Source organism: Streptomyces sp. NPDC005722 (assembly GCF_040630935.1).
Lineage (GTDB): Bacteria > Actinomycetota > Actinomycetes > Streptomycetales > Streptomycetaceae > Actinacidiphila.
The window spans coordinates 280,322-452,294 of the sequence record NZ_JBEXYN010000001.1 but is presented as its reverse complement, the minus strand read 5'-3'; the positions used below and the strand labels follow the sequence as shown (position 1 = coordinate 452,294).

At 73.4% G+C, this 171,973-nt stretch carries 162 protein-coding genes, 2 tRNA genes, 1 pseudogene and 1 riboswitch (1 of these 166 only partly in view); of the genes and pseudogenes, 80 read left to right on the top strand and 85 right to left on the bottom strand.

What is annotated here, in order from left to right; translation table 11 throughout:
• Positions 1 to 39: 39 nt before the first annotated feature.
• Positions 40 to 1,026 (bottom strand): alpha/beta fold hydrolase, encoded by a 987-nt coding sequence (locus ABZ479_RS02115; protein ID WP_500459377.1) that lies wholly within the window; start codon positions 1,024 to 1,026, stop codon positions 40 to 42.
• A gap of 294 nt (positions 1,027 to 1,320) precedes the next feature.
• On the opposite strand from ABZ479_RS02115, the gene ABZ479_RS02110 reads away from it, so the two are divergent.
• Positions 1,321 to 2,382: an ATP-grasp domain-containing protein gene (locus tag ABZ479_RS02110; RefSeq protein WP_500459375.1), complete on the top strand. Its 1,062-nt coding sequence runs from the start codon at positions 1,321 to 1,323 to the stop codon at positions 2,380 to 2,382.
• A gap of 173 nt (positions 2,383 to 2,555) precedes the next feature.
• A complete protein-coding gene (locus tag ABZ479_RS02105; RefSeq protein ID WP_500459374.1) occupies positions 2,556 to 2,996 on the top strand; it encodes an SRPBCC family protein in 441 nt (146 codons plus the stop codon).
• A gap of 81 nt (positions 2,997 to 3,077) precedes the next feature.
• Here ABZ479_RS02105 and ABZ479_RS02100 read toward each other — a convergent pair whose 3' ends face one another.
• The 3 genes from ABZ479_RS02100 to ABZ479_RS02090 all read right to left on the bottom strand — a co-directional run bounded on the left by ABZ479_RS02100 (position 3,078) and on the right by ABZ479_RS02090 (position 5,755).
• Positions 3,078 to 4,277 (bottom strand): transglycosylase family protein, encoded by a 1,200-nt coding sequence (locus ABZ479_RS02100; RefSeq protein WP_500459372.1) that lies wholly within the window; start codon positions 4,275 to 4,277, stop codon positions 3,078 to 3,080.
• A gap of 135 nt (positions 4,278 to 4,412) precedes the next feature.
• The gene (locus ABZ479_RS02095) at positions 4,413 to 5,000 is read right to left on the bottom strand and encodes a pyridoxamine 5'-phosphate oxidase family protein (protein WP_499602652.1); all 588 of its coding nucleotides are present in this window, start codon (positions 4,998 to 5,000) and stop codon (positions 4,413 to 4,415) included.
• A 59-nt stretch (positions 5,001 to 5,059) separates the two neighbouring features.
• Positions 5,060 to 5,755, bottom strand: a complete 696-nt coding sequence (locus ABZ479_RS02090) for a pentapeptide repeat-containing protein (protein WP_500459371.1) — start codon at positions 5,753 to 5,755, stop codon at positions 5,060 to 5,062.
• Between the two features lie 87 nt (positions 5,756 to 5,842).
• Here ABZ479_RS02090 and ABZ479_RS02085 point away from each other — a divergent pair, with 87 nt between their 5' ends.
• Both ABZ479_RS02085 and ABZ479_RS02080 read left to right on the top strand, forming a co-directional pair.
• Complete coding sequence (locus ABZ479_RS02085; protein WP_500459370.1) at positions 5,843 to 7,255, top strand: FtsW/RodA/SpoVE family cell cycle protein; 1,413 nt, start codon at positions 5,843 to 5,845, stop codon at positions 7,253 to 7,255.
• Positions 7,252 to 8,715, top strand: coding sequence for a penicillin-binding transpeptidase domain-containing protein (locus ABZ479_RS02080; protein WP_500459368.1), 1,464 nt, complete (start codon positions 7,252 to 7,254; stop codon positions 8,713 to 8,715). The genes ABZ479_RS02085 and ABZ479_RS02080 overlap by 4 nt, the downstream gene beginning before the upstream one ends.
• Before the next feature lie 19 nt (positions 8,716 to 8,734).
• Here the strand turns inward: ABZ479_RS02080 and ABZ479_RS02075 are convergent, their stop codons facing one another.
• Positions 8,735 to 9,817, bottom strand: a complete 1,083-nt coding sequence (locus tag ABZ479_RS02075) for a ferritin-like domain-containing protein (protein ID WP_500459367.1) — start codon at positions 9,815 to 9,817, stop codon at positions 8,735 to 8,737.
• Positions 9,818 to 9,869: 52 nt separating this feature from the next.
• On the opposite strand from ABZ479_RS02075, the gene ABZ479_RS02070 reads away from it, so the two are divergent.
• The 7 genes from ABZ479_RS02070 (at position 9,870) to ABZ479_RS02040 (ending at position 16,688) form a co-directional block, all read left to right on the top strand.
• Positions 9,870 to 10,772: an AurF N-oxygenase family protein gene (locus ABZ479_RS02070; RefSeq protein ID WP_500459366.1), complete on the top strand. Its 903-nt coding sequence runs from the start codon at positions 9,870 to 9,872 to the stop codon at positions 10,770 to 10,772.
• A 30-nt stretch (positions 10,773 to 10,802) separates the two neighbouring features.
• Positions 10,803 to 11,555, top strand: a complete 753-nt coding sequence (locus ABZ479_RS02065) for a TetR/AcrR family transcriptional regulator (protein WP_499602664.1) — start codon at positions 10,803 to 10,805, stop codon at positions 11,553 to 11,555.
• Positions 11,556 to 11,589: 34 nt separating this feature from the next.
• The gene (locus tag ABZ479_RS02060; RefSeq protein WP_500459365.1) at positions 11,590 to 11,856 is read left to right on the top strand and encodes a DUF8847 domain-containing protein; all 267 of its coding nucleotides are present in this window, start codon (positions 11,590 to 11,592) and stop codon (positions 11,854 to 11,856) included.
• Positions 11,857 to 12,010: 154 nt separating this feature from the next.
• Positions 12,011 to 13,597, top strand: a complete 1,587-nt coding sequence (locus tag ABZ479_RS02055; protein ID WP_500459364.1) for a chitinase — start codon at positions 12,011 to 12,013, stop codon at positions 13,595 to 13,597.
• A gap of 125 nt (positions 13,598 to 13,722) precedes the next feature.
• On the top strand, positions 13,723 to 14,865 hold the full coding sequence (locus ABZ479_RS02050) for a C40 family peptidase (protein ID WP_500459363.1): 1,143 nt from the start codon (positions 13,723 to 13,725) through the stop codon (positions 14,863 to 14,865).
• Positions 14,866 to 14,998: 133 nt separating this feature from the next.
• A complete protein-coding gene (locus tag ABZ479_RS02045) occupies positions 14,999 to 15,583 on the top strand; it encodes a TetR/AcrR family transcriptional regulator (RefSeq protein WP_500459362.1) in 585 nt (194 codons plus the stop codon).
• An 85-nt stretch (positions 15,584 to 15,668) separates the two neighbouring features.
• Positions 15,669 to 16,688, top strand: a complete 1,020-nt coding sequence (locus ABZ479_RS02040; RefSeq protein ID WP_500459361.1) for a zinc-dependent alcohol dehydrogenase family protein — start codon at positions 15,669 to 15,671, stop codon at positions 16,686 to 16,688.
• Between the two features lie 13 nt (positions 16,689 to 16,701).
• On the opposite strand, the gene ABZ479_RS02035 is transcribed toward ABZ479_RS02040, so the two are convergent.
• Positions 16,702 to 18,126 carry a selenium-binding protein SBP56-related protein gene (locus ABZ479_RS02035; RefSeq protein ID WP_500459360.1) on the bottom strand — a complete coding sequence of 475 codons (1,425 nt, stop codon included), beginning with the start codon at positions 18,124 to 18,126 and terminating at the stop codon, positions 16,702 to 16,704.
• A gap of 255 nt (positions 18,127 to 18,381) precedes the next feature.
• On the opposite strand from ABZ479_RS02035, the gene ABZ479_RS02030 reads away from it, so the two are divergent.
• Positions 18,382 to 18,918 (top strand): DUF4328 domain-containing protein, encoded by a 537-nt coding sequence (locus tag ABZ479_RS02030; RefSeq protein WP_500459358.1) that lies wholly within the window; start codon positions 18,382 to 18,384, stop codon positions 18,916 to 18,918.
• Here the strand turns inward: ABZ479_RS02030 and ABZ479_RS02025 are convergent.
• The 5 genes from ABZ479_RS02025 to ABZ479_RS02005 form a co-directional block, all read right to left on the bottom strand.
• Positions 18,905 to 20,140 carry a styrene monooxygenase/indole monooxygenase family protein gene (locus ABZ479_RS02025; protein ID WP_500459356.1) on the bottom strand — a complete coding sequence of 412 codons (1,236 nt, stop codon included), beginning with the start codon at positions 20,138 to 20,140 and terminating at the stop codon, positions 18,905 to 18,907. The genes ABZ479_RS02030 and ABZ479_RS02025 overlap by 14 nt on opposite strands.
• Before the next feature lie 89 nt (positions 20,141 to 20,229).
• Positions 20,230 to 20,823, bottom strand: coding sequence for a GTP-binding protein (locus ABZ479_RS02020; protein ID WP_499602677.1), 594 nt, complete (start codon positions 20,821 to 20,823; stop codon positions 20,230 to 20,232).
• 1 nt (position 20,824) lies between these two features.
• Entirely contained in the window at positions 20,825 to 21,250 is a 426-nt protein-coding gene (locus tag ABZ479_RS02015) for a DUF742 domain-containing protein (protein ID WP_499602678.1), read from the bottom strand.
• Complete coding sequence (locus tag ABZ479_RS02010; RefSeq protein ID WP_500459355.1) at positions 21,250 to 21,774, bottom strand: roadblock/LC7 domain-containing protein; 525 nt, start codon at positions 21,772 to 21,774, stop codon at positions 21,250 to 21,252. The genes ABZ479_RS02015 and ABZ479_RS02010 overlap by 1 nt, the downstream gene beginning before the upstream one ends.
• Positions 21,774 to 24,404, bottom strand: coding sequence for a sensor histidine kinase (locus tag ABZ479_RS02005; RefSeq protein WP_500459354.1), 2,631 nt, complete (start codon positions 24,402 to 24,404; stop codon positions 21,774 to 21,776). The genes ABZ479_RS02010 and ABZ479_RS02005 overlap by 1 nt, the downstream gene beginning before the upstream one ends.
• Positions 24,405 to 24,761: 357 nt before the next feature.
• On the opposite strand from ABZ479_RS02005, the gene ABZ479_RS02000 reads away from it, so the two are divergent.
• Complete coding sequence (locus tag ABZ479_RS02000; RefSeq protein WP_500459353.1) at positions 24,762 to 25,607, top strand: hypothetical protein; 846 nt, start codon at positions 24,762 to 24,764, stop codon at positions 25,605 to 25,607.
• A gap of 79 nt (positions 25,608 to 25,686) precedes the next feature.
• Here the strand turns inward: ABZ479_RS02000 and ABZ479_RS01995 are convergent, their stop codons facing one another.
• A complete protein-coding gene (locus ABZ479_RS01995; RefSeq protein WP_499602762.1) occupies positions 25,687 to 26,103 on the bottom strand; it encodes a MarR family winged helix-turn-helix transcriptional regulator in 417 nt (138 codons plus the stop codon).
• A 247-nt stretch (positions 26,104 to 26,350) separates the two neighbouring features.
• Positions 26,351 to 28,819, bottom strand: a complete 2,469-nt coding sequence (gene lon, locus ABZ479_RS01990; protein ID WP_500459352.1) for an endopeptidase La — start codon at positions 28,817 to 28,819, stop codon at positions 26,351 to 26,353.
• A 421-nt stretch (positions 28,820 to 29,240) separates the two neighbouring features.
• Between lon and ABZ479_RS01985 the strand changes: the two genes are divergently transcribed.
• From ABZ479_RS01985 to ABZ479_RS01940, 10 genes are all read left to right on the top strand, one after another.
• Positions 29,241 to 29,813 carry an RNA polymerase sigma factor gene (locus tag ABZ479_RS01985; RefSeq protein ID WP_500459350.1) on the top strand — a complete coding sequence of 191 codons (573 nt, stop codon included), beginning with the start codon at positions 29,241 to 29,243 and terminating at the stop codon, positions 29,811 to 29,813.
• Positions 29,807 to 30,655 (top strand): zf-HC2 domain-containing protein, encoded by an 849-nt coding sequence (locus tag ABZ479_RS01980; RefSeq protein WP_500459348.1) that lies wholly within the window; start codon positions 29,807 to 29,809, stop codon positions 30,653 to 30,655. The genes ABZ479_RS01985 and ABZ479_RS01980 overlap by 7 nt, the downstream gene beginning before the upstream one ends.
• Positions 30,652 to 31,437, top strand: a complete 786-nt coding sequence (locus tag ABZ479_RS01975) for an ABC transporter ATP-binding protein (RefSeq protein ID WP_500459347.1) — start codon at positions 30,652 to 30,654, stop codon at positions 31,435 to 31,437. The genes ABZ479_RS01980 and ABZ479_RS01975 overlap by 4 nt, the downstream gene beginning before the upstream one ends.
• On the top strand, positions 31,434 to 32,753 hold the full coding sequence (locus tag ABZ479_RS01970) for a hypothetical protein (RefSeq protein ID WP_500459346.1): 1,320 nt from the start codon (positions 31,434 to 31,436) through the stop codon (positions 32,751 to 32,753). The genes ABZ479_RS01975 and ABZ479_RS01970 overlap by 4 nt, the downstream gene beginning before the upstream one ends.
• A gap of 32 nt (positions 32,754 to 32,785) precedes the next feature.
• The gene (locus tag ABZ479_RS01965) at positions 32,786 to 33,397 is read left to right on the top strand and encodes a hypothetical protein (protein ID WP_500459344.1); all 612 of its coding nucleotides are present in this window, start codon (positions 32,786 to 32,788) and stop codon (positions 33,395 to 33,397) included.
• A 41-nt stretch (positions 33,398 to 33,438) separates the two neighbouring features.
• A complete protein-coding gene (locus ABZ479_RS01960; RefSeq protein WP_500459342.1) occupies positions 33,439 to 34,122 on the top strand; it encodes a spermidine synthase family protein in 684 nt (227 codons plus the stop codon).
• 61 nt (positions 34,123 to 34,183) lie between these two features.
• On the top strand, positions 34,184 to 34,930 hold the full coding sequence (locus ABZ479_RS01955; RefSeq protein WP_499602693.1) for a response regulator transcription factor: 747 nt from the start codon (positions 34,184 to 34,186) through the stop codon (positions 34,928 to 34,930).
• On the top strand, positions 34,927 to 36,024 hold the full coding sequence (locus ABZ479_RS01950; RefSeq protein WP_500459340.1) for a HAMP domain-containing sensor histidine kinase: 1,098 nt from the start codon (positions 34,927 to 34,929) through the stop codon (positions 36,022 to 36,024). Before ABZ479_RS01955 ends, ABZ479_RS01950 begins: the two co-directional genes overlap by 4 nt.
• 205 nt (positions 36,025 to 36,229) lie before the next feature.
• Positions 36,230 to 40,087, top strand: coding sequence for a multifunctional oxoglutarate decarboxylase/oxoglutarate dehydrogenase thiamine pyrophosphate-binding subunit/dihydrolipoyllysine-residue succinyltransferase subunit (locus ABZ479_RS01945; protein ID WP_500459339.1), 3,858 nt, complete (start codon positions 36,230 to 36,232; stop codon positions 40,085 to 40,087).
• Positions 40,088 to 40,247: 160 nt separating this feature from the next.
• Positions 40,248 to 40,427, top strand: a complete 180-nt coding sequence (locus ABZ479_RS01940; RefSeq protein ID WP_431967379.1) for a DUF6104 family protein — start codon at positions 40,248 to 40,250, stop codon at positions 40,425 to 40,427.
• Positions 40,428 to 40,451: 24 nt separating this feature from the next.
• On the opposite strand, the gene ABZ479_RS01935 is transcribed toward ABZ479_RS01940, so the two are convergent.
• Positions 40,452 to 41,174: a DUF4232 domain-containing protein gene (locus tag ABZ479_RS01935; protein WP_500459337.1), complete on the bottom strand. Its 723-nt coding sequence runs from the start codon at positions 41,172 to 41,174 to the stop codon at positions 40,452 to 40,454.
• Between the two features lie 113 nt (positions 41,175 to 41,287).
• On the opposite strand from ABZ479_RS01935, the gene ABZ479_RS01930 reads away from it, so the two are divergent.
• Both ABZ479_RS01930 and ABZ479_RS01925 read left to right on the top strand, forming a co-directional pair.
• Positions 41,288 to 42,157: a DUF4097 family beta strand repeat-containing protein gene (locus tag ABZ479_RS01930; RefSeq protein ID WP_499602700.1), complete on the top strand. Its 870-nt coding sequence runs from the start codon at positions 41,288 to 41,290 to the stop codon at positions 42,155 to 42,157.
• Between the two features lies 1 nt (position 42,158).
• Positions 42,159 to 43,064 (top strand): PadR family transcriptional regulator, encoded by a 906-nt coding sequence (locus ABZ479_RS01925; protein ID WP_500459334.1) that lies wholly within the window; start codon positions 42,159 to 42,161, stop codon positions 43,062 to 43,064.
• 675 nt (positions 43,065 to 43,739) lie between these two features.
• Here the strand turns inward: ABZ479_RS01925 and ABZ479_RS01920 are convergent.
• Entirely contained in the window at positions 43,740 to 44,702 is a 963-nt protein-coding gene (locus ABZ479_RS01920; protein ID WP_499602703.1) for a zinc-binding dehydrogenase, read from the bottom strand.
• A gap of 133 nt (positions 44,703 to 44,835) precedes the next feature.
• Positions 44,836 to 45,984, bottom strand: coding sequence for an NAD(P)-dependent malic enzyme (locus ABZ479_RS01915; protein WP_500459406.1), 1,149 nt, complete (start codon positions 45,982 to 45,984; stop codon positions 44,836 to 44,838).
• Positions 45,985 to 46,590: 606 nt separating this feature from the next.
• Here ABZ479_RS01915 and ABZ479_RS01910 point away from each other — a divergent pair.
• Genes ABZ479_RS01910 through ABZ479_RS01900 form a run of 3 tightly spaced genes read left to right on the top strand, consistent with a single transcriptional unit; the run spans position 46,591 to position 49,297 of the window.
• Positions 46,591 to 47,532: an ABC transporter substrate-binding protein gene (locus tag ABZ479_RS01910; protein WP_500459332.1), complete on the top strand. Its 942-nt coding sequence runs from the start codon at positions 46,591 to 46,593 to the stop codon at positions 47,530 to 47,532.
• A 26-nt stretch (positions 47,533 to 47,558) separates the two neighbouring features.
• Positions 47,559 to 48,509: an amino acid ABC transporter permease gene (locus ABZ479_RS01905; protein WP_500459330.1), complete on the top strand. Its 951-nt coding sequence runs from the start codon at positions 47,559 to 47,561 to the stop codon at positions 48,507 to 48,509.
• Entirely contained in the window at positions 48,506 to 49,297 is a 792-nt protein-coding gene (locus ABZ479_RS01900) for an amino acid ABC transporter ATP-binding protein (RefSeq protein WP_500459328.1), read from the top strand. The genes ABZ479_RS01905 and ABZ479_RS01900 overlap by 4 nt, the downstream gene beginning before the upstream one ends.
• Positions 49,298 to 49,365: 68 nt before the next feature.
• On the opposite strand, the gene ABZ479_RS01895 is transcribed toward ABZ479_RS01900, so the two are convergent.
• Positions 49,366 to 50,130: a class I SAM-dependent methyltransferase gene (locus ABZ479_RS01895; RefSeq protein ID WP_500459326.1), complete on the bottom strand. Its 765-nt coding sequence runs from the start codon at positions 50,128 to 50,130 to the stop codon at positions 49,366 to 49,368.
• Positions 50,131 to 50,209: 79 nt separating this feature from the next.
• Between ABZ479_RS01895 and ABZ479_RS01890 the strand changes: the two genes are divergently transcribed.
• A complete protein-coding gene (locus ABZ479_RS01890) occupies positions 50,210 to 50,839 on the top strand; it encodes a CGNR zinc finger domain-containing protein (RefSeq protein WP_499602713.1) in 630 nt (209 codons plus the stop codon).
• On the opposite strand, the gene sodX is transcribed toward ABZ479_RS01890, so the two are convergent.
• Positions 50,743 to 51,177, bottom strand: coding sequence for a nickel-type superoxide dismutase maturation protease (gene sodX / locus ABZ479_RS01885; protein ID WP_499602714.1), 435 nt, complete (start codon positions 51,175 to 51,177; stop codon positions 50,743 to 50,745). The two genes, ABZ479_RS01890 and sodX, sit on opposite strands and share 97 nt — an antisense overlap.
• 139 nt (positions 51,178 to 51,316) lie before the next feature.
• On the opposite strand from sodX, the gene sodN reads away from it, so the two are divergent.
• Together sodN and ABZ479_RS01875 are read left to right on the top strand one after the other, a co-directional pair.
• The gene (gene sodN / locus ABZ479_RS01880) at positions 51,317 to 51,712 is read left to right on the top strand and encodes a superoxide dismutase, Ni (RefSeq protein ID WP_018563636.1); all 396 of its coding nucleotides are present in this window, start codon (positions 51,317 to 51,319) and stop codon (positions 51,710 to 51,712) included.
• Between the two features lie 406 nt (positions 51,713 to 52,118).
• A complete protein-coding gene (locus tag ABZ479_RS01875; protein ID WP_500459324.1) occupies positions 52,119 to 52,493 on the top strand; it encodes a helix-turn-helix domain-containing protein in 375 nt (124 codons plus the stop codon).
• On the opposite strand, the gene ABZ479_RS01870 is transcribed toward ABZ479_RS01875, so the two are convergent.
• The 8 genes from ABZ479_RS01870 to ABZ479_RS01835 all read right to left on the bottom strand — a co-directional run bounded on the left by ABZ479_RS01870 (position 52,488) and on the right by ABZ479_RS01835 (position 57,170).
• Entirely contained in the window at positions 52,488 to 52,712 is a 225-nt protein-coding gene (locus ABZ479_RS01870; protein WP_500459323.1) for a hypothetical protein, read from the bottom strand. The genes ABZ479_RS01875 and ABZ479_RS01870 overlap by 6 nt on opposite strands.
• Positions 52,713 to 52,958, bottom strand: coding sequence for a hypothetical protein (locus ABZ479_RS01865; RefSeq protein WP_500459322.1), 246 nt, complete (start codon positions 52,956 to 52,958; stop codon positions 52,713 to 52,715). It lies immediately after the preceding gene.
• Complete coding sequence (locus ABZ479_RS01860; protein ID WP_500459321.1) at positions 52,955 to 53,638, bottom strand: IS3 family transposase; 684 nt, start codon at positions 53,636 to 53,638, stop codon at positions 52,955 to 52,957. Before ABZ479_RS01860 ends, ABZ479_RS01865 begins: the two co-directional genes overlap by 4 nt.
• On the bottom strand, positions 53,638 to 53,937 hold the full coding sequence (locus ABZ479_RS01855) for a transposase (protein ID WP_500459320.1): 300 nt from the start codon (positions 53,935 to 53,937) through the stop codon (positions 53,638 to 53,640). Before ABZ479_RS01855 ends, ABZ479_RS01860 begins: the two co-directional genes overlap by 1 nt.
• Positions 53,938 to 54,037: 100 nt before the next feature.
• On the bottom strand, positions 54,038 to 54,724 hold the full coding sequence (locus ABZ479_RS01850) for a hypothetical protein (protein WP_499602721.1): 687 nt from the start codon (positions 54,722 to 54,724) through the stop codon (positions 54,038 to 54,040).
• A 70-nt stretch (positions 54,725 to 54,794) separates the two neighbouring features.
• Positions 54,795 to 56,567 carry a zinc metalloprotease gene (locus ABZ479_RS01845; RefSeq protein WP_500459319.1) on the bottom strand — a complete coding sequence of 591 codons (1,773 nt, stop codon included), beginning with the start codon at positions 56,565 to 56,567 and terminating at the stop codon, positions 54,795 to 54,797.
• A gap of 130 nt (positions 56,568 to 56,697) precedes the next feature.
• Positions 56,698 to 56,910, bottom strand: coding sequence for a hypothetical protein (locus ABZ479_RS01840; RefSeq protein WP_431969350.1), 213 nt, complete (start codon positions 56,908 to 56,910; stop codon positions 56,698 to 56,700).
• A gap of 44 nt (positions 56,911 to 56,954) precedes the next feature.
• The gene (locus tag ABZ479_RS01835; RefSeq protein ID WP_018563645.1) at positions 56,955 to 57,170 is read right to left on the bottom strand and encodes a hypothetical protein; all 216 of its coding nucleotides are present in this window, start codon (positions 57,168 to 57,170) and stop codon (positions 56,955 to 56,957) included.
• A 361-nt stretch (positions 57,171 to 57,531) separates the two neighbouring features.
• On the opposite strand from ABZ479_RS01835, the gene ABZ479_RS01830 reads away from it, so the two are divergent.
• Complete coding sequence (locus tag ABZ479_RS01830; RefSeq protein WP_499602723.1) at positions 57,532 to 57,792, top strand: hypothetical protein; 261 nt, start codon at positions 57,532 to 57,534, stop codon at positions 57,790 to 57,792.
• A gap of 297 nt (positions 57,793 to 58,089) precedes the next feature.
• Positions 58,090 to 58,446: a hypothetical protein gene (locus ABZ479_RS01825; RefSeq protein WP_500459317.1), complete on the top strand. Its 357-nt coding sequence runs from the start codon at positions 58,090 to 58,092 to the stop codon at positions 58,444 to 58,446.
• A gap of 91 nt (positions 58,447 to 58,537) precedes the next feature.
• Here the strand turns inward: ABZ479_RS01825 and ABZ479_RS01820 are convergent, their stop codons facing one another.
• The gene (locus ABZ479_RS01820; protein ID WP_499602723.1) at positions 58,538 to 58,798 is read right to left on the bottom strand and encodes a hypothetical protein; all 261 of its coding nucleotides are present in this window, start codon (positions 58,796 to 58,798) and stop codon (positions 58,538 to 58,540) included.
• A 284-nt stretch (positions 58,799 to 59,082) separates the two neighbouring features.
• Positions 59,083 to 59,484, bottom strand: a complete 402-nt coding sequence (locus ABZ479_RS01815) for a helix-turn-helix domain-containing protein (protein WP_500459315.1) — start codon at positions 59,482 to 59,484, stop codon at positions 59,083 to 59,085.
• A 619-nt stretch (positions 59,485 to 60,103) separates the two neighbouring features.
• Here ABZ479_RS01815 and ABZ479_RS01810 point away from each other — a divergent pair.
• Positions 60,104 to 60,580 (top strand): hypothetical protein, encoded by a 477-nt coding sequence (locus ABZ479_RS01810; protein WP_500459314.1) that lies wholly within the window; start codon positions 60,104 to 60,106, stop codon positions 60,578 to 60,580.
• 60 nt (positions 60,581 to 60,640) lie between these two features.
• Here ABZ479_RS01810 and ABZ479_RS01805 read toward each other — a convergent pair whose 3' ends face one another.
• A complete protein-coding gene (locus tag ABZ479_RS01805; RefSeq protein WP_500459407.1) occupies positions 60,641 to 60,931 on the bottom strand; it encodes a hypothetical protein in 291 nt (96 codons plus the stop codon).
• Positions 60,932 to 61,122: 191 nt separating this feature from the next.
• On the opposite strand from ABZ479_RS01805, the gene ABZ479_RS01800 reads away from it, so the two are divergent.
• Positions 61,123 to 61,488: a YciI family protein gene (locus ABZ479_RS01800; RefSeq protein ID WP_499602729.1), complete on the top strand. Its 366-nt coding sequence runs from the start codon at positions 61,123 to 61,125 to the stop codon at positions 61,486 to 61,488.
• A gap of 51 nt (positions 61,489 to 61,539) precedes the next feature.
• Complete coding sequence (locus tag ABZ479_RS01795) at positions 61,540 to 62,844, top strand: RNA polymerase sigma factor (protein ID WP_500459312.1); 1,305 nt, start codon at positions 61,540 to 61,542, stop codon at positions 62,842 to 62,844.
• Here the strand turns inward: ABZ479_RS01795 and ABZ479_RS01790 are convergent.
• Positions 62,841 to 63,128 carry a hypothetical protein gene (locus ABZ479_RS01790; RefSeq protein WP_500459310.1) on the bottom strand — a complete coding sequence of 96 codons (288 nt, stop codon included), beginning with the start codon at positions 63,126 to 63,128 and terminating at the stop codon, positions 62,841 to 62,843. The two genes, ABZ479_RS01795 and ABZ479_RS01790, sit on opposite strands and share 4 nt — an antisense overlap.
• A gap of 383 nt (positions 63,129 to 63,511) precedes the next feature.
• Between ABZ479_RS01790 and ABZ479_RS01785 the strand changes: the two genes are divergently transcribed.
• A complete protein-coding gene (locus ABZ479_RS01785) occupies positions 63,512 to 64,138 on the top strand; it encodes a histidine phosphatase family protein (protein WP_499611695.1) in 627 nt (208 codons plus the stop codon).
• Positions 64,139 to 64,288: 150 nt separating this feature from the next.
• Entirely contained in the window at positions 64,289 to 67,009 is a 2,721-nt protein-coding gene (locus ABZ479_RS01780; protein WP_500459308.1) for a SpoIIE family protein phosphatase, read from the top strand.
• A 13-nt stretch (positions 67,010 to 67,022) separates the two neighbouring features.
• On the opposite strand, the gene ABZ479_RS01775 is transcribed toward ABZ479_RS01780, so the two are convergent.
• Both ABZ479_RS01775 and ABZ479_RS01770 read right to left on the bottom strand, forming a co-directional pair.
• Complete coding sequence (locus tag ABZ479_RS01775; RefSeq protein ID WP_500459306.1) at positions 67,023 to 68,003, bottom strand: acyl-CoA dehydrogenase family protein; 981 nt, start codon at positions 68,001 to 68,003, stop codon at positions 67,023 to 67,025.
• 228 nt (positions 68,004 to 68,231) lie between these two features.
• On the bottom strand, positions 68,232 to 69,383 hold the full coding sequence (locus ABZ479_RS01770) for an acyl-CoA dehydrogenase family protein (protein WP_500459304.1): 1,152 nt from the start codon (positions 69,381 to 69,383) through the stop codon (positions 68,232 to 68,234).
• Positions 69,384 to 69,430: 47 nt separating this feature from the next.
• Here ABZ479_RS01770 and ABZ479_RS01765 point away from each other — a divergent pair, with 47 nt between their 5' ends.
• From ABZ479_RS01765 to ABZ479_RS01755, 3 genes are read left to right on the top strand one after another with little or no spacing between them, the layout of a single operon-like run.
• A complete protein-coding gene (locus ABZ479_RS01765; RefSeq protein ID WP_500459302.1) occupies positions 69,431 to 70,216 on the top strand; it encodes an SDR family oxidoreductase in 786 nt (261 codons plus the stop codon).
• A 16-nt stretch (positions 70,217 to 70,232) separates the two neighbouring features.
• Positions 70,233 to 70,880 carry a TetR/AcrR family transcriptional regulator gene (locus ABZ479_RS01760; RefSeq protein ID WP_500459301.1) on the top strand — a complete coding sequence of 216 codons (648 nt, stop codon included), beginning with the start codon at positions 70,233 to 70,235 and terminating at the stop codon, positions 70,878 to 70,880.
• 49 nt (positions 70,881 to 70,929) lie between these two features.
• Positions 70,930 to 72,087, top strand: a complete 1,158-nt coding sequence (locus tag ABZ479_RS01755) for an acetyl-CoA C-acetyltransferase (protein ID WP_500459299.1) — start codon at positions 70,930 to 70,932, stop codon at positions 72,085 to 72,087.
• Positions 72,088 to 72,580: 493 nt separating this feature from the next.
• Here the strand turns inward: ABZ479_RS01755 and ABZ479_RS01750 are convergent, their stop codons facing one another.
• Together ABZ479_RS01750 and ABZ479_RS01745 are read right to left on the bottom strand one after the other, a co-directional pair.
• Positions 72,581 to 73,522, bottom strand: a complete 942-nt coding sequence (locus tag ABZ479_RS01750; RefSeq protein ID WP_500459297.1) for an SDR family oxidoreductase — start codon at positions 73,520 to 73,522, stop codon at positions 72,581 to 72,583.
• Positions 73,519 to 74,295, bottom strand: a complete 777-nt coding sequence (locus tag ABZ479_RS01745; RefSeq protein ID WP_500459405.1) for an SDR family oxidoreductase — start codon at positions 74,293 to 74,295, stop codon at positions 73,519 to 73,521. Before ABZ479_RS01745 ends, ABZ479_RS01750 begins: the two co-directional genes overlap by 4 nt.
• A 60-nt stretch (positions 74,296 to 74,355) precedes the next feature.
• Between ABZ479_RS01745 and ABZ479_RS01740 the strand changes: the two genes are divergently transcribed.
• The 9 genes from ABZ479_RS01740 to ABZ479_RS01700 all read left to right on the top strand — a co-directional run bounded on the left by ABZ479_RS01740 (position 74,356) and on the right by ABZ479_RS01700 (position 82,816).
• A complete protein-coding gene (locus ABZ479_RS01740) occupies positions 74,356 to 75,147 on the top strand; it encodes an enoyl-CoA hydratase family protein (RefSeq protein ID WP_500459295.1) in 792 nt (263 codons plus the stop codon).
• Positions 75,144 to 75,974, top strand: coding sequence for a CoA transferase subunit A (locus ABZ479_RS01735; protein ID WP_500459294.1), 831 nt, complete (start codon positions 75,144 to 75,146; stop codon positions 75,972 to 75,974). Before ABZ479_RS01740 ends, ABZ479_RS01735 begins: the two co-directional genes overlap by 4 nt.
• A complete protein-coding gene (locus tag ABZ479_RS01730; protein WP_500459293.1) occupies positions 75,971 to 76,702 on the top strand; it encodes a CoA-transferase subunit beta in 732 nt (243 codons plus the stop codon). Before ABZ479_RS01735 ends, ABZ479_RS01730 begins: the two co-directional genes overlap by 4 nt.
• Entirely contained in the window at positions 76,702 to 77,763 is a 1,062-nt protein-coding gene (locus tag ABZ479_RS01725; RefSeq protein WP_500459292.1) for an NAD(P)H-dependent flavin oxidoreductase, read from the top strand. Before ABZ479_RS01730 ends, ABZ479_RS01725 begins: the two co-directional genes overlap by 1 nt.
• A 493-nt stretch (positions 77,764 to 78,256) precedes the next feature.
• Positions 78,257 to 79,774, top strand: a complete 1,518-nt coding sequence (locus ABZ479_RS01720; RefSeq protein WP_500459290.1) for a hypothetical protein — start codon at positions 78,257 to 78,259, stop codon at positions 79,772 to 79,774.
• Positions 79,775 to 79,790: 16 nt separating this feature from the next.
• Positions 79,791 to 80,681 carry a 1-aminocyclopropane-1-carboxylate deaminase/D-cysteine desulfhydrase gene (locus ABZ479_RS01715; protein WP_500459288.1) on the top strand — a complete coding sequence of 297 codons (891 nt, stop codon included), beginning with the start codon at positions 79,791 to 79,793 and terminating at the stop codon, positions 80,679 to 80,681.
• Between the two features lie 10 nt (positions 80,682 to 80,691).
• On the top strand, positions 80,692 to 81,201 hold the full coding sequence (locus ABZ479_RS01710; RefSeq protein ID WP_499611660.1) for a GNAT family N-acetyltransferase: 510 nt from the start codon (positions 80,692 to 80,694) through the stop codon (positions 81,199 to 81,201).
• 204 nt (positions 81,202 to 81,405) lie between these two features.
• Positions 81,406 to 81,819: an ATP-binding protein gene (locus ABZ479_RS01705; RefSeq protein ID WP_319138557.1), complete on the top strand. Its 414-nt coding sequence runs from the start codon at positions 81,406 to 81,408 to the stop codon at positions 81,817 to 81,819.
• 13 nt (positions 81,820 to 81,832) lie between these two features.
• On the top strand, positions 81,833 to 82,816 hold the full coding sequence (locus ABZ479_RS01700; RefSeq protein ID WP_499611658.1) for an RNA polymerase sigma factor SigF: 984 nt from the start codon (positions 81,833 to 81,835) through the stop codon (positions 82,814 to 82,816).
• 42 nt (positions 82,817 to 82,858) lie between these two features.
• Here ABZ479_RS01700 and ABZ479_RS01695 read toward each other — a convergent pair whose 3' ends face one another.
• Entirely contained in the window at positions 82,859 to 83,284 is a 426-nt protein-coding gene (locus tag ABZ479_RS01695; protein ID WP_500459287.1) for a hypothetical protein, read from the bottom strand.
• Between the two features lie 74 nt (positions 83,285 to 83,358).
• Between ABZ479_RS01695 and ABZ479_RS01690 the strand changes: the two genes are divergently transcribed.
• Both ABZ479_RS01690 and ABZ479_RS01685 read left to right on the top strand, forming a co-directional pair.
• On the top strand, positions 83,359 to 84,327 hold the full coding sequence (locus ABZ479_RS01690; protein ID WP_499611653.1) for a diacylglycerol/lipid kinase family protein: 969 nt from the start codon (positions 83,359 to 83,361) through the stop codon (positions 84,325 to 84,327).
• Between the two features lie 316 nt (positions 84,328 to 84,643).
• Positions 84,644 to 84,901, top strand: coding sequence for a WhiB family transcriptional regulator (locus ABZ479_RS01685; protein ID WP_018563321.1), 258 nt, complete (start codon positions 84,644 to 84,646; stop codon positions 84,899 to 84,901).
• Between the two features lie 131 nt (positions 84,902 to 85,032).
• Here ABZ479_RS01685 and ABZ479_RS01680 read toward each other — a convergent pair whose 3' ends face one another.
• The 6 genes from ABZ479_RS01680 to ABZ479_RS01655 all read right to left on the bottom strand — a co-directional run bounded on the left by ABZ479_RS01680 (position 85,033) and on the right by ABZ479_RS01655 (position 92,752).
• The gene (locus ABZ479_RS01680) at positions 85,033 to 86,481 is read right to left on the bottom strand and encodes a sensor histidine kinase (protein WP_500459285.1); all 1,449 of its coding nucleotides are present in this window, start codon (positions 86,479 to 86,481) and stop codon (positions 85,033 to 85,035) included.
• Between the two features lie 398 nt (positions 86,482 to 86,879).
• The gene (locus ABZ479_RS01675; protein WP_500459284.1) at positions 86,880 to 87,950 is read right to left on the bottom strand and encodes an SIS domain-containing protein; all 1,071 of its coding nucleotides are present in this window, start codon (positions 87,948 to 87,950) and stop codon (positions 86,880 to 86,882) included.
• A gap of 47 nt (positions 87,951 to 87,997) precedes the next feature.
• Entirely contained in the window at positions 87,998 to 89,521 is a 1,524-nt protein-coding gene (locus tag ABZ479_RS01670) for a glycoside hydrolase family 3 protein (RefSeq protein ID WP_500459283.1), read from the bottom strand.
• Entirely contained in the window at positions 89,518 to 90,405 is an 888-nt protein-coding gene (locus ABZ479_RS01665) for a carbohydrate ABC transporter permease (RefSeq protein WP_500459282.1), read from the bottom strand. The genes ABZ479_RS01670 and ABZ479_RS01665 overlap by 4 nt, the downstream gene beginning before the upstream one ends.
• A 5-nt stretch (positions 90,406 to 90,410) precedes the next feature.
• Positions 90,411 to 91,376, bottom strand: a complete 966-nt coding sequence (locus tag ABZ479_RS01660; protein ID WP_499611645.1) for a carbohydrate ABC transporter permease — start codon at positions 91,374 to 91,376, stop codon at positions 90,411 to 90,413.
• Positions 91,377 to 91,474: 98 nt separating this feature from the next.
• Positions 91,475 to 92,752, bottom strand: coding sequence for an extracellular solute-binding protein (locus ABZ479_RS01655; RefSeq protein ID WP_500459280.1), 1,278 nt, complete (start codon positions 92,750 to 92,752; stop codon positions 91,475 to 91,477).
• 225 nt (positions 92,753 to 92,977) lie between these two features.
• Here ABZ479_RS01655 and ABZ479_RS01650 point away from each other — a divergent pair, with 225 nt between their 5' ends.
• The 3 genes from ABZ479_RS01650 to mctP all read left to right on the top strand — a co-directional run bounded on the left by ABZ479_RS01650 (position 92,978) and on the right by mctP (position 95,776).
• Positions 92,978 to 93,757: a GntR family transcriptional regulator gene (locus ABZ479_RS01650; protein ID WP_500459404.1), complete on the top strand. Its 780-nt coding sequence runs from the start codon at positions 92,978 to 92,980 to the stop codon at positions 93,755 to 93,757.
• A gap of 133 nt (positions 93,758 to 93,890) precedes the next feature.
• Complete coding sequence (locus ABZ479_RS01645) at positions 93,891 to 94,148, top strand: DUF3311 domain-containing protein (RefSeq protein ID WP_500459279.1); 258 nt, start codon at positions 93,891 to 93,893, stop codon at positions 94,146 to 94,148.
• Positions 94,145 to 95,776 carry a monocarboxylate uptake permease MctP gene (gene mctP, locus ABZ479_RS01640; RefSeq protein ID WP_500459277.1) on the top strand — a complete coding sequence of 544 codons (1,632 nt, stop codon included), beginning with the start codon at positions 94,145 to 94,147 and terminating at the stop codon, positions 95,774 to 95,776. Before ABZ479_RS01645 ends, mctP begins: the two co-directional genes overlap by 4 nt.
• Positions 95,777 to 95,833: 57 nt before the next feature.
• On the opposite strand, the gene ABZ479_RS01635 is transcribed toward mctP, so the two are convergent.
• The gene (locus ABZ479_RS01635; RefSeq protein ID WP_500459276.1) at positions 95,834 to 96,808 is read right to left on the bottom strand and encodes a GlxA family transcriptional regulator; all 975 of its coding nucleotides are present in this window, start codon (positions 96,806 to 96,808) and stop codon (positions 95,834 to 95,836) included.
• A 247-nt stretch (positions 96,809 to 97,055) separates the two neighbouring features.
• A riboswitch (cobalamin riboswitch) is annotated at positions 97,056 to 97,215 on the top strand.
• Positions 97,216 to 97,345: 130 nt separating this feature from the next.
• Here ABZ479_RS01635 and ABZ479_RS01630 point away from each other — a divergent pair.
• Together ABZ479_RS01630 and ABZ479_RS01625 are read left to right on the top strand one after the other, a co-directional pair.
• On the top strand, positions 97,346 to 99,715 hold the full coding sequence (locus tag ABZ479_RS01630) for a ribonucleoside-diphosphate reductase subunit alpha (protein WP_500459274.1): 2,370 nt from the start codon (positions 97,346 to 97,348) through the stop codon (positions 99,713 to 99,715).
• Positions 99,715 to 100,725: a ribonucleotide-diphosphate reductase subunit beta gene (locus tag ABZ479_RS01625; protein WP_499606849.1), complete on the top strand. Its 1,011-nt coding sequence runs from the start codon at positions 99,715 to 99,717 to the stop codon at positions 100,723 to 100,725. Before ABZ479_RS01630 ends, ABZ479_RS01625 begins: the two co-directional genes overlap by 1 nt.
• Before the next feature lie 61 nt (positions 100,726 to 100,786).
• Here the strand turns inward: ABZ479_RS01625 and ABZ479_RS01620 are convergent, their stop codons facing one another.
• The 10 genes from ABZ479_RS01620 to ABZ479_RS01575 form a co-directional block, all read right to left on the bottom strand.
• Positions 100,787 to 101,575 carry a hypothetical protein gene (locus tag ABZ479_RS01620; RefSeq protein WP_500459273.1) on the bottom strand — a complete coding sequence of 263 codons (789 nt, stop codon included), beginning with the start codon at positions 101,573 to 101,575 and terminating at the stop codon, positions 100,787 to 100,789.
• A 66-nt stretch (positions 101,576 to 101,641) separates the two neighbouring features.
• Positions 101,642 to 101,968 (bottom strand): DUF6247 family protein, encoded by a 327-nt coding sequence (locus tag ABZ479_RS01615; protein WP_500459272.1) that lies wholly within the window; start codon positions 101,966 to 101,968, stop codon positions 101,642 to 101,644.
• A gap of 125 nt (positions 101,969 to 102,093) precedes the next feature.
• Positions 102,094 to 102,714 (bottom strand): peptide deformylase, encoded by a 621-nt coding sequence (def, locus tag ABZ479_RS01610; protein ID WP_499606855.1) that lies wholly within the window; start codon positions 102,712 to 102,714, stop codon positions 102,094 to 102,096.
• Between the two features lie 73 nt (positions 102,715 to 102,787).
• Entirely contained in the window at positions 102,788 to 103,759 is a 972-nt protein-coding gene (locus ABZ479_RS01605; protein WP_500459271.1) for a tetratricopeptide repeat protein, read from the bottom strand.
• 232 nt (positions 103,760 to 103,991) lie between these two features.
• Positions 103,992 to 105,203, bottom strand: a complete 1,212-nt coding sequence (locus ABZ479_RS01600; RefSeq protein ID WP_500459270.1) for an HD-GYP domain-containing protein — start codon at positions 105,201 to 105,203, stop codon at positions 103,992 to 103,994.
• Positions 105,200 to 106,501, bottom strand: a complete 1,302-nt coding sequence (locus ABZ479_RS01595) for an HD-GYP domain-containing protein (RefSeq protein ID WP_499607206.1) — start codon at positions 106,499 to 106,501, stop codon at positions 105,200 to 105,202. The genes ABZ479_RS01600 and ABZ479_RS01595 overlap by 4 nt, the downstream gene beginning before the upstream one ends.
• 120 nt (positions 106,502 to 106,621) lie before the next feature.
• The gene (rsrA, locus tag ABZ479_RS01590) at positions 106,622 to 106,936 is read right to left on the bottom strand and encodes a mycothiol system anti-sigma-R factor (protein WP_500459268.1); all 315 of its coding nucleotides are present in this window, start codon (positions 106,934 to 106,936) and stop codon (positions 106,622 to 106,624) included.
• Complete coding sequence (locus tag ABZ479_RS01585; protein ID WP_499607209.1) at positions 106,933 to 107,592, bottom strand: sigma-70 family RNA polymerase sigma factor; 660 nt, start codon at positions 107,590 to 107,592, stop codon at positions 106,933 to 106,935. The genes rsrA and ABZ479_RS01585 overlap by 4 nt, the downstream gene beginning before the upstream one ends.
• Before the next feature lie 232 nt (positions 107,593 to 107,824).
• On the bottom strand, positions 107,825 to 108,466 hold the full coding sequence (locus ABZ479_RS01580; protein ID WP_500459403.1) for an alpha/beta hydrolase family protein: 642 nt from the start codon (positions 108,464 to 108,466) through the stop codon (positions 107,825 to 107,827).
• Positions 108,467 to 108,504: 38 nt separating this feature from the next.
• Positions 108,505 to 109,320, bottom strand: a complete 816-nt coding sequence (locus tag ABZ479_RS01575) for an SOS response-associated peptidase (RefSeq protein WP_500459266.1) — start codon at positions 109,318 to 109,320, stop codon at positions 108,505 to 108,507.
• A 54-nt stretch (positions 109,321 to 109,374) separates the two neighbouring features.
• Between ABZ479_RS01575 and ABZ479_RS01570 the strand changes: the two genes are divergently transcribed.
• The 4 genes from ABZ479_RS01570 (at position 109,375) to ABZ479_RS01555 (ending at position 112,897) form a co-directional block, all read left to right on the top strand.
• Entirely contained in the window at positions 109,375 to 110,070 is a 696-nt protein-coding gene (locus ABZ479_RS01570) for a M50 family metallopeptidase (RefSeq protein ID WP_499606865.1), read from the top strand.
• Between the two features lie 86 nt (positions 110,071 to 110,156).
• Complete coding sequence (aroA, locus tag ABZ479_RS01565; protein WP_499606867.1) at positions 110,157 to 111,503, top strand: 3-phosphoshikimate 1-carboxyvinyltransferase; 1,347 nt, start codon at positions 110,157 to 110,159, stop codon at positions 111,501 to 111,503.
• A gap of 3 nt (positions 111,504 to 111,506) precedes the next feature.
• Positions 111,507 to 112,508, top strand: coding sequence for a ribosome small subunit-dependent GTPase A (gene rsgA, locus ABZ479_RS01560; protein WP_500459265.1), 1,002 nt, complete (start codon positions 111,507 to 111,509; stop codon positions 112,506 to 112,508).
• Between the two features lie 65 nt (positions 112,509 to 112,573).
• On the top strand, positions 112,574 to 112,897 hold the full coding sequence (locus tag ABZ479_RS01555) for a DMT family transporter (protein WP_499606871.1): 324 nt from the start codon (positions 112,574 to 112,576) through the stop codon (positions 112,895 to 112,897).
• A 45-nt stretch (positions 112,898 to 112,942) separates the two neighbouring features.
• Here ABZ479_RS01555 and ABZ479_RS01550 read toward each other — a convergent pair whose 3' ends face one another.
• Positions 112,943 to 113,569 carry a TetR/AcrR family transcriptional regulator gene (locus ABZ479_RS01550; RefSeq protein WP_500459264.1) on the bottom strand — a complete coding sequence of 209 codons (627 nt, stop codon included), beginning with the start codon at positions 113,567 to 113,569 and terminating at the stop codon, positions 112,943 to 112,945.
• A 170-nt stretch (positions 113,570 to 113,739) separates the two neighbouring features.
• Between ABZ479_RS01550 and hisN the strand changes: the two genes are divergently transcribed.
• Both hisN and ABZ479_RS01540 read left to right on the top strand, forming a co-directional pair.
• The gene (gene hisN / locus ABZ479_RS01545; protein WP_500459263.1) at positions 113,740 to 114,537 is read left to right on the top strand and encodes a histidinol-phosphatase; all 798 of its coding nucleotides are present in this window, start codon (positions 113,740 to 113,742) and stop codon (positions 114,535 to 114,537) included.
• A 142-nt stretch (positions 114,538 to 114,679) separates the two neighbouring features.
• On the top strand, positions 114,680 to 115,072 hold the full coding sequence (locus ABZ479_RS01540; protein ID WP_499606877.1) for a CBS domain-containing protein: 393 nt from the start codon (positions 114,680 to 114,682) through the stop codon (positions 115,070 to 115,072).
• Between the two features lie 81 nt (positions 115,073 to 115,153).
• Here the strand turns inward: ABZ479_RS01540 and ABZ479_RS01535 are convergent, their stop codons facing one another.
• Complete coding sequence (locus tag ABZ479_RS01535; protein WP_500459262.1) at positions 115,154 to 116,614, bottom strand: catalase; 1,461 nt, start codon at positions 116,612 to 116,614, stop codon at positions 115,154 to 115,156.
• Between the two features lie 155 nt (positions 116,615 to 116,769).
• On the opposite strand from ABZ479_RS01535, the gene ABZ479_RS01530 reads away from it, so the two are divergent.
• Positions 116,770 to 117,180 carry a Fur family transcriptional regulator gene (locus ABZ479_RS01530; RefSeq protein ID WP_500459261.1) on the top strand — a complete coding sequence of 137 codons (411 nt, stop codon included), beginning with the start codon at positions 116,770 to 116,772 and terminating at the stop codon, positions 117,178 to 117,180.
• Here the strand turns inward: ABZ479_RS01530 and ABZ479_RS01525 are convergent.
• From ABZ479_RS01525 to ABZ479_RS01505, 5 genes are all read right to left on the bottom strand, one after another.
• Positions 117,150 to 118,415, bottom strand: coding sequence for a hypothetical protein (locus ABZ479_RS01525; protein ID WP_500459259.1), 1,266 nt, complete (start codon positions 118,413 to 118,415; stop codon positions 117,150 to 117,152). The two genes, ABZ479_RS01530 and ABZ479_RS01525, sit on opposite strands and share 31 nt — an antisense overlap.
• 201 nt (positions 118,416 to 118,616) lie before the next feature.
• Positions 118,617 to 118,690 (bottom strand) — tRNA-Met (locus tag ABZ479_RS01520).
• 51 nt (positions 118,691 to 118,741) lie between these two features.
• Positions 118,742 to 120,595: a tetratricopeptide repeat protein gene (locus tag ABZ479_RS01515; RefSeq protein ID WP_500459258.1), complete on the bottom strand. Its 1,854-nt coding sequence runs from the start codon at positions 120,593 to 120,595 to the stop codon at positions 118,742 to 118,744.
• Positions 120,596 to 120,804: 209 nt separating this feature from the next.
• A tRNA-Met gene (locus ABZ479_RS01510) sits at positions 120,805 to 120,878 on the bottom strand.
• A 39-nt stretch (positions 120,879 to 120,917) separates the two neighbouring features.
• Positions 120,918 to 123,773, bottom strand: coding sequence for a UPF0182 family membrane protein (locus tag ABZ479_RS01505; protein ID WP_500459402.1), 2,856 nt, complete (start codon positions 123,771 to 123,773; stop codon positions 120,918 to 120,920).
• A 146-nt stretch (positions 123,774 to 123,919) separates the two neighbouring features.
• Between ABZ479_RS01505 and ABZ479_RS01500 the strand changes: the two genes are divergently transcribed.
• Complete coding sequence (locus ABZ479_RS01500; protein WP_500459257.1) at positions 123,920 to 124,474, top strand: PPA1309 family protein; 555 nt, start codon at positions 123,920 to 123,922, stop codon at positions 124,472 to 124,474.
• 61 nt (positions 124,475 to 124,535) lie between these two features.
• On the opposite strand, the gene ABZ479_RS01495 is transcribed toward ABZ479_RS01500, so the two are convergent.
• The 4 genes from ABZ479_RS01495 to ABZ479_RS01480 all read right to left on the bottom strand — a co-directional run bounded on the left by ABZ479_RS01495 (position 124,536) and on the right by ABZ479_RS01480 (position 127,592).
• Positions 124,536 to 125,603 (bottom strand): YlbL family protein, encoded by a 1,068-nt coding sequence (locus ABZ479_RS01495; protein ID WP_500459256.1) that lies wholly within the window; start codon positions 125,601 to 125,603, stop codon positions 124,536 to 124,538.
• A 44-nt stretch (positions 125,604 to 125,647) separates the two neighbouring features.
• A complete protein-coding gene (locus ABZ479_RS01490; RefSeq protein ID WP_018561540.1) occupies positions 125,648 to 125,815 on the bottom strand; it encodes a hypothetical protein in 168 nt (55 codons plus the stop codon).
• 155 nt (positions 125,816 to 125,970) lie between these two features.
• On the bottom strand, positions 125,971 to 126,429 hold the full coding sequence (locus tag ABZ479_RS01485) for a molybdenum cofactor biosynthesis protein MoaE (protein ID WP_499606894.1): 459 nt from the start codon (positions 126,427 to 126,429) through the stop codon (positions 125,971 to 125,973).
• 59 nt (positions 126,430 to 126,488) lie between these two features.
• Positions 126,489 to 127,592: an SDR family oxidoreductase gene (locus tag ABZ479_RS01480; RefSeq protein ID WP_500459255.1), complete on the bottom strand. Its 1,104-nt coding sequence runs from the start codon at positions 127,590 to 127,592 to the stop codon at positions 126,489 to 126,491.
• 128 nt (positions 127,593 to 127,720) lie between these two features.
• Between ABZ479_RS01480 and ABZ479_RS01475 the strand changes: the two genes are divergently transcribed.
• Positions 127,721 to 129,169, top strand: coding sequence for a zinc-dependent metalloprotease (locus ABZ479_RS01475; RefSeq protein ID WP_500459254.1), 1,449 nt, complete (start codon positions 127,721 to 127,723; stop codon positions 129,167 to 129,169).
• Positions 129,166 to 129,693, top strand: a complete 528-nt coding sequence (locus ABZ479_RS01470; RefSeq protein WP_500459253.1) for an NUDIX hydrolase — start codon at positions 129,166 to 129,168, stop codon at positions 129,691 to 129,693. Before ABZ479_RS01475 ends, ABZ479_RS01470 begins: the two co-directional genes overlap by 4 nt.
• Before the next feature lie 33 nt (positions 129,694 to 129,726).
• Here the strand turns inward: ABZ479_RS01470 and ABZ479_RS01465 are convergent, their stop codons facing one another.
• The 4 genes from ABZ479_RS01465 to ABZ479_RS01450 all read right to left on the bottom strand — a co-directional run bounded on the left by ABZ479_RS01465 (position 129,727) and on the right by ABZ479_RS01450 (position 133,520).
• On the bottom strand, positions 129,727 to 130,488 hold the full coding sequence (locus ABZ479_RS01465) for an AIM24 family protein (protein ID WP_500459252.1): 762 nt from the start codon (positions 130,486 to 130,488) through the stop codon (positions 129,727 to 129,729).
• A 16-nt stretch (positions 130,489 to 130,504) separates the two neighbouring features.
• A complete protein-coding gene (locus ABZ479_RS01460; RefSeq protein WP_499606907.1) occupies positions 130,505 to 131,188 on the bottom strand; it encodes an AIM24 family protein in 684 nt (227 codons plus the stop codon).
• Positions 131,189 to 131,201: 13 nt separating this feature from the next.
• Positions 131,202 to 132,857: a TerD family protein gene (locus ABZ479_RS01455; protein ID WP_500459251.1), complete on the bottom strand. Its 1,656-nt coding sequence runs from the start codon at positions 132,855 to 132,857 to the stop codon at positions 131,202 to 131,204.
• An 87-nt stretch (positions 132,858 to 132,944) separates the two neighbouring features.
• Positions 132,945 to 133,520 (bottom strand): M48 metallopeptidase family protein, encoded by a 576-nt coding sequence (locus tag ABZ479_RS01450; protein WP_500459250.1) that lies wholly within the window; start codon positions 133,518 to 133,520, stop codon positions 132,945 to 132,947.
• A 216-nt stretch (positions 133,521 to 133,736) separates the two neighbouring features.
• Here ABZ479_RS01450 and ABZ479_RS01445 point away from each other — a divergent pair, with 216 nt between their 5' ends.
• The gene (locus ABZ479_RS01445; RefSeq protein ID WP_500459249.1) at positions 133,737 to 134,858 is read left to right on the top strand and encodes a TOMM precursor leader peptide-binding protein; all 1,122 of its coding nucleotides are present in this window, start codon (positions 133,737 to 133,739) and stop codon (positions 134,856 to 134,858) included.
• A 70-nt stretch (positions 134,859 to 134,928) separates the two neighbouring features.
• Positions 134,929 to 136,299 (top strand): ABC1 kinase family protein, encoded by a 1,371-nt coding sequence (locus ABZ479_RS01440; RefSeq protein ID WP_500459248.1) that lies wholly within the window; start codon positions 134,929 to 134,931, stop codon positions 136,297 to 136,299.
• A gap of 21 nt (positions 136,300 to 136,320) precedes the next feature.
• Here the strand turns inward: ABZ479_RS01440 and ABZ479_RS01435 are convergent, their stop codons facing one another.
• The 5 genes from ABZ479_RS01435 to ABZ479_RS01415 all read right to left on the bottom strand — a co-directional run bounded on the left by ABZ479_RS01435 (position 136,321) and on the right by ABZ479_RS01415 (position 140,086).
• Positions 136,321 to 136,521, bottom strand: coding sequence for a hypothetical protein (locus ABZ479_RS01435; RefSeq protein ID WP_326572546.1), 201 nt, complete (start codon positions 136,519 to 136,521; stop codon positions 136,321 to 136,323).
• A gap of 73 nt (positions 136,522 to 136,594) precedes the next feature.
• The gene (locus ABZ479_RS01430; protein WP_500459247.1) at positions 136,595 to 136,906 is read right to left on the bottom strand and encodes a putative WhiB-interacting protein; all 312 of its coding nucleotides are present in this window, start codon (positions 136,904 to 136,906) and stop codon (positions 136,595 to 136,597) included.
• Positions 136,903 to 137,304, bottom strand: coding sequence for a WhiB family transcriptional regulator (locus ABZ479_RS01425; protein ID WP_500459246.1), 402 nt, complete (start codon positions 137,302 to 137,304; stop codon positions 136,903 to 136,905). The genes ABZ479_RS01430 and ABZ479_RS01425 overlap by 4 nt, the downstream gene beginning before the upstream one ends.
• Before the next feature lie 104 nt (positions 137,305 to 137,408).
• Positions 137,409 to 137,687 (bottom strand): hypothetical protein, encoded by a 279-nt coding sequence (locus ABZ479_RS01420; protein WP_500459401.1) that lies wholly within the window; start codon positions 137,685 to 137,687, stop codon positions 137,409 to 137,411.
• A gap of 164 nt (positions 137,688 to 137,851) precedes the next feature.
• Positions 137,852 to 140,086, bottom strand: coding sequence for an ATP-dependent DNA helicase UvrD2 (locus ABZ479_RS01415; protein ID WP_500459244.1), 2,235 nt, complete (start codon positions 140,084 to 140,086; stop codon positions 137,852 to 137,854).
• Between the two features lie 153 nt (positions 140,087 to 140,239).
• Between ABZ479_RS01415 and ABZ479_RS01410 the strand changes: the two genes are divergently transcribed.
• Positions 140,240 to 140,497 (top strand): mycoredoxin, encoded by a 258-nt coding sequence (locus ABZ479_RS01410; RefSeq protein WP_499606927.1) that lies wholly within the window; start codon positions 140,240 to 140,242, stop codon positions 140,495 to 140,497.
• A 54-nt stretch (positions 140,498 to 140,551) separates the two neighbouring features.
• Here ABZ479_RS01410 and nudC read toward each other — a convergent pair whose 3' ends face one another.
• Genes nudC through ABZ479_RS01395 form a run of 3 tightly spaced genes read right to left on the bottom strand, consistent with a single transcriptional unit; the run spans position 140,552 to position 146,421 of the window.
• On the bottom strand, positions 140,552 to 141,505 hold the full coding sequence (nudC, locus tag ABZ479_RS01405; protein WP_500459242.1) for an NAD(+) diphosphatase: 954 nt from the start codon (positions 141,503 to 141,505) through the stop codon (positions 140,552 to 140,554).
• Between the two features lie 43 nt (positions 141,506 to 141,548).
• Positions 141,549 to 142,937, bottom strand: coding sequence for a dipeptidase (locus tag ABZ479_RS01400; protein ID WP_500459241.1), 1,389 nt, complete (start codon positions 142,935 to 142,937; stop codon positions 141,549 to 141,551).
• A 10-nt stretch (positions 142,938 to 142,947) separates the two neighbouring features.
• The gene (locus tag ABZ479_RS01395; RefSeq protein WP_500459240.1) at positions 142,948 to 146,421 is read right to left on the bottom strand and encodes an ATP-dependent helicase; all 3,474 of its coding nucleotides are present in this window, start codon (positions 146,419 to 146,421) and stop codon (positions 142,948 to 142,950) included.
• A 117-nt stretch (positions 146,422 to 146,538) separates the two neighbouring features.
• Between ABZ479_RS01395 and ABZ479_RS01390 the strand changes: the two genes are divergently transcribed.
• Entirely contained in the window at positions 146,539 to 146,817 is a 279-nt protein-coding gene (locus tag ABZ479_RS01390; RefSeq protein ID WP_500459238.1) for a type II toxin-antitoxin system Phd/YefM family antitoxin, read from the top strand.
• Complete coding sequence (locus ABZ479_RS01385; RefSeq protein WP_500459237.1) at positions 146,814 to 147,221, top strand: type II toxin-antitoxin system VapC family toxin; 408 nt, start codon at positions 146,814 to 146,816, stop codon at positions 147,219 to 147,221. The genes ABZ479_RS01390 and ABZ479_RS01385 overlap by 4 nt, the downstream gene beginning before the upstream one ends.
• Positions 147,222 to 147,234: 13 nt before the next feature.
• On the opposite strand, the gene ABZ479_RS01380 is transcribed toward ABZ479_RS01385, so the two are convergent.
• Together ABZ479_RS01380 and ABZ479_RS01375 are read right to left on the bottom strand one after the other, a co-directional pair.
• Entirely contained in the window at positions 147,235 to 150,522 is a 3,288-nt protein-coding gene (locus ABZ479_RS01380) for an ATP-dependent helicase (protein ID WP_500459236.1), read from the bottom strand.
• Positions 150,523 to 150,756: 234 nt separating this feature from the next.
• A complete protein-coding gene (locus ABZ479_RS01375) occupies positions 150,757 to 151,155 on the bottom strand; it encodes an MGMT family protein (protein ID WP_499606944.1) in 399 nt (132 codons plus the stop codon).
• Positions 151,156 to 151,823: 668 nt separating this feature from the next.
• On the opposite strand from ABZ479_RS01375, the gene ABZ479_RS01370 reads away from it, so the two are divergent.
• Positions 151,824 to 154,325 (top strand): lysylphosphatidylglycerol synthase transmembrane domain-containing protein, encoded by a 2,502-nt coding sequence (locus tag ABZ479_RS01370; RefSeq protein WP_500459399.1) that lies wholly within the window; start codon positions 151,824 to 151,826, stop codon positions 154,323 to 154,325.
• A gap of 52 nt (positions 154,326 to 154,377) precedes the next feature.
• On the top strand, positions 154,378 to 155,043 hold the full coding sequence (locus ABZ479_RS01365; RefSeq protein WP_500459235.1) for an NIPSNAP family protein: 666 nt from the start codon (positions 154,378 to 154,380) through the stop codon (positions 155,041 to 155,043).
• Here the strand turns inward: ABZ479_RS01365 and ABZ479_RS01360 are convergent.
• Positions 155,016 to 156,068 (bottom strand): ATP-dependent DNA ligase, encoded by a 1,053-nt coding sequence (locus ABZ479_RS01360; protein ID WP_500459234.1) that lies wholly within the window; start codon positions 156,066 to 156,068, stop codon positions 155,016 to 155,018. The genes ABZ479_RS01365 and ABZ479_RS01360 overlap by 28 nt on opposite strands.
• A gap of 91 nt (positions 156,069 to 156,159) precedes the next feature.
• On the opposite strand from ABZ479_RS01360, the gene ligD reads away from it, so the two are divergent.
• From ligD to ABZ479_RS01335, 5 genes are all read left to right on the top strand, one after another.
• Complete coding sequence (ligD, locus tag ABZ479_RS01355; protein WP_500459233.1) at positions 156,160 to 157,200, top strand: non-homologous end-joining DNA ligase; 1,041 nt, start codon at positions 156,160 to 156,162, stop codon at positions 157,198 to 157,200.
• A 239-nt stretch (positions 157,201 to 157,439) separates the two neighbouring features.
• Complete coding sequence (locus ABZ479_RS01350) at positions 157,440 to 158,531, top strand: Rv3169 family protein (protein ID WP_500459232.1); 1,092 nt, start codon at positions 157,440 to 157,442, stop codon at positions 158,529 to 158,531.
• Positions 158,528 to 159,595: a phosphotransferase family protein gene (locus ABZ479_RS01345; protein ID WP_500459231.1), complete on the top strand. Its 1,068-nt coding sequence runs from the start codon at positions 158,528 to 158,530 to the stop codon at positions 159,593 to 159,595. Before ABZ479_RS01350 ends, ABZ479_RS01345 begins: the two co-directional genes overlap by 4 nt.
• A 291-nt stretch (positions 159,596 to 159,886) precedes the next feature.
• Positions 159,887 to 160,756, top strand: coding sequence for a glycerophosphodiester phosphodiesterase (locus tag ABZ479_RS01340; protein ID WP_500459230.1), 870 nt, complete (start codon positions 159,887 to 159,889; stop codon positions 160,754 to 160,756).
• Between the two features lie 107 nt (positions 160,757 to 160,863).
• Entirely contained in the window at positions 160,864 to 162,051 is a 1,188-nt protein-coding gene (locus tag ABZ479_RS01335; RefSeq protein WP_500459229.1) for an acyltransferase family protein, read from the top strand.
• Positions 162,052 to 162,147: 96 nt separating this feature from the next.
• On the opposite strand, the gene moeZ is transcribed toward ABZ479_RS01335, so the two are convergent.
• The 5 genes from moeZ to pelF form a co-directional block, all read right to left on the bottom strand.
• The gene (gene moeZ, locus ABZ479_RS01330; RefSeq protein WP_500459228.1) at positions 162,148 to 163,326 is read right to left on the bottom strand and encodes an adenylyltransferase/sulfurtransferase MoeZ; all 1,179 of its coding nucleotides are present in this window, start codon (positions 163,324 to 163,326) and stop codon (positions 162,148 to 162,150) included.
• Positions 163,327 to 163,432: 106 nt separating this feature from the next.
• Positions 163,433 to 164,194: a spherulation-specific family 4 protein gene (locus ABZ479_RS01325; RefSeq protein WP_500459227.1), complete on the bottom strand. Its 762-nt coding sequence runs from the start codon at positions 164,192 to 164,194 to the stop codon at positions 163,433 to 163,435.
• Complete coding sequence (locus ABZ479_RS01320; RefSeq protein WP_499606970.1) at positions 164,182 to 165,102, bottom strand: NAD-dependent epimerase/dehydratase family protein; 921 nt, start codon at positions 165,100 to 165,102, stop codon at positions 164,182 to 164,184. The genes ABZ479_RS01325 and ABZ479_RS01320 overlap by 13 nt, the downstream gene beginning before the upstream one ends.
• Before the next feature lie 118 nt (positions 165,103 to 165,220).
• The gene (locus ABZ479_RS01315; RefSeq protein ID WP_500459226.1) at positions 165,221 to 166,264 is read right to left on the bottom strand and encodes a hypothetical protein; all 1,044 of its coding nucleotides are present in this window, start codon (positions 166,262 to 166,264) and stop codon (positions 165,221 to 165,223) included.
• Positions 166,261 to 167,925: a GT4 family glycosyltransferase PelF gene (gene pelF / locus ABZ479_RS01310; protein ID WP_500459225.1), complete on the bottom strand. Its 1,665-nt coding sequence runs from the start codon at positions 167,923 to 167,925 to the stop codon at positions 166,261 to 166,263. The genes ABZ479_RS01315 and pelF overlap by 4 nt, the downstream gene beginning before the upstream one ends.
• Positions 167,926 to 168,284: 359 nt before the next feature.
• On the opposite strand from pelF, the pseudogene thrS reads away from it, so the two are divergent.
• Positions 168,285 to 169,523 (top strand): annotated as a pseudogene (gene thrS, locus ABZ479_RS01305) (threonine--tRNA ligase); the annotation flags it as partial.
• 560 nt (positions 169,524 to 170,083) lie between these two features.
• Here thrS and ABZ479_RS01300 read toward each other — a convergent pair.
• A complete protein-coding gene (locus ABZ479_RS01300; protein ID WP_500459224.1) occupies positions 170,084 to 171,700 on the bottom strand; it encodes a dipeptide ABC transporter ATP-binding protein in 1,617 nt (538 codons plus the stop codon).
• Positions 171,697 to 171,973 carry the 3' portion of an ABC transporter permease gene (locus ABZ479_RS01295; RefSeq protein WP_500459223.1) on the bottom strand. It continues 722 nt past the right edge of the window, so the window shows 277 of its 999 coding nt (coding positions 723–999); its start codon lies off the right edge, out of view — the gene reads right to left on this strand; the stop codon is at positions 171,697 to 171,699. The genes ABZ479_RS01300 and ABZ479_RS01295 overlap by 4 nt, the downstream gene beginning before the upstream one ends.

Below are 171,973 nucleotides of genomic sequence, written 5' to 3'. Positions count from 1 at the left end.
GGGGGGGGGCGGCGCCGCCCCCCCCCCCCGCGCCGCCGTTCAGCGGCGGAAGCGCCGCACCGCCGCGACGAGGACCGCGCCGGCCACGAGGGCCAGGCTCGCCACGCCGCCCACGCCGGTGAGGACCCTGTCCCGCGGGCCGGTGTCGGCGAGCGCGGGGCGCTCCGCGGAAGCGGCGGCGGTGCTGTCGGCGGCCTCGCGGATCATCCGTACGACGGCGTCGGGGTGGGAGAGCATCGCGACGTGCGAGGAGTCGACCTCGACGGTGTGCGACCCCGCCCGCCTGGCCCCGAAGCGTTCCAGTGCCGGGTTGATGGCGTGGTCAGCGGTGGCGACCAGCGCCCAGGAGGGGACGGTCCGCCAGGCCGCGCCCGGCGCCTTGTCGGTGAACGCCCGAAGCGCGACGGGCCGTTGCTCGGCGGCCATCAGCCGGGTCCGCGCCGCGGGCAGGTCCGCGGCGAAGACCTTCCGGAAGACGGAGTCGCGGATGTAGATGTCGGTGCCGCTGCCCGTACCGTCCCGGTACGGCACGGAGCGCTGTGCCGAGGCGAGCTCGCTCGGCGCGAACCGGGCCGACAGCCCGCCCAGCGTCTCCCCCGTGTCCGGCATGAAGGCGGCGACGTAGACCAGTGCCCTGACGTTCCGGTTGCCCGCCGCGGCGGCGCTGATCACCGCGCCGCCGTAGGAGTGGCCGACGAGCACGACGGGGCCGTCGATGTCCTTGAGCACACTGGCCGTGTAGGTGGAGTCGCCGGTCAGCCCGCGCAGCGGGTTCGCGGGGGCGACGACCTCGTAACCGGCGCTCTCCAGGCGCTCGACGACCGGGCTCCAGCTGGACGCGTCGGCGAAGGCGCCGTGCACCAGCACCACCGTCGGCCGGGCCCCGCCGGCGGAGCCGTCGGCGACCGACGAGGCGAGGGCGGGACCGGCGGCGAACGCCGTCGAGGCGAGCGCCGCGACGAGCGCGCCCGCGCGCGCTATGTGACGTCGGTTCAGCGGAGCGGGGGAGGAGGACGGCCCAGCCATGCTGTTCTCTCTTCCGGCCGGAGGGGCTGCTGTCGTCTCCCAGCCTTGGCCCGCCGCGCCCGTCCCGCTCGTTCCCGGGGGACGGACGAGTGACGGACGGGTGACGGCGGGTCGTCCGCTCTTCCCCTGCGCTCCGCGGACGTGAAACACCGGCGTCATCGAACACGGATATGATCCGCCTCACACAAGATCCCGGACGGCCGGAAGACGTGCGTTCCGCATGCCTTCCTGCCGCCTCCCATGCATGAGGGGAGACGTCCGATAGCCCTCCGAATATGGCTCAGCAGCGCGGGGGTGGCCACCACCCAGGTGATGCGGATGCTGCGCGGCAACCCAGACTCCGTGGACGTCCGCGTCTACGGGACCAACGTCGACCCTTCGGCACCCGCCCTGGCCGCGTGCGACGTGGCCGAGCTGGAACCCCGTCACGTCGGCGACGACGCCTACGCCGACTTCGCCCTCGACTTCTGCCGCCGGCACGGGATCGACGTCCTCGTGCCACCGCGCCGGCTCGCCGCCCTCGCCGGGCGGGCCGACGACTTCGCCGCCGCGGGCACCCGGCTGATGTGCTCGCCGCCCGCCTCGGTCAAGGTGCTGACCAGCAAGAGCCGTACGTACGAGGAGGCGCTCGCCGCCGGCATCCCGGTGCCGCCGTGGCGGGTGGCGAGGGACGCCGACGGCCTGCGGGCCGCGGTGGACGAGCTGGCCGCCACCGGCGAGACCCTCTGCATCAAGCCCGCCGGCGAGTACTCGGCCTTCGGCTTCCGCATCCTGGAGGACCGGCCGATGGGCATCCGCGACCTGCTCGCCCCCGCCCGCCCCATGGCCTCGGTCGAGGCGGTCGCCCAGGCGATGAAACGGGCCGCGGACGAGGGCGAGCACGTCCCGCGCATGATCGTCATGCCGTACCTGGAGGGCCCCGAGGTCAGCGTCGACTGCCTGTCCGCCCCGGGCGGGCAGCTGCTCGCCGCGATCCCCCGGGCCAAGGAGGGCCGCTACCGGCTGCTGCTGGACGACCCCGGGATCACGGAGATCGCGCGGCGTCTCGTCGGTCACTTCGGCCTCGCCTACCTCTCCAATGTGCAGCTGCGCCACCGCCACGGCGAGCCCGTCCTCCTGGAGGCGAACCCCCGGCCCTCCGCGGGGATCTTCCAGACCGCCTTCACCGGGGTGAACCTGCCCTGGGCGGCCGTCCGCCTGCTCACCCAGGGCGACGCCGGCCTCCGTACGGCTCCCCGGCTCGGCGGCCGGGTCGCCGTGACGGAGGCGGTCACCGAGGTCCCGGTGGTCCCCGGCGTCGCGGACGTCCCCGGTCTCCCCGGGTTCCCCGACGTCCCGGAGGTCAGCGTGGCGTGATCGGGGGCGTGGCGCCCGCCCCGGCTCCCGTCCCCGGCGCGCCCGCGCTCGCCGCCCGGACACCGTGCCGACCGTGACGCAAGCGGTCACGGGGGTCCCGGAGGTCCCGGAGGTCAGCGTGGCGTGAGCCGGGGGCAGGGGGCAGGCTGGAGGGAGGAAGGAGGTGGCGGCTCATGAGCAGACTCGAAGAGCAGATCGACCTGGACGTTCCGACCGAGGTGGCGTGGCGGCACTTGCACCGCCTGGAGGACTACCCGCAGTTCGTCGGGGGTGTCCGGGAGGCGAGCGCGGCCGGGGACGGCAAGGCCCGGCTCGGCGTGTCGGGAACGACCCACGACTCGCTCGACGCGGAGTTCTCCGACCGCACCAAGGCCCGGAGCGACACCCGTGAGATGACCTGGCGCACCAGCGGCGGTGCCGAGATCACCGGAACGTGCTCGGTCCTCCCGATCGACGAGCAGCACAGCCGCGTCCAGGTACGCATGGAGTACGACCCCGCCGAGATCCACGACGCCTTCGGCGGTCCGAAGGGCTTCGCCCAGGTCAGCGCGATCGAGCGCACGGTCCGTGACGACCTCGAACGCTTCAAGGACCTCGTCGAGCGCGAGCACTAGACGGCACCCCCGCGCGCCCGCGCACCACACCCGGTCCGTGCGGCCCCACCCGGGCCGTGCGGACCGCGACGACCGGCCCCCTCAGAGCCGCACGCCGTGCCGGCGCAGGTAGGCGACCGGATCGACGTCGGAGCCGTACCCCTCGCCGCTGCGGACCTCGAAGTGCAGGTGCGGACCGGTGGTGTTGCCCGTGGAGCCCGAGCGGCCGACCTGACGGCCGGCGGCCACGGACTGGCCGGCGCGCACGGTCAGCGAGGACAGGTGGCCGTACTGGGTGTACATGCCGTCGTGGTGCCGGATGACCACCTGGTAGCCGTAGGCCCCGCCCCAGCCGGCCTCGACGACGGTCCCCGCGGCGACCGCCTTGACGGAGGTGCCGGTGGGCACGGTGAAGTCCTGGCCGGTGTGGTAACCGCTGGCCCAGTGGGCTCCGCTGCGGTGGTACGGGGTGCCGAGCCCACCGCTGACCGGCGCGACGAAGGCCTGCGCGGCCGAGGCGGGCGCGGCGCGCCGCTCCGCGGGCTTCGTGCTCTTCGCGGGCTTCCCGGTCTTCGCCGGTTTGGCGGGCTTGACGGGCTTGGCTGCCTTCGGGCCGCGGGGCACGGAGAGTTGCTGCCCGGGAAGGATCAGGTCGGGGTCGGCGCCGACGACCCGGCGGTTCACGTCGTACAGCCGCTGCCAGCCGCCGCTGACGTCCTGCTCGTCCGCGATGCCGGAGAGCGTGTCCCCGCCGACGACGGTGTAGGAGCCGCCCCGGCCCGCGGGACGACGGTCCGTCCCCGGCTTCTCCCGCCCGTCGTCCGCCTTCGCGGCCCCCTTGCCGTGCTTCCCCTCGGGCTGCTTCCCCTCGGTCCGCTTCTCCGGGGCCGCCGCCTCACGCCGGGGCTCGTCCCGGGAGAGCCCGGCCCGCTGCGAGCACACCGGCCACGCCCCGGGGCCCTGACCGTCCAGGACGCGTTCGGCCACCGCTATCTGCTCGGACCTCGTCGCCAGGTCGGCCCGCGCGGCGAACTTCGCACCGCCGTACGCCTTCCACGTCGACTGCGCGAACTGCAGCCCGCCGTAGTAGCCGTTGCCCGTGTTGATGTGCCACTTGCCGCTGCTCTCGCACGCGGCGACCTTGTCCCACGTCCCGGCCGTGGCCGCGCCCGCCCCCTGGGCGGCGATGAACGGCAGCGCGAGCCCCGCGCCGGAGGCGGCGGTGACGGCGACCGACACCGGCGACAGCCGGCTCGGCGGCTGGGGTCTGCGGTGGCGACCGCGCACTGACCGTACGGGCATGGGGGACCACCTCTCGGTTCCGGACACACGGCCGTACAAGTACGACAGAAGGATCTTGTCGCCGCAAGGGTGCTTTTGAGACTCTGTCGTCCCAAACCGTGCGCCCCGGAACCGGGTTGGGGCGGGCGCGCCCCCTCAGGAGGTGCGCGGCGGCAGCGGGAGCGGCAGCCCCGGCAGGCCGTCGAGGCTGACCTCGACGTAGGGCTTGGCCGCGCAGTAGTCGCCGAAGGACTCCTCGGTCTCACGGGCGAAGCGCTGCGTGTGCAACGGCCGTTCCTCCCGGAAGTCCAGGTAGGGGACGGCGAACCCGCAGCTGTCGCTGATGCGTTCGGCGGTGACGACGATCACGGCGCGCAGGTCGGTCCGCTTGCGGATGTCGTCGGAGAAGTACGGCAGGAGGCCGTCCCAGCGTGGGTCGTCGCGGAAGACGGGCTCGCCGCGCCCGTGCACCCGCACGATGGTGGGCGGTCCGGTGAAGGCGCACCACATCAGGGTGATGCGGCCGTTCTCCCGCAGGTGGGCGATGGTCTCGGCGCCGCTGCCGCCGAGGTCGGCGTAGGCGAAGGTGTGGTCGTCGACGAGGGCGGAGGAACCGTCGAGGCCCTTGGGCGACACGTTGACGTGCCCGTCGCCGGACAGGGGCGCGGTGGCGGTGAAGAAGACCTTCTGCTCCTCGATGAAGGCGCGCAGGCGCCCGTCGATGCGTTCGTACGTCTTTCCCATGTCTGCGATTCTCCGGTCGCGGGTGCGGCGCGCGCCGCACCTTTCCGGCCGCGGGCGGGTCAGCGCCGCCGGGGAGGGCGCGGGCGGTCGTCCTCGCCGTCGCGGACGACGATGCCCAGCGCGCCGGCGAGCGCCGGGGCGAGGTCGAGCAGCTGGGCGCTGCCGATGACGGCGCCGCGCAGCGAGTCGTGGCCGTCGGCGAGGTCGAGGCGGGTGGCACCGCGCAGGTCGACGGCGTCGAGCTCGGCACGGCCGATGCGCAGGCGCTCAAGGGCGGTACCGGGGAAGGACACGTCCTTCAGGCGGGCTCCGCCGAGGTCGACGTCGCGCAGCACGCAGTCCTCGAAGATGACCTCGTGCAGCCGGGCGGCACGCAGGTTGACGGAGTCGAACTTGCAGCGCCGGAAGACCACCCGCCGCAGCACCGCGCCGAAGGCCTCGACCCCGGCGAGCACGCAGGAGTCGGCGGTGGCGTCCGTCCAGTTCGTCTCGGCGGCCGAGGTGCCGACGAACCGGGCGCCCTGGAGCCAGACCTCGTTGAAGCGCGCCCGCCGCAGGCTGCCGCCCTCCAGGACGGTGTCGGTGACCGCGCACTCCAGGAAGACGGCACCGCCGGCCTCCTGTTCGCCGAGGACGAGGCCGTCGAAGTGGACGGTGTCGTAGCGCTCCTCGACGCCCAGCGCGGACTCGCCGAAGGGCTCCAGCACCTCCGCGTACGGCAGCTCGGACAGGGACTGCGGTGCCTTGAAGGTCATGGCGGCCACGCTAGTGGCCCCCTGTGACAACGCCACCCTTCATGAATATGAGCGATTTGTCCGTGATGTCTTGCTACGTTGCGTCCCATGACCGCCCCCGCCCCCGGGACCTCGTCGCCGGCCGTCGCCGTGCCCGCCGTCCGGCTGCCCCGGCGCCGGGGCGTCGAGCTGGCCCTGCTGGTCGGCGCGGTGCTGATCCCGGTGTACGGCTACTGCGCCGTGGGCCTGGCGCACGACGGCGCCGTGCCGCAGGGCGCGGCCGGCTACGGCGCGGCGCTCGGCGGCCTGGCGCTGGTGGCCCACCTGGCGGTGCGCCTGCGCGCCCCGTACGCCGATCCGCTGCTGCTGCCGATCGGGGTGCTGCTCAACGGCCTCGGCCTGGTCCTGATCTACCGCCTCGACCTGGAGACCCCCGACGACGCCGCCCCGGCCCAGCTGATCTGGTCGGGGCTGGGCGTGGCACTGTTCACCGCGGTCGTCCTGCTGCTGCGCGACTACCGCACCCTGGCCCGGTACGCCTACCTCGGTGTCGCGGCGGCCCTGGTGCTGATGATCGTGCCGAGCCTCTTCCCCGCCGTGAACGGCGCGCGGATCTGGATCCGGGTCGCGGGCTTCTCCTTCCAGCCGGGCGAGTTCGCGAAGGTGCTGCTGGCGGTGTTCTTCGCGGCGTACCTGGCCGACAACCGCGCCGCGCTCGCCCACGCCGGACGGCGGGTCCGGGGGTTCCGCCGGCTGCAGCTGCCGCCCGGCCGGGTGCTCGGCCCGGTGCTGGCGGTCTGGACGATCAGCCTCGGCGTGCTGGTGGTGGAACGCGACCTGGGCACCTCGCTGTTGTTCTTCGGCCTCTTCGTGATCCTGCTCTACGTCGCCTCCGGCCGCACCGGCTGGATCGCGATCGGGCTGCTGCTGTCGGCGGCCGGCGCCTTCCTCGTCGGCTCCCTCGAACCGCACGTCCACTCCCGGGTCGCGGACTGGCTCCACCCCTTCGCCGGCATCGAGGAGGGCCGGGGGCCCGGCCAGCTGGCGCAGTCGTTGTTCGCCTTCTCCGCCGGGGGGCTGCTCGGCGCGGGCCTGGGCGAGGGGCACTCGATCCTCATCGGCTTCGCGGCCAAGTCCGACTTCATCCTGGCGACGGCCGGCGAGGAACTGGGGCTGACCGGGCTGACCGCGCTGTTCCTGCTGTACGGGCTGCTGGTGGCCCGGGGCCACCGGGCGGGGCTGGCGGTCCGCGAGCCCTTCGGCCGGCTGCTGGCCGTGGGGCTGGCCTCGATCGTCGCGCTGCAGGTCTTCGTGATCGCCGGCGGGGTGACGGACCTGATCCCGCTGACGGGGATGGCGATGCCCTTCCTCGCGCAGGGGGGTTCCTCGGTCGTCACCAACTGGGTGATCGTCGCGCTGCTGATCCTGCTCAGCGACACCGCGCGCCGCCCGCTGCCCGGCCCCGACACCGGCGCGACCGCCGCGGGCCGGGCGGACGCGGGCCGGGCGGACGCCGCGTGATCACGTACGCCCGCCGGGCCGCGGCACTGTGCCTGCTGCTCCTGGTGGCCCTGCTGGTGAACGCCCTCCGGATCCAGGTGGTGCGGGCCCCGGCGTACGACGGCAACCCCGCCAACCGGCGGGTGCCGATCGACCGTTACGGGCAGCCGCGCGGCGACATCCTCGTCGACAGCCGGCCGGTGACCGGCTCCCGCTCCACCGGCGCGCAACTGGACTGGGTCCGCACCTACGCCGACGGCCCGCTCTACGCCCCGGTGACCGGCTTCTCCTCCCAGACGTACGGCACCGCCCTGCTGGAGGCCGCCGAGGACGAGGTGCTGTCCGGCTCCTCCCCCGGCCTGTCCGCGCTCCCGCTGTGGAACGCGATCAGCAGGCAGCCGCAGCGCCCGGGCGACGTCCGCACCACCATCGACCCCGCCGCGCAGAAGGCCGCGTACAAGGCGCTGGCCGGGAAGAAGGGCGCGGTGGCCGCCCTCGACCCGGCGACCGGCCGGATCCTGGCACTGGTCAGCACGCCCTCGTACGACCCGGCGACGATCGCCGGGACCGGCCCGGAGGCGCTCGGCGCCTGGCGCGCGCTGGTCGCCGCCGAGGACCAGCCGATGCTCAACCGGGCGCTGCGCCAGACGTACCCGCCGGGTTCGACCTTCAAGACGGTGACCGCGGTGGCGGCGCTGGCCTCCGGGGTGGTCACCGACGTCGACCGGCCCACCGACTCCCCCGACCCCTACCCGCTGCCGGGTTCCACGACCTCGCTGGCGAACGAGTCGGCGTCCTCCCGCTGCGAGGACGCGCCGCTGCGGTACGCGTACGTCGTCTCCTGCAACACCGTCTTCGGCAAGCTCGGTGACGACGTGGGACTGCGGGCGATGCGCGAGACGGCCGAGGCCTTCGGCTTCAACGACCCCTCCATCGGGGTCCCGTCGCGCCCCGCGGTGAGCGTCTTCGACCGCCGCATGGACCGGGCGCAGCTGGCGATGTCGTCGATCGGGCAGTACGACACCCGGGCCACCCCGCTGCAGATGGCGATGGTCGCCGCGGCCGTCGCCAACGACGGCACGCTGATGTACCCGCACCTGGTGGACCGGACGACCGACGCCGACGGCCTCCCCCTGGAGGTCACCGGGGACCGGGCCTACCGGCAGGTGATGGACGTGGCCGTGGCCTTCACGATGCAGGACCTGATGGTCGCCGTGGTGCGGCACGGCACGGGCCGCAACGCCGCCCTGCCGGGCGTGCTGGTGGGCGGCAAGACGGGCACGGCCCAGCACGGCGAGGACAACCGCGGGAACCCGTTCGCCTGGTTCATCTCCTGGGCGAAGGAGAGCCGCGGGGCCCCGGCGAAGGTGGCCGTGGCCGTCGTCGTGGAGGACGCCGCCGCGGACCGCGCCGACATCAGCGGCGGCGGCAAGGCGGCCCCGGTCGCCCGCGCCGTGATGCGCGCGGTGCTGGGGGACTGACCCTCGCGCCCGGCCCCGCTCAGTCCTCGGCGCCCAGCGCGATGGCCTCCTCGACCTCGGCGGCCCGCTCGCCCTCCTCCTTCGCGAAGCGCTCGGCGTCGAGCTTCTCGGCGATCTCCTCGTCCTGGGCCATCAGCAGGTCGAGGTCGGAGTCGCCCATCTCCAGCACGCCCATGTCGACGTAGGCGCGCTGCAGTCGCTCACCCCACAGCCCGATGTCCTTCACGCACGGCACGATGCGGCTGAACAGCAGCTTGCGGAACAGCTGCAGGTACTCGGAGCGCTCGCTCAGCTCCTCGGCCTCCTGCCGCGGGATGCCGAAGTCCTCCAGCACCTCGGCGCCGCGCAGCCGGTCGCGCATGAGGTAGCAGCCCTCGATGACGAACTCCTCGCGCTCGCGCAGTTCGGCGTCGGACAGCTGCTTGTAGTGGTCGCGCAGCGCCATCCGCCCGAAGGCGACGTGCCGGGCCTCGTCCTGCATGACGTAGGTGAGGATCTGCTTCGGCAGCGGCTTGTCGGTGGTGTCGCGGAGCATGCCGAAGGCGGCCAGCGCCAGGCCCTCGATGAGCACCTGCATGCCCAGGTACGGCATGTCCCAGCGGGAGTCGCGCAGGGTGTCGCCGAGCAGCGCCTGCAGCGAGTCGTTGACCGGGTAGGTCATGCCGACCTTGTCGCGCAGGAAGCGGGAGTAGATCTCGGCGTGCCGGGCCTCGTCCATCGTCTGGGTCGCGGAGTAGAACTTGGCGTCGAGGTCGGGCGCCGACTCCACGATGCGGGCGGCGCAGACCATGGCGCCCTGCTCCCCGTGGAGGAACTGGCTGAACTGCCAGGAGGCGTAGGCACGGCGCATGTCGCGCTTGTTCCGCTCGGACATCTTGTCCCAGTACGGCGTCCCGTAGACGGTCATGTTCTGGTCCGGCACGCCGAGCGGGTCGTACGGGTCGACCTCGATGTCCCAGTCGATGCGGGTGACCGCGTCCCACTGCTTGTCCTTGCCCTTCTGGTAGAGGGCCAGCAGCCGGTCGCGCCCGTCGTCGTACTCCCAGGAGAAGCGGGCGGCTCCGGAAGCCGGGATCTCCCACAGGTTGTCCTGCGACGGCATTGGCGTCTCCTCGACTCTTGACGGGCTTGCTGACACACAGTCTCATAAGAGCATGACCGCTGGCACCCCTCTTGCAACGCGTGAGAAAGTGGCGGAGCGGCTGCTCGACGCCTCCGCGAAGCACTCCTTCGACCCCGACACCGAGCTCGACTGGGAGGCCCCGTTCGAGGACGGCGCCTGGTTCTGGCCCCCCGAACTGGTCTCCCTGTACGACACCCCGCTGTGGAAGCACATGTCCGAGGAGCAGCGGATCGAACTGAGCCGGCACGAGGCGGCGTCGCTGGCCTCGATCGGCATCTGGTTCGAGATCATCCTCATGCAGCTGCTGCTGCGGCACTCCTACGACCTCGACCCCACCAGCGGGCACGTCCGCTACGCGCTGACCGAGATCGCCGACGAGTGCCGCCACTCGAAGATGTTCGCGCGGCTGGTGACCCGGCTCGGCACGCCCGTGTACCGGCCCTCCCGCCTGGACCACAACCTCGGCCGGGTGCTGAAGACGGTCTCCACCACGCCCGGTTCCTTCACCGGCACCCTGCTCGCCGAGGAGATCCTCGACTGGATGCAGCGGCTGACCTTCCCGGACGAGCGCGTGCAGCCGCTGACCCGCGGCGTCACCCGCATCCACGTGGTGGAGGAGGCCCGGCACATCCGCTACGCCCGTGAGGAGCTGCGCCGCCAGATGGCCTCGGCGCCGCGCTGGGAGCTCGCCTTCACCCGGGTCTCCTCCGCGGAGGCCGCCCGGGTGATCGCCCGGTCGCTGATCAGCCCGCGGGTGTACGCCTCGGTGGGACTGGATCCCCGGTACGCCGCCGAGCTGGCCCGCACCAGCCCGCACCGCCGGGACGTGATGCGGCAGGCCGCGCGGAAGCTCATGGACTTCCTGGACGAGATCGGCATGTTCGAGGGCCCGGGCGTACGGCGCATGTGGCGCACCTCGGGGCTTCTCGGCTAGGACACCGCCCGGGCGGATACGCTGGCGTCCATGAACGGCCGTTCGACGCCGGCGCCCGCCGCTCCCGCCTACCGCCGGCTGAGCGTCGAGCAGCGCCGCACCCAGCTGCTCGCCGCCGCGGTGGACCTCTTCGGGCACCGCAGGCCCGAGGACGTCTCGGTCGACGACGTGGCCGCGGCCGCGGGGGTCTCCCGCCCCCTGGTCTACCGCTACTTCCCGGGCGGGAAGCAGCAACTGTACGAGGCCGCCATGCGCAACGCCGCCGAGGAGCTGAGGACCTGCTTCGTCGAGCCCGCCGAGGGCGAGATGACCCAGCGCCTGTCCAACGCGCTGGACCGCTACCTCGCCTACGTGGACGAGCACGACGCGGCGTACTCCGCGCTGCTGCGCGGCGGCAGCGTGGCCGAGACCAGCCGGACCGACGCCATCGTGGACGGCGTGCGGCGCGGCGCGGCCGAGCAGATCCTCATGCACCTGGGCGCCCCGCACCCGGGGCCGCGGCTGGCCATGATGGTGCGTTCCTGGATCGCCAGCGTCGAGGCCGTCTCTCTGACCTGGCTGGACGAGGGCAAGCGGCCCCCCGCCCAGGAGCTGCGGCAGTGGCTGGTGGACCACTTCATCGCCCTGTTGCTGGTCAGCTCCACCACCGACCAGGAGACCGCCGAGGTCGCGCTGGCCGCGCTGGAGCGGGAGAGCGCCGGCAGCCCCGCCGGGGACCTGGCCCGCCGGGTGACCCCGCTGGCCCAGGCAGTCGCACATCTGCTCCCACCTGCCGTTTCCTGAACGCGACCCCCTCCACAGGGCCTACCCTGACCCCGTGAGGCATGAGGACACGGAATTCGTCGGAGGGCCGCTGGACGGCCGCGTGCTGGGGGTGCTGACCGGCATCACCGGGCAGCCCCCGAAGGTGTACGAGGTGCCGGTGCCGCAGGAGGACGGCGCAGCCCCGGTGGTGCACGTCTATCATCGCGAGCCCAGTCCCGGCCCGCGCGCGCAGCGCCGTACGCGCTGGGTCTTCGTCTACGACCCGGAGGGGAACCGGCCGGAGGGGCCGCGCTGGCCCTGGTCTAAGCCGCGGGGGTGACCGCGGGGCGGCCGCCCGGGCGACGGGCGGCGCCACCCGGGTGACGGGGGCGACGGGCCGCCGGGATGGTCCGGACCATTGACAGGATTGGTCCAGACCTGTTTGCTGCGAGTTGTCATGCGCACTTCTTCTCACCCCCGAAGGAGCGGCCCCCATGAGACACCTCGTCGCCGCGACCGCGACCCTCGCCTGCACCGCCGTGCTCGGCGGGCTGGTCGCCCTCGCCCCCACGGCGCACGCCGGTGAGTTCCTGGCCAACGGAGGCTTCGAGTCGGGCAACCTGTCCGGCTGGAGCTGCGACTCCGGCACCACGCAGGTGGTGACCGGGCAGGCGAAGAGCGGCAGTCGCGCCCTCGCCGGCACCCCGAGCGGCACCGGGACCGCGCAGTGCAAGCAGACGGTGGGCGTCGCCCCCAACACCGCGTACACCTTCTCGGCGCAGGTCAAGGGGAGTTACGTCTACATCGGCGTGGACGGCGGTGCCGGCACCTGGACCCCGGGCACCGGCGGCGGCTACCAGCAGCTGAACGTCGCGTTCACGACCGGCCCGAACCAGACCAGCGCGACGGTCTACGTGCACGGCTGGTACGCCCAGCCCACCTACTACGCCGACGACCTGTCGCTCACCGGGCCCGGCGGGCCCACGCCCAGTCCGACCCCCACCGACCCGACGCCGACGCCCACTCCGACCGACCCGACGCCGACACCGACCCCGACCGACCCGGCGCCGTCCTCCCACGCCCTGGTCGGCTACCTGCACTCCAGCTTCGCCAACGGCTCGGGCTACGTCCGCATGGCCGACGTCCCCGCGAGCTGGGACTACATCGACCTCGCCTTCGGCGAGCCCACCTCCACCACCTCCGGCGACATCCGCTTCAACCGCTGCCCGGTCGCCGAGTGCCCGAACGTGGAGTCCGACGCGGAGTTCAAGGCCGCGATCAAGGCCAAGCAGGCGCAGGGCAAGAAGGTGCTGATCTCCATCGGCGGCCAGAACGGCCAGGTCCAGCTCACCACCACCGCCGCCCGCGACGCCTTCGTCGCCTCCGTCGGCAGGATCATCGACACCTGGGGACTGGACGGGCTCGACATCGACTTCGAGGGCCACTCCCTCTCCCTCAACGCCGGTGACACCGACTTCCGTAACCCGACCACCCCCGTCGTGGTCAACCTGATCTCCGCGCTGAAGACCCTCAAGGCCAAGTACGGCAGCGCCTTCGTGCTGACCATGGCCCCCGAGACCTTCTTCGTCCAGCTCGGCTACCAGTTCTACGGCCCGGGCCCGAACGGCGCCCAGGACCCGCGGGCCGGCGCCTACCTCCCGGTGATCCACGCGATGCGCGCGGACCTGACCCTGCTCCACGTCCAGGACTACAACTCCGGGCCGATCATGGGACTGGACAACCAGTACCACCAGATGGGCGGCGCGGACTTCCACATCGCCATGACCGACATGCTGCTCACCGGCTTCCCGGTCGCGGGCAACACCTCCCGGGTCTTCCCGGCGCTCTCCCCCTCGCAGGTCGCGATCGGCCTGCCCGCTACCAGCAACGCCGGCAACGGCTGGACGACCCCGGCCGAGGTGAACAAGGCGCTGGACTGCCTTACCCGGAAGGTCAACTGCGGCGGCTACGCCACCCACGGCACCTGGCCCGGGCTCCGCGGCCTGATGACCTGGTCGATCAACTGGGACAGGTTCGGCAATGGGGAATTCCAGCGGAACTTCGACGGCTACTTCGGCTGACGCCGGACGAACGGGTGGCTCCGGTACCGCCGGAGCCGCCCGTTCCGGCCCGTCCCCCTGTCGCAGCCGACCCGATCATGTAAGGATCTACCCGCGGACATCGGCGGACAGGCGGAGGTGACGGAATGTCAGCAGCACACCGGCCCAAGGAATGGGTGCGCAGGGCACTCGTCTGCGGGGCGCTGCTGGCCGCCGCGGCCCTGGGCATCCCCGCCCAGGCCTACGCCGTACCCGACGACCCCACGCCGGGCGACCGGACGCTCGTCGTACTGCTGGAACAGCTCCAGGACCTCTACCAGAGGGCCGAGCAGGCCACCGAGACCTACGACCAGGCCAAGGTCGAACTCGAGGAGAACCAGAGCAAGGCCGACCGCCTCGACCGGCAGCTCGCCGAGGAGCGCACCGCGCTCAGCGACGCCCGCGCGCTGGCCGGGCAGCTGGCGCGGGAGCAGTACAAGTCGGGCGGCGTCTCCCCGTACCTCAACCTGCTGCTCAGCAACGACCCGCAGGACGCCTTCACCCAGGGGCACATGCTCGACCGCGCCGCGGGCAGCCAGGCCGAGCTCGTCGCGCAGCTGGAGAACGGCGAGAAGCGGATCGCCGCGCTCAACCGGGCCCAGCAGCACGCGCTGGACGGCTCGGAGCAGTTGGAGGAGAAGCAGCGTGAGGCCAGGGACGAGATCGAGCGGCAGCTCGCCGACGTCGAACGGATCCTGGCCGGTCTCACCGGCACCCAGATCGAGGACCTGCAGAAGCTGGAGGAGCAGGGCATCGACCAGGCGCAGGCCGCCTTCCTGCGCTCCGGCAAGCTCGGCAACGTGGCCCTCGCCCCGTCGATGGCCGGCAACAGGGCACTGAGCTTCGCCTACGCCCAGCTCGGCAAGCCCTACGTGTGGGGCGCCGAGGGCCCGAAGGCGTACGACTGCTCGGGCCTCACCTCGCAGGCCTGGGAGCACGCGGGCACCACCATCCCGCGCACCAGCCAGGAGCAGTGGAAGCAGCTGCCGCACGTCCCGCTGAACCTGCTGCGCCCCGGCGACCTGGTGGTCTACTTCCCCGGCGCCACCCACGTGGCGATGTACATCGGCAACGGCATGGTCATCCAGGCCCCGCGCCCGGGCGGCGTCGTCAAGATCTCCCCGATCGCGGCCAACCCGGTCCTCGGCGCGGTCCGGCCGGACTCCGGCAACCCGCCGATGAAGCACTACGTCTCCCCGTCGGCCCCCAAGTCGGCCCACGCCCCGACCCCGCTCGGCACCCGCTCCTGAAGCCGCGCCGGCGGCTCGTGCGCACGGGCGCCGGCACCGGTGTGACCGGGGTCTCACCGGCATCGGACAGACCTGTCTGTTAGTTTTGCCGTGAGGGGCCCGCCGGGCCCCGGCGAGGACCACGGTGAGCACCATGCCCACGACGGCGAAGCGCCTCCCGGCGCGGGAGCGCATACTGACCACGGCCGAGGCGCTGTTCGCCGCCCACGGCCTGCGCGGCGTGGGCGTCGACCGGATCATCGCCGAATCGGGCGTGGCCAAGTCCACGCTGTACGTGCACTTCCCCTCCAAGGACGAGCTGGCCGCCGCGTACCTGCGCCGGGTCGACGACTCCTGGCGGGGCAGGCTGCGCGCCGCCGCACTGGCGGCCGGGGACGATCCCCGCGAGCAACTGGTCGGCCTGTTCGACGCGGTCTCGGCCTCGTACGAGCGCCACGGCTTCCACGGCTGCCCGTTCATCAACGCCGCCGCGGAGAGCGAGCCCGGCAGCCCCCCGCACGAGGTGACCGTGGCGCACAAGCGGGCGGTGCGGGCATGGGTGCGGGGGCTGGCCGAGGCGGCCGGCGCCGCGGACCCCGACGAGCTCGCGCTGCAGCTGACCCTGCTCGTGGACGGCACCCTGGCCGCGGGCAAGCTGGAGCAGGACCCGGCGATGCCGGCCGCCGCCAAGGCCGCCGCCCGCGCCGCGGTCGAGCGGGCCTGCCCGCCCGCCGTCTGACCCCGTCGCGCCCTCGCCCCGCCGCGGGACGAGGGCTTTCCTCCGACCCGAATCAAACAGACCTGTCTGTTCGAAAGGACATCCGATGACCACCTCCCGCCCCCCGGTGGGCGCCACCATGCGCGCCGTCCTGCTGGAAGAGTTCGGCAGCCCCCTCGTCCTCGGCACGATCCGCACCCCCGCGCCCGGCCCCGGCGAGGTGCTGGTCCGGATCGCGACCTCGGGGGTGAACCCCCTGGACACCAAGATCAGCGCCGGGAAGGCTCCGCACGCCAGGACCCGGCCGCCCGCCGTGCTCGGCCTGGACCTCGCCGGCGTGGTCGAGGAGGTCGGGGCGGACGTCACCGGCTTCGCGCCCGGGGACGAGGTCTTCGGCATGACCGGCGGGGTCGGCGGCCTGCAGGGGTCGCTGGCCGAGTACGCGGCTGTGGACGTCCGGCTGCTGGCCCGCCGGCCCACTTCCCTGACGGCACATCAGGCGGCGGCGCTCCCGCTGGTCTTCATCACCGCCTGGGAGGGCCTGGTGGACCGGGCGGGCGTGCGCGAGGGGCACAAGGTGCTCGTCCACGGCGGCGCCGGCGGCATCGGCCACGTCGCGGTCCAGCTCGCCCGGGCCCGGGGCGCGGAGGTCTTCGCCACCGGCTCGCCGCGGAGCCTGGAGACCATCGCCGGCCTCGGGGCGACCCCCATCGACCGCACCACCACCCCGGTCGACGCCTACGTCGCCGAGCACACCGGCGGCGAGGGCTTCGACGTCGTCGTCGACACCGTCGGCGGGGAGACGCTCGACGCCTCCTTCACCGCGGTGCGCACCTACACCGGGCACGTGGTGAGCGCCCTCGGCTGGGGCAGCCACAGCCTCGCGCCGCTGTCCTTCCGCGGCGCCACCTACTCCGGGGTCTTCACGCTGCTGCCGATGCTCACCGGCCGCGGGCGCGAACACCACGGCGGGATCCTGCGCGAGGCCGCCACCCTCGCCGAGGCCGGGGCCCTGCGGCCGCTGCTCGACCCGCGCCGCTTCACCCTGGCCACGGCCGCCGAGGCGCACGCCGTGGTGGAGCGGGGCGAGGGCCGGGGCAAGGTCGTCGTCGACGTCGCCGGGTGAGGGAGCCCGGCGGTCAGTGCCGGTAGCAGTACGAGTCCGAGGAGGCGTCGCCGCCCTCCAGGCGCGTCTGGTGCACCCGCAGGCCCCCGAAGTCGGGGCCGTGCGGGAAGAAGCCCGGGTCGACGCGCAGCCCGCCGCCGGCGGTGTCGGCGTCGAGCTTGACCATCCACGGGTCGATGCCCTCGGGGTAGAACTGCTCGTCCCAGGCGGCGTACAGGGAGTTCGTCACGTAGACGCGCCGCCCGTCGCGGCTGAGCTCGACCATCTGCGAGCCGCCGCTCAGCGGGACGTCCGGCGCCGCGGGGTGCGCCTGCCGGCCGGCGATGCCGCCCAGTCGCACGGACGCGGTCAGCCGCGGCCGGAGCGGGTCGCCCACGTCGTACTGGAGGAGGTCGCCGGTCCCCCACGCGGACACGTACAGCCACCGGTCGTCCACCGACAGGTCGATGTCGGTGATCAGCGGGGGCACCGCGCCGAACGGCCGCAGCGCCGGGGGCAGCTCCTCCGCGCGGGCGGGCTCGGCGGGCAGGGTGATCACCTTGCGGACCGTGAACTCCCCGCCCTCCCGGGTCCACAGCCACACCGAGGCCGACAGGTCCTCGACGTCGACGACCGTGTTCACGAACCCCCAGGTCGCCTCGGGGTCGTGGGAGGGGCGCAGCTCCAGCACCATCTGGTTCCGGTCGCCCAGGTCGACGCACTGCAGGTGCCGGCCCGTCTCCAGGTCCCAGAAGTGCACCGCGTGCCCGTAGCGGCGGTCCAGCAGCAGTTCGGGGACGAGCCCGTCCTCGATCATCGAGGGGCTGCCCCACTCGCTGGTGACGGCGATGTTCTGCCGCAGGTGCCACCAGACGTCGTAGGCGAGCCGCTGCGGTCCGCGCTCGCTCTCCCAAGCGCGCAGCACGTCGAAGGTCTCGTGGTCCAGCAGCGCGACACCGCCGGGACCGTCCGTGCCGTCCGCGCCGCCCAGGCAGGACAGGAACACCCCGTCGGGGCCGCAGTGGAGGGTGTGCGGCCGCGAGTACCCGGCCCTGGCGGCGAGTTCCCCGGCGTCGACCACCTTGACCAGCCGCGGGCGGGCCGGGTCGGGAACGGTGTCGAGGACGTGCAGCCGGGAGGAACGCAGTCCCGGGACGATGAGGAAGCGGCGCGCGGCGTGGTGGTGGCCGGGGTGCGCCAGCGCGCTGGAGCAGGCGTTCCAGCCGAAGTGGTGCAGTTCGTTTCCGAGGCCCGGCAGCTCGACCCGGGCGGCCACCCGGCCGTACGCCGGGGACGCCGGATCGGTGACGACGGTGAACAGCGCGTCCGGGCGCTCGCCGGCCGGGTCGAACCCGACGACGTAGGCGAGCCGTTCCGGCGGCGCGGCGACCGCGTCCGCCGGGGTGCGGTACAGGGTGGGGTCGAGGTGGCCGTCGCGGTCGTGCTCGGTCGTCGTCATCGCCGTTCCCTCTCCCGTACGGGAGCGCGGGGCCCGGGGCTGCGCGGCGGACGGCCCGGCCCACCGGTGCGGGATCTGTGTGCGGACGCCGGACAGAAGTCCCGTACGACGAGCGTTTCACAGCCCCGCGGACCCCGCCACGGCGGGACCGCGAGCACCCGGGGCGCGCGTACCGGTGCCGCTGCGCGGACGGCGGGACGCGGGCGGCGGTGGACCGGAGAACGGGGAGCGGGGACGGCGGCAGGTTGCGGCGCCGTGACCCACGACGGCGCCGTCATCATCTCCCCGCCCGCACGTCCGCCCCGGGGCGAGCCGGACCTCGTCCCGAGGGCGACGACCGTCGTCGTCGTGGCCGCGCTCGGGGTGCGCGTGCCGGTGAACGCCGAGGCGCCGGCGCCCGGTGGACACCGGATGCAGCGCGGCTGGACCACGGGCGCGTGGCTGATCCCGCCGGCCGGCTTCGTCCTGCCCAAGCGGATCATCAACGACATATGGGCGGCCGGCTTGCCGCCCGGGCGTCCGCGGCGCACCAGTGTGCTGCTGACCTCGTGGTGGCTGCTCTTCGTGGCGGCCCAGCTCCTGGCCTCCCCCATCGCCACCGGGGACCCGGCGGCGGCGGAGACGGCAGGCGCCGCACTCCGGGTCCTGGCGGGGGCGCTGTGCATCGGTGTGGTGCTGAGGATCGCCTCGATGCAGCGGACGCGGCTGCGGGGCTGGGACCGGCAGGCCGTCCGGCGTCGCGGCACCGGCGGCGGTCACCGCCGGCGCCGCGGAGCGGTCAGGCTCCGGTGACCGAGGCCAGGTAGGCGCTCGCCGCCTGCGGGTCGTAGAAGTACGACTCGTAGTCCGACGGGTCGTCGAAGCCGTTGGCGAAGCGGTTCGCCACGGCCGGCAGCTGCCCGGCGGCGCCGATCAGGCCCAGGACGTGCTCCGGCGGCGGGCCGAGCAGGGCGTTGGTCCACTTGGTCACCGGCTCGGCGGTGGTCCAGAAGCGGGCGAAGGCCGACTCCATCCAGTCCCGGTCGAAGGGCTTGTCGCCCTGCTCGACGATGGCGTCGAGGTAGGCGGCCGCGCACTTGGAGGCGCTGTTGGAGCCCTGGCCGGTGATCGGGTCGTTGGCGACGACGACGTCGGCGACGCCCAGGACCAGCCCGCCGGAGGGCAGTTCCGCGACGGGGTGCCGCACGACCGGGGCGAACCGCCCGGACAGGGTGCCGCCGGCGTCGGTCAGCTCGGCCTCGCGCGCGCGGTCGTACTCCCAGGGGATGTGACGCTCCATCAGCTCCAGGGTGATGCGCAGGTGCTCCTGCGGGTCCTTCACCCCGGCGAAGACGTCGAGCGGACCGCCGGGCAGCGCCTCCCAGAAGAGGATGTCGCAGGGACCCGAGGTGGTGAGCGCCGGGATCACGATCAGCTCACCGGCGCCGGGCACCATGTTGAGCCGCACCGCGTGGAGGTCGGGGTGCTCCGGGCGCGGGGCGAGGCCGTGCACATAGGCGACGGCCAGCGAACGCTGGGGGGTGCCGTAGGGGGAGCGCTCCGCGTTCCGGCCGAACAGGGAGACCAGTTCGCCCTTGCCCGCCGCGACCATCACCAGGTCGTAGGCGCGGGCGAAGTAGTCCAGGTCCCCGACGGTCACGCCGTGGACGACCAGCTTGCCGCCGCGCTCGACGAAGGTCTCCAGCCAGCCGGCCATCTTCACCCGCTGGTCGACGGACTGCGCGTACGCGTCGAGCCGTCCGACCCAGTCGACGGGCCGGGACCCGTCGGGGGCGGCGACGGAGACGCCCAGGCCCTCGATCCGGGGCGCCTGGTCCTCCCAGAAGTTGACGCCGAGGTCACGCTCGTGCGCCAGCGCCGTGCCGAACATGCACTGGGTGGACATGACACGCCCCTGGCGTATCTCGTCCGCCGTGCGGTTGGACATGACGGTGACCTCGTATCCCCGGGACTGCAGGCCCAGGGCCAGTTGGAGCCCGGACTGGCCGGCTCCCACGATCAGTATCTTGCGCAAGGCGGCACGCTCTCTCGTACGGGTGCGGCTGGGATGCGTCCGGCGGGCGTCCCCACGACTCCCCCGGAAGACTGCTCGGCCGTGTCGTCCTAGGCCGTGAGTGCCTGCTTGACCAGGGCCAGCAGCACCTGGATCACCGACTGGCGGTCACGGGCGTCGCATATGACCACCGGGATCTCCTCCGGCACGGCGAGCGCCTCGCGGACGTCGATCTCCTCGTAGGCGGTGGTGCCCTCGAAGCGGTTGACCGCCACGGCGTAGGGCAGGCCGCTGCTCTCGAAGTAGTCCAGCGCCGGGAAGGCGTCGGCCAGCCGCCGGGTGTCGGCGAGGACGACCGCGCCGATCGCCCCGCGCACCAGGTCGTCCCACATGAACCAGAAGCGCTGCTGTCCGGGGGTGCCGAACAGGTACAGCACCAGTTCGCGGTCGAGCGTGATGCGGCCGAAGTCCATCGCCACCGTGGTGGTGGTCTTGTCCGGGGTCGAACCGAGGTCGTCGATGTCCTCACTGGCCCGCGTCATCACCGCCTCGGTGGTGAGCGGGGTGATCTCCGAGACCGCGCCGACGAAGGTGGTCTTGCCCACCCCGAAGCCGCCCGCCACGACGATCTTGGTCGACGTGGGGGCGTGGCTCACGTCCAGTTGCCACTCCTGCAGGCCGTCTTCTTCCGCGAGGGACGACATGTCAGAGCCTGCGAAGTCCACCGAGCACCCTCTCCAGCAGCGCGCGATCCGGGGCGCCGGGCCCGTGCCCGGTCCCGTACACGCGGATCCTTCCCTGATCGGCCAGGTCGCTGAGCAGCACCCGGACCACACCGAGCGGCATGCGCAGCAGCGCCGAGATCTCCGCCACCGAGCGCATGCGGCGGCACAGTTCCACGATGGCCCGCATCTCCGGCATGACGCGCTCGGCCCAGTTGCCCGAGGTCAGCTCACGGCGCTCGGTGGAACCGTCGATCGTCGCGACGAAGGTCTCCACCAGCAGCACGTGGCCGAAGGACGTACGGCCGCCGGTCAGCGCGTACGGCCGCACGCGGGCGGCCCTGCGCCCGGCGCCCCGTACCGGCAGGGCGGCGGCGGCCTGGGCGGCGGGAATCAGCGGACGGCGCATCAGCGGCTCTCCTCGATCGCCTGGCGCAGCTCCGTGCGGAGCGCGGGGGTGAGCACGTGTCCGGCCCGGCCCACGAACAGGGCCATGTGGTAGGCCACCACGCTCATGTCGCACTCGGCGTCCGCGTGGACGCCGAGCAGCGAGCCGTCCCCGATCGTCATGACGAACACGCTGCCGTTCTCCATCGACACGCCCGTCTGGCGCACGCCGCCGCCGTCCATCAGACGCGCGGCGCCGTCGGTCAGCGAGGCGATGCCGGAGACCACCGTGGCCAGGTCGGCGGAGGTGCCCGCCGGGCCCCTGGGCCGCCGGACCGCTCCGTCCGCTCCGTCCGCCGCGCCCTCGTCCGCCGGGCCGGCCTCGTCCTCGGGTTCCGAGGACAGCAGCAGCAGTCCGTCCGAGGACACGACGGCCACGGAGCGGACCCCGGGCACGTCCTCCACGAAATTGCTCAGCAGCCACTGGAGGTTACGTGCCTCGTGGCTCAGGCCCCGTTCGCTCTGGGTGTCCGTACCGGCCGACATCAACCGCGTGCCTCCTCGACGCCTTCGGCTTCGACTTGTTGGTGTCCCCCCGAACCGCCCTCTGCTGCGGCCGCGTCCGCGGTCTCGTCCGCGGCCTTCCTCGGCGCGGGCAGACCGCGCCGGACCTCCTGCGTCTCGGCCTGGGCGTCCGCCCTGCCGTCGCGCAGCCCCCGGGCGAAGCCGCCGAGCTTGCGCCGCAGCTCCTCCGGGTCCACCCCGCCCCCCTGCCGGGCCCGCCCGTGGACCTGCGGTTCGCCCGAGAGCCCCGTGGACCGCGGCACCCGCTGCGGAAGTCCCTTGCCGGTGACGGCGATGCCGTCCGGCACCTCCACGGCGGCGGCCGGGGCCACGGCCGCGGCCGCTTCGGGGGCGGCCGCCACGGCCGGGGCGGACCCGTCGGCGCGGGCGTGCTCGACGGCGTCCTCGCCGGGACCGGGCGCTTCGCCGCCGGGCTCGGGCGCCTCGGCTGCTTCGGCCGTTCCGGACGCTCCCGCCGCTTCGACGGGCGCCGCGCCGGTCTCCGTCACGAGTTCCTCGGTCGCCGGCGCCGTACGCTCCGGCTCCTCCGTCTGCTCCCCGCGGGCCCGCCGCAGTGCCTTGCGCGGCTGCCACGGCTCGCCCGCGACGGCCGCCTCCACGGGGGTCTGCGGGCCGTCCGGGTCCTCCGCGGGCGCGGTGAGCGCCGTGGGGACCACCACCACGGCGGTGGTGCCGCCGCGCTTGGCGTCACGGAGCTGCACACGGATGCCGTGCCGGGCGGCGAGCCGGGCGACGACGTACACGCCCATACCGGTGGCCTCGGCGACGGTGGTGTGCTCCGCGGGATCGGCCTGCGTCAGCAGCGCGTTGAGCTCGTCCAGCCGGGCCGTGGGGATGCCGATGCCCTGGTCCTCGACCGACAGCATCAGCTCACCGCTCTCCAGCATCCAGCCGGACAGCTGCACCTCGTTCTCCGGCGGGGAGAACGCGGCCGCGTTCTCCAGGAGTTCGGCGATCAGGTGGCTGAGGTCGTCGGAGGCGAAGCCGGCGACGCGTCCCGCGGGCAGCTGCTGGATGCGCACCCGCTCGTACTTGTCGATCTCGGAGACCGCGGCGCGCGCCACGTCAACCAGCGGAACGGGCTTGGGGTGCGCGTGGCCGTGCTCGACGCCGGCCAGCAGCAGCAGGTTCTCGCTGTTGCGGCGCATGCGGGTGGCCAGGTGGTCCAGCTTGAAGAGCTGGGAGAGCTCCTCCGGGTCGTGGACCAGCTCCTCCAGCCGTTCGATCAGCGTGAGCTGGCGCTCGACCAGGCCGAGCGTGCGCAGCGTCAGGTTGACGTAGGTGCCGTGGACGTTGTCCTGCAGGGTGCCCAGGCGCGTGCTGAGGGCGTCCTGCTGTCCGTGCAGCAGGTCGCGTTCCGCGGCGAGGGCGTCGCGTACGCCCTGGAGCCTGGTGTGCTCCGCGTCCTGCGTGGCGACGCGGCCGCGCAGCCCGGTGACCTCGGCGCGGAGCGCGTTGACCGCCCGGGCCGTGGCCGCGAACTCGTCGGAGCCGACGATCCTGACCTGCTCGCCGGTGGGGACGTCGCCGCGGGCGAAGCGGTTCAGTGCGGCGGCCGGGCGGGTGATGGACCGGGCCGTGGAGACGCCGACGCCGAGGACGAGCAGGAAGCACACCGAGGCGAGGGCGACGTGGAGTTCGAGGGCCGTCACGTCGTCGTCGCGCAGCGCGGCGAGCCGTTCGGCCGCCGCCGCCGCGAGCGAGGACTCGACGCCGCGCATCATGTCGATCCGCGCGGAGAGCGCCGTCTGGACCGACCCCGGCTTGAGCGCGCGGTCGGCCGCGGAGAGCGAGGAGCTGTTCAGCAGTTGCTTCAGCCGCTTGTCGGCGTCGTTGACGTCGGAACCGGTGACGGTCTGGTCGTACTGCTCGACCGCGGCCTGCGAGGCCCCGCCCCGGAAGTCGGCGAGCGCGGCCCGTTCGCTGACCGCGGCGGTCTGCGCGGCGCCGACCAGGCCGGACGCCTCGCCGCCCTTGGTGAGCGCGCCCACCAGCAGGCCGCGCTGGACGGAGGCCTGGTCGACGGCGCGGGCGAGTTCCGGCAGCGCGGTGGTGTCGGCGGAGGCGCCCCGGGCGGGCAGCGAGCGGGCGACCGCGGACCCGACCCCGCTCAGCGCGCGGATCGCCGGGTCGTAGGCCGCGACGGCGGCCTCGGCGGAGCCGGGACCGGAGAGCACCTTCTGCCGGACGTCGGGGAGTTCCCCGAGCTGCCGGACGACCTCGGCGGTCGCGGCGGCGAAGGCGGGGGCGTCGTCGGTGTCCGTCCCGGCCGCCACCGCCAGCACCTCCTCGGCCTGGCGGTCGACCCGCTCGCGCTGGGTCTCGGAGACGCCGGTGCCGCCCTCGGTGGAGCGGCCGCCGGCCACGAAGACGGCCATGTCGTCGCGCTCGTCGGCCAGGGCGTGCGACAAGGAGACCGCCTGGGCCCCGAGTCGGGCCATGCCGACCAGTCGCTGTGACTCGGCCAGGTCGCGCACGCCCGTGGCAACGCCAGGAGCGGAGGCGGCCAGGACCGTGACGGCGCAGATCAGCAGGGCGACCAGCAGTCTCTGCCGTACGCGCTTGGTCCGCGGGTTACGTCGTGTTCGCACCGGTGCTCGCTATCCCGTCTCGCCTGATCCACTGGTCCCGAGATGACGACACATCGGCCGAGCGCCGAGCACGGCAACGTCTGGCCTCATCCCGGCATCGTCCCGACCTTCTCAGGCCGACCCGGAATGCAGATGTGCGTCCCCCGCCTCGACACTCGAACGAGTGAATCGCACGGACAAGTTGACGTTCAACTCCCCCGCACGATCGTTACGCGCCCGCCTCCGCGCCGGGCGGTCCCGGAACTGGCATCGGAGCCGCCGTCCTGGCAGGATGCGCACCTTCACCGACCGGTAACCCCCGGCGGGTGCCCCCGGGGTTCGAACAGCTCCCCCGGGCGGCTGCTGCAGACTGGCCGCATGCGCATCGAGACGGCCACCGAGCCCGGCGACCCGGGACGCCCCAACGAGGACTTCGTGGCAGTGGCCATGCCCGCGTCAGACGGCGGCGGTTCACTGGTCCTGCTGGACGGCGTCACCCCTCCCGACGGCCCCACGGGGTGCCGCCACGACGTGCCCTGGTACGTCTCCCAACTGGGCGGATCCATGATCGAACTGTCCGTTTCGCCCGCGGCCCCGAGCCTGGCGCAGTGTCTCGCGGATGCCGTCCTGCGCACCGCCGACGCGCACCGCGAAACCTGTGACCTTTATCACCGCCGCACCCCCCAGGCGACCGTGGTGGCGGTCCGGTGGAATGCGGACACCGTGGAGCATCTGGTGCTATCCGACTCGGTGTTGCTCATCGAGGACACCGCAGGTCAGGTCGGTGCCGTACGCGACGACCGGCTCGACCGGCTGCCCCCTCCGCTGCCCGCGCTGCGCGCCGCGGTGCGCGCCCTGCCGCGCGGCACGGCCGCCCGCGCCGAGGCCGCCGCCGAGTACGGGCGGGCCGTGGAGGCCCTGCGCAACGCCGAGGGGGGCTTCTTCACCGCGGCGGCGGACCCCGCGGTCGCCACCCGCGCCGTCACGGGCAGCCGGCCGCGCTCACGGGTCCGCGCGGTCGCGGCCCTCACGGACGGCGCCGCCCGCCTGGTCGAGGTCTTCCACGAGCACGCCTGGCAGGACACGTTCACCCTGCTGCGCAAGGCCGGGCCCGGGGAACTCCTGCGCCGGGTGCGCGCGGCGGAGTCCGCGGACCCGGACGGCACCCGCTTCCCGCGCGGCAAGGTGCGCGACGACGCGACCGCGGTGTTCGCGCGGTGGTGACGGCGGCGTGGCCGCGCGCCGGGCGGGGACAGGCGCGGGTCGCACGCCGGCGGGGGAAAGGCGCGGGTCGCGCGCCCTCCTACTCCTGCGAGGCGTTCAACTGACCCAGCAGCCGGGCCAGTTCGCGCAGCTCGTCCCGGTCCCAGTTGCGGAGCCGGTTGACGTAGCGCGCCCGGCGCGCCTGCCGGACGCGCGAGAAGCGCTCGGCGCCCTCGGCCGTCAGCTGCACCAGGAAGGCCCGCCCGTCGGCCGGGTCGGGTTCGCGGCGGAGGAGCCCCAGCACTTCCAGGGCGCGCAGTTGACGGCTCATCGTGGCCTTGCCGACCCCGAAGTAGCCGGCGAGCACGGTGGCCCGCTCGGGGCCCGTCTCGGCGAGCCGGGCGAGGATCCCGTACGCCGCGGGCTCCAGTTCCGGATGGACCTCCCGGGCCATCTCGCCGGAGGAGGCGCGGGCCCGCCGCAGCAGGACGGTGAGCTCGCGTTCGAGCGCCTCCATCACGGGGTCCGCCTCCCTGGGGGAGCCGGCGGTTCCGGCCACCTGGTCACCCGCCTTCCGTCGTGAAAACTTCTCGTCTCCGGCCGCCCTGTGCGCAGCGTGCCCAGTATTTCGCAGGCCGGCGCCAACGGCGTGACCAGGGGCCCTTCCGTGCGCCGGTGTCCCGCCGGGAAGGCCGGACGCACGGGAGCGGCCCCTCCTCAGGCCGTGGGAGGGGCCGCTCTCGTTCACCCGGTCAGGGCCTGGTTCAGGCCGCGACCGGGGGCTCCTCCGCCGAAGGCAGGGGGCCGGCCTCCAGTCCGGAGTCCGCGCCGGTGCCGGCGGGCTCCAGGGCCAGCTTCAGCACGTGCCGGACGTCGGAGACCGCGTGGACCTCCAGCTTCTCCAGCACCTCGGCGGGGACGTCGTCCAGGTCCGCCTCGTTCCGCTTGGGGATCACCACGGTGGTGATCCCGGCGCGGTGCGCCGCCAGCAGCTTCTGCTTGACGCCGCCGATCGGCAGCACGCGCCCGGTCAGCGACACCTCGCCGGTCATCGCCACGTCGGTGCGCACCCGGCGTCCCGACAGGAGCGAGGCCAGCGCGGTGGTCATGGTGACACCCGCGCTCGGGCCGTCCTTGGGGACCGCGCCCGCGGGGACGTGGATGTGGACCCCGCGCTCCTTCAGGTCGCCGACCGGCAGCTCCAGTTCGGCGCCGTGCGAGCGCAGGAAGGAGAGCGCGATCTGCGCGGACTCCTTCATCACGTCGCCCAGCTGACCGGTGAGCTGCAGTCCGCTGCCGCCGGTCTCCGGGTCCGCCAGCGACGCCTCGATGTAGAGGACGTCGCCGCCCGCGCCGGTGACCGCCAGACCCGTGGACACGCCCGGCACCGCCGTGCGCCGCTCCTGCGGGTCCTGCGCGGACTCCGGCACGTGGTGCGGACGGCCGATCAGGTCCCGCAGGGTCTCGGCGGTGACGGTGAACGGCAGCTCGCGCTCGCCGAGTTCGTGCTTGGCCGCGACCTTCCGCAGGATGCGGGCGAGCGACCGCTCCAGGGTGCGCACGCCCGCCTCGCGGGTGTACTCCCCGGCCAGCTTGCGCAGGGCCGCGTCGTCGACCGTCACCTCGTCCTCGCCGAGCCCGGCCAGCTCGCGCTGGCGCGGCAGCAGGTGGTCGCGGGCGATGACGACCTTCTCGTCCTCGGTGTAGCCGTCCAGCCGCACCAGCTCCATGCGGTCCAGCAGCGGCTCCGGGATGGCCTCCAGGACGTTGGCGGTGGCCAGGAACACCACGTCGCTCAGGTCCAGTTCGACCTCCAGGTAGTGGTCCCGGAAGGTGTGGTTCTGCGCCGGGTCCAGGACCTCCAGCAGGGCCGCGGACGGGTCGCCGCGGTAGTCGGAGCCCACCTTGTCGATCTCGTCCAGCAGGACCACCGGGTTCATCGACCCGGCCTCCTTGATGGCGCGCACGAGCCGGCCGGGCAGCGCGCCGACGTAGGTGCGACGGTGGCCGCGGATCTCGGCCTCGTCCCGGACGCCGCCGAGCGCCACGCGCACGAACTTCCGCCCCATCGCGCGGGCCACGGACTCGCCGAGCGAGGTCTTGCCGACGCCGGGCGGGCCCACCAGGGCCAGCACCGCACCCCCGCGGCGCCCGCCGACGACCCCGAGCCCGCGGTCGTGGCGGCGCTTGCGCACGGCCAGGTACTCGGTGATGCGTTCCTTCACGTCCTCCAGGCCCGCGTGGTCGGCGTCCAGCACCGCCCGCGCACCGGGGATGTCGTAGGCGTCCTCCGTCGTGGTGTTCCACGGCAGCTCCAGGACGGTGTCCAGCCAGGTGCGGATCCAGCTGCCCTCGGGGGACGCGTCGCTGGACCGCTCCAGCTTCTCGACCTCCTTCAAGGCGGCCTCGCGCACCTTCTCGGGCAGGTCGGCGGCCTCGACGCGGGAACGGTAGTCGTCCGCCTCGTCCTCCGGGTCGCCGTTCAGCTCGGCCAGCTCCTTGCGGACGGCCTGCAGCTGCTGCCGCAGCAGGAACTCGCGCTGCTGCTTCTCCATCCCCTCCTGGACGTCCTTGCGGATGGTCTCCGCGACGTCCTGCTCGGCCAGGTGGTCGCGCAGCCACTGCGTGGCCAGCCTCAGCCGGGCGACCGGGTCCACGGTCTCCAGCAGCTCGACGCGCTGCTTGGTGGTGAGGAAGCCCGAGTAGCCGGCGTTGTCGGCCAACTGCGAGACGTCCTCGATCTGCTGGACGCGGTCCACGATCTGCCAGGCCCCGCGCTTGCGCAGCCAGCTGGTGGCCAGGGCCTTGTACTCCTTCATGAGCTCCGCGACGGTGCCGGGAGCCTCGGCGGGCACCGGCTCGGCGAGCTCGGTCCCCTCCACCCACAGGGCGGCGCCCGGTCCGGTCGTGCCGGCGCCGATGCGCACGCGGCCGACACCGCGGATCACCGCGCCGGGATCGCCGTCCGACAGCCGTCCCACCTGCTCGACGGTGCCCAGCGTGCCCACGCCCGCGTAGTCGCCGTCCACCCGGGGAACGAGCAGCACCCGCGGCTTGTTGCCGACACCGGGCAGACCGGACCGCTGCGCGGCCTGGGCCGCCTCGACCGCGGCACGCGCCTCGGCGTCGGTCAGGTCCACCGGCACGACCATGCCGGGCAGGACCACCGCGTCGTCGAGGGGCAGCACGGGGAGGGTGAGCGGCGCGAACGCCGACGAAGACGATTGAGCCATTATCTCTCCCTAAGCAATCAAGTTGAGCTATGCAGACTCAATGCATCTGATGCCCCTCGTGTTCCCCAGCCCCTGTTCGCTCTGAGCGATCGGCCACCCGCCAGGCACGGACGCCCCACTGGAGCGGTCCCGCCCCCGGCGCCCGCCGTGCGCGCACGGCACCCACGCACCGTCACCGACCTCCGCTCCCCCGGGAGCCGGGCCCTTTCGGCGCGCGACGAGTCAGGGCGGCACCAGGGCGACGCCCAAACCTCATCCGCCACCGCCGAACCGCTGCCCCGGGCCGACCGACGGGCGTCCCCATAGGCGCGCGACGAGACCGACCGGCACCAAGGAGACGCCGAAGCACACACGGGGGCGGCCGCACGAGAACCGTGCGAGGGAGCGGGGGCGATAGAGGGGTGTGAGACTCTTCCGGCCCATGAGCCACGAGCCCCCCGGGGACGACGCGCTGCTGCGCGCGGTCGCCCGGGGTGACGCCCAGGCCCTCGCGGACCTGTACGACCGACATTCCGGCTGGTTGCACGCGCGGCTCACCCGGCGCTGCTCCGACCCCGAGACCGTCCGCGAGGTACTGCAGGACACCTTCGTCACGGCCTGGCGCTCGGCGGGCGGCCACGGCGGCGGCGCCGTGGGCGGCTGGCTCTGGGTGATCGCCGTCCGGCGGCTGGCGGACGCCCGTCGCGCCGCCGTACGGGCCGGCACCCGCGACCTGCTGGCCGCGCGGACGCACGAATCCGGTACCGCCCCGTCGGCCGAGGAGGACGTCCTCGCCGGGCTGGAGTACGGCGACGTGGGCGCGGCGCTCGACCGGATCTCCCCCGAGTTGCGGGACGTGCTGCGGGCCACCGTGGTCGACGGCCTCACCACCCGGGAGACCGCGTGCCTGCTCGGCATACCGGAGGGGACCGTCAAGACCCGCGCCTCCCGGGCCCGCCGCGAACTGCGCGCCGCCCTCGCCGCCTTCGGCCCCGCAGGAGGAGCCGCATGCTGAACCCCCGCCGCACCCCCGCCGCGCCGCCCGCGGACCGGACCGGCTGGCACGTGCCGGACGCCGCGGCCGCCGCCTACGCCGACGGCACCCTCGCCGACTCCGCCGCGTGGTCGGTGGACAAGCACCTGGAGTCCTGCACGGCCTGCGCCACCCGGCTGTCCGCGCTGGTCAGGGCGGGCGACGCGGGCCCGCTCCTCGCCGGCGTCCGCGAGGCCGTCCTCGCCGCGGCCGCGCCGGCGCCCCGGGCCGCGCGGAGCCTTCCCTGGCGGGCTGCGCTGCGGTCCGCGCGCGTCCTGCGGCCCGCCTGGGTCGGGTCCGTACTGCTCACGCTCGCGGTCGCCGTGGCGCTGTCCCGGCTGGGCGCGGCGCCGGAGGGACGCCCCTGGCTGCTGGCGCTCGCGCCGGTGCTGCCGCCCCTGGGCGTGGCGCTCGCGTACGGCAGGCACGGGGACCCGGCCCACGAACTGACCGCGTCGACACCCTCCGGGGGGCTGCGGCTGCTGCTGACGCGCACCGGGCTGGTGCTGGCGGTGTGCGTGCCCCTGCTGAGCGCCGCCGGGGGCGTGCTCGCGGGCGCCGGGGCGGCCGTGGCCTGGCTGCTGCCGGGGCTCGTGCTGACCGGGGCCACCCTGGCGCTCGGCAGCTGGACGGGGTGCCATCGGGCCGCCGGCGCCGTCACGGCCGCCTGGCTGTGCGCCGTCACCCTGTGCGGGCTCCCCGCCGCGGCCGTGCCCCTGCTGCTCTCCCCCGCCGCGCAGCCCGGCTGGGCAGCGGCGGCCGCGGCCTGCGCCGGCCTGCTGATCCTGCGCCGTACCGCCTTCGACCACCTGGAGCGCACGTGACCACCGAGACCACCGTCCTTGTGGACGGCCTGACCGTACGGCACCGGAGGACCACCGCCCTGGACGCCCTCGACCTGCGCATCGGGCGCGGCGTCCACGGGCTGCTCGGCCCCAACGGCGCGGGGAAGACCTCGCTGATCCGGGTGCTGGCCACCGTGGCGCCGTACCGCTCCGGCCGGCTGGAGCTGCTGGGCCTCGACCCTGCGGCCCCCGCGGGGCGCACCTCGGTGCGGCGCCGCCTGGGCTACCTGCCGCAGGAGTTCGGCCACTACCCCGGTTTCACGGTGCGCGAGTTCGTGGCGTACATGGCCTGGCTGAAGGAGGTGCCCAAGGACGCGGTGCCCGAGGCCGTCGAGCGCGCGATGGAACGGGTCGGTCTCGCCGGGCGCGCGGACGCGCGGATCAGGACGCTGTCCGGCGGCATGGTGCGCCGGGTCGGCATCGCCCAGGCGATCGTCAACGACCCGGAGCTGCTGCTGCTCGACGAGCCGACGGCCGGTCTCGACCCGGAGCAGCGGGTGGAGTTCCGCGCCCTGCTCAGGGAACTGGGCGCCACGGCGACCGTCCTGGTCTCCACCCACCTCGTCGAGGACGTCGCCACCGCCTGCACCGAGGTGACCCTCCTCGACGAGGGGCGGGTCGCCTTCCGGGGCACCTCGGGGGAACTGGCCGCCGCCGGCGACGACGACGCGGCCGGGGACAGCCCGACCGAACGCGGCTACACGGCGGCGCTGCGCCGCCACCGCTCCGCGCGCGCCGCCTCCCTGGAGGCCGCCGTATGAGCGCCGCGGGCACCCTGACCACCACGCCGCAGGCCCCTCCCGCCGCTCCCCGTGCGCACCGCACCGAACTGCTGCGCGGGGGCGGGGTGTGGGTGGGCGCCGTCCTGGCCGTGAGCGTGATCGTCGCCGTACTGGCCAGGCGGTACCTCCTGTTCGACACCTGGGCGACGACCCAGGCGGCGCTCCGTGAGGCGGGCCTGCTGCTCGGCGGTCCGCTCGCGCTCGCCGCGGGTTGCCGGCAGGGCGGCCGCGAGCACCGGCGATACACCGGCGACCTGCTCGCCTCCGCCGCGCGGTCGCCGCTGCGCAGGGCACTCGTGGCGGCCCTGCCGTCGGTGGCCTGGCCGGTGCTGGGCCACCTGGCGGCGACCGCCGTCTGCCTGGGGGTGCTGCTGCCGTACGCGTCCTACGGGCACCCCGTCTGGCACCTGGCGGCGGTGGACGCGGTGGCGCTCGGCTCCCTGGGGGCGCTCGGCTTCGCGGCGGGGCGGGCGTTGCCCTGGCGCTTCTCGCCCCCACTGGCCGGCGTCGCCGGGTACGTCCTGCTCGGCTTCGGCGTCTCGGGGTACACCGGAGCGGGAACGGCGTGGCTGAGCCCCGCGAACGGCGACTGGGGGAGGTTCGGCGGCGACGTCCCCGTGTGGTGGGCCGGGGCCCTCTGCGCGGTCTGGACGGCCGGACTCGCCGTCGCCGCCCTGCTGGCGGGCCATGCGCGGCGCAGGGCCCTCGCCGTCCTGCCGCTCGCGGCCGCGGTCGCCGCCGGGTCCGTGCTGTACGGCACCGGCGACGGCCTGCTGCGCTCCGATTCCTCCGCCACCGCGCTGGTCTGCGACCGGGCCACGCCCGCTGTGTGCGTCCGCGCGACCCACGCCGGCGCGCTGCCCGCCGTGCGGGCGGTGGTGGCGCGGATCGACGCCCGGCTCGCGGGTACGCCGGGGGCTCCCGTCCGCTACCGCGAGGGCGGCACCGGCGACGCCACACCGCCCGGGGAGGTCCGGTTCGAGCTGTACGGCGGGGTCTTCCGCGGTCACCTGGGCGATCCGGAGATGCTGTACCGGGACTTCGTGTACGCGGTCACCACGCCGCCCGGCTGTCAGGGCCAGTCCCACGCGGCGGGCTACCCCGCCGAGTACGCCGCCCAGGAGTGGCTGGACCTCGGCAAACCACTGTTCGCGGACACTGCGGCCGAGGAGCGGCAGGCGGAGGCGGCGGCACGTCGCCTGCGCACGCTGGCAACCGCCGACCGCCGGGCCTGGCTGGGCCGCTACCTGGCCGCGGCGCGGGTGTGCGACACCAGTGGTGTCCCGGCGCCGTGATCGTCAACCCCACCCGCCGAGGAGGCAGTGCCATGACGCCCTCGCTCGTCCCCCTCTACCTGCGCTCGCGCCGTCTGCCCGGCGCTGTCGCCGCCCTGGCCGTCCTCTTCGCCGTCTCGCGCTGGAGCGCGGACCGGCTGGTCGACCGGGCCCTCTTCGACCCGGCTGCCCGGGTGCCGCTGGTCGTCCTGGCCCCGGTGCTCGCCGCCGCGGTCACCGGGCTCTCGCTGCACAGCCGCTCCGGCGAACTGGACCGCTCCGCCCCGCTGCCGTGGTGGCGGTGGCGCGCGGCGCACCTGCTCGGCCTCACCGGGCTCGCCGCGCTCTGGCTGGGCACCGCGGTGCCCGGCGACCCGGCGCACTTCGGCGCCCCGGCGATGGTCCGCGGCGTGCTCGGCTTCACCGGGCTCGCCGCGGCCGGCGCCGCGCTGTTCGGCGCCCGGCTGAGCTGGCTGCCGCCCGTGGTCCTCGGCGGCGCCGCCTTCCTGGCGGCGCCCCGCACCCCGGGCGGGGCGGCCGCGGTGTGGGCCTGGTCGATGCAGCCGGGCGCCCAGCCCGCCGCCTGGGCGACGGCCGTCGTGCTGTTCGCCGCCGGCGCGGCCCTGGTGGCGGTCCGGGGCCCGGCGGCGGACGGGGTCCGATAACCGGTACAGCCCGGGCGACCGCGTCATTACGCTGTGCGGGCATGTACGACGAGGACGACACACGACCCGTGACGATCGACCGCCGCGAGGGGCCCTACGGCGAGGTCGCGCTGCGGCGCGGCGGCGGGCGCTACGAGATCATCGCCAACGGCACCTTCCTCATGGACACCTCCGACGGCCGCTCCGAGCGGCTGCTGGTCGACGCCGCCCTGGACGCGCTGCCCGCGGACCGGTCCGGCCTGTCGGTGCTGATCGGCGGGCTCGGGGTGGGCTTCTCCCTCGCACGGGCGGCGGGCGAGCCGCGCTGGGCGCGGATCGCGGTGGCCGAGCGGGAGCGGGCGGTGGTCGACTGGCACCGCACGGGCCCGCTCGGCGCCTTCTCCGAGCACGCGCTGGAGGACCCGCGGGTCACCGTGGTCGAGGGCGATCTGGTGGAGTACGTCCGGGATGCGGACGTGACGTACGACGCACTCTGCCTGGACATCGACAACGGCCCCGACTGGACGGTCACCGAGGGCAACCAAGGGCTGTACGGTCCGGTGGGCCTCGCGGCCTGCAAGGAGCGGCTCGAACCGGGCGGCGTACTGGCGGTATGGTCGGCGCAGCCGTCCGCCGCGTTCGACGACGCACTGAGGTCGGCGCAGTTCACGCAGGTCCGGACCATCGAGATCCCGGTGAATCGGGGCGTTCCGGATGTCGTGCACCTGGCAACCAATCCCGCATAGCCGCGTCGTCGTCCCGCCCCGTACGCTGCTGCGCAACGTAAACGACCATGGGGGACCCCACATGGACAGCACACAGCCGACGACCGCCGACGCCGCAGCGGTGGCGGCCACCCCCGGGGCGCAGCGCCGCGTGCTGGTGGTGGAGGACGAAGCCACGATCGCCGACGCCATCGCGGCGCGCCTGCGGGCGGAGGGCTTCCAGGTCCGCACCGCGGGCGACGGCCCCGCCGCCGTGGAGACCGCCGCCTCCTGGCAGCCCGACCTCCTCGTCCTCGACGTCATGCTCCCCGGCTACGACGGACTGGAGGTCTGCCGCCGCGTGCAGGCCTCGCGCCCGGTCCCGGTCCTGATGCTGACCGCCCGCGACGACGAGACCGACATGCTGGTCGGGCTCGGCGTGGGCGCCGACGACTACATGACCAAGCCCTTCTCGCTGCGCGAACTGGTGGCCCGGGTGCACGTGCTGCTGCGCCGCGTGGAGCGCGCCACGATCGCCGCCCGCGACCCGCGGGGCGCCAACATGCAGCTCGGCGACCTGGAGATCGACAACGCCCAGCGCCGGGTCCGGGTCCGGGGCGCCGACGTGCACCTCACCCCGACCGAGTTCGACCTGCTGGTCTGCCTGGCCCAGCAGCCGCGGGCGGTGCTCTCCCGGGAACAGCTGCTCGCCGAGGTCTGGGACTGGGCGGACGCCTCCGGCACCCGCACCGTCGACAGCCACGTCAAGGCACTGCGGCGGAAGATCGGCGCGGAGCGCATCCGTACGGTCCACGGCGTCGGCTACGCGCTCGAGACGCCCACGCCGTGAGCCCCTACAGCGCGCCGCGCCCGCCGAAGCTGCGGGAACGTGTCTGGGCCGCGCTGAGGCCGTACGACCCCTTCCGGTCGATCAAGGCGGCGCTGCAGTACCTGGTGCTGGCCTCCGTGCTGATCACCACGGGCCTGGTCTTCGTGGCGATGCACTCCGCGACCGAGATCCGGATCATCACGATCTTCTCGATCATCGCCTCGCTGCTGATCTCGCAGCTGGTGGCGCACGGCCTGACCGCGCCGCTGCGCGAGATGACCTCGGTCGCCAGCGCCATGGCGCGCGGCGACTACAGCCGGCGGGTCACCGCCGTGCGCCGCGACGAGGTCGGCGAGCTGGCCGAGACCTTCAACCGGATGGCCGCCGACCTGGAGGCCGTCGACCAGCACCGCAAGGAGCTGGTGGCGAATGTCTCACACGAGCTGCGCACCCCGATCGCGGCGCTGCGCGCGGTGCTGGAGAACGTCGTCGACGGGGTCTCCGAGGCCGACCCGGAGACCATGCGCACCGCGCTGCAGCAGGCGGAGCGGCTGAGCCTGCTCGTCACCCACCTACTGGACCTCTCCCGCCTGGACAACGGCATCGTGCCGCTGGACGCCAAGCGCTTCGAGGTCTGGCCCTACCTGTCGGCCGTGATCAAGACCGCCGGGCTGGGCCTCCAGGACGGCCAGGCGCCGGGCCGCCGGGCACGGAAGGACGTCCACCTCCACCTGGACGTCTCGCCCCCGGAGCTGACGGCGTACGCGGACGCCGAGCGGCTGCACCAGGTGGTCGCCAACCTGATCGACAACGCCGTCAAGCACAGCCCGCCCAGCGGCCGGGTCACCGTCAGCGCCCGCCGGGGCCCCGGCCCGGGCAGCCTGCACCTGGAGGTCCTGGACGAGGGCCCGGGCATACCGGAGGCCGAGCGCAACCGCGTCTTCGAGCGCTTCAACCGCGGCACCGCTGGACCGGGCGACGGCGGGACGGGGCTGGGACTGGCGATCGCGCGCTGGGCGGTGGACCTCCACGGCGGCCGCATCGCGGTGGCCGAATCCCCCCGCGGCTGCCGGATCCGCGTCACCCTCCCGGGGTCGCACGCGGCGCCGGCTTGACGGCTCCCACCGGGGCGGACGTTGCCAGAGGCAACCGGACCAGTCGATTCAGCACCCCATTCCCGCCAAACTCCGCCCCGAAACCGCCTTTCCGATGTGACTTAGGCGACGACTGGCCTCCCCGCCTGCAGGAAACGCTCCGGTAGGCGTAGCCTTTATTTCCGCTGTCCATCACCTTGTGAAGCGGAAGAGGGCGGTTGCCGCCGTGTCGCCACACCCCAGTAGCTCGAGCGTCCCGACCGAAACCGATGGGCAGGGCCAGGGCCCTGCCGCGGGCTTCGGGCCTAACGAGTGGCTTGTCGATGAGATCTACCAGCAGTACCTCCAGGACCCGAACTCGGTGGACCGAGCCTGGTGGGACTTCTTCGCCGATTACAAGCCGGGAGCGGATACGGGTTCCGCAGTCGCCTCGGGCCAGCCTCAGGCGGCCCCCGCAGCGCCGCCGGCCGCTCCGGCCGCTCCTGCTGCCGCACCCGCTGCCGCGGCACCGGCCGCACCGGTCCAGCCGGCCGTGACGCCCGCCGCCGCGCCGGCCCCGGCCGCCCAGGCCCCGGCCCCCGCGCCGGTCGCGCCCGCGGCACCGGCCCCGGCCCCCGCGAAGCCCGTCGCCGAGAAGCCCACCCCGGCACAGCCGCAGCCGGCCCCCAAGGCCGCCCCGGCCACCGAAGCGCCCCAGGGCCCGGAGTACGTGACGCTGCGCGGCCCGTCCGCGGCCGTGGCGAAGAACATGCACGCCTCGCTGGAGCTGCCCACGGCCACGTCCGTGCGCGCGATCCCGGTGAAGCTGCTGTTCGACAACCGCATCGTCATCAACAACCACCTCAAGCGCGCCCGCGGCGGCAAGGTCTCCTTCACCCACGTCATCGGCTACGCCATGGTGCAGGCGCTGAAGATCATGCCGGCGATGAACTGGTCGTTCGCGGAGAAGGACGGCAAGCCGACACTGGTCAAGCCCGACCACATCAACCTCGGCCTCGCCATCGACCTGGTCAAGCCCAACGGCGACCGCCAGCTGGTCGTCGCGGCCATCAAGAAGGCCGAGACCCTCAACTTCTTCGAGTTCTGGCAGGCCTACGAGGACATCGTCCGGCGCGCCCGCGTGGGCAAGCTGACGATGGACGACTTCTCCGGCGTCACCGTCTCGCTCACCAACCCCGGCGGCATCGGCACCGTCCACTCCGTGCCGCGCCTGATGCCCGGCCAGTCGGTGATCCTCGGCGTCGGCTCCATGGACTACCCCGCCGAGTTCCAGGGCACCTCCCAGGACACCCTGAACAAGCTGGGCATCTCCAAGGTCATGACGCTGACCAGCACCTACGACCACCGGGTCATCCAGGGTGCCGCGTCCGGCGAGTTCCTGCGCATCATGAACCAGCTCCTGCTGGGCGAGAACAACTTCTTCGACGACATCTTCAAGGCGCTGCGCATCCCCTACGAGCCGGTCCGCTGGCTCAAGGACATCGACGCCAGCCACGACGACGACGTCACCAAGGCCGCCCGCGTCTTCGAGCTGATCCACTCCTACCGGGTCCGCGGCCACGTCATGGCCGACACCGACCCGCTGGAGTACAAGCAGCGCAAGCACCCCGACCTGGACATCACCGAGCACGGGCTCACCCTGTGGGACCTGGAGCGCGACTTCGCCGTCGGCGGCTTCGCCGGCAAGTCCCTGATGAAGCTCCGCGACATCCTCGGCGTGCTGCGCGACTCCTACTGCCGCACCGTCGGCATCGAGTTCATGCACATCCAGGACCCGCTGCAGCGCAAGTGGATCCAGGACCGCGTCGAGCGCTCGCACACCAAGCCCGAGCGCGACGAGCAGCTGCGCATCCTGCGCCGGCTCAACGCCGCCGAGGCCTTCGAGACCTTCCTGCAGACCAAGTACGTCGGCCAGAAGCGCTTCTCCCTGGAGGGCGGCGAGTCCGTCATCCCGCTGCTGGACGCCGTCATCGACGCGGCCGCCGAGTCGCGTCTGGACGAGGTCGTCATCGGCATGGCCCACCGCGGCCGCCTCAACGTGCTCGCCAACATCGTCGGCAAGTCGTACGCGCAGATCTTCCGCGAGTTCGAGGGCAACCTCGACCCGAAGTCGATGCACGGCTCCGGCGACGTGAAGTACCACCTGGGCGCCCAGGGCACCTTCACCGGCCTGGACGGCGAGCAGATCACCGTCTCCCTGGCCGCGAACCCCTCGCACCTGGAGGCGGTCGACCCGATCGTCGAGGGCATCGCCCGCGCCAAGCAGGACGTCATCGGCAAGGGCGGCACGGACTTCACCGTCATGCCGGTCGTGCTCCACGGCGACGCGGCCTTCGCCGGCCAGGGCGTCGTGGCGGAGACCCTGAACATGTCGCAGCTGCGCGGCTACCGCACCGGCGGCACCGTGCACGTGGTGATCAACAACCAGGTCGGCTTCACCGCCGCCCCGGAGTCCTCCCGCTCGTCGATGTACAGCACCGACGTCGCGCGCATGATCGAGGCGCCGATCTTCCACGTGAACGGCGACGACCCGGAGGCCGTCGTCCGCGTCGCGCGGCTCGCCTTCGAGTTCCGCCAGGCGTTCAACAAGGACGTCGTCATCGACCTCATCTGCTACCGCCGCCGCGGTCACAACGAGGCCGACAACCCGTCCTTCACGCAGCCGCTGATGTACGACCTGATCGACAAGAAGCGCTCGGTGCGCAAGCTCTACACCGAGTCCCTCATCGGTCGCGGCGACATCACCCTGGAGGAGGCCGAGCAGGTCCTGCAGGACTACCAGGGCCAGCTGGAGAAGGTCTTCACCGAGGTCCGCGAGGCGACCGCGCCGGCCGCCGCGCAGCAGGAGGAGAGCCAGGCCACCGGTCCGGAGTTCCCCGTCCCGGTGGGCACCGCGATCAGCGAGGAGGCCGTCAAGCGGATCGCGGCCTCGCAGGTCAACATCCCCGAGCGGATCACCGTCCACCCGCGCCTGATGCCGCAGCTGCAGCGCCGCGCGGCCATGGTCGAGGACGACAGCATCGACTGGGCCATGGGCGAGACGCTCGCCATCGGCTCCCTGCTGATGGAGGGCACCCCGGTCCGGCTCGCCGGCCAGGACTCCCGCCGCGGCACCTTCGGCCAGCGGCACGCCGTCCTGGTCGACCGGGAGACCGGCGAGGACTACACCCCGCTGCTCTACCTCTCCGAGGACCAGGCGCGCTACAACATCTACGACTCGCTGCTCAGCGAGTACGCGGCGATGGGCTTCGAGTACGGCTACTCGCTGGCCCGCCCGGACGCGCTGGTCGCCTGGGAGGCCCAGTTCGGCGACTTCGTCAACGGCGCCCAGACCGTCGTCGACGAGTTCATCAGCTCCGCCGAGCAGAAGTGGGGCCAGACCTCCGGCGTCACCCTGCTGCTGCCGCACGGCTACGAGGGCCAGGGCCCGGACCACTCCTCGGCCCGCATCGAGCGCTTCCTGCAGCTGTGCGCGCAGAACAACATGACGGTGGCCGTCCCGACGACGCCGGCGAACTACTTCCACCTCCTGCGGTGGCAGGTCCACAACCCGCACCACAAGCCGCTCATCGTCTTCACCCCGAAGTCGATGCTGCGTCTGAAGGCGGCGACGTCGAGGACGGACGAGTTCACCTCCGGCGAGTTCCAGCCGGTCATCGGCGACCCGCACTTCACCTCCGGCGGGGGCCGGCCCGAGGACGTCCGCAAGGTCGTCTTCTGCTCCGGCAAGGTCTACTACGACCTCGTCGCCGAGCGCGAGAAGCGCGGTGCCTTCGACACCGCCTTGATCCGCATCGAGCGCCTCTACCCGCTGCCGGGCCTGGAGATCCAGGCCGCCCTGGCCCCGTTCACCAAGGCCCAGAAGTTCGTCTGGGCCCAGGACGAGCCGGCCAACCAGGGTGCCTGGCCGTTCATCGCCCTCAACCTGATCGACCACCTCGACCTGGTGCTGGGCGCCGCGCCCGACAACGCCGACCGGCTGCGTCGTGTGTCGCGTCCGTCCTCCTCGTCGCCCGCGGTCGGTTCCGCCAAGCGGCACCAGCAGGAGCAGGAGCAGCTGGTGCAGGAGGTCTTCGAGCTCTGAGGCTCGCAGTCCCGTACGCAGCGCAGGGGCCCCGCACTCGCCGAGTGCGGGGCCCCTCCCGCGTGCGCCGGCCCGCGGGAGGGGCAGGCCGGGGCCCGGGCGGCGGGAGTACCTATCCTGGCCTGGTACGTCATCCTTCGACCCTGATCCGGAGCACCCCTTGTACTTCACCGACCGCGGCATCGAGGAGCTGGAGAACCGGCGCGGCCAGGAGGAGGTCACCTTCGAGTGGCTGGCCGAGCGGCTGCGGGAGTTCGTCGACCTCAACCCGGAGTTCGAGATCCCGGTGGAACGGCTGGCGACCTGGCTGGCCCGGCTGGACGACGACGAGGACGAGTGACGGCGCACCGCCGGGCCGCGCAGCTCAGACGCGGAAGGCGCCGAAACCCACCTGCTCCCCGCAGACGCTGAGGACGGCCGGGGCGCCGTCGGCCCCGGTGACCCCGACCGTGCGGGCCACGTCGTCGGGGAGGGCGATCTCCACCCGGGAGGCCTGGACGGCGCAGACCTCGCGCGCCGAGGGGGTGCCCTCGAAGTTGACGTCGGTGTAGCGGACGTCGGCGACTGCCGTCGCGTGGGGGCGCAGGTCCACGGCGTCGGTGCCGGCGGCGGAGTTGTCGGTCCGCACGGGGGCGGCCTTGCCCTGGTCGTCCCTCGCGGTGAGCGTCGTGGCCCCGGCCAGGGTGCAGGTGGCGCCGGAGGTGTTGGTGACCTCGACCCTGCCGACCGCGGGCTGCCACACGGTCGCGTGCACTCCGGCCGCCACGAAGCGCACGGTGGTCGTGCCGGCCGTGCAGGCGCTCGCCCGGGCGTGCGCGGGGCTCACCGCGACGGCGGGCGCGCGGGTCCCGGTCCGGGTGCCGCAGCCGGCGAGGGCGGGGCCGGTGAGGAGCAGGACGGCGGCGGCGACGGCAGCGCGGGGGCATGAGGGGCGCATGACGGACGAGCACATCACCCGGCGCCCCGTACGGCCCGTCACGGCGCGCGCGAGGTCGTCCCCCGCCTGCGGGACCTCACCCGTACGCCGCACAACCGGCCCCGCGCGGACGTCGGCCGTTCCGCCGGGAAACGCCACCAGGGCGCGCACGGCGCTCCCTTGACTTCCCCTCCACGCGATATATCGTGTCTATCGGAGAGACGCGATATGTTGCGTTGTCGGCGTTGCCCCGGCGTGCCCGGGTGACCCCAAGGAGGGGCGAAATGAGCGGAACACCCGGCTCACGGGAGTGGACGGTCACCGAGCCGCACAAGATGGTCTTCGACGGCAGCGTCGACACCCTGCACGTCCGGGTCGTCAACGGCGCCGTCAACGTGGTCGGCGTCGACGAGGGCCCGGCCCGGCTCGAGGTGAGCGAGCTCGACGGCCCGCCGCTGATCGTGTCCCACGAGGGCGGCACGCTCACCGTCACCTACGAGGACCTGCCCTGGAAGGGCCTGCTCAAGTGGCTCGACCGCAAGGGCTGGCGGCGGCACGCCGTCGTCTCGCTCGCGGTCCCGCAGCGCACCAACGTGTCGGTCGGGGTGGTCGGGGCGAGCGCCGTGGTCTCCGGGATCTCCGACCGCACCGCCGTACGGGGCGTCAACGGCGACATCACGCTGGTCGGCCAGGCCGGCCCGGTGACCGCCGAGACCGTCGCGGGGAACGTGGAGGCCCAGGCTGTCTCCGGCGACCTGCGCGTCAACACCGTCTCGGGCGACCTGACGGTGGTCGAGGGCAGCGGCGCCCACGTCAAGGCCGACTCGGTCAGCGGCAACATGGTGCTCGACCTGGATCCGCGCAGCGGCGCCGACGTCCGGCTGACCTCCGTCTCCGGGGAGATCGCGATCCGCATCCCCGACCCCGGTGACGCCGAGGTGGACGCCAACACCACCAGCGGCGACGTCTCCTGCGCCTTCGACGAGCTGCGGGTCAGCGGGCAGTGGGGGGCCAAGCGGATCTCCGGCCGGATGGGTTCCGGCGGCTCGCGGCTGAAGGCCACCACGGTGTCGGGCGCGATCGCGCTGCTGCGCCGCCCGCCTCAGGAGGAGCACGGGCCCGCGGACACCGATCCGTTCCGGAAGGACGTCTGAGATGGCCCCCGTCTTCGCCCACGGCCGGCTCCGCCTCTACCTGCTCAAGCTGCTCGACGAGGCCCCCCGCCACGGCTACGAGGTGATCCGGCTGCTGGAGGAGCGCTTCCACGGCCTGTACGCCCCCTCCGCCGGCACCGTCTACCCGCGGCTGGCCAAGCTGGAGAAGGAGGGCCTGGTCACCCACTCCACCGAGGGCGGCCGGAAGGTGTACTCGATCACCGACGCGGGCCGCGCCGAACTCGTCTCCCGCAGCGACGAGATCGCCGACCTGGAGAACGAGATCCGCGACTCCGTCTCCACGCTCGCCGCCGAGATCCGCGAGGACGTCCGCGGCGCCGCCGGCGACCTGCGGCGCGAGATCCGGGCGGCCGCCCAGCAGGCGTCGCGCACCCCGCCCAAGTCCTCCCCGGCGGACTGGAAGGAGCAGATGCGCCGCTCGAAGGAGGAGATCCGGCAGGCCCGCGAGGAGGCCCGCACCGCCAAGCGCGCCGCCAGGGAGGCCCAGGACGCCGCACGGGACGAAGTGCAGCGCATCGCGCGCCGCGTCCAGGAGGAGGTCCAGGACCATGTCCGGCGCGGCGACTGGCAGACCGGAGTCCGTGAGGGGCTGGCGGAACTCACGCGGGAACTGGGCCAGTTCGGCCGTACGTCCACCTGGCCGCCGTACGTGAAGCCCGAGCCCGCCGCCGAGGCGCCCGAGTGGGGCGCGGAGGACGCCGCCGTGACCGAGGACCCGGCCCGCGACCTGGAACGCCTGCTGGACCGCTTCCGCGACGACGTCCGCGACGCCGCCCGCGACAACGGCGTGGACGCCGAGCAGTTGCGCGAGGTGCGCCGCCACCTCTCCACCGCGGCGGCCCACATCGGCGTCGTGCTGCGCGGCGGCCGCAAGGACCGCGGCTAGACAGGGGCTACACAGGAGCCTGGCCGCCGCCGTCCGGGCCCCGCCCGCGGGCGGCAGCCCGGACGCCCCGGTCCGGTGGGGAGGACGTGGGGAGTTCCCCGATGCCGCCGTCCCCGTGCGCTGCCAGGCTCTCCGATGCGACGGCACCGGCTCCGGCCGGGCGCCGTCGGCGTCCCGGCCGGTCGTACGGCGCCGGGGACAGCTCGGCCGCCCGGTGGCCGCGGCCGCCAGGTACCGGGCACGCAGTTCCGGGAGCGAGCAGTCGGCCAGGCCCCTGTTCACCCGCAGCCGTCGTGCGGGCGGGCAGCCGTGCAACACCAGTGCCCGCAGCACCGGATGCCGCAGGCGGTACCCGGTTCCCGGTTCGAGGACGACGAGGCCCGCGCACTCCCGCTCGCGGCCGAACAACCGGGCCCCGCCGGACGCGTCGTCCGCGCCGGCCGCCCTGCCGCTTCCCGTCCCCGCCGTCCCCTGCGTGCCCATCGCCCCACCCCGAAGTCCCAGGCCACCACGTCGCTGGACCAGGGTGCCGCGGACCCCGTGATGCCGCAGCCACCAGGGCCCGGCGGCGCCCCCCCTCGACGGCGGGGCGCACGCCGGCGCACGACCCGCACGTGGGGCCGGCGCTGCCGGGTCCGTTCCGCCGGCCGGCGGAACGCCCCCGGGCCCGGGGCCTCAGACGGTCAGGACGACCTTCCCGAACAGCTCGCCGCCCGCCATCCTCGCGAAGCCCTCGCGGGCCCGGTCCAGCGGCAGCACGGTGTCGACGACCGGGCGCACCCCGGTGAGCGCGCAGAAGCTCAGCAGGTCCGCCAGTTCGTCCTTGGTGCCCATGGTCGAGCCGACGACCTTGAGCTCCAGGAAGAAGATCCGGTTCAGCTCGGCGGACCTCGGGTCGGGGCCCGAGGTGGCGCCGGAGATCACCAGCGTGCCGCCGGGGCGCAGCGACTTGACCGAGTGGGACCAGGTCGCGGCGCCGACGGTCTCGATGACCGCGTCCACCCGCTGCGGCAGCCGGGCTCCCGGCTCGAAGGCCGCGTCGGCGCCCAGTTCCTCGGCGCGCTTGCGCTTGGCCGCGTCGCGGCTGGTGGCGAAGACCCGCAGGCCCGCGGCCTTGGCCAGCACGATGGCGGCCGTGGCGACACCGCCGCCGGCGCCCTGGACCAGGACGGAGTCGCCCGGCCGCACGCCCGCGTTGGTGAAGAGCATCCGGTAGGCCGTCAGCCAGGCCGTGGGCAGGCACGCGGCCTCCTCGAAGGAGAGTTCCTTCGGCTTGGGCAGCAGGTTCCAGGTGGGCACGGAGACCTTCTCCGCGAAGGTGCCCTGGTACTTCTCGGTGAGGATGCTGCGGGACTCGTCGGGGCCGACCCCGTGCCCGCTCAGGCCGACGACGGGGTAGACGACGACCTCGTTGCCGTGCTCGTCGATCCCGGCGGCGTCGCAGCCGAGGATCATCGGCAGGCTCTCCTCGCCGAGCCCCACCCCGCGCAGCGACCAGAGGTCGTGGTGGTTCAGGGAGGCGGCCTTGACGGTGACGGTGCTCCAGCCGGGCCGTTCCTCCGGCTCGGGGCGCTCCCCGAGTTCGAGGCCGTTCAGCGGCTGGTCGCGGTCGATTCGGGCGGCGTAGGCAGCGAACATGACCTTGACGCTAGCGCCGCGCGGTGCCCCCGCGTAACCGCGCGGGGATGTGACACGCGCCGCGCGGCGCGGTGCCCCCGACCGGCGGGCACCGCACCGCGCGGCGGCGCGGTCTGCGGGCGTACGGCGGCGCTCAGCGCCGGGCGACGCCCTCGGCGCGGGCGGCCGCGGCGACGGCGGCGGAGACCGCGGGGGCCACGCGCTCGTCGAACGGCGAGGGGATCACGCAGTCGGCGGACAGCTCGCCGTCCACGACCGCGGCCAGCGCCTCGGCCGCGGCGATCTTCATGCCCTCGGTGATGCGGGAGGCCCGCACCTGCAGCGCGCCCGAGAAGATCCCGGGGAAGGCGAGCACGTTGTTGATCTGGTTCGGGAAGTCGCTGCGCCCGGTGGCGACGACGGCCGCGTACCGGTGGGCCACGTCGGGGTGGATCTCCGGCGTGGGGTTGGCCATGGCGAAGATGAAGCAGCCCTTCGCCATGGTGGCGACGGCCTCCTCCGGCACCGTGCCGCCGGAGACGCCGATGAAGACGTCGGCGCCCGCGAGCGCTTCCTCCAGCGTCCCGGTGAGCCCGGCCTTGTTGGTGAAGCCGGCGAGTTCGCGCTTGGCGCCGTTCAGGTCCTCGCGGCCGGCGTGCACCACGCCCTTGCGATCGGTGACGGAGACGTCCCCGATGCCCGCCTCGACGAGGATCTTGGCGATGGCGACGCCGGCGGCGCCCGCCCCGGAGATCACCGCGCGCAGTTCGCCCAGCGCGCGGCCGGTCAGCCGGGTGGCGTTGCGCAGCGCGGCGAGCGTGACGACGGCCGTGCCGTGCTGGTCGTCGTGGAAGACCGGGATGTCCAGGCGCTCCTGCAGCCGGCGCTCGATCTCGAAGCAGCGGGGGGCGGAGATGTCCTCGAGGTTCACCCCGCCGAAGGAGGGGGCGAGGCGCACGACGGTGTCGACGATCTCGTCCACGTCGGTGGTGGCCAGCGCGATGGGGACCGCGTCCACGCCACCGAACTGCTTGAAGAGGATCGCCTTGCCCTCCATCACCGGCAGGGACGCCTCGGGCCCGATGTCACCGAGGCCCAGCACCGCCGTGCCGTCCGTGACCACGGCCACGACCTGGGACTTCCAGGTGTAGTCGTGGACCAGCTCGGGCTGCTCCGCGATGGCGGTGCACACACGGGCGACACCCGGCGTGTAGGCGAGCGACAGGTCGTCGGCGTTGCGCACCGGGACGGTCGCGGTCACCTCCATCTTGCCGCCGCGGTGGAGGGCGAACACCGGGTCCACGGGGCTTTCCGGGCCGTCGGCGTCGGTGCCTTCCGTGCGTTCGGTGCTGCCGGCGCCACCGGCGTCGTCACTGCTGTCGGTGCGAGGATTGACAATCTCCGCTGCCACTTCTGACCCCTTTGTCCGAATTGTCTATGAGGGTACTACCCCCTACAACAGGGGATAGGTGGGCTCGGCATCCGTACACCCGGACTCGAGTGGTCCCGGGCGCGACGGAGGCCGGGCGCGCCGCACGCACGCCGAGGGGCCCCCGGTGAGGGGTGAGGGTCCGTTGTACCGGAAGACGGTTTCCGCTGACGAGTCTGTTCGCCGCCGCAGGGCCTCGCACATCGGGAACTTTTGCGCACGACGCAACAAGTCGTCCGAATAGCGGGACAAGGAAAGTGATGCACGCAACTTCGCGGCACGGCCCCACCGCGGTCCGGCCCTGGTGTACCGGCCTGGTGGGGGTCAGGGGATCGCCCGTTATGCGATTTTGACACATCCGGACACCCAAGAGGACGTGTCCGGATGGCAAGATGCGGAGATCACACGCGTTCGCGACACCCGAACGCGTGTACCCGGAAGATCGGCTGCTCCCAGGATTCCCCGCAGGAGGAACCAGCAATGACCGCACGTACCACCCGTCGCTCGACCGTGACGAGCCGCTTCGCCGCGGTCGGCGCGATCGCGGTCGCCGGCGCCCTCGTCCTCACCGGCTGCGGCGACCAGACGGACAAGGGCGGCTCCTCGTCCGCGTCGAGCGACGCCTCCAAGGCGCCCCTGTTCGACAAGCTGCCGAAGTCGGTGCAGTCGGCGGGCGTGCTCAAGGTCGGCTCCGACATCGCGTACCCGCCGGTGGAGTTCGTCAAGGACGGCAAGAACGTCGGCATCGACCCCGACCTCGCCGACGCCATGGCCAAGCAGCTCGGCGTGAAGGTCGAGTTCAACAACGGCACCTTCGACACCCTGCTGACCGGTCTGCGCGCCAAGCGCTACGACATGGTCATGTCGGCGATGAGCGACACCAAGGACCGCCAGGAGGGTGTGGACTCCTCCACCGGCAAGAAGGTCGGCGAGGGCGTCGACTTCGTGGACTACTTCACCGCGGGCTCCTCGATCATCGTGAAGAAGGGCAACCCGGAGGGCGTCACGTCCCTCGCGGACCTGTGCGGCAAGAAGGTCGCCGTGCAGCGCGGCACCACCTCGCAGGACCTGCTCAAGGCGCAGAAGTGCGACAAGCCGATGTCGATCGAGCCCTTCGACACCGACACCGAGGCGCAGACCCGCCTGAAGGCCGGCGGCGTCGTCGCCGACGTCTCCGACTTCCCGGTCGCCGCGTACGCCGTGAAGACCTCCGGCGGCGGCAACGACTTCGAGCTCGCCGGCGAGCAGGTCGAGGCCGGCCCGTACGGCATCGCGGTCTCCAAGAGCAACACCGAGCTGCGCGACGCGCTGCAGGCCGCGCTGACCGCCGTCATCAAGGACGGCTCCTACACCAAGGTCATGGAGAAGTGGGGCGTCACCGACGGCGCCGTCACCGAGGCCAAGATCAACGGCGGCTCCTGAGTCACGACAGCAAGAGGACTTCCTCCATGTCCGAAGCGAATGACAAGGTCCCGGCCGGCACCCCGGCCGGGACCCCGCCCGCCGCCGCCTCCCGCCCGGAGGCCATCAAGGCGATCCCCGTACGGCACTACGGCCGCTGGATCTCGGCGGTCCTGGTGCTCGCCGTGCTCGGGCTGCTGGTCAACGCGTTCGCCAACGCGAACGTGAACTACGGGGCGATCCCGGACTTCCTGTTCGACTCCACGGTCCTCAAGGGCCTGCGGAACACGATCGTCATCACCGTGGTCTCGATGGTCCTGGGCCTGGTCCTGGGCATCGTCCTCGCGGTGATGCGGCTGTCCAAGAACCCCGTGACCTCCTCGGTGGCCTGGGGCTACATCTGGTTCTTCCGCGGCACCCCGGTCTACGTCCAGCTGCTGATCTGGTTCAACCTGGCGCTGATCTTCCCGGTCATCAATCTCGGCTTCTACAAGGACGAGATGAACCAGTTCATGACCCCCTTCATGGCCGCGCTGCTCGGCCTGGGTCTGAACGAGGCCGCCTACATGTCGGAGATCGTGCGGGCCGGCATCCAGTCCGTCGACGAGGGCCAGACCGAGGCGTCGCACGCCCTGGGCATGACCCAGGGCCAGAACCTGCGCCGCGTGGTGCTGCCGCAGGCGATGCGGGTGATCGTCCCGCCGACCGGCAACGAGTTCATCAACATGCTGAAGACCTCGTCGCTGGCCGCGCAGGCCGCCCAGTACGCCGAACTGCTGCGCTCCACCACCGACATCGGCAACACCACCGGCGCCACCGTGGAGATGCTCTTCCTCGCCGCGGTCTGGTACCTGGTCCTCACCTCGGTGTTCTCGGTCGGCCAGTACTACCTGGAGCGCCGTTACGCCCGCGGCACGACCCGCAACCTGCCGCCCACCCCGTGGCAGCGGATCAAGGCCAACCTGGGCACCTTCCGCCGCCCGGAGGTGGCACGATGACCGACTTCAGCAAGGGCGTCACCGGCGCCCACCCGATGGTCAAGGCCGAGGCCGTGCACAAGCACTTCGGCCCGGCCCACATCCTCAAGGGCATCGACCTGGAGGTCGCCCCGCGTGAGGTGTTCTGCCTGATCGGCCCGTCGGGCTCGGGCAAGTCGACCTTCCTGCGGTGCATCAACCACCTGGAGAAGATCAGCGGCGGCCGGCTCTCGGTCGACGGCGAGCTGGTCGGCTACCGGCAGAAGGGCGACAGGCTCTACGAGCTGAAGGACCGCGAGGTCGCCGCCAAGCGCCGCGACATCGGCATGGTCTTCCAGCGCTTCAACCTCTTCCCCCACATGACCGCGATCGAGAACGTGATCGAGGCCCCGGTGCGGGTGAAGAGGGAGGCCAAGGCCGTCGCCCGGGAGCGGGCGCTGGCCCTGCTGGACCGGGTCGGCCTGCGCGACAAGGCCGGGCACTACCCCGCCCAGCTCTCCGGCGGTCAGCAGCAGCGGGTGGCCATCGCCCGCGCGCTGGCGATGGAGCCGAAGCTGATGCTCTTCGACGAGCCCACCTCCGCGCTCGACCCGGAGCTGGTCGGCGACGTCCTGGACGTCATGCGGGGCCTGGCCGAGGACGGCATGACGATGATCGTGGTCACCCACGAGATGGGCTTCGCCCGCGAGGTCGGCGACGCCCTGGTCTTCATGGACGACGGCGTCGTGGTCGAGTCCGGCCACCCGCGCGACGTGCTCACCGACCCGCAGCACGACCGCACCAAGGCCTTCCTCTCCAAGGTCCTCTGACCGCGCGTGCGTGAGGGGCGGCGCCGGACGGCGCCGCCCCTCACGCGTACCCCGCAACGGGGCACGGATCACTTCAGCCCGAGGACGATCGCATCCGACACCGACCGCCAGACCTCCCGCGCCTCACCGAAGCCGGCCTCCCGCAGGGCCGCGGCGTGCCAGGCCGGGGGCAGTTCGTCGCCGTCGGCGTGGGAGCCGTAGATCACGAACCGTTCCTCGGTGGGACCGGCCAGCACCGGGTCGGCCCTGGCGGTGTCCCACCACTGCTCCCAGTCCAGCGCCCCCTCCGCGCGCCGCCGCTCGCGCCGGGACCGCTCCAGCTCGCGCACGGCCGCGTTCAGCCGGGGCGTCGAGGTGTCGGGCATGTGGTCGGCGTTGAGGAAGACCCCGCCGTCGCGCAGCAGGCCCGCCAGCGTCCCGTACAGCGCCTTCAGCGGCCCGGGCTTCAGCCAGTGCAGGGCGGTCGCGGTGAGCACGGCGTCGTACGAGTCGTACGGCAGGGCCAGCGGCCACTGCGGGTCGCGCAGGTCGGCGGTGACGAACTCGACCCTGCGCTCGCCCTCGAAGTGGCCGCGGGCGATGGCCAGCAACGCCGGGTCGAGGTCCACGCCGGTCGACCCGGCGCCCGGGAAGCGCCGCAGCAGCCGGTCGGAGATGCTGCCGGTGCCGCAGGCCAGGTCGAGCACGCGGGGCTCGGGGCCGACCAGCGCCTCCACCATGTCGAGCATGACCCGGAACCGTTCCTCGCGGTCCGGCAGGTACCACTCCTGCTGCCGGTCCCAGCTGTCCTGCCAGGCCTGCCAGTCGGTCGCCGCCGCGGTGGTGTCGGACATACGGTTCCCCTCCAGTCGTAATACCCTTAGAGCTAGAGCAGTCATTACCGACCTTAGAGCGCACGCGTAAGGACTACAAGTGGAACTCGCCTATTACTCCGACTACGCCGTGCGCCTGGTGAACAGCGAGGAGCCCGAGCGCGGCATCGACAACCTGACCTCGGTCGACGCGGTGCGCGAGCTCTTCGGCCCGTCCAGCCTGGCCGCGGGCCGCGCGGGGGACGCCGACGTGCAGCGGCTGCGTACCGTCCGCACCCGGCTGCGCGGCGTCTTCGAGGCCGCCTCCGAGGGCGACGAGGTGCGCGCCGTCGACCTGCTCAACGCCCTGCTGCTGGAGTTCCCGGTCAGCCCGCAGATCTCCGGCCACGAGTTCCTCGACGAGAGCGGCCGGCCCGACTGGCACATGCACCTCGCCGAGCACGCGGCCACGGCCACGGCCTCGTACGCGGCGACCGCGTGCATGGGCCTGGCCTTCCAGCTGACCGACCTCGGCGTGGACCGGCTCGGCATCTGCCAGGCCACCACGTGCCGCAACGCCTACATCGACACCTCGACCAACCGGTCCCGCCGCTACTGCTCGGACCGTTGCGCGACCCGCGCCAACGTCGCCGCCTACCGCGCCCGCAAGCGCCTGGAGAACGAGCGGTCCGCCCTGAGCGGCCTGACGCAGGACACCAGCCAGCCCGCCACGCCCGCCACCGAGCGCTGAACCTCGCGCGGCGGCCGGAAGCGCCCCCGTCCCCGGGCGAGCACCAGCTCGTCCGGGACGGTGCCGAACTCCCTGCTGTCGTTCTCCACGAAGGTGTTGTCGCCCAGCACCCACCAACCGCCCTCGCGCCGCTCGACGGCGCGCTTGACGATCAGCAGGTCCTGCTGGAGCGGATGCCGCAGCACCACCACGTCACCCTCCCGGACCTCCGCCGCGCTCCTGACGTGCTGCACCAGCAGCCAGTCGCCGCTCAGCAGCGTCGGCACCATCGACGGACCTGTCACCTCGACCAGCTGGTACGGCACGCTCCTCCTCTGCCCAGCCCCGGGCTCGCGCATGCTCAGCCTCCTCCTCCATGCTCCACCAGCCCCAGGGTGACACCAGACTTTTGTCGTAAGCACCAAGGGGCGCCCGAGAAAACCACTCGACAGGGGAGTAATCTCCCTGGTGGAAAGACGATCACGAGGAAGGACAGTCATGCTCGCTCGCCTGTTCGCGCCCAAGGTCAAGGTCAGCGCTCACTGCGACCTGCCCTGCGGTGTCTACGACCCGGCCCAGGCCCGCATCGAGGCGCAGTCCGTCAAGGCGGTCCAGGAGAAGTACCAGGCCAACGAGGACCCGCACTTCCGGGCCCGCGCCATCGTCATCAAGGAACAGCGCGCGGAGCTCGTCAAGCACCACCTGTCGGTGCTGTGGAGCGACTACTTCAAGGCCCCGCACTTCGAGAAGTACCCGCAGCTGCACCAGCTCTTCAACGACGCGCTGAAGGCGGGCAGCGCCGCCAAGGCCTCGACCGACCCGGCGACCGGCCAGAAGCTGCTCGACCTGATCGACCAGATCGACGCCATCTTCCAGGAGACGAAGAAGGCCTGACCTGCCGTCGGCGATCCGCGCCCGGTCCGTACGGCCCCACGAGGGCCCGCGCGGACCGGGCGCGGTCGTATGTACGGACCTGCGGCGGGCGGACCCCCCGGGCCGGAGGCAAGGTGACGGCCCGGGGGGCGCTTCCGCGGGGCACCGGCGCGCCGCCCGAGCCGTCACCCGCGCTCCCGCGCGCGCGGACGTCCGCGCTCCCGAAGGCCGCGGGCAAAACCGCGGAAGTCCGTGTGGTGGGCGCCCCCGTTTTGATGGACTCGCCCCCGTGGCGGAACCGTTCGCGGCAGACCCCGGGCGAAGGTGCAGGTGAGGGGGCGTGGGTCCGGGTCGGGCGGGTGACGCCGCCGCGGACCGGTCCCCCTCGGACGGGCCGACCGACGTACTAGCAGGAAGAATCCATCCCGTGGTGAACGCACTGCAGGAACTGATCAAGCGCCGGCTGGAGCAGCGGGGCTGGTCGTACGGTGAGGTGGCGCGGCGTGGTGGTGTCCCGCGGTCGACGGTGCATCATCTGGCGACGACGGCGCGGGTGACCCGGATGCCGCAGCAGTCCACGCTGGAGGGCCTCTCCCGCGGCCTGGAACTGCCGCCCGACGCGGTGCGCCGGGCCGCGGCCGAGGCCTGCGGCATCCACCTGTACGTCGAGGACGGTACCGGCGCGACCACCGACCCCGAGGTCGCCACCCTCATCGCCAGCGTCCAGCAGCTCTCCGAAGCCGACCGCCGGCACGTCACCGCACTCGTCGAATCCCTCCTCCGCAGCTCCACCCCGTCATAGCCGCTCCGCTGCCGCACCGTCGGACACCGTGCCGCCCGGCGGGCCGGCACCGCACACGGAGCGGCAGCGGTGCAGGAATCCGTCCTGGTCGACCTCGCACAGCGCCGCCATCGGTTCGACGGGCGGCCGGTCGGGGCGGCGCGCCGTCAGCGCACCGAGCAGCGCGCGGCCGTACGCCAGGCGCGGCAGCAGGCGCCCCGCCGAGGTGGGCCCGGGCATTCAGCACGCCGCCGGTCTGACGACGCGCAGCCAGCCGATGACCGCGTTGACGGTGGCGTAGTCGAGTTCGGCGATCCTGGCGACGGCGTCCGCGTCGTCGCGGCGGACCGGGACACCGGCGGCGTCGAGGGCGCAGTGCAGCATGACCTGGTGCGCCTGGGTGGGCGGCAGGGTCTGGTCGGGACGGATCTGGGCGCGCAGCAGGTAGGAGATGGGCAGCGGGGGCGTCGGTCGGTCCACGGTCATGCGCGGATTCCCTCGAAGTAGTCGGACAGGGCTGTGGTGAGGTCGAGCCGGCTGTGCCATGCGCGGTGGTCCAGGAGTTCGGTCCGGGCCCGGGCCCAGAAGGCCCCGATCACGGCGTGGTCGTTGCGGTCGGCGACCAGACCGGTGGGGGGCGCCAGTCCCCGGGCGTGGGCGCGTTCGGTGAAGACCAGCGTGGTGAAGCGCCCCTCGGGCCGGGGGCCGGGGTGCAGGGAGTGCTGCAGTACGGCCCTGCTCAGGGCGTCCGCCGCCACGGCCGCCGCCGGCGCGGAACCCGTGCTCCACCCCATCAGCCGCCGGGCGTGGGCGTCGAGGACGATCACGCACAGCAGTGCGCCCTGGCCGGTGGCGAGTTCGACGGCGTCGGTCACCCAGAGCCGGTCGGGCACCCCGGGGCGGCCCTGGAGCCCGGCGCGCCGCATGAGCAGTTCCACGGTGCCGTGGCTGAGGGACAGGCCGTGCCGCAAGGTGAGCTCCTCGTGGACGCGCCGGTACCCGAAGGTGCCGCGCGAGGCGGCGTGGATGGAGGCGATGAGGTCCGTCAGCCACAGGTGCCGGGCGGCACGGGCCGAGGGGGGCCGGCCGCGCCAGGTGAAGTACCCCGATTCGGAGATGCCGAGGACGCGCGTGGCGGTCCGGATCGGGAGACCCTCACCGGCCATCACCTGCACGGCCTCGAATCGCCTTTTGGGGACACCACATCGCGCAGCAGTTCGGTCACCCGCCGGTGGACGGCGAGTTCGGTCTCCAGTTCGGTGATGCGTTTGCGGGCCGCGGTCAGCTCGGCGGTGCCCAGCTGTGGGCGCCGCGGCCTGCCGAGGTGCGGCAGGTGCGTACGACGCCACTGGTAGATCGTCTGGTCACCGAGGCCGAGGTCCAGGGCGACCTTCTTCACGGGCTCGCCGGCGACCAGCAGGTCGAGGGCCTTGCGGCGCAGCTCGGGCGGATATCGTCTGGGCACTTCATGCCTCCGGAAAGGCCGGTCGTGGTCCCGGGCCGGGGACCCGTCGGGGGTTTGGGGAGGTGAGGGACGTGCCCCCGGCCCGGAAGCGGTGGGGGCGTCAGCTGACGTGGCGGTGCATGGTCACCGTGGGCCGGAACTCCCGCAGCGGACTGGCCCCGGCTCCGGCCGGCACCGCTGCCGCGGCCCGGTCCAGGACGGCCCTGACCTCGGCGGCCAGCGCGTCCGCGCGGCGCTCGATCTCCGCGAGCGGGTCGCCGCACCGCCTCAGCTCGGCCACCCGGCGCCGGATGTCGGCGAGCCGGTCGCGGTCGCGGGCGGTCAGGGTGAGCGGCCGCGGGGTCGCCACGATGAACTGGTAGGCGCCCGCGAAGGTCTGGCATCCCGTGCAGTGCTGGTTGACGGCCCGGCTGATGTTCGTGGCGTTGATCCGCCGGAGGTCGACACCGGAGGTGGTGACGATCTGGAAGGAGAGGGCGATCGACCGGCACGGCCGGGACGGCGAGCAGCCGACGGAGGCGGCGACCGCCCGGTTGTGCGCGGCTGCCGCGACGAGCGGTCCGAACCGGTGGATCGAGAACTCCTCGTCGTACTGGACCGGGTGGGCCCGGTTGGCGAGGGTGTGCGCCTCGTCCACGGCGGCGCCTACGCTGCGGGGGATGTGCGACCCCGGTGCCGCGCCGGCCGGGGCCGCGGTGGCGAGGGCGGCGAGGCCGGCGGTGGTCAGCATGCCCAGCCGGACGGCCTTGCGGCCCACCGTGCTGGTACGGGGCTTTCGGTGCGTCACGGACTTCTCCTGTACGGATGGAAGGGATGTCGGGGGAAGGGGGCGGAAGGGGGCGTGGGGCGGACCCGTGTCAGGTCGGCAGAGGCGCGGGGAAGGACACGGTGAAGCTCGGGATGGGGGGTTCCGAAGGCGACGCGGAGTCCGAGGGCGAGGCGGTGGGCGAGCTCGCGGACGGGCTCGGCCCGGCCGTGGCCGTGGTCCGGGTGCTGCTCGGCTCCGGTTCGCTGCGCGAGGCGCGCGGGCTCGGCGACGTGGCGGGCGAGGGGCTGCCGCTCGCCGAGGCGGAGGCGCCGGCCGATCCGGACTCCGAGGGCGACGGCGAGGGCGCGGTCGCCGACGGCTCGCCCACCGCCACGGTCACCGGGGGTGTGGTGACGCTCGGCAGCGGTGCGGGGGCGACGGGGCGCAGGGGCCGGATCTCGGGCACCCCGGGCTGCAGGATGGGGGCGATCGGCGGCTGCGGAGGCAGTGGCTTGGGGGTCACCCCGCCCACCCACGCGGCGCACAGCGCCGCAGCTCCGGCCAGCGTGACCCCGCCGATGAGGAGCCTCAGCCGGAGGTTCCCCTCCGTGGCGCGGACGACGTGGCGGACGAGCCGGCCCCCCAGCCGCACCGACAGGTACGCGGCGCCGGCCAGGGGGAAGACCAGCATGAGACTGCCGATGACGCCGACCGTCCCGGCGGCGAACTGGCCCTCGGCGAAGGCGGAGCCGGTCCCGGTGAGCTGCTCGACCAGCGACCGCAGGCTCGTCTCGAGCAGGCGCGGCAGGTTCCACAGCACGTAGCCGAGTTCGGCCAGCAGCAGCGGCACCATGGTCAGCACCCAGGTGGTGACGATGATCCGGGCGGAGCGCTTGAGGTCGGAGACCTCGGGGGGCACCGGGCGGCCCGGCAGCATGCTGCGCAGGATCGGCTTGATCTTGCCGAAGAGGTCGGGGACACCCGCGAGGTCACCGAGGATGTAGTAGCCGTCCAGCCGGACGGCCGGCATGAGCTGCTCGATGATCTCGAAGTGGGCCAGGTAGACGGCGGCGAGGAAGAAGGACTGCCCGGTGGCGAAGTAGCCGCCGGCCAGGGCCAGTATGAAGACCACGTTGAAGTAGACGCCGCCGAGGTCGGTGCGCATGCGCCCGCCCCGGCCGATCCGGTAGACGTCGGTGACGTCGGTGTACATCGACGGCCAGATCAGGAAGATGCCGCAGCCGATGGCGCCGGGGCGGGCCCCGCCGTAGCGGCAGGCGGAGGCGTGCCCGAACTCGTGGAAGACGAGCGAGGCCACGGTGAGCGCGAACACCACCAGCATCAGCACGGGCTGTTCCAGCACCTGGAGCACCGGTGTCATCGCCCCGTGCAGCGCGAACAGCCAGATCTCCATGGCGACCGCGGTCGCGAGCACCAGGGCCACCACCAGCGGGCGGTGCAGCCAGGCCAGGGAGCGGGCGATCCGGGCGACCTGCCGTTCGCGGAAGATGACCCGGTGGCCCTTGAGGACGAGCAGGAGGTCCGCGGTGGGCCCGGTGACCTCGTCGTCCTCCTGTCCGAAGGGGACGGTGACGCCCAGCGGCTGGAGCTTGTTCTCGATCAGGTAGCGCACGTTCTCGGCGCTGACCTCGCGGCCGAAGCGCCCGCTCACCCGGTGCGAGATGGCCTCGGTGTCGCGCCGCCCGTCGATGGCGCGGGCGACCAGGTACAGCAGCCGGCTCAGCTGGACGACCTGCCCGTCCCCCCGGCGGACGATGTACCGGGGCTCGGTGGTCCCCGATCCCTTGTACTCGCCGAGGAGTTGCAGGCCCGCGCCCAGCCGCGGGACGGGGAAACCCGTGTCGCAGGGGGGTGCCGTCACGTCCGCGCCGTACACCGCCGTCCCCGTGGGGCCGGGGCCGTGAGCAATGTGACTTTCCGTCACCGTCCTGCTCTTCCTCCCGAGACGGACCGCGCCACGACGGGCGCGGTCCGCACACGTACGGGTGTTGTTACTGGCGGATGTTGATGGCCTGGACGGCCTCGGACTGGGCGACCGCGAACGGGGAGAACTGGTTCGCCGCGAGCGACTCGTTGTGGGCGTCGACGTGCGCGATGTTCTTGGTCACGTGCGTGGTCTTGACGAAGCTGAACTTCAGCTTGCCCAGGGCCTCGCGGCCGGGCAGCAGCTCCGCGGACTCGGCGTCGAGCTGGTCCATGTTCATGGGGGGATACCTTTCTCGGTATGCGGAAGGAGGTGGGCCGCGGACTACTGGCGGATGTTGATGGCCTGGGTGGCCTGCGACTGGGCGACCGCGTACGGCGACCACTCGTTGGCCGCGAGCGACTCGTTGTGGGCGTCGACGTGGGCCACGTGCTTGGTCACGTGCGTGGTCTTGACGAAGCTGAACTTGAGCTTGCCCAGGGCCTCGCGGCCGGGCAGCAGCTCCGCGGACTCGGTGTCCAGCTCACGCATGTCGAGCATGGGGGATCCTTCGGACGAGGGGTGCGGACGCGGACCGGGCCACAGGGCCCGTCCATCCACACCGGACGATCTGTCTGACGGCGTTGGACAGTAGCCGGGCACCACGGCCCCGGCAAGCGACTCGGAGCCATGACCGTCCGTCAACACCGCGTCAGGGCAAGGGAACAGGCAGGTGGGAGCGCCGGCGGGGGCGTTCCGGACGATCGGGCCCGACCACCGGATGTCACTCGAACGGGTCAATCCGCCCCCTGCCCGATGTGGGGAAGTCCCGGCAGAGGGGGCGAAGCACGACGAACCGGTGGCTATCCTCTCGATCCCCGAGGCGCTTGGGCCCACCAGGCCTCCGGTGAGAGGGGTGCACGTGCTTGTCGTTCAAGGGGCGACCGCCACCGCCGTCGTCCGCCACCGGACCGGAGAGCCGGTGGTCCTGCTTTCCGGCGAACTCCCCGCGGTCCTCACTCCGGCCGCCCTGAACGAACTGCTGAATCTGGCGGCCGCCGTCCTCACGGCCGAGGAGACCGCCCTCTTCCGCAGTTGCCTGACCGCACTGCGTTGCGGGGAGAAACTCCAGGAACGCCGTATCGAGGTCAGCGGCGCCGTCCTCACCGTCTACAGCAGCTGATCCGAACCGAATTCCGGCTATTTTGGATTGCATTCTCCGGGGCATTTCCAAAAGCCCGTCCCCGAGGGCGACATGCCGGATGCGGATCACCCTGGAGAGTGTTTCCGGGACCCATCACGGAGGCTCGACGAATAGCGACCGGCAAAGCTCAGGAGCGGTTTTGGCCGGAATCCGCGGACAGGACGGGCCGTCGCCCGTTCGGACGCCCGACCCCGTTCGGCGGAATGAATGCGGCACGAGTCCCGAGTAACGTCTGGCGGGCCATCCGGCAATTCACCGAGTTTGAGGAGAAATGCGGTGAGAAAATTCGTTCGCGCTGCCGCAACGGCAGCACTGGCCACGGTGGCCCTGGCGGTCCCCATGACGACGGCGGCGTCGGCCACCCCGTCCCATTCCGCGTCCGGCGCCTACCGGAGCGCCGGGCACGGCCAATGGGGCGGCGACCACGGCCGCTGGGGCGGGGACCACGGCCGTTGGGGCGGCGACCGCGGTCGCTGCGGGCCACGCCTGTGGGGGTACGGCAGGTGGGACGACCGCTGGGACCGCGGCCGGGGCCACGGCCACGGGCGCGGCTTCACCCACCAGCGGTACGAGCGCTTCGGGTTCGACCGCTACGGGCTGGACCGGGACTGCGACTGCCGCTACCGCTACTGAACCGGCCACCCGTGACGTGGGCCCCCGGGAAGGGGACTTTCCCGGGGGCCCACCCCTGTGCGCATTCCGTTCCGCCCGCCCGGCCGGCCGCTCAACTGCTGTAGACGGTGAGGACGGCGCCGCTGACCTCGATACGGCGTTCCTGGAGTTTCTCCCCGCAACGCAGTGCGGTCAGGCAACTGCGGAAGAGGGCGGTCTCCTCGGCCGTGAGGACGGCGGCCGCCAGATTCAGCAGTTCGTTCAGGGCGGCCGGAGTGAGGACCGCGGGGAGTTCGCCGGAAAGCAGGACCACCGGCTCTCCGGTCCGGTGGCGGACCACGGCGGTGGCGGTCGCCCCTTGAACGACAAGCACGTGCACCCCTCTCACCGGAGGCCTCGGGTCCGCGAACTCGTCCCGAGACTGGAGAGAATATCCCCGCGCTCGCCGCTCTTTGTCCGTTCTGGGTTGCTTCACCACCACACGCCCCGTCAGGCACGGCATGGGCATGGTCAATCGAACGCCGGGTCCCGGTCAGCGGACGGCGGCAACGGCCAAATCAGCACCCTGCTGCACGAGACGGACCGGGCCATCCGCAGTAGACGGCGGGCGGCGATTGGCGTTGCGATGTTCCCTGCGCCGGCGTGCACCCCGAAGGGTCAGCCGGACTCCGGACCGGCCTGCGAACGGGACTCCGCGGAGCTGCGGAGGAGGGATTCGACGAGGGCGGCGACGTGCCGGCGGTCGGCTTCGGAGAGCTGCTGGACGCTGGCGATGAGGGTGGCGACCTCGGGGTCGGCCGTCGCGCCGGTACCGTCCTCGACGTACAGGTGGATGCCGCAGGCCTCGGCCGCGGCCCGGCGCACCGCGTCCAACGGCAGTTCCAGGCCGCGGGAGAGGCCCTCCAGCGTGGACTGCTGCGGCATCCGGGTCACCCGCGCGGTCGTCGCCAGGTGATGCACCGTCGACCGCGGGACACCACCACGCCGCGCCACCTCACCGTACGACCAGCCCCGCTGCTCCAGCCGGCGCTTGATCAGTTCCTGCAGTGCGTTCACCACGGGATGGATTCTTCCTGCTAGCACGTCGGTTGACCCGTCCGAGTGAGATCGAGTCTACAGCGGTGCCACCCGCCCGACCCGGACCCGCATCCCCTCACCTGCACCTTCGCCCGGGCCTGCCAGGCCGGCCGGACCGGACTGCCGCGAAGTGCTTGCCGCGGGGCGGGCCAGGGGCTAGCGTCCAATGTCATCAGACACCTCGTCCAATGACTATGGACGACGCGGCGCGGACCCGCCTCCGCCCACCCGCCCCACCGGGCTCGCCCGCGAAGACGGTCCGCCACCCGGAATCCCGACGGCGATTCCACGCTTCCCCGGGCGGCTTTCTCCGGCGTCGCCAAAACTGCCCTCCCTCCTCCGAAACCCGTACCTTCAACGCTCCGGGACGCGGTGCGTCACGCCCGGCGGCGGTCACGTCGGACGGAATCTAGAGGTGATCAACGCCCCCGAAACGCAGTTGCCCAAAACTGGCCGCTTTTGCCCCATCCGATCAAGTGATTCAACGTCATGGGCTTTGCTCTCCGCACATGCCGACAGCAGATATATGCATCCTCCGTCGGCTCTCCCCGGCCGGACGCCGTCCGCACGCTGATCACTTGCCGCAGAACCCGGGAGTGGTATGTGCGACGAATTCTGCGGGCCCGCCCTCGCGGCATGGCTCGCCCGAGGGGCCGACGGGCCGCGGCGCCACCTCGAGGAGTGGGCGCGCGCCAGGAACAGGGTGACGCTGCTTCCGGCCGGCCACCGCTGGGACGCCGTCAGGATTCCCGAACGGCCGGGCCACGACGTCCTCGCCCGGCTCCAGGACGGCACCGCGCCCGTCGGGCCGGTCATGTGGGACCGGCGCTGCGGCCACCTGTACTTCCTCGTGCCGCCGCTCGCCGGGGACGTCTGGTCCCCGCTCGGGCTGCGCCTGCTCACCCGGGGAGCGTGGCTCGCCGCGGCCGACCCGCGGCGGCCGGCCCGGCACCCGGCCCTGTGGATCTGCTCCAGGGGCGGCGTCCGGCTCACCCAGCCGGCATATCTCTACATCGCCTGCCTGGAGGCGCTGACCGCCGGCGCCCGCTTCCTGCCGCGCGTCGCCGCGCCCCTGTGAGCCGCCCGCGTCCCGTTCACGCCCGCAGCGCCCGCCCGGCGCGTACGGCACGCACGACGCTCACGGCGCGTACCGCACGTGCGCCGCGCACCATCCGGCGCACGGCGGGATGACGGCGCAGGGCCTCGGCACGGACCGGGCTGCCCCCGGGCAGCCGTCGCTCACCACGAGGAGGCGGCGGCGCCCCCCACGGGGTCCGAACAACCCCGCCCGGATGGCCGCCGTGACGGTCGCCGCCGCGTAAGGGGTGGCGGCGAAGAAGATCTGGGTCATCCACTCGTCCTTCGTGTCACCGCGGGCCCGGCGCGGCTTCCGGTCCGGGGCGCGGCGCTGCCGCTCGTGCATCAGCATCACGGACCGGTTCCTCCCGGTCCAGGACAGGACGCCGGATATCACCGGTCCGAGTGAGCGGCGGCCCGGATCCGGCCCGGACGGGTCCGCGGAAAGAAACGTCCGCCGACGTGTCGATCCGCGCGCCGCCCGTTCGACGCGTAGGCAGGAGCGGGGAAGGATCCCGCCGTCGCACGAAGAAGGAGAACGCCATGCGTTTCATGTCCCTGATCCGGATCAACGAGGACAACGTCCCCGAGGGCGGCCCCGACGAGCGGCTGATGGAGGAGATGGGCCGGCTCATCGAGGAGATGTCCAAGGCCGGTGTGCTGCTGGACACGGCGGGTCTGCGGCCCACCTCCGAGGGGACGCGGCTGCACTGGGACCACGGGAAGCTGTCGGTGATCGACGGGCCCTTCACCGAGTCCAAGGAGTTCATCGGCGGCTACGCGATCGTCCAGGCGAAGTCGAAGGAGGAGGCCGTGGAGTGGACCAAGCGCTTCCTGCAGATCCACGGCGACGCCTGGGAGATCACCTGCGAGCTGCGGCAGGTCGAGGAGGCCCCGGAGCTCTCCTGAGCGCCGCGGCCGGCCGCCGGTTGCCCTCCCCGGGAGGTGCTGCTGTGATGGGTGGCTGTGACGGCCCCGGCTCCAGGTACCGATGACGCCCGCCGCGCGATCGAGGCGGTGTGGCGGATCGAGTCGGCCCGGGTGATCGCCGGTGTCGCGCGGATCGTGCGCGACATCGGCGTCGCCGAGGAACTCGCCCAGGACGCCCTGGTCGCGGCCCTGGAGCAGTGGCCGGGGGACGGTGTCCCGGCCAACCCCGGCGCCTGGCTGACGGCCACGGCGAAGCACCGCGCGATCGACCTCGTCCGCCGCCGGGAGGTCTTCGCCCGCAAGCTCCAGGAACTGGGCCACTCCCTGGAGGGCGGCCTCGCGTACGAGCCGGACTTCGCGGCGGCGGAGGCGTCCGCCGACGGCGACATCGAGGACGACCTGCTGCGGCTGGTCTTCACCGCCTGCCACCCGGTGCTGTCCACCGAGGCCCGCGTGGCGCTCACGCTGCGGCTGCTCGGCGGTCTGACGACCGCGGAGATCGCCCGCGCCTACCTGGTGCCGGAGGCGACCGTCGCCCAGCGCGTCGTCCGGGCGAAGCGGACGCTGGCGAAGGCGGACGTGCCCTTCGAGCAGCCGCACGGGCCCGAGCGGGTCGAGCGGCTCTCCTCCGTCCTGGAGGTCATCTACCTGGTCTTCAACGAGGGCTACTCGGCGACCGCGGGCGACGACTGGATGCGCCCCGCGCTGTGCGAGGACGCCCTGCGCCTGGCCAGGGTGCTGGCGGGGCTGATGCCCAAGGAGCCGGAGGCGCACGGACTGGCCGCGCTGCTGGAGATCCAGGCGTCGCGCGCGGCGGCCCGCACCGGCCCGGACGGGCAGCCGGTGCTGCTCGCCGACCAGGACCGGCGGCGCTGGGACCAGTTGCTGATCCGGCGCGGCTTCGCGGCCCTGGCCCGCGCCGAGGCGGCGGGCGGCCCGCCGGGTCCGTACACACTGCAGGCCGCCATCGCCGCCTGCCACGCCCGCGCGCCGCACGCGCGGGACACGGACTGGCCGCGGATCGCGGAGCTCTACGCCGCCCTGGCCCGGCGCACGCCCACCCCGGTGGTGGAGCTCAACCGGGCGGTCGCCGTCACCATGGCGTACGGGCCGGAGGAGGGGCTCGCGCTCGTGGACCGGCTCACCGGCGAGCCGTCGCTGCGTGGCTACCACCTGCTGCCGAGCGTCCGCGGAGACCTGCTGGAACGGCTCGGCCGGCACGCCGAGGCGCGTGCGGAGTTCCTGCGCGCCGCCACCCTGACCCGCAACGAGCGCGAACGCGCCCTGCTGGTGGAACGCGCCGCGAGGGCGAGCCTGGCGGCCGGGGACGGCTAGCGCGTGTCGTCACGTGACTCGAGGGCCGGCGTACGCGTGTCGGACGACCGGCCGCGGCGGCGGCCGGCGACGCTGCCGATGGCCTCGACGACGGGGTGCCGGTGGGCCCCGGGCCCGCGCAGGGCGTGCAGCATCACGAACATCATCAGCGGGCACATCAGCGCCACGGCGAGGATGAAGATCGCGCCGATCGGCACGCCCAGCCCGACCGCGACCACCACCGCGACCGCCGCGGCGAGCCCGTACAGCCCGTAGTGACGTGCGGTCGCCCTCGTCCTGCCCATGGCGGCCTCCCGCGGTCTCGGCGACGGCCCGTTTCCTCATCGTACGGCGGCGGGCGCGCGCCGCATCCGCGCGTCAACGGCCGTTGCCCGCGGCCCGGGTGACGGCCGGGCCCCCGGGGCGGCGCGCGCCCCCCTCGGTGTGGTGCGGACCACCGTGCGCCCTCACCGGGGGCCGCCGAGCGGGTGGACATACTTCCCGCTCATGGGATCATCCTGCGGTGTGCCGCCCACGGCGCGGCGGGAACCGCGGCCCGTGCGCCGGGCGTCGCCACATGCGACCGCCGCGTCACCGGGGTCCGGAGCGTCCCTCCGCACGGCCCCCGCCCCACGCGACGACCGCGCGCAGGACAACCATCGTCATCGACACCCGAGAGGGGCAGGGCATGACCGCAACGGCGAGCCGCTACCTCTACCTCACCCGGCACGCCGAGGCGCTGCCGGACGAGAGCGGACTCACGGAGAACGGCTTCCGGCAGGCCGGGCTCCTCGGCGAGCGCCTGAAGGGCTCCCCGATCTCCGCCGTCCACCACAGTCCGCTGCCCAGGGCCGCGCAGTCCGCCGCGATGATCGGCGAACAACTGGGGAGCGGGGTGCCCGTGGCGCCCCACGAGCTCGCCGGGGACTACCCGCCGTACTTCCCCGCGGAGTCCGAGCTGCCGCCGGACAGCGCGTACTACCTCTCCCGCTTCCTCGACCACTTCTCCCCCGAGGAGCGCGCCTGGGGGCCGCAGCTGGCCGCCGAGGCGCTGACCCGGTTCGCCGGGCCCATGGCGGCGGGCAAGGCGCACCATGAGCTGGTCGTGACGCACAACTTCCTGATCGGCTGGCTGGTCTCGGCGGCGCTGGACGCGCCCCGCTGGCGCTGGCTCAGCCTCAACCACGCCAACGCCGCCCTGACGGTGATCCGCTACACCCCCGGCCGCCCGAACTCGGTGCTGCTCTTCAACGACATGCGGCACCTCCCGGAGGAGCTGCGCTGGACCGGTTTCCCGGCCGAGCTGCACTTCTGAGGGCGGTCGCCCCGTTCCCACGGCCGGTGTCCGGACCCGACGCCGCGGCGGGCGCCGGTCGGGGGACCTTGTGGCCTATGGCAACGCGATCCCGGGCAGTGTTAGAAATGTCGACATGGTCGACGTTTTCGACCGATTCGGGGCGTGTCCATGCGGTCACTGACCGAGAAGAGCCCGCGGAGCGTCGCCGGACAGGTGTTCATCCTGCAGGTGGCGATCGTCGTGCTGCTCGTCGCGTGCGGGGTGTTCGCCCTCGTCCTGCAGTCCCGGCACGACGGCGAGCGGGAGGCCGTCAACCGCTCCATCGCGGCGGCCGGCACCTTCGCGCGCTCCCCCGGCCTGGACGAGGTGCTGAAGGAGCCGGACCCCTCCAAGACCCTCCAGCCGATCACCGAACTGGCCCGCAAGGAGGCCGGGGTCGACTTCATCGTGGTGATGGACACCTCCGGCATCCGCTACACGCACCCGATCCCCGACCGGATCGGCCGGCGGTTCGTCGGCACCATCGAGCCGTCCCTGCAGGGCAGGGTCCACACCGAGAGCGTGCACGGTCCGCTCGGCCACGAGGTCCAGGCCGTGGTGCCCGTCTTCGACCCCGTCGACGACCCGCACGGCGAGGTCGTGGCGCTGGTGTCGGCCGGCATGAAGGTGAAGAGCGTGACCGGTGTGGTCGCCAGGCAGCTGCCGATCATCCTCGGCGCCGGCGCGGCCGCGCTCGCCCTGGCCATGGGCGGCACGGCCCTGGTCGCCAGACGGCTGCGCCGGCAGACCCACCGCCTGGACCCGGCCGAGATGTCCCGCATGTACGAGCACCACGACACGGTGCTGCACTCCGTAAGGGAGGGCGTGCTCATCGTCGACGCCGACGGGCGGCTGCTCCTCGCCAACGACGAGGCCAAGCGCCTGCTGGACCTCGCCCCGGACGCCGAGGGCCGGCGGATCCCGGACCTCGCGGGGCTCGACCCCGGCACGGTCGAGCTGCTGACCTCAGGACGCGTGGCCACCGACGAGGTGCTCCCGGCCGGCGACCGCCTGCTGGCGGTGAACCAGCGTCCCACCAACGGCCGCCACGGCGGCCCCAAGTGCTCCATCGCGACCCTGCGCGACTCCACCGAGCTGCGGGCCCTGTCCGGCCGCGCGGAGGCCGCCAGGGGACGCCTCAAGCTGCTCTACGACGCGGGCCTGGGCATCGGCACGACCCTCGACGTGGTGCGCACCGCCGAGGAGCTGGCCCAGGTCGCCGTGCCGCGCTTCGCCGACTTCGTCACCGTCGACCTGGCCGACCCGGTGCTGCGCGGCGAGGAGCCGAGCGGCGCCGCCGGCTCCGACATGCGCCGTACGGCCGTCAACGGCATCCGCTCCGACGCCCCGCTCTACCCGCTCGGCAAGCTGATCGACTTCCTGCCCTCCACCCCGCAGGCGCGGGGCTTCGGCAGCGGCCGCTCGGAGATCGTCCCCGACCTGTCCTCGGACCCGGGCTGGCTCGCCCAGGACCCCGAGCGCACCGACCGGGTCGTCGGCTACGGCATCCACTCGCTGATCGCGGCCCCGCTCAAGGCCCGCGGCGTGGTGCTGGGCATCGCCAACTTCTGGCGGTCCGAGAAGCCGGAGCCCTTCGACGAGGACGACCTCTCGCTCGCCGAGGAGCTGGTGGCCCGGGCCGCGATCAACATCGACAACGCGCGCCGCTACACCCGCGAGCACGCCCTGGCCGTCACCCTGCAGCGCAGCCTCCTGCCGCGCGCGCTGCCCGAGCAGAGCGCGCTGGACGTGGCGCACCGCTACCTGCCCGCGCAGTCCGGCGTCAGCGGCGACTGGTTCGACGTCATCCCGCTCCCGGGCAACCGGGTGGCGCTGGTCGTCGGCGACGTCGTGGGGCACGGGCTGCACGCCGCCGCCACCATGGGACGGCTGCGCACCGCCGTGCACAACTTCTCCACCCTCGACCTGCCGCCCGACGAGCTCCTCGGCCACCTCGACGACCTGGTCGGGCGCATCGACCAGGACGAGTCCGGCACCGGTGTCGGCGCCGGCGTCATGGGCGCCACCTGCCTGTACGCCATCTACGACCCCGTCTCGCGGCGCTGCGCGATGGCCAGGGCCGGACACCACCCGCCCGCGCTGGTACGCCCCGACGGCGGCGTGGAGTTCCCCGACCTGCCGGCCGGGCCGCCGCTGGGCCTGGGCGGCATGCCGTTCCAGACCGCGGAACTGGAGCTGGCGGAGGGCACGCAGCTCGTCCTGTACACCGACGGGCTGATCGAGGACCGCACCCGGGACCTCGACGTCGGCATGGCGATGCTGGGGCGGGCCCTGGCCGCCCACCCGGACCGGCCGCCCGAGGAGAGCTGCCAGGCCGTGCTGGAGGCGCTGCTGCCGGGCCGCCCCAAGGACGACGTGGCCCTCCTCATCGCCCGCACCCGCGCCACGCCCGCCGACCACGTCGCCGAATGGGAGGTGCCGGTCGATCCCGCGGCCGTGTCGGGGATGCGGGCCGCCGTCGCGGAGAAGCTGGACGAGTGGGGCCTGTCGGAACTGGCGTTCGGCATGGAGCTGGTGCTCAGCGAACTCATCACCAACGCGATCCGCTACGGTTCCGCGCCCATCAGGGTGCGGCTGCTGCTGGACCGCACCCTGACCTGCGAGGTGTCCGACGGCAGCAGCACCTCGCCGCACCTGCGCTACGCCGCCACCACCGACGAGGGCGGCCGCGGGCTGTTCCTCGTCGCCCAGGTCGCCGAGCGCTGGGGCACCCGTTACACGCCCTGGGGCAAGGTGATCTGGGCCGAGCAGCCGCTGCCCGCCTGGGCGGACCGCGCCCTTGCCGCGGGCATGCGGCTGACGGGCGCGGTCGACGCCACGACGCGGTGAAGGCACCGGGGGTTCACCGGGGCGTCTCCGCCAGCACCCGCGCCCGGCAGCGGGCGGGCGTGCCCCAGGCGGAGCGCAGCGCGCGGGCCTTGGTCAGCCACAGGGACAGGTCGTACTCGGCGGTGTAGCCGAGGGCACCGTGCAGTTGCAGCGCGGTGCGTGCCGCCCGGTACGCGGCCTCGCCGCACGCCACCTTCGCGGCGGCGACGTCGGCTCCGGTGCCGGTCACGGCGGCGCCGTGCAGCAGCGGCCGGGCGAACTCCAGGGCGATCAGGGTGTCGGCCAGCCGGTGCTTGACGGCCTGGAAGGAGCCGACCGGGACGCCGAACTGGTGGCGCCGCCGTACGTGCTCGACCGTGCGGGCCAGCAGCGCGAGCCCGACGCCGAGTGCCTGGGCCGCGGTGACGAGGGTGGCCCGGTCGGCGGCGCGGGCGGCCGCGGCCACGACGGCGGGCCCGGTGGCCAGCACGGCCGCGGTGTCCTGCCGCGGCCGGGCCAGGCGCCGTACGGGGTCGAGGGAGGCCAGCGGCGGACCGTGCTCGCGGGCCAGGAGCAGCCGGTCCCCGCTCACGAGCAGGACGCCGTCGGCGGCGTCGGCGTCGAGGGCGTGGCCGCCCTCCGGATCGGCGAGACCGAGCAGGGCCCGCCCCTCGGCGACGCGGGGCAGCCACTCCTCGGCCGGCCCCGGGTCGGGCAGCGCCTCCAGGAGCGCGGCCGCGGCCACCGTCTCGGCGAGCGGCCCGGGCACGGCGTGCCGCCCCAGCTCCACGAAGGCGAGGGCGAGCTCGACGGGACGCGCCCCGTAGCCCTCGTACGCCTCCGGCACGGCCAGCGCGAAGAGCCCGGCACCGGCCAGCCGCGCCCACAGCCGCCGCCCCGGCCCGTGCTCCCCCGCCGCCCAGGCCCGGGCCGTACCGGGCGTCCCGGCGGCCGCAAGCATCCGGTCCAGGCTGCGGACGAAGTCCGCCTGCTCGGCGGACGGCAGGAACCTCACGGCCGCCCTCCCCCCGCCGACCACGCCCCACGGGCCGCCGGCACGCGGTCCACGCTGCGAACGCAGTCCGCCCGCCCCACGATCAACAGCAACCTCACGGACGGCCTCCCCTCACCGACCACGCCCCACCCGTACCGCGACCGGCACACACCGCCCCCACGGCCCCGGCCCGGGGCGCCCGGGCCGCCCCGCCACAACCGCCACCCGCACCCGCACCCGGCAGGGCCCTCATCGGCGGCGTCCCTTCGGCAACCCGAGCAACCGCTCGGCGATGATGTCGCGCTGGATCTCGTTCGTACCCGCGTACACCGGCCCGGCCAGGGCGAAGACCCAGCCCTCGGCCCAGGGGCCGCCGGCGGCCTCCCCGAGGGGGCCGAGCAGGTCCAGGGCGGTCTCGTGGAGGGCGATGTCCAGTTCGGACCAGAACACCTTGGTGAGGCTGGCCGCCCCGGCCTCCGGGGCGGCGCCCTCGGCGGCGCGGGCGGCGCCCGCGTAGGCGGCCAGTTGGTACGCGCGGGCGCCGATCAGGGCGTCCGCGACGCGGTCGGCGGCGGCCAGGTCCGCGTCCTCGCCGCGCGCGTGCCACAGGGCGGCGAGGCGGCGTGCGGACGCCGTGAAGCGGCCGGGGCTGCGCAAGGTGAGGCCGCGCTCGTCGGCCGCCGTGTTCATGGCGACCCGCCAGCCGTCGCCGGGGGCGCCGATGACATCGGCGTCCGGCACGAAGACGTCGTCCAGGAAGAGTTCGGCGAACGCCGGCTTCCCGTCGAGGCGGGCGATCGGCCGCACGGTCACCCCGGGCGCGTCGAGCCCGAACATCAGGTAGGTCAGCCCCTGGTGCGGCCGCGGCGCCTCGGGGTGGCTGCGGAACAGCCCGAAGGCGCGGTCGGCGAAGGCGGCACGGGAGGACCAGGTCTTCTGGCCGCGCAGCAGCCAGCCGCCGTCGGTGCGGGTGGCGGTGGAGCGCAGCGACGCCAGGTCGGAGCCCGCCTCCGGCTCGGACCAGGCCTGCGCCCAGATCACCTCGCCGCGCGCCATGGGCGGCAGGACGCGGTCGCGCTGCTCCTGGGTGCCGTGTTCCAGGAGGGTGGGCCCGAGCAGGCTGACGCCGTTCTGGCCGACCCGGCCGGGCGCCCCGGCGGCGTGGTACTCCTCCTCGAAGAGCAGCCACTGCGCGAGCGTCGCGTCACGCCCCCCGTAGGCGGCGGGCCAGGAGACGACCGACCAGCGGCCGGCGGCCAGCCGCCGCTCCCAGGCGCGGTGGGCGGCGAAGCCCTCGGCCGTCTCCAGGGAGGGCAGCGGGACGGCGGGGACGTGCGCGGCGAGCCAGTCCCGGGCCTGGCGCCGGAAGGACCGTTCCTCCGGGGTGACGTCGAGGTCCACCCGCTCCCCCTTCCCTAACAAGTGTTTGGTAGATTAACGTCGGTGGCGTGACTCCACCACCCCCGTACCTGCCGGGCCACGCGCTGCTGGCGGACCGCACCGCGGTCGTCACCGCCGCGGCGGGCGCCGGCATCGGCGGCGCGACGGTCCGGCGCCTCCTGGAGGAGGGCGCCCGGGTGGTGGTGGGCGACGCCCACGCGCGGCGGCTGGCGGAGTGCACGGCCACGCTGGCGGACGAGTTCGGGCCCGACCGGGTCGCCGGGCTCCCTTGCGACGTCACGGACGAGGCCCAGGTCGCGGCCCTGCTCGACCTCGCGGAACGGCGGCACGGCCGGCTGGACGTCGTCGTCAACAACGCCGGCCTCGGCGGCACCGCCGAACTGACCGAGATGACCGACGCCCAGTGGGGGAAGGTCCTGGACGTCACCTTGAACGGCACCTTCCGCTGCACCCGCGCCGCCCTGCGCCGGATGAAGGCCTCCGGGGCCGGTGGCGTCATCGTCAACAACGCCTCCGTCGCCGGCTGGCGCGCCCAGGCCGGGCAGGCGCACTACGCCGCGGCCAAGGCGGGCGTCATGGCGCTGACCCGCTGCGCGGCGATGGAGGCGGCGGCGTACGGGGTGCGGGTCAACGCCGTCTCCCCCAGCCTCGCCATGCACCCGCACCTGGTGAAGGTGACCGGCCCCGGTCTGCTGGAGGAACTGACCGCTCGCGAGGCCTTCGGCCGCCCCGCGGAACCCTGGGAGGTCGCCAACGTGATCGTCTTCCTCGCCTCCGGCTACTCCTCGTACATGACCGGAGAGGTCGTCCCGGTGAGCAGCCAGCACGCGTGAAGCGAGAATGATCCCCGTGCCGAAGACGACGCCGAAGACCACGCCCAGGACCGCCAAGAGCCCCGCGAGCGGCGCTGCCGCCCCTGACGGGCGCCGCGCGGAACTCCTCGCCATCGCCGCCCGGGTGTTCGCCGCGCAGGGCTACGACGCCACCACCGTCCGGCGCATCGCGGACGAGGCGGGGATGCTCGCGGGCAGCCTCTACTACCACTTCGACTCCAAGGAGTCGATGCTGGACGAGATCCTCGCGGGCTTCCTGGACGAGCTGTGGGCCGGTTACGAGGGCGTCCTCGCGGCCGGGCTCGGTCCACGGGAGACCGTCGAGGCCCTGGTCACCGAGTCCTTCCGGGAGATCGACCGGCACCTGGACGCGGTCGCGATCTACCAGCGGGAGGCCCGGCACCTGGCGTCGTCGGAGCCGCGCTTCGGCTACCTCGCCGATTCCCAGCGGCGGTTCGAGCGGCTCTGGCTCGGGACCCTGGAACGCGGCGCCGCCGCCGGGGTGTTCCGCGCCGACCTCGACCTGAGGCTGGCGTACCGCTTCATCCGCGACACCGTGTGGGTCGCGGCGTCCTGGTACCGGCCGGGCGGGCAGCACAGCCCCGAGGAGATCGCCCGGCAGTACCTGTCCATGGTGCTGGACGGCGTCGCCGTCCGGGAGTGACGGCGCCGCCGCCACCGGTCCGGCACCCGGTCCCCATCAAGGAGCAGTCATGGCCGAGGCCTACATCGTCGAAGCGGTCCGCACGCCGGTCGGCCGGCGCGGCGGCGGGCTGTCCGCGGTCCACCCCGCCGACCTCGGCGCCCATGTGCTGAAGGCGCTGCTGGAACGTTCCGGGGTGGACCCGGCCGCGGTCGAGGACGTCGTCTTCGGCTGCCTCGACCAGGTCGGCCCGCAGGCGGGCGACATCGCCCGCACCAGCTGGCTGGCGGCCGGACTGCCCGAGGAGGTCCCCGGGGTCACCGTCGACCGCCAGTGCGGTTCCTCCCAGCAGGCCGTCCACTTCGCCGCCCAGGGCGTGCTGTCCGGCACCCAGGACCTCGTCGTGGCGGGCGGCGTCCAGAACATGTCGGCCATCCCCATCGGCTACGCCAACCACCGTGCCGTCGAACCGCTCGGCATGACCGGGGGCCCGTTCTCCGGCTCCGAGGGCTGGCGCGCCCGCTACGGGAGCACCCCGGTGAGCCAGTTCCACGGCGCGGAGCTCATCGCCGCCAAGTGGGGCATCACCCGTGAGGCCATGGAGGAGTTCGCGCTGGGCTCCCACCGGCGCGCGATCGCCGCCGCCGACGGGGGCCGCTTCGACCGCGAGCTCGTCCCGTACGCCGGGGTCACGGCCGACGAGGGGCCGCGCCGGGACACCACCCTGGAGAAGATGGCCGGCCTCGCCCCCCTGGTGGAGGGCGGCCGGCTGACCGCGGCCCTCGCCTCCCAGGTCTCCGACGGGGCCGCCGCGATGCTCGTCGCCTCCGGGCGCGCGGTCCGCGAGCACGGGCTCACCCCGCGGGCCCGGGTCCACCACCTGTCGGTGCGCGGCGAGGACCCCATCCGCATGCTGTCCGCGCCCATTCCGGCGACCGCGCACGCGCTGAAGAAGACCGGGATGACCATCGACGACATCGACCTGGTCGAGATCAACGAGGCCTTCGCCCCCGTCGTCCTGGCCTGGCTCAAGGAGACCGGCGCCGACCCCGCCCGCGTCAACGTCAACGGCGGCGCCATCGCGCTGGGCCATCCGCTCGGCGCCACCGGTGTGAAGCTCATGACCAGCCTCCTGCACGAACTGGAACGCACCGGAGGGCGCTTCGGCCTCCAGACGATGTGCGAGGGCGGCGGCCAGGCCAACGTCACCATCATCGAACGCCTCTGAGGGCGCGCCGGCGCCTCCGTGTCAGCGGGGCCGGCGCCCTCGCCGGCGTACGGCCGGTACGGCGCCGGGGTACGCCCGGCCCTCGGCCCGGTGTGCGTCGACGCTCCCGCATCGACCCGGCCCGCTTCCTGCGATGGGCCCCGCCCGCCTTCCGCGGGTGCCGCCGTGGAGCCGCGGTCGGAGACCGGGAAACGGAGGGCGCGCCCCGACGGTCCCGCTCGTCCAAGGCACCGGGGGCCCGCCCGGCCCTGGGAGGCCGGCAACCACGTCGGTTCCATCGCGCCGGCCGCTCCGGGCGGGCCAGGCGACGCCTCACCGGCGGCCAGGCCGACGTCGCCACTGTTGGCGATACGGGTACCCGAGGCCGCCCGGGCCGCCCCGGTACGGCAGTCCGCGCGCACGGCCCGGTGCACCACGGCCGCCGCACCGGCGCAGTGGCGCACCTGCCCGGGGCCGCCTCCCGGCCCCGGGCACCCGTGCCGCCGACAGGCCGTCAGTGACCGTCCGCCCGCGCCCCGTACACGCGCCCGGGGGGCTCCGCCGCAGCGAGCAGTTTCACGGCGGCCTCCCCCGCCTCCGCGGGCGTCCAGCGGGCCCCCCGGTCGGCGGTGGGCCCCGGACGCCAGCCCTCCATGACCGTGATGCGGCCGCCCGCGGCCTCGAAGACCCGTCCGGTGACCGCGGCGGAGGCGGCCGAGCCGAGCCAGACGACGAGCGGTGAGACGTTGTCCGGCGCCATGACGTCGAAGGCGCCGCCCCCGGGCGCCGCCATGGTGTCGGCGAAGACCGCCTCGGTCATCCGGGTCCGGGCCGCCGGGGCGACGGCGTTGACCCGCACCCCGTACCGCGCCAGTTCCGCGGCGGCCACCAGGGTCAGGCCGACGACGCCGGCCTTGGCCGCCGCGTAGTTGCCCTGCCCGACGCTGCCCAGCAACCCGGCGCCGGAGGTGGTGTTGACGATCCGCGCGTCAGGGGTGCGGCCCGCGCGGGCCTCGGCCCGCCAGTGCGCCGCCGCGTGCCTGAGCGGCAGGAAGTGGCCGGTGAGGTGGACCCGCAGGACGGCGTCCCAGTCGTCCGCGTCCAGGTTGACGAGCATCCGGTCGCGCAGGAAACCCGCGTTGTTGACGAGCGTGTCCAGCCTGCCGAAGGCCTCCAGGGCGGCGGCGACGAGGGACGCCGCACCCGGCGCGGTGGCGATGTCGCCGTCGTGGACGACGGCCTCGCCGCCCCGGGCGCGGATCTGCGCGGCGACCTCTTGGGCGGGCGCGGCCGAACTCCCGGCGCCGTCCGGCCCGGCGCCGAGGTCGTTGACCACGACCCGGGCGCCCTCGGCGGCGAACGCGAGCGCGTGCGCCCGGCCCAGCCCGCGCCCCGCACCGGTGACGGCGACCACGCGACCGGCGCAGACACCCGTGGAGCCGTCCTCCGCCGTCATCCCGTTCCCCTTCCGTCTCCGTCCCGGGCCGCGGCGAGGAACGCCGGGGCCTCCCCTCCGCCGTGCAGGTGCAGGCTGGCGCCGCTGATGTAGCGGGCGCGGTCGGAGGCGAGGAAGACGCACGCGTCCCCCACCTCCGCCGGCTCGGCGAGCCGGCCGAGCGGCACCGTGCGCCCGACCGCGGCGACGCCGTCCTCGTCGCCGTAGTGCAGGTGCGCCGACTCCGTGCGGACCATGCCGAGCACCAGGGTGTTGACGCGGATCAGCGGGGCCCATTCGACGGCCATGGAGCGGGCCAGGCTCTCCAGCCCCGCCTTTGCGGCGCCGTAGGCCGCCGTGCCCGGTGAGGGGCGCCCGCCGCTGACGCTGCCGATCATCACGACCGCACCGCCACCGGGCTGACCGGCCATCACCGGGCGGACGGCGAGGGAGGCGTTGAGCGGCGCGAGCAGGTTGAGCTCGACGACCCGCGCGTGCCGTTCGGCGGCCGCCTCGCCGAGCATCCGGTAAGGCGTCCCGCCCGCGTTGTTGACGAGGACGTCGATGCGGCCGTACGCCTCCCCCACGGCGCCGAGGACCTCGGCCGCGGCGGCGGGGTCGCGCAGGTCCACCGCGTGGAAGTCGGCCCCGTGCGGGGACTCGCGGGGCGGCGGACGGCGGGCGCAGACCACGACGCGGGCGCCGGCCTCCGCGAACGCCCGGGCGATGCCGGCGCCGACCCCCCGCGTGCCGCCGGTCACGACGGCGACCCGGTCCGACAGATCGACACTCATGCTCACGCCGGAGTACCTTTCCCCTAACAAACGTTTGGTGGAAAGGTAGCTGATCCGCGGATGACTGTCTCCACCTCGCACCCCGAACCCGGCGTCGCCGCCGTCACCGTCGACCACCCGCCGGTCAACGCCCTTCCCGTGAGCGGCTGGTACGAACTGGCCGCCGCCCTGCGCGCGGCCGGCCGCGACCCGGACGTCCGCTGCGTCGTCCTGCGCGCCGAGGGACGCGGCTTCAACGCGGGCGTCGACCTCAAGGAGATGCAGCGCACCGCGGGCCACGCCGCCCTCGTCGGCGCCAACCGCGGCTGCCACGAGGCATTCGCGGCCGTCTACGAGTGCGAGGTGCCCGTCGTCGCGGCCGTCCACGGCCACTGTCTGGGCGGCGGCATCGGCCTGGTCGGCAACGCGGACGCCGTCGTCGCCGCGCAGGACGCCACCTTCGGGCTGCCCGAACTCGACCGCGGCGCCCTGGGCGCGGCCACGCACCTGGCGCGCCTGGTCCCCCAGCACCTCATGCGCACGCTCTACTTCACCTCCCGCACCGTCACCGCCGGCGAACTCCACCGCCACGGCTCGGTCTGGCGGGTCGTGCCCCGCGGGGAGCTCGACGCCGCGGCCCTGGGCCTGGCCCGCGAGATCGCCGCCAAGGACGGCGAGTTGCTCCGCCTCGCCAAGGCCGCCATCAACGGCATCGACCCCGTCGACGTCCGCCGCAGCTACCGCTTCGAGCAGGGCTTCACCTTCGAGGCCAACCTCATCGGCGTCGCGGACCGGCACCGCGAGGCCTTCGTGTCCCGTACCGGTCCCGGTCCGGGTTCCGGCTCGGCTCCCGGACCGGGGGGACGGCCATGAGCGACAAGACCATGACCGCGGACGAGGCGGCCGCCGGGCTCCGCTCCGGGATGACCGTCGGCATCGGCGGCTGGGGCTCCCGCCGCAAGCCCATGGCCCTGGTGAAGGCCGTGCTGCGGTCCGGCGTCACCGACCTGACCGTCGTGTCCTTCGGGGGCCCGGACGTCGGACTGCTGGCGGCGGCGGGGCGGATCCGCAGGCTGGTCACCGCCTTCGTCACGCTGGACTCGATCCCCCTCGAACCGCACTTCCGCGCCGCCCGCGAAGGCGGCGCCCTCGAACTCACCGAGCTGGACGAGGCCATGATGATGTGGGGCCTGACCGCGGCCGCGCAGCGGCTGCCCTTCCTGCCGGTGCGCGCCGGGCTCGGCTCCGACGTGATGCGGGTCAACCCCTGGCTGCGGACGGTCACCTCGCCGTACGACGACGGGGAGGAACTGGTGGCCGTCCCCGCGCTGCACCTGGACGCCGCGTTGGTGCACCTCAACCGCGCCGACGCCCGCGGCAACGGCCAGTACCTGGGCCCGGACCCGTACTTCGACGACCTGTTCTGCGAGGCCGCGGACGCCGCATATGTGTCGTGCGAACGCGTCGTCGACACCGCCGACCTCCTCAAGGTGGCCGGTCCGCAGTCGCTCCTGGTCAAGCGGCAGTTCGTCACCGGGGTCGTCGAGGCCCCGCACGGCGCCCACTTCACCTCCTGCGTCCCGGACTACGACCGCGACGAGGATTTCCAGCGGGAGTACGCCCGGGCCGCCGCCGATCCCGACGCCTGGGCGGCCTTCGCCGAACATTTGGTGCGAGGCGCGGCGAAGGAGCGGCCGTGAACCCCACCCGCGCCGAATACGCCGTCGTCGCCTGCGCCGAGGCGTGGCGTGGCGACGGCGAGATCCTGGCCGCCCCCATGGGCCTGATCCCCTCCCTGGGCGCGCGCCTGGCCCGGCTGACCTTCGCACCCGATCTGCTGCTCACCGACGGTGAGGCCCTCCTCCTGGACGCGGCGGGCGAGGTGGAGGGCTGGCTGCCCTACCGGCAGCACCTGGCGCTGGTCACCGGCGGCCGGCGGCACGTCATGATGGGCGCGAGCCAGCTCGACCGGTACGGCAACCAGAACATCTCGTGCATCGGCGACTGGCGGCGCCCCGCCCGGCAACTGCTGGGGGTGCGGGGCGCGCCCGTGAACACGCTCAACAACCCCACCAGCTACTGGGTGCCGCGGCACTCGCCCCGGGTCTTCGTCGGACGCGTCGACATGGTGTGCGGAGTCGGCCACGACAGGGCGGCCGCCGCCGGCCCGTCCGCCACCCGGTTCCACGACGTCCGCCGGGTCGTCAGCGACCTGGGCGTCTTCGACTTCGAGACCGCCGACCGCACGATGCGCGTCCGCTCCCTGCACCCCGGGGTCCGCCCGGCGGCCCTCCGGGAGGCCACCGGCTTCCCGCTGCCGGTCCCCGCGGACCCGCCGCGCACCCGAGAGCCCGTGGCCGAGGAGCTGCGGCTGATCCGTGGCGTCCTCGACCCCGGAGGGCTGCGGGAACGGGAGGTGCGGGCCTGATGGACACCGCGCTGACCCGGCTCACCGGGGTCCGCCACCCCCTGGTGCAGACCGGCATGGGCTGGGTCGCCGGCCCCCGCCTGGTGTCGGCCACGGCGAACGCCGGAGCGCTCGGCATCCTCGCCTCGGCCACCATGAGCCCGCAGCGGCTGCGCGAGGCCGTACGTGAGGTACGCGAACGCACCCAGGGAGCGCCGTTCGGGGTCAACCTTCGGGCGGACGCGGGCGACGCGGCGGAACGGGTGCGCGTCATCGTCGAGGAGGGCGTCCGTGTCGCCTCCTTCGCGCTGGCCCCGTCCCGCGAGCTCATCGGCCGTCTCAAGGACGCGGGAGTCGTGGTCGTCCCCTCGGTCGGGGCACGGCGGCACGCCGAGAAGGTCGCCGCCTGGGGCGCGGACGCCGTGATGGTGCAGGGCGGCGAGGGCGGCGGCCACACGGGGGACGTCGCCACCACCGTGCTGCTGCCCCAGGTGGTGGACGCCGTCGGCATTCCCGTGATCGCGGCGGGCGGCTTCTTCGACGGCCGCGGCCTGGCCGCCGCCCTGGCGTACGGCGCGGCCGGCGTCGGCATGGGCACCCGCTTCCTGCTCACCTCCGACAGCCCGGTGCCCGACGCGGTCAAGGCCCGCTACCTGGCCGCCTCGGTGCGGGACGTCGTCGTCACCGACCGCGTCGACGGGCTGCCGCACCGCATGCTCCGCACCGAGCTGGTGGCCGCCTTGGAGCGCTCGGGCAGGGTGTCCGCCCTGCTGCGCGCTCTGCGGCACGCGGCGGCCTTCCGCCGCCTCTCGGGGCTGGGCCCGCGCGCCATGGTGCGCGACGGCCTGGCGATGCGGCACGGCAGGAAGCTGACCTGGAGTCAGACGCTGCTCGCCGCGAGCACGCCGATGATGCTGAAGTCCGCCATGGTCGACGGCCGCCCGGACCTGGGGGTGATGGCCGCCGGGCAGGTCGCGGGCGTGATCGACGACCTCCCTTCCTGCGCGGAGCTCGTCGCACGCGTCATGGCCGACGCCGAGCAGACCCTCGCCCGGCTGGCCGGACTCGCCGCACCCGCCTGAACACCCCTGGCGGCCCCTCTCGCGCCCGCCCCGCCCCCGCGCGGCACAGGTGGCCCGGCGACCCGGGACCACGCCCCCACACGCCCGGCAGACGTCGTCTCGGCGAGGGGGTGGACGACGCCGTCCAGGTACCCCACACCTCCCGGCCGCGCCGCCGTCCCGACGCCGGGAAGACCAGCGACGGAGGAACGGCGCCACGGACCGGCGACATACCCCGCGCGCCCCAAGGCCCTGCCACGTCCGGCACACGGCCTCGGGTGACGCCTCCCCCGAACCGGCCGCGCCGTCGTCCCCGCCAGCGGCTCGACCCGCCCCACGCCCGCCGGGACCACCCCGAACGCGCCCGGGAAGCGGCGCCACCGGCCCACGTCACCCGCCCGGGACCTCCCGAGGGCGAACGGGCCCATCGGCGGTCACCCCACCGGTCGAGCCGCCCCCGGGGAGCGGCGCGCCGCCTTGATCACGTGGGTCACGGCTGTTGCCATGACGCACTATGGCGACGACGCATGAGCTGACGTCACCGGATGCCCGGCACCGCGCGCGCCACGCCGCACCGCCGCGCAGCCGCCCGCACTCCGGGGTCCTTCTGCTCGCCTGTCTGGCGGCGCTCTTCACCGTGGTCCAGCTCCTCCTGGTCGTCGCGCCCGGCATGGGCCTCGGCTGGGACGAGTCGGTCTACGTCAGCCAGGTCTCCGCGGACATCCCCTCGGCGTTCTTCAGTGCACCCCGCTCCCGGGGCGTGCCGGCCCTCGTGGCGCCGGTGGCGCTGCTGACGGCCTCGACCCTCGCACTCCGCGTCTACCTGGCGGTCCTGTCGGGCGCGGCACTCTTCCTGGCCCTGTGGCTCTGGAAGCCGCTGCTGGGCACCCGGGTGGTGGCACTGGCCGGGCTGCTCTTCAGCGGACTGTGGGTGACGCTGCTGTACGGCCCCCAGGCGATGCCCAACCTCTGGGTCGCGCTGGTGGCCCTGATCGCGGTGGGCTGCTACCTGCGCGCGGCGGCGCCGGGCCGCACCGGCCGGGGTGCGCTCGCCGGGCTGGGCGCGGCGTTCGCCGCCCTCACCCTGCTGCGCCCGCACGACGCCGTCTGGCTGGCCCTGCCGTTGTGCGTCGCCGCGCTCTTCCTGCGCGGCCGGCGCCGCCTGACGCTGCTCGCGGTGATCGCCGCCGGCGGACTGCTGGGCGGCGCCCAGTGGGTCGTCGAGGCGTTCACCGCCTACGGCGGCGTCTTCGCCCGGATGGACCGCGCGAACGAGATCGAGGGCGGTCTCGGCTGGCACCTGGCCTTCGCCGACCAGCTCAGCACCCTGGACGCCTCCCACACGCTGTGCCGCCCCTGCGACGCCGTCTGGCAGCACAAGGGGGACGCCGTGTGGTGGTTCGTCCTGCCCGTCCTGGTGGCGGCCGGCGTCGCCCTCGCGGCACGACGTGAGGGGCAGGCGCCCGGTGCGCGGTTCCTGCCGGCCGTGTGCGGCCTGTCCCTGGCGCTGCCCTACCTGGTGCTCATCGACTACGCCGCACCGCGTTTCCTGCTCCCGGCGTACGCCCTGCTCGCCCTGCCCGCGGCCCAGTGCCTCCTGCTGCTCCCCGCGCGGGTACGGCCGGCGCTGCGGCCGGCCGTCACCGGGACCGTGGTCGCCGTCGTGCTCGCGCAGCTCGTCACCCAGCAGATCGTGCTGCACCGCGCGGTGCGCAGCTCCACCATCGGCAACGGCGACTACGCGCGCATGGCCGCGGAACTGAACCGGCTCGGGGTGCGCCCGCCGTGCCTGGTCACCGGGCCGATGGCGACGCCCGTCGGCTACCAGGCCCGTTGCGCCTCCGGCCAGACCGCGGGGAACAACGAGAACATGACCGCGGCCGGCATCCTGCGGCTGGCCCGCACGCAGCCCGTCGCCGTCCTGACCCCACGGGGCGGGCAGCCGCCGGCGTACGCGCGTGACTGGCCCTCCCGGCCGCTGCCGAACCTGAGCTACCACCCGGGCTACCGCGTGCACCTCTCCCCCAGGTGACGGCCACAATGGGCGGGTGATCCCGGACGTCCGCCTGCCCTCCCCGCTGGTCGAGCTGCACGGCGACGAGCGGCTGACCGGGCGTGGCGTGCGCGTCCTCCTCAAGCGGGACGACCTGATCCACCCCGACCTGCCCGGCAACAAGTGGCGCAAGCTCCACCTGAACCTGCGGGCCGCCCTCGACGGCGGCCACGGCCGGCTGCTCACCTTCGGCGGCGCCTACTCCAACCACCTGCGCGCCACCGCGGCCGCGGGGCGGCTGCTGGGCATCGGGACCACGGGTGTCGTCCGCGGCGACGAACTGGCCGGCCGCCCGCTGAACCCCTCCCTGGCGCAGGCCGCCGCCGACGGGATGCGGCTGCACTTCGTCGACCGGGCCACCTACCGCCGCAAGGACGACCCGGAGGTCCTGGCGGCCCTCCTGGAGCGTCTGGGCCCCGCCTACGTCGTCCCCGAGGGCGGCAGCAACGCGCCGGCCGCACGGGGCTGCGCCGCGCTCGGCGAGGAGCTGCGCGGCATGGCGGACGTCGTGGGCGTGGCCTGCGGGACGGGCGGCACCCTGGCGGGCCTGGCGGCCGGTCTGGACCCGGGGCAGCGGGCCATCGGGTTCCCGGTGCTCAAGGGCGGCGGATTCCTGGCCGGGGAGATACGCCGGCTCCAGGAGGCGGCCTTCGGCGGCCCGCGCGGCAGCTGGCTGCTGGACGACCGCTTCCACCACGGCGGCTACGCCCGTGTCTCGCCCGAGCTGCGGGCGTTCGCGGAGGACTTCGGCGCGCGGCACGGCTTCGTCCCGGACCTCGTCTACGTCGCGAAGATGCTCCACGGCCTGTACTCGCTGGCGCAGGAGGGTGCCTTCGCGCCGGGCACGACGGTCGCGGCCGTCGTGACAGGGCGGCCGACCGGTTAGCCTTGCTGGCATGATCCGAGCCGCGACCCCTGGCGACGTCCCGGAGATCCACGCGATGATCCGCGAACTCGCGGAGTACGAGCGGGAGCCGGACAGCGCGCGGGCCACCACGCAACAACTCCACGACGCGCTCTTCGGCCCGGATCCGGCCGTCTTCGCGCTCATGGCGGAGGACGACACCCTGGGCGCGCCCGTGGGCTTCGCGCTGTGGTTCCGGAACTTCTCCACCTGGACCGGGACCCACGGCGTCTACCTGGAGGACCTGTACGTGCGCCCCCATGCGCGCGGCGGCGGCCACGGCAAGGCGCTGCTCGCCGGTCTCGCCGCCATATGCGTCGAGCGGGGCTACGAGCGCTTCGAATGGTCCGTGCTGGACTGGAACGAGCCGTCCCTCGCCTTCTACCGTGCGATGGGCGCCCGTCCCCAGGACGAATGGACGGTACAACGACTGACCGGCGAACCCCTTCGCGACCTCGCTGAGCAGGCACGTGTCAACAAAGCGACATCTCTTTCGAATTGAGACCGCAGACCACTAGCGACGTTGCGTGCTCGTGCGCCTACTATGGGTGACAGCCGTGGGGTGCCGGGTCAGGGCCCGTCACGGCGGCGGCCGTGCTCCGTCCGGGCGACACCGGGGTACGGATCGCGATAGCGTCGCTGGCGAACCGAACCAGATCAGTGCAATGCCGATGAGGGCAGTGCGTGTGCCACCTTGGAGGTGAGGGTGTCCCAGATCGCAGGCGAGCCCGGGTCGAAGGACTTCGTCGAGGTCCGGCTGCCCGCGGCGGGGGCCTACCTGTCGGTGCTGCGTACGGCGACGGCAGGACTCGCGGCCCGCTTGGACTTCACCCTCGACGAGATCGAAGACCTGCGCATCGCCGTGGACGAGGCGTGCGCCATCCTGCTCCAGCAGGCCGTCCCGGGGTCCGTGCTGAGCTGCGTCTTCCGCCTGGTCGGGGACGCCCTGTGGGTGACCGTGTCGGCGCCCACGACCGACGGCCGCGCCCCGGAGCGTGACACCTTCGCCTGGACGGTGCTGTCCGCACTGGCCGGCGAGGTGGACTCCAGCGTGGCCGACGACAAGACCGTGAGCATCGCCCTGCACAAGAAGCGCGGTGCCGGACCGGGACAGCTGTAACGGGGGAATCGCCGTGAACGATCTGGAAGGCAGCACCCCGGAGGTGCGGGGCCGCCCCGTACCCGCCCCTGCGGCCCGGCCCCACGAGGCGCGGCCGCATCCCGGCACCGGGCCCGTGGCCGGCCTCGGGAGCAGTGACGCGGCCGGGCAGACGGATCAGGCGGATCGGGCGGATCGCATGGCGCAGGAGCAGCAGGAGCAGGACCACGAGCAGGAGCAGGAGCCGCACGGGCGCCATGAGTCCCACGACAGGGCCGGGGCCCGGGCGCTCTTCGTGGAGCTCAGCAAGCTCCCGCCGGGTTCCCCGGAGCGCGCCGAGCTGCGCAACCGGCTGGTCCGCATGCACCTGCCGCTGGTCGAGCACCTCGCCCGGCGGTTCCGCAACCGGGGCGAGCCGCTCGACGACCTGACGCAGGTGGCCACGATCGGGCTGATCAAGTCCGTGGACCGCTTCGACGTGGAGCGCGGGGTGGAGTTCTCCACCTACGCCACCCCGACCGTCGTCGGCGAGATCAAGCGGCACTTCCGCGACAAGGGGTGGGCGGTGCGCGTCCCGCGCCGTCTGCAGGAGCTGCGGCTCGCCCTGACGACGGCGACCGGCGAGCTCTCCCAGCAGCACGGGCGGGCGCCGACGGTGCACGAACTGGCCGAGCACCTGAAGATCACGGAGGAGGAGGTCCTGGAGGGCCTCGAATCCGCCAACGCGTACAGCACGCTCTCCCTGGACGTGCCCGACACCGACGACGAGTCGCCGGCCGTCGCCGACACCCTCGGCGCGGAGGACGACGCGCTGGAGGGCGTGGAGTACCGGGAGTCGCTCAAGCCGCTGCTGGAGCAGCTGCCGCCGCGCGAGAAGAAGATCCTGCTGCTGCGCTTCTTCGGGAACATGACCCAGTCGCAGATCGCCCAGGAGGTCGGCATCTCCCAGATGCACGTCTCCCGGCTGCTGGCCCGCACGCTGGCCCAGCTGCGCGACAAGCTCCTGGTCGAGGAGTGACGGCCGGACGGAGGTGACGGCGGCGCCCGAGGGCGCCGCGGTTCACTGCTCGGCCGTGCGCCCGATCCCGAGGGCGTCGGTGGCCGCCGGGTGGACGAGGAGCACCAGCTCGGCGACGGCGGCCACTCCCAGTGCGGCGCCCGCCGCGATCATCGTGCCGCCCGCCTGCACCATCGTCCAGGCGACGGGGAGGGCGACGAGCTGGATGATCAGCGCCGGGCCGCGGCTCCAGCGGCGCGCGCGCCACAGGCCGTAGGCGGCCGCGAGCGGCATCGCCGCCAGGGCGAGGACGGTCACACCCCCGGCCTCCGCCTGGCGCGGGCTGTCGGGGTCGCCGAGGATCCCCACGACCAGCATCGCGATCCCCCAGGCCGCCAGGGCGGCGCCTTCCAGTGCCGCGACCGCGGCCGCCGCCGCGAGGCGGGGGGTGCGGCCCGGCTGCGTCGCGGGCTTCTCGTTGCCACTCACCCCAGCAGGGTAGCCGCCGTATCCGGACCACCAGGGGTGCGGCCCGGTACCGCCCGGTAGGTACCCTGGCGGGCATGCGCGCCCTTCTCGTGGTCAATCCAGCCGCCACCACCACCAGCGCCCGGACGCGTGACGTCCTCGCGCACGCGCTCGCCAGCGACCTGAAGCTGGAGGTCGCGGCGACCGAGTACCGGGGTCACGCCCGGGACCTCGCGCGCCAGGCCGCGGAAGGCGGCGAGATCGAGCTGGTCGTCGCCCTGGGCGGGGACGGCACGGTCAACGAGGTGGTCAACGGCCTGCTCCACAACGGCCCCGACCCGGACGGGCTGCCGAAGCTCGCGGTGGTCCCCGGCGGCTCCACGAACGTGTTCGCGCGCGCCCTGGGGCTGCCCAACGACGCCGTGGAGGCCACCGGTGCGCTGCTGGACGCCCTGCGTGAGCGCAGCTCCCGCACGGTCGGCCTGGGCCTGGTGAGCGGCACCCCGGGCACGGAGGACGAGGGCGTGCCGGCGCGCTGGTTCACCTTCTGCGCCGGGCTGGGCTTCGACGCGGGCGTGGTGGGACGGGTGGAACAGCAGCGCGAGCACGGCAAGCGCTCGACGCACGCGCTCTACATACGCCAAGTCGTGCGCCAGTTCCTCGCCGACCCCAACCGGCGCGCCGGCGCGATCACCCTGGAGCGGCCCGGCGAGGACCCGGTGACCGACCTGGTGCTGACCCTCGTCTGCAACACCGCGCCGTGGACCTACCTGGGCAACCGGCCGATCTACGCGTCGCCGCGCGCCTCCTTCGACACCGCCCTCGACGTGCTCGGACTGTCCCGGCTGTCCACCGCGGCGGTCGCCCGCTACGCCACCCAGCTGCTGCGTTCGACGCCCGAGCGCGGGCCCGAGGGCAAGCACGCGACCTCGCTGCACGATCTGACGGACTTCACCTTGCATTCGCAGGCGCCACTGCCGTTCCAGGTGGACGGAGACCACCTGGGACTGCGAATGAGCGCAACCTTCACAGGCGTACGCCGTGCACTGCGTGTGATTGTGTAAGCAGAAGGACATAAAGTCCTTTCACTCGAACGTTTAGGCTGCCCTGCACCCCATGGAAGTACGGCTGTGACGGAGCCGACACCGAGGAATCAAAAAAAACTTTCTGGAAGGGGTTGTATCCGCAGCCCAGGTTTGCGAGGCTCTTCCTGGCGATCGGGACAGCCGCTCATCGGGCGTCCTCGGTAGCCGAATCCTCACCACTTCCCAGCGGGACCGCACCAGGAGACTGGGCGATGTCCCGTGTCGTGTTGGCGGATTCGTGAAAGCGTTCACATTCACAAGCAACTTGCATGCAACACAAGGAGATGGAGCAGCCATGGACTGGCGTCACAACGCCGTTTGCCGCGAGGAAGACCCCGAGCTCTTCTTCCCCATCGGCAACACCGGTCCTGCGCTGCTGCAGATCGAGGAAGCCAAGGCCGTCTGCCGCCGCTGCCCCGTGATGGAGCAGTGCCTGCAGTGGGCGCTGGAGACCGGCCAGGACGCCGGCGTGTGGGGTGGCCTCAGCGAGGACGAGCGTCGCGCAATGAAGCGCCGCGCCGCCCGCAACCGCGCCCGCAACGCCAGCGCCTGACGCACTCGCTTACCCCCGAGCCGCAGCGCGCAGCACCTCCGAACCGCGCAGCATCGCGACGCGAAGAGCCCCGGCCGCTCCCCGAGCGGCCGGGGCTTCGGCGTTCCCGGGGCCCGGCCGGCGGGCCGGCGTCAGCCCTCCAGCGGCAGTTCCAGGACGACCTTCGTGCCGCGCTCCTCGGCCGGGACCATGTCGAAGGTGCCGCCCAACTCCCCCACCACCAGGGTCCGTACGATCTGCAGCCCCAGGTTGCCGGCCCGCTGCGGGTCGAACTCGGCGGGCAGGCCCCGCCCGTCGTCCCGCACCGCGATCCCCAGCTTCTGCCCACGCCGCTCGGCGGCCACCTCGACGGTGCCCTGCTCGCCCGGCCCGAAGCCGTGCTCCAGGGCGTTCTGCAGCAGTTCGGTGAGGACCATCGACAGCGGCGTGGCCACCTCGGCCGTCAGGATCCCGAACCGTCCGCTGCGGCGCGCGGTGACCCGGCCCGGGGAGATCTCCGCGACCATCGCGAGCACGCGGTCGGCGATCTCGTCGAACTCCACGCACTCGTCGAGGTTCTGGGACAGCGTCTCGTGCACGATCGCGATCGAGCCGACCCGGCGGACCGCCTCCTCCAGCGCCTCGCGGCCCTTGTCGGAGTCCATCCGGCGGGCCTGCAGCCGCAACAGGGCAGCAACCGTCTGCAGGTTGTTCTTCACCCGGTGGTGGATCTCCCGGATGGTGGCGTCCTTGGTGATCAGCTCGCGCTCCCGCCGGCGCAGCTCGGTCACGTCGCGCAGCAGCACCAGGGAGCCGTTGTGCGTGCCCTTGGGGCTCAGCGGGATCGCCCGCAGCTGGATGACGCCGCCGTTGCCCTCGATCTCGGTCTCCCGCGGTGCCTTGCCGCCGGCGACGGTCACCAGGGCCTCGTGGCTCTTGCTCCGGGAGGGCGCGAGTTCGGCGGAGACCGAGCCCAGGTGGTGGCCGACGAGGTCGGCGGCCAGGCCGAGCCGGTGGTAGGCGGAGAGCGCGTTGGGGCTGGCGTACTGGACCACGCCCTCGGCGTCGAGCCGGATCAGGCCGTCGCCGACGCGCGGCGAGGCGTCCATGTCGACCTGCTCGGAGGGGAACGGGAAGCTGCCCGCCGCGATCATCTGCGCCAGGTCGGAGGCGCTCTGCAGGTAGGTGAGCTCCAGGCGGCTGGGGGTCCGTACGGTGAGCAGGTTGGTGTTGCGGGCGATCACCCCGAGGACCCGGCCGGCCCGGCGCACCGGGATGGACTCGACCCGGACCGGGACCTCCTCGCGCCACTCCGGGTCACCCTCCCGGACGATCCGGCCCTCGTCGAGCGCGGCGTCCAGCATCGGGCGGCGGCCGCGCGGCACCAGGTGGCCGACCATGTCGTCCTGGTACGACGTCGGGCCGGTGTTCGGCCGCATTTGGGCGACCGACACGTAACGGGTCCCGTCACTGGTCGGCACCCACAGCACGAGGTCCGCGAAGGAGAGGTCGGAGAGCAGTTGCCACTCCGACACCAGCAGGTGGAGCCACTCGAGATCGGAATCGTCGAGGTCCGTGTGCTGGCGTACGAGATCGTTCATGGAGGGCACGCAAATGAGCGTACCCGCGCTCATGGCGGGGGCCGCCATCCGGTCTTCACAAAGGCCCTCGACGACCTATGATCTGACTGCGCCGGCTTATGGACAGGCATTAGTGGTCTAGTCCAGAATTGACGCACAACGCGACTTCCACCCTTCCCGCACAGAAGGGTGGAGCGAGGCCGGGGCGCTCTCTGCCCTGACTGCGCCAGGCCTCACGGTCGGTCCTCACGGGCCGCGGGTACCGCACATCCCGCGCGCCACGGACCGACGGCAGCTCCGGGCTGCGGTGCTGGGCGGGCTGAGGGTCCCGTCCCGGCGCCGCGGCCCGAAGTGACGTCAGGGCACTTCCCGGCTCGCCGCCCGCCCGGTGGGCGGGTCCCGGCGGCTCTCGGCGCGTCTCAGCGGGTCTCCGTCACCTTCGCCAGGGCGCGCGGCGCGTCCGGGTCCTGGCCGCGGGCCATGGTGACCTCGTAGGCGAGCATCTGCAGCGGGAGGATCTCCAGGATCGGCTGTACCTCCTCGGCGACGCCCCCGGTCGGCAGGACGAAGCCTGCCGAGGCCGCGTCGACCGACGCCTGGTCGCCGATCACCACCAGGTCGGCCCCGCGGCCGCGGAGCCGGTCCAGGACCGGCCGGAGCGCCTCGCCGCCCTTGCCCTCCGTGACGATCGCGATGACCGGGGAGACGTTGTCGACCATGGCCAGCGGCCCGTGCAGCAGGTCGGCGCCGGAGAAGGACAGCGCCGGGATGTAGCTGGTCTCCATCAGCTTCAGCGCCGCCTCCTTCGCGGTCGGGTAGCCGTAGCCGCGCGAGGTGAGCACCAGGCGCTCGGCGAAGCGGTAGCGCGCGGCGAGCGCCCTGACCTCGTCCTGGCGGGCCAGGATCTGCTCCGCGAGTTCCGGCAGGACCTTGGCGGCGCTGCCGTCGCCGCCCCGCAGCCCCTCCACGAACAGGTAGAGCGCGAGCAGCTCGGCCGTGTACGTCTTGGTCGCCGGCAGCGCCTTCTCGGGGCCGGCCAGGACGTCGATGTGGAACTCGGAGACCTCGGCCAGCGGGGAGTCGGCGTTGTTGGTGACCGCCAGGGTGATCGCACCGGCCTCGCGCGCGGCCCGGGTGGAGGCCACCAGGTCCGGCGAGCCCCCGGACTGGCTGACCGTGACGACCAGGCAGTCCGTCAGGTCGGGGCGGGCGCCGTACGCGGTGGTGGTGGACATGGAGGTCAGCCCGGCGGGCTTGCCCAGGACCACCTCCACCAGGTACTTCGCGTACAGGGCCGCGTTGTCGGAGGTGCCGCGCGCGGTGAGCAGGACGAAGCGCGGTCCGCGCGCGGCGATCTCCTCGGCGATCCGCCGGATCCGCGGGGCGCCCTCCTCGAGGATGCGGCGCAGCACGGCGGGCTGTTCGGCCATCTCGCCGGACATGATCCGGCCCGGCATCGGCTGCTGTCCGGTCGGCGTCGGGGCGGACATTCTCTGGGCCTCCAGGTGGTGCGGAAGGGGTGGGGCCGCGACGGACCTCAGTCGCCGGCCTCCTTGCCCGCGATGACCTCCGCGGCCGCCCGCCCGCACACGCGGGCGGCGCCGTGGGTCGCGATGTGCAGCGCCCCTGACGGTGCCGCCTGCGGAACGCCCATCTCCACCACCACCGTGTCCGGACGGGCGGCGAGCAGCGAGCCCAGCGCCTCGGCCATCCAGGGGTGACGGTGCACGTCACGCACCACTGCGACGATCCTACGAGCCCCCGCCGACCTCAGCACTTGTGCGGCCGAGGCGTCGCCTTCGCGAAAGCTCCCGGTCACCGTGCCCGGGAAGATCCGGTCGAGTTCGGCGGCGACACCCCACGGGGTCTCGTCACCGACGGCGATGTTGGCGACCGGGGTGAAGGCGGCGACGTAGGGCGCCTCGGCGACCGGCAGGTAGCCGTCGGTGCGGGTGACGCGCAGCGCGCGGCGGGCCGCGACCAGGCCGATCCCGGGGTCCGGTGCCGCGGTCGCCCGCGCCGCGGAGTGCTCGGCGGCCCAGGCCGCCAGGCTCCGCACCCGTCCGGCGGCGTCGGCGAGCCGCGCCCGGGACAGGTCGCCGTCGCGCACGGCGGCGACGATGGCGTCGCGCAGGGCGACCACCGTCTCCTCCTCGGCGAGGCCGCCGCCCACGCAGATGGCGTCGGCGCCGGCGGCGAGCGCCAGCACGGTGCCGCGCTCGATGCCGTACGCGTCGGCGATGGCGCGCATCTCGATGCCGTCGGTGACGATCAGGCCGTCGTAGCCCAGTTCGTCTCGGAGCAGTCCGGTGAGCGCGGCGGGGCTGAGGGTGGCGGGGCGCTCCGGGTCGAGGGCGGGCACCAGGATGTGCGCGCTCATCACGGCCTTGCTGCCGGCGGCCAGGGCGGCCCGGAACGGGGCGAGTTCGCGGGCGCGCAGGGTCTCCGGGCTCACGTCCACCCGCGGAAGGGCGTGGTGGGAGTCGACGGAGGTGTCGCCGTGGCCCGGGAAGTGCTTGGTGCACGCGGCGACCCCGGCGGACTGCAGTCCCTCGACGTACGCCGCGGTGTGCCGGGCGACCAGCAGCGGATCGGAGCCGAAGGAGCGCACGCCGATGACCGGGTTGCGGGGGTCGGAGTTGACGTCCGCGGAGGGCGCCCAGTTGAGGTTGACCCCGCACTCGGCCAGCCGGCGGCCGAGTTCGGCGGCGACGTCCCGGGTCAGGGCGGTGTCGTCGACGGCACCGAGGGCGAGGTTGCCGGGGAAGGAGGAGCCGCTGCGGGCCTCCAGCCGGGTCACGTCGCCGCCCTCCTCGTCGGCCGCGATCAGGACGTCGGGCCGTACGGCGCGCAGTTGCGCGGTGAGCGCGGCCAGTTGCCCGGGCGACTCGATGTTGCGGGCGAACAGGGCGACGGAGCCCAGTCCCTCGGCGAGCCTGCGCAGCAGCCACTCGGGCGCGGTGGTGCCGTGGAAGCCCGGCTGCAGGACGGTGAGGGCATCGCGGACGAGGGCCTCGGTGTCCGCGGCGCCGTCGTGGATCTGGCTCAAGGTCTCGGTCATCCCTTCACCGCACCGGCGGTCAGTCCGGCGGCGACCTTGCGCTGCACGAGCAGGAAGAAGACCACCACGGGCACGCCCATCATGGTCGAACCGGCCATCATCGGCGCGTAGTCCGTGCCCCGCGAGGTGACGAAGTTGCCGAGCCACACCGTGGCCGTCTGGTGCTCCTGGCTCATGATGAGCATCGCGTACAGGTACTCGTTCCAGGCCTGGATCAGCGCGTAGATGGAGGTGGCGACGAGACCCGGGGCGAGCAGCGGCAGGATGATCCGGAAGAAGGCGCCCATCCGGGTGCAGCCGTCGACCATCGCCGACTCCTCCAGCTCCTTGGGGATGTTGACGATGAATCCGCGCAGCGTCCACACCGTGAAGGGGAGCACGAACGTCAGGTAGGTGACGATGAGCCCGGTGAGCTTGTCGATCTGGTCGATCTGGTTGAGCAGCAGGAAGACCGGGATGATCATCGCGACCAGCGGCACCATCTGCACGGCGAGGATCGCGACGATCACGGCCTTGCGGCCGCGGAAGACGAAGCGCGAGATGGCCAGCGCCGCCAGCAGCCCGATCACCAGGCCGAGGCCGACGGTGGAGCCGGAGACGATCAGGCTGCGGCCGACCGATCCCCAGAAGTCGCCGACGTCCAGGGCGTCGGAGAAGTTCTGGAAGGACAGGCTGGTGGGGAAGAACTTGGGGTCGGGGTCGATGGCGTCCTTGGCGGGCTTGAACGCCGTGTTGAGCATCCAGTAGACCGGGAAGCCGGAGACCACCACGACCAGCAGGCCGAGCAGGTTGTAGACCGTCCGCCCCTTGCGCCGGGGCCGCCGGGCGGTGCGCGCCGCCGGAGCGGCGGCCGGCGCCCTCTCGGCGGGAGCCGTGTCGAGCATGGTCGTCACTCCACCTCTCCGATCTTGAGCATCTGGCGCATGTAGACGGCCATCACCCCGAGCAGGAGCAGCACCGTGACGACGGCGATGGCCGCGCCCGCGTCGTAGTCGTTGGCGACGAAGGCCTGGTCGTAGGAGTAGGTGGTGAGCACCTGGTACGCGGGCTCGGGGTGTCCGTCGCGCATCAGGAAGACCTGGGGGAAGACGCCCATGTCCCAGATGACCGACAGCGTCGTCAGCATGACGATGATCGGCTTGAGCACCGGCAGGGTGACGTGCCGGAAGACCTTGACCGGTCCGGCGCCGTCCATGCGGGCGGCCTCCTCCAGCTCCCTCGGCACCTGGGTGAGACCGGCGTGCAGGGTGATCGCGACGAACGGGATGGCGCCCCACACCACCATGAGGGCGATGACGAGGAAGCCCTGCTTGGTGTCGGTGAACCAGTTGTGGCCGCTGAAGTCGGCCCCCGGCAGCCGGCTGAGCAGCCAGTTGAGGACGCCGTAGTCGCTGTCGAACATCCACTTGAAGATGGTGATGGCGACGACCACGGGCATCGCCCAGCTCGCCACCAGCACGATGTTGATCAGCGCCTTGACCCAGGGCGAGACCCGCTGCATCAGCAGCGCCACGCCCATGCCGACGACGAGCGTGAGCAGCACCGCCACCAGGGTGAAGAGCAGCGTGCGCAGGACGACGCCCCAGAAGACCGAGTCCCCCAGGACGTGGGTGTAGTTGGCGAATCCCTGCCAGTCGCCGGGCAGTCCCTGCCACAACTCGGCCTGGCCGTACTGCTTGAAGGAGAGGGTGACCAGCCGCACCAGCGGATAGCCGAGGACCAGCAGCAGGACGCCGATGGTCGGCGCGAGCAGGGTCCACGGGAGCGCGGCTCCGCCGAAGCGGCGCGGCTTCCGGTCCGGTCCCGCCGGCCGCGGGCGCGGCACCTCGTCCAGCGGTGTGTCAACGGCACTCATCATGTGCTCCTCGGGTACTCCAGTCCCTGGCGTCGCGCCGGGGCCGGCCGCCCTGGGGCGGCCGGCCGGCGTCGATCACTGTGTTGCCCGTGTGCCGGTCAGCCGGCGTTGATCACCGCGTTGATCTGCTCGTCCGCGGACTTGGCCGCGTCCTCGATCGAGGCCTTGCCGACCGCGATGTCGTTCAGCATGTTCTGCAGGATCTGCTTCTTCTCGACCTGCAGCCAGCCCGGGGCGGTGGGGACGAACCAGGTGTTCTCGTTGGCCCGGGCGGAGGCGGCCGTCGCCGGGTCGTCCTTCAGCGGGGCGAGCAGCGACTTGGCGTTGGGCAGGTTGCCCTTGGAGATCAGGACCTTCTGGGCCGCGCTGTCGGTGAAGCCGTTGATCCAGTCGGCGGCGAGGTCCTGCGCGGCGGACTTGACCGGGATGACCAGGTCGGAGCCGCCGATGAAGTTCGGCAGCAGATCGCCGTTCGGGCCGGGCAGCGCGAAGGTCTCCAGGTTGTCCTTCAGCTTGCCGGTCTTGTCGGTCTTCGGGTCGGCGGCGGCGCCGCCCTCCCAGCTCGCGCCGTAGATGAGCGCGGACTTGCCCTGGCCGTAGACGATGTAGCGGTCGGACTCGTCCTTGTTCTTGTCGCCGTGGAAGTACGTGTCGAGGACACCCTTCCAGGTCTTCAGGCCCTCGATGGACTTCGGGTCGGAGAGGGTGGCGGTCCACTTGCCGCCGTCCTCCTTGGCGACGTCGCCGCCGGCGTCCTTGACGAAGGCCAGCGCGGTGTACCAGTCGCGGCTGGGCTGGTACCAGGCGGAGAACTTGTCGCCGTTCTTCTTCTGGATCTTGTCGAGCGCGTCCGTCAGCTCGGCCCAGGTGGTCGGGGCCTTGGTGACGCCGGCCGCCTTGGCGACGTCCTTGCGCCAGGTGCCGACGCGGGCACCGGCGTAGTAAGGCACGCCGTAGGTCTTGCCGTTGTACGTCACCGAGCCCTCGAGGGCGTCCAGCCAGTCGCCGGAGTTCTCGAACTTGCTCTTGTCGATGGGCGCGAAGGCACCCTTGACCAGGTAGCCGAGGGTCTCGGTGTTGCCCATCTCCACGACGTCCGGCACCTTCTTGGTGGCGAGGACGGCGTCGAGCTTCTGGTTCTTGGCGGTCCACTCGTAGTACTCGTGGTGGATCTTGACGCCCTTGTGCTTGGCCGTGAAGGCGTCGTCCGCCTGCTTGACCAACTCGGGCCAGTTCTTCTGTGCGTCGACCGTCAGCCAGACGGTGATCTCCTTCGGCGCCGAGGCCTTGTCGGAGCCCTTGTCGTCCGAACCGCAGGCCGCAACGCCGGCGACCATGACGGCGACACCGATCGCCGCGATCAGCTTGCGCTTCACAACACCCTCCCCAGGGCAGTGAGTACCAAGTGGTGTAGACCAGTGACCGAAGCTTGGCCTAGACCTTTAGGGGTGTCAAGGGTGTATAAGAGCACCGGACGCGTCCGTTACCGGACCGACATCTGGGCTCGTAACGCGATATGAGCCCTGGCCGTGCCACCATGTGAGCCGCGAATGACGGAGGAGCCGGTGACGGCAGCACGACAGCACTCGGGAGCAGAGGCGATGGAGACCGACGGCGAGGCCGGCACGGCGGTGACGGAAACCGCGGAGGCGGCCGGGGCCGCGGCCGGACGGACCGCGCGGGTGCCCAAGTACTACGGCCTGAAGCGCCATCTGCTCGAACTGACCCGGACGATGCCCCCCGGTTCCCCGGTGCCGCCCGAGCGCACCCTGGCCGCCGAGTTCGACACCTCGCGCACCACCGTGCGGCAGGCGCTGCAGGAACTGGTGGTCGAAGGCCGGCTGGAACGCATCCAGGGCAAGGGCACCTTCGTCGCCAAGCCCAAGGTCTCCCAGGCGCTCCAACTCACCTCGTACACCGAGGACATGCGTGCCCAGGGCCTGGAACCGACCTCCCAGCTGCTCGACATCGGCTACATCACCGCCGACGACCGGCTGGCCGGACTGCTGGACATGAAGGCCGGCGGCCGCGTGCTGCGCATCGAGCGCCTGCGCCTGGCGAACGGCGAGCCGATGGCCATCGAGACCACCCACCTGTCGGCCAAGCGCTTCCCCGCACTGCGCCGCAGCCTGGCGAAGTACACCTCGCTGTACACCGCGCTCGCCGAGGTCTACGACGTCCGGCTCGCCGAGGCGGAGGAGACCATCGAGACCTCGCTCGCCACCCCGCGCGAGGCGGGCCTGCTGGGCACGGACGTCGGCCTGCCGATGCTGCTGCTGTCCCGGCACTCGATCGACACCGGCGGCGAGCCCGTGGAGTGGGTGCGCTCGGTCTACCGCGGCGACCGCTACAAGTTCGTGGCGCGCCTGCAACGACCGTGACGCCGGTGCCGTTCCCGGGCCGTGTAGATCGTTTCCATACCGCAATGCGGGTGGGTAGTGACGTGCATCCCGTCCTGACTCTAGATTGCCTGCGCATTACACAGGAGTAAGAGATCAGGACGGAGCCGTAGCAATGTCCGAACCATCCGGAACCTCCGGCCGGCCACCGGTGGTCACCACCACCCGTGTGATCGCCGGTGTCTGCCTCGTCATCCCCTTCGTCGCCATGCTCTGGGTCGGCTCGTACGCGAAGCTGACCCCGGAGTTCATCGGCATCCCCTTCTTCTACTGGTACCAGATGCTGTGGGTGTTCCTGTCCTCCGGACTGACGTACGCCGCGTACGTCCTGGTCCGTCGTGAGGAGCGGGCACGGAAGGAGGTCGCGAAGTGAAGGACGGGGTCAACGGCGTCGCACTCGCCGTCTTCATCTTCTTCTTCCTGGTCGTCACGGTCCTGGGCTTCCTCGCCGCGCGCTGGCGCCGGGCGGAGAACGCGCTGCACCTGGACGAGTGGGGCCTGGGCGGCCGCAGCTTCGGCGGCTGGATCACCTGGTTCCTGCTGGGCGGTGACCTGTACACGGCCTACACCTTCGTGGCGGTGCCGGCGGCGGTCTACGCGGCGGGCGCGTCCGGCTTCTTCGCCGTGCCGTACACGATCCTGGTCTACCCGCTGATCTTCACCTTCCTGCCGCGGCTGTGGTCGGTGTCGCACAAGCACGGCTACGTCACCACCTCCGACTTCGTGCGCGGGCGCTTCGGCTCCAAGGGCCTGTCGCTGGCGGTCGCGGTCACCGGCATCCTCGCCACGATGCCGTACATCGCGCTGCAACTGGTCGGGATCCAGGCCGTCCTGGACGTGATGGGCGTGGGCGGCGGCGAGTCGTCCAACTGGTTCATCAAGGACCTGCCGCTGCTGATCGCCTTCGGTGTGCTGGCGGCCTACACCTACTCCTCCGGCCTGCGGGCGCCGGCGCTGATCGCGTTCGTCAAGGACACGCTGATCTACATCGTCATCGCGGTGGCGATCATCTACATCCCGATCAAGCTGGGCGGCTTCGACGACATCTTCGCCAAGGCCGGCGACGCCTACTCCCAGGTGAACCCCGCCACCGGCAAGCCGCGCGGATCCCTGGCCCCGGGCGACACCGCCCAGTGGGCGTACGGCACGCTGGCGCTGGGCTCTGCGCTCGCGCTGTTCATGTACCCGCACTCCATCACGGCCGTGCTCTCCAGCCGCAGCCGCGACGTCATCCGCCGCAACACCACCGTGCTGCCGCTGTACTCGCTGATGCTCGGCCTGCTGGCGATGCTCGGCTTCATGGCGCTGGCCAGCGGTGTCGGGGCCGGGGTCAAGGGCTACAACGGCCAGCTGGCGATCCCGCAGCTGTTCGAGGACATGTTCCCGTCCTGGTTCGCGGGCGTGGCCTTCGCCGCGATCGGCATCGGCGCGCTGGTGCCGGCGGCGATCATGTCGATCGCCGCGGCCAACCTCTTCACCCGCAACATCTACAAGGACTTCCTCAAGCCCGACGCCACCCCGGCGCAGGAGACCCAGGTCTCCAAGGTGGTCTCGCTGCTGGTCAAGGTCGGCGCCCTGGTCTTCGTCCTCACCATGGACAAGACGGTCGCGATCAACTTCCAGCTGCTGGGCGGCATCTGGATCCTGCAGACCTTCCCGGCCCTGGTCGGCGGCCTGTTCACCCGCTGGTTCCACCGCTGGGCGCTGCTGGCGGGCTGGGCGGTCGGCATGGTCTACGGCACCTGGGTGGCGTACGGCGTGGCCAGCCCGGCCCAGAAGCACTTCGGCGGCTCCTCCGACACCATCCCGGTCATCGGCCAGATCGGCTACATCGGCCTGACCGCCTTCGTGCTCAACGTCGTGGTGACCGTCGTCCTCACCTTCGTCCTGCGGGCCCTCAAGGCCCCCGAGGGCGTCGACGAGACCAGCCAGGCCGACTTCACGGCCGACGCCGGCGACCCGGGCGTGCAGAAGGACCTGCCGGTGGGCGCCGGTCACTGACCGCCGCACCGGCCACGAGCACGGGCCGCCGCCCTGGGACGGGGTGGCGGCCCGTCGTCATGCGGTACGGGCCGCCGGCACCGGGCAGCGGAAGGTGCGCCGGTACGCCTGCGGGGTGGTGCCCACCCAGCGCGCGAAGTGGTGCCGCAGGGTGGCCGCGTTGCCGAACCCCGCGCGCGCGGCGACGGCGTCCACCGTCTCGTCGGTGCCCTCCAGCAACTCCCGGGCCAGCAGGACGCGCTGGCCCAGCAACCAGCGGTAGGGCGTCGTACCGGTCTCCTGCTGGAAGCGGCGGGCGAAGGTGCGCGGCGACATGTGCGCCCGGGCGGCCAGTTCGTCGACGGTGACCTCGCGGTCCAGGTGGCGTTCCATCCACGCCAGGACCTCGCCCACGGTGTCGCAGCGGGTGCGCGGCAGCGGGCGGTCGACGTACTGGGCCTGGCCGCCCTCCCGGTGCGGCGGCACCACCATGCGCCGGGCGATGGCGTTGGCCACGTCGCTGCCCTGCTCCTTGCGCACCAGGTGCAGGCAGGCGTCGATCCCGGCGGCGGTGCCGGCCGAGGTGATCACCGGGTCCTCGTCCACGTAGAGCACGTCGGGCTCGACCCGCACCCGGGGGTAGCGCCGCGCCAGTTCCTCCGCGTGCTTCCAGTGGACGGCGCAGCGGCGGCCGTCCAGCAGGCCGGCGGCGGCCAGGGCGAAGACCCCCGAGCACACGCTGAGCACCCGCGCCCCGCGTCCGACGGCACGGTTCAGCGCGTCCAGCAGCTCCGGCGGGTACTCCCGGTCCACATAGGAGTCGCCGGCCGGCACCGCGACCAGGTCGGCCTCCTCCAGCCGTTCAAGTCCGTGCCGGGTGCCGATGGTGAACCCGGCGGGCGTCGTCAGCGTCGGGCTCTCCGCGGAGGCCACGGCGAAGTCGTAGGCCGGCAGACCGTCGTCCGACCGGTCGATTCCGAACACCTCGCAGACGACCCCGAGTTCGAAGGGATGGACTCCGTCGAGCAGGACCACGGCCACGTTCTGCAGCATGCCTCCAGGATGGCAGACCGGCCGTCGGGGCGTGGCAGGATTTCGCGGTAGCACGTCAGTCCTGCCACTCCCGGCGGGGCCGCGCGAGGAGGAGGGTCGAGGACATGGAAACCTTCCTCGCCACCGTCACCGCACTGGTCTTCTTCCTGGCCCTGGCCCTCGCGGCCCTGACCGGACACGTCCACGACTCCCGCGACGGCCACGACTGGCACCGGTGAACCCGTCGCTCTGTAACCGCGCCGACACAACATCTGGTGGTGTCACCAGCGGGCGCCACTAGATGTATGCTCAACTCCGCTGTCGCCGCAGGGGAAGCCGGTGGGAATCCGGGACTGCCCCGCAACGGTGTGCGGGTGCCCCAGGGCATGCCCGCGAGTCCGAGTACCTGCCGACGGCACCGTCCGGCGCGCCGTCCGGACGGTGAAGTGTCCGGGCCTCGCGGGTTGGGCCGGCGGACGCGCCGCGGCATGCCCTGGCCTGCCCCGCGTGCGCCCCGTCGCTCCTCCGCGTCGCCGCCGTACGAGGGAGAGAGCACACGTGACCATCGCGCCCGCCGCACCCGCCACCGCATCGGACCCTGCCTCAACCGGGGCCGAACTGCTGCGCACCCTGACGGAACTGACCGCAGACCTCCCCGACACCGACCCCGGCCGGGTCGCCGCCGCCGCGCTGCGCGGCCGCAGCGCCGCCGCGGACGAGGCGGAACTGCGGGCGCTGGCCACCGAGGCCGCCGCCGGACTGATCGCGGAGGACCCGCAGTACTCGCGGCTCGCCGCCCGTCTGCTCACCCTCGCCATCGCCGACGAGGCGGCGGGCGAGGGCGCGGTCTCCTTCTCCGCGTCCATCGCCGTGGGCCACCGCGAGGGCCTGATCGCCGACGGCACCGCCGCCTTCGTCGCCGAGCACGCCGGCCGGCTGGACGCCCTGGTCGACACCGCGCTCGCCGACGGCGCCGACGACCGTTTCGGCTACTTCGGCCTGCGCACCCTGCACAGCCGCTACCTGCTGCGCCACCCGATCTCCCGCCAGGTCGTCGAGACCCCGCAGCACTTCATGCTCCGCGTCGCCTGCGGCCTGGCCGAGGACGGCACCAGCCGCTCGGTGGACGAGGTCGCCGCGCTCTACGGCCTGATGAGCCGGCTGGACTACCTGCCCAGCTCCCCCACGCTCTTCAACTCCGGCACCCGGCACCCGCAGATGTCCTCCTGCTACCTGCTGGACTCCCCGCTGGACGAGCTGGACTCCATCTACGACCGCTACCACCAGGTGGCCCGGCTGTCCAAGCACGCCGGCGGCATCGGCCTGTCCTACTCCCGCATCCGCTCCCGCGGCTCGCTGATCCGCGGCACCAACGGGCACTCCAACGGCATCGTCCCGTTCCTGCGTACCCTCGACGCCTCCGTCGCCGCCGTGAACCAGGGCGGCCGCCGCAAGGGCGCGGCCTGCGTCTACCTGGAGACCTGGCACGCGGACATCGAGGAGTTCCTGGAGCTGCGCGACAACACCGGTGAGGAGGCGCGCCGCACCCACAACCTGAACCTGGCGCACTGGATCCCGGACGAGTTCATGCGCCGCGTCGACACCGACGGCACCTGGTCGCTGTTCTCCCCCGCCGACGTGCCCGAGCTGGCCGACCTGTGGGGCGAGGAGTTCGACGCCGCCTACCGCAAGGCCGAGGCAGCGGGCCTGGCCCGCAAGACCCTCCCGGCACGGGAGCTGTACGGCCGCATGATGCGCACCCTCGCGCAGACCGGCAACGGCTGGATGACCTTCAAGGACGCCTCCAACCGCACCGCCAACCAGACCGCCGAGCCCGGTCGCGTCATCCACTCCTCCAACCTCTGCACGGAGATCCTGGAGGTCACGAACGACGGCGAGACCGCGGTCTGCAACCTCGGTTCGGTCAACCTCGGTGCGTTCGTGCGTGAGGACGGCTCGATCGACTGGGAGCGGCTGGACGCCACCGTCCGCACCGCCGTGACCTTCCTCGACCGCGTCGTGGACATCAACTTCTACCCGACCCGCGAGGCCGCCGCCTCCAACGAGCGCTGGCGCCCGGTGGGCCTGGGCGCGATGGGCCTGCAGGACGTCTTCTTCAAGCTGCGGCTGCCCTTCGACTCCGCCGAGGCCAAGGCGCTCTCCACCAGGATCGCCGAGCGCATCATGCTCGCCGCCTACGAGGCCTCCTGCGACCTGGCCGAGCGCCACGGCGCGCACCCGGCCTGGTCGCAGACCCGCGCCGCCCGCGAGGTGCTGCACCCGGACCACTACGACACCGCGGAGAACTGGCCGGAGCGCTGGGAGGCGCTGCGCGCCCGCGTCGCCGCCACCGGCATGCGCAACTCGCTGCTGCTGGCCATCGCCCCGACCGCCACGATCGCCTCGATCGCCGGCGTGTACGAGTGCATCGAGCCGCAGGTCTCCAACCTCTTCAAGCGCGAGACGCTCAGCGGTGAGTTCCTCCAGGTCAACTCCTACCTGGTGGCCGACCTGAAGAAGCTCGGCGTCTGGGACGCGCAGACCCGCGACGCGCTGCGTGAGTCCAACGGCTCCGTCGAGGGCCTCAACTGGATCCCCGCGGACGTCCGCGAGCTGTACCGCACAGCCTGGGAGCTGCCGCAGCGCGCCCTGATCGACATGGCCGCGGCCCGTACGCCGTACCTCGACCAGAGCCAGTCACTCAACCTCTTCATGGCCTCGCCCACCATCGGCAAGCTCAGCTCGATGTACGCGTACGCCTGGAAGCAGGGCCTGAAGACGACGTACTACCTGCGCTCCCGCCCGGCCACGCGCATCGCCCAGTCCGCCCGCGCGGCCGCGCCCATCCCCGTGCAGGCGACGACGCCCGACGCCGACGCGATCGCCTGCTCCCTTGAGAACCCCGAGTCCTGCGAGGCCTGCCAGTGATGAGCTCCACCAAGAACCTGCTCGACCCGGGCTTCGAACTGACCCTGCGTCCGATGCGCTACCCGGACTTCTACGAGCGCTACCGCGACGCCATCAAGAACACCTGGACCGTGGAGGAGGTCGACCTCCACTCCGACGTCGCCGACCTCGCCAAGCTGTCGGCCGGCGAGCAGCACATGATCGGCCGGCTGGTCGCCTTCTTCGCCACCGGCGACTCGATCGTGGCCAACAACCTCGTGCTGACGCTCTACAAGCACATCAACTCCCCCGAGGCGCGGCTGTACCTGTCGCGGCAGCTCTTCGAGGAGGCCGTGCACGTCCAGTTCTACCTGACGCTGCTCGACACCTACCTGCCCGATCCCGAGGAGCGCACGGCCGCGTTCGCGGCCGTGGAGAACATCCCCTCCATCCGCGAGAAGGCGCAGTTCTGCTTCCGCTGGATGGACTCGGTGGAGTCCATCGACCGCCTGGAGAGCAAGGCGGACCGCCGCCGCTTCCTGCTCAACCTGATCTGCTTCGCGGCCTGCATCGAGGGCCTGTTCTTCTACGGCGCCTTCGCGTACGTGTACTGGTTCCGCTCGCGCGGCCTGCTGCACGGGCTCGCCACCGGCACCAACTGGGTGTTCCGCGACGAGTCGATGCACATGGACTTCGCGTTCCACGTCGTCGACACCGTCCGCGCGGAGGAGCCCGACCTCTTCGACGAGGAGATGGTCAAGCAGGTCACCGCGATGCTGGAGGAGGCCGTCGAGGCCGAGCTCCAGTTCGCCCGCGACCTGTGCGGCGACGGCCTGCCCGGCATGAACACCGACTCCATGCGCGAGTACCTGCAGTGCGTCGCCGACCAGCGCCTGGTCCGCCTCGGCCTGCCGGCCCGCTACGGCTCGGAGAACCCGTTCTCCTTCATGGAGCTGCAGAACGTCCAGGAGCTGACCAACTTCTTCGAGCGCCGCGCCTCCGCGTACCAGGTGGCGGTCGAGGGCACGGTCTCCTTCGACGACGACTTCTGATCCGCGCGTCCCCGCACCGCGGGGGTGGGGCCCGGCCGCACCGGCCGGGCCCCACCCGCGGTCACTTCAGGGCGACCGCGTCGGCGGCCGAGGTCACCTGGGCCGTCGTGGTCGTGCCCGGGAAGAACCAGCGCCAACTGCCCGCCGCGGTGGCGGTCACCTTGGTGCTCAGGCCACCGGTGCTGCTCGTGGTGGCCGTCTTGACGGTGCTCCACTTCGTGGAACCCGCCTTCTTGAACTGCAGCTTGACGGGCTGCCCGGCGTAGCCCCCGTACTTCAGGCTCTGCCAGCTCGCCCGCGTGAGCTTGCCCTTGACGGTCAGCGTGCGCCCCTTGGCGACCGGCTCGGGCCCGGCGTCGGTGGTGAGCACCGAGGCGCGCTTCACCTTGAACCGGGCGATGTCGTCGCTGATCCAGTAGTCGCCGTCGTTCGCCTTCACCGTGGCGCTGACCTCCCAGACGCCCGCGACCCGGTTGGCGTTCCAGCCCGGGTTGCCCGCGCCGTACGAACGAATCGTGTCCGGGTGGATCTTCATCGTCGCGGTGCACACCGACGTGGTGGCGGTCTTCTTCTCGCAGCGGGTTCCGGTCCAGTCGACCGGACCGTCCGCGTGGGCCCTGCTGAAGGCGGAGATGTCGGAGATCCGCTTGACCCCCGAGTTGTCCCTGATCGTCAGGGCGATCGGGAACTCGATGACCTTCTTCGTCCCGACGATCACATTGGTGCCGTGGTCCACCACCGTCTTGATGACGCGGATGTCCCCCCGCCCCTCCGCGTGCGCGGCCGGCGCCGTCAGGACGACCATCGCTGCAGCGCCCGCCGCGGCGGCCGTCAGCGCTCTGTGTCGCATGTCCCTCCCCTGTTCGTCCCCGGCGCGATCACACCGGGGGACGAACAGGTTAACGGCAGGCGTCGATCAGTCGTTCGGGAGCCGGGTTCGCCCCGCCGACCACGCCGGATCGTCCCGGTCAAGCGTCTGGGCCGCGTGCTCCGCCGGGCGCAGGCGTCCCGCAGTGTCGAGGTCACGGGCGATCTCGACGTGGACGGCCCACGCAGTGAGGAATCCGCGCAGCGGCTCGATCGAGCCCGAGTCGACGGAGAAGGCGATCGCCTCGTTCTTCTGCCGCTCCATCTCCGCGAGGCGGTGCGGGGCCACCTGCGCAAGTGCCGTGCGGAGTGCGTCGGGCGTCCTCGCCGGCCGTGCGATGAGTTCTGCCCCGTGGTGCTCGGGCCGGGTGGTCATGCTGCGGTCCTCCTCCGGGGTACCGCAGCTAGCCCAGCCACTTGCCTCGTGCCACGACGCCCGTCCCACACGGGTCCGGGCACCGCGCGCCGGGCGGGGCCGGTCCGCGGTGCCGCCGCGGCCGATCAGTCGTTCGGGACCGTCTCGTACTTCGGGGTCGACTCCGCCATCTGCTTCAGCGCGTCCTTGCGGTCGCGCTTGGAGAGCCGGTCGATGTAGAGGTAGCCGTTGAGGTGGTCGGTCTCGTGCTGCAGGCAGCGGGCGAAGAAGCCCGTGCCCTCGACGACGATGTCGTTGCCGTGCAGGTCCTGGCCGCGGCAGACCGCGTAGTCGGGGCGCGGCAGTTCGGCGTACGCGCCCGGCACGGACAGGCAGCCCTCGTTGCCGTCGTCGAGGACGCGGCGCTCGGCGGGGAGGTCGTCGACGACGGGGTTGACCACGTGGCCGACGTGGCGGACGCCGTCGTCGTCCGGGCAGTCGTACACGAAGACCCGCAGGGGCACGCCGATCTGGTTGGCGGCGAGGCCGACGCCCTCGGCGGCGTGCTGGCTGGCGAACATGTCGTCGATCAGCGCGGCCAGCTCGTCGTCGAAGGACGTGACCGTCGTGCACGGGTGGTGCAGCACCGGGTTGCCGACGACCGTGACGGGGCGGGCCGTGCCGCGCTCGCGGTGGGCGGCCTCGCGCTCCTCCGCGTCCGTCACGTCGTCGGTGAATGCGGTCTGCTCGGTCTCCTGCTGGGACATGGTCCGTCGTACGCCTTCCTGGGGCCTTCGCCAAAGCTCAATGGCCCATCAAGGGTACGTGCCCGCGGAGGGGTCAGCAGACCTCTTCGAGATCGCGCCAGTCACGGGTGTCCGGGCTGTCGGCGACCCAGCTGTCCAGCAGGCCCCGCACCAGCCCGACGGGGGCCGCGATGCCGCACTCGCGCTCGGGTGCCCACAGGGCGCCGGGGGTGCGGTGGCTGAGGTGGCCGGGGTGGCCGGGTTCGCCCTGGTCGTGCGGGTCGCGCGAGGCGTCGGAGCCGTCGTCGGTCGGCATCCGGCTCTCGGAGCAGGTGCGGCACAGCAGACGTACGGAGGACGACCAGTCCTCGGCGGCGTAGCCGGCGTCGGCGGCGAGCTGCTCCAGGGCGTCGCGGTCCGACTCGGTCGCCGCCTCCAGCAGGACGAGCCAGGTCGGCACGGGCGAGGGCGCCCACAGCTCGATCTCGTCGAAGACGGGGTAGGTGACGCCGTCGGCGGTGCGCCGCTCGCCGTGCGGGACGCCGTCGTGGAGGACGACCTCGCCCCAGCGGCGGCCGGAGGACGGCAGCGGGATGCTCAGCACCTCGATGCGGGCCGGGTCGATCCGGCGGCCCCACACCACCTCCGCCTCGCCCTCCGGGGAGAGCCGCACCGCGGAGCTGCCCAGCGCCATCTCGACGGGGCCGGTCCCGGCGGCGTCGGGCCGCAGCCCGTACGCCTGCCAGGCGCGGCGGGCCAGCGGCCAGTCCTGGAGTGCGGTGGCGGCGATGCCGACGTTCCACCAGTCGGGGGCGCCGGGGGCGCGGTCCAGCAGGGCGACGGCCCGCAGGCCGGTGGTGCGGGCCTGCTCCCAGTCGTGCCGGAACTTGTGCAGCAGAGCGAGGTTGTACCAGGACTCCGAACGCCAGGGCTCCAGGTCGGCCGCACGGATGAGCAGCGCACCGGCGTCCTCGTACCGCCCGTCGCTGATCAGCGTGAACGCCCGGTCGGTCGCCTGCCGCCAGGTGGCGGACGGCCGATGCCGTGCCCTGCCGAAGATCCTCAAGGTGTCCCGCCTGCCGTTCGCGTTCGCTGGTGCTCCACGGTGCCCCGTCCGTTCCCCCACGTCCCGTGCTCAGCGGTGCTCATCAGTCCTCCTTGCCATCGGCAGGGCCTGTCACACACGGCCGGGCTCGTCGGTTTGGCAGCATCGGCGCCATGGTGCGCCTCTTGAGCGCTCTGCGCCTCTGCGGGCATCCAACCATGCCCCTTGGTGCGCCCGCTCATTACCGGTGGGTTCACTGTCCTGCCCGGGCAACGACCCTGGTCAGCGCCTCAACCACGCGAGGGTCGTATTCGTGCGCGGTATCGAGGCGTAACCGCTCCAGCGCCTGCAGCCCCCGGCCCACGGCCGTACCGCCCCCGGCCAGGTCCTCGTAGGCGTTGGCCGTACGCACGATGCGTCCGGCGAGCGGCTGCTCCCGGTACGGATCGGCCTGGCCCTCCACGATCCGCGCGACTTCCTCGGGGGCACCCGTCCGGCGTACGACCTCCGCCCCGAGCAGCGCGATGCGGCGGCGTTCCACCTGATCGAGGGACGAGGTGGCGCCGCCGGGCACGGGGTCGACGAGGGAGAGCTGACCGATGTCGTGCATCAGCGCGGCGTGCTCCAGGGCCGCCAGCGCCTTGCCGCCCAGGCCGAGTTCGCGTCCCATGGCGTGGCTGAGGGCGCTGACCCGGCGGGCGTGCCCGGCCGGGGTGTAGCCGGCGACCTCGGTGGCCCGGGCCAGCGAGGCGATGGTCTCCCGGTGGGTGGCCCGGATCGCCGCGTGCCGCCGGAAGGCCGTCTGGGTCAGCAGCAGCGGCACCCCGCACACGGGCAGCGCCCACAGCCCGGCGGCCTGCTCGGCCTGCGCCAGCACGACCCCGCCGGCGCACACGGCCGAGCCGACGCCCGGCAGCACGGCCAACTCGTCGCGCAGGACGGAGGCGAAGGGATGCCCCGCGCGGGCGGCGCCCAGCACGGCGGCCAGCACGGCGTCACAGAGGATCGTGCTGGCCAGCAGCAGGACGGCGTACCCCGGATGGCCGCCGCTGCCGCCGTACAGCGGCTGCGCGGTCGTGGCCGCGAACGCCACGGTCAGCACCCGGCGGGCCGCCGCGTCGCGGGTCGCGCCCCGCAGTTGCCCGGCGACCACCGCCGCGGCGGAGACCGCCACGACGACCGCCACCGCCTCGGCCGCGAGCAGCGCGTAGGCGAGGGCGCCGGCGAAGGCGACGGGGGCGGCCTCCCGGCCCTCGGGCTCCGGGATCCGCAGCGCCTCGCCGACGACGACCAGCGCCCCGAACGCGGCTGCCGCCGCGGGATCGGCGACGCCGTGCACCGCCGTCCACACCGACGCGGCGCCGCCCACGGCGAGCGCGAGCCCGTGGACGGCGAACACGACGGAGGGCGGGCGCCGGCGATGACGCCGGTGGTCGCCGCCGCCGCGGCGTCCGGAGGCGCTCACGGGCGGGGCTCGGGAGTGCGGTGGGGCGGGGCCTCGCGCCGGGCGTGGCGTCTGGCCTGCGCCGGGGCGAAGGGCTCCGGCTCGTCGGCGGTGACCGCCGGGTTCCAGCCCTCCCTGCGGACGGCGCGGACCAGGGCCTGCACCATGAGCGGGTCGAAGTGGCTGCCCGCGCAGCGGCGCAGCTCCCCCAGGGCGTCGTCGACGCCGCGGGTGGCCTGGTAGGCGCGGGTGGACGTCATCGCGTCGAAGGCGTCGGCCACGGCCACCAGCCGCGCGGAGGACGGGATGGCCTCGCCCGCCAGGCCGTACGGGTAGCCCGATCCGTCGAGGCGTTCGTGGTGATGGAGGATCGCGGTGCGGGCGTCGTCGAGGAAGGCGATGCCGCGCACCATCTCGTGCCCGTATCCGGGGTGCAGCTCGATGATCCGCCGCTCCTCCGGGGTGAGCGGGCTGTCCTTGCGCAGCACCCGGGTGGGCACCCCCAGCTTGCCGATGTCGTGCAGGATGCCGGCCAGCCGCAGAGCCTCCACCCGCTCGGGCGGCAAGCCGATCTCACGGGCGATCAGCGCCGACGCCCGGCCGACGCGCTCGCTGTGGCCCCGGGTGTAGCGGTCCTTGATCTCCACGGCCTGCACCAGCGCCCGCACCGTCGCCTGGTGCGCGGCCCGCTCGCGGCGCGCCTGGCCGACGACCCAGCGCGCGATGTGCGTCGGCAGCAGGGCCAGGACCGCGGCCACCGCCCCATACGGGCCCTGCCAGAGCACCGCGGCCATGAGCCCCACCAGCCCGTAGGTGAGGTGCGGGGCGAGCGGCTCCAGCAGGGACTCCCGCCAGGCCGCGGCGGGGGCGGTGCGCTCGGCGGTGACCAGCACGCCGGCGGTGAGGGCCGCGGAGTACAGGCAGAAGGCGAGGACGGCGGCGAGCGCGGGCACCAGCAGTCCCGGCAGCCGCGCGAAGGGGCCGTCCCCGAAGGCGGTGCGCACCTGGGCGGCGGCGGCCGTCGCCAGGGCGAGCTGCGCGGCGTGCCACACGCGGCGCACCGGGCGCGGCTCTCCCCGTACGGGCGCCAGCAGCCCGCCGGGCACGGCGACGAGAGCGGCCGCGCCCGGGGGTAGCAGGAGCGCGGCCGTGAAGAGCACCGGGGGCAGTGACGCCCCCGTGCGTTCCCCCGCCGCGTAGAGCGCCGCCAGCACCGCGGCGGTCGCCCAGGGAGTGCCCTCGTGGGGGCCGGTGACGAGGGCGCCGCAGGCCGACACCACGACGACCGGGATGTAGACCCGAGCCGCGACGGGGAGCATCCGGACCGCCCGCTTCGCACGCACCCCACCGAGGCTAGGGGCGCGGCCGCCGCCCGGTGGGCGAGCGGCCGCGATTCCCGCCTTCGGGTGATCCCGGGTGACCTGGCGGTGCGGTGTTCGTCAGGCGGCCGGCGAGCCGGTCGGCGCGTTGCCGCCGTCGGCCGGCACCGGCGCCACGTCGCCCGCGCGGATCAGCTCGATCCGCGTGAGCACCTTGGCGCGCAGGTCCGTGGGCACGTCGTCGTGGCCGCAGCAGCGCTTGACCAGCTTCTTGACGGCCTGCTCGAGGCCGTACTTCTCCAAGCAAGGGTGGCACTCGTCGAAGTGCTGCTTGAACTTGGCGCAGGCGTCGTCGGACATCTCGTTGTCCAGGTACTCGTAAAGGTGTTCGAGTACCTCGGAGCAGTCCGTCTCATGCGGGTTGCCGCAGCTCATGTGCCCGAGCCCTTCTCGTCTCCCGCGCCCGCCGGGACGAGCCCGCGCTCCCGCGCGTAGTCCTCCAGCAGCGAACGCAGCTGCCGCCGCCCCCGGTGCAGGCGGGACATCACCGTACCGATGGGGGTTCCCATGATGTCGGCGATCTCCTTGTAGGCAAAGCCCTCGACGTCCGCGAGATACACCGCGATCCGGAATTCCTCCGGGATCGCCTGCAGCGCCTGCTTCACGTCCGAGTCGGGAAGGTGGTCCAGGGCCTGGGACTCGGCGGAGCGCAGACCCGTGGACATGTGCGACTCGGCACGCGCCAGCTGCCAGTCCTCGATCTCCTCCGTGCCGCTGCGCTGGGGCTCGCGCTGCTTCTTCCGGTAGGAGTTGATGAAGCTGTTGGTGAGGATGCGGTAGAGCCACGCCTTCAGGTTGGTGCCCTCACGGAACTGGTGGAACGACGCGTACGCCTTCGCGTACGTCTCCTGCACCAGGTCCTCGGCATCGGCCGGGTTGCGGGTCATGCGCAGCGCCGCCGAGTACATCTGGTCCAGGTACTCCAGGGCGTCCCGCTCGAAGCGCGCGCTGCGCTCCACGTCGGACTCCGGAACCACCTGCACCTCAGGCACCTCGGACGGGCTGTCGTCGTTGCCGCTGACCGGACCCACCTCCTCCACGACGGTCACGGGGCCGTAAGCGGACCCCACGCCATCGGAGGATATCCCGGGCGGGATCGGCGCGCTGTTCCTGCTCGTCCCGCCCGTCGACGGCCACTCCGGCCATGACAGGTAGGGCGCCTCGGCACGTGCGCGGCACTCGGCTCTGACCATCCGGCTGCCTTCCTCACTGTGCGTACGTTCTTTCGTGCGGACGACTCGCACAACACGGGCCACGCACCGCTCATTCCCGAAGCGGGGGCAGTTCCTCCAGCCAGCCGAGCACCGCGTCCGTGATGACGCTCAGTGCAGCCTCCTGGGTCAGGTCCGCGGACTTCGGCACGGCGAACCCGTGGTCGGCGAAGGGCACCCCGACCGGCTCGTACCCCTCGGGGAACTCCTCGGGGCGGCCGAATGGGTCGCGCCCGCCCTGGACGACCAGGAGCGGCAGGCCCGCCGTCCCCGGCGCGAGGAGCTCGTCCCCGCGGGACTTCTCCGGCCTGCCCGGCGGGTGCAGCGGGAAGGACAGCGCCAGCACCGCGACCGCGCCCAGCTCCGCCGCCGTACGGCAGGCCACCCGGGCCCCCGCGCTGCGGCCGCCCGCGACGACCGGCGCGCCGGGCCGGGCCAGCGCGGGCCACAGCGCCGTCCACGCGGCGTCCAGGGTCTTCGGCGCGGGCGCCAGCTTCCTGCCGGCCACCCGCCAGGGCTGCTCCACCAGCGCGACCGTCCAGCCGCGCGCCGGCAGGGCCTCGGCCAGGGCCCGCAGGTCGCGCGCCTCCACGCCGCCTCCGGCACCGTGGCCCAGCGCCACGACGGCACGGGGGCGACGGGCCCGGTGCCAGGTGACGCGCGCGTCCCCGGCCGGCGTCGGCACGGTCTCCATGATCTCGCTCACAGCGGCCAGTCTGGCACCGCGGGCGGTCAGAACAGCGTCGCCTCCTCGGGCGCCGCTATCGGTTCGACCAGCTCCGGCCCGTTGTTGCGGACGTTGCTCACCTCGGTGCGCACCGGGTACGCGCGCAGCAGGCCGGGCCGCGGCGGCGCGAGCAGCCCGCGCAGCTCCTCGACGTCGGTGCGCGCGGGGTCGAGCCACTCGTCCCAGCGGTCGGGGGTGATCCACAGCGGCATGCGCGGATGGATCCCGGCGAGCGACTGCGGACCGCCGGGGCGCTCGCCGGCGTCGGCGAAGGGCTCGGTCTCGGCCTCCGTGGTGATGACGGTGCAGGTGACCCACCAGGCGCGCGGGTGCTCGTCGGGCAGGGTGCGGTCGCGCCAGAACTCGTACAGCCCGGCCATCGCGAAGACCGAGCCGTCGACGGGGGTGACGAAGTACGGCTGCTTGCGGGACCGCTTCTTCTTCCCCTGCTCCTCCAACTGCCGCTCGTCCTTGCCGGTGACCCACTCGAAGTAGCCGTCGGCGGGCAGCAGGCAGCGGCGCGAGGCGAAGGGGCGGCGGTAGGAGGCCTTCTCGTGCACGGTCTCGGCGCGCGCGTTGATCATCTTGACGCCGGTGTCGGGTGTCTTCGCCCAGCTCGGCACCAGCCCCCAGCGCAGGGCGCGCAGCTGCCGCACCACCTCGCCCGTCTCCTTGTCCGGCCGCTCCAGCACCGCGTAGGTGCCGTCGGTGGGCGCGACGTTCCAATTGGGGTCCAGTGCCTCGGTGGGATCCCATTTCTGCACGTCGAACAGCCCGACGAGGTCCTCGGGGCTCCGGCTCGCTGCATATCGACCGCACATGAGTGTCAGATTGCCACGGCGCGGACACAGCCGGGCGTCGTATGGTGCGGAACCGTGCAGCTCATCGACTCCCTCCTCGGCACCCAGCCCGCGCCCTCCTCCTGGCTGGTGGGCGTCACCGCGGCCGTCGCCCTGGCCGCGGTGCTGCCGCACGCCATATGGCGGCTCTCCCGCAACGCGATCACGATCGCCCACGAAGGCGGTCACGGCCTGGTCGCCCTGCTGTCCGGACGGCAGCTGCAGGGCATCCGGCTGCACTCGGACACCTCGGGCCTGACCGTCTCCCGCGGCAAGCCGTACGGCCTCGGCATGGTCCTCACCGCGGCGGCGGGTTACACCGCGCCCTCCCTGCTGGGACTGGGCGGGGCCCTGTTGCTCGCGGCCGGGCACATCACGGCGCTGCTGTGGGGGGCGACGGCCCTGCTGCTGGTGATGCTGGTGATGATCAGGAACGCGTACGGGGTGCTGACGGTGTTCCTGACCGGTGGCCTCTTCCTGCTGGTGTCCTGGCTGACCGAGCCCGCGGTCCAGGCGGTGTTCGCCTACCTCGTGGTGTGGTTCCTGCTGTTCGGGGGCGTGCGGCCGGTGCTGGAACTCCAGCACAAGCGGCGCGGCGGCGCGGCCCCCGGCTCGGACGCGGACCAGCTGGCCCGGCTGACGCACACCCCTGCGGCACTGTGGATGCTGTTGTTCTACGCGGTGGCGCTGCTGTCGCTGTTCGGCGGCGGCCGCTGGCTGGTGGGTCTGTAGCCCTTGCGAGCGGGTAACTGTTTCCTTCAGGTTTCGTCCGCTTTGTGAGCGATTCGCCTTCTGCTTGAGCCACTACGCTTGGGGCCATGACCGGTAACCCCGCGCACACCGCCCTGTGGCCCGCGCCGCTCGCGTCCGCCCCCGTCCAGGCGACGGTCACCGTGCCCGGATCCAAGTCGGTCACCAACCGCGCCCTGGTGCTCGCGGCGCTCGCCTCCGAGCCGGGCTGGCTGCGCCGTCCGCTGCGCAGCCGCGACACCGTGCTCATGGCCGACGCGCTGCGCGCCATGGGCGTCCAGATCGACGAGGTGGTCAACCCCTACGGCGGCGAGGCGTGGCGGGTCATCCCGGCCGGACTGCACGGGCCGGCCACGGTCGACGTCGGCAACGCCGGCACGGTGATGCGGTTCCTGCCGCCCGTCGCCGCGCTCGCCGACGGCCCGGTGCACTTCGACGGGGACCCGCGCAGCCACGAACGCCCGCTGAACGGGGTCATCGACGCGCTGCGCTCGCTGGGCGCCCGCATCGACGACGAGGGCCGCGGCGCGCTGCCGCTGACCGTGCACGGCGGCGGGGCGCTGGACGGCGGCCCGGTGTCGGTCGACGCGTCCTCGTCCTCCCAGTTCGTCAGCGCGCTGCTGCTGTCCGGCCCGCGCTTCAACCAGGGCGTCGAGGTGCGGCACACCGGTCCGACGCTGCCCTCGCTGCCGCACATCAAGATGACGGTGGAGATGCTGCGCCGCGCCGGCGCCAAGGTCGACACCCCGGAGAACGGCGGCGAGCCGAACGTGTGGCGGGTCGACGCGGGCGCGCTGCTCGGCGTCGACGTCACCGTCGAGCCGGACCTCTCCAACGCCCAGCCCTTCCTGGCCGCCGCGCTCGTCACCGGCGGCCGCGTGGTCGTCCCCGACTGGCCGCGCCGCACCACCCAGCCCGGTGACGCGCTGCGTGACCTGTTCACCCGGATGGGCGGTTCGTGCGAGCTGACGGACTCGGGCCTGGTCCTCACCGGCTCCGGCCGGATCCACGGCATCGACGCCGACCTGTCGGAGGTCGGCGAACTCACCCCCGGCATCGCGGCGGTCGCCGCGCTCGCCGACTCCGAGTCCGTGCTGCGCGGCGTGGGCCACCTGCGGCTGCACGAGACGGACCGGCTGGCCGCGCTGAGCAAGGAGATCAACGAGCTCGGCGGCGACGTCACCGAGACCGAGGACGGACTGCGCATCCGGCCGCGGCCGCTGCGCGGCGGCGTCTTCCACACCTACGACGACCACCGGCTGGCCACCGCGGGCGCCGTCCTGGGCCTGGCCGTCGACGGCGTCCTGGTCGAGAACGTGGCCACCACCGGCAAGACCCTCCCGGACTTCCCCGAGATGTGGACGGCCATGCTGGGCGCGGCACCGGCAGCCCCCGCGTCCCCGGTGCGGGCCTGAACGATGCGGCGCTACGGCAAGCACACCGACGAGGACGACGTCCGGGTCCGCCCGAACCGCAAGGGGAACCGGCCCCGCACCAGCATCCGGCCCAAGCACGAGGACGCCGAGGAGGGCTTCGTCCTCACCGTCGACCGCGGCCGCGTCACCTGCCTCGTCGAGGACCGCACGGTCACCGCGATGAAGGCCCGCGAGCTGGGCCGCAAGGGCATCGTGGTCGGCGACCGGGTGGGCATCGTCGGCGACCTGTCCGGGGAGAAGGACACCCTGGCGCGGATCGTGCGCGTCGAGGAGCGCAGCTCGGTGCTGCGCCGTACCGCGGACGACACCGACCCGTTCGAGCGGGTGGTCGTCGCCAACGCGGACCGGCTCGCCATCGTCACCGCCCTCGCCGACCCCGAGCCGCGGCCCCGGCTCATCGACCGCTGCCTGGTGGCGGCCTACGACGCCGGTCTCGAACCGCTGCTGGTGCTCACCAAGTCCGATCTCGCGCCGGCCGGACCGCTCCTGGAGACGTACGCGCCGCTGGGCGTCCCCTATGTGGTGACCAGTCACGAGAACTTCGACGCCGGGGCGACGGAGGCCGTGCGCGAGCACCTGAAGGACCGCGTCACCGCCTTCGTCGGCCACAGCGGCGTCGGGAAGACCACCCTGGTCAACGCGCTGGTGGAGCGTCAGCGCGCGACCGGCCACGTCAACGCGGTCACCGGCCGGGGCCGGCACACCACCACCTCCGCGCTCGCGCTGCCCCTGCGCGCCGAGGAGGGGTGGGTCATCGACACCCCCGGCGTGCGTTCCTTCGGCCTGGCCCACATCGACCCGTCCCGGGTCATCCACGCCTTCCCCGACCTCGAGCCCGGCACGGCGGACTGCCCGCGAGCCTGCAGCCACGACGAACCCGACTGCGCGCTGGACGCCTGGGTCGCCGACGGGCACGCCGAACCCGCCCGTCTGTTCTCGCTGCGGCGGCTGCTCGCGACGCGTGAACGCAAGGAAGGGGACTGAGACGCCATTTCCGGGCATGCTGTGTGATGATCGCTCATCGACAGACGGAAACGGGAGGGCGTTCGATGGCCTGGCTCCTCGTGGTGGTCGCCGGTCTCCTCGAAACCGGCTTCGCGGTCTCCCTCAAGCTCTCCCACGGGTTCACCCGCCTGTGGCCGACCATCGCGTTCTGCGCCTTCGCGCTCGGCAGCTTCGGCCTGCTCACGCTGGCCCTGAAGAAGCTGGACGTGGGGGCGGCCTACGCGGTGTGGACGGGCATCGGGGCCTCGGGGACGGCGATCTACGGCATGGCCTTCCTCGGTGACGTCGTCTCGACCCTGAAGCTGATCTCCATCAGCCTGGTCGTCCTGGGCGTCATCGGGCTCCAACTCTCCGGCTCCACACACTGATCCGGCCCCACCCATCGATCCGGCTCCGCCACTGATCCGGCTCCGTCACCAGCCGCGCTGGAGGAGCCCCCGGACCAGCCGGGCGATCCGCCGGCACGCCTCCTCGTCGGAGCCGGCGGGCGCGACGACGTAGGAGACGGTGACACGGACCGCGGTCCCGCAGGCCCAGTCCGCCTCGGCCCGGTCGAGCGCGGGGAAGCGCCGCCCGAGCGCGGTGACGGCGCGCGCACGGAAGGCGTCGAGCAGCTCGGCGGGCGCTATAGGGGTGTCGTCCTTGCGCGGCGGCCGGCCCGGGAGCCGGGGCAGCGGCACCGGCACGACGGCAGCGGCGGGGACCCGGTCCCCGCGGCAGCCGGTGAGCACCGCGCGCACCAGCGGGCTGCGGCGGGCGCTGTGCAGGGTCCAGGCGGTCGCCGCGGCGAAGCAGTCGCCGGCGTCGGCGCCGTGCCGCCCGGCGGTGTCCAGGGCGCGCTCCACGCCCGCAAGGAACGCCTCGGCCTCCCGCCGCGCCAGGGCCCGCGCGAGCCCCTCCTTGGTGCCGAACTCGTTGTAGAGGGTCTGCCGCGACACCCCGGCGACGGCCGCGACGTCCACCATCCTGACCGTCGCCCAGGACCGGTCGCCGAGTGCGGACAGTGCCGCGTCCAGGAGTGAATCACGCGCTGTCGGCACGTTCGCCTCCAAGCGTCCCAAGCGGTCTCAAGCGTTCCCGAGCGGTCTCAACCGGCGCCGAGCGGCCTCAGAGGGCTGTGGGCTCAGAATTGACGCGCCGTCGGTCCGTGTCAACCCCGCCCGCGTACCCTGCGTGACCTCGACCTGCCACGATCGATACTGTTCGCTCCATGCCGGACTTCAACGACGATCTGCGCCTCGCGCACATCCTTGCCGACGCCGCCGACGCCGCCACCATGGAGCGCTTCAAGTCCCTGGACCTCAAGGTCGAGACCAAGCCCGACATGACGCCGGTCAGCGAGGCGGACAAGCGGGCCGAGGAACTGATCCGCAGCCAGCTCGGCCGGGCCAGGCCGCGCGACGCCGTGCTCGGCGAGGAGTACGGCACGGAGGGCAGCGGCCCGCGGCGCTGGATCGTCGACCCGATCGACGGCACCAAGAACTACGTCCGCGGGGTGCCGGTGTGGGCCACCCTGATCGCCCTGATGGTGCGCGGCGAGGGCGGCGACGAGGGCGTGGTCGGCATGGTGTCCGCGCCCGCCCTGGGGCGCCGCTGGTGGGCGGTGAAGGGCGGCGGGGCGTACACCGGGCGCAGCCTGTCCTCCGCCACACGGCTGCGGGTGTCGCAGGTCGGCCGGCTGCAGGACGCCTCCTTCGCGTACTCCTCGCTGAGCGGCTGGGAGGAGCAGGGCCGACTGGACGGCTTCCTCGACCTGACCCGGTCCTGCTGGCGGACGCGTGCCTACGGTGACTTCTGGCCGTACATGATGGTCGCCGAGGGCTCCGTGGACATCTGCGCCGAGCCCGAGCTGAGCCTGTGGGACATGGCGGCGAACGAGGTGATCGTGCGCGAGGCCGGCGGCCGCTTCACCAGCCTGGACGGCACCCCGGGGCCGTACGGCGGCAACGCGGCGGCGTCCAACGGCCTGCTGCACGAGGAGTTGCTCGCCCACCTGAACCGCGCGTGATTCCCCGCCCCCTCACACTACCGATCAACCTCCGCACGCCCCTTGCTGCGGCCCCCGGCGCATGTGAACATGAGAATGCGTGAGCTTGTGCATTTGTGAAACTGTTCTCAAGACGGCCACGACGCAGCCCGAGGGGTATCCCATGCTCGTACGCGACGCCATGAGCACGGTCGTTCTCACGGTCGGTCCCGCCCACACCCTCCGCCAGGCCGCCCGGCTGATGTCCGCCCGACGGGTGGGCGCCGCGGTGGTGCTGGATCCCGACACCTGCGGTCTCGGCATCCTGACCGAGCGCGACATCCTCAACGCCATCGGTGCGGGGCTCGACCCCGACCACGAACTCGCCGCCGCCCACACCACCACCGACGTGGTCTTCGCCGCGCCCCGGTGGACCCTGGAGGAGGCCGCCGCCGCGATGGTGCGCGGCGGATTCCGGCACCTGGTGGTGCTGGACGACCGCAACCCGGTCGGCATGGTCTCGGTACGCGACATCGTGCGCTGCTGGCAGCCCGTGCACGCCACCCTGGCGGGCTGACGGCCGGCCCGGAGATGGATCGGAGGGGGCCGGGCGCCTGGACGCACCCGGCCCCCTCCGGGCCTGTGGGACGGACTCCGCTCAGCCGCGCAGGGCCTGGACGGCGGCCTCCAGCCGCTTGCCGAAGTCCTCGTCGGCGCGGCGGAAGTTGCCGATCGCCCGCTCGGCGATGTCGGCGCGCGACACCTTGGCGATGAAGCCGGAGAGGTTGGCGACCAGGCGCGCCCTCTCCGCCTCCGACATCAGCCGGTAGAGGTTGCCCGCCTGCACGAAGTCGTCGTCCTCGGCGTGCGAGGGCGCCTCATGGTTGCCGGTGTGCCCGGTGACCGCGGTGGCCGACCACAGGGGGCGGTCGGTCTGGGCAGGGCCGCCGAAGCTGTTCGGCTCGTAGTTGCGCTCACCGCCGTGGCGGCCGTCGTAGAGGGCTCCGTCGCGGCCGTGGGTGCGCGCCTCGGTCGCGTGCGGGCGGTTCACCGGCAGGTGGTCGGCGTTGATGCCGACGCGGTAGCGGTGGGCGTCGCCGTAGGCGAAGAGCCGGCCCTGCAGCATCTTGTCCGGGGACGGGCCGATGCCGGGCACGAAGTGCGCCGGGGAGAAGATCGACTGCTCGACCTCGGCGAAGATGTTCCGCGGGTTGCGGTTGAGCTCCAGCCTGCCGATCTCGATCGGCGGGTAGTCCTCGTGCGGCCACACCTTGGTGAGGTCGAACGGGTTGAAGCGGTAGCCCGCCGCCTCGGCCGCGGGCATGATCTGCACCTGCACGGTCCAGCTGGGGAACTCACCGCGCTCGATGGCCTCGCGCAGGTCGCGCTGGTGGGAGTCGGGGTCCGTGCCGGCGACCCGGTCGGCCTCGTCCTGGGTGAGGTTCCGCACGCCCTGGTCGGTCTTGAAGTGGTACTTGACCCAGAAGACCTCGCCGGCCTCGTTGGTCCACTGGTAGGTGTGCGAGCCGTAGCCGTTCATGTGGCGGTAGCTCGCGGGGATGCCGCGGTCGCCGAACAGCCACGTCACCTGGTGCGTCGACTCCGGGGACAGGCTCCAGAAGTCCCAGACGTTGTCCGCCTCCTGGGAGCCGGTGTACGGGTCGCGCTTCTGGGTGTGGATGAAGTCCGGGAACTTGACGGCGTCCTTGATGAAGAACACCGGGGTGTTGTTGCCGACGAGGTCGTAGTTGCCCTCCTCGGTGTAGAACTTCAGCGCGAAGCCCCGGGGGTCGCGCACCGCGTCCGGCGCGCCGAGGTTGCCGGCCACGGTGGAGAACCGCAGGAAGGTCTCCGTCTGCTTGCCGACCTCGGAGAGGAACTTCGCCCGCGTGTACTTCGTCACGTCGGCGGTGACGGTGAAGGTGCCGTAGGCCCCCGCGCCGCGGGCGTGCACCACGCGCTCCGGGATGCGCTCGCGGTTGAAGCGGGCGAGCTTCTCCAGCAACTGCTGGTCCTGGACCAGGACCGGCCCTCCGGGGCCCGCGGTCTCGCTGTTCTGGTTGTCCGCGACCGGGGCGCCCGCCTCCGTGGTCAGCGGGCCGGTCTCCTGAGCCGTCACGTGCTCTCCCTGGGTTGGTGCTGTGCCGTGGCCTTCGCCGGATGCGATCCTACAATGGACTAAGTCCAAGTCAAGAAGGGCCCCAAACTCGTACCCGGTCGGAACACGGACCGTCACTGTTAAGCTGTTCGCATCCCACTGATAGGTGAACCGGAATGAGTGACCTGCTGGAACGACTGCGCGGCCGCGGATGGCGCATGACCGCGCAGCGGCGCGTCGTGGCCGAGGTCCTGGACGGCGACCACGTCCACCTGACCGCCGACGAGGTGCACGCCCGGGCGGCGGCCCGGCTGCCCGAGATCTCCCGCGCGACCGTCTACAACACGCTGGGCGAACTGGTCTCGCTCGGCGAGGTCATGGAGGTCGCCACCGACGGCCGCGCCAAGCGCTACGACCCCAACGCGCACCGTCCGCATCAGCACCTGGTGTGCTCCGGCTGCGGCACGATCCGGGACGTCCACCCGCACGGGAACCCGCTGACGGACCTGCCCGACGCGGAGCGCTTCGGCTTCACGGTCTCCGGCGTGGAGGTCACCTACCGGGGCCTGTGCCCCGCCTGCGCCTGACGCTGCGCGGCCCGCCGCACGCGTTCCGCGGCCTTCCGCACCCCCGGCTCCGGCCGGGTGCGGCCCACCCACACCGTCTCCACCGGCACCTGGCCCGCCACCTTGGCGAGCGCCTCGAAGGCCTCCCTGGCCACCCCGGGATCCCGGTCCACGGCCAGCGGCGCCATCTGCGGCAACAGCCCCTCCCGGGGGAGGAGCCGGCCCGCCGCGCGCACCGCGGCCCGGCGCACCACCGGCGGCCACGGGGTACGCGCCTCACGTGCCAGCCGCAGCAGCAGGGGCGCGTCCGAGGCGTCCCCGCACTCCCCCAGCCCCGTCACCAGCCCCGCCACCAGCCGCGGCGGGCTCTGCGGGCCGCAGCGCAGCAACTGCCTGCGGTACGCCAGCGCCGGGGGCTCACCCCTGCTGTACAGCCGCCAGCGGGCCTGCGCGCGCACGATCCGCGCCGGGTCGGCCAGCGGCGCGGTCAGCCGGGCCGCCGGCACGTCGTCCGGCAACGCCGCGACCGCCAGCTCCCGTACCGCCGCCGAGCGGGCCCACAGCAGCCGCCCCGCCTGGTCCGGGTCCATCTGCAGCAGCCGCTCGGCGCACAGCCTGCGGCACAGCTGGTCCGGGTCGCGCAGCGCGGTGCGCACCAGGTCCCCGCGGACGAACTCACCGAGCTCCAGGGCCAGCTCGACCCCGAACCGCCGGGTCAGCGGGTCCGCGTCGGCCGCCAGCGCACGCACCGCACGCCGGGCCTCGGGCGCCGCCAGCACCCCGCGGTACTCCTCGGCGGTGTACGTCGCCCGGCTCCGCCCGCGCAGCCGCAGCAGCAGCCGTACGGCCGCGGCGGCCTCGTCCGGGGCGGTGCGGCGCAGCAGCGCCGCCAGGGCGCGTTCGCGGACCTGGTCCACCCAGTCCGCCGTCCGCAGCGCGAGGGCGGACGCCACCAACGGCCCGCCGTGCACCGCCAGCCCCTCCACGGCGGCCTGCCGCGTCCGGCCGTCCCGGTCCATCGCGGCCAGCAGCAGGCGCAGGGGTTCCACGTCGCCCGGCGCCAGGGGCGCGCCCTCCTGCACCCGGGCGGCACGGTCCATCAGCAGCCACAACCGGGGCGGCGCGGCCGCCAGCGCCTTCAGTGCCGCCGCGCGGTCGTAGGCGGCGTCCTCGTCCACCGCGGCGCCCCGCAGCTCACGGAGCAGCTCCTCCACGTCCGCAGCCGCGCACAGCCGACCCCACCGCGTCACATCCATGAGTTCCGTCGGCCGCCGCTTACGCCGCCTGCGCAGCAACCCCGCCTCCTCGCGCCGCCTGAGGGCCTGTCCTCAGGATCGCGCGCCGGCGCCGGCCGGCCCAGGACCGTCCGCACCCTTTTGCCCGAACCATGCCTGGGCTGTACCGAACGCATACGAAAAGGGCCCGGAAGCCTTGGCTTCCGGGCCCTTCCCTTTCAGTAGCGGGGACAGGATTTGAACCTGCGACCTCTGGGTTATGAGCCCAGCGAGCTACCGAGCTGCTCCACCCCGCGTCGTTGTGTCCCTAGGTTAACCTGCCGTCCCTGAGCAGCGCAAATCGCTTCTCAGGCGGAGAGCTCGTGCTCCAGGGCGTCGGTCAGCCGGGCCGCCCGCTCGGCCACCTCGGCGGGGCCGCACTCCACGGCCCGGGCGCACCACGCCTGGGCGTCCGCGAGCTGTCCGTGCCGTGCGGCCAGCAGGGCCAGCCGCAGCGCGGCACGTCCGTGCCCCGCGTCGGCGGCCCGGGTCCACCACAGGGCCGCCTCCGGCTCCGCGCCCTCGCGGGCGAGGAGCAGCCCCAGGTTGAAGGCCCCGTTGCGGCTACCGCCCTCGGCGGCCTCCCGGTACCAGTGGGCGGCGTCGACGACGTCCCCGCGCTTGGCGGCGCACATGCCGAGCCGCACCTGGGCACGGCGGTGCCCCTGGCCGGCGGCGCGGGCGTACCACTCCTCGGCCTCGACGGCGGTCTCCGGCGCGTCCTGGGCGTCCAGCAGCGCGCCGAGCCGGAAGGCGCCCTCCGGGCTGCCGCCGCCCGCGGCGCAGCGAAGGTGCCGCTCGGCGCCGTGCGCGTCGCCCTCCTTCTGCAGGGCGATGGCCACCTGGAGCGCCGCCTCGCCGTGCCCGCTGGCCGCCGCGCGCTCGTACCAGCGGCGCGCCGTGACGTCGTCGCCCCGCCCGGCGTACAGGATGCCGAGGTTGAAGGCGGCGTCCACGCTGCCCGCCTCCGCGGCCTTGGAGAACCAGGGCTCGGCGCCCGCCGCGTCGCCGCGCTGCAGCAGCAGCACGGCGAGCGCGTTGGCGGCCTCGCGGTGCCCGGTGTAGGCGGCCTTGCGGTACCACTGTTCGGCCTGGGTCGTGCGGCCCTGGCCGGCGCAGAGCAGACCGAGGTTGAAGGCGCCGTTGACGTCCCCCGCCTCCAGGGCGGCCCGGTACCAGCGCTCCGCGGTCTGGGTCTCGCCCTCCTGGGCGTGCAGCGCGCCCAGGGCGTTGGCGGCGTTGCCGTCACCGGCGTTGGCGGCGCGCCGCCACCAGGTGGCGGCGCCGTCCACGTCCCCCGCGTCGCGCAGCAGGAAGCCGAGCGCGCAGGCCGCGCGCGGCTCCCCGTCGCGGGCGGCGGTCAGGTACCAGCGCTTGGCCTCCTCGAACTCGCCGCGCTCCTCCAGGAGCGTGCCCAGGCGCAGGGCGGCCCTGCGGTGCCGGCGCGCGGCGGCCTGCCGGTACCACTGCTCGGCCTCGCGCTCCTCGCCGCGCTCGGCGCAGATGCCGGCGAGGCGGTAGGCGGCCTCGCGGTGGCCGTGCTCGGCGGCGGCGTGGAACCAGCGCTCGGCGCCGACGTCGCGGCGGTGGTCCAGGAGGTCGGCCAGCGCGTACGCGCCCAGCGTGTGCCCGGACTCGGCGGCCTGGCGCAGCCAGTACTCGGCGCCGGGCTCGTCGCCGCGCTCGCGGAAGTGCCGGCCGAGCGCGTGCGCGGCCGCGGCGGAACCGGCGACCGCGGCGATCCGCCACCAGGCGGCGGCCTCGTCGGCGTAGCCGCGCTGGTGCAGCAGCAGGCCCAGGTTGTTGGCGGCGGGGCGGTCCCCTCCGGCGGCGGCGCCGCGCAGATGGGGCTCGGCGCCCTCGAGGTCGCCGCGGCGCAGCAGCAGGGTGCCCAGCACGCTCATGGCCCCGATGTCGCCGTGCCCGGCGGCCCGCCGGTGGCGCGCCTCGAGTTCGGCCTCCTCGCGGGCCTCCAGGGTCTCCTCGTCCGGGAGTTCGGACTCGATGAGGCGCTCCTCGTCGAGACCGCCCACCCGCGGACCGGGGAGCAGGTCGGCGACGGCCGGCACGAGCGCGGCCCCGGCCGCGGGCACGGTCGTCCGCCCCGCGGACCCGGTATCCCGGATCTGACGAGCGTTCAGCAGCCTTGCACCATCCCCCATGAGGTCCATCGTCGCATCACCCGTACCCGCAGTACACCTGGTATGCGGCAAACCTGTACAGCTCGGCCGATCCCAGTTGGTCACTTCGTAGGTCACTACAGCGTTTTGTCGACTTCCCGACAGAGTGCCTGCCGAAACCTCAGCGGAAGGAGTTCCCCCCAACAAGTGAAAGGGCCCGGAGTCTATTGACTCCGGGCCCTCTCCAACAGTAGCGGGGACAGGATTTGAACCTGCGACCTCTGGGTTATGAGCCCAGCGAGCTACCGAGCTGCTCCACCCCGCGTCGGTGCACCAACAGTACCACGACGCGGGGTGGGCCCCGTCAGCCCTGCTTCTCCGCCTCCTGCGCCCGCCTCAGGGCGTCGGCGAGGTCCTTCTGCGCCTGGCCGTACGCGCCCCAGTCGCCGTCCTTGAGCGCCTTCTGACCCGCGTCGTACGCCTCCTGGGCGTCCTCCAGGGCCTGGGCGACCGTCGGGTTGCCCGCGGCCGGCGGTTCGGTGCCCCCGCCGCCGCCCGTCTCCGGCGGCGTCACGGGCTCCCCGCCGTCCGATCCGAAGACGGCGTCGAGCGCCTGCCCGAGCGTGTCCTCGAACTCGGTCTGGCCGCCGTAGCTCACCAGCACCTTCTTCAGCAGCGGGTAGTTGGTGCCCGCGCCGCGGACGTAGACCGGCTCCACGTACAGCAGCCCGCCGTCGAGGGGAACGGTCAGCAGGTTGCCGTACTCGACCTCCGAGTCGCCGCCCTTGAGCAGCCTGATCTTCTCCGCCACGTCGGGATCGGAGTTGAACTGGCTCTGCACCTGCTGCGGTCCGGACACCGTGGTGTTGGACGGCAGCTTCAGCACCTTGATCGCGCCGTACTCCGGACTCTTGGCGTCCGCGTCGACCGCCATGAAGGCGCTGAGGTTCTCGCGCTTGTTGGGCGTGAAGGTCGTGGTGAGCGAGAAGGCCTGCTCGTTCTGGCCGGGCATCTTCAGGCTCAGGTAGTACGGCGGCACCGACTTCCCGGTCTTGGCGGCCGGGTCGTTGGGCACCGCCCACACCTCACTGCCGCTGTAGAAGGTCGACGCCTTGGTGACGTGGTAGCGGGTCAGCAGCTCGCGCTGCACCTTGAACAGGTCCTGCGGGTACCGCAGGTGCGCCATCAGCGCGTCGCCGATCGCCGACTTGGGCTCGACCGTGTCCGGGAAGGCCTTCATCCAGGTCTTCAGCACCGGGTCCTCGGTGTCCCACTGGTAGAGCGTGACCTTGCCGCTGTACGCGTCGACGGTCGCCTTCACCGAGTTGCGGATGTAGTTGACCTGGTTCTGCTGCGCCAGCACGGCGCGCTGCCCGTCGGTCAGCGAGTCCGCGGTGGTGTCGCCGAGGGTGGTGCGCGAGGAGTACGGGTAGCCGTTGCTCGTCGTGTACGCGTCGACGATCCACACGATCCGGCCGTCCACGACCGCCGGGTAGGAGTCGCCGTCGATCGTCAGCCAGGGCGCGACCGCCTCGACCCGCTCCTTGGGCATGCGGTTGTACAGGATCTGCGAGTCGTCGCCGACGGCCCCGGAGTAGAAGATCTGCGGCTCGCCGAAGGCCACCGCGTAGGCGAGCCGGGTCACCGGGTTCTTCAGGCCGACACCGCTCTTGGCGGTGTAGGTGTACGGCTTCTCGCCGCTGTCGTCGGTGTAGTCGATCTCCGGCGTGGACCGGTCGCCGACGATCGACCACTGCTTGGTCTGCTCGCCGTAGTAGATCCGCTGCTGGTACGTCCCGAGGTCGCCCTTGGTCGGCAGGTTGTACTCGGTGAAGTCCGGCTCGCCGCTGGCGGTCGTGGTGGTGCCCTTGGCCGCCACCATGCCGTAGCCGTGCGTGTACTTGAAGTGGTCGTTGATCCAGCTGTGCTGCGGGATGCCCTCGAGGTTCAGCTCCCGCAGGCCCACCACGGTGTCCTGCTCCTTGCCGTCGATCGTGTAGCGGTCGACGTCGAGCGTGGACGGGAAGGCGTAGTAGCCGCGCACCTTCTGCAGCTGCTGGTAGGTCGGCGAGACCACGTTCGGGTCGAGCAGGCGGATGGACGCCGCGGTGTCGGCGTCGCCGCGCAGCTTCTCCTTGCCGTCGCTGCTCGTGCCCGAGTACTCCGTCACATCGGCCTGGTCGATGCCGTACGCCTCACGTGTGGCGTCGATGTTCTTCTGGATGTACGGCTGCTCCTTGGCGGCCTCGTTCGGCTGCACCTGGAACTTCTGCACGATCGCCGGGTACAGGCCGCCGATCAGGATCGCCGACAGCACCATCAGGCCGAACCCGATCAGCGGCAGCGACCAGGTGCGCCGCCACAAGGTGGCGAAGAACAGCAGCGCGCAGATGATGGCGATGGCGAACAGGATCGTCTTGGCCGGCAGGTAGGCGTTGGCGTCCACGTAGCGCAGACCCGTCCAGTCACCCGACCTGAGGTTGCCGGACTTCACCGCCAGCGAGTAGCGGTCCAGCCAGTACGCGACGGCCTTCAGCGTGACGAACAGGCCCAGCAGCACCGACAGGTGCCCGGTCGCCGCCGCCGTCGCCCGGCCGCCCGGGGAGGTGATCCGCAGACCGCCGTACAGGTAGTGCACCAGCGCCGCCGCCAGCAGCGAGAGCACGACGGCCGCGAAGCCGAAGCTCAGCAGGAAGCGGTACCAGGGCAGGTCGAACGCGTAGAAGGCGATGTCGACGTGGAACTGCGGGTCCTTGGTGCCGAACGGGGTGGAGTTCGTCCACAGCAGCCATGTGCGCCACTGGCTGGAGGCGGACGCACCCGCGATCAGCCCCACGAGCGCGCAGACGGTGAGCAGCACCCACTTCTTGTAGGGTGCGATGCCCATCCGGTAGCGGTCGAGGCTCTGCTGCTCCATCGACATCGCGCTCAGCGGCGGCCGGAGCCGGTGCGCCAGGTACACGTTGACGCCGACGGCCGCGGCCATCAGCAGGCCGAAGACGAAGAACAGGCCGATCTTGGTCCACAGCGTGGTGGTGAAGACCGAGGAATAGTGGACGGAGCGGTACCAGAGCCAGTCGGTCCAGAAACCCGAGAACATGACGAAGGCCATGGCCAGCACGGCCAGTACGCCCAGGGTCATGAGCAGTGTCCGGGCTCGCCGCGACGGGCGGCCCACTCTGATCCGCGGCCCGTGCGGACCCCCGCCGCGGTCCGGCATCTGGAATACCAAGGTGCGCACCTCGAAGTGTCGGTCTCCGTCGGACGCCGTCCCGGCGCCCACTGATGCAACTTACTCAGCGTTTACTCAGTTCCCCAAGGCTCCCGATTGGGGATGCGGGTCACAGAACAGGCAGGATATTGAGCATGTCCAACATCACGTCCGAGGGTGCGCCGCTCGCCGCGAACCCGCTCACCCGTGCCGTCCTGGAGATCGACGACTACGCGTCCGGCCTGGGCTGGGACCAGCCCGCCCGGCTCTTCGCCCTGGTCGACACCGCGGCGCTGCGCGCCCAGGAGCCGAAACTGGCCGAGGAACTCGGCCTCGGCGGCGACAAGGCCGCCGGACTGACCCCGATCGAGCAGGACGAGCTCCCGCCGGGCGCCGCGCTGGACGAGTTCCTCGCCACCATCGCCTGGCCCGGCGTCGTCAGCGGCTGCGCCCTCACCGTGGAGCGGCTGATGCTGCCGCCGTCCGCCGAGGAGTCCATCCCGGAGGGACTGGACGACGCCGCGCTGGCCCGCTGGGTCGCCGGTCACCCCGACCGCCAGGAGGTCCGCATGACGGTGGGCGTGCTGCGCGACGGTTCCCGGGAGTCCGCGGTGCGGCTGCGGGAGAAGGACTCCCCCACCGAGGTGCTGACCGGTTCCTCGCTGGTGCCGGGGCTGGCCGACGCCCTGGCGGCGACCTTCGAGGACTGACGCCGACGGCCCCGGGGAGCAGCTCCCCGGGGCCGTCGGACCGTGCGGATCGCCCGCGGGCTCAGCCCGTGGTGCAGGAGGGGAGCGCCGACGTCCTGCCCTCGCGGATGTCCTTGAGCGCGTCCATGGCGTCGTCGATGGTCTTCACCTTGACGAGGGTGAGGCCGCTCGGGGTGTCGGCCGCCGCCTCCTCGCAGTTGTCGGCGGGGGTGAGGAAGTACTCGGCGCCCTTCTGGCGTGCGCCGATGGTCTTCATGTCTATGCCGCCGATGGGGCCGACCTTGCCCTCGTCGTCGATGGTGCCGGTGCCGGCGACGAACTTGCCGCCGGTGAGGTCCTGCGGGGTGAGCTTGTCGACGATGCCCAGCGCGAACATCAGGCCGGCGCTGGGGCCGCCGACGTCCGCCAGCTTGATGTCGATCGTGAACGGGAAGGTGTGCTCGACCCCGGCCTGGATGCCCACGACCGCCCGGGCCTCGCCGTCGTCGTCCGACTTCCTCGTGGTGACGGTGACGTCCCGGGTGCCGTCGCCCTTCGCGCCCTTGGGCACGACCGTGAAGACCACCTTCTGCCCCGGCTGGTGCTTGGTGACCAGCTCCGCGACGTCGCCCGCCGCCTTGACCGGCCGGCCGTCGACGGCCTTGACCACGTCGCCCGCGTGGAGTTCGCCCTCGGCCGGGGCGCCCTTGACCACGGCGGAGACGATCACCCGGGAGCCGACGGGTATGCCGAGCTCGTCGAGCGCCGCGACCTTCGCGCTGTCCTGGGACTGCGTGAACTCCTCGGCGTTCTCCTGGTCGGCCTGCTCGGCCGTCTGCCCCTTGGGGTAGAGCGTGTCGTGCTCGACGACCTTCTGGTCGTGCGCCAGCCAGCCGACGACCGCCTCGACCAGGTTCATCGAGTAGTCCGCGCTCGTCACCCGCACCGTGGTCATGTTGAGGTGACCGCTGGTCGGGTACGTCTTGTGCCCCGAGATCTGCAGCACCGGGTCCCCGTCGTGCGACCCGAGCGTGTTCACCGTCGGCCCCGGCGACATCTCCGCGTACGGGACGGGCCACAGCAGCGCGACGCACAGCAGCGCTATCAGGGTCAGGGTCGATGCGAGCAGCGTCGCGGTGCGGCGTGGCATGGAACGACAGTACGGTACGGAACCGGCAGCCGCCCCGTGGGCCCTCAGGCCGGTCCGCCCGATCCGGTGCGCTGCATGGCCTCGCGGAAACGCTCGTAGTCGGCGAGCGAGGCGCCGTCCCCGGTGGAGCGCGTACGCGCCGCCCAGCTTCCCCAGACGGCCGCGGCGACGGCGGCGACCAGCGGGATGAGCAACCATGCGAGCGCTGCCACTTCGGCCTCCTGGACGCGCATGCCGATCAAGAACTATGAGCAGACTAATCTTCTGCTGCTACAACGTTCAGAGCGGGTCGCAGGTTACGCAACCGCAGGTGGGCCACCCCGTGGGCCATCCGGGTGAGGTACCGGTGCGAACGCGTGCGCGGTGGTCAGTGGGCGCAGGCCCCGACCCACTCCTCGGTGCCGTCGGCGAAGGCCTGGTGCTTCCAGATCGGGACCTCGCGCTTGAGGTCGTCGATCAGCCGCCGGCAGGCGGCGAAGGCCTCGGCCCGGTGCGGGCAGGAGACGGCCACGACGACCGCGAGGTCACCGACCCGCAGATCCCCGACGCGGTGGACGGCGGCCAGCGCCTTGACCGGGAAGTCCGCGGCGACCTTCTCCGCGACCCGGCGCAGTTCCGCCTCCGCGCCGGGGTGCGCCGAGTAGCCGAGCCCGGTCACCACGGCGTCCGAGGGGCCGTCGTGATCACGGACCGTACCGACGAACAGCGCGGTGCCCCCCGCGGAGTCGTGCCCCACGGCGCGGAAGACCTCGTCCACGGACAGCTCGGTGTCCCGGACCGCGATGAGCCGGAGGGGTTCGTCGTGCGTCTGTGCCATGCGGCTCATGCTGCCCCATCGCCCGCCATGCGGAAACCCCCTTCCGGAGCGAGTTCGCCCGGCGACGCTCAGACACCGCGGCGCCGGCGCGCCCTGCGCACCATCGCCGCCGTGCCGACCAGGGCGACCGTCGCACCCGCCGCGCCGAGCGTCGCCGCGTCCTTGCGGCCCAGCCGCCGCCCGACGACGGAGTTGCGCCCGGAGACCTCCTCCAGCAGGACGGCCAGCACCTCCTCGTTCGTCCACTTCGGGCGCCAGCCCGACTCGTGCAGCCTGCTGCCGCTGACCACCCAGGGGTGCATCGTGTACGCCAGGTCGCCCGCCGGGGACGGGGTGAGCCCCAGCCGGTGCAGCCGGGAGGCCGCGCCGAGCGCCACCGCGGGCGGCAGCTCCATGCGGCGGATGCCCGAGAGCTCCTCGACCTCCTCCTGCTCCAGCCAGCCGTCGCAGCCCACCGTCATCTCGCCGTCGACCCTCTCCAGCGCCGCGTGCTCCAGCGCCGTCACCAGGTCCTCCACGTGGCAGAACTGCCAGCAGGGGCGGCTTCCGCCCACCACCAGCAGGCGCGGCGACTCGAAGTAGCGGGTCAGCGCGGTGTCCGTGCCGCCGACCAGCACGGCCGGCCGCAGGACCGTCACGTTGAGGCCGGGGTGGGCGCGGGGGGCGCGCTTGCCGAGCCGTTCGATCTCCAGCAGGTCGCCCACGAAGGACGCCTCCGCGGTCGCGCGCAGGGGCGCGTCCTCGGCGAGGGGGACGTCGTTGTCCCCGTGGGCGCCGTAGACCATGGCCGAGGTGCACAGCACCACGCGCCGCACGCCCGCCGCGGCCGCCGCGGTCAGCACCGTCTGCGTGCCGCGCACGTTGAAGGCGCTGCGCGCCTTGGGGTCCGACTCCAGGTCCAGGTCGAGCGCGAGGTGGACGACGACGTCCACGCCGCGCAGCCGCTCGGCGATCGCCGGGTCCCGTACGTCGAGCACCGCCCACTGGGCGCCGGGGACGTCGCCGCGGCGCTCGTCGATCGCCACGACCTTCTTGACCTGGTCGGATTCGGCCAGCCGCAGCGCGAGCCGCAGGCCGACACCGGAGGCGGCGCCTGTGACGGCGACCACAGGTCCGGCGGGGGCCCTGCCGCCGCTCCGCTCTGGGCGAACGGTCGGTTCTGGGGAACTCACCAGGTGTCTCCCACGGTTGTCTCTGGTACCGGGTGCGCGGTCCGCAACCGCGGTCCGTACGCAGCCATCCTGCCTGACGGGTGTCTAGGCTGGAGGTACAGCCCACAACACACAGAGCCGAGGAAACCGTGAGCGACATCCCATTCGGATTCGGAGTCCCTCCCGAGGAGCCCGAGGAAGGGGACGACGGCAAGAAGCCGGGCGGTTCCGGCGGCGGCTCCCGGGAACCGGCCGGTCCCTTCGGTTTCGGCGGCGGGAATCCCTTCGGCGGCGGCCCCGCCGGCGACAACCCGTTCGCCGCGATGTTCGGTTCGCTGAACCCCAACGACCTGGGCGCCGCCTTCCAGCAGCTGGGCCAGATGCTCTCGTACGAGGGCGGCCCGGTGAACTGGGAGATGGCCAAGGACATCGCCCGTCAGACGGTTGCCCAGGGCACGCCGGACGGCTCCAAGGACGTCAGCGTGGGCACCTCGGACCGGGCGAAGGTCCAGGAGGCGCTGCGGCTGGCCGACCTGTGGCTCGACGGCGTGACGTCGATGCCCTCCGGCGCCGGCTCGGCGGTGGCGTGGAGCCGCGCCGAGTGGGTCGAGGCGACCCTTCCCGTGTGGAAGGAGCTGGTCGACCCGGTCGCCGAGCGCGTCGGCACCGCGATGGGCGACGTGCTGCCCGAGGAGATGCAGGCCATGGCGGGCCCGCTGCTCGGCATGATGCGCTCCATGGGCGGCGCCATGTTCGGCACCCAGATCGGGCAGGCGCTGGGCACGCTCGCCGGTGAGGTCGTGGGCTCGACCGACATCGGCCTGCCGCTCGGCCCGGCCGGCAAGGCCGCGCTGCTCCCGGCCAACGTGGAGGCCTTCGGCAAGGGCCTGAGCGTGCCGCAGGACGAGGTCCGGCTCTACCTGGCGCTGCGCGAGGCGGCGCACCAGCGGCTGTTCGCCCACGTCCCGTGGCTGCGGGCACACCTGTTCGGCGCCGTGGAGGGGTACGCCCGCGGTATCAAGGTGGACACCTCGAAGCTGGAGGACGCGGTCGGCCAGCTCGACCCGTCGAACCCCGAGGCGCTCCAGGACGCCCTGCAGCAGGGCATGTTCCAGCCCGAGGACACCCCGGCGCAGAAGGCGGCGCTGGCCCGGCTGGAGACGGCCCTCGCCCTCGTCGAGGGCTGGGTGGACGCGGTCGTGCACGCGGCCGCCGCCCCGCACCTGCCGTCGGCGAGCGCGCTGCGCGAGACGCTGCGCCGCCGCCGGGCGAGCGGCGGCCCCGCGGAGCAGACCTTCGCCACGCTGATCGGCCTGGAGCTGCGGCCCCGCCGGCTGCGGGACGCCTCCCGGCTGTGGGCCTCCCTCACCGACGCCCGAGGCGTCGACGGGCGCGACGGGCTGTGGGCCCACCCCGACATGCTGCCCACCGCCGCGGACCTGGACGACCCCGACGGCTTCGTGCACCGTGAGCAGCTGGACTTCTCCGAGCTCGAGAAGATGCTCGGCGAGGCCGGGGCCGGTGGCGGCCAGGGGGACGACAAGGGCGACGGCAAGCACGACGGCCGCGGCGAGGACAAGGGCGACGACGCGAAGTGAGCCTGCACGAAGACGCCGTGCGCGTCCTGAAGGACTGGTCCGCACCCGACACCGGCCAGGAACGGCTCCGGGAAACCTACCTGGCCCACCTGGAGGCCCACCCGGACGGCATGTGGAAGGCCTGCGCCGAGGGCCACATCACGGGCAGCGCCCTCGTCGTGGACCCGGAGCACGGGCGGGTGCTGCTGACCCTGCACAAGAAGCTCGGGATGTGGCTGCAGATGGGCGGTCACTGCGAGCCCGAGGACACCTCCCTGGCGGCGGCCGCGCTGCGCGAGGGCGTGGAGGAGTCGGGCATCCGCGGGCTCACCCTGCTGCGTCCCGAGCCGGTCAACCTCGACCGGCACCTGACGCCGTGCGCCTGGCACCTGGACGTGCAGTACGCGGCCGTGGCTCCGCCCGGCGCGGTCGAGGAGATCAGCGAGGAGTCACTGGACCTCAAGTGGTTCGGCTACGACGAGGTCGCCGACGTCGCGGACGGTTCCGTCCGGACGCTGCTGGCCCGCACCCGCGCGCTGCTCTGAGGTGGCGCGCGGGGCGGGACCCGCGGTGGGTGCTCAGCGGTTGCTGAAGATGTTGCCCTGGTTCATGCCGTGCGCGCCCTGCTGCCCGAAGCCGTACTGCGCGCCGACTCCCCCGCCGAGCTGGGCGTTCTGCGGCGGCATCAGCTCGCTGGGCTGCACCAGGACGTAGCCCTGGCCGAGGAAGTTGAGCTCCCAGCCCTCGCCGGTGTTGCCGCGCCGCCGCCAGACACCGGAGGAGCTGGTCTGCGCCTGCATCTGCACCCGGAGCGAGGACGACCAGGCGACGACGGCGTCGGAGTCGGCGGAGACGTACTTGTCCGGGGTGACCGGCATCAGCAGCGGCTTGCCCGAGGTCATCAGCGCGACCTTGCCGTGCCCCGAGATGTTGAGGTTGTAGGCGCCGCTGCCGGAGATGCCGAACTGGCTGTCGACGGAGATGACCTCCCAGTGCAGCCCGGAGTCGAGCGCCAGCACATAGGCGCCGTCCACCGTCAGGCCCTCCTGGTCCACGTCGACGACGTGGATGTGCTGGGCGAGGTTGGCCAGGTAGACCGTGCCCTGCCCGGAGCAGCGCATCAGGTCCAGACCCTCACCGGTGCGGTAGCGGGAGGAGCGCTGGGCGTGGCTCTGGTACTCGCCGTCGAACTCGATCAGCCCCTGGTACGCGACCATCGCGCCCTTGCGGGCCAGGCAGTCGGTGCGGCCGTCGAGCTTGACCCGCAGCAGGTACGGGTTCTGGAGTGCGTACTGGTCCTCGGTCTGGACCTCGGTGTAGCCGAAAAGCGGGCTCTGCATGATCTCTCGCTCCCCCTCAGCCCCGCACTCGGAGGCGGTCGGTGCTGTCCTCGCTGGGCTGTACGACGACGAAGCCCTGACCGGAGAAGCCGATCTGGAAGGCCTCGCCACTGCCGCGCCCGATGAGGGCGGACGCCTTGAAGCTGCGCTTCGCCTTCGTCTTCAGCCCGCTCGACCAGGCCACGAGCGCGTCCGGGTCGACGTAGGTCTCGTCCTCGCCGCGGCCGCAGTCGACCACGACCGGGGTGCCGCGCGAGGTGACGGCCACCCAGCCGGTGCCCGAGATCCCCACGTTGAACAGCCCCTGGCCGGCGAACTTGGCCAGGCCCTTCACCCGCTCCACGCCCCACTGCAGGTGGGCGTCGAAGGCGAGCAGATTGCTGCCGTTGACCGACAGCGCCTCGTTGTTGAGGTAGACGCAGACCACGTCGGCGCCGTAGTCCGCGAGGTAGAGCAGCCCGTCGCCGGAGCACTTCATGATGGGTGCGCCCTCGCCGGTGAGCCACTGCGAGGCCATCTGGCGGACGGCGGGCGGGTTGGGCTCGTACTGGACGAAGCCCTCGTAGGCGACCATCGAACCGGTGCGCGCGTAGAGGTCCTGGCCGCTCTGCATCGCCACCTTCAGCATGCTGCTGCCGTGGTTCTCCATGCGGGCGGTGACCGGTGCCGGGGCGTACCCGGAGATCAGTGACTGGTCCATGACGGGCTCCCCCTCAGACCTCGTACGGCTGGACGATGACGAAGTTGCCCGGGGCGCCCCGGAACTGCAGGTTCACGGTCTCCCCGCTGTGTCCCGGGTAGGCGTTCCTGCGCAGCCGCACCTGGCTGGAGAGCACCACCTGCGAGGCGGCCGACCAGGCGACGATCGCGTTGCTGTCGGCGTAGGTCGTCGGGGTGACCGGCAGCACCACCGGGGTGCCGTGGGTCTTGACCACGACCGTGCCCGTGCCCTGGAACTGCATGGTGAACAGGGCGCCGCCGGGGATGCCGTGGCCCTCGATGCGGCGGACCTCGTGCTGCAGCGACTCGTCGAAGGCGAGCACGTTCTCGGCGGAGACGCAGATCGCGTCGCCCTGGAGCTCGATGGGGTGCAGGTAGGACGCGTCCTCGGCGAAGAAGACCTGGCCGCGGCCGGTGCAGCGCATCAGCTGCATCTCCTGGCCGGTCATGTTGCCGACGATGCGGCCGGTGAACCCGGCGCCCTTGTAACCGAATTCGACCTTGCCCTGGTACAGCACCATGCTGCCCTGCCGGGCGAGCACCGGCTGGCCGCCGGCCTGTGCGAGGTCGGCACGCATCAGCTTCGGGTTCTGCTGGGTCCAGCGCTGGCCGGTGGGCAGCTCGCGGTACTTCTGCATGGCGGCCGCGAGCCCGGCGCCCGGGGTCTGCGGGACGTGGCCGGCGTGCGGGGCCTGCGGAGGCTGGCCGAAGGCGGGCTGCCCGGGCATGACCTGACCGGGCATCGGCTGGCCCGGTGCGGGCTGACCGTAGGGGGGCTGTCCCGGTGCGGGCTGACCGTAAGGCGGCTGGCCGTAGGGCGGCTGGCCCGGCAGCTGGCCGGGGGCCTGTCCCGGAGGCGCCTGCGGCGGCGGGACCTGGCCGAACGGCGGCTGGCCCGGGGGCGCCTGGGGTGCCGGCGTGGTCATCGGCGCCACCATGGTGGGGGCCGCGTGCACGGGCGCCGGGGCGGGGGCGGGGGCGGGCGGAGCGCCGAAGGACGGTGCGGGCTGCGGCACGGCGGCGGGCGCGGAGGACGCGGGAGGCGCGAACCCCGGGGCGGGACCGGCCGGGGGCGCGAAGCCCGGTGCGGCGGCGGGCTGCTGGGGCGCGGCCTGCTGCTCCTCGGCGACCTCGCCGCCGAAGTTCTTCAGCAGGGCGTCCAGTCCACCGTCGAAGCCCTGGCCGACGGCGGCGAAGCGCCAGACGTCCTTGAGGTAGAAGTCGGCGAGCATCACCGCGCGCTCGGTGCTGAACTCGGCGCCCGTGAAGGCGTAACGGGCGACCTCCTCGCCCCCGGCGACGATCCGGACGTAGCCCGGGCCGACCTGCGACATCTGCCCGGCGCCGTCGATCGTCGCGGTGAAGCTCAGCTTCTGGATCTGCGGGGGGATCCGGTCCAGCGTCACCCGGAAGGATTCGGTGTCCCCGGCCTGCGCACCCAGCTGCTGGATCGCCTCCTCGGGCGACTTGGGCTGGTTGTAGAAGATGAAGTAGCGGTCGTCGGAGAGCTGTTCCCCGGCGTCGAGCCCGAAGCAGCTGATGTCGAAGCCGAGACCGGGTCCGCTGATCTGCACGCCGATGTACAGATCCGTCCCTGCGGTCAGGTCGCTGATCTTGGCCTTGTGGCCGCGCTGGAATTCCCTGGCCATCGCTAAGGACCGTCCCCCCATCCGTACGTACCTACTCGCTGCGTTGCGCCAGGCTAACCGCTGGCCGTGACAGGGGCTATTCCCCCGTTATTCCTCGCGTGCCGTGGGTGGGTGCGGCAGCCGGGCCGCGGCGACGACGCCCTCCAGGTAGCCGCGCGCGCGTTCGGTGCGCGGGTAGGACTCCAGCAGCTTCCAGAAGTCCGCCCCGTGACCGGGCACCAGCAGGTGGGCGAGTTCGTGGAGGAGGACGTAGTCGATGACGTACTCGGGCATGCCCTGGAGCCGGTGGGAGAGGCGGATGCTGCCCTCGGCCGGTGTGCACGAGCCCCAGCGGGAGTTCTGGTTGGTGACCCAGCGCACGGTCCGCGGTATCGCGCGGCCGCCGAGGTACTGCGCGGACAGCCGCGCCGCGCGTGCGGTCAGCTCGTCGTCGCCGAGCTGTCGGCGGCTCTCCTGGGCGGCGAGCTTGTCGAGCATGACCGTCACCCACCGCTTCTCCTCGGCGACGGACATCCGGGCGGGGATGAGGACGACGGTGACGTCGCCCTCCCGGTACGCCGAGACCGTGCGGCGTCGGCGGGCGCTCCGGCGCACTTCGACCGCACTGGTCCGGGGGGCACGCGGAGAATGGCCGGAAAGGCTCTGGGCGGGGTCGGCGGACACGCCCCGACGTTACCCGCACCGGGTCCGGGAAGTCCCGCCCCCGGTGGTGCCCGGTGGAAAAGGAGGGCGGGAAGATGCCGAGTTCCGTTCATATCGAATGATCATTCGTCGTGCCTGTGGATAACTTTAAGGGCCTGTCCGTGGATTCCGTGCATGCTGGTACGGCACGGAATCGGAACGGTCCCTGGATCGGGAACTCTGCCCACGGGGGTGGCGATGCGTCCCATGCTCAAGCCGGCGATGCGCCGTAGTTGGCGCAGCCGGGAAAGCCTGCAATTCGGCGTCGACCCGGCGCACGCGGTGGTCCTGGACCCGGTGGACGGCGCGGCCGCCGCCTTCCTCGACCTGCTCGACGGCACGCGCGGGCTCGGTCCGCTCTCCCGCGAGGCCGAGTCGCTGGGGCTGCGGCCCCCGCAGGCCCGGCGGCTGCTCGGGCTGCTGGCCGATGGCGGTGTGCTCGACGACGCGACGGCGCACGCCGAGCTGTCCGAGGCGATACGGCACCACTCGGCCGCGCTGGACCGGCTCCGTCCCGACCTGGCGGCCCTGTCGGTGGTGCACTCCGACCCCGGCGGGGCGGCGGGGCGGATGGGCCGGCGGCGGGCCGCCCGGGTACGGGTGGCCGGGGCGGGCCGGGTCGGCGCCACAGTCGCGGCGGTCCTGTCCGCGGCGGGGGTCGGCAGGGTCGACGTGCGTGACGGCGGCCGGGTCGAGCCCTGGGACACCGCGCCGGGCGGCATCCCCGCCGAGCACATCGGCGAGCGCCGGGACGCGGCGGCGCGCGGTCTGGTGCGCAGGGCGGCACCCGACCCGCGGGCCGCGGCGGCGGGCCGCCGGGGGCCGGCCGCCGTACCGGAGCCCGGGCTGTCCCTGGTGGTGGTCGCGCCGCGGGAAGGCCTGGCCGCCTACGCCCCCGACGCCCAGGAGGCCGAGCCGCTGATGGCCGCCGGGATCCCCCATCTCTACACGGGGGTGCTGGAGGGCCGGGGAGTGGTGGGTCCGCTGGTGGTGCCGGGGAGCACGGGGTGCGCGGGATGCCTGGGGCTGCGGATGGCGGACGCCGACGCCGCCTGGCCACGGGTGCTGGCGCAGCTGCGGTCCGGCCGGGGCGGGGTCCCCGCCTGCGACGTCGCGCTGGCCACCACGGTCGCGGGGCTCGCGGCGGCGCACGCCTTGGCCTTCGTCGACGGCGGGCGGCCGCCGAGCTGCGGCGGGCGTGTCGAGCTGGGGCTCGCCCGGCTGACGACGGAGGTGCGGCCGGTGCCGGGGGACCGCAGGTGCGGGTGCGGTGCGCACGCCGTGGAGGCGGGGGTGACCGACGACGCCGGAGGTTTGTGACACCGCCGGTGCCATGCTCCGGGAGGGGCGGGGGACAATGACGACGTGACCGATCGGAAAGAGGGGGCGCATGTCTGATCTTCCGCGCAAAGCGGTGACCCGTACCGCCAAGTTGGCGGCGCTCCCACTGGGATTCGCCGGGCGGGCGACGCTGGGGCTGGGCAAGCGGCTCGGCGGGCGCCCCGCGGAAGAGGTCGCCACCGAGCTGCAGGAGCGGACGGCCGAGCAGCTCTTCAAGGTGCTCGGCGAGCTGAAGGGCGGTGCCATGAAGTTCGGGCAGGCCCTCTCGGTCTTCGAGGCGGCCCTGCCCGAGGAGGTCGCGGGCCCCTACCGTGCCGCCCTCACCAAACTGCAGGACGCGGCGCCGCCGATGCCCGCCCGCACCGTGCACGCCGTACTGGCCGAGCGTCTGGGCGAGGACTGGCGCACGTTCTTCACCGAGTTCGAGGACCAGCCGGCGGCGGCCGCCTCGATCGGGCAGGTGCACCGGGCCGTGTGGCACGACGGCCGCAAGGTCGCGGTGAAGGTCCAGTACCCCGGCGCGGGGGACGCCCTGCTGTCGGACCTCAACCAACTCAGCCGGGTGGCACGGCTGTTCGGGCCGCTCATCCCCGGCATGGACATCAAGCCGCTGATCTCGGAGCTGCGCGACCGGGTCTCGGAGGAACTGGACTACGAGCTGGAGGCGCAGGCGCAGCACGCCCACGCGGTGGAGTTCGCCGACGACCCGGACGTGGTGGTCCCGGACGTGGTGCACCGCACGGACCAGGTACTGGTCACCGAGTGGATGGACGGGGTGCCGCTGGCGGAGGTGATCTCACGGGGAACGCCGGAGATGCGCGACCGCGCGGGCCAGTTGCTGGCGCACTTCTTGTTCGCCGGTCCGGCCCGCACCGGACTGCTGCACGCCGACCCGCACCCGGGCAACTTCCGGCTGCTCGTCGACGACGGCCCGGCGCAGGGCTGGCGGCTGGGCGTGCTCGACTTCGGCACGGTGGACCGCCTCCCCGAGGGCCTGCCGCTGCCCATAGGGACGGCGCTGCGCCTGGCGCTCGCCGACGACGCGGACTCGGTGCACGCGATGCTCTGCCAGGAGGGCTTCGTCAAGCCGACGATCGCGCTCGACCCCGACGCCGTGCTGGACTACCTGCGGCCGATCATCGAGCCCGCGGCGGTGGAGGAGTTCACCTTCGCGCGCGGCTGGATGCGTGCGCAGGCGGCGCGGATCGCCGACCCGCGCTCACCTGCGCACCAGCTCGGCAAGCAGCTCAACCTGCCGCCCTCGTACCTGCTCATCCACCGGGTGACGCTCAGCACGATCGGGGTGCTGTGCCAGCTGGCGGCCACGGTCAGGCTGCGGGACGAGCTGCTGGAGTGGTTGCCGGGCTTCTCCGGGGAGGGCCTGGCCCCGCTGTCCGAGACCGAGGACGCCTCGGCCTAGGCACAGAGGCCCCGGGCGGCGCTACCACCAGGAGGAGTCCAGCCGGCCCTCGATGCTGCGGATGTTGGTGCGGGCGCAGTCGTCGCAGAAGTACACGCGACTGCCGTTCTCGACGGAGCAGGTCCAGGTGAGGGGGAGTCCCTCGGCGACGGCCCCGCACCGGGCACACGTCGTCGTCGTAGGAGCAGTCCCGACCCGTTCGAATTGAGTCTTCTGGTCCACTTCGTGACGATATCGCGGGGCCGGTCGAAATCGACCGGCCCCGCGGTTGTGTGTCGTTGCAGATGTGCCGGCGCTACTGCATCACGGCCATCGCCAGCGCCCGGCGGGCGCGGAGCGAGGCGCGCTCGGCACGGCGCTGCAGGCGGCGGGCCTTGAGCACGCGGAGGGCCATCCGTTCGTGCTCGGCCTCGTAGAGGCGCTCTTGCATATGGGCACGGGCCAGGGCTTCTGGCATGAGTTGCATTTCGAGGTTCCTGTTCTGACGCTCAGCGGGAGCGTCGGAGGGCGGGGCGGGACGTTCGGTGGCGGACGGGCTCATCGGGGCCTGCTTCTTGGGGTCGTGCGTGAGGGGACGGTCGATCGTTCCGACGGCTGGGCGCTTCATGCCACAACCGCGTTCTTGCGCGGACGGCCACGGGGACGCTTGCGCGGCACCACGACGCCCTGGACGAAGAGCTCGCCACCCCAGACACCCCAGGGCTCACGGCGGTCCTTCGCACCGGCGAGGCAGGCCTCGCGGACCGGGCAGGTCTGGCACAGCGACTTGGCGTACTCGACGTCGGCCGGGGACTCGGCGAAGAAGACCTCCGGGTCGTAGGTCCGGCACGGGACGGGGACGCCGAGGCGGTCGATCTCGTCGTCGAGCTCGGTGAGGGGCAGCAAGGGGACCTCCGGGTCAGGGTCAGGCGGTGCGGCGCGGAGTGCCTCGTCACCAGCGCGGTGCTCGATGACGGGCGGGCGTGCGGGGGCGGGTACGGACGGTGCGTGCGGGGTGAGATGCACGATCGCTTCGTTCCTCGTCTGTTTGTCGGGGGGTGGGAAAACAGAAGGGCCGCGGATCCCGGTCTGGGATTCCGCGGCCCTGAAGGCGCCGGCCTGATCGTCGATCAGACTGGATCACTCCAGGGTTCGAGCCCGCGGAAGGCCCACTTCGGGTGCTGCTGCTTCTGGTTTCCGGCACCATTGGTCGCCGCAAAGGCATAGGCCTGAGCCTCAGCCATCACTGCCACCACCGGCGCCTGCGTCGGTCGCTCGCCGCCGCGCTCTCGAATGGAGAGGACAGTGGTGGGCAGACCGCCGGACAGGCGGCTGGACAGACCGGTGCCACGGAGCGAGGCACCAAGAGAGCAGGCGGCGGCGACCGGACGATCGGTCATTTTCGTCATGAAGCTGGTCACTGGTCTCGCCTCCTCACGGCGTCTCGTAGGGCTGGTCTGGCAGGTGGTGCTGGGTCAGTACATCACGGATTCCACCGCTCCGGGAAGGTCCTTCACAGAGCCGCGTCGTTCGCGCTCACGCAGGCTATGGGGATTTCCTCGGGGCGCGCAAACTATTTTCCGGGCTCTTCTGCAACGGCTTCGTCAAGTGCCTCGCCACCGGCCTCGGCACCCGCCTCGCCGCCGGGCTCGCGGCCCTCGCACAGGGCGAGGACGTCGGCGCCGAACTTGTCGAGTTTGCGGGCGCCGACGCCGGAGATGACGGACAGCTCCCCCTCCGTCGTGGGCCGCACCTCGGCGATCGCCAGCAGTGTCTTGTCGGTGAAGACGCAGTAGGCCGGCTGGCCCAGTGCCTTCGCCTGCTCCACCCGCCACTCGCGCAGCCGCTCGTACAGCGCCTCGTCCATGTCGGAGGGGCAGTCCTCACAGCGCATCAGCTTGATCTCGCCCGCGTCGGACAGGGTGCGCCCGCACACGCGGCACTGCACCGGCCCGCGCCGCTTCCTGCCGCCCGAGCCGCGCTCCACGCCGCCCGTGGCGGCCGAACGGCCGCCCGCCCGGCCCCGGGCCGCCGAGCCGGGCCGCAGCCCGTCCAGGAAGCGCGAGGGGCGCCGGCCGCCGCGGCCGCCCGGCGAGCGGGACAGCGCCCACGACAGGGCGAGGTGGAACCGGGCGCGGGTGACGCCGACGTAGAGGAGCCGGCGCTCCTCCTCGACCTGCTCGTCGGTCTTGGCGTAGGTGATCGGCATCGTGCCCTCGGTCAGGCCGACCAGGAACACCGCGTCCCACTCCAGGCCCTTGGCGGCGTGCAGCGAGGCCAGGGTGACGCCCTCGACGGTCGGGGCGTGCTGGGCGCCGGCGCGTTCGTCGAGCTCGGCGACGAAGTCCGCGAGCGCGGCCTCCGGCCGGGCCCGGGAGAAGTCCTCGGCCAGCCGCACCAGCGCGGCCAGCGACTCCCAGCGGTCGCGGACCGCGCCCGATCCGGCCGGCGGTTCGGTGGACCAGCCGCGGGTGCTGAGCACCGCCCGCACGTGGCCGGGCAGGTCCGCGTCGTCCACTCCCGGGTCGGAGCCGCCGCCGGCCCGCGCGGCACCGCGCAGCAGCATCCCGGCCTCGCGCACCTCGGGACGCTCGAAGAAGCGCTCGGCGCCGCGCAGCTGGTACGGCACGCCGGCGTCGGCGAGCGCCTGCTCGTAGACCTCGGACTGGGCGTTCACCCGGTAGAGCACGGCGATCTCGCTGGGCCGCACTCCCTCGTCGATCAGCTCGCGGATCCGCCGGGCGGTGCCCTCGGCCTCGGCGGGCTCGTCCGCGTACTCGGTGTAGACCGGTTCGGGGCCGGCCTCGCGCTGCGAGACCAGTTCCAGGCGGTGCTGGGCGGCCTGGCCCCGGGCCTGGGACAGCAGCCCGTTGGCCAGGTGCACCACCTGGGGGGTGGAGCGGTAGTCGCGGACCAGCTTGACCACCGTGGCCTCCGGGTGCCGGCTTCGGAAGCCGAGCAGGAACTCAGGGGTGGCGCCGGTGAAGGAGTAGATGGTCTGCGAGGCGTCGCCGACGACGCAGACGGTGTCCCGGCCGCCGAGCCACAGGTCCAGCAGGCGCTGCTGCAGGGGGCTGACGTCCTGGTACTCGTCGACGACGAAGTGCTGGTACTGGGAGCGGACGGCCTCGGCGACGTCCGGCCGGTCCTCCAGGACGCCGACGGTGAGCAGCAGCACGTCCTCGAAGTCGATCACCCCGCGGTCGCGCTTGAGCTGCTCGTACGTCGTGTAGACCCGGGCGATCTCGGCGGCATCGCGCGGCACGTCGCGCGCGGACTTGGCGGCGGCCCCGGGATAGTCCTCGGGGGCGGTCTGGGTGACCTTGGCCCACTCGATCTCCGCGGTGACGTCCCGCAGCTCGCCTCGGTCCAGCCGGATGCGGGAGCGGGCCCCGGCCTCCGCGACGAGCTGGATCTTGCGCTCGAGCAGCCGCGGCATCTCGCCGCCGACGGCCCGCGGCCAGAAGTACTGCAGCTGCCGCAGCGCCGCGGAGTGGAAGGTGCGCGCCTGCACGCCGTCCGCGCCGAGCTGCCGCAGCCGCCCCCGCATCTCCCCCGCCGCGCGGGCGGTGAAGGTGACCGCGAGCACACTGGCCGGCTGCATCATCCCGGCCCGCACCCCGTACGCGATCCGGTGGGTGATCGCGCGCGTCTTGCCCGTGCCGGCTCCGGCCAGCACGCACACCGGGCCGTGCAGGGCGGTGGCCACCGCGCGCTGCTCGGGGTCGAGCCCGGCGAGCACGGCGTCCGGCGACTCCGGGACGGCGGGGAAGTCCGGGAAGAGCGGGGAGTGGGTTGGTGCAGTCACCCCGCCATGCTGCCAGGTCCCGGGAGACGGGCGGGAAAGTTATCCACAGCTGAGGTCGGATGGTCGTACCGCGAACGATTGCAAGGAATGCCGCGGCGAGGGGTTAGCGTTCTGGGATCGACGTCATCCCCAGCCTTGAAGGAGCGAACACCGATGTCCGGCACTGTGACGATGTACAGCACCACGTGGTGCGGCTACTGCCGCCGCCTGAAGGGCCAGCTGGACCGTGAGGGCATCGCCTACACGGAGGTCAACATCGAGCACGACCCGGACTCGGCGAAGTTCGTCGAGAGCGTCAACGGGGGCAACCAGCTCGTCCCGACGCTGCTGGTGGCGCCCAAGAGCGGCGCCGAGGCCGTGGCGCTCAGCAACCCCAGCCTGGCCCAGGTCAAGCAGGCCCTCGCGGGCTGAGGCAGGCCCCGCCCGGCCGCGCGTCAGCACGGCCGGGCAGCGCCGGGCCCGCCCTCAGCGGCGGGCCGGCAACGGCATCCCGTACCAGCGCTCGATCAGCCGCGCCGCGATGGAGATCCCGTACGGCGGCAGGACCTCGCCGCTCTCCATCGCCTTGCGGTACTCCTCGCGGGAGAACCAGCGCGCCTCGTGCAGTTCCTCGCCGTCCACGGTGATCTGCGCGGACGTGGCGCGCGCCATGAAGCCCAGCATCAGGCTGGAGGGGAACGGCCAGGGCTGGCTGGAGACGTACGCCACCTCGCCGACGGTCACCCCGGCCTCCTCGGCGACCTCCCGCACCACGGCCTGCTCGATCGACTCGCCCGGCTCCACGAAGCCCGCCAGCGTCGAGAAGCGCCCCTCGGGCCAGTGCGCCTGGCGGCCCAGCAGCGCCCGGTCCTCGTCGTCGGTGACCAGCATGATCACCGCGGGGTCGGTGCGCGGGTAGTGCTCGGCGCCGCAGGCCGGGCAGCGGCGGATGTGGCCGGCGGCGGCCACCACGGTGCGCTCGCCGCAGCGCGAGCAGAAGCGGTGCATGCGCTGCCAGTTCTCCAGCGCGACCGCGTGCACCATCAGGCCGGCGTCGCGGTCCGACAGCAGGGCCCCGACCTCCCGGAGCCCGGCCGGGCGGGCCGCCTCGTCCAGGCGTCCCGGCAGCGAGTCCTTCTGCAGCGCGAAGTAGCGGACCCCCTCCTCGTCGACGCCGAGGAAGTAGCGGTGCACCTCGCTCTCGGGCGCCTCGAAGCTCGGCATCATCACCAGCTCGGTGCGGCCGTCCGGGGTGTCCTCGACCAGGACCTGCCCCCCGGAGACCACGAACACCCTGGTCGCCGGGTGGCTCCAGGCGGCCGCCAGCCACGCCTCGTCGAGCCGGTGCTCGGAGGCACGGTCCACGCCCGACGGGCGGGCGAGGGGCGGCGGGAAGGCGGTCACGTCGAAGGTGGCGCCGGTTCCGGACGTATCGGACAAGATTGCTGTCAACTCCCCGTAGCGCGCGGATGGGTGCGGATGCTTACAGAGTCGTGAACTCGCTCCAGAGGTACGCGGACGTCTCCACGCCCTTGAGCAGAAGGTCGAGCTCCACCTTCTCGTTCACCGAGTGCCAACCGTCGGACGGCACGGAAATTCCCAGGAACAGGACGGGGACATCGAGCACGTCCTGGAGGTCGGCCGCCGGACCGGAACCACCCTCACGGGTGAACAGGACCTCCTTGCCGAAGGCCCGGCCCATCGCCCGGGTCACCGCGCGCAGCGCGGGATGGTCCAGCGGGGTCAGACAGGGGCGGGTGGCCCCCCAGAAGGTGATCTCGTGCCGGATCCCGGCCGGGACGCGGGCCGCGACCCAGTCGGTGACCAGCCGCTGCACCCGGTCGGTGTCCTGCCCGGCCACCAGCCGGAAGGACAGCTTCAGCTGTGCCGAGGACGGCACGATGGTCTTGCCGCCGGGGCCCTGGTAGCCGCCGCCGATGCCGTTGACCTCGGCGGTCGGCCGGGCCCAGACCCGCTCCAGGGTGGAGTAGCCGGCCTCGCCGCTCGTCGCGTGCGACCTGGCGGTGCGCAGCCAGCGCTCCTCGTCGAAGGGCAGCCGGGCGAAGAGCTCGCGCTCGCGGCCGCTGAGCTCGACGACGCCGTCGTAGAAGCCGGGGATCGCGACGCGGCCGTCCGCGTCGTGCAGCCCCGCGGCGAGCCGGGCCGCCTCGGCCGCCGGGTTGGGGACGGCGCCGCCGAAGGAGCCGGAGTGGATGTCCTGGTCGGGGCCGTACAGGCCGATCTGGCAGTCGGCCAGGCCGCGCATGCCGGTGCACACGGTGGGGGTGTCCTCGTCCCACATGCCGGTGTCGGAGACGATCACGGTGTCGCAGGCCAGCCGCCCGGCGTGGGCGCGCACGAGGTCGGTGAAGTGCGGCGAGCCGGACTCCTCCTCGCCCTCGATCAGCAGCTTCAGGTTCACCGCGGGGGCGGTGCGGCCGGTGGCGGCCAGATGGGCGCGGACCCCGAGTGTGTGGAAGAACACCTGGCCCTTGTCGTCGGCGGCGCCCCGCGCGTACATCCGGCCGTCCCGGACCCGCGGCTCGAAGGGGTCGCCGTCCCAGCCGTCCTCCAGGGCGGCGGGCTGCACGTCGTGGTGGCCGTAGACGAGCACCGTCGGCGCGTCCGCGGCGTCGGAGGGCCACTCGGCGAAGACCGCGGGGGCGCCGGGCGTCTCCCAGACCTCCGCCACCGGGAAGCCGGTCTCCTTCAGCTTCGCCGCCAGCCACTCGGCGCTGCGCCGTACGTCGGCGGCGCGCTCCGGATCGGCCGAGACCGAGGGGATCCGCAGCCACTCGGCGAGGTCGCCGAGGAAGGCCTCGCGATGGGCTTCGACGTACGTGCGGACGACGCTGTCCGGGGTGGTGCTCATGGCCTTGAGCCTATCGGGCGACGCCGGGACCCCCGGCGTCGGCACCGGACGCGGTCCCGGTACCGGGTTCCGGCCCGCCCAGCAGCAGGCGTTCCAGCGCGGCCCGGTCCGGCAGCGGCCCCGGCCGGCTCACCTCCCCCGTCCTGACGTGCAGGAAAGCGGCCGTGACCTGCGACAACGACACCCCGTGCCGCTCGGCCCAGGCGAGCCGGTAGACGGCCAGCTGCAGCGGGTCCGCCGTGCCGGACCGCCCGGTCTTCCAGTCGACGATCTCGTAGCCGTCACCCTCCCGGTACACCGCGTCGATCCGGCCGCGGATCACCCTCCCGGCGAGGCCGATCTGGAACGGCGCCTCGACGCGGTAGGGGGTGCGCTCGGCGTACGGGGTCCGCAGGAACGCCTCCTTGAGCGCGGCGAGGTCGCGCTCGTCGGCGATCTCGTCGTCGCCCTCGATGCCGGGCAGCTCCTCGGGGGCGATCAGCGGCAGCTCCTCGAAGCGGGACTCGACCCAGGCGTGGAAGCGGGTGCCGCGCCGGGCCGCGGGCTGCGGCGCGCGGGGCATGGGGCGGGCCAGCTCGCGGGCGAAGCCGTCGGGGTCGGCGGCCAGCCGCAGCAGGGCCGAGGCGCTGAGCGTGGCGGGCAGCGGGACGTCGCGGACGGCCGCGCGGGAGCGGAGCAGTTCCTCGGTGAGGGCGTCGAGGTCCCGGTCCCAGGACGCGACGGCGCGGGCCTCCTCGGGGAGCAGCCCCTCGTCGCCGCTTCCGTGGCCGGACGCGGGCGGGCCGGGCTGGCCCGGGATGGCGGCGCGGGGCGCGGGCGCGTCCCCCCGGTCGCCCGCGTCGCCCGCGTCGTCCGGGCCGTAGGGGCCCTCCTCGTACGGGTCGCCGTACGCGTCGTAGTCCTCGTAGGCGTCGTAGTCCCCGTAGCCGTCGTACTCGTCGTACGGCGGTGGCTCCTCCTCGTCCTCGGGGGGCGGCCAGTCGGGGTCGGGCGGGGCTGCCGCCGGGTACGCGGCCGGGGCCCGCAGATGGGCCAGCACGCTGCGCGCGGCCTCGCGGCGGCGGGCCAGGGCGGCCTCGTCCAGGGGCAGCGGCCACGGCGTCTCACCCGTACGGGTCAGCGCCGGGTTGCCGGTGTCCGGCGCGGGCTCCTCGGCCCAGTGCTCGACCTCGCCGTACCCGGCCTCGCAGTGCGCGCGCAGCGCCTCGAGGAAGGCGGACGGGCCGAAGGGCCGCTTCTGGCTGGGCCCCCACCAGTGGCCGGAGCCGAGCAGCAGGGAACGCGGGCGGGTGAAGGTGACGTAGCCGAGCCGCAGTTCCTCGACCCGGTTGTGCTCGGCCATGGCCGCCTTGAACCCGGCCAGGCCCGCCCGGGACCACTCCTCCACGTCGGGCAGGGTGGCGGCGTCACCGCGCAGTGAGTGCGGCAGCACCTTGGCGTTGAAGTGCCACAGTTCGCGGCCCCGCTCGCTCGGGAACCCCTTGCGCACCAACCCGGGGACGGCGACGACGTCCCACTCCAGGCCCTTGGACTTGTGCGCCGTGAGCACCTTCACCGTGTTCTCGCCGCCGGGCAGCGAGCTGTCCAGGCCCTTCTCGTACTGCGCCGCCGTGCGCAGGAAGCCGAGGAAGGCCAGCAGTGTGGCGTCGCCGTCCAGGGAGGCGAAGCCGGCCGCGATGTCCAGGAAGGCGTGCAGGGTCTCCCGGCGGCGGGCGGCCAGCGCGTGCGGGGACGCGGAGAGCTCGACCTCCAGGCCGGTGACGGCCAGCACCCGGTGCAGGACGTCCATGAGCGGGTCGGCGAGGGCGCGGCGCAGCTCGCGTATCTCGGTCGCCAGGCGCGCGAAGCGCACCCGCGCCTCGGCTGAGAAGGGCAGGCGGTCCGCGGGCTCGCCGTCGACGAAGGTCTCCAGGGCGTCGGCGAGCGAGATCACCTCGGCCGGGTCGACGCCCGCCACCGCGGCCGCCAGCCGGTCCGCGGTGTCGCCGCGGCCCGGCACCAGCAGCCGCGCCCGCCGTCCGAGCAGGGCCAGGTCGCGCGGCCCGATCCGCCAGCGCGGCCCGGTGAGCAGCCGGACGAGGGCGGCGTTGGCCGTCGGATCCTGCAGCACGTCGCAGACGGCGACCAGGTCGGCGACCTCCGGAAGGTGCAGCAGCCCGGAGAGTCCCACCACCTCCACCGGCACGTCACGGGCCACCAGCGCCGCATGGATGTCGGCGAAGTGACCGGCGGCCCGGCACAGCACGGCGATCTCGCCGGGCGCGGTGCCGGTGCGGACCAGGTGCGCGATGGAGTCGGCGAGCCAGGCGATCTCCGCCTCCTGGGTGGGCAGCAGCGCGCAGCGCACGACGCCGTCCCGTTCGGCGCCGGGCGCGGGCCGCAGGGCCTCGACGCCCTCGTGGCGCTCACGCAGCTCGGCGGCGAGGTCGTTGGCGAGGTCGAGCAGCCGGCCGCCGCTGCGCCGGTTCTCCGACAGGGACTGGCGCCGGGCGGGGCTCCCGTCGGCGTGCGCGAAGTGCACCGGGAAGTCGTCGAGGTTGGCCACCGAGGCGCCGCGCCAGCCGTAGATGGCCTGGCAGGGGTCGCCGACGGCGGTCACCGGATGCCCCGTGCCGTCGCCGAACAGCGCGGAGAGCAGCAGGCCCTGGGCGACGGAGGTGTCCTGGTACTCGTCGAGCAGCACCACGGCGTATTGCTCGCGCAGGATGCGGCCGACCTCGGGGCGGGTGCGGGCCAGGGTCGCCGACAGGGCGATCTGGTCGCCGAAGTCGAGCAGGTCGCGCTGCTTCTTCTCGGCGCGGTAGGCGGCGGCGAGCCCGGTCAGGTCGATGCGGGCGCGGGCCGTCTCGGGAAGCCTGCGCAGATCCGCGTTGCCCAGCCGGATGCCGCCGAGGGCGGCGAGCCACTCCCGGTCGTGGGCGAGCAGTCGCTCGGGCGGCACCAGGTGCTCGGCAAGCTCGCCCTCCAGCGCCAGCAGATCGCTGACCAGGTTCGGGATGCCCTTGGTGAGCGCGGGGAAGGGACCGGGCGCGGCGCGCAGGACGCGCGCCGCCAGCTGGTAGCGCGTCGCGTCGGCGAGGAGCCGGGCGGTCGGCTCCAGCCCGATGCGCAGTCCGTGCTCCTTGAGCAGTTGTCCGGCGAAGGCGTGGTACGTCGAGATCTGCGGCTCGCCCGCCGCGTGGTCGGGGTCCGCCGGGTCCGGATCGCCGACGCCGGCCCGGACGAGCGCCTCGCGCACGCGCTCCGACAGCTCGCCGGCGGCCTTGTTGGTGAACGTCAGCCCCAGCACCTGCTCGGGCGCGACCTGCCCGGTGCCGACCAGCCACACCACGCGCGCCGCCATGACGGTCGTCTTCCCGGACCCGGCCCCGGCCACGATCACCTGCGGGGCGAGCGGCGCGGTGATGCACGCCAGCTGCTCCGGGGTGAACGGGATGCCCAGCAGCTCCTTCAGCTGCTCGGGACCGGTGATGCGGGAGGACACGAAGGGGAGGTTATCGGGCGCCACCGACAGCGGACCCGCCGCCCGGTCCGCGGGCTGTCACCCGTTCGGGGGCATTGCTCCCTACCGATGTAGAACATCACGTTCTACGCTGGGAGCATGGAGCGCATCCCGGTACGCGAGCTGAACCAGAACACCAGCGCCGTGCTCGCGCGTGTGCAGCACGGCGAGACCTTGGAGGTGACCGTGAGCGGAACCCCCGTCGCCCGTCTCGTGCCCGTCTCGGGCAGCCAGTCCGTGCTGGACCGCATGGTCGCCGAGGGACGCGCCACCCCACCCGTGCCCTCCGGCCCGGTCCCCCTGCCGCCCGTGCTCGGCGACCCGGAGACCGACACGGCGGCAGCACTCGTCGCGCTGCGGGACGAGGAGCGCTGGTGATCTACCTCGACTCGGCGGCGATCGTGAAGATGGTCCGCCGGGAACTCGGCACACGGGAGTTGGTCGCCTGGCTGAACGACCGCCCCGACGAGCCCTTGGTGTCCTCCTCCCTCGTCGAGGTGGAGGTGCCGCGTGCCTTGCGCCGATCGGCCCCGCAGGCACTCGCCGGGGTCCCCGGGGTGATCGCCCGGCTCTACCGGTTCGAGATCGACGCGACCGTCCGTGCCACGGCTTCCGCGTACGGCGATCCTCTGCTCCGCTCGCTCGACTCGATCCATCTGGCGACGGCACAACTGCTCGCCGATCAGGTGGGCGCGGATCCCCTCGTGTTCGTCACCTACGACCGGCGACTGCTGAAGGCCGCCCAGGACCTCGGGCTGACGGCCGAGGCCCCCGGCGGGTGAGGCTCCCGCCTCCTCACTCCACCACGTGCCGCCCCTCCGCGCGGCCGCTGCAGGCGGCGCGGAAGGCGCAGTTCTCGCAGTGCTGGCCGGTGGAGGGGGTGAACCGCTCGTCGAGGACGCGGGCGGCGGCGTCGGCGAGCAGGGAGTCGGCCCAGTCGCCGCTCAGCGCCTCCTGGTGCTGGACGGTGGGCTGGGCGTCGCCGCCGTCGCGGCGGGCGGCCCCGATGCGCAGCTGGACGAGTTCCGCGCCGCCGGGGGCGGGCCGGGTGCCGTGGAAGAGCTCGTCGACGGCGCCCTCGCGGACGGCCAGCTGGTAGACGGCGAGCTGCGGGTGGCCCTCGACCTCGGCGGCGGTGGGCTTGGCCTTGCCGGTCTTGAAGTCGACGACGTAGGCGTTGCCGTCCTCGTCGGTCTCGACGCGGTCCATACTGCCGCGGATGCGGACGGCCACGTCCCCCGTCTCCAAGGTGACGTCGAAGCCGTGCTCGGAGGCGACGGCCTGCCGGCCGCGCTCCATGACGTGCCAACGCAGGAAGCGCTCCAGGGCGGCCCGGGCGTTCTCCTTCTCCTGCTGGGACTTCCAGGGCGCGTCGAAGGCCAGCGCGTTCCACACCGAGTCCAGGCGCTCCATGAGCACGTCCAGGTCGGCCGGGGTGCTGCCGGAGGCGACCTCGTCGGCGAGGACGTGCAGGACGTTGCCGAAGCCCTGGGCCGCCGTGGAGGGCGGCTCGGCCTTCACCTCGCGGCCGAGGAACCACTGCAGGGCGCAGGTGTTGGCCAGCTGGTCGAGCGCGCTGCCGGAGAGGGTGACCGGCTCGTCGCGGTCCCGCAGCGGCACCCCGGAGCGGGTCTGCTCGTACAGGCCCCACCAGCGTTCGGGGTGGGCGGCGGGCACCAGCGGCTGGCCCGCGTCCTCCAGGCCCGCGAGGCGCGCCAGGCGGCGGGCGGCGGCCTCGCGCAGGGCAGGGGAGGCGGCCGGGTCGACGGTCGTGGCGCGCAGCTCGGCGACGAGGGCCGCCACGGACAGCGGGCGGCGCGCCCGGTGGGTGACGTCGACGGGCTCGACGCCGAGTTCGGTGAGGAAGCGGGAGGGCTGGTCTCCGTCGTCGGCGGCGGCCTTCACGGCGGTCACGACGAGCCGCTCGCGGGCCCGGGTGGCCGCGACGTAGAACAGCCGGCGCTCCTCGGCGAGCAGCGCGCCCGGGGTGAGCGGCTCCGCGAGGCCGTCACGGCCGATGCGGTCGGCCTCCAGCAGCGAGCCGCGGCGCCGCAGGTCGGGCCAGAGCCCCTCCTGGACGCCCGCGACGACGACGAGCCCCCACTCCAGGCCCTTGGAGCGGTGCGCGGTCATCAGGCGTACGGCGTCGGGCCGGACGGCACGGCGGGTCAGCACGTCGGCGGCGATGTCCTGGGCGGACAGCTCCTCCAGGAAGTTGAGCGCGCCGCGGCCGCCGGTGCGCTCCTCGGCGCGGGCGGCGGTGTCGAAGAGCACGCACACCGCGTCCAGGTCGCGGTCGGCGTTGCGGCCGGCCGCGCCGCCCCGTGCCGCGGCGCGCTCCAGGCGGCCCGGCCAGGGGGTGCCGTCCCACAGCTCCCACAGCGCCTCCTCGGCGGTGCCGCCGCCGGCCAGCAGCTCGCGTCCCTTGCGCAGCCTCCCGCCGAGCCGCTGGGCGCCCCGCGCGTACGAGGGGTCGTGCGCCACCAGGCGCTCGGGCTCCGCCAGCGCCTCGGCGATCAGCTCGTCCGACGGCCGCGGTACGGCCACCCCGGCGGCCCGCTCCTCCTCGCGCAGGGCGCGGCCCAGGCGGCGCAGGTCGGCGGCGTCCATGCCGCCGAGCGGGGAGCCGAGCAGGGTCAGGGCGTCCTCGACGCCGATGCCCGGTTCCGGGGAGTCGGGCAGCACGGCCTGCGCGCAGACCCGCAGGGCGAGCAGGAGCGGGGCGACGGCGGGCTCGTCGCGCAGCGGGAGGTCGTCGCCGTCGATGTCGACGGGCACCCCGGCGGAGGTCAGGGACCGCCGCAGCACGGGCAGCGAGCGGGACCCGGCGCGGACCAGGACGGCCATGTCGGACCAGGGGACGCCGTCCTCCAGGTGGGCGCGGCGCAGCACGTCGGCGATGCCGTCGAGTTCGGCGCCGGGCGTCGGGTAGGTGCGGACGGCGACCGAGCCCCCCTCGCGGACCGGCGTGAGCTCGCGGTGGGCGCGCACCGCCGCGGCCGGGAGCCGGGTCAGCGGCATCCGGCGGGTGAGCAGCCGGGTGGCGGCCAGCAGACCGGCGCCGGAGCGGCGGGAGGTGGTCAGGACCCGGACGCCGGCCGGGCGGCCGTCGGCGTGCCGGAAGGCCTCGGGGAAGCCGAGGATGCCGTTCACGTCGGCGCCGCGGAAGGCGTAGATGGACTGGTCGGGGTCGCCGAACGCCACCAGGTGGCGGCCGCCGCCGGCGAGCGCCTGCAGCAGCCGCACCTGCGCCGGGTCGGTGTCCTGGTACTCGTCGACGTACACGGCCTCGTAGGCCCCGGCGAGGTGGCGGGCCACGTCGGGGCGCCCGGCCAGCAACACCGCGCGGTGCACCAGTTCGGCGTAGTCGATGACGCCCTGCAGGTCGAGGACGTCCAGGTACTCGGCGAGGAAACCGGCCGCCGCCGACCAGTCGGGGCGGCCCGTGCGGCCGGCGAACACGGCCAGGGCGCGCGGGCCGAGGCCCAGCTCGCGGGTGCGGGCCAGCACGGCCCGCACCTCGTCGGCGAAGCCGCGGGTCGTCAGGGCCGCGCGCAGCTCGTCCGGCCAGCGGACCCGGGTCCGCCCCCGGCGCTCCAGTCCGGCCTCGCCCGCCAGGAGCTCGCGCACCGCCAGGTCCTGCTCGGGGCCGGACAGCAGCCGCAGCGGGTCGGCGAACAGCTCGGGGTCCTGGTGGGCGCGGACCAGGGCGTAGCAGAAGGAGTGGAAGGTGGTGGCCTGCGGTGCGACCGCGCCGCCCATCCGGGCGGCCATGCGGTCCCGCAGTTCGCCCGCGGCCTTGCGCCCGAAGGTGAGGACGAGGATCCGTTCCGGGTCGGTGCCGCGCCGCACGCGTTCGGCGACGGCCTCGACCAGGGTGGTGGTCTTCCCCGTGCCCGGCCCGGCCAGGACGAGCAGCGGACCGCCGGGGTGCTCAACCACGGCGCGCTGCGCGGCGTCCAGTTCAGGGGGCGTCACCGGATCCGGAGCGGTCCGTAGCAGGCGGTAGCCGCCGGAAGGCCCGACCGTCCCCCCGGAGCGCCGTGCGGCGGCGTCCGTCTGGCGTGTGGAGGAGGAGGTCACGTGGTTCGCCGGTTCCGTGTGCGTGCGGGTGCGGATGCGGGGGCCTGGGCTCCCGGTGGCCGGGGGAGGCCGGGTGCCGACGGTACGCCACCGGTCACCGGGGGCGCCGCGCGTCCCGTCCTTCCGGTACGGATGCGGGAGCGGCCGGGCGCGGGGGGCCGTACTCCTTCCGGACGGTGGATCGCATCAACCGGTCCCCGATGGCGGAAGCTGGATGGTGTGAGCGTCCGGTCGTCAGTCGTCCCCGCCGGGGGCGGGCACGGGGTCCGTGCCGTCCCAGCGGGCCACGCGCATGTCCAGACGGGGTATGTGGCCCTTCGCGGCGCGCGGGGCCGGGCGCAGCGGGGTGCCCTCCGCGCGGTAGTGCTCCAGGGCGCGCAGCTCGTGACCCGGCAGCAGCCCGCCGTCCGCGCGCACCACGCGCCACCACGGCACGGCCCCGCCGTACAGCGCCATGACGTGGCCCACCTGCCGGGGGCCGCCCTCCCCCAGCCACTCGGCGACGTCGCCGTACGTCATGACCCGTCCGGGCGGGATCCGCTCGGCGACGTCCAGCACACGCTCCGCGTACGCGGGCAGCTCCGGGACGTCGCCCGGACCGTCGTCCGGGTCGTGCGCGGTGTCCTTGCTCATCCGTCACATGGTGCCCCACGGCACCGACAGTCGTGGGCGGCGGGAGCGCGCGCGGGGGCGCCCGGAACGGCGAATTGCCCCCTCCTGCGCCCATGCGCGGGCCGCTCGTGCCACCATCATCCGGGCGGTGACTGGTGATACGAGATCAAAAAGAGACAGCCGGAGAGCACGACGCGAGCGGGAACGGAGCCGCTCGCGCGGTCCCCGCTGCCTCCGAGGGCCCCGGGGACGGCGCCCCGGCCGAGGGTTCCACCGCCGTGCCGCAGGCCCCGCGTGCGCCCGGTGACACGGACGAGGGGGCCGGGGTCCCGCCGTCCACGGGTGCGGCGCCGGCCTCCGGCGACGACGCCGTGACCGCGGCGGAGGACGGGGCCGGCCGCGAGGAGCGGGCCGCCGCGCACCCCGGGCCTGACGAGGAACCGCAGGCCCGCGGCGCGTCCGGTGCGGACCCCGGCGGTGACGGCCCGGCCGCTCCGGCGCAGGAGACCCCGGCCGGGGAGCCGGAAGGGGACGCCGCGGACGACGCGGACGCGGCACGACCGCCGGGCGAACCCGGCACGGACGACGCGGACGACGGCGCACGGACCACCGGCACCTCCCCGCACACCGACCCGGTGGCGCGCGACGAACCGCTGCTGCCCGCGCGCGTGCACCGGCCCGTCGACCTCATGCGCTTCCTCTTCGGGCTGCTCGGCATCGCGATCGTGCTGATGATCGCGGGCTTCGCGCACGCGACGACCTCCGGCGTGGAGCAGGACATCGCCGAGGGCGCGACGCACGCACCCGAGCCGCTGATCACCATCGCCGGGCTGCTGGCGACCGTGGCGGTGCTGATCGTGCCCGTGGCCTTCGCCGTGGAACGGCTGATCAAACGGGACGGACTGCGCATCGCGGACGGTGTGCTGGCCGCGGTCCTGGCGCACGGGGTGTCGCTCGCGACCGACCTGTGGGTGTCGGACGCGGCGCCCGTGGCGATCCGGGACGCGCTGACCCGCGACGCGCCCGGCGGCGGCATCACCGACCCCGTCCACGGCTACCTGGCGCCGGTCATCGCCTACATGACGGCCGTCGGCATGGCCCGGCGCCCCCGCTGGCGGGTGGCGCTGTGGTTCGTGCTGGTCGTGGACTCCTTCGCGGTACTGGTCGGCGGCTACACCACACCGTTCTCGATCGTCGTGACGGTGCTCATCGGCTGGACCGTCGCCTACGGCACGCTCTACGGGGTCGGCTCGCCCAACGTCCGCCCGACCGGCCAGAACCTGCTCGCGGGCCTGCGCCGGGTGGGTTTCGCCCCGCTGACGGCGGTCCGCGCGGAGGACGAGTTCCCCGACGCGCCCGACTCCGACCGGGGCCGACGCTACCTGGTGACGCTCGAGGACGGCCCGCTGCTCGACGTCACCGTGGTGGACCGCGAGCAGCAGGCGCACGGCTTCTTCTACCGGATGTGGCGCCGGCTCCAGCTGCGCGGGATCACCCAGCGGCGCAGCCTGCAGTCGCTGCGCCAGGCGCTGGAGCAGGAGGCGTTGCTCGCCTACGCGGCCATCGCCGCCGGTGCCAACGCCCCCCGGCTGATCGCCACCTCGGAGCTGGGTCCGGACGCCGTGATGCTGGTCTACGAGCACATGAGCGGGCGCTCGCTGGACGCGCTGTCGGACGAGGAGATCACCGACGAGGTGCTGCACGGCGCCTGGGAGCAGGTGCGGGCGCTGCAGTCGCGGCGGATCGCGCACCGCCGGCTGGTCGGCGAGGCCCTGAAGATGGATCGCTGCGGAGGCGTCTTCCTGACCGACCTGCGCGGCGGGGAGATCGCCGCGGGCGACATCGTGCTGCGCATGGACGTGGCGCAACTGCTCACCACCCTGGCGCTGCGCGTCGGCCCGGAGCGGTCGGTGGCCTCGGCCGTCGCCGTGCTGGGCCCGGACGCCGTCGCCGACTCGCTGCCCCTGTTGCAGCCCATCGCCCTGAGCCGTACCACCCGGGCCACGCTCAAGCAGCTCGCCAGGGAGCGGGCGCAGCGCGAGCGCGACGCCGTGCTGGCCGCGTCCCGGGCCCGGCGGGCGGACGGGGAGGCCGACGGAAGCGGCACCAAGGAGACGGGCAAGGAGACCAAGGCGGAGCGGCGCGCCGAGAAGAAGGCGATGGAGGACGCGCTGGACGGGGCCCGCGAGGAGGACCTGCTCACCCGGATCCGTCACCAGGTGCTGCTCATCCGGCCGCAGGCACCGGTGGAGCCGGTACGGCTGGAACGGGTGCGGCCGCGCACGCTGATCAGCATCATCGCGGGCGCCTTCGCCGCGTACTTCCTGCTCTCCCAGATCAGCAGCATCGACCCGGCGACACTGCTCGGCGAGGCGAACTGGATCTGGGTCATCGTGGCCGTGCTGGCCTCCGCGCTCAGCTACGTGGCGGCGGCGATGGCGCTGTCCGGCTTCGTGCCGGAGAAGCTGTCCTTCCTGCGCACCACGCTGGCGCAGATCGCCGGCTCCTTCGTGAAGCTGGTCGCCCCCGCCGCCATCGGCGGCGTGGCGCTGAACACGCGCTACCTGCAGAAGTCCGGCGTGCGCCCGGGCCTCGCGGTGGCGAGCGTGGGGGCCTCGCAGCTGGTCGGCCTCGGTTCGCACATCAGCCTGCTGCTCGTGTTCGGCTACATCACCGGCACCGAGAAGACGCCCTCGCTGTCGCCGTCCCGCACGGTGATGGCGGGTCTGCTGACGGCCGGCGTGCTGTTCCTGGTGGTCACCGCCGTCCCGCCGTTGCGGCGCTTCGTCTCCACGCGAGTGCGGGCGCTGTTCGCCGGGGTGGTGCCGCGCATGCTGGACGTGCTGCAGCAGCCGATGAAGCTCACCACGGGCATCGGCGGCACCCTGCTGCTGACCCTCGCCTTCGTGCTGTGCCTGGACGCCAGCATCCGCACCTTCCACGGCGAGGTGAACTTCGCGGCGATCGCGGTGGTCTTCCTGGCGGGCAACGCCCTGGGCTCCGCGGCCCCGACGCCGGGCGGCCTGGGCGCGGTCGAGGGCGCGCTGATCGCCGGTCTGACCACCATCGGCCACCTGGACTCGGCGACGGCCACCTCCGCGGTGCTGCTCTTCCGGGTGCTGACCTTCTGGCTGCCGGTGCTGCCCGGCTGGCTGGCGTTCACCACGCTCACCAGGCGGCAGGCGCTGTGACGAGGGCCCACTGACAGGAGATGTCAGTGGGCCGCCCCTACGGTCCCCGGTCATGGACACCACGCACGTCGTCGAGCTACGGCAGTACACGCTGCGCCCCGGCGCCCGGGACACCCTGGTCGAGCTGTTCGAGCGCGAGTTCGTCACCGGCCAGGAGGCCGCCGGGATCCGGGTCGGCGGCCGCTTCACCGACCTGGACGACCCGGACCGCTTCGTGTGGATGCGCGCCTTCCCCGGCATGCCCGCGCGGCTCCGCTCGCTGCACGCCTTCTACGGGGGCCCTCTGTGGCGGGCGCACCGGGACGCCGCCAACGCCACCATGACCGACTCGGACGACGTCCTGCTGCTGCGCGGCCCCGGCCACCGGGTGCCGCCGGACGCGGGGCAGGTCGTCGTGACCATCTGTCATCCCGCCCACCCGGAGGCCTTCGCCGGGGCGCTCGCGGGGCCCGGCGGGCTGCCGCCGGACGCCGCGGTGCACCGCAGCGAGCACGCCCTGAACGACTTCCCGGCGCTGCCGGTCCGCACCGGCGAGGACGTCGTCCTGTGGTTCACCGCCTTCCCCGACGCCCGGCCGCGGCCCGGACTGCCCGTCCTGCCCGCCGGGGTGGCCGATCACCCGCTGCTGCGGCCCGTGCAGCGGCTGCGGCTGGCGCCGGTACGCGTCCCGGCGCCCGGACCCGGCGGGGCTCAGCGCAGGACGTCGCCGAGGTCGTAGCCGACCGGCTCCTCCAACTGCGCGTAGCTGCACCCGGCGGGGTCGCGGTCGGGGCGCCAGCGGCGGAACTGGGCGGTGTGCCGGAAGCGGTCGCCCTGCATGTGGTCGTAGGCGACCTCCAGGACGCGTTCGGGTCGCAGGGGGATCCAGGAGAGGTCCTTGCCCGCGCTCCAGCGGCTCTGGGCCCCCGGCATGCGGCCGCCCGGCGCGGCCTCCGCCCAGTCCGCCCAGGGGTGGCCCTCGGCGGAGTCCATGCGCAGCGGCTCCAGCTCGCCGACCAGTTCCTCGCGGCGGCGCATCGGGAAGGACGCGCAGACGCCGACGTGCTGGAGACGGCCGGCGGCGTCGTGCAGGCCGAGCAGCAGGGAGCCGACCACGGGACCGGACTTGTGCCAGCGGAAGCCGGCGAGCACGCAGTCGGCGGTGCGTTCGTGCTTCACCTTGAACATGGTGCGTTCGTCGGGCCGGTAGCCGAGGTCCGGAGGCTTGGCGACGACGCCGTCCAGGCCCGCGCCCTCGTACTGCTCGAACCACCGCCGCGCCAGCTCGATGTCGGTGGTGGCGGGGGCGACGTGGACCGGCGCCCCCGCGGGGCCGAGCGCGTCGACCAGCGCCTGGCGGCGCCAGGTCTGCGGGTCGGCCATCAAGGAGCGGTCGCCGAGGGCCAGCAGGTCGAAGGCGACGAGGGAGGCGGGGGTGCGTTCGGCGAGCTGCCGCACCCGGGAGTCGGCGGGGTGGATGCGCTCCAGCAGCGCGTCGAAGTCCAGCCGTCCCTCGCGGGCGATGACGATCTCCCCGTCGACGACGGCGCGCGGCGGCAGTTCGGCGCGGACCGCCTCGACGACCTCCGGGAAGTAGCGCGTCAGGGGCTTGCCGGTGCGGCTGCCGATCTCCACCTCGGCGCCGTCCCGGAAGACGATGGCGCGGAACCCGTCCCACTTGCCCTCGTACAGCATGCCGGGCGGGATCGCGGCGGCGGACTTGGCGAGCATCGGCTTCACGGGCGGCATCACCGGCAGGTCCATGCGGCGATTCTCCGCCCGACAGGCGCCGCCCGCCCGTCGGGCCTACCGTGTCGGGGACGGAAGAGGCGGTGCCGGGAGAGGCGGTGACGGCATGGCGGAGGCGGTCGAGCTGACCGTCGGCGAGCGGACGGTCCGGATCTCGAACCCGGGGAAGGTGTACTTCCCGGAACCGGGCTTCACCAAGCTGGACGTGGCCCGCTACTACCTGGCGGTCGGCGACGGCGTCCTGCGGGCCCTGCGCGACCGGCCGACGACCATGGAGCGTTACCCGGACGGCGTCGGGGGCGAGTCGTTCTTCCAGAAGCGCGCGCCGAAGAACACCCCGGACTGGATCCCCACCGGCCGCATCCGCTTCCCCTCCGGCCGGTACGCCGACGAGATCTGCCCGACCGAGACCGCCGCGGTCGTCTGGGGCGCCAACCTCGGCTGCCTCACCTTCCACCCCTGGCCGGTCCGGCGCGGCGACCTCGACCACCCGGACGAGCTGCGCATCGACCTCGACCCGCAGCCGGGCACCGACTTCTCCGACGCGGTGGTCGTCGCCGGCGAACTGCGCGGGCTGCTGGAGGAGCTGGGCCTGCGCGGCTGGCCGAAGACCTCCGGCGGGCGGGGCCTGCACGTCTTCGTCCCCATCGAGCCCGCGTGGACGTTCACGGGGGTACGGCGGGCCGCCATCGCCATCGCCCGCGAGATGGAGCGGCGGATGCCCGGCCAGGTGACCAGCGCCTGGTGGAAGGAGGAGCGCGGCGAGAAGATCTTCGTCGACTACAACCAGACCGCGCGCGACCGCACCATCGCCTCCGCCTACTCCGTACGGCCCAGGCCGCACGCCCCGGTCTCGGCGCCGCTGCGCTGGGAGGAGGTGCCGCAGGTGCACCCGCGAGACTTCGACCTGGTCACGATGCCCGCGCGGTACGCCGAGCTGGGCGACGTCCACGCGGACATGGAGGAGCGGACCTACCGGCTGGACGCCGTGCTGGAACTGGCCGAACGCGACGAACACGACCACGGGCTCGGCGACATGCCGTACCCGCCGGACCACCCCAAGATGCCCGGCGAACCACTGCGCGTCCAGCCGAGCAGGGCCCGCCGCAAGCCGCCTGACGGGGGCGCCGGAACCGGCGGGGACTGACGGCGCGGCAGACCCGTGTGCCTGGGCGCCCGGCGCGGCGCTGGGCTCCGCACGACGCACGGCAGGTCGCACACCTCGGGGCGGCGGCGCAGGAGACGGGCGGTGCGGCCAACGCACGGCGCGGCACCCCCTACGACCCCGCGCACCGCACGAAACGGGCCGCGGTACGGCGCGAATCGGCGCCTGCCCCGCGGCGCGACCCCTTCCCAGCGGGGCCGCACTGACGCATCATCAGGCGCATGCCCGCGCCTCGACCCGTGCCCCTGGACGAGTACCCGGTCCATCAGATCGCCCGTTCCATGCGCCACGTCGCGACCGGTGACCGCAACGCCTACGACCGTTCGATCTTCCACTTCTTCGACCACGAGGGCCGGGCCCTGCTCATCACGGGCCTCGGCGTCCACCCCAACCTCGGCGTCACCGACGCCTACGCGACCCTGACCCGCGGCACCGGCATGCTCGCGGTGCGCGCCTCCGACGCGCTCGGCGAGGACCGGATGCGGCAGCAGGTCGGGCCGTTGCGCGTCGACGTCCTGGAACCGCTCCGCAGGCTCCGGCTGACCTGCGACGACGAGTTCCTCTCCTACGACCTGGAATGGGAGGCCGCCTTCCCGGCCGTCGAGGAGCCGCACCACGCCCAGTACCGGGGCGGCCGGCTCTTCCTGGAGGCCAGCCGCTTCGTGCAGGCCGGCACCTGCCACGGCGTGGTCCGCACCGGCGACGGCGAGGAGATCCGCGTGGAACGCGGTCGCTGGACGGCCACGCGGGACCGCAGCTGGGGCGTGCGCCCGGTGCCCGGCGAGGCTCCGGGGCGGGCCGAGGAGGAGCACCGCCCGCGGGGTTTCCACTGGCTGTGGATACCGATCCGGTTCGACGACCGCTTCGTCATGGTGATCGCCCAGGAGGACGCCGAGGGCTACCGCTCCCTGGACGAGGCCCTGCAGATCACCGAGCACGGACCGGACCGGCAACTGGGCCGCGCCCGGGTCGACATCACCTACCGGGAGGGCACCCGCACACCGGTCTCGGCCGTCGTCCACCTGGACGGCGGGAAGATCGGGGCCGAGGTGCTGGTCTCCAGCCCGCTCGCGGTCGGCGCGGGTTACCCGCCCGCCCGCGACTGGCAGCACGGCGAGTGGAAGGGCCGCGGCTGGCTCGACCGCCGTGCGTATGACCTGACGGATCCGGCGGTGACCGCACCCGCCGCGTACGGAGTCACCGACCACGCCGCGCGTTTCGCCTGGGACGGCCGGGTCGGCTACGGCATCTTTGAGCACGGCAGCTTCGGCCGCCACACCCCCAGCGGCTTCACCGGTCAGGAGGCCATGTGACAACGGTGCGCACCACCACCCGCGACCCCCGGCTGCTGCGCAGCCGCCTCGACGAGTGGCTGGCCGCGAAGCACCCCGGCGCCCACAGCCGCGGCGTGCACCTCCCCGCCGCCAACGGCCTGTCCAACGAGACCGTCCTGTTCGACCTGGCCGTCCCCCACCCGGCGGGCACCGCGCGGCAGCGCATCCGCCCCTGCGTGCTGCGGCTGGCCGGCGACCCCGACGCGTACGCCGTCTTCCCGACGTACGACATGGCCGAGCAGTACCGCGTCATCCGCACGGTCGCCGCCCGCACCCGCGTCCCCGTGCCCGAACTGCTGTGGCTGGAACCCGACCCGGGGCCGCTCGGCGCGCCGTTCTTCGTCATGGAGCGCGTCCCCGGGCGCGTCCCGCCGGACGTCATGCCCTACACCTACGGCGGCAACTGGCTCTTCGACGCCTCCGAGGAGGACCGGGCACGGCTGGAGCGTTCGACGGTGCGGGTGCTCGCCGAACTCCACACCGTCCCCGGCGAGGGGACCCTGCGCGCGCACGTCGACGCCCAACGCGCCTACTACGAATGGGTCGTCGACGGGCGGACCCGTTCCCCCCTCGTCGAGCGGGCCTTCGCCTGGCTGGAGAAGCACTGGCCCACCGACCCCGGCCCGTCGGTGCTCAGCTGGGGGGACGCCAGGATCGGCAACATCGTCTACGACGCGGACTTCTCCCCGGTCGCCGTCCTCGACTGGGAGATGGCCTCCTCCGGCCCCCGCGAACTCGACCTCGCCTGGCTGGTGTACCTGCACCGCTTCTTCCAGGACCTCACGGTCACCGCCGGCTTCCCCGGCATGCCGGACTTCCTCGACCGCGACCGCATCGCCGCGACCTACGCGGAACTCACCGGGCACACCCCGCGCGACCTGGACTTCCACCTCCTGTACGCCGCGCTGCGGCACGCGGTCGTGATGCTGCGGATCGGCCACCGCCAGATCCACTTCGGGGAGCGCGAGACGCCGGCCGACACCGACGCGCTGATCCTGCACCGGGACACGCTGGAGGCGATGGTGGAGGGCCGCCACCGCTGACCCCGGCGACAGGCGAGGACCTCACGTTTCCGTGACCGCGGGGTCGTCCGGGGCGCCCACGGCGGCGCCCCGGGCGGCCCCGCGGCCCGTCGGGGCCCCCGCGGCCCGTCGCGGCTCCGCCCGGCGGGGCGGACGCTCCCCCCACGACCTGCGGCCGGACGCCATCCGTGCCACCCTGACGGGGGAACGGGATGATGTTATTCACCCGTTTGTCATGTCGTGCACCGCCGTGTCCTGGTACGGGCTGCGAACCTCGGTCGGGAGGGGACCGTGCCGTCGTGAGGAGTACGCATGCACCAACACCTCGCCCGTGGCGTCACGGCCGCCCTCCTGCTGGGAACCTCCGCGTTCGTCACCATGCCGGCCCACGCCGCGCCCGCGGACCCCTCGTCCCCCACGGTCTTCGCCCACCGGGGCGCCTCCACCGAGGCCCCCGAGAACACCCTGTCGGCCGTGCGCCGGGCCCACGAGCAGCACATCGCGTGGATCGAGAACGACGTCCAGCGCACCAAGGACGGGGCCCTGGTCGTGATCCACGACGCGACGCTGAACCGCACCACCGACGTCGAGCAGGTCTTCCCCGACCGCGCCCCCTGGCGCGTCGCCGACTTCACGCTCGCCGAGATCCGCCGGCTCGACGCCGGCAGCTGGTTCGCGCCCCGCTTCCGCGGCGAGCGGGTCCCCACCCTCCAGGAGTACCTGCAGCTCCTCGACCGGAACCAGCAGGGGCTGCTGCTGGAGCTCAAGCAGCCCGAGCTCTACCCCGGCATCGAGCAGCAGACCGTCGACGCCCTCCAGAAGGCCGGCTGGCTCGACCAGGCGCACCTCGCCGGCCGGCTGGTCGTCCAGAGCTTCAGCGCCGACGCCCTGCGCCGTACCCACGAACTGCGCCCGGCCGTCGTGACCGGGTTCCTGGGCAGCCCGCCCGTCTCCCGCCTGAAGGAGTACGCGGCCTTCGCCGACCAGATCAACCCGGACGAGAAGGACGTCACGTACGCCTACGTGCAGGCCGTGCACAGCGTCGACGGCCCCGACGGCAAGCCGCTGCGCGTGAACGCGTGGACGGTCGACGACCTCACCACCGCCGTCCGCATGGCGGCCCTGGGGGCCGACGGCATCATCACCAACCGCCCGGACGTCATCCGCAACGGCGTGCAGTGACCCGGACGGGAGGCCGCACGGCCCGTTGAACCACCCGGCCCACGGCGACCCAGTCGCCGTGGGTGGCACCGGGCCGCCGACGCCGGAGGAAGGGCCCAACGATCCCCGTGGATGCGAGCCGTCCCGTCAGCACCGCGCGCGAAGGCCACGGCCGGCCCGAGGTGCCGGGCCTCGAAGGGCTCCGCGGCCTGGCCGCCCTGTACGTGGTGCTCTTCCACTGCTGGCTCTACACGTTCCCCGGGTATCCCGACAGTTCGGCCCCTTGGTGGCTGGACGGGCTCATGTACGGGCGCCTCGCCGTCGTCTTCTTCCTGGTGCTGTCCGGGTTCTCGCTGGCCGTCGCCCCGGCGCGGGACGGCTGGCGGCTGGGCGGTGCCGCCCGTTTCCTGCGCCGCCGGGCCTGGCGCATCCTGCCCCCGTACTGGGCGGCGCTCGCGGCGAGCCTGGTCGTCGCCCGGTACGTCGTGCCGGCCTCGCACTTCGGGCCGCCCACCGGCGCGACGGTCGTGGTGTACGGCCTCCTCGGTCAGGACGTGCTGAACGCGCCGACGCCGAACGGCACGTTCTGGTCGATCGCCGTGGAGGCGGAGCTCTACCTGCTCTTCCCGCTGCTGCTGCTCGTGCGGCGGCGGCTGGGCGCCGCGGTGCTGGTCGCGGGGGTGACGCTGCCGGTCGTGGTGTACGGCCTGATGGCGCCGGGCGCGTCCCCGGTGGAGGGAACCAACTGGCTCACCCCGCACCTGGCCCCGGTGTTCGTCGCCGGGCTGGTGGGCGCGGGGATCGTCGTCGCCTCGGCGCGCGTCCGGCGTCTGCCGTGGCACTGGTTCGCCGTGGCGTCCGCCGTGCCCGTCGCGGCGCTCGCCGCCGTCAAGGGCCGGGTCTGGACGGTGGACCACTACTTCTGGGTGGACCTCGCCGTCGTCCCCGCCATGACGATGCTGATCGCCGCGGTCGCCACGGGCCGGCCGGCCTTCCTGCTCCGGCTGCTGACCGCACGTCCCGTCCAGGGCCTGGGGAACGTGTCGTACAGCCTCTACCTGGTCCACCTGCCGGTCGTCATGGCCGTCATCCGGCGCGTGGCGCCACGGTTCGTCGCCCCGGGACTGCCCACGTTCTGGTTCACGCTCCTGGTGGCGTTGCCCGTCTCGCTGCCGGCGGCGTGGCTGTTCGCCCGGGTCTTCGAGCTGCCCTTCAAACGGCACCGCTCCTGGAAGTCCCTGCCGGTGCTGCGCCGTTCCGTCGCCGCGGCCCCGGCACGCCGCGAACCGGCCGGGGTCACTCCGGCGGGTCCGTGACGTCCGGCCCACTGCGACGGCAGGGGCCTTCGGCAACGGCGGAGGCCCACGGCGTCCGGACCGGCCGGACTCCGTGGGCCTCCGCTCTCGCGTCGGTCAGTAGACCGGCTTCTCCGGCTCGATCGTGTTGACCCAGCCGATGACGCCGCCGCCGACGTGGACCGCGTCGGCGAAGCCCGCGGACTTCAGCACGGCGAGGACCTCGGCGGAGCGGACACCGGTCTTGCAGTGCAGGACGATCTTCTTGTCCTGCGGGAGGTCCTGGAGGGCGTTGCCCATGAGGAACTCGTTCTTGGGGATCAGCCGGGCGCCCGGGATGGAGACGATCTCGTACTCGTTGGGCTCGCGGACGTCGATGATGTCGATGTTCTCGCCGTCGTCGATCCACTCCTTGAGCTGCTTCGGAGTGATCGTCGACCCCATCGCCGCCTCCTGCGCCTCCTCGGAGACGACGCCGCAGAAGGCCTCGTAGTCGATGAGCTCGGTGACGGTCGGGTTCTCGCCGCAGACCGCGCAGTCGGGGTCCTTGCGGACCTTGACCTGGCGGTACTGCATCTCCAGGGCGTCGTAGATCATCAGGCGGCCGACCAGCGGCTCGCCGGTGCCGGTGAGGACCTTGATCGCCTCGGTGACCTGGATGGAGCCGATGGACGCGCACAGCACGCCCAGGACACCGCCCTCGGCGCAGGAGGGCACCATGCCCGGCGGCGGGGGCTCGGGGTAGAGGCAGCGGTAGCAGGGACCGTGCTCGGACCAGAAGACCGACGCCTGGCCGTCGAAGCGGTAGATGGAGCCCCAGACGTACGGCTTGTTCAGCAGCACGCACGCGTCGTTGACCAGGTAGCGGGTCGCGAAGTTGTCCGTGCCGTCGACGATCAGGTCGTACTGGCTGAAGATCTCCATCACGTTGTCGGCCTCGAGCCGCTCCTCGTGAAGGACCACGTTGACGTACGGGTTGATGCCCTTGACGCTGTCGCGGGCGGACTCCGCCTTGGAGCGGCCGATGTCCGCCTGGCTGTGGATGATCTGGCGCTGCAGGTTGGACTCGTCGACCTCGTCGAACTCCACGATGCCGAGCGTGCCCACACCGGCGGCGGCCAGGTACATCAGGGCGGGCGAGCCGAGACCGCCGGCGCCCACGCAGAGCACCTTCGCGTTCTTCAGCCGCTTCTGCCCGTCCATCCCCACATCGGGGATGATCAGGTGGCGGGAGTACCTGCGGACCTCGTCGACGGTGAGCTCGGCGGCCGGCTCGACCAGGGGTGGCAGCGACACGGGGACTCCGTTTGTCGATCGATCACTACGGGTGGTTCTCCCCGTAACACTGCCACGCCCTTCTTCATTCCAAGACCGCCGTCCCGAGGACCGAGACGATTCCTGGTCACATGCTGGGCGGCGGCTGACGGCGCAGCATCCGCGAGGCCTCGTCCCAGTAGGCCGGCAGGCCGTCCCATGCCGCGTGGTCGGTGCGGTCGGTGAAGTAGACCGTCGACGCACCCTGCCAGCGGGCGATCCGCATGGCGTTCTCCAGGTGCGGTGCGGGGACGCCGTGCACCAGGTGGCAGAAGCGCTCCGGCGGATGGGCGGCCGTCCACTCCGGGGCCTCCGACCAGCGGTACTGCCCCCAGGGCCCGGCGAAGGTCACCAGCTGGTCGGCGGCCTGGGCGTACCCCTCGTACGGGTGGCAGCCGTGGCCCAGCACGATGTGCCCGGTGCTGCCGCCCTCCACGCTCAGCAGCGCGCGCAGGGTGGTGATCACCCGCCGGCAGTCCGGCAGCTCCGAACTCGTGGTGGGGGCGCGGTCGAGGTAGAAGCCGTCGACCCGGTACCAGTCGAGGAAGCGGTGCGCGTCGGCGACCAGCTGGCCGAAGGGGCGCGCCCCGTGCCGGGTGTCCAGGTAGCCGAGCACGGGCACGGCCGCGTCGCGGAGCCGGGCGCACGCCTCGGTGTAGAGCGGGTCGACCCGGGCGCCGGGGCCGCGCGCCACGTTGAGCACCACCCAGTGCATCGGGGCGCCGGGGCGGGCCAGTTCGGCCCACTCGCCCGGGGCGACCAGCGGGTGCGCGTACGCGGGGACCCCGAAGCCCAGTCCGTCGCAGCGGTCGACCGGCCTGCGCAGGCCGCTCGGATTCACACGCGGCATGCCGCCTCCATCCAGACGTCGGCGAGGGATTCCTCGAGGGCGATGCGCGGTCGCCAGCCGAGGCGGTCGCGGGCGGTGCGGATGTCGGCCTGCTGCCAGACGCCGCAGCCGTCGGGGTAGTGGGGGTGGGTGTTGCCGTTCGCCGTCAGGTGCGGGTCCTCGACCTCGTGGAGGGCGCCCGCGTACCCCGCGGCGTTGGCCAGCGCCGCGGCGACCTCGCGCAGCGGTACGGCGCGGCCCGTGCCGATGTTGACCAGGCCCTGGGCGGCGGACAGCGAGGCCGCGTGCACGGCGCGGGCCACGTCGCGCACGTCCACGAAGTCCCGCTGCACGCCGAGGCCGGTCAGCTTCAGGTCGCCGTCGCCGGTCTGCATGGCCCGGCGCATCGCCTCCGCGAGCCGTCCGATGGGCGAGGCGGTGGGGGTCCCCGGCCCGACCGGGGTGAAGACCCTCAGCACGACGGCGTCGAGCCCGGAGCCCAGCACCAGTTCCGTCCCGGCGAGCTTGCTGACCCCGTACGGGCCGCCCGGCCGGGGCACGGCGTCCTCGGCCGTCGAGGAACCGGTGGGCGAGGGCCCGTACTCGGCGGCGCAGCCCACCTGGACCAGCCGGGCCGAGGTGGCGCTGCGGCGCATCGCCTCGCACACGGAGGCGACCGCGATCGTGTTGTGCCGGGTCAGGTCGCGGGCCCCGCCGCGCGTGGCGCCCGCGCAGTTGACGACGACCCCGGGATGGACGGCGTCCATGAAGCGGGCCAGGGCGCCGGGGCTGCCGGACGACAGGTCGAAGCGCACGTCGGCGTCGTCGCTGCGGCCGAGCGCGGTCAGCTGCACGGCGGGGTCGGCCAGCAGCCGCTCGGCCACGTGGCGGCCGACGAATCCGTTGGCGCCCAGGAGGAGGACTCTCATCGCGAGCGCCTCCGCTGCGCGTGCCGTGGCCGGGGGTGCGGGTGGGTCATCGTGGGTTGCTCCTTGGCTTCTTCTTCGGAACTGCGGGGTGTGCCGGGCCGGGCCGGCCACCGCCCGCTCATCGCGGCGCCGCCGCGGCCGTGTACGCGGAGGCGCGCGAGAGCGTGGTCAGGGCGTGGGCCGCCAGCGCCAGGGCGGCGGCCGCGCAGGCCAGGGCCGGGACGGCGGCCGGCGGCAGGGGGAACCGGTCCAGCAGGGCGGCGGCGAGGGCCACGGCCTCGGTGGCGCAGGCGAGCCCGGTGCCGATGGCGGCCGGGTCCGGGTGGCCGTGCACCGCGAGCAGCCGCGCGGTGAACAGCAGCAGGGCCAGCGCGGCCGGGCCGGCCAGCGCCCCCGGCGTCAGCGGGGCCCCGGCCACGGCGCGGGCGGCGCACAGCAGCGCGAGCACGCAGCCGAGGAAGAGCGCCAGCGTGCCCGCCAGCAGCGGCCGTACGGAGCCGCCGAACTCCTCCAGGGTGCGGCTGCGCAGCAGATGGCCGCGGGAACGCACGGCGAAGCGGTGGGCGCACCAGGCGGCGGGTGCGAGGGAGAGCGCCAGCGCGGTCAGTTCGGCGGCGTCCGCGGCGGGCAGCACGCCCCCGGCGAGACCGTCGACGGCGCGCGGCCCGTACAGCCCGAAGCCCACCAGCCAGCAGCTCCACATCGCGCCGCCCGGGCCCGTGCCGTACGGCGCCCGCAGCGGTCCGCGGCGCAGGGCGGCCAGGAGCGCGAGCAGCAGCAGCGGCACGGCCACGGCGACCACGGTGAGCGGCGGCAGCACGCGCAGCGCACCGCTCGCGGCGGCGCAGACGGCGCCCGGGGCGAGGGTGAGCAGCAGGGCGGGGCGGCCGGTGGGCCGGCCCGTGGCGGGCGCGGCACCGGCGCGGGGCACCCGGGCGTACAGCTCCTCGGCGAGGGTGAAGACGTCGCGGTGCCGGAAGCCCGCCGCGACGCGGTCGGTGACGCCCTGCGCCTCCAGTCCCGCCACGATCTCCAGCGGGTCGACGGCCTCGGCGCACAGCTCCTGGTGGCGGTGCATCAGGCCGCGGACGGGGTCGGCGGGCCCGCGTCTGCGGGGGCCGGTCCTGCGGGCGCCGGTCTCGCCCTCCTGCACGTGGCTCATGCGCGCTCCCGCCCCTCGGCTCCGGCGTACGCGGGCTCGCGGGCGGCGAGCGCCCAGGCGGGGGCGGCCGTCCAGCGGCCCGGGACACGGGATTCGGCGGGCCTGCCGAAGGGGACGGGGGTGCCGTCCGGATCGATCAGCGGGGCGTGCCGCCCGGGCGTGTGGGCGACCAGGTCGAGGTAGATCTCGCGGAAGGCCGCCAGGTTCCGCTCGACGGTGAAGAGCTCCAGGGCGCGTTCGCGCGCGGCGGCGCCCAGCCGCTGCCGGCGCTCGGGGTCGCGCAGCAGGGCGACGCAGGCCTCGGCGAGCGCCTTCGGGTTGCGCGGCGGCACGACCAGGCCGGTGCCGCCGATGACCTCCCGTACGGCGCCGACGTCCGTCGAGACGGTGGCCCGGCCGCAGAACATGGCCTCGACCAGGGTGACCGGGAATCCCTCGACGACGCTGGAGAGCACGACCACGTCACCGGCCGCGTACGCGTCGGGCAGCGCCGGGGCGCCCGGCGAGCCGAGTTCCTCGAAGGTGACCGGGTTCTCCCCCGCGGTCACGGCGTCGGCCGCCTCGTCCGGGAAGAGCTGCGCCGCCAGGGCGCGGCAGCGCTCCAGGTGCGCGGGGTCGCCCTCGCCGGCGCGGACGACCCGCAGCCGCGCCCCGGGCTCCTCCTTGCGCACCTCCCCGAAGGCGTGCAGCAGCCCGGTCAGGTCCTTGCCGGGGTCGACCCGGCCGACCCACACCAGTGTGGGGTCGCCGTCCTCGGCCTCGGCGGCGGGCTCGGGCAGGGGTCCCTGGTAGCCGGGGTAGACCGTGCGGACCCGGTCCCGCTCGGCGCCGCAATGCTCCTGCCAGCGACGCGCGTGGGCGTTGCCGGGGGTGACCAGGGCGGCCCCGCGGTACGCCTCGCCCGCCAGGTGGCGGTGGAAGGCGGCGAGCAGGGCGCGTACGGGGGCGGGCAGGCCCGCGGCGCGGTGCAGCAGCAGGGTCTCGCGCAGCCGCACGCCGTACTCGGTCACCAGCAGCGGTGTGCCGAAGAACCGTTTGGCCAGCAGCGCGGGCAGCAGGGCGGTGCCTCCCGTCACGGCGTGGCAGATGTCGGCGGTGGCGAGGGCGTCGCCGAACTCGTCGTACCAGGGGGCGGAGAGCGGCCGCAGCACGCGCTCCAGCTGGTCGGCGGCGAGCAGCAGGTCGCCCACCCCGGCGTCCGCGACGAGGGGCCGCGCGCCGGGCGCCCGGCAGACCTCCTCCAGCACGCGCACCGCGTGCTCGGAGCGGAGCAGCACCGGCAACCCGCCGTCCTCGCGGGCGAGTTCGGCGAGGGTGTAGAGCGCGGAGGCGAAACGGTCCGCCACGCCGTTGGCGCCGGCGTCGCCCGCCAGCACCCCGACGAGGTCGCGGTACTGCTCCAGCGCCTGCGCCCGCCGGCGGCGCGCCTTTCCCGAGACGGCCCCCGGACCCGGCGCGGGCCCCCACAGCGGCAGCGCGCGCACGCCGGTCACCTGGGGTGGCAGCGCCACCAGCCCCCCGGCCTCGGCCCGTTCGGTCCTGCCCAGCGCGTACACCGCGAACTCGTGCCCGGTGAGCCCGCGTACGAGCCGGTCGACCCAGGCGCCCCCCTCACCCCGGGCGTACGGATAACCACCCTCCGCGAGTAATGCGATACGCACGTCTGCCCCCTCTCGGCACCGGTCTGTTCGGGCGCGATGACCGTATTCCGGCGAAGTGGGGGCACGACGGACGGTTGTCCGCCGTGCCACCGAAAGGGGTGAAGAGACGTGACTTTCCCCGGCGTTGCGCGTTGTGACCGGGTAGACGTCTGCCGGGTGGTCCACGGGCGTGCGGAGGCGGCGCGGATCACTCCCGCGCGCGCACCGCGGGGGCCTGTTACCGTGAACGGCATGAAGCGCGCTGCCATGACGACGACGCCGGAGAGTGTCCCGGCGCGCTGACCCATGTCACGACGAAGCCCCGGGGCGAGTGCCCCGGGGCTTTCGTCTGCGGTCACTCGCCCTCCGTCCGCGAGGAGACCGTCATGCACGACCACCGCAGACTCGGCCGCGAGCTCGGCCTGTTCGACACCGACCCGCTGATCGGCGCGGGACTGCCCTACTGGCTGCCGGACGGCGCCGCCGTCCGGCACGCGCTGGAGGAGTACGTCCGCGAGGCCGAACGCCGGGCGGGCTACCGGCACGTGTACTCGCCCGTGCTCGGCAAACGGGAGCTGTACGAGATCTCCGGGCACTGGGCGCACTACAGCGAGGACATGTTCCCCCCGATGGACCTCGGCGGCGAGCAGGTCGTGCTGCGGCCCAGCCTCTGCCCCCACCACGCGCTGATCTACCGCTCGCGCTCCCGCAGCCACCGCGAACTGCCGCTGCGCATGGCCGAGCTGGGCGGCATGTACCGCTCCGAGCTGTCCGGGGTGCTCGGCGGGCTGACCCGCGTACGCGCCATCCAGCTCAACGACGCGCACGTCTTCTGCACCCCCGGCCAGGTCGCCGAGGAGGCCGCCGCCGCCCTGGCGATGATCGGCCGGGCGTACCGCGCGCTGGGCATCACCCCCGCCCGCCACCGGCTCTCCCTCCCCGGACCGGGCGGCAAGTACGTCGCCGAGCCCGAGCTGTGGGAACGCTCCACCGCCCTGCTGACCGAGGTGCTGGAGCGCTCCGGGCTGCCCTACGAGGCGGCGGAGGGCGAGGCCGCCTTCTACGGGCCCAAGATCGACGTCCAGGTCGCCGACGGCGCGGGCCGCGAGGCCACCCTGTCCACCGTGCAGATCGACTTCCACCAGCCCCGGCAGTTCGGGCTGAGCTACGTCGGGGCGGACGGCGCGAAGCACCGTCCGGTCATGGTGCACCGCAGCGTCATCGGCAGCGTGGAGCGGGCCGTGGCGCACCTGGTCGAGCGGCACGGCGGGGCGTTCCCGCCCTGGCTCGCCCCCGTCCAGGTCGCCGTCCTCCCGGTGTCGGAGGCCGAACTGCCCGGGGCGGAGGCGCTGCTGCGGCGCTGCCTCGACCTGGGACTGCGGGCGGAGCTGCGCACCCCGGACCGGGGCACCCTCGGGGCCCGCGTCCGGGAGGCCCGCCTCGTCCCGTACCAGGCCGTCATCGGTCCGAAGGAGGCCGCCGACGCGCACGTCGCCCTCCGGCTCCGCGACGGCCGCCGCCTCCCGCCTCGACCGGGGGAGGCGGTACTGGCGGGCGTCCGCGCGGCCGTGGCCGCCCACGACGTGGAGCTGTGGCCCGAGCCTGCGGACTCCCCCTGACGGGACGCGGGCGAGCCGGCGCACCGGCTCGCCCGTGCTCGGGCGTCGTGCGCTGCAGGCGTGCCCGCCCGGACACGCCCCGGCCGACCCGCCTCCCGGGCCGACGCGCGGGCCGCTTTCGTCGGGAGCACGCCCCTCACGGGCACCCTGGCACCCGGGGCGCGCAAGGGGCACGGCCGGCGGAGGCGGTACTGGCGGGCGTCTGCGCGGCCGTGGCCGCCCACGACGTCAAGCTGTGGCCCGAGCGGCCGGGGCTCGTCCTCGTGAGGGCTCCCCCTCGGCGCACGGGGCGCGCGCGGGCGGCCTGCGCACGGGCCGACGCACAGGCCACCGCTGTCGGGAGCACGCTTCCGCGTGGGTCTCTCCCGGGTCCCCGGGTACGCGCGCGGGCCACTTCCGCCCGAAACACCCCGCACGGGCATCCCCCCGCAACGCCGGAATCCGCGCGCAGCGCCCGCCCGGTCCGGGGGCCGGCAACGGAGGCTCCCGGCCGGTGGCACACCGCCAGCCCCGGACGCGGCCGCCGGGGCACGGCACGCGTGCCGTGCCCCGGCCGTGCGTCAGGCGGTGGGCACCAGGGCGCGGCGGGCGGCCCGCCGCGCGGCGGACTCCTCCGGGTCGAGGACCGGGACCGCCGCCAGCAGCCCCTTGGTGTACTCGTGCTCCGGCGCCTCGTAGACCCGCGCCGCGGGCCCGTACTCCACGACCCGGCCCGCCCGCATCACCGCGACGTTGTCGCTGACCTGGCGCACCACGGCCAGGTCGTGGGCGATGAAGACCAGCGCGAGACCCAGCTCGCGCTGCAGTTCGCCGAGCAGCCCGATGACCTGCGCCTGCGTCGTGACGTCCAGCGCCGAGACCGGTTCGTCGCAGACGATCAGCCGCGGCTCGGGCGCCAGCGCCCGGGCGATGCCGACGCGCTGCCGCTGTCCGCCGCTGAACTCGTGCGGGTAGCGGTGGTACCAGTCGGGGTCGAGTCCGACCCGCTCCAGCAGCTCGCGCACACGGGCGGTGACCGCGGCGTCGTCGAGCACGCCGGCCGTCCGCAGCGGGTCCGCGACGGACTCGCCGATGCTGCGCCGCGGGTTGAGCGAGGACACCGGATCCTGGAACACCATCTGCAGCCCCGATGCGCCCGCGCCGGAGCGGACGCCGGGGCGCCGCAGTTCGCCGCCCGTGGGCTCCAGCAGCCCCACCAGCATCCGTCCCAGCGTGGTCTTGCCGCTGCCGCTCTCCCCGACGACGCCGAGCGTCTCGCCCGCGCGCACGGTGAGCGAGACGCCGTCGACCGCCGCGACCCGGGCGCCGCGCCGGCCGAACTCCCGCCGTACGCCGACGGCTTCGAGGAGCACCTCGCCCGTGACGCCGCCGCGCGGCCGCGCCGTCCCCACGCGCGGGACCGCGGCCACCAGGTTCCGGGTGTACGGCTGCCGGGGCGCGCCCAGCACCGTGCCGACCGGTCCGCGCTCCACGGCGCGGCCGTCCTTCATGACCAGGACCTCGTCGACGCTCCCGGCCACCACGCCCAGGTCGTGGGTGACCAGCAGCAGCCCCATCCCGGTCTCCTGGCGCAGGTCGCCGAGCAGGTCGAGGATCTGCGCCTGGACGGTGACGTCGAGCGCCGTCGTCGGTTCGTCGGCGACGAGCAGCCGCGGCTCGCAGGCGAGCGCCATGGCGATGAGGGCGCGCTGGCGCATGCCGCCGCTGAACTCGTGCGGCCGGAAGCGGGCCCGCCGCGGGGCGTCGGCGATGCCGACCCGGTCGAGCACCTCGACCGCCCGCGCGCGGGCCGCGCGCCGGGACGCTCCCGGGTGGTGCACCCGGTACACCTCGGCGATCTGGTCGCCGATCGCGAAGTAGGGGTCGAGCGAGGACAGCGGGTCCTGGAAGACCATCGCCGCCAGTCCGCCGCGCAGCCCGCGCAGTTCCTTCTCCCCCGCGGTGAGGACGTCGACGCCGGCCACCCGCACCGAGCCGCCGATCCGCGCCCCGCTGCCGCGGTGCAGTCCCAGCAGGGTGAAGGCGGTGGCGCTCTTGCCGCTGCCGGACTCGCCGACGATGCCCAGGGCCCCGCCCTGTTCCAGGGAGAAGGAGAGCCCGTCCACGGCGCGGACGGTGCCCGTGCCGGTGGGGAAGTCGATCGTGAGGTCCTCGACCTCGATCAGCGGTGACGTCATGCCAGCACCACCCGTCGGTCGGCCACCGCGTACAGGACGTCCGCGACGGCGTTGGCGAGGACCACGAAGAACCCGGTGACCAGCACGAGCCCGACGACGACCGGCAGGTCCTCGGTCCGCACCGAGTCCACCAGGCTCTTGCCGAGGCCGGGGATCCCGAAGAGCGACTCGGTGAGCACCGCGCCGCCGAACATCGTCCCGAGGTCCAGCGCGGTGAGCGCGATGACCGGCGGCAGCGCGCCGCGCAGCGCGTGGCGCCCGATGACGGAGCGC

Excerpts from the sequence above, each read along its gene's own strand:
- ABZ479_RS02115 (WP_500459377.1), bottom strand. The coding sequence starts at position 1,026 with ATGGCTGGGCCGTCCTCCTCCCCCGCTCCGCTGAACCGACGTCACATA.
- ABZ479_RS02105 (WP_500459374.1), top strand. The coding sequence starts at position 2,556 with ATGAGCAGACTCGAAGAGCAGATCGACCTGGACGTTCCGACCGAGGTG.
- ABZ479_RS02100 (WP_500459372.1), bottom strand. The coding sequence starts at position 4,277 with ATGCCCGTACGGTCAGTGCGCGGTCGCCACCGCAGACCCCAGCCGCCG.
- ABZ479_RS02095 (WP_499602652.1), bottom strand. The coding sequence starts at position 5,000 with ATGGGAAAGACGTACGAACGCATCGACGGGCGCCTGCGCGCCTTCATC.
- ABZ479_RS02090 (WP_500459371.1), bottom strand. The coding sequence starts at position 5,755 with ATGACCTTCAAGGCACCGCAGTCCCTGTCCGAGCTGCCGTACGCGGAG.
- ABZ479_RS02085 (WP_500459370.1), top strand. The coding sequence starts at position 5,843 with ATGACCGCCCCCGCCCCCGGGACCTCGTCGCCGGCCGTCGCCGTGCCC.
- ABZ479_RS02075 (WP_500459367.1), bottom strand. The coding sequence starts at position 9,817 with ATGCCGTCGCAGGACAACCTGTGGGAGATCCCGGCTTCCGGAGCCGCC.
- ABZ479_RS02070 (WP_500459366.1), top strand. The coding sequence starts at position 9,870 with ATGACCGCTGGCACCCCTCTTGCAACGCGTGAGAAAGTGGCGGAGCGG.
- ABZ479_RS02065 (WP_499602664.1), top strand. The coding sequence starts at position 10,803 with ATGAACGGCCGTTCGACGCCGGCGCCCGCCGCTCCCGCCTACCGCCGG.
- ABZ479_RS02055 (WP_500459364.1), top strand. The coding sequence starts at position 12,011 with ATGAGACACCTCGTCGCCGCGACCGCGACCCTCGCCTGCACCGCCGTG.
- ABZ479_RS02050 (WP_500459363.1), top strand. The coding sequence starts at position 13,723 with ATGTCAGCAGCACACCGGCCCAAGGAATGGGTGCGCAGGGCACTCGTC.
- ABZ479_RS02045 (WP_500459362.1), top strand. The coding sequence starts at position 14,999 with ATGCCCACGACGGCGAAGCGCCTCCCGGCGCGGGAGCGCATACTGACC.
- ABZ479_RS02040 (WP_500459361.1), top strand. The coding sequence starts at position 15,669 with ATGACCACCTCCCGCCCCCCGGTGGGCGCCACCATGCGCGCCGTCCTG.
- ABZ479_RS02035 (WP_500459360.1), bottom strand. The coding sequence starts at position 18,126 with ATGACGACGACCGAGCACGACCGCGACGGCCACCTCGACCCCACCCTG.
- ABZ479_RS02020 (WP_499602677.1), bottom strand. The coding sequence starts at position 20,823 with ATGTCGTCCCTCGCGGAAGAAGACGGCCTGCAGGAGTGGCAACTGGAC.
- ABZ479_RS02015 (WP_499602678.1), bottom strand. The coding sequence starts at position 21,250 with ATGCGCCGTCCGCTGATTCCCGCCGCCCAGGCCGCCGCCGCCCTGCCG.
- ABZ479_RS02010 (WP_500459355.1), bottom strand. The coding sequence starts at position 21,774 with ATGTCGGCCGGTACGGACACCCAGAGCGAACGGGGCCTGAGCCACGAG.
- ABZ479_RS02000 (WP_500459353.1), top strand. The coding sequence starts at position 24,762 with ATGCGCATCGAGACGGCCACCGAGCCCGGCGACCCGGGACGCCCCAAC.
- ABZ479_RS01995 (WP_499602762.1), bottom strand. The coding sequence starts at position 26,103 with ATGGAGGCGCTCGAACGCGAGCTCACCGTCCTGCTGCGGCGGGCCCGC.
- lon (WP_500459352.1), bottom strand. The coding sequence starts at position 28,819 with ATGGCTCAATCGTCTTCGTCGGCGTTCGCGCCGCTCACCCTCCCCGTG.
- ABZ479_RS01985 (WP_500459350.1), top strand. The coding sequence starts at position 29,241 with ATGAGCCACGAGCCCCCCGGGGACGACGCGCTGCTGCGCGCGGTCGCC.
- ABZ479_RS01980 (WP_500459348.1), top strand. The coding sequence starts at position 29,807 with ATGCTGAACCCCCGCCGCACCCCCGCCGCGCCGCCCGCGGACCGGACC.
- ABZ479_RS01970 (WP_500459346.1), top strand. The coding sequence starts at position 31,434 with ATGAGCGCCGCGGGCACCCTGACCACCACGCCGCAGGCCCCTCCCGCC.
- ABZ479_RS01965 (WP_500459344.1), top strand. The coding sequence starts at position 32,786 with ATGACGCCCTCGCTCGTCCCCCTCTACCTGCGCTCGCGCCGTCTGCCC.
- ABZ479_RS01960 (WP_500459342.1), top strand. The coding sequence starts at position 33,439 with ATGTACGACGAGGACGACACACGACCCGTGACGATCGACCGCCGCGAG.
- ABZ479_RS01955 (WP_499602693.1), top strand. The coding sequence starts at position 34,184 with ATGGACAGCACACAGCCGACGACCGCCGACGCCGCAGCGGTGGCGGCC.
- ABZ479_RS01930 (WP_499602700.1), top strand. The coding sequence starts at position 41,288 with ATGAGCGGAACACCCGGCTCACGGGAGTGGACGGTCACCGAGCCGCAC.
- ABZ479_RS01925 (WP_500459334.1), top strand. The coding sequence starts at position 42,159 with ATGGCCCCCGTCTTCGCCCACGGCCGGCTCCGCCTCTACCTGCTCAAG.
- ABZ479_RS01920 (WP_499602703.1), bottom strand. The coding sequence starts at position 44,702 with ATGTTCGCTGCCTACGCCGCCCGAATCGACCGCGACCAGCCGCTGAAC.
- ABZ479_RS01910 (WP_500459332.1), top strand. The coding sequence starts at position 46,591 with ATGACCGCACGTACCACCCGTCGCTCGACCGTGACGAGCCGCTTCGCC.
- ABZ479_RS01905 (WP_500459330.1), top strand. The coding sequence starts at position 47,559 with ATGTCCGAAGCGAATGACAAGGTCCCGGCCGGCACCCCGGCCGGGACC.
- ABZ479_RS01900 (WP_500459328.1), top strand. The coding sequence starts at position 48,506 with ATGACCGACTTCAGCAAGGGCGTCACCGGCGCCCACCCGATGGTCAAG.
- ABZ479_RS01895 (WP_500459326.1), bottom strand. The coding sequence starts at position 50,130 with ATGTCCGACACCACCGCGGCGGCGACCGACTGGCAGGCCTGGCAGGAC.
- sodX (WP_499602714.1), bottom strand. The coding sequence starts at position 51,177 with ATGCGCGAGCCCGGGGCTGGGCAGAGGAGGAGCGTGCCGTACCAGCTG.
- sodN (WP_018563636.1), top strand. The coding sequence starts at position 51,317 with ATGCTCGCTCGCCTGTTCGCGCCCAAGGTCAAGGTCAGCGCTCACTGC.
- ABZ479_RS01870 (WP_500459323.1), bottom strand. The coding sequence starts at position 52,712 with ATGCCCGGGCCCACCTCGGCGGGGCGCCTGCTGCCGCGCCTGGCGTAC.
- ABZ479_RS01865 (WP_500459322.1), bottom strand. The coding sequence starts at position 52,958 with ATGACCGTGGACCGACCGACGCCCCCGCTGCCCATCTCCTACCTGCTG.
- ABZ479_RS01860 (WP_500459321.1), bottom strand. The coding sequence starts at position 53,638 with ATGGCCGGTGAGGGTCTCCCGATCCGGACCGCCACGCGCGTCCTCGGC.
- ABZ479_RS01840 (WP_431969350.1), bottom strand. The coding sequence starts at position 56,910 with ATGAACATGGACCAGCTCGACGCCGAGTCCGCGGAGCTGCTGCCCGGC.
- ABZ479_RS01835 (WP_018563645.1), bottom strand. The coding sequence starts at position 57,170 with ATGCTCGACATGCGTGAGCTGGACACCGAGTCCGCGGAGCTGCTGCCC.
- ABZ479_RS01810 (WP_500459314.1), top strand. The coding sequence starts at position 60,104 with ATGTGCGACGAATTCTGCGGGCCCGCCCTCGCGGCATGGCTCGCCCGA.
- ABZ479_RS01805 (WP_500459407.1), bottom strand. The coding sequence starts at position 60,931 with ATGCTGATGCACGAGCGGCAGCGCCGCGCCCCGGACCGGAAGCCGCGC.
- ABZ479_RS01800 (WP_499602729.1), top strand. The coding sequence starts at position 61,123 with ATGCGTTTCATGTCCCTGATCCGGATCAACGAGGACAACGTCCCCGAG.
- ABZ479_RS01790 (WP_500459310.1), bottom strand. The coding sequence starts at position 63,128 with ATGGGCAGGACGAGGGCGACCGCACGTCACTACGGGCTGTACGGGCTC.
- ABZ479_RS01785 (WP_499611695.1), top strand. The coding sequence starts at position 63,512 with ATGACCGCAACGGCGAGCCGCTACCTCTACCTCACCCGGCACGCCGAG.
- ABZ479_RS01780 (WP_500459308.1), top strand. The coding sequence starts at position 64,289 with ATGCGGTCACTGACCGAGAAGAGCCCGCGGAGCGTCGCCGGACAGGTG.
- ABZ479_RS01755 (WP_500459299.1), top strand. The coding sequence starts at position 70,930 with ATGGCCGAGGCCTACATCGTCGAAGCGGTCCGCACGCCGGTCGGCCGG.
- ABZ479_RS01750 (WP_500459297.1), bottom strand. The coding sequence starts at position 73,522 with ATGACGGCGGAGGACGGCTCCACGGGTGTCTGCGCCGGTCGCGTGGTC.
- ABZ479_RS01745 (WP_500459405.1), bottom strand. The coding sequence starts at position 74,295 with ATGAGTGTCGATCTGTCGGACCGGGTCGCCGTCGTGACCGGCGGCACG.
- ABZ479_RS01740 (WP_500459295.1), top strand. The coding sequence starts at position 74,356 with ATGACTGTCTCCACCTCGCACCCCGAACCCGGCGTCGCCGCCGTCACC.
- ABZ479_RS01735 (WP_500459294.1), top strand. The coding sequence starts at position 75,144 with ATGAGCGACAAGACCATGACCGCGGACGAGGCGGCCGCCGGGCTCCGC.
- ABZ479_RS01725 (WP_500459292.1), top strand. The coding sequence starts at position 76,702 with ATGGACACCGCGCTGACCCGGCTCACCGGGGTCCGCCACCCCCTGGTG.
- ABZ479_RS01720 (WP_500459290.1), top strand. The coding sequence starts at position 78,257 with ATGGCGACGACGCATGAGCTGACGTCACCGGATGCCCGGCACCGCGCG.
- ABZ479_RS01710 (WP_499611660.1), top strand. The coding sequence starts at position 80,692 with ATGATCCGAGCCGCGACCCCTGGCGACGTCCCGGAGATCCACGCGATG.
- ABZ479_RS01690 (WP_499611653.1), top strand. The coding sequence starts at position 83,359 with ATGCGCGCCCTTCTCGTGGTCAATCCAGCCGCCACCACCACCAGCGCC.
- ABZ479_RS01685 (WP_018563321.1), top strand. The coding sequence starts at position 84,644 with ATGGACTGGCGTCACAACGCCGTTTGCCGCGAGGAAGACCCCGAGCTC.
- ABZ479_RS01680 (WP_500459285.1), bottom strand. The coding sequence starts at position 86,481 with ATGAACGATCTCGTACGCCAGCACACGGACCTCGACGATTCCGATCTC.
- ABZ479_RS01675 (WP_500459284.1), bottom strand. The coding sequence starts at position 87,950 with ATGTCCGCCCCGACGCCGACCGGACAGCAGCCGATGCCGGGCCGGATC.
- ABZ479_RS01670 (WP_500459283.1), bottom strand. The coding sequence starts at position 89,521 with ATGACCGAGACCTTGAGCCAGATCCACGACGGCGCCGCGGACACCGAG.
- ABZ479_RS01665 (WP_500459282.1), bottom strand. The coding sequence starts at position 90,405 with ATGCTCGACACGGCTCCCGCCGAGAGGGCGCCGGCCGCCGCTCCGGCG.
- ABZ479_RS01660 (WP_499611645.1), bottom strand. The coding sequence starts at position 91,376 with ATGAGTGCCGTTGACACACCGCTGGACGAGGTGCCGCGCCCGCGGCCG.
- ABZ479_RS01650 (WP_500459404.1), top strand. The coding sequence starts at position 92,978 with ATGGAGACCGACGGCGAGGCCGGCACGGCGGTGACGGAAACCGCGGAG.
- ABZ479_RS01645 (WP_500459279.1), top strand. The coding sequence starts at position 93,891 with ATGTCCGAACCATCCGGAACCTCCGGCCGGCCACCGGTGGTCACCACC.
- ABZ479_RS01635 (WP_500459276.1), bottom strand. The coding sequence starts at position 96,808 with ATGCTGCAGAACGTGGCCGTGGTCCTGCTCGACGGAGTCCATCCCTTC.
- ABZ479_RS01625 (WP_499606849.1), top strand. The coding sequence starts at position 99,715 with ATGAGCTCCACCAAGAACCTGCTCGACCCGGGCTTCGAACTGACCCTG.
- ABZ479_RS01620 (WP_500459273.1), bottom strand. The coding sequence starts at position 101,575 with ATGCGACACAGAGCGCTGACGGCCGCCGCGGCGGGCGCTGCAGCGATG.
- ABZ479_RS01615 (WP_500459272.1), bottom strand. The coding sequence starts at position 101,968 with ATGACCACCCGGCCCGAGCACCACGGGGCAGAACTCATCGCACGGCCG.
- def (WP_499606855.1), bottom strand. The coding sequence starts at position 102,714 with ATGTCCCAGCAGGAGACCGAGCAGACCGCATTCACCGACGACGTGACG.
- ABZ479_RS01595 (WP_499607206.1), bottom strand. The coding sequence starts at position 106,501 with ATGCTCCCCGTCGCGGCTCGGGTCTACATCCCGGTCGTCGTGGTGTCG.
- rsrA (WP_500459268.1), bottom strand. The coding sequence starts at position 106,936 with ATGAGCTGCGGCAACCCGCATGAGACGGACTGCTCCGAGGTACTCGAA.
- ABZ479_RS01580 (WP_500459403.1), bottom strand. The coding sequence starts at position 108,466 with ATGGAGACCGTGCCGACGCCGGCCGGGGACGCGCGCGTCACCTGGCAC.
- ABZ479_RS01575 (WP_500459266.1), bottom strand. The coding sequence starts at position 109,320 with ATGTGCGGTCGATATGCAGCGAGCCGGAGCCCCGAGGACCTCGTCGGG.
- aroA (WP_499606867.1), top strand. The coding sequence starts at position 110,157 with ATGACCGGTAACCCCGCGCACACCGCCCTGTGGCCCGCGCCGCTCGCG.
- rsgA (WP_500459265.1), top strand. The coding sequence starts at position 111,507 with ATGCGGCGCTACGGCAAGCACACCGACGAGGACGACGTCCGGGTCCGC.
- ABZ479_RS01555 (WP_499606871.1), top strand. The coding sequence starts at position 112,574 with ATGGCCTGGCTCCTCGTGGTGGTCGCCGGTCTCCTCGAAACCGGCTTC.
- hisN (WP_500459263.1), top strand. The coding sequence starts at position 113,740 with ATGCCGGACTTCAACGACGATCTGCGCCTCGCGCACATCCTTGCCGAC.
- ABZ479_RS01540 (WP_499606877.1), top strand. The coding sequence starts at position 114,680 with ATGCTCGTACGCGACGCCATGAGCACGGTCGTTCTCACGGTCGGTCCC.
- ABZ479_RS01530 (WP_500459261.1), top strand. The coding sequence starts at position 116,770 with ATGAGTGACCTGCTGGAACGACTGCGCGGCCGCGGATGGCGCATGACC.
- ABZ479_RS01525 (WP_500459259.1), bottom strand. The coding sequence starts at position 118,415 with ATGGATGTGACGCGGTGGGGTCGGCTGTGCGCGGCTGCGGACGTGGAG.
- ABZ479_RS01515 (WP_500459258.1), bottom strand. The coding sequence starts at position 120,595 with ATGGGGGATGGTGCAAGGCTGCTGAACGCTCGTCAGATCCGGGATACC.
- ABZ479_RS01505 (WP_500459402.1), bottom strand. The coding sequence starts at position 123,773 with ATGCCGGACCGCGGCGGGGGTCCGCACGGGCCGCGGATCAGAGTGGGC.
- ABZ479_RS01500 (WP_500459257.1), top strand. The coding sequence starts at position 123,920 with ATGTCCAACATCACGTCCGAGGGTGCGCCGCTCGCCGCGAACCCGCTC.
- ABZ479_RS01495 (WP_500459256.1), bottom strand. The coding sequence starts at position 125,603 with ATGCCACGCCGCACCGCGACGCTGCTCGCATCGACCCTGACCCTGATA.
- ABZ479_RS01485 (WP_499606894.1), bottom strand. The coding sequence starts at position 126,429 with ATGAGCCGCATGGCACAGACGCACGACGAACCCCTCCGGCTCATCGCG.
- ABZ479_RS01465 (WP_500459252.1), bottom strand. The coding sequence starts at position 130,488 with ATGCAGAGCCCGCTTTTCGGCTACACCGAGGTCCAGACCGAGGACCAG.
- ABZ479_RS01460 (WP_499606907.1), bottom strand. The coding sequence starts at position 131,188 with ATGGACCAGTCACTGATCTCCGGGTACGCCCCGGCACCGGTCACCGCC.
- ABZ479_RS01455 (WP_500459251.1), bottom strand. The coding sequence starts at position 132,857 with ATGGCCAGGGAATTCCAGCGCGGCCACAAGGCCAAGATCAGCGACCTG.
- ABZ479_RS01445 (WP_500459249.1), top strand. The coding sequence starts at position 133,737 with ATGCGTCCCATGCTCAAGCCGGCGATGCGCCGTAGTTGGCGCAGCCGG.
- ABZ479_RS01440 (WP_500459248.1), top strand. The coding sequence starts at position 134,929 with ATGTCTGATCTTCCGCGCAAAGCGGTGACCCGTACCGCCAAGTTGGCG.
- ABZ479_RS01430 (WP_500459247.1), bottom strand. The coding sequence starts at position 136,906 with ATGAAGCGCCCAGCCGTCGGAACGATCGACCGTCCCCTCACGCACGAC.
- ABZ479_RS01420 (WP_500459401.1), bottom strand. The coding sequence starts at position 137,687 with ATGACGAAAATGACCGATCGTCCGGTCGCCGCCGCCTGCTCTCTTGGT.
- ABZ479_RS01410 (WP_499606927.1), top strand. The coding sequence starts at position 140,240 with ATGTCCGGCACTGTGACGATGTACAGCACCACGTGGTGCGGCTACTGC.
- ABZ479_RS01400 (WP_500459241.1), bottom strand. The coding sequence starts at position 142,937 with ATGAGCACCACCCCGGACAGCGTCGTCCGCACGTACGTCGAAGCCCAT.
- ABZ479_RS01390 (WP_500459238.1), top strand. The coding sequence starts at position 146,539 with ATGGAGCGCATCCCGGTACGCGAGCTGAACCAGAACACCAGCGCCGTG.
- ABZ479_RS01375 (WP_499606944.1), bottom strand. The coding sequence starts at position 151,155 with ATGAGCAAGGACACCGCGCACGACCCGGACGACGGTCCGGGCGACGTC.
- ABZ479_RS01370 (WP_500459399.1), top strand. The coding sequence starts at position 151,824 with ATGCGCTTCCTCTTCGGGCTGCTCGGCATCGCGATCGTGCTGATGATC.
- ABZ479_RS01365 (WP_500459235.1), top strand. The coding sequence starts at position 154,378 with ATGGACACCACGCACGTCGTCGAGCTACGGCAGTACACGCTGCGCCCC.
- ABZ479_RS01360 (WP_500459234.1), bottom strand. The coding sequence starts at position 156,068 with ATGGACCTGCCGGTGATGCCGCCCGTGAAGCCGATGCTCGCCAAGTCC.
- ligD (WP_500459233.1), top strand. The coding sequence starts at position 156,160 with ATGGCGGAGGCGGTCGAGCTGACCGTCGGCGAGCGGACGGTCCGGATC.
- ABZ479_RS01350 (WP_500459232.1), top strand. The coding sequence starts at position 157,440 with ATGCCCGCGCCTCGACCCGTGCCCCTGGACGAGTACCCGGTCCATCAG.
- ABZ479_RS01340 (WP_500459230.1), top strand. The coding sequence starts at position 159,887 with ATGCACCAACACCTCGCCCGTGGCGTCACGGCCGCCCTCCTGCTGGGA.
- ABZ479_RS01325 (WP_500459227.1), bottom strand. The coding sequence starts at position 164,194 with ATGCCGCGTGTGAATCCGAGCGGCCTGCGCAGGCCGGTCGACCGCTGC.
- ABZ479_RS01320 (WP_499606970.1), bottom strand. The coding sequence starts at position 165,102 with ATGAGAGTCCTCCTCCTGGGCGCCAACGGATTCGTCGGCCGCCACGTG.
- ABZ479_RS01315 (WP_500459226.1), bottom strand. The coding sequence starts at position 166,264 with ATGAGCCACGTGCAGGAGGGCGAGACCGGCGCCCGCAGGACCGGCCCC.
- ABZ479_RS01300 (WP_500459224.1), bottom strand. The coding sequence starts at position 171,700 with ATGACGTCACCGCTGATCGAGGTCGAGGACCTCACGATCGACTTCCCC.